The organism is Ensifer sp. LBL, assembly GCF_050435225.1.
GTDB lineage: Bacteria > Pseudomonadota > Alphaproteobacteria > Rhizobiales > Rhizobiaceae > Ensifer.
In genome coordinates this window covers 953,865-1,180,413 of the sequence record NZ_JBNDJY010000001.1, presented here as the reverse complement: position 1 = coordinate 1,180,413, position 226,549 = coordinate 953,865, and the positions used below count along the sequence as shown (strand labels likewise).

208 protein-coding genes, 3 tRNA genes, 1 pseudogene and 1 riboswitch (2 of these 213 only partly in view) are annotated in these 226,549 nt (G+C 63.6%); of the genes and pseudogenes, 119 read left to right on the top strand and 93 right to left on the bottom strand.

What is annotated here, in order from left to right:
- Together OKW20_RS05725 and OKW20_RS05720 are read left to right on the top strand one after the other, a co-directional pair.
- Positions 1-1,616, top strand: partial view of a diguanylate cyclase gene (locus OKW20_RS05725; protein WP_429112089.1) — the 3' portion only. The gene continues 196 nt to the left of window position 1, outside the view; the window shows 1,616 of its 1,812 coding nt (coding positions 197-1,812); its start codon lies off the left edge, out of view; its stop codon occupies positions 1,614-1,616.
- Positions 1,617-1,777: 161 nt separating this feature from the next.
- Complete coding sequence (locus OKW20_RS05720; protein ID WP_429170777.1) at positions 1,778-3,358, top strand: ABC-F family ATP-binding cassette domain-containing protein; 1,581 nt, start codon at positions 1,778-1,780, stop codon at positions 3,356-3,358.
- 6 nt (positions 3,359-3,364) lie between these two features.
- Here the strand turns inward: OKW20_RS05720 and OKW20_RS05715 are convergent, their stop codons facing one another.
- From OKW20_RS05715 to OKW20_RS05700, 4 genes are all read right to left on the bottom strand, one after another.
- A complete protein-coding gene (locus OKW20_RS05715; protein WP_429170775.1) occupies positions 3,365-4,267 on the bottom strand; it encodes a cation diffusion facilitator family transporter in 903 nt (300 codons plus the stop codon).
- A 226-nt stretch (positions 4,268-4,493) separates the two neighbouring features.
- Complete coding sequence (locus OKW20_RS05710; protein ID WP_429170773.1) at positions 4,494-5,762, bottom strand: MFS transporter; 1,269 nt, start codon at positions 5,760-5,762, stop codon at positions 4,494-4,496.
- Positions 5,763-5,969: 207 nt separating this feature from the next.
- Entirely contained in the window at positions 5,970-6,440 is a 471-nt protein-coding gene (locus OKW20_RS05705; RefSeq protein ID WP_043615543.1) for a nucleoside deaminase, read from the bottom strand.
- A gap of 11 nt (positions 6,441-6,451) precedes the next feature.
- Positions 6,452-7,045: an ankyrin repeat domain-containing protein gene (locus tag OKW20_RS05700; protein WP_429171153.1), complete on the bottom strand. Its 594-nt coding sequence runs from the start codon at positions 7,043-7,045 to the stop codon at positions 6,452-6,454.
- 359 nt (positions 7,046-7,404) lie between these two features.
- Between OKW20_RS05700 and OKW20_RS05695 the strand changes: the two genes are divergently transcribed.
- Entirely contained in the window at positions 7,405-8,277 is an 873-nt protein-coding gene (locus tag OKW20_RS05695) for a LysR family transcriptional regulator (protein WP_429170771.1), read from the top strand.
- A 51-nt stretch (positions 8,278-8,328) separates the two neighbouring features.
- Here the strand turns inward: OKW20_RS05695 and OKW20_RS05690 are convergent, their stop codons facing one another.
- The 5 genes from OKW20_RS05690 to ubiE all read right to left on the bottom strand — a co-directional run bounded on the left by OKW20_RS05690 (position 8,329) and on the right by ubiE (position 12,802).
- Entirely contained in the window at positions 8,329-9,108 is a 780-nt protein-coding gene (locus OKW20_RS05690; protein ID WP_429170769.1) for an SDR family oxidoreductase, read from the bottom strand.
- A gap of 158 nt (positions 9,109-9,266) precedes the next feature.
- Entirely contained in the window at positions 9,267-9,527 is a 261-nt protein-coding gene (locus OKW20_RS05685) for a hypothetical protein (protein ID WP_429170768.1), read from the bottom strand.
- 168 nt (positions 9,528-9,695) lie between these two features.
- Complete coding sequence (locus tag OKW20_RS05680; protein WP_429170767.1) at positions 9,696-10,226, bottom strand: GNAT family N-acetyltransferase; 531 nt, start codon at positions 10,224-10,226, stop codon at positions 9,696-9,698.
- A 219-nt stretch (positions 10,227-10,445) separates the two neighbouring features.
- Positions 10,446-12,020, bottom strand: a complete 1,575-nt coding sequence (gene ubiB / locus OKW20_RS05675) for a 2-polyprenylphenol 6-hydroxylase (protein WP_205237248.1) — start codon at positions 12,018-12,020, stop codon at positions 10,446-10,448.
- 5 nt (positions 12,021-12,025) lie between these two features.
- Positions 12,026-12,802 (bottom strand): bifunctional demethylmenaquinone methyltransferase/2-methoxy-6-polyprenyl-1,4-benzoquinol methylase UbiE, encoded by a 777-nt coding sequence (ubiE, locus tag OKW20_RS05670; RefSeq protein ID WP_034797505.1) that lies wholly within the window; start codon positions 12,800-12,802, stop codon positions 12,026-12,028.
- A gap of 172 nt (positions 12,803-12,974) precedes the next feature.
- Between ubiE and mutM the strand changes: the two genes are divergently transcribed.
- The 4 genes from mutM to dnaA all read left to right on the top strand — a co-directional run bounded on the left by mutM (position 12,975) and on the right by dnaA (position 17,730).
- Positions 12,975-13,865, top strand: coding sequence for a bifunctional DNA-formamidopyrimidine glycosylase/DNA-(apurinic or apyrimidinic site) lyase (gene mutM, locus OKW20_RS05665; RefSeq protein WP_043615562.1), 891 nt, complete (start codon positions 12,975-12,977; stop codon positions 13,863-13,865).
- Positions 13,866-13,911: 46 nt separating this feature from the next.
- Entirely contained in the window at positions 13,912-14,685 is a 774-nt protein-coding gene (locus OKW20_RS05660) for an enoyl-CoA hydratase (protein ID WP_429170765.1), read from the top strand.
- A gap of 190 nt (positions 14,686-14,875) precedes the next feature.
- Entirely contained in the window at positions 14,876-15,142 is a 267-nt protein-coding gene (rpsT, locus tag OKW20_RS05655; protein ID WP_043615568.1) for a 30S ribosomal protein S20, read from the top strand.
- Between the two features lie 1,142 nt (positions 15,143-16,284).
- Positions 16,285-17,730, top strand: coding sequence for a chromosomal replication initiator protein DnaA (gene dnaA / locus OKW20_RS05650; protein WP_043615700.1), 1,446 nt, complete (start codon positions 16,285-16,287; stop codon positions 17,728-17,730).
- A gap of 49 nt (positions 17,731-17,779) precedes the next feature.
- On the opposite strand, the gene gcvA is transcribed toward dnaA, so the two are convergent.
- Entirely contained in the window at positions 17,780-18,724 is a 945-nt protein-coding gene (gene gcvA / locus OKW20_RS05645; RefSeq protein WP_429170763.1) for a transcriptional regulator GcvA, read from the bottom strand.
- 134 nt (positions 18,725-18,858) lie between these two features.
- Between gcvA and OKW20_RS05640 the strand changes: the two genes are divergently transcribed.
- The 9 genes from OKW20_RS05640 to OKW20_RS05600 all read left to right on the top strand — a co-directional run bounded on the left by OKW20_RS05640 (position 18,859) and on the right by OKW20_RS05600 (position 25,707).
- Positions 18,859-19,818, top strand: a complete 960-nt coding sequence (locus OKW20_RS05640) for a DMT family transporter (RefSeq protein ID WP_429170762.1) — start codon at positions 18,859-18,861, stop codon at positions 19,816-19,818.
- A 122-nt stretch (positions 19,819-19,940) separates the two neighbouring features.
- Entirely contained in the window at positions 19,941-20,315 is a 375-nt protein-coding gene (locus tag OKW20_RS05635; RefSeq protein WP_043615571.1) for a YciI family protein, read from the top strand.
- Positions 20,312-21,583: an RNA polymerase sigma factor gene (locus OKW20_RS05630; RefSeq protein ID WP_429170759.1), complete on the top strand. Its 1,272-nt coding sequence runs from the start codon at positions 20,312-20,314 to the stop codon at positions 21,581-21,583. Before OKW20_RS05635 ends, OKW20_RS05630 begins: the two co-directional genes overlap by 4 nt.
- A 69-nt stretch (positions 21,584-21,652) precedes the next feature.
- On the top strand, positions 21,653-22,066 hold the full coding sequence (locus tag OKW20_RS05625; RefSeq protein WP_052201752.1) for a DoxX family protein: 414 nt from the start codon (positions 21,653-21,655) through the stop codon (positions 22,064-22,066).
- Positions 22,067-22,089: 23 nt separating this feature from the next.
- Positions 22,090-22,455 carry a DUF1801 domain-containing protein gene (locus tag OKW20_RS05620; RefSeq protein ID WP_429170757.1) on the top strand — a complete coding sequence of 122 codons (366 nt, stop codon included), beginning with the start codon at positions 22,090-22,092 and terminating at the stop codon, positions 22,453-22,455.
- Positions 22,456-22,852: 397 nt separating this feature from the next.
- Complete coding sequence (locus OKW20_RS05615; protein ID WP_043615577.1) at positions 22,853-23,245, top strand: MAPEG family protein; 393 nt, start codon at positions 22,853-22,855, stop codon at positions 23,243-23,245.
- Positions 23,246-23,273: 28 nt separating this feature from the next.
- The gene (locus tag OKW20_RS05610; protein WP_429170755.1) at positions 23,274-23,633 is read left to right on the top strand and encodes a YciI family protein; all 360 of its coding nucleotides are present in this window, start codon (positions 23,274-23,276) and stop codon (positions 23,631-23,633) included.
- Positions 23,634-23,680: 47 nt separating this feature from the next.
- The gene (locus tag OKW20_RS05605) at positions 23,681-24,916 is read left to right on the top strand and encodes an RNA polymerase sigma factor (RefSeq protein ID WP_429170753.1); all 1,236 of its coding nucleotides are present in this window, start codon (positions 23,681-23,683) and stop codon (positions 24,914-24,916) included.
- A gap of 176 nt (positions 24,917-25,092) precedes the next feature.
- Positions 25,093-25,707 carry a glutathione S-transferase family protein gene (locus OKW20_RS05600; protein ID WP_429170751.1) on the top strand — a complete coding sequence of 205 codons (615 nt, stop codon included), beginning with the start codon at positions 25,093-25,095 and terminating at the stop codon, positions 25,705-25,707.
- Between the two features lie 81 nt (positions 25,708-25,788).
- On the opposite strand, the gene hemW is transcribed toward OKW20_RS05600, so the two are convergent.
- From hemW to rph, 4 genes are all read right to left on the bottom strand, one after another.
- Positions 25,789-26,973 carry a radical SAM family heme chaperone HemW gene (gene hemW, locus OKW20_RS05595; RefSeq protein WP_192448035.1) on the bottom strand — a complete coding sequence of 395 codons (1,185 nt, stop codon included), beginning with the start codon at positions 26,971-26,973 and terminating at the stop codon, positions 25,789-25,791.
- 79 nt (positions 26,974-27,052) lie between these two features.
- Complete coding sequence (gene rdgB / locus OKW20_RS05590; protein WP_429170749.1) at positions 27,053-27,697, bottom strand: RdgB/HAM1 family non-canonical purine NTP pyrophosphatase; 645 nt, start codon at positions 27,695-27,697, stop codon at positions 27,053-27,055.
- 17 nt (positions 27,698-27,714) lie between these two features.
- Positions 27,715-28,134, bottom strand: a complete 420-nt coding sequence (locus OKW20_RS05585) for a VOC family protein (protein WP_043615589.1) — start codon at positions 28,132-28,134, stop codon at positions 27,715-27,717.
- 16 nt (positions 28,135-28,150) lie between these two features.
- On the bottom strand, positions 28,151-28,870 hold the full coding sequence (gene rph, locus OKW20_RS05580) for a ribonuclease PH (protein WP_113536647.1): 720 nt from the start codon (positions 28,868-28,870) through the stop codon (positions 28,151-28,153).
- Positions 28,871-29,132: 262 nt separating this feature from the next.
- On the opposite strand from rph, the gene hrcA reads away from it, so the two are divergent.
- Complete coding sequence (hrcA, locus tag OKW20_RS05575) at positions 29,133-30,212, top strand: heat-inducible transcriptional repressor HrcA (RefSeq protein ID WP_429170746.1); 1,080 nt, start codon at positions 29,133-29,135, stop codon at positions 30,210-30,212.
- 164 nt (positions 30,213-30,376) lie between these two features.
- On the top strand, positions 30,377-30,985 hold the full coding sequence (gene grpE / locus OKW20_RS05570) for a nucleotide exchange factor GrpE (RefSeq protein WP_429170745.1): 609 nt from the start codon (positions 30,377-30,379) through the stop codon (positions 30,983-30,985).
- A 95-nt stretch (positions 30,986-31,080) separates the two neighbouring features.
- Here the strand turns inward: grpE and OKW20_RS05565 are convergent, their stop codons facing one another.
- Together OKW20_RS05565 and OKW20_RS05560 are read right to left on the bottom strand one after the other, a co-directional pair.
- Positions 31,081-32,316 (bottom strand): D-arabinono-1,4-lactone oxidase, encoded by a 1,236-nt coding sequence (locus OKW20_RS05565; RefSeq protein WP_429170743.1) that lies wholly within the window; start codon positions 32,314-32,316, stop codon positions 31,081-31,083.
- Between the two features lie 11 nt (positions 32,317-32,327).
- Positions 32,328-33,095 (bottom strand): SDR family NAD(P)-dependent oxidoreductase, encoded by a 768-nt coding sequence (locus tag OKW20_RS05560; protein WP_429170741.1) that lies wholly within the window; start codon positions 33,093-33,095, stop codon positions 32,328-32,330.
- A 149-nt stretch (positions 33,096-33,244) separates the two neighbouring features.
- On the opposite strand from OKW20_RS05560, the gene OKW20_RS05555 reads away from it, so the two are divergent.
- Positions 33,245-34,060: a helix-turn-helix domain-containing protein gene (locus OKW20_RS05555; RefSeq protein WP_429170740.1), complete on the top strand. Its 816-nt coding sequence runs from the start codon at positions 33,245-33,247 to the stop codon at positions 34,058-34,060.
- A gap of 54 nt (positions 34,061-34,114) precedes the next feature.
- Here OKW20_RS05555 and ptsN read toward each other — a convergent pair whose 3' ends face one another.
- The 6 genes from ptsN to lptC all read right to left on the bottom strand — a co-directional run bounded on the left by ptsN (position 34,115) and on the right by lptC (position 39,309).
- The gene (gene ptsN, locus OKW20_RS05550; RefSeq protein ID WP_034797457.1) at positions 34,115-34,579 is read right to left on the bottom strand and encodes a PTS IIA-like nitrogen regulatory protein PtsN; all 465 of its coding nucleotides are present in this window, start codon (positions 34,577-34,579) and stop codon (positions 34,115-34,117) included.
- Positions 34,580-34,751: 172 nt separating this feature from the next.
- A complete protein-coding gene (hpf, locus tag OKW20_RS05545) occupies positions 34,752-35,324 on the bottom strand; it encodes a ribosome hibernation-promoting factor, HPF/YfiA family (protein WP_034797455.1) in 573 nt (190 codons plus the stop codon).
- Positions 35,325-35,548: 224 nt separating this feature from the next.
- Complete coding sequence (rpoN, locus tag OKW20_RS05540; protein ID WP_429170737.1) at positions 35,549-37,087, bottom strand: RNA polymerase factor sigma-54; 1,539 nt, start codon at positions 37,085-37,087, stop codon at positions 35,549-35,551.
- Positions 37,088-37,233: 146 nt separating this feature from the next.
- Positions 37,234-38,052: an LPS export ABC transporter ATP-binding protein gene (gene lptB, locus OKW20_RS05535; RefSeq protein WP_043615614.1), complete on the bottom strand. Its 819-nt coding sequence runs from the start codon at positions 38,050-38,052 to the stop codon at positions 37,234-37,236.
- Positions 38,053-38,064: 12 nt separating this feature from the next.
- Positions 38,065-38,625, bottom strand: coding sequence for an LptA/OstA family protein (locus OKW20_RS05530; protein WP_192448025.1), 561 nt, complete (start codon positions 38,623-38,625; stop codon positions 38,065-38,067).
- 15 nt (positions 38,626-38,640) lie between these two features.
- Positions 38,641-39,309 (bottom strand): LPS export ABC transporter periplasmic protein LptC, encoded by a 669-nt coding sequence (gene lptC / locus OKW20_RS05525; protein ID WP_043615620.1) that lies wholly within the window; start codon positions 39,307-39,309, stop codon positions 38,641-38,643.
- Between the two features lie 263 nt (positions 39,310-39,572).
- Between lptC and sppA the strand changes: the two genes are divergently transcribed.
- The 3 genes from sppA (at position 39,573) to OKW20_RS05510 (ending at position 41,416) form a co-directional block, all read left to right on the top strand.
- The gene (gene sppA / locus OKW20_RS05520) at positions 39,573-40,532 is read left to right on the top strand and encodes a signal peptide peptidase SppA (protein WP_429170736.1); all 960 of its coding nucleotides are present in this window, start codon (positions 39,573-39,575) and stop codon (positions 40,530-40,532) included.
- Positions 40,533-40,568: 36 nt separating this feature from the next.
- Positions 40,569-40,964, top strand: a complete 396-nt coding sequence (locus OKW20_RS05515; RefSeq protein WP_371742532.1) for an integration host factor subunit beta — start codon at positions 40,569-40,571, stop codon at positions 40,962-40,964.
- A 107-nt stretch (positions 40,965-41,071) separates the two neighbouring features.
- Positions 41,072-41,416: a lipopolysaccharide assembly protein LapA domain-containing protein gene (locus tag OKW20_RS05510; RefSeq protein WP_034797442.1), complete on the top strand. Its 345-nt coding sequence runs from the start codon at positions 41,072-41,074 to the stop codon at positions 41,414-41,416.
- A gap of 58 nt (positions 41,417-41,474) precedes the next feature.
- Here the strand turns inward: OKW20_RS05510 and OKW20_RS05505 are convergent, their stop codons facing one another.
- Positions 41,475-41,933, bottom strand: coding sequence for an SRPBCC family protein (locus OKW20_RS05505; protein ID WP_043615626.1), 459 nt, complete (start codon positions 41,931-41,933; stop codon positions 41,475-41,477).
- Between the two features lie 310 nt (positions 41,934-42,243).
- On the opposite strand from OKW20_RS05505, the gene OKW20_RS05500 reads away from it, so the two are divergent.
- The 5 genes from OKW20_RS05500 (at position 42,244) to OKW20_RS05480 (ending at position 48,087) form a co-directional block, all read left to right on the top strand.
- Positions 42,244-43,398: a class I SAM-dependent methyltransferase gene (locus tag OKW20_RS05500; RefSeq protein ID WP_429170733.1), complete on the top strand. Its 1,155-nt coding sequence runs from the start codon at positions 42,244-42,246 to the stop codon at positions 43,396-43,398.
- Positions 43,395-44,255: a TrmH family RNA methyltransferase gene (locus OKW20_RS05495; RefSeq protein ID WP_429170732.1), complete on the top strand. Its 861-nt coding sequence runs from the start codon at positions 43,395-43,397 to the stop codon at positions 44,253-44,255. The genes OKW20_RS05500 and OKW20_RS05495 overlap by 4 nt, the downstream gene beginning before the upstream one ends.
- The gene (lspA, locus tag OKW20_RS05490; protein ID WP_429170730.1) at positions 44,252-44,743 is read left to right on the top strand and encodes a signal peptidase II; all 492 of its coding nucleotides are present in this window, start codon (positions 44,252-44,254) and stop codon (positions 44,741-44,743) included. The genes OKW20_RS05495 and lspA overlap by 4 nt, the downstream gene beginning before the upstream one ends.
- Before the next feature lie 55 nt (positions 44,744-44,798).
- Entirely contained in the window at positions 44,799-47,075 is a 2,277-nt protein-coding gene (locus OKW20_RS05485; RefSeq protein ID WP_429170728.1) for an ATP-binding response regulator, read from the top strand.
- A gap of 121 nt (positions 47,076-47,196) precedes the next feature.
- Positions 47,197-48,087 (top strand): GNAT family N-acetyltransferase, encoded by an 891-nt coding sequence (locus tag OKW20_RS05480; RefSeq protein WP_043615637.1) that lies wholly within the window; start codon positions 47,197-47,199, stop codon positions 48,085-48,087.
- A gap of 349 nt (positions 48,088-48,436) precedes the next feature.
- Here the strand turns inward: OKW20_RS05480 and OKW20_RS05475 are convergent, their stop codons facing one another.
- Complete coding sequence (locus OKW20_RS05475) at positions 48,437-50,722, bottom strand: NADP-dependent malic enzyme (protein ID WP_402323487.1); 2,286 nt, start codon at positions 50,720-50,722, stop codon at positions 48,437-48,439.
- A 103-nt stretch (positions 50,723-50,825) separates the two neighbouring features.
- Between OKW20_RS05475 and mutS the strand changes: the two genes are divergently transcribed.
- The 18 genes from mutS (at position 50,826) to trmB (ending at position 72,339) form a co-directional block, all read left to right on the top strand.
- Positions 50,826-53,579 (top strand): DNA mismatch repair protein MutS, encoded by a 2,754-nt coding sequence (gene mutS / locus OKW20_RS05470; protein ID WP_429170725.1) that lies wholly within the window; start codon positions 50,826-50,828, stop codon positions 53,577-53,579.
- A gap of 233 nt (positions 53,580-53,812) precedes the next feature.
- On the top strand, positions 53,813-56,656 hold the full coding sequence (locus OKW20_RS05465; RefSeq protein WP_429170723.1) for a [protein-PII] uridylyltransferase: 2,844 nt from the start codon (positions 53,813-53,815) through the stop codon (positions 56,654-56,656).
- Complete coding sequence (murJ, locus tag OKW20_RS05460) at positions 56,653-58,248, top strand: murein biosynthesis integral membrane protein MurJ (protein ID WP_429170721.1); 1,596 nt, start codon at positions 56,653-56,655, stop codon at positions 58,246-58,248. Before OKW20_RS05465 ends, murJ begins: the two co-directional genes overlap by 4 nt.
- Positions 58,248-58,640, top strand: a complete 393-nt coding sequence (locus OKW20_RS05455) for a VOC family protein (protein WP_192448016.1) — start codon at positions 58,248-58,250, stop codon at positions 58,638-58,640. The genes murJ and OKW20_RS05455 overlap by 1 nt, the downstream gene beginning before the upstream one ends.
- 111 nt (positions 58,641-58,751) lie before the next feature.
- On the top strand, positions 58,752-59,816 hold the full coding sequence (trpS, locus tag OKW20_RS05450) for a tryptophan--tRNA ligase (RefSeq protein WP_043615653.1): 1,065 nt from the start codon (positions 58,752-58,754) through the stop codon (positions 59,814-59,816).
- 166 nt (positions 59,817-59,982) lie between these two features.
- The gene (locus tag OKW20_RS05445) at positions 59,983-60,474 is read left to right on the top strand and encodes a universal stress protein (RefSeq protein ID WP_043615656.1); all 492 of its coding nucleotides are present in this window, start codon (positions 59,983-59,985) and stop codon (positions 60,472-60,474) included.
- 106 nt (positions 60,475-60,580) lie between these two features.
- On the top strand, positions 60,581-61,147 hold the full coding sequence (locus tag OKW20_RS05440) for a NifU family protein (protein ID WP_043615659.1): 567 nt from the start codon (positions 60,581-60,583) through the stop codon (positions 61,145-61,147).
- A gap of 101 nt (positions 61,148-61,248) precedes the next feature.
- Positions 61,249-61,908, top strand: a complete 660-nt coding sequence (gene tsaB, locus OKW20_RS05435; RefSeq protein ID WP_429170719.1) for a tRNA (adenosine(37)-N6)-threonylcarbamoyltransferase complex dimerization subunit type 1 TsaB — start codon at positions 61,249-61,251, stop codon at positions 61,906-61,908.
- A 6-nt stretch (positions 61,909-61,914) separates the two neighbouring features.
- A complete protein-coding gene (locus OKW20_RS05430) occupies positions 61,915-62,412 on the top strand; it encodes a GNAT family N-acetyltransferase (protein ID WP_429170717.1) in 498 nt (165 codons plus the stop codon).
- 154 nt (positions 62,413-62,566) lie between these two features.
- Positions 62,567-63,358 carry a lysophospholipid acyltransferase family protein gene (locus OKW20_RS05425; RefSeq protein ID WP_060519777.1) on the top strand — a complete coding sequence of 264 codons (792 nt, stop codon included), beginning with the start codon at positions 62,567-62,569 and terminating at the stop codon, positions 63,356-63,358.
- Positions 63,359-63,429: 71 nt separating this feature from the next.
- Complete coding sequence (miaB, locus tag OKW20_RS05420) at positions 63,430-64,830, top strand: tRNA (N6-isopentenyl adenosine(37)-C2)-methylthiotransferase MiaB (protein WP_043615669.1); 1,401 nt, start codon at positions 63,430-63,432, stop codon at positions 64,828-64,830.
- 27 nt (positions 64,831-64,857) lie between these two features.
- Entirely contained in the window at positions 64,858-65,913 is a 1,056-nt protein-coding gene (locus OKW20_RS05415) for a PhoH family protein (RefSeq protein ID WP_043615671.1), read from the top strand.
- 18 nt (positions 65,914-65,931) lie between these two features.
- Positions 65,932-66,438, top strand: a complete 507-nt coding sequence (gene ybeY / locus OKW20_RS05410; protein ID WP_043615673.1) for an rRNA maturation RNase YbeY — start codon at positions 65,932-65,934, stop codon at positions 66,436-66,438.
- A gap of 12 nt (positions 66,439-66,450) precedes the next feature.
- The gene (locus OKW20_RS05405; RefSeq protein WP_429170715.1) at positions 66,451-67,611 is read left to right on the top strand and encodes a hemolysin family protein; all 1,161 of its coding nucleotides are present in this window, start codon (positions 66,451-66,453) and stop codon (positions 67,609-67,611) included.
- A gap of 230 nt (positions 67,612-67,841) precedes the next feature.
- Positions 67,842-69,437, top strand: coding sequence for an apolipoprotein N-acyltransferase (gene lnt / locus OKW20_RS05400; protein ID WP_429170713.1), 1,596 nt, complete (start codon positions 67,842-67,844; stop codon positions 69,435-69,437).
- A gap of 146 nt (positions 69,438-69,583) precedes the next feature.
- Positions 69,584-70,003, top strand: coding sequence for a helix-turn-helix domain-containing protein (locus OKW20_RS05395; RefSeq protein ID WP_043615681.1), 420 nt, complete (start codon positions 69,584-69,586; stop codon positions 70,001-70,003).
- Positions 70,004-70,204: 201 nt separating this feature from the next.
- On the top strand, positions 70,205-71,473 hold the full coding sequence (gene metK / locus OKW20_RS05390; RefSeq protein ID WP_043615683.1) for a methionine adenosyltransferase: 1,269 nt from the start codon (positions 70,205-70,207) through the stop codon (positions 71,471-71,473).
- 167 nt (positions 71,474-71,640) lie between these two features.
- Complete coding sequence (trmB, locus tag OKW20_RS05385) at positions 71,641-72,339, top strand: tRNA (guanine(46)-N(7))-methyltransferase TrmB (protein ID WP_429170711.1); 699 nt, start codon at positions 71,641-71,643, stop codon at positions 72,337-72,339.
- 276 nt (positions 72,340-72,615) lie between these two features.
- Here trmB and OKW20_RS05380 read toward each other — a convergent pair whose 3' ends face one another.
- Positions 72,616-72,873, bottom strand: a complete 258-nt coding sequence (locus OKW20_RS05380; RefSeq protein WP_034797387.1) for a DUF1150 family protein — start codon at positions 72,871-72,873, stop codon at positions 72,616-72,618.
- A 47-nt stretch (positions 72,874-72,920) separates the two neighbouring features.
- A complete protein-coding gene (locus tag OKW20_RS05375; protein ID WP_034797386.1) occupies positions 72,921-73,352 on the bottom strand; it encodes an Hsp20 family protein in 432 nt (143 codons plus the stop codon).
- A gap of 240 nt (positions 73,353-73,592) precedes the next feature.
- Here OKW20_RS05375 and OKW20_RS05370 point away from each other — a divergent pair, with 240 nt between their 5' ends.
- Complete coding sequence (locus OKW20_RS05370) at positions 73,593-74,537, top strand: nucleoside hydrolase (protein ID WP_429170709.1); 945 nt, start codon at positions 73,593-73,595, stop codon at positions 74,535-74,537.
- Between the two features lie 75 nt (positions 74,538-74,612).
- On the opposite strand, the gene OKW20_RS05365 is transcribed toward OKW20_RS05370, so the two are convergent.
- The 3 genes from OKW20_RS05365 to OKW20_RS05355 form a co-directional block, all read right to left on the bottom strand.
- Entirely contained in the window at positions 74,613-77,018 is a 2,406-nt protein-coding gene (locus OKW20_RS05365) for a methyl-accepting chemotaxis protein (RefSeq protein WP_429170707.1), read from the bottom strand.
- A gap of 359 nt (positions 77,019-77,377) precedes the next feature.
- Entirely contained in the window at positions 77,378-78,277 is a 900-nt protein-coding gene (locus OKW20_RS05360) for a ribokinase (protein WP_429170705.1), read from the bottom strand.
- Positions 78,278-78,329: 52 nt separating this feature from the next.
- A complete protein-coding gene (locus OKW20_RS05355; protein ID WP_429170703.1) occupies positions 78,330-79,523 on the bottom strand; it encodes a DNA recombination protein RmuC in 1,194 nt (397 codons plus the stop codon).
- Positions 79,524-79,674: 151 nt separating this feature from the next.
- Here OKW20_RS05355 and def point away from each other — a divergent pair, with 151 nt between their 5' ends.
- The 3 genes from def (at position 79,675) to truA (ending at position 82,041) form a co-directional block, all read left to right on the top strand.
- The gene (gene def / locus OKW20_RS05350; protein WP_043616874.1) at positions 79,675-80,199 is read left to right on the top strand and encodes a peptide deformylase; all 525 of its coding nucleotides are present in this window, start codon (positions 79,675-79,677) and stop codon (positions 80,197-80,199) included.
- A gap of 163 nt (positions 80,200-80,362) precedes the next feature.
- Positions 80,363-81,298 (top strand): methionyl-tRNA formyltransferase, encoded by a 936-nt coding sequence (gene fmt, locus OKW20_RS05345; RefSeq protein ID WP_429170701.1) that lies wholly within the window; start codon positions 80,363-80,365, stop codon positions 81,296-81,298.
- Positions 81,298-82,041, top strand: a complete 744-nt coding sequence (truA, locus tag OKW20_RS05340) for a tRNA pseudouridine(38-40) synthase TruA (RefSeq protein WP_429170699.1) — start codon at positions 81,298-81,300, stop codon at positions 82,039-82,041. Before fmt ends, truA begins: the two co-directional genes overlap by 1 nt.
- 10 nt (positions 82,042-82,051) lie before the next feature.
- On the opposite strand, the gene OKW20_RS05335 is transcribed toward truA, so the two are convergent.
- From OKW20_RS05335 to OKW20_RS05315, 5 genes are all read right to left on the bottom strand, one after another.
- Entirely contained in the window at positions 82,052-82,651 is a 600-nt protein-coding gene (locus OKW20_RS05335; protein ID WP_192448000.1) for a hypothetical protein, read from the bottom strand.
- A complete protein-coding gene (gene dapE / locus OKW20_RS05330; RefSeq protein WP_429170697.1) occupies positions 82,638-83,831 on the bottom strand; it encodes a succinyl-diaminopimelate desuccinylase in 1,194 nt (397 codons plus the stop codon). Before dapE ends, OKW20_RS05335 begins: the two co-directional genes overlap by 14 nt.
- Positions 83,832-84,077: 246 nt before the next feature.
- On the bottom strand, positions 84,078-87,263 hold the full coding sequence (locus OKW20_RS05325) for an efflux RND transporter permease subunit (protein ID WP_429170695.1): 3,186 nt from the start codon (positions 87,261-87,263) through the stop codon (positions 84,078-84,080).
- 128 nt (positions 87,264-87,391) lie between these two features.
- The gene (locus OKW20_RS05320) at positions 87,392-88,594 is read right to left on the bottom strand and encodes an efflux RND transporter periplasmic adaptor subunit (protein WP_192447997.1); all 1,203 of its coding nucleotides are present in this window, start codon (positions 88,592-88,594) and stop codon (positions 87,392-87,394) included.
- A 79-nt stretch (positions 88,595-88,673) separates the two neighbouring features.
- Complete coding sequence (locus tag OKW20_RS05315; protein WP_192447996.1) at positions 88,674-89,498, bottom strand: alpha/beta hydrolase fold domain-containing protein; 825 nt, start codon at positions 89,496-89,498, stop codon at positions 88,674-88,676.
- A 140-nt stretch (positions 89,499-89,638) separates the two neighbouring features.
- Here OKW20_RS05315 and OKW20_RS05310 point away from each other — a divergent pair, with 140 nt between their 5' ends.
- Positions 89,639-90,550 (top strand): LysR family transcriptional regulator, encoded by a 912-nt coding sequence (locus tag OKW20_RS05310; RefSeq protein WP_043616806.1) that lies wholly within the window; start codon positions 89,639-89,641, stop codon positions 90,548-90,550.
- A 153-nt stretch (positions 90,551-90,703) separates the two neighbouring features.
- Here the strand turns inward: OKW20_RS05310 and OKW20_RS05305 are convergent, their stop codons facing one another.
- The 3 genes from OKW20_RS05305 to dapD all read right to left on the bottom strand — a co-directional run bounded on the left by OKW20_RS05305 (position 90,704) and on the right by dapD (position 94,060).
- A complete protein-coding gene (locus OKW20_RS05305; protein ID WP_429170692.1) occupies positions 90,704-92,674 on the bottom strand; it encodes a DEAD/DEAH box helicase in 1,971 nt (656 codons plus the stop codon).
- Positions 92,675-92,813: 139 nt separating this feature from the next.
- Positions 92,814-93,197: a DUF805 domain-containing protein gene (locus OKW20_RS05300; protein ID WP_113536592.1), complete on the bottom strand. Its 384-nt coding sequence runs from the start codon at positions 93,195-93,197 to the stop codon at positions 92,814-92,816.
- A 5-nt stretch (positions 93,198-93,202) separates the two neighbouring features.
- Positions 93,203-94,060 carry a 2,3,4,5-tetrahydropyridine-2,6-dicarboxylate N-succinyltransferase gene (dapD, locus tag OKW20_RS05295; protein ID WP_043616814.1) on the bottom strand — a complete coding sequence of 286 codons (858 nt, stop codon included), beginning with the start codon at positions 94,058-94,060 and terminating at the stop codon, positions 93,203-93,205.
- A gap of 365 nt (positions 94,061-94,425) precedes the next feature.
- Between dapD and OKW20_RS05290 the strand changes: the two genes are divergently transcribed.
- Positions 94,426-95,325 carry an LOG family protein gene (locus OKW20_RS05290; RefSeq protein WP_429170690.1) on the top strand — a complete coding sequence of 300 codons (900 nt, stop codon included), beginning with the start codon at positions 94,426-94,428 and terminating at the stop codon, positions 95,323-95,325.
- Positions 95,326-95,430: 105 nt separating this feature from the next.
- Here the strand turns inward: OKW20_RS05290 and OKW20_RS05285 are convergent, their stop codons facing one another.
- Positions 95,431-95,952, bottom strand: coding sequence for an EF-hand domain-containing protein (locus OKW20_RS05285; RefSeq protein WP_429170688.1), 522 nt, complete (start codon positions 95,950-95,952; stop codon positions 95,431-95,433).
- Between the two features lie 173 nt (positions 95,953-96,125).
- Positions 96,126-96,839, bottom strand: coding sequence for a pyrimidine 5'-nucleotidase (locus OKW20_RS05280; RefSeq protein WP_429170686.1), 714 nt, complete (start codon positions 96,837-96,839; stop codon positions 96,126-96,128).
- A gap of 158 nt (positions 96,840-96,997) precedes the next feature.
- Here OKW20_RS05280 and OKW20_RS05275 point away from each other — a divergent pair, with 158 nt between their 5' ends.
- The 5 genes from OKW20_RS05275 (at position 96,998) to bchE (ending at position 102,359) form a co-directional block, all read left to right on the top strand.
- Entirely contained in the window at positions 96,998-97,789 is a 792-nt protein-coding gene (locus OKW20_RS05275) for a sterol desaturase family protein (RefSeq protein ID WP_429170684.1), read from the top strand.
- 58 nt (positions 97,790-97,847) lie between these two features.
- Positions 97,848-98,762 carry a DMT family transporter gene (locus OKW20_RS05270; protein WP_043616826.1) on the top strand — a complete coding sequence of 305 codons (915 nt, stop codon included), beginning with the start codon at positions 97,848-97,850 and terminating at the stop codon, positions 98,760-98,762.
- A 75-nt stretch (positions 98,763-98,837) separates the two neighbouring features.
- Positions 98,838-99,917, top strand: a complete 1,080-nt coding sequence (locus OKW20_RS05265; protein ID WP_429170682.1) for a bifunctional transcriptional activator/DNA repair enzyme AdaA — start codon at positions 98,838-98,840, stop codon at positions 99,915-99,917.
- On the top strand, positions 99,914-100,684 hold the full coding sequence (locus OKW20_RS05260; RefSeq protein WP_429170680.1) for an isocitrate lyase/PEP mutase family protein: 771 nt from the start codon (positions 99,914-99,916) through the stop codon (positions 100,682-100,684). Before OKW20_RS05265 ends, OKW20_RS05260 begins: the two co-directional genes overlap by 4 nt.
- 145 nt (positions 100,685-100,829) lie before the next feature.
- Positions 100,830-102,359, top strand: a complete 1,530-nt coding sequence (bchE, locus tag OKW20_RS05255) for a magnesium-protoporphyrin IX monomethyl ester anaerobic oxidative cyclase (protein WP_429170678.1) — start codon at positions 100,830-100,832, stop codon at positions 102,357-102,359.
- Between the two features lie 65 nt (positions 102,360-102,424).
- Here the strand turns inward: bchE and argB are convergent, their stop codons facing one another.
- Positions 102,425-103,312 carry an acetylglutamate kinase gene (gene argB, locus OKW20_RS05250; protein WP_043616836.1) on the bottom strand — a complete coding sequence of 296 codons (888 nt, stop codon included), beginning with the start codon at positions 103,310-103,312 and terminating at the stop codon, positions 102,425-102,427.
- A 158-nt stretch (positions 103,313-103,470) separates the two neighbouring features.
- Between argB and OKW20_RS05245 the strand changes: the two genes are divergently transcribed.
- The 4 genes from OKW20_RS05245 (at position 103,471) to msrB (ending at position 106,146) form a co-directional block, all read left to right on the top strand.
- Positions 103,471-104,010, top strand: a complete 540-nt coding sequence (locus OKW20_RS05245; RefSeq protein ID WP_429170676.1) for a sigma-70 family RNA polymerase sigma factor — start codon at positions 103,471-103,473, stop codon at positions 104,008-104,010.
- Positions 104,007-104,726: an anti-sigma factor gene (locus tag OKW20_RS05240; protein ID WP_429170674.1), complete on the top strand. Its 720-nt coding sequence runs from the start codon at positions 104,007-104,009 to the stop codon at positions 104,724-104,726. Before OKW20_RS05245 ends, OKW20_RS05240 begins: the two co-directional genes overlap by 4 nt.
- Before the next feature lie 164 nt (positions 104,727-104,890).
- On the top strand, positions 104,891-105,448 hold the full coding sequence (locus tag OKW20_RS05235; protein ID WP_429112175.1) for a fasciclin domain-containing protein: 558 nt from the start codon (positions 104,891-104,893) through the stop codon (positions 105,446-105,448).
- A gap of 206 nt (positions 105,449-105,654) precedes the next feature.
- A complete protein-coding gene (gene msrB, locus OKW20_RS05230; protein WP_429170673.1) occupies positions 105,655-106,146 on the top strand; it encodes a peptide-methionine (R)-S-oxide reductase MsrB in 492 nt (163 codons plus the stop codon).
- A gap of 14 nt (positions 106,147-106,160) precedes the next feature.
- Here the strand turns inward: msrB and OKW20_RS05225 are convergent, their stop codons facing one another.
- The 6 genes from OKW20_RS05225 to rpmH form a co-directional block, all read right to left on the bottom strand.
- Positions 106,161-106,697 (bottom strand): DUF1269 domain-containing protein, encoded by a 537-nt coding sequence (locus OKW20_RS05225; protein WP_043616846.1) that lies wholly within the window; start codon positions 106,695-106,697, stop codon positions 106,161-106,163.
- A 150-nt stretch (positions 106,698-106,847) separates the two neighbouring features.
- A complete protein-coding gene (gene yihA, locus OKW20_RS05220) occupies positions 106,848-107,501 on the bottom strand; it encodes a ribosome biogenesis GTP-binding protein YihA/YsxC (RefSeq protein ID WP_043616883.1) in 654 nt (217 codons plus the stop codon).
- Positions 107,502-107,557: 56 nt separating this feature from the next.
- Positions 107,558-108,490, bottom strand: coding sequence for a DMT family transporter (locus tag OKW20_RS05215; RefSeq protein WP_060607210.1), 933 nt, complete (start codon positions 108,488-108,490; stop codon positions 107,558-107,560).
- A gap of 158 nt (positions 108,491-108,648) precedes the next feature.
- A complete protein-coding gene (gene yidC, locus OKW20_RS05210) occupies positions 108,649-110,436 on the bottom strand; it encodes a membrane protein insertase YidC (protein ID WP_429170671.1) in 1,788 nt (595 codons plus the stop codon).
- Positions 110,436-110,834, bottom strand: a complete 399-nt coding sequence (gene rnpA, locus OKW20_RS05205; RefSeq protein WP_034797300.1) for a ribonuclease P protein component — start codon at positions 110,832-110,834, stop codon at positions 110,436-110,438. Before rnpA ends, yidC begins: the two co-directional genes overlap by 1 nt.
- Positions 110,835-110,854: 20 nt before the next feature.
- On the bottom strand, positions 110,855-110,989 hold the full coding sequence (gene rpmH / locus OKW20_RS05200) for a 50S ribosomal protein L34 (protein WP_077962533.1): 135 nt from the start codon (positions 110,987-110,989) through the stop codon (positions 110,855-110,857).
- A 397-nt stretch (positions 110,990-111,386) separates the two neighbouring features.
- On the opposite strand from rpmH, the gene OKW20_RS05195 reads away from it, so the two are divergent.
- Both OKW20_RS05195 and OKW20_RS05190 read left to right on the top strand, forming a co-directional pair.
- The gene (locus OKW20_RS05195; protein ID WP_429170669.1) at positions 111,387-113,393 is read left to right on the top strand and encodes a methyl-accepting chemotaxis protein; all 2,007 of its coding nucleotides are present in this window, start codon (positions 111,387-111,389) and stop codon (positions 113,391-113,393) included.
- 442 nt (positions 113,394-113,835) lie between these two features.
- Positions 113,836-115,317, top strand: a complete 1,482-nt coding sequence (locus OKW20_RS05190; protein ID WP_429112177.1) for an ATP-binding protein — start codon at positions 113,836-113,838, stop codon at positions 115,315-115,317.
- A 61-nt stretch (positions 115,318-115,378) separates the two neighbouring features.
- Here OKW20_RS05190 and OKW20_RS05185 read toward each other — a convergent pair whose 3' ends face one another.
- Entirely contained in the window at positions 115,379-115,624 is a 246-nt protein-coding gene (locus tag OKW20_RS05185) for a hypothetical protein (RefSeq protein WP_429170667.1), read from the bottom strand.
- Between the two features lie 24 nt (positions 115,625-115,648).
- On the opposite strand from OKW20_RS05185, the gene OKW20_RS05180 reads away from it, so the two are divergent.
- Positions 115,649-115,725: transfer RNA gene (locus OKW20_RS05180), tRNA-Arg, on the top strand.
- Between the two features lie 282 nt (positions 115,726-116,007).
- Complete coding sequence (locus tag OKW20_RS05175) at positions 116,008-116,877, top strand: DUF6625 family protein (RefSeq protein WP_429170665.1); 870 nt, start codon at positions 116,008-116,010, stop codon at positions 116,875-116,877.
- A gap of 144 nt (positions 116,878-117,021) precedes the next feature.
- Here OKW20_RS05175 and OKW20_RS05170 read toward each other — a convergent pair whose 3' ends face one another.
- From OKW20_RS05170 to spdA, 8 genes are all read right to left on the bottom strand, one after another.
- Entirely contained in the window at positions 117,022-117,705 is a 684-nt protein-coding gene (locus OKW20_RS05170; protein ID WP_429170663.1) for a hypothetical protein, read from the bottom strand.
- 204 nt (positions 117,706-117,909) lie between these two features.
- The gene (locus OKW20_RS05165) at positions 117,910-118,287 is read right to left on the bottom strand and encodes a MerR family transcriptional regulator (RefSeq protein WP_429170661.1); all 378 of its coding nucleotides are present in this window, start codon (positions 118,285-118,287) and stop codon (positions 117,910-117,912) included.
- A gap of 528 nt (positions 118,288-118,815) precedes the next feature.
- Complete coding sequence (locus OKW20_RS05160; protein ID WP_429170660.1) at positions 118,816-119,247, bottom strand: DUF1810 domain-containing protein; 432 nt, start codon at positions 119,245-119,247, stop codon at positions 118,816-118,818.
- Positions 119,248-119,287: 40 nt separating this feature from the next.
- Complete coding sequence (locus OKW20_RS05155; RefSeq protein WP_429170658.1) at positions 119,288-120,274, bottom strand: aldo/keto reductase; 987 nt, start codon at positions 120,272-120,274, stop codon at positions 119,288-119,290.
- Positions 120,275-120,438: 164 nt separating this feature from the next.
- Positions 120,439-121,023 (bottom strand): IMPACT family protein, encoded by a 585-nt coding sequence (locus OKW20_RS05150; RefSeq protein WP_429170656.1) that lies wholly within the window; start codon positions 121,021-121,023, stop codon positions 120,439-120,441.
- A gap of 341 nt (positions 121,024-121,364) precedes the next feature.
- Complete coding sequence (putA, locus tag OKW20_RS05145; RefSeq protein WP_429170655.1) at positions 121,365-125,072, bottom strand: trifunctional transcriptional regulator/proline dehydrogenase/L-glutamate gamma-semialdehyde dehydrogenase; 3,708 nt, start codon at positions 125,070-125,072, stop codon at positions 121,365-121,367.
- A gap of 186 nt (positions 125,073-125,258) precedes the next feature.
- Complete coding sequence (locus tag OKW20_RS05140) at positions 125,259-125,573, bottom strand: YkgJ family cysteine cluster protein (protein WP_429170653.1); 315 nt, start codon at positions 125,571-125,573, stop codon at positions 125,259-125,261.
- Between the two features lie 41 nt (positions 125,574-125,614).
- Positions 125,615-126,421, bottom strand: coding sequence for a 2', 3'cyclic nucleotide phosphodiesterase SpdA (gene spdA / locus OKW20_RS05135; RefSeq protein WP_429170651.1), 807 nt, complete (start codon positions 126,419-126,421; stop codon positions 125,615-125,617).
- 200 nt (positions 126,422-126,621) lie between these two features.
- Here spdA and OKW20_RS05130 point away from each other — a divergent pair, with 200 nt between their 5' ends.
- Positions 126,622-127,656: a proline racemase family protein gene (locus OKW20_RS05130; RefSeq protein ID WP_034797259.1), complete on the top strand. Its 1,035-nt coding sequence runs from the start codon at positions 126,622-126,624 to the stop codon at positions 127,654-127,656.
- Between the two features lie 87 nt (positions 127,657-127,743).
- Here the strand turns inward: OKW20_RS05130 and OKW20_RS05125 are convergent, their stop codons facing one another.
- Both OKW20_RS05125 and OKW20_RS05120 read right to left on the bottom strand, forming a co-directional pair.
- Positions 127,744-128,082 carry a tetratricopeptide repeat protein gene (locus tag OKW20_RS05125; protein ID WP_429171151.1) on the bottom strand — a complete coding sequence of 113 codons (339 nt, stop codon included), beginning with the start codon at positions 128,080-128,082 and terminating at the stop codon, positions 127,744-127,746.
- Positions 128,059-128,604, bottom strand: a pseudogene (locus tag OKW20_RS05120) (sel1 repeat family protein); the annotation flags it as partial. The pseudogene OKW20_RS05120 and the gene OKW20_RS05125, both read right to left, overlap by 24 nt.
- 215 nt (positions 128,605-128,819) lie before the next feature.
- Here OKW20_RS05120 and OKW20_RS05115 point away from each other — a divergent pair.
- Entirely contained in the window at positions 128,820-129,443 is a 624-nt protein-coding gene (locus OKW20_RS05115; protein WP_429171149.1) for a FecR family protein, read from the top strand.
- 48 nt (positions 129,444-129,491) lie between these two features.
- On the opposite strand, the gene OKW20_RS05110 is transcribed toward OKW20_RS05115, so the two are convergent.
- A complete protein-coding gene (locus OKW20_RS05110) occupies positions 129,492-131,354 on the bottom strand; it encodes a CHASE2 domain-containing protein (protein WP_429170649.1) in 1,863 nt (620 codons plus the stop codon).
- 5 nt (positions 131,355-131,359) lie between these two features.
- On the bottom strand, positions 131,360-132,064 hold the full coding sequence (locus tag OKW20_RS05105) for a Crp/Fnr family transcriptional regulator (protein WP_043618891.1): 705 nt from the start codon (positions 132,062-132,064) through the stop codon (positions 131,360-131,362).
- Positions 132,065-132,327: 263 nt separating this feature from the next.
- Here OKW20_RS05105 and OKW20_RS05100 point away from each other — a divergent pair, with 263 nt between their 5' ends.
- Positions 132,328-132,750 carry a DoxX family protein gene (locus OKW20_RS05100; protein WP_043618888.1) on the top strand — a complete coding sequence of 141 codons (423 nt, stop codon included), beginning with the start codon at positions 132,328-132,330 and terminating at the stop codon, positions 132,748-132,750.
- 188 nt (positions 132,751-132,938) lie between these two features.
- Here OKW20_RS05100 and OKW20_RS05095 read toward each other — a convergent pair whose 3' ends face one another.
- Positions 132,939-133,367: an RbsD/FucU family protein gene (locus tag OKW20_RS05095; protein WP_429170647.1), complete on the bottom strand. Its 429-nt coding sequence runs from the start codon at positions 133,365-133,367 to the stop codon at positions 132,939-132,941.
- Positions 133,367-134,599 carry an ROK family transcriptional regulator gene (locus OKW20_RS05090; protein ID WP_429112201.1) on the bottom strand — a complete coding sequence of 411 codons (1,233 nt, stop codon included), beginning with the start codon at positions 134,597-134,599 and terminating at the stop codon, positions 133,367-133,369. The genes OKW20_RS05095 and OKW20_RS05090 overlap by 1 nt, the downstream gene beginning before the upstream one ends.
- A 341-nt stretch (positions 134,600-134,940) precedes the next feature.
- On the opposite strand from OKW20_RS05090, the gene OKW20_RS05085 reads away from it, so the two are divergent.
- The 7 genes from OKW20_RS05085 (at position 134,941) to OKW20_RS05055 (ending at position 141,715) form a co-directional block, all read left to right on the top strand.
- Entirely contained in the window at positions 134,941-135,966 is a 1,026-nt protein-coding gene (locus tag OKW20_RS05085; RefSeq protein WP_429170645.1) for a sugar ABC transporter substrate-binding protein, read from the top strand.
- A gap of 201 nt (positions 135,967-136,167) precedes the next feature.
- Entirely contained in the window at positions 136,168-137,253 is a 1,086-nt protein-coding gene (locus OKW20_RS05080) for an ABC transporter permease (RefSeq protein WP_429170644.1), read from the top strand.
- Positions 137,253-138,035, top strand: coding sequence for an ATP-binding cassette domain-containing protein (locus OKW20_RS05075; protein WP_429170642.1), 783 nt, complete (start codon positions 137,253-137,255; stop codon positions 138,033-138,035). Before OKW20_RS05080 ends, OKW20_RS05075 begins: the two co-directional genes overlap by 1 nt.
- Complete coding sequence (locus tag OKW20_RS05070; RefSeq protein WP_429170641.1) at positions 138,032-138,652, top strand: nucleoside triphosphate hydrolase; 621 nt, start codon at positions 138,032-138,034, stop codon at positions 138,650-138,652. Before OKW20_RS05075 ends, OKW20_RS05070 begins: the two co-directional genes overlap by 4 nt.
- Before the next feature lie 186 nt (positions 138,653-138,838).
- Entirely contained in the window at positions 138,839-139,876 is a 1,038-nt protein-coding gene (gene pyrC / locus OKW20_RS05065) for a dihydroorotase (protein ID WP_429170639.1), read from the top strand.
- A 127-nt stretch (positions 139,877-140,003) separates the two neighbouring features.
- Positions 140,004-140,696: an orotate phosphoribosyltransferase gene (locus OKW20_RS05060; RefSeq protein WP_043618867.1), complete on the top strand. Its 693-nt coding sequence runs from the start codon at positions 140,004-140,006 to the stop codon at positions 140,694-140,696.
- Positions 140,697-140,788: 92 nt separating this feature from the next.
- On the top strand, positions 140,789-141,715 hold the full coding sequence (locus OKW20_RS05055) for a carbohydrate kinase family protein (protein ID WP_402323434.1): 927 nt from the start codon (positions 140,789-140,791) through the stop codon (positions 141,713-141,715).
- A 3-nt stretch (positions 141,716-141,718) separates the two neighbouring features.
- On the opposite strand, the gene OKW20_RS05050 is transcribed toward OKW20_RS05055, so the two are convergent.
- From OKW20_RS05050 to OKW20_RS05035, 4 genes are all read right to left on the bottom strand, one after another.
- Positions 141,719-141,931, bottom strand: a complete 213-nt coding sequence (locus OKW20_RS05050; RefSeq protein WP_429170637.1) for a helix-turn-helix domain-containing protein — start codon at positions 141,929-141,931, stop codon at positions 141,719-141,721.
- Positions 141,932-141,934: 3 nt separating this feature from the next.
- Complete coding sequence (locus tag OKW20_RS05045) at positions 141,935-142,489, bottom strand: DUF2975 domain-containing protein (protein ID WP_429170635.1); 555 nt, start codon at positions 142,487-142,489, stop codon at positions 141,935-141,937.
- 364 nt (positions 142,490-142,853) lie between these two features.
- Positions 142,854-144,479 carry a glucose-6-phosphate isomerase gene (gene pgi / locus OKW20_RS05040; protein WP_429170633.1) on the bottom strand — a complete coding sequence of 542 codons (1,626 nt, stop codon included), beginning with the start codon at positions 144,477-144,479 and terminating at the stop codon, positions 142,854-142,856.
- 139 nt (positions 144,480-144,618) lie between these two features.
- Complete coding sequence (locus OKW20_RS05035) at positions 144,619-146,319, bottom strand: long-chain fatty acid--CoA ligase (protein WP_429112219.1); 1,701 nt, start codon at positions 146,317-146,319, stop codon at positions 144,619-144,621.
- A gap of 349 nt (positions 146,320-146,668) precedes the next feature.
- Here OKW20_RS05035 and OKW20_RS05030 point away from each other — a divergent pair, with 349 nt between their 5' ends.
- From OKW20_RS05030 to OKW20_RS04995, 8 genes are all read left to right on the top strand, one after another.
- Positions 146,669-147,892: an MFS transporter gene (locus OKW20_RS05030; RefSeq protein ID WP_429170631.1), complete on the top strand. Its 1,224-nt coding sequence runs from the start codon at positions 146,669-146,671 to the stop codon at positions 147,890-147,892.
- A gap of 188 nt (positions 147,893-148,080) precedes the next feature.
- Positions 148,081-149,241 (top strand): AI-2E family transporter, encoded by a 1,161-nt coding sequence (locus OKW20_RS05025; protein ID WP_043618916.1) that lies wholly within the window; start codon positions 148,081-148,083, stop codon positions 149,239-149,241.
- Between the two features lie 326 nt (positions 149,242-149,567).
- Positions 149,568-149,654: a K(+)-transporting ATPase subunit F gene (gene kdpF / locus OKW20_RS05020; RefSeq protein WP_043618850.1), complete on the top strand. Its 87-nt coding sequence runs from the start codon at positions 149,568-149,570 to the stop codon at positions 149,652-149,654.
- A gap of 85 nt (positions 149,655-149,739) precedes the next feature.
- Positions 149,740-151,449: a potassium-transporting ATPase subunit KdpA gene (kdpA, locus tag OKW20_RS05015; protein ID WP_429170624.1), complete on the top strand. Its 1,710-nt coding sequence runs from the start codon at positions 149,740-149,742 to the stop codon at positions 151,447-151,449.
- Positions 151,450-151,462: 13 nt separating this feature from the next.
- The gene (gene kdpB / locus OKW20_RS05010) at positions 151,463-153,580 is read left to right on the top strand and encodes a potassium-transporting ATPase subunit KdpB (protein ID WP_043618844.1); all 2,118 of its coding nucleotides are present in this window, start codon (positions 151,463-151,465) and stop codon (positions 153,578-153,580) included.
- Positions 153,581-153,582: 2 nt separating this feature from the next.
- Positions 153,583-154,152 (top strand): potassium-transporting ATPase subunit KdpC, encoded by a 570-nt coding sequence (gene kdpC / locus OKW20_RS05005; protein WP_192447956.1) that lies wholly within the window; start codon positions 153,583-153,585, stop codon positions 154,150-154,152.
- Positions 154,153-154,174: 22 nt separating this feature from the next.
- On the top strand, positions 154,175-156,871 hold the full coding sequence (locus tag OKW20_RS05000) for a sensor histidine kinase (protein ID WP_043618836.1): 2,697 nt from the start codon (positions 154,175-154,177) through the stop codon (positions 156,869-156,871).
- Positions 156,868-157,560: a response regulator gene (locus tag OKW20_RS04995; protein ID WP_402323425.1), complete on the top strand. Its 693-nt coding sequence runs from the start codon at positions 156,868-156,870 to the stop codon at positions 157,558-157,560. Before OKW20_RS05000 ends, OKW20_RS04995 begins: the two co-directional genes overlap by 4 nt.
- Before the next feature lie 31 nt (positions 157,561-157,591).
- Here the strand turns inward: OKW20_RS04995 and OKW20_RS04990 are convergent, their stop codons facing one another.
- On the bottom strand, positions 157,592-158,746 hold the full coding sequence (locus OKW20_RS04990) for an alpha/beta hydrolase (RefSeq protein ID WP_429113028.1): 1,155 nt from the start codon (positions 158,744-158,746) through the stop codon (positions 157,592-157,594).
- Between the two features lie 306 nt (positions 158,747-159,052).
- The gene (gene ampC / locus OKW20_RS04985; RefSeq protein ID WP_429170619.1) at positions 159,053-160,225 is read right to left on the bottom strand and encodes a class C beta-lactamase; all 1,173 of its coding nucleotides are present in this window, start codon (positions 160,223-160,225) and stop codon (positions 159,053-159,055) included.
- Positions 160,226-160,756: 531 nt separating this feature from the next.
- Here ampC and OKW20_RS04980 point away from each other — a divergent pair.
- From OKW20_RS04980 to OKW20_RS04955, 6 genes are all read left to right on the top strand, one after another.
- Positions 160,757-161,008 (top strand): glycine zipper 2TM domain-containing protein, encoded by a 252-nt coding sequence (locus tag OKW20_RS04980; RefSeq protein ID WP_429170616.1) that lies wholly within the window; start codon positions 160,757-160,759, stop codon positions 161,006-161,008.
- Positions 161,009-161,025: 17 nt separating this feature from the next.
- Positions 161,026-161,376: an EF-hand domain-containing protein gene (locus OKW20_RS04975; protein ID WP_429170613.1), complete on the top strand. Its 351-nt coding sequence runs from the start codon at positions 161,026-161,028 to the stop codon at positions 161,374-161,376.
- 400 nt (positions 161,377-161,776) lie between these two features.
- Positions 161,777-163,138, top strand: coding sequence for a DUF3300 domain-containing protein (locus tag OKW20_RS04970; protein WP_429170611.1), 1,362 nt, complete (start codon positions 161,777-161,779; stop codon positions 163,136-163,138).
- Positions 163,139-163,159: 21 nt separating this feature from the next.
- Positions 163,160-164,116 (top strand): DUF2950 domain-containing protein, encoded by a 957-nt coding sequence (locus OKW20_RS04965; protein ID WP_429170608.1) that lies wholly within the window; start codon positions 163,160-163,162, stop codon positions 164,114-164,116.
- A 4-nt stretch (positions 164,117-164,120) separates the two neighbouring features.
- The gene (locus OKW20_RS04960) at positions 164,121-165,353 is read left to right on the top strand and encodes a hypothetical protein (protein WP_429170605.1); all 1,233 of its coding nucleotides are present in this window, start codon (positions 164,121-164,123) and stop codon (positions 165,351-165,353) included.
- A 192-nt stretch (positions 165,354-165,545) separates the two neighbouring features.
- Positions 165,546-166,217 carry a hypothetical protein gene (locus OKW20_RS04955; protein ID WP_429170602.1) on the top strand — a complete coding sequence of 224 codons (672 nt, stop codon included), beginning with the start codon at positions 165,546-165,548 and terminating at the stop codon, positions 166,215-166,217.
- 82 nt (positions 166,218-166,299) lie between these two features.
- Here the strand turns inward: OKW20_RS04955 and OKW20_RS04950 are convergent.
- Both OKW20_RS04950 and OKW20_RS04945 read right to left on the bottom strand, forming a co-directional pair.
- A tRNA-Thr gene (locus OKW20_RS04950) sits at positions 166,300-166,375 on the bottom strand.
- A 76-nt stretch (positions 166,376-166,451) separates the two neighbouring features.
- A complete protein-coding gene (locus OKW20_RS04945; RefSeq protein ID WP_429170599.1) occupies positions 166,452-167,462 on the bottom strand; it encodes an NAD(P)H-dependent flavin oxidoreductase in 1,011 nt (336 codons plus the stop codon).
- A 341-nt stretch (positions 167,463-167,803) separates the two neighbouring features.
- Here OKW20_RS04945 and OKW20_RS04940 point away from each other — a divergent pair, with 341 nt between their 5' ends.
- The gene (locus tag OKW20_RS04940; RefSeq protein WP_429170596.1) at positions 167,804-169,045 is read left to right on the top strand and encodes a biotin transporter BioY; all 1,242 of its coding nucleotides are present in this window, start codon (positions 167,804-167,806) and stop codon (positions 169,043-169,045) included.
- 84 nt (positions 169,046-169,129) lie between these two features.
- Here OKW20_RS04940 and ppk2 read toward each other — a convergent pair whose 3' ends face one another.
- On the bottom strand, positions 169,130-170,026 hold the full coding sequence (ppk2, locus tag OKW20_RS04935; protein ID WP_429171147.1) for a polyphosphate kinase 2: 897 nt from the start codon (positions 170,024-170,026) through the stop codon (positions 169,130-169,132).
- A 232-nt stretch (positions 170,027-170,258) separates the two neighbouring features.
- On the opposite strand from ppk2, the gene phoR reads away from it, so the two are divergent.
- The 7 genes from phoR to phoB all read left to right on the top strand — a co-directional run bounded on the left by phoR (position 170,259) and on the right by phoB (position 178,131).
- Positions 170,259-171,524 (top strand): phosphate regulon sensor histidine kinase PhoR, encoded by a 1,266-nt coding sequence (gene phoR / locus OKW20_RS04930; RefSeq protein WP_043622440.1) that lies wholly within the window; start codon positions 170,259-170,261, stop codon positions 171,522-171,524.
- 195 nt (positions 171,525-171,719) lie between these two features.
- The gene (locus OKW20_RS04925) at positions 171,720-172,754 is read left to right on the top strand and encodes a substrate-binding domain-containing protein (protein ID WP_043622347.1); all 1,035 of its coding nucleotides are present in this window, start codon (positions 171,720-171,722) and stop codon (positions 172,752-172,754) included.
- Between the two features lie 94 nt (positions 172,755-172,848).
- Positions 172,849-174,333 (top strand): phosphate ABC transporter permease subunit PstC, encoded by a 1,485-nt coding sequence (gene pstC / locus OKW20_RS04920; protein ID WP_043622350.1) that lies wholly within the window; start codon positions 172,849-172,851, stop codon positions 174,331-174,333.
- On the top strand, positions 174,330-175,652 hold the full coding sequence (gene pstA / locus OKW20_RS04915; RefSeq protein ID WP_429170593.1) for a phosphate ABC transporter permease PstA: 1,323 nt from the start codon (positions 174,330-174,332) through the stop codon (positions 175,650-175,652). Before pstC ends, pstA begins: the two co-directional genes overlap by 4 nt.
- Before the next feature lie 13 nt (positions 175,653-175,665).
- Positions 175,666-176,481, top strand: coding sequence for a phosphate ABC transporter ATP-binding protein PstB (gene pstB, locus OKW20_RS04910; protein WP_034797173.1), 816 nt, complete (start codon positions 175,666-175,668; stop codon positions 176,479-176,481).
- A gap of 50 nt (positions 176,482-176,531) precedes the next feature.
- Positions 176,532-177,245, top strand: coding sequence for a phosphate signaling complex protein PhoU (phoU, locus tag OKW20_RS04905; RefSeq protein ID WP_089043230.1), 714 nt, complete (start codon positions 176,532-176,534; stop codon positions 177,243-177,245).
- 202 nt (positions 177,246-177,447) lie between these two features.
- A complete protein-coding gene (phoB, locus tag OKW20_RS04900; RefSeq protein WP_034797168.1) occupies positions 177,448-178,131 on the top strand; it encodes a phosphate regulon transcriptional regulator PhoB in 684 nt (227 codons plus the stop codon).
- Positions 178,132-178,199: 68 nt separating this feature from the next.
- Here the strand turns inward: phoB and OKW20_RS04895 are convergent, their stop codons facing one another.
- Positions 178,200-178,721 (bottom strand): GcrA family cell cycle regulator, encoded by a 522-nt coding sequence (locus OKW20_RS04895; protein ID WP_429170590.1) that lies wholly within the window; start codon positions 178,719-178,721, stop codon positions 178,200-178,202.
- 421 nt (positions 178,722-179,142) lie between these two features.
- Between OKW20_RS04895 and OKW20_RS04890 the strand changes: the two genes are divergently transcribed.
- From OKW20_RS04890 to OKW20_RS04880, 3 genes are all read left to right on the top strand, one after another.
- A complete protein-coding gene (locus OKW20_RS04890; protein ID WP_043622361.1) occupies positions 179,143-180,342 on the top strand; it encodes an aspartate aminotransferase family protein in 1,200 nt (399 codons plus the stop codon).
- Positions 180,343-180,446: 104 nt separating this feature from the next.
- Positions 180,447-181,364, top strand: a complete 918-nt coding sequence (gene argF, locus OKW20_RS04885; RefSeq protein WP_043622364.1) for an ornithine carbamoyltransferase — start codon at positions 180,447-180,449, stop codon at positions 181,362-181,364.
- A gap of 233 nt (positions 181,365-181,597) precedes the next feature.
- A complete protein-coding gene (locus OKW20_RS04880) occupies positions 181,598-182,587 on the top strand; it encodes an Hsp33 family molecular chaperone (RefSeq protein ID WP_192447938.1) in 990 nt (329 codons plus the stop codon).
- 68 nt (positions 182,588-182,655) lie between these two features.
- On the opposite strand, the gene apaG is transcribed toward OKW20_RS04880, so the two are convergent.
- Together apaG and OKW20_RS04870 are read right to left on the bottom strand one after the other, a co-directional pair.
- Positions 182,656-183,048, bottom strand: coding sequence for a Co2+/Mg2+ efflux protein ApaG (gene apaG, locus OKW20_RS04875; RefSeq protein ID WP_043622371.1), 393 nt, complete (start codon positions 183,046-183,048; stop codon positions 182,656-182,658).
- A gap of 226 nt (positions 183,049-183,274) precedes the next feature.
- Positions 183,275-184,459, bottom strand: coding sequence for an O-succinylhomoserine sulfhydrylase (locus tag OKW20_RS04870; RefSeq protein ID WP_043622374.1), 1,185 nt, complete (start codon positions 184,457-184,459; stop codon positions 183,275-183,277).
- A 44-nt stretch (positions 184,460-184,503) separates the two neighbouring features.
- A riboswitch (SAM riboswitch) is annotated at positions 184,504-184,582 on the bottom strand.
- A 74-nt stretch (positions 184,583-184,656) separates the two neighbouring features.
- On the opposite strand from OKW20_RS04870, the gene OKW20_RS04865 reads away from it, so the two are divergent.
- The 3 genes from OKW20_RS04865 (at position 184,657) to OKW20_RS04855 (ending at position 186,883) form a co-directional block, all read left to right on the top strand.
- Positions 184,657-185,754 (top strand): 2'-deoxycytidine 5'-triphosphate deaminase, encoded by a 1,098-nt coding sequence (locus tag OKW20_RS04865; RefSeq protein ID WP_429170587.1) that lies wholly within the window; start codon positions 184,657-184,659, stop codon positions 185,752-185,754.
- Positions 185,755-185,835: 81 nt separating this feature from the next.
- Positions 185,836-185,910, top strand: a tRNA-Gly gene (locus tag OKW20_RS04860).
- Positions 185,911-186,049: 139 nt separating this feature from the next.
- A complete protein-coding gene (locus tag OKW20_RS04855) occupies positions 186,050-186,883 on the top strand; it encodes a transporter substrate-binding domain-containing protein (RefSeq protein ID WP_402323412.1) in 834 nt (277 codons plus the stop codon).
- A 34-nt stretch (positions 186,884-186,917) separates the two neighbouring features.
- On the opposite strand, the gene OKW20_RS04850 is transcribed toward OKW20_RS04855, so the two are convergent.
- From OKW20_RS04850 to OKW20_RS04840, 3 genes are all read right to left on the bottom strand, one after another.
- A complete protein-coding gene (locus OKW20_RS04850; protein ID WP_429170584.1) occupies positions 186,918-187,328 on the bottom strand; it encodes a tellurite resistance TerB family protein in 411 nt (136 codons plus the stop codon).
- Between the two features lie 128 nt (positions 187,329-187,456).
- Positions 187,457-188,290: a thermonuclease family protein gene (locus OKW20_RS04845; protein ID WP_429170582.1), complete on the bottom strand. Its 834-nt coding sequence runs from the start codon at positions 188,288-188,290 to the stop codon at positions 187,457-187,459.
- A gap of 13 nt (positions 188,291-188,303) precedes the next feature.
- Positions 188,304-188,957 (bottom strand): S24 family peptidase, encoded by a 654-nt coding sequence (locus tag OKW20_RS04840; RefSeq protein ID WP_429170580.1) that lies wholly within the window; start codon positions 188,955-188,957, stop codon positions 188,304-188,306.
- 186 nt (positions 188,958-189,143) lie between these two features.
- On the opposite strand from OKW20_RS04840, the gene OKW20_RS04835 reads away from it, so the two are divergent.
- The gene (locus tag OKW20_RS04835) at positions 189,144-190,226 is read left to right on the top strand and encodes a calcium:proton antiporter (protein WP_429170577.1); all 1,083 of its coding nucleotides are present in this window, start codon (positions 189,144-189,146) and stop codon (positions 190,224-190,226) included.
- 18 nt (positions 190,227-190,244) lie between these two features.
- On the opposite strand, the gene OKW20_RS04830 is transcribed toward OKW20_RS04835, so the two are convergent.
- Entirely contained in the window at positions 190,245-190,754 is a 510-nt protein-coding gene (locus OKW20_RS04830) for a winged helix-turn-helix transcriptional regulator (RefSeq protein WP_043622393.1), read from the bottom strand.
- Positions 190,755-190,887: 133 nt separating this feature from the next.
- Here OKW20_RS04830 and OKW20_RS04825 point away from each other — a divergent pair, with 133 nt between their 5' ends.
- The gene (locus OKW20_RS04825) at positions 190,888-191,352 is read left to right on the top strand and encodes an SRPBCC family protein (protein WP_429112255.1); all 465 of its coding nucleotides are present in this window, start codon (positions 190,888-190,890) and stop codon (positions 191,350-191,352) included.
- Positions 191,353-191,418: 66 nt separating this feature from the next.
- On the opposite strand, the gene OKW20_RS04820 is transcribed toward OKW20_RS04825, so the two are convergent.
- Positions 191,419-192,000, bottom strand: coding sequence for a LysE family translocator (locus OKW20_RS04820; RefSeq protein ID WP_429170574.1), 582 nt, complete (start codon positions 191,998-192,000; stop codon positions 191,419-191,421).
- Positions 192,001-192,219: 219 nt separating this feature from the next.
- On the opposite strand from OKW20_RS04820, the gene OKW20_RS04815 reads away from it, so the two are divergent.
- On the top strand, positions 192,220-193,104 hold the full coding sequence (locus tag OKW20_RS04815; RefSeq protein WP_043622443.1) for a DMT family transporter: 885 nt from the start codon (positions 192,220-192,222) through the stop codon (positions 193,102-193,104).
- Positions 193,105-193,126: 22 nt separating this feature from the next.
- Here the strand turns inward: OKW20_RS04815 and OKW20_RS04810 are convergent, their stop codons facing one another.
- Positions 193,127-193,960: a methyltransferase domain-containing protein gene (locus OKW20_RS04810; protein ID WP_429170571.1), complete on the bottom strand. Its 834-nt coding sequence runs from the start codon at positions 193,958-193,960 to the stop codon at positions 193,127-193,129.
- Positions 193,961-194,033: 73 nt separating this feature from the next.
- On the bottom strand, positions 194,034-194,462 hold the full coding sequence (locus OKW20_RS04805; protein ID WP_429170569.1) for a GNAT family N-acetyltransferase: 429 nt from the start codon (positions 194,460-194,462) through the stop codon (positions 194,034-194,036).
- Positions 194,463-194,661: 199 nt separating this feature from the next.
- On the opposite strand from OKW20_RS04805, the gene OKW20_RS04800 reads away from it, so the two are divergent.
- On the top strand, positions 194,662-195,582 hold the full coding sequence (locus OKW20_RS04800; protein WP_429170566.1) for a cobaltochelatase CobT-related protein: 921 nt from the start codon (positions 194,662-194,664) through the stop codon (positions 195,580-195,582).
- Positions 195,583-195,660: 78 nt separating this feature from the next.
- On the opposite strand, the gene OKW20_RS04795 is transcribed toward OKW20_RS04800, so the two are convergent.
- The 4 genes from OKW20_RS04795 to OKW20_RS04780 all read right to left on the bottom strand — a co-directional run bounded on the left by OKW20_RS04795 (position 195,661) and on the right by OKW20_RS04780 (position 201,381).
- Positions 195,661-197,877 carry an FAD-dependent oxidoreductase gene (locus tag OKW20_RS04795; RefSeq protein ID WP_429170563.1) on the bottom strand — a complete coding sequence of 739 codons (2,217 nt, stop codon included), beginning with the start codon at positions 197,875-197,877 and terminating at the stop codon, positions 195,661-195,663.
- A gap of 11 nt (positions 197,878-197,888) precedes the next feature.
- Positions 197,889-198,293 (bottom strand): YbaY family lipoprotein, encoded by a 405-nt coding sequence (locus OKW20_RS04790; RefSeq protein WP_192447927.1) that lies wholly within the window; start codon positions 198,291-198,293, stop codon positions 197,889-197,891.
- Positions 198,294-198,304: 11 nt separating this feature from the next.
- The gene (locus OKW20_RS04785) at positions 198,305-199,513 is read right to left on the bottom strand and encodes an acetyl-CoA C-acetyltransferase (protein WP_192447926.1); all 1,209 of its coding nucleotides are present in this window, start codon (positions 199,511-199,513) and stop codon (positions 198,305-198,307) included.
- Positions 199,514-199,584: 71 nt separating this feature from the next.
- Positions 199,585-201,381 (bottom strand): acyl-CoA dehydrogenase C-terminal domain-containing protein, encoded by a 1,797-nt coding sequence (locus tag OKW20_RS04780; RefSeq protein WP_429170559.1) that lies wholly within the window; start codon positions 201,379-201,381, stop codon positions 199,585-199,587.
- Between the two features lie 481 nt (positions 201,382-201,862).
- Between OKW20_RS04780 and OKW20_RS04775 the strand changes: the two genes are divergently transcribed.
- The 4 genes from OKW20_RS04775 to OKW20_RS04760 all read left to right on the top strand — a co-directional run bounded on the left by OKW20_RS04775 (position 201,863) and on the right by OKW20_RS04760 (position 208,125).
- Positions 201,863-205,708, top strand: a complete 3,846-nt coding sequence (locus OKW20_RS04775) for a peptidoglycan-binding protein (protein WP_429170556.1) — start codon at positions 201,863-201,865, stop codon at positions 205,706-205,708.
- Between the two features lie 340 nt (positions 205,709-206,048).
- Positions 206,049-206,975, top strand: a complete 927-nt coding sequence (locus tag OKW20_RS04770; RefSeq protein ID WP_043622412.1) for a sulfite exporter TauE/SafE family protein — start codon at positions 206,049-206,051, stop codon at positions 206,973-206,975.
- On the top strand, positions 206,975-207,775 hold the full coding sequence (locus OKW20_RS04765; RefSeq protein ID WP_205237163.1) for a TIGR02186 family protein: 801 nt from the start codon (positions 206,975-206,977) through the stop codon (positions 207,773-207,775). The genes OKW20_RS04770 and OKW20_RS04765 overlap by 1 nt, the downstream gene beginning before the upstream one ends.
- 113 nt (positions 207,776-207,888) lie before the next feature.
- Positions 207,889-208,125 carry an Lrp/AsnC ligand binding domain-containing protein gene (locus OKW20_RS04760; RefSeq protein WP_034797129.1) on the top strand — a complete coding sequence of 79 codons (237 nt, stop codon included), beginning with the start codon at positions 207,889-207,891 and terminating at the stop codon, positions 208,123-208,125.
- 51 nt (positions 208,126-208,176) lie between these two features.
- Here OKW20_RS04760 and pdeM read toward each other — a convergent pair whose 3' ends face one another.
- Both pdeM and OKW20_RS04750 read right to left on the bottom strand, forming a co-directional pair.
- Positions 208,177-208,902 carry a ligase-associated DNA damage response endonuclease PdeM gene (gene pdeM, locus OKW20_RS04755; protein WP_429170553.1) on the bottom strand — a complete coding sequence of 242 codons (726 nt, stop codon included), beginning with the start codon at positions 208,900-208,902 and terminating at the stop codon, positions 208,177-208,179.
- A gap of 81 nt (positions 208,903-208,983) precedes the next feature.
- On the bottom strand, positions 208,984-211,530 hold the full coding sequence (locus OKW20_RS04750; RefSeq protein ID WP_429170550.1) for a ligase-associated DNA damage response DEXH box helicase: 2,547 nt from the start codon (positions 211,528-211,530) through the stop codon (positions 208,984-208,986).
- Positions 211,531-211,638: 108 nt separating this feature from the next.
- Between OKW20_RS04750 and OKW20_RS04745 the strand changes: the two genes are divergently transcribed.
- Entirely contained in the window at positions 211,639-212,142 is a 504-nt protein-coding gene (locus OKW20_RS04745) for an Rrf2 family transcriptional regulator (protein WP_043622421.1), read from the top strand.
- 34 nt (positions 212,143-212,176) lie between these two features.
- Entirely contained in the window at positions 212,177-212,641 is a 465-nt protein-coding gene (locus OKW20_RS04740) for a carboxymuconolactone decarboxylase family protein (RefSeq protein WP_043622424.1), read from the top strand.
- A gap of 100 nt (positions 212,642-212,741) precedes the next feature.
- On the opposite strand, the gene OKW20_RS04735 is transcribed toward OKW20_RS04740, so the two are convergent.
- Together OKW20_RS04735 and OKW20_RS04730 are read right to left on the bottom strand one after the other, a co-directional pair.
- Positions 212,742-213,377, bottom strand: a complete 636-nt coding sequence (locus OKW20_RS04735; RefSeq protein ID WP_043622427.1) for a YitT family protein — start codon at positions 213,375-213,377, stop codon at positions 212,742-212,744.
- Between the two features lie 106 nt (positions 213,378-213,483).
- Positions 213,484-214,437: a methyltransferase gene (locus OKW20_RS04730; protein ID WP_429170545.1), complete on the bottom strand. Its 954-nt coding sequence runs from the start codon at positions 214,435-214,437 to the stop codon at positions 213,484-213,486.
- Positions 214,438-214,599: 162 nt separating this feature from the next.
- Here OKW20_RS04730 and OKW20_RS04725 point away from each other — a divergent pair, with 162 nt between their 5' ends.
- The 3 genes from OKW20_RS04725 (at position 214,600) to OKW20_RS04715 (ending at position 217,041) form a co-directional block, all read left to right on the top strand.
- Positions 214,600-214,866 carry a DUF6460 domain-containing protein gene (locus OKW20_RS04725; protein ID WP_429170542.1) on the top strand — a complete coding sequence of 89 codons (267 nt, stop codon included), beginning with the start codon at positions 214,600-214,602 and terminating at the stop codon, positions 214,864-214,866.
- Between the two features lie 2 nt (positions 214,867-214,868).
- Positions 214,869-215,372, top strand: coding sequence for a CAP domain-containing protein (locus OKW20_RS04720; protein ID WP_429170539.1), 504 nt, complete (start codon positions 214,869-214,871; stop codon positions 215,370-215,372).
- Between the two features lie 310 nt (positions 215,373-215,682).
- Positions 215,683-217,041 (top strand): MATE family efflux transporter, encoded by a 1,359-nt coding sequence (locus OKW20_RS04715; protein WP_429170536.1) that lies wholly within the window; start codon positions 215,683-215,685, stop codon positions 217,039-217,041.
- Here the strand turns inward: OKW20_RS04715 and OKW20_RS04710 are convergent.
- Together OKW20_RS04710 and OKW20_RS04705 are read right to left on the bottom strand one after the other, a co-directional pair.
- On the bottom strand, positions 217,017-218,102 hold the full coding sequence (locus tag OKW20_RS04710) for a quinone-dependent dihydroorotate dehydrogenase (protein WP_429170534.1): 1,086 nt from the start codon (positions 218,100-218,102) through the stop codon (positions 217,017-217,019). The two genes, OKW20_RS04715 and OKW20_RS04710, sit on opposite strands and share 25 nt — an antisense overlap.
- Complete coding sequence (locus OKW20_RS04705; RefSeq protein WP_192447914.1) at positions 218,099-218,446, bottom strand: DUF952 domain-containing protein; 348 nt, start codon at positions 218,444-218,446, stop codon at positions 218,099-218,101. Before OKW20_RS04705 ends, OKW20_RS04710 begins: the two co-directional genes overlap by 4 nt.
- A 169-nt stretch (positions 218,447-218,615) precedes the next feature.
- On the opposite strand from OKW20_RS04705, the gene OKW20_RS04700 reads away from it, so the two are divergent.
- Both OKW20_RS04700 and OKW20_RS04695 read left to right on the top strand, forming a co-directional pair.
- Positions 218,616-219,035 carry a hypothetical protein gene (locus tag OKW20_RS04700; RefSeq protein WP_043613169.1) on the top strand — a complete coding sequence of 140 codons (420 nt, stop codon included), beginning with the start codon at positions 218,616-218,618 and terminating at the stop codon, positions 219,033-219,035.
- 81 nt (positions 219,036-219,116) lie between these two features.
- On the top strand, positions 219,117-219,767 hold the full coding sequence (locus tag OKW20_RS04695; RefSeq protein ID WP_429170532.1) for a response regulator: 651 nt from the start codon (positions 219,117-219,119) through the stop codon (positions 219,765-219,767).
- Positions 219,768-219,830: 63 nt separating this feature from the next.
- On the opposite strand, the gene OKW20_RS04690 is transcribed toward OKW20_RS04695, so the two are convergent.
- Positions 219,831-223,334 (bottom strand): PAS domain-containing hybrid sensor histidine kinase/response regulator, encoded by a 3,504-nt coding sequence (locus OKW20_RS04690; RefSeq protein WP_429170528.1) that lies wholly within the window; start codon positions 223,332-223,334, stop codon positions 219,831-219,833.
- Positions 223,335-223,594: 260 nt separating this feature from the next.
- On the opposite strand from OKW20_RS04690, the gene mscL reads away from it, so the two are divergent.
- Together mscL and OKW20_RS04680 are read left to right on the top strand one after the other, a co-directional pair.
- Positions 223,595-224,023, top strand: coding sequence for a large conductance mechanosensitive channel protein MscL (gene mscL / locus OKW20_RS04685; RefSeq protein WP_043613162.1), 429 nt, complete (start codon positions 223,595-223,597; stop codon positions 224,021-224,023).
- A 206-nt stretch (positions 224,024-224,229) separates the two neighbouring features.
- On the top strand, positions 224,230-225,396 hold the full coding sequence (locus OKW20_RS04680) for a pyridoxal phosphate-dependent aminotransferase (RefSeq protein WP_429170525.1): 1,167 nt from the start codon (positions 224,230-224,232) through the stop codon (positions 225,394-225,396).
- A 27-nt stretch (positions 225,397-225,423) separates the two neighbouring features.
- Here OKW20_RS04680 and OKW20_RS04675 read toward each other — a convergent pair whose 3' ends face one another.
- Together OKW20_RS04675 and cydB are read right to left on the bottom strand one after the other, a co-directional pair.
- Positions 225,424-225,732, bottom strand: coding sequence for a chorismate mutase family protein (locus tag OKW20_RS04675; protein ID WP_429170523.1), 309 nt, complete (start codon positions 225,730-225,732; stop codon positions 225,424-225,426).
- A 452-nt stretch (positions 225,733-226,184) separates the two neighbouring features.
- A protein-coding gene (gene cydB / locus OKW20_RS04670; RefSeq protein ID WP_429170522.1) for a cytochrome d ubiquinol oxidase subunit II crosses the window boundary here: on the bottom strand, positions 226,185-226,549 show its final stretch. The gene runs 640 nt beyond the window's last position; 365 of the gene's 1,005 nt are visible here — the last part of the coding sequence; its start codon lies beyond the right edge, outside the window; it ends in the stop codon at positions 226,185-226,187.

The window sequence follows — 226,549 nt, the reverse complement described above, 5'->3', positions numbered from 1 at the left end:
ATGTGATGCGCGGCGACGAGCGCCATCTCGAAGCCTTCCACCGCGCCGAGGAAGAAGAACGACGGCGCGAGGAGGCGACCAAGACCGCAACCAAGCTTGGCGCGACGCCGGCGGAGATCGCCGCCTTGCAGGAAATCGTTCGCGAGGCGGAAGCGCTCGACAAGATCGAGGTTGCCGCCATCGAGGTCTATCAGAAGGGTGACCGCGCCGGCGCGCAGGAAAAGCTCTTTGGCCCCGAGCACGAGCGTCTGCAGACCGCCCTTCTTGAGACGGTGGCGCGGTTCAGGGACCTGACCAACGTTCGCACCGGCGCGGCCCTCAACGAGGCGCAGGAGCGCAGCGATTGGTATGCCGCCGCCGCCAAGACGATGCTCGGCATCACCGCCGCCCTGTTCCTGAGCGTGCTCTATTTCATTCTCAAGCGCCGCGTCGCCATGCCGCTTACCCGAATGAGCGGCATCGTCACCCGCCTTGCCGAGCAGGATTATGCGGTAGAGGTCCCGCTCGATCGGCGCCGCGACGAGATCGGTGAGATGAACCAGGCGATCCATATCTTCCGCGAGAACGGCCTGGAACGGGATCGGCTGGACGCGGAGCGGCGGCTGGACCAGCAGACCAAGGATCTCATCCTGCAGATGATGCACCGGCTGCAGGCCTGCCAGAGCCAGGACGAGCTGGCTGAGGTCGTCGCTCGTTTCGCGCCGCAGGTCTTTCCCAACCTCGCCGGCCATCTCTATGTGCTGAACGACAGCCGGACGCTCCTGTCGCGCGTCGGTACCTGGCTCGATCCGCAGCATTCGGCGCCGACGTTTCCGTCGAGCGCCTGCTGGGGGCTTCGCCGCGGCCGGCCGCATGTCAGCAACCGCGGCCACAGCGACATTGCCTGCCAGCACCTCGACGATGAGGGCGTGATCGGCCTCTGCGTGCCGCTGACGGCCCAGGGCGACACGATCGGGCTCCTCTACTTCGAGGAACGGTCTGAGGAGGAGTTCGCGGTCGAGGCGTCGCGCCTCTATCTCGAACTGATCGCCGAAAATATCGGGCTCGCCGTCGCCAATCTTCAGCTGCGCGAGAAGCTCACCAATCTCGCCGTCCGCGATGCGTTGACGGGCCTGCTCAACCGGCGCTGCCTCGACGAGGCGCTGAACCGGCAGCCGCGCGGGCAGGCCGGCAAGCTGCTTAGCTGCCTGATGATCGACATCGACCACTTCAAGCGTTTCAACGATGAGTTCGGCCACGATGCCGGTGACGTCGTCATGCAGTATGTCGCCCAGATCATCGTCGACACGGTCGGCGATGCCGGCAGCGCCTATCGCTTTGGCGGCGAGGAATTCACCGTGCTCATGCCCGACGCCGGCGAAGCCGCGGGCTTCGAGCTTGCCGAGCGGCTGAGGACGCGGATCGGCACGACGCCGCTTTCGCATCGCGGCCGCATTCTGGGCACGGTTTCGGTCTCGGTCGGCGTTGCCTCGGCGCCAGACGATGGGCCTGTAGCCACGCTTCTGACCCGGGCCGATGCCGCTCTTCTCGACGCCAAGAACCAAGGCCGAAACCGGAGTGTGCGTGCCTCCGGGCTCGCCTTCGGCGACGACGAGGCGCGACGCAGCCTCGCCTGATCCCCTGGCTCCCGCTGGTCTGTATCGAAGGCCCCGCCTTGAAACGGGCGCATTCGATGCTATCTATGACCGCGATAGAAATTTGAACAGGATACACGCATCGATGGATTTCACCCTGACCGCCAAGCCGAACCGTCTTGCCATCAGGGAAAACCGTATCCATGCCTGCTTCGATTTCACTCTCCCAAATTTCGTGGTCCACGCCTGAGGGCCGAAGCCTCCTTTCCGATCTCGACCTGACCTTTGGTCCTGTCCGCACCGGCCTTGTCGGCCGCAATGGCGTTGGCAAATCCACGCTGCTGCGACTGGTCGAGGGCACGCTGACACCGCAGGGCGGCAAGGTCAGTGTTGTCGGCAGTCTCGGTGTGCTCAGCCAGACCGTTCAGGTCGCGGCAGGCGAGACCGTCGCCGATCTCTTCGGCGTCACCGACGCGCTGGCGGTTCTGCAGAAAGCGGACGAGGGGCACGCCTCCGTGGACGAACTGGCTTCTGCCGATTGGACGCTGGAGGCCCGCATGGAGGAGGCGCTTGCGCGCGTCGGTCTGAACGCGGCAGCGCAAACGCGCCTTGCCGCCCTGTCCGGCGGGCAGATGACCCGCGTGAAGCTTGCCGCGCTCGTCTTCAAGGAGCCGGATTTCATTCTGCTCGACGAACCCACCAACAATCTCGATCGCGAAGGTCGGGCGGCCGTCGCCGCGCTGATGGCGGGCTGGCGCGGCGGCGCCATCGTCGTCAGCCATGACCGTGAACTCCTGGAGACGATGGACGCGATCGTCGAACTCACGACGCTTGGTGCGACGACCTATGGCGGCAACTGGAGCCATTATCGCGAACGCAAGGCGATCGAGCTGGCGTCCGCGCGCCACGATCTCGCCGATGCCGAGCGGCGTCTGGCCGAGGTGGAGCGCAAGACCCAGGAGACGGCCGAACGCAAGGCCCGCAAGGATGCCGCCGGCCGCCGAAAGCGGGCCAAGGGCGACGAACCGCTGCTCCTGCTCGACGCCAGGAAGGAGCGCAGCGAAAAGACCGGCGGCGACAATGCCCGCCTTGCGGAACGGCGACGGGACCAGGCGGTCGGCGATCTCGTCGAAGCGCGCGAACGCATCGAGATCCTGCAGCCGTTGACCGTGCGTCTGCCGCCGACCGGCCTGCCTTCCGGCCGCAGCGTCCTGCAGGTCGATGATGTCAGCGTTGGTTATGGACCGGGAAAACCGATCGTCGATCGGCTGTCGCTTTCGGTCGTCGGGCCGGAGCGCGTGGCACTCACCGGTCGCAACGGTTCGGGCAAGACGACGCTGTTGTCGCTGCTGACGGGTGATCTCCAGCCATGGTCCGGCACGGTGCGTGTCCAGGTCGATCACGCCATGCTCGACCAGAAGGTAAGCCTGCTCGATCCTCGTCTGTCGATCCGCGACAATTTCCGGCGCCTCAATCCCGACGCCAGCGAGAACGATTGCCGGGCGGCGCTCGCCCGCTTCATGTTCCGGGCGGATGCTGCGCTGCAGGTCGTCTCAAGTCTCAGCGGCGGCCAGATGCTGCGCGCCGGTCTCGCCTGTGTGCTCAGCGGCAGCAAGCCGCCGCAACTCCTCATCCTCGACGAGCCGACCAACCATCTGGACATCGATTCCATCGAGGCGGTCGAGGCGGGGCTCCGGGCCTATGATGGCGCGCTGCTCGTCGTCAGCCACGACCAGGCCTTCTTGGAGGCAATCGGCATCACCAGGCGGATCGAACTTTCCTGACGGGGATTACTCCGCCCAGCGCGCGTCGCCGGTAAAGGCGATCGTCAGCCAGCGGTCAGGGCCGGGATCGCCGATCTCTTCGCCGATCTCGGCTCGGATCCGGTCGAGTTCGGCGAGCGTACCGACCTTGGTTTCGGCCGTTCCGATCAGATAGACCTCGATCGTCTTGGAGCGCCCGACCTTGGCGACATAGGTGCGGTAATCGGCAAAGCCGTGGCGCGTGACGGCGTTTGCCGCCGCCTGCCGCACCCGCTCGTCGAGTTCGGCGGGTGCGACGAGGAAGATCTCCTTCAATGCCTGGAAGACCGTGCGGATCGGCAGCGGGATCAGGCATAGCGTCAGCACGATCAGGATCGCCGGGTCGACATAGGGCGTGACGTATTCGTAAGCCGTGCCCTTCAAGGCGGCCGCGATCGCGAAGGCGACGAGCAGCGCGGAGGTGATCGCACCGGACATCGCCCAGGCGCGCACGTCGAGCGCCAGGAACTCCGAGCCGATCGGCCGGTTCGCCCGGCGTACATAGAAGAACATGACGGCGCAGATCACCACGACGACGGCGGCATAGGCGATCGCCCAGTCGAAGGCGAGGTGGTTGCCACCTGACAGGAGCGAGCCGACGGCGTTCACCATCGCGTAGAAGGAAAGCAGCGTCAGCAGCCCGGCATTGAAGAGCAGCACCATCGGCTCGATGTGCCAGAAGCCCATCTGGAAGCGCTTGCTCGGCTTCGGGATCAGCTGCGTCACGCCGAGCGCGAGCAGGGTCATGGAGGCGTCGACGGCCGAGAACACACCGTCGAACACGATCGATACCGAACCCGAAAGCAGACCGAAGATAACGCCCGTCACCCCGACGACGACAGTGGCCGCGATCGATTGTTTGAGGACTGTCTGTTCGCTTGGCGCACTCATGATCTTGTTTTTACTCCGGTTTTGGCGCGGTGCTTAGGCGTTGGCAGTGTCGAAATGGTGGCAAGGAGGGTCGATGACGCTGCAAGCATAGCGTTTCGGCCCGCCGCAAGACAGTCGCGACGGGATGGCGCTCAGGCGCATGGCATTGGGTTTTGTCGATTGGCGGGTTCAAAGAATACCGCCGCGTCTTGGCCGACCGCCGGACAGGATCCCCTGTAGCGGAGGGCTAGGCGAACTGTCCCAGCCGCAAGAGATCTCCCGTCGCGGCGCCATTGTCGAGCGTCGTGGCGCGCGCGACCTCGGGCCGTGGCGGCGGCATGGAATGGCCGATCGCAAACAGAATTGCACCTGCCGCCGCAAACAACCCGAACAGCAGGAACATGCCGGCGCCGCCGACGGCGCCAAGCGCAAGGCCGCCGATGAGCGGCCCGAGGAAGTTTCCGAATGTCGAGAGCGAATGGGCGCCGAAATAGGTGCCCCGGTTGCCAGCGTTGGAAATGCCGTCGACCAGCACATATTCCGAGGGCACGACCAGCACCTCGCCGATGGTGAAGAGGATCATCGAGGCGACCAGCATTTCCATTCCGGACGAGGCGGCAAACCCGATCTCGCCGATCAGGAACAGCAGGCTGCCAAGCGACAGCGCGCGCAGGGCGCCGATCCGTTCGATGACGAAGCGGGCCGGCGTGCTGGCGACCAGCACCGTTACCGCGTTGGTCGAAACCAAAAGCGCAAAGAGCGTGATGCCATCCTCGAAGCCGCTGTTGAGATATTGCGACAGGGTCACCGACCATTGACCGTGAACGGCGAGAAGCAATGTGCCGCCGACGACGAAGAAGACCAGGCGCCGGTCGCGCAAGGCGGCGACAAGTCCGCGCCAGCCAACGGCACTCCCTGACGCTCGTTCGGTCTCGGTGGACCGCCTGCTGCTGGCCTCGGGTACCGTGAGCAAGATCACGAGACCGAAAGCTGCATGGATGACGCCGGCGATGACGAACAGCGTCACATAGGCCGCACCGACCCATACGCCGATCAACGGCCCGATCGCCCAGCCGGCATTGATGGCGAGATAGCGCCAGGAGAAAACCTTGAGCCGCAGATGTTCAGGCGCCGCATCGCTCATCAAGGCCCGCGCGACCGGCTCAAAAACGGCGGCGGCAACGGCAGAAACGATGTGGGCCAGCGCGAAGGCGGCGATCGATTGCGCCAGTCCGAGCCCGGCCAGCGCCAGTCCGGCCATGAAGAGTGCGACGGTCAGCACGGCTTTTCGGCCAATCCGATCGGAGAGCGTGCCGGCGAAAGGGCTGACGATTGCGCCGAGCAGCGGACCCACGCCGATCAACGCGCCGATGCTGGCGGGGGTGAGGCCGAAGTCACGCTGGAGGCGGATCGCAAGGAAGGTCAGGCTCATGCCCTTGGCGATCGTCACCACGCCGGAGCCCGCGATGAGAAGCAGCGCGACGAAGCGGCCCGCTTTTTCGGAATAGGCAGTCATCACGGGCACCTGCTGGCTGGAAGCCGCCCGGTCTCCTTTAAGGATGGGGCAGAGCAAAAGGAAGAAACGCCTATGCGATTACAGCCGGCACGTGTGTTCGGCAAGGGGCATCGTTTCCCTGATCCTCTGGATTGAACAGAAGGCCCGAGGCGGCCGTCGGCCGCTCCGGCTGTTCACATCCGGATGGCCGGGCGTTGACCCGGCGGCTCAGGCCTTGGCCTGTCGCTCTTGCCACGCCGCGTAAAGCGGTGCCGTCCCGGCATCGTCGACCGGCACATGGCGGAAGCGCATGGCCTGCTCGGCGAGCGGCTTTGCCAGTTCCGCATAGATCGCTGCGGTCGAGAGGCCAAAGGGCTCGGCGTCGGCATTCGAGTTCGCATAGGCGATCTCGGTGATCCCGGCCATGCGCATGGCGGCAAGGCACATCGGGCAGGGCTGGCCGCTGGCATAGACGGCGGCGCCTTCGAGCCGCGGGGAACGAAGGTTCTGGGCGGCCTCGCGCAACGCGTTCAGTTCCGCATGCGAAGTGGGATCGCCGGATGACAGCATCTCGTTGACGCCGCGACCGACGATCTCGCCATCCTTGACGACGACGGCGCCGAAGGGGCGTCCGCCTTTCTCGACGTTGCGGCGGGCAAGCGTTACCGCCTCGGCCAGATAGGTCTGTTCCTGGGTCATGGGAGTTCTTTCTAGCGGGCGCCGGCGTCGGCCAGCAGCTTCTCGATCTTGCCATAACCGCGCTGGCGGGCATGGGTCAGCGGACTGACACCCTCGCCATCGGCAAGGTTCACGTTGGCGCCGGCTTTGATCAGCAGCCGTACGATCTCGGTGTGTTTTTCGCCGCCGCTGCCGAGGATGATGGCTTCGAGCAGTGCGGTCCAGCCGAGGCGGTTGACGTGATCGACGTCGATGCCGGCTTCGATCAAGGTCTTGACGGTCTCGACATGGCCGCGCTCGGCGGCCGGGATCAACGCCGTTCCGCCATAGCGGTTGGTGCTCTTGAGGTCGGCGCCATTGGCAAGCGTCAGCTTCAGGATCTCGAGATGCCCGCGCGCGCCGGCATAGAGGTAGGGGCTGTCCTGGATCTTGTCCTTGGCGTTGACGTCGGCGCCGGCCTCGATCAGGGCACGGGCTGCATCGACGCGATTTTCATGGGTGGCGGCGAGCAGCGCCGTCGCACCGCTGGCGTCGCGCGCTTCGATGCTTGCGCCTTCCTTGAGCAGCGCCTTCACCTTGTCTGGATCGCCGGTCTCGGCGGCGGAGATCAGTTGGTTTTCAAGCATCGAAGCCCCCACGGTTTGAGGTGCAAGGCTGAAGGCGGCAATCGATGCGCCGATCAGCGAGCCGAAAAGTCTTGGTCGCATTTGGTCTTTCCGATCATGCAGGCCGGTCGAATGGATCGACCGATCGCAATGGTTCCGGTTACGAGCGAAACGAGGAAACCCGGAAGAGGCTCCGTCCATGCCGCTCTCGCTCATCGCGATCTCGTGCTTACTTGAGCCGATCCGTGACCTTTTCAAGGGCGCAAGACACGCGTCGTCGCCAAACGTCTCCCGCGCCCGGCATGGCCCTCCCGTCCGCGACCTTAGGCAGTGCCGCATTCATTTGGAAATTAAATGTATGAATGCTATCAAGTGGAAATATGTATGGTCAGCCTTTCGATCTGGATCTGCTGAGAGCTTTCGCGACGGTGGCCGATTGCGGTGGTTTCACCGCTGCGGCCGGCCGGCTCAATTCCACCCAGTCGACCGTCAGCCAGAAAGTCCTGCGGCTGGAAGAACAGGCCGGTCATCGGCTGCTCGAACGCAGCCATCGTCAAGTGCGCCTGACGGAAGCGGGCGAGCAGTTGATCGGCTATGCGCGGCGCATGCTGGCGCTCGATGCAGAGGCGCGGCAGCTTCTCTCCGGCGCGTCGGTCGCCGCGACGCTGCGACTCGGCCTGCCCGAAGACTTTGCCGCCGGTCGCACGACCCGCATGCTTTCGGCCTTTGCCCGCCGGCATGACAATGTCAGGCTCGAAGTGACGAGTGGGCTCAGCCGCGAGCTGCGGTCACTTTATGATCGCAGCGAGCTCGATATCGTCGTCGTCAAGCAGCGCCGCGGTTCAGGCGAGGCGGTGCAGCGGTGGCAGGAGACCCTGTGCTGGATCGATAGCGCCGCCCATCCTGTTCTGGCGCTCGATCCCTTACCGCTCGTCGTCTTTCCGCCGCGCGGGCTTTATCGCGACGACATGGTGGCGGCGCTGGACGCCTCAGGGCGACGCTGGCGCGTGAGCTATACCAGCTCCAGCCTCGCCAGCATTCAGTCGGCGGTCGCCGATGGGCTGGGCATCAGCCTGCTGCCGGCCCGCGTCGTCCATGACGGGCACCGGGTGGTGAAGCCGCAGGACGGGCTGCCGATGATCGAGACGATGGAGATCGGGCTCTATTACCGGCCGGAGGCCGGCGCTCTGGTCACGCGGTTGGCAGAGGATCTCTCAGCCCTCATCGGCGATGACAGCCGGGACGAGGCATGACGGCGCCTTCGCAGATCACCCCAATCCGTCGGCGGAATGTCCTGAACCGTATCAGAGCATCGAACGGCTGAGGCCGCCATCGACGGGCAACGCCACGCCGGTGATGTAGCTTGCCTGACGGCCGGCAAGGAAGGCCGCGGCCGCCCCGAATTCCGCCGGTGTGCCGTAGCGGCCGATCGGGATGTCGCGTTGGCTGCGGGCTGCGACCGTTGCGATATCGAGCCCTTCGCTTTCGGCGTCCATCCGGTCGAAGCTGAGCGTGCGGTCGGTGGCAAGCCGCCCCGGCAGAAGCAGGTTGACGGTCACGCCGTCGGCAGCAACCTCTCCCGCCAGCGTCTTCAGCCAGCCGGCGACAGCGCTTCTGAGCGCATTCGATGCGGTAAGCCCGACGATCGGCTCGCGGATGCTGGTGGAGGCGACGGCAATGACGCGCCCGAACTGGCGTTCCCGCATGCCGGGCAGCAGCCGTCCGGTGATGCGCATGCCAGCCAGTACCATGGTCTCGAATTGCGCCCGCCAGAAGTCCGGTTCGATGACCGAGGCAGGCGAGGGCGGCGGCCCGCCGCCATTCAGCACCAGAATGTCGATCGCGCCGAAATCGGCTTCGAACTGGTCCAGCAGGCCATCGAGGCTTTCGGGTTTTGAGAGGTCGAGGGCATAGCCGCGTGCCGAAGGGCTGATGTCGGCTGCCACTTTGGCGGCCGATGCCGCGTCGCGGCCGGTCAGCGCCACGATGACGCCTTCGCCGGCAAGAGCCTCGGCAATGCCGCGCCCCAGCCCCTTGCTGCCGCCGAGCACCAACGCGCGTTTTCCAGCGATGCCAAGATCCATGGCCGACCCTCCTCGATTGCGGGATTCAGAATGGCTCGGCATCCGAGCTACACCAGATTTCCGCGCAGCGGAATCGTTTTGACGCCGGTGAGGGTGGAAACGCAAAAGTCCGGCCGCATGGCGGCCGGGCTCTCGAGCGCCCTCCCTCATTCTGTCGCTTAGCGGCAGATGCGGATTTTCTTGTAGTAGCGGTTGCCGTAGCTGTCGTAGCGCTTCACCGTCTTCAGGAAGCAATAGGGTTCGTCCTCGTAGTAGTAAGGCCCGCCATAATAGCTGTCGACATAGCCGACACGGCCACTCCAGCCATGGCCGTAATAGCCGTCGCTGAAGCCGATCGAGAAACCGCCGGCCTGAGACGGTGTTGCAAAGGAGATGGCGGCGGTGGCGGCGACAGCGGCTGCGACGATGAACTTGCGCATGATGATCTCTCCTCCGGATGGGTGGGATGATCCTTCGTCATCCATGAGACGAAAGTCGCATGAAGCCGATATATTCGCAGTTCCGGATGGAACAGGATGGTGCCGGCGGTTGCGTGAAGGCGCGCTCCGCCGGCCACAGCCTACGCTGGTCGCCGAGTGTCGTGCTCTTCAGGCAGCGCGTGGCCCTGCCGGGTCGCGGATACGCGCCATCGCGAAAACGTCGGCGAGAACGCCGTGCCGCAGCGCATAGGCCCGGTGCGTGCCCTCCATCTCGAAGCCGGCCCTGCGGTAGAGCGCGATCGCCGGCTCGTTGTCGGTAAAGACCGTAAGCTCGATGCGGCTGATGCCGAGCCAGTTGTCGGCCGCATCGATCAGAGCGGTCAGCAACGACTTACCAATGCCTTCGCCGCGATGATTGTCGTCGACGCTGATCCCAAGTGCTGCCGAATGATGCCGGCGCCCCTTGCTGCGGTGCAGTCCGGCCAGGCCGAGGACCCGACCGGCGCGCTCGGCGACGATGACGATGCTGTCGTCCGAAAGGGTCTCCAGCCACTTGCGTGTCTGTTCCGGATTGGAGAACGGCTGGCGCAGCGTGCCTGCGCGGATGCCCGGCTGGCTCATCAGCGCCGAGATCGCTTCGAAATCGACGGCGCGGGCCGCGCGGATGCTGATATCTGAAGGGTCGTTCGCCTCGGTCATTGTTTCCTCTCTTGGCTCCGAGGAAACAGGGCCAACCCTGCTCGCCTCGGCAGGGTTGGTGGGGGGACATTTCGCCTTAAGTCAGCGCAACAGGTCTCCCGCACACCCCTGGGGTATGCGTGCAAAGCACCATTGCGAGCATCGAACGATTGTCCATGAGCGGACGATAGCAAGCGAGGGTAGAAAAGCAAGCCGGTTCGGCGACGGGATTGCCGACGGTCAGGTCACCTGCCAGGCGATATAGACGAGCGTAGCGGCAATCAGCCAAAGCGCGATGCGGCCGGAGCGCGTGTGTTTCGCCTCCGCCTTGCCGATCGCATGCGCGGTCTCGGCATCGAAGCGCAGGCCGTTTTCGCTCATCGCCATGATCTCGCTCGAAAACTTCTCCGTGCGAGCGGCGATCTCAGGCGCAGCTTCGGCAAGCCTGAGTGCCGCATGCAGGCCGTCGCGCAGATCCGTGACGATGCGCTTCGGTCCGAGATTGTCGCGGATCCATTTCCCGACGACCGGCTCGGACGCCTTCCACATGTTGAAGCGCGGATTGAGCGTACGGGCCACACCTTCGACGACCACCATCGTCTTCTGCAGCATGACGAGCTCGGGGCGCGTCTGCATGTCGAACAGTTCGGTGACCTCGAAAAGCAGCGTCAGAAGCTTCGCCATCGAGATGGTTTCGGCCGGCTGGCCGTGGATCGGCTCGCCGATCGCGCGGATCGCCTGGGCGAAACTCGCAGCATCGTGGTGCGAGGGCACGTAGCCCGCCTCGAAATGCACGTCGGCGACGCGCTGGTAGTCGCGGGTGATGAAGCCGAAGAGGATCTCGGCCAGGAACCGGCGTTCCTTCTTGCCAAGGCGGCCGACGATGCCCATGTCGACGGCGACGATATGGCCGGCGTCGTCGACGAAAAGATTGCCCTGGTGCATGTCGGCATGGAAGAAGCCGTCGCGCAGCGTGTGGCGCAGGAAGGACTGGATCAGGACTTCGGCCAGAAGGTTGAGATCGTGGCCGGCGGCCTTCAGCCCCTCGATATCCGACATCTTGACGCCGTCGATCCATTCCATGGTGACGACGTCACGCCCGGTCCGCTCCCAGTCGACCTTCGGCACGCGGAATCCGGAATCGTCCTTGGTGTTCTCGCCAAGTTCGGATAGCGCGGCCGCCTCCAGGCGAAGATCCATCTCGATCTTCGTTGTCTGCTCCAGCGTCTTGGTCACCTCGACAGGCTTCAGCCGGCGGGTATAGGGCAGGAACCGCTCCTGCATATGGCTGACGAGATACATCGCCTCGATGTCAGAGGCGAAACGCTGACGCACGCCGGGGCGGATGACCTTGACGGCAACCTTCTCAGGGCCGCTGTCGCGCATCACGATCGCCGGATGCACCTGCGCGATCGAGGCCGCAGCCATCGGCTCGGAAAATTCGGCGTAGAGATCGTCGACCGTCCGGCCGAGCGAGCCTTGGATCGCGGCCTTCGCCTCGTTCTGCGGAAAGGTCGCCATGCGGTCCTGCAACAGCGACAGATCGGCGGCAAACTCCGCGCCGACGACGTCGGGGCGGGTTGCAAGGAATTGGCCGATCTTCACATAGGAAGGGCCGAGACGGGCGACGGCGCGCGACAGTCGGTCGCTGCGCTCTTCTCCCGGAACCCTGCGGCGCGCCAAAAGTCCGGCCGCCTTCTGGGCAAAACGGGCAAAGGGTGGCAGGTGCTCCGTCGGGACGGCGGAGACGACGCCTTCGCGCACGAGAACCCAGCCGATCCGCGCGAGGCGGATATATGCTCCAGGCGTGCTCATCGGGATCAGATTTTCCAGCCGGAATGCAGCGCTGCGATGCCGCCGGTGTAATTGGTGAAGGAAACGCGGGAGAAGCCCGCTTCCTTGATCATCGTCGCGAAGTCCTTCTGGTTCGGGAACTTGCGGATCGATTCCACCAGATACTGGTAGGGCGCCTCGTCGCCGGTGATCAGCTTGCCGAACTTCGGGATCGCGTTGAACGACCATGCGTCATAGAAGCGGTCGAGCAGCGGCATTTCGACTTCGGAAAATTCCAGCACCAGCAGGCGGCCGCCGCGCTTCAGCACCCGGTACGCTTCTTTCAGCGCCACGTCGATGCGCGGCACATTGCGGATGCCGAACGCGATCGTATAGGCATCGAAGGTGTTGGCCTCGAAGGGTAGGTCCTCGGCATTGGCCTCGACGAAATCGAGATTGGCGGAGAGCTTCTTCTTCTCGGCCCGCTCGGCGCCGACCGCCAGCATCGAGCCGTTGATGTCGAGCACGGTCGAATGCGCCTTGCGGTCGGAGGCCTCGATAATGCGGAAGGCGATGTCGCCGGTGCCGCCGGCAACGTCGAGGGTCCTGTAACCCTCGCGGCGTGGCGGGTTGAGGGCGGCGATCATCGCGTCCTTCCAGGCGCGGTGGAGGCCGGCCGACATCACGTCGTTCATGATGTCGTAGCGCTTGGCGACCTTGTGGAACACGTCGTTGACGAGCGGCTGCTTCTCGCCCGTGCCGACGTTGCGGAAACCGAACGATGTTTCCATGCCGCCATCGGCCGATACGCGCTGATCCGTCATACGAAGAACTCCACCTGAACCAATTTTTCCGGCACCATAGCGAAAAGGCCCGCCACGCGCTATCTCGTGGGCGGGACCGCGGCTGCGGCATAGCGCACCCCTATAGGATAAGAAGGCCGCCAAGGAAATGCCAACCACCGCATCCGGTGGCTGAGATCGAAGGAGTGCATGCATGCCGGAGTTGCCCGAGGTCGAAACCGTCAAGCGCGGCCTGGCGCCGACCATGGAAGGGGCGCTGCTCGTCAATGCGGAGCTGCGCCGTCCGGATCTGCGATTTCCCTTCCCGGAGAATTTCTCCTCGACCGTCGCCGGCCAGCGCATCGTCTCGCTGTCGCGCCGCGCCAAGTATCTGATGATCGATCTGGAAGCTGGCGACGTGATCATCGCCCACCTCGGCATGTCCGGCTCCTTTCGCATCGAGGTGGGACCGGCGGCAGCAACGCCGGGCGAATTCCACCATCCGCGCGGCAAGGACGAAAAGCACGATCACGTCATCTTCCATCTCGACGGCGCGCAAGGCCCGGTGCGGGTGATCTACAACGACCCGCGCCGCTTCGGCTTCATGGACCTTGCCCGCCGCGACACGGTGGCAAACCACGCCTATTTCCGCGCGCTCGGCGAAGAGCCGACCGGAAATGTGCTTGATGCCGCCTATCTCGCCGCACGCTTCTCGGGCAAGGCGCAGCCGCTGAAGGCCGCCTTGCTCGACCAGAAGAACATCGCCGGCCTCGGCAACATCTATGTCTGCGAAGCGCTGTGGCGCTCGCATCTGTCGCCGCTGAAACCGGCCGGCGCGCTCGTCGACAAGCGCGGCAAGCCGAAGGACGGGCTGGTGCGCCTGACTGACGCAATCCGCGAGGTCATCGCCGATGCCATTGCCGCCGGTGGATCGTCGCTGAAGGACCATATCCAGGCCGACGGCTCGCTCGGCTACTTCCAGCACTCCTTCTCCGTCTATGACCGCGAAGGAGAGGCTTGCCGCACGCCCGGCTGCGACGGTACGGTCGCCCGGATCGTGCAGGCGGGCCGCTCGACCTTCTATTGCCCGCATTGCCAGAAATGAACGCCGGTCCGTGAGCGGTCTGGTGCATGAACCGGAGGAAACAGGAATGACCTACGAAACGCTGCTGGTCGAAACACGCGGCCGCGTCGGCCTGGTGACGCTCAATCGTCCGCAGGCGCTGAACGCGCTGAACTCGACCGTGATGCGCGAGCTTGCCGCAGCGCTGAAGGCCTTCGATGCCGACAAGGAAATCGGCGCCGTCGTCCTTGCCGGCTCGGAGAAGGCCTTTGCCGCCGGCGCCGACATCAAGGAGATGCAGACGCTCGACTTCGTCGACAGTTATCTCGGCGATTTCATCGGCGGCTGGGACCAGGTGGCGGCAGCCCGCAAGCCTTTGATCGCTGCCGTTTCCGGCTATGCGCTGGGCGGCGGCTGCGAGCTGGCGATGATGTGCGACTTCATCATCGCGTCCGAGACTGCGAAATTCGGCCAGCCGGAAATCACCCTCGGCGTCATTCCCGGCATGGGTGGCTCGCAGCGCCTGACGCGCGCCGTCGGCAAGGCCAAGGCGATGGATCTTGTGCTGACCGGCCGCATGATGGATGCGGCCGAGGCCGAACGCGCAGGACTCGTTTCGCGTGTGGTGGCGTCGGAGAAATTGATGGAGGAAGCGCTGGCCGCTGCCGAGAAGATCGCCTCCTTCTCGCTGCCGGCCGTCATGATGGCCAAGGAGGCGGTGAACCGCTCTCTCGAGTTGACCCTTGCCGAAGGCCTACGTTTCGAGCGGCGTCTCTTCCATTCGCTGTTTGCAACCGAAGACCAGAAAGAGGGCATGGCCGCCTTCGTCGCCAAGCGCAAGCCTGACTTCAAGCATCGCTAGCGCAAGGGGAGGCGCGCAGATTCTGGAAAATGCGCGTTGACGGGGCGGCCGTTTCCCGCTATACGCCGCCCTCAGTTTGGAACGCCATCCTGGGCTTTCCGGAAATACTCCCGAATTGCTTTGATGACAGGTCGCAGTGACCCGGCACGGCGAGGGCGGAGTTCATGTCAGTTTTCGAAGAGAGGCACCAATGGCCAATACAACTTCGGCGAAAAAGGCGACCCGCAAGATCGCACGCCGCACTGCAGTGAACAAGGCACGTCGTTCGCGCGTCCGTGGCTTCATCCGCAAGGTAGAAGAAGCGATCGCCACCGGCGACCAGGCCGTCGCAGCCGCAGCGCTCAAGGCAGCTCAGCCCGAGCTGATGCGCGCCGCCACCAAGGGCGTCCTGCACGCCAACACTGCATCGCGCAAGGTTTCGCGTCTTGCACAGCGCGTAAAGTCGCTTTCGGCCTAATCCGGCTAAGAAAAATCTGTTAATCGAGAGCCCGGCCCTTGCGCCGGGCTTTTCGGATTCATACTTCTGTCATTGCGATGGTTAATCTGGCGGCTTGGGCTTATGTCAGTGCGATGACAAAATTTATATAATTATTTCAATGACTTGTGAGAGGTCCTTATCAAAAGGATGTCTCTGGCTGGGGGTCCGTTAGGCCCATTCTGAGTCAAGCGAATTTTTATTTTTTTTCTTTTTCGCCAGCTAAGCAAAGAGCGAAAAATCAAAACCCTTGATTCAACAGGGATTCTTCTCGGACTCGGAATGCGGCAAGCAAATGGCGGCCGGAGAGTCAACGGCCGGCGCTTAAGGTTGCGTAAAAATCGCGATTGATCTTGCCCATCGATCCTGCCTAAATGCCCTCCACAGGGGACACGGACCACATCTGTAAAAGGAAGCAAAAGAGGCCATTTCGAAGAAATGGTTTCGATGTTTCTGTCCTTTGTATCAGGGCGGCTCCGCGTCGTTCAATCAGACAAGTCGAAGGTGAAAAACCGGATGGTTCATACCACTCCGGACGAGAAACTTTCGTCCTGTGATTGTGAGGCGGCCATCTGCGGCACCGTGCGTCCGGTCGGAAGCCTGAAGGTCGCTGCGGCGCTTTGACGGCTGCCTATCCTGCCCTTTGATCGGCTACGACAAAGGAAACATGCAGGCGGTCTCGATGGAGGGTGCAAGCGGCGCCCGACACGAGGCCAAGGTCCAACGCGCGGCTCATCGCTTCGTACGAGGGTGCGAGGAGCTGTTGACGAGGAGGAGGATCCGGTACGGCGCGGGAGCGCGTCGAAGGGATTGTTGACAAGAGGCGCGAGGGGACATCCTCCGGCCCGAAGGGCAGGTGGGTGCGCGTAGCGCGCAGCGAGGCGGGAGATGAGGAGCCCGGCGTCGTCTGTGACTGTGACGTTCGGCGAAAGCGGCATGGCCTTCGAAGGCGCCGCGGGCGACGGACATAAGAGATGAGGCCGGCAGCGATGACGGCATCTGAACATGAATTGGAAGGCGGCAAAATGCAGATGAATTTGGTGACGGCGGGCGCACTTCAGAAAGAAGGAGACGCATTTCAGGCCGGAAGCAATCTATCTCAGGCGGCGGGGGAAAAAATCGACATGAGGCACGACGCACTGTTCGAGCGGGTAAGTGCGCGTCTCAAAGCTCAAGTCGGTCCGGATGTCTTTGCAAGCTGGTTTGGGCGTCTGAAGCTCCATTCCGTATCCAAGAGCGTTGTGCGCCTTTCGGTGCCGACCACGTTCCTGAAGTCCTGGATCAACAACCGTTATCTCGACCTCATCACCTCGATCTTCCAGCAGGAAGACGGCGAGATCATGAAGATCGAGATCCTGGTGCGCACGGCAACCCGTGGCGCCCGTCCGACCACCCAGGAAGATGTGCTGCCGCAGGCGGCAGAAGCAGCTCCGGCCCAGCCCGCGCGCCGTCCGGCCGCAGCCCAGCCGGTGGCAAGTGTTGCCGCGGCGACCGTCGCAAGCATGCAGAAGCCGACCCAGGCGCCGCTTTTCGGCTCGCCGCTCGACCAGCGCTACAATTTCGAGAGCTTCGTCGAGGGGTCCTCGAACCGCGTGGCGCTTGCCGCCGCCCGGACGATCGCGGAAGCCGGCGCCGGTGCGGTGCGGTTCAACCCGCTCTTCATCCATTCGAGCGTCGGCCTCGGCAAGACGCACCTTCTGCAGGCGATCGCCATCCAGGCGCTGCAGAGCGCGCGTGCACCGCGCGTCGTCTACCTGACGGCCGAATATTTCATGTGGCGTTTCGCCACCGCGATCCGCGACAACGACGCGCTGTCGTTGAAGGAGTCGCTGCGCAACATCGATCTCCTGATCATCGACGACATGCAGTTCCTGCAGGGCAAGTCGATCCAGCATGAGTTCTGCCATCTCCTGAACATGCTGCTCGATTCCGCCAAGCAGGTCGTCGTCGCCGCCGACCGCGCACCGTGGGAACTGGAATCGCTCGACAGCCGCGTTCGTTCGCGTCTCCAGGGCGGCGTCGCCATCGAGATGGACGGCCCGGACTACGACATGCGCCTGGAAATGCTGAAGCGTCGCCTGGACACGGCCCGTCAGGACGACGGTTCGCTCGACATTCCCGGCGAAATCCTCAGCCATGTGGCGCGCAACGTGACGGCCAGCGGCCGCGAACTGGAAGGCGCCTTCAACCAGCTCCTGTTCCGACGCTCCTTCGAGCCGCAGCTCTCGATCGAGCGCGTCGATGAACTGCTCGGCCACCTCGTCAACGCCGGCGAACCCCGCCGCGTCCGCATCGAGGACATCCAGCGCGTCGTCGCCAAGCACTACAACGTCTCGCGCCAGGAGCTTGTCTCCAACCGCCGCACCCGTGTCATCGTCAAGCCGCGCCAGATCGCCATGTATCTGTCGAAGACGCTGACGCCGCGCTCCTTCCCGGAGATTGGCCGTCGCTTCGGCGGACGCGACCACACGACCGTGCTGCACGCCGTGCGCAAGATCGAGGAACTGATCTCGGGTGACACCAAGCTCAGCCATGAGATCGAGCTGCTGAAGCGCCTGATCAACGAATAGTCGCGGCGGATTGCCGAAAAAAGCCCGGGTTCGCCCGGGCTTTTTTGTTTTACCGGACCGTTTTCAGTGCCGGCCGCGGCGAGTGCTTGGCCGCCGGATTTCCCACACCCTGTTCGGCCCGTGCCTGCTCGATGATCCAGGCACGAAAGGCCGTGACCGGCGGACGGTCGAGAGCTGCCGGCGGATACACGAGATGATAGGCAAGCCCGGTCATGACGCCCTCGGGGAAGGGGGCTTCCAGCACGCCCTCCGCAAGCTCGCGCGTGATCAGCGACAGGCGCACCAGCGCAACGCCGTCGCCGGCCTTGGCCGCCTCGATCGCGCCGTTGCTGTTGACGAAGACTGGCCCGCGTCCGGCATCCACCCCGTCGGCGCCTGCCGCATCCAGCCACAGCCTCCAATCCTGACGGTGCACATCGTGCAGGAGCACATGCGCGGCGAGGTCACCCGGCATGTCGAGCGGGTTCCTTGCGCGTAATGCCGGGTGAAGGACCGGGACCGGGTCGTCATCGATCAGCCGTTCACTGACGAGCCCGTCATAGCGGCCAAGCCCGTGGCGGATGGCAATGTCGACCCCGTCGGCGTTGAAGTCCGTCAGCCGGTTGGTGGTGCTGATGCGCACGTCGATGCCAGGCACCTGCAGCTCGAAGGCGCCGATGCGCGGGACCAGCCATTGGGCGGCAAAAGTAGGCGTGCAGCTCACCGTCAGCACCGGCGCGCGCTTGCGTGCCGTCAGTTCCTCGGTCGCTTCGCGCATCATCCGGAACGCGCGCCTGAGTGTCGCGAAATAGGTGCTGCCGTCCTCCGTCAGCACCAACTGTCTCGGCCGGCGCTCAAACAGCGTCACGCCAAGCGTCTGCTCCAGTTCGCGCACCTGCAGGCTGACCGCGCCAGGCGTCACGTTGAGTTCCTGTGCAGCCTTCGTCACGCTCGAATGGCGCGCCGTCGCCTCGAAGGCGCGCAGCGAGGCGAGGGAGGGAAGGGATGTCGCCATGGTTTAGCCAAACTCAATCATGTGTCGAGAAATGATCGTTTGTTCGAAGCTCAATATCCTGAGAAAAATGGCACAAAGTCAAGATGGTCGATGCCATCACGGTTTAGCCTGACAAACAGACGAGGGTTAAGGCAATGACACAAGCAACGCAGGCCAAGGTCATGGGCGCCCGGGAATGGGGCATGTTGATCCTGCTCTCTATTTTGTGGGGCGGTTCGTTCTTCTTCATCGGCGTCGCCGTCAAGGCGTTGCCGCCGGTCACGATCGTGGCGCTCCGCGTCAGTCTCGCGGCGCTCGCGCTGCTCGCCTTCGTTCGCCTGATGGGGCTGTCGATGCCGCGCGACCCGCGCGTGTGGCTCGCTTTCTTCGGCATGGGTCTGCTCAACAATCTCATCCCCTTCTCGTTGATCGTCTGGGGGCAGACGCATATCGCCAGCGGCCTTGCCTCGATCCTCAATGCGACCACTCCGCTTTTCGGCGTGATCGTCGCGCATCTCCTGACCGATGACGAGAAACTGACAGCCAACCGTTTTGCCGGTGTCGTCGTCGGCTTCCTCGGGGTTGCGATGATGATCGGGCCGGCGGCGCTCGGTGGTCTCGGTTCGAACCTGCTTGCCCAGGTTGCCGTGCTCGGGGCTGCGCTCTCCTATGCGCTCGCCGGTGTCTTTGCCCGCCGCTTCAAGCGCATGGGCGTGGTGCCGATCGTGACGGCGACCGGCCAGGTCTCGGCTGCAAGCATCATGCTGGTCCCGCTGTCGCTGCTGATCGATCATCCCTGGACGCTTCCCATGCCGGGCTTCGACGTCTGGGCCGCGATCGTCAGCATCGCGTTGATTTCCACGGCGCTCGCTTACGTCCTGTTCTTCCGCATCCTGGAAACGGCCGGCGTCACCAACCTGATGCTCGTCACCTTCCTGATCCCGGTCAGCGCCATCCTGCTCGGTGCGATGTTCCTCGGCGAAACGCTGGAGCCCAAGCACTTTCTCGGCATGACCTTGATCGCAGCTGGTCTGGCTGCGATTGACGGGCGGCTTTTGCGCCTCTTTTCCCGGCCGGCCATCGACACCAAGTTAGAGTGCCGCGACAACGCTTGAGCGTTTCTGATTTACACGCATTGCGGGCCGGTGGGCGAAAGCACCACCGGCCCTGTTTTTTTCATCCCGGTTGTCGGCTATTGCTTGCCGCCACCGTCTTTGTTTCAGGAGCTGGAGTTCCGATGCTTTACGCCGTGTTTTGCTACAATCAAGAAGATGTCACGAACGCCTGGACCAAGGAGCAGGACGAAAAAGTCATGCATGATCTGTTGGCCGTACAGAGCAAATATGCGGAGGCAGGCCGGCTTGGACCAGTGGCGCGCTTGATGCCGACGACGTCGGCGACGACGCTCCGGCACAGTCACAGCGAGACGATCGTAATCGATGGCCCGTTTGCCGAGACGAAAGAGCAATTGCTTGGCTTCTACGTCATCGACTGCGCGTCTGTCGATGAAGCACTCGATTTTGCCCGCGATCTGAGCTCCGCCAACCCGGCTGCTGGCTCCTACGAAATCCGTCCTCTTGCCATCTACAAACCCAGTGAGCTTGCTTCATGACAGACACAGCCTGGATAGACCTCGCACTTGTTTCGGCCCGGCCGCAGGCCGTGGGCGCGCTGTTGCGCTATTTCCGCAACCTCGACACCGCCGAAGAAGCGTTTCAGGAGGCCTGTATCCGGGCTTTGAAGACCTGGCCGAAGAGCGGCCCGCCGCGCGACCCCGCCGCCTGGCTGATCTTCGTCGGCCGCAACAGCGGCATCGACAAGGTGCGCCGCCAGTCCCGCGAGACGGCGCTGCCGCCGGAGGAAATTCTTTCCGACCTTGAGGATCAGGAGGGCGCGCTTGCCGACCAGCTCGACGGTTCGCACTATCGCGACGACATTCTTCGCCTCCTGTTCGTCTGTAGCAATCCGGCGCTGCCGGCAACGCAGCAGATCGCGCTGGCGCTGCGCATCGTCTCGGGCCTTTCGGTCAAGCAGATCGCCCGCGCCTTCCTCGTCAGCGAGGCGGCAATGGAACAGCGCATCACCCGTGCCAAATCCCGGGTCGCCGCCGCCGGCCTTGCCTTCGAGACCCCGGATGCGGCCGATCGGTCAGACCGGCTCGCCGCCGTCGCGACGATGATCTACCTCGTCTTCAACGAGGGCTATTCGGCGATGAACGGACCGGAAAGCGTCTCGGCCGACCTGTGCCAGGAGGCGATCCGGCTCGGACGCCTGCTGCTTCAGCTTTTCCCGGCCGAGCCGGAGATCATGGGGCTGACGGCGCTCATGATGATCCAGCATTCGCGGGCACGCGCCCGGTTCGATGCCGATGGCGCCGTCATCCTGCTCGAAGACCAGGACCGGGGCCTGTGGGACCGCCCGCTGATCGACGAGGCCTTGGCGCTGATCGACAGGGCGATGCAGTACCGTCAACCGGGCGCCTACCAGATCCAGGCGGCGATCGCGGCGCTGCATGCCCGCGCCGAACGGGCGGATGAGACCGACTGGGCGCAGATCGACCTGCTCTACCAGGCGCTCGAACGACTGCAGCCATCACCGGTGATCACGCTCAACCGCGCCGTGGCGGTTTCGAAGAGGCAGGGCCCGGAAGCGGCGCTGGCGATGATCGCGCCCTTGGCGGAAAAGCTCTCCGGCTATTTCTATTTCCATGGCCTGAGCGGCCATCTCCTGAAGCAGCTTGGCAAGGTTCGCGAAGCGCGCGTCGCCTTCGACCATGCGATCGCACTCGCCACCAACGCGGCAGAATGCGCTTACATCCGCATGCAGCTCGACAAGCTCGATGAAACGCCTGGTATCGAGATCTCCGAAAGAAAAATCTGACGGTGCCTGTCGGGATCCCGCATGCGGTTTCGTCCTTGGACCGAGAACGAAATCCAAGGAGAGAAACCCATGACCACCAGCCTTGCAGTGCCAGCCCCGACGGCAAAGTCGATCATCCTCGGCCGCTTCCTCAGCGGCCTGCTTGTCGCCTTCCTGATCTTCGATGCGGCCATCAAGCTCGTGCCGCTTGCCGTCGTCACCGAAACCATGGTCGCGCTCGGCTACTCGGCCGACCAGGGCCTGGCACGTCTGCTCGGCATACTCACATTGCTATGCACGGTGCTCTATGTGATCCCGCGCACCTCGATCCTCGGCGCCATTTTGCTCACCGGCTATCTCGGTGGCGCGATGGCGACGCATCTGCGGGCCGGCAGCCCGCTCTTCACCCATCTGCTTTTCGGCTTCTATCTCGGCGTGATCGCCTGGGGCGGCCTCTGGCTTCGGGATCCGCGCCTGCGCGCGCTCATCCCGCTCAAGAACTAACGGCAAGCGATAGAAAGACGACCATGACCAAGACAGTCAACGACTACATTACCGGCCTTTCCGGCGTTCCCGCCGACGTGGCGAAACGCCTGCATGATGCTATCCTCGCGGTGGGCGGGCTGACGGACATCGTCAAATGGGGGCATCCCGTCTACGACGCCGGCGGCGCTGTCTGCCTGCTCAAGGGCACAAAGGACTCCGTCACCTTCGGCTTCTGGCGCGGAGCTGACATGCTCGATCTTGATCCTCGCATGGAGAAGGGCGGCGGCAAGGGTGACATGGCCTATATCCGCCTGCGCAGCACCGATGACGTCGACGCAGCACAGGTCGCCCGGCTCGTTGCCAGGGGCATCGAACTCAATCGCCTCAAGGGCGATCCGATGAAGTAGGTTCTGACGAACCGCTCCTGCAGCGTGGCGATGCATGAGGACGCCTGCATCGCCGCCAAAGCCCATCTCTTTGCGGGAACACGCGCGTGCCGGATCCCGCGAGGCGATCATGATCCATCGCCAGGCTCGTCGCCAGCGTGCGCGCGGCGCTCGCTTTTGCTGCCGAGCTCGGTCACGCCGGGCGTTCCTCGGATGATCCATCGTTCGGCGATGCGACAATGCTTTTGCGTGCATTGTTTCTAAAACACGACCTCTCCTTGCATGGATTCCGCAGGTCGTGCATGGTCCCGCCGGCCGATCCTCAAAAATTTCCGAAAAAAATTTAGCCCCATGTCGAAATTTGCGAAGCGCGGACGTCCATCGGGCGCTCAGACTATTCAATCCCATTGGAGAGACTATGATTTTTACTGTGACACCGCTTTATGCGCTGCCCGTGGCGGCGATCTATCTGATCCTGTGGTTCCGCGTCAGCGCGATGCGATCCGCGCAGGGCGTATCGTTTGGTGACGGCGGAAATGCCCTTTTGCTTCAGCGTATCCGCCAACATGGCAATTGCGCTGAATGGTCGGCGTTCGTCGTCATTTTGATGATCCTTGCCGAAGGTATGGGGGCTCCGGCGCTGTATCTGCATATCTCGGGCGCGCTGTTGCTGATCGGGCGGATTGCGCATCCCTTCGGCCTGAAGGCTGACAATGCAGGGCACCCCCTTCGTTACGTCGGAAACGGCACCAACATCCTTGCTGCGCTCAACGCCATGGTCTGCCTGGGCGCCAACATCGTCGGCCTTTGAAGGCTGCACCTAATCGAAAGATGAAACCATGCAATATATGCTGCTGATCTATAACGACCCTCAAAAAGAGCCGGCCTATGGCACGCCCGCTTTCCAGGAGATGATGGCGGGGTTCTTCGCCGCCAACGCGCGGATGAAGGAGGACGGCGTGCTGCGGTCGGGCGAAGGCCTGCAGGGGGTCGAAACCGCGACGTCGCTGCGCATCAAGTCCGGCAAGGTCGAAACCATGGATGGTCCGTTTGCCGAAACGCACGAGCATCTCGGCGGCTATTATGTCATCGATGTCGCGGACCTGGATGCGGCGCTCACCTATGCAGCATTGATACCCTCGGCGCATTTCGGCACGATCGAGGTGCGTCCGCTCATGGACTACAACCCGGCGAGCTGATCTCCGATGATCATGATCCATGGCACCTGATCCATGACACTCGATCCATGACACAAGCCGTCCCCAGGGCCATCGCAGTGGCGAAGTTGCTCGACAGCACGCTGCGGGCCGATCGGGGGCGGCTGCTTGCCATCCTTGTCGCCAACCTGCGTGACTTGTCGCTGGCAGAGGACGCGCTGCAGGAGGCAGCCGTTTCGGCGCTGTCGCATTGGGGCCGGACCGGCACGCCGGCATCGCCGCAGGGCTGGCTTTTGACAGTTGCCCGGCGCAAGGCGCTTGATCGCCTGCGCGCCGCTCGCCGTGATATCGGCAAGGCCGAGGCACTGGCGCAACTCATTGTTCGCGAGGAAGCGGACCCTGAAGACATTCCCGACGAACGCCTGCGGCTGATCTTCGTCTGCTGCCACCCGGCCCTTGAGCTGAAGTCACGCGTGGCACTGACCTTGCGGACAGTCTGCGGTCTCTCCACCACCGAAATCGCCCGTGCCTTCCTGGACCACGAGCCGACGATGGGCCAACGCATCAGCCGCGCCAAGGCCAAGATCGCGGGCGCCGGCATCTCGTTCTTCGTGCCGACGGCCGAGCACTGGCCGGCGCGGCTGGACGCCGTGTTGACCACGATCTACCTGATTTTCACGACCGGCTATCTCGCGGCGACGGAAGGTCCAAGGGATCTGTGTCTTGAGGCCGAGTATCTGATGCGGATGATCGACCGGCTGCGCCCAGCGGACCCGGAAATCGAGGGTGCGCTGGCGATGATCCTCTTGACCGCCGCGCGCCGCGCGGCACGGATCGGTGCTGACGGGGCAAGCCTTCCGCTGAGCGAGCAGGATCGCAATCTATGGGACCAGGCGCAGATTGCGCAGGGCCGCGCCCTTCTTGCGCGCGCTATGGGCCGACGAAGCCCCGGCCCATACCAGATCAAGGCTGCCATCGCCGATTGCCGGCTGGGTGAGGGAGGACCCGACTGGCCGCAAATCGCCGCGCTTTATGCCGCCCTCTTCCGGTTTGAGCCGACACCGGTGGTCTCGCTCAACGCCGCTGTGGCCGTGGCCGAGGCGGGCGATGCTGCCCGCGGGCTGGCGATCGTCGAGGGGCTCGCAGCAGAACTTGCGGACTACCAGCCGTGGCATGCGGCGCACGCGGCGCTTTTGGCGTCGGTGGGCAAACATGCCGAGGCCGCAGACGCCTATCGGCGCGCGATCGCCATCGCACCGGGCCGGGCCGAAGTTCTGTTCCTGGAAAAACGTTTGGCCGCACTGCCATTGACCGGGTCGGAATGACGATTTGTGCGCTGGACGGCAGCGGCACGCGTTTGTCGGCTGAAGGCCCAACCGGCGAAACGGATCTTGACGAAACAAACTTGCAGTCGTGGTTGCAAAACAGAGCGCCTTTATCACGCTGAATGCAATATCTCTGCGCAGGACCAGGAATTCACACCAGATCCAGCGAGATAGACATGATCCTCTACTACCAGACCCATTCCCCCTTCGCTCGCAAGGCGCTCGTCTTTGCCCATGAGATCGGTCTTGCCGACCGGCTCGAGGTCATTCATCACGAAACCAGCCCGACACGGCGCAACGACGAGGTCTATGCCGAAAACCCGCTCGGCAAGGTTCCGATCCTGTTGCGTGAGGGGCAGGAGCCGATCTTCGACAGCGACGTGATCTGCGACTATCTCGACACGCTCCATGAGGGCCGCAAGCTGATCCCTGAGGCGGGCGAGCCGCGCTGGCGCGCGCTCAGGCTGCAGTCGGTGGCGCAGGTGCTGGCCCAGACGGGTATCGGCCTGCGGTGGGAGTGGGAGCGCAGGCCGGAGCATCTGCGTTATCCGGCGCTTGCCGATGGCTATGCCGAGAAGATCGAGGCCACCTACGATTGGCTGGAGCGGACGCTGGATCCGGAGGCTGCCGTCGATGTCGGCCAGATTGCGCTCGCAACCACGCTCTCCTGGATGGCTTTCCGCGACTTGCCGTCGTTTCGGGATCGGCCGCGCTTGACCCGCTGGTTCGACGCTTTCGAAGAGCGGCCGTCCATGCGAGCAACGCCGCTGTCGGGCGAAACGTTCGATTGAACCGGTAGCCGGCGAAAAAAACCGGACGCCGCTGCGGACCATTGCCCGGCAATTGCCGTCCGCTGCTGCGTCACGATCGCCTTACGGGCAGGCGAGATCGGCGACCACGGCGTCGAGGATCAACATGCCCGCCGGCGTGCAGCGCAGGCGGGAATTGCCGAGCCGCTCGATGAAGCCGTGATCGATCAGGAACTGTTCGCGCTCCGGGTCCGGATCGCGGCCGGAAAGGGTCTGCCAGCGGGCGAGATCGACGCCTTCTTTCAGGCGCAGGCCCATCAGCAGCAATTCGTCGGACTGAGCTTCGAGATCGAGCGATTCCCGTTCGATCATGCCGTGGCCATGGGTCTCGACGAGACGCAGCCATTCCTCGGGCTTGCGCTCCGTGGAGGTCGCGATCTTGCCGTTGCCGATGCCGAGACGCCCATGCGCACCCGGGCCGATACCGGCATAGTCGCCGTAGCGCCAATAGGTGAGGTTGTGGCGGCTCTCGGCACCCGGGCGAGCGTGGTTGGAAACCTCATAGGCCGGCATGCCGATCGAAGCCGTGATGTCCTGCGTCGCCTCGTAGAGTACCGCCGATTGTTCGCCGTCGGGAACGATGAGCTTGCCGGCCTTGTGAAGGCCGAAAAAGGGCGTGCCTTCCTCGATCGTCAGCTGGTAGAGCGACAGGTGGTCGACCGCGTAGGAGACGGCCTCCTTCAGCTCGCGCTCCCACTCCTCGACCGTCTGGTTCGGGCGGGCATAAATCAGGTCGAAGGACATGCGCGGGAAGATCTCACGCGCCAGTCGGATCGCCTTCAGTGCATCCTCCACATTGTGCAGCCGGCCGAGGAACTTCAGGTCCCGGTCGTTCAGCGCCTGGACGCCGAGCGAGACGCGATTGACGCCGGCGGCGCGGTAGCCGTGGAAGCGCGTCGCCTCGACGCTCGACGGGTTCGCCTCCATGGTGATCTCGATGCCATCAGGGACATGCCAATGGCGGGCGATACCCTGAAGGATGGCGTCGACCGTGGCGGGTTCCATCAAGGACGGCGTGCCGCCGCCCATGAAGACGCTGGTGACGGTACGTGGGCCGGAAAGCTCGCGCACTTCTTCCATTTCTTTGAGGAAAGCGGCAACGAAACGCGGCTGGTCCACCGGCTGGTGGCGCACATGGCTGTTGAAGTCGCAATAGGGGCATTTGGCCGCGCAGAACGGCCAATGCACATAGACCCCGAAACCGGGGTCCATGCCGTCACCGATCGCCGATAGCGTGGCAGTCTGCATTATTGCGTCTCTCATGGTCACATTTCATAGGGAGCGGGGATGCGGCGGACAGATCCGCGGTTTCCTTCTCCCGCTCCGATCACGCTCCGAGGCAGGTTTCGGCAAAGATCTTGAAGGCGCGGGCGCGGTGCGACAGGGCCTCTTTGTCGCCCGGCTTCCAGCCGTGCTTCTCGTCGGCGCTCATCTCGCCGAAGGTGGTGTCGTAGCCCTTGGGCTGGAACACCGGATCATAGCCGAAGCCCTGGCTGCCGCGCGGCGGCCAGACGACGAAGCCTTCGACTTCGCCGCGGAAGAGCTCCACGTGGCCGTCCGGCCAGGCAAGGCAGAGAACCGAGACGAAACGGGCGGTGCGCTCGGACGGCGTCTTGGCGCCCTTCTCCTGCAGCGCATCTTCGACCTTCTGCATGGCCATGGCGAAGTCGCGGCTGCCATCCTCGCGCTCGGCCCAGTTGGCGGTATAGACGCCGGGTGCGCCATCGAGTGCGTCGATCGCGAGACCCGAATCGTCCGAAAGCGCTGGCAGGCCGGATGCCTTGGCCGAGGCGAGCGCCTTGATCGTCGCGTTTTCCTCGAAGGTCGTTCCGGTCTCGTCGGGCTCGACGAAGTTGAGGTCTGCGGCCGACTTCGCCTGAAAGCCGAGCGGGCCGATGAGATCGCGGATTTCGCGGATCTTGCCGGCATTGTGGCTGGCGACGATCAGCGTCTTGTTGTCCAGTTTGCGCATGGTGTCTCGTTTCGTGTTCATTCGATGGACCAGAGGCCCGGTTCCGCACATTCAAGGCTGTTGCCGGCCGGGTCGCGGAAATAGAAGGACCGCGCCCCGTTCGGCCAGCGAAGATCGCTTTCGATCTCGATACCGGCTGTTTCGAGCTTAGCTTTCCAGGTGTCGAGCGCCTCGGCTGCTACCCGAAAGCACATATGTCCCCGACCGGTCGTGCCATGCGGCGGTACTGGCAGGGCTGCGTCCGGCGCCGGCGGTTTCACTGTTTCGGCCGGATTGAAGATCAAAAGCACGCCCTGACCGCAGCGGAAGAACACGTGCCGGTTTGCGGCGCGGGTGATCTTCTGCAGCCCGAGAATACCACCGTAGAAGGCCTCGGCGGCATCGAGGTCGCCCACGTAAAGGGCGGTCTCGAGAATGCCTTCCAGCGCCGGGGCCATCCTGAAAGTCCTTTCGTCAGCCGGCGATTGCCTGCTTCTGCAGCGCGACCAGTTCGGCAATGCCGTTCTTGGCAAGGCCCATAAGGCTTGCGAATTCCTCTTCCGAGAACGGCTTGCCTTCCGCCGTGCCCTGGATCTCGACGATGCCGCCGGAGCCGGTCATGACGAAGTTGGCGTCGGTCTCGGCGGCGGAATCTTCCAGGTAGTCGAGATCGATCACCGACTGGTTGGCGAAGATGCCGCAGGAAATGGCGGCGACATGATCCTTCAGGACCTTCTCGACCTTGACCATGTTACGGGCTTCCATCCACTTCAGGCAGTCGTGGAGCGCGATCCAGGCGCCGGTGATCGAGGCCGTGCGCGTGCCGCCATCAGCCTGGATGACGTCGCAGTCGATCGAGATCTGGCGTTCGCCGAGCGCCGGCAGATCGACGACGGCGCGCAGCGACCGGCCGATCAGTCGCTGGATTTCCTGGGTACGGCCGCTCTGCTTGCCGCTTGCCGCCTCGCGCCGCATGCGCTCGCCGGTGGCACGCGGCAGCATGCCGTACTCCGCCGTCACCCAGCCCTTGCCACCATTGCGCAGCCAGGCCGGAACCTTTTCCTCAAGGCTGGCGGTGCACAGCACATGCGTGTCGCCGAACCGCACCAGACAGGAGCCTTCCGCATGCTTGGAAAAATTGCGCTCGAAAGAAACCTTGCGCATTTGATCGGTTTTTCTGCCGGATGGCCGCATCGTCAACTCCTATCGTATCTCGTGAGCCTTCTACTGCATAATTCCCTAAATCGAAATCGATTTAGGGACAAAATTGTGCAGCAGTTTAAGGTGCTGCAGCGACGTTTGGCGCGCCCGAGGACGCGCGGCGCTGCAGAACATGGCGCGGGCAAAGGGAACCGGTGGAAAGCCGGGCAATCGACCGTTTTTTCCCTTTTGCCAACGGACCGCAGGGACACTATATTCCGGCCACGGCAGGATGTGCCTGCATATGTGGAGTGACATGGTACTGCGCAATCCCGGAGCAAAGGAAATCGCCGCGGCGCTCGACGAGCGCTCGGGCGAAATTTTCCGTCGCATCGTGGAGACCTATCTGACGAGCGGCGAGCCGCTCGGCTCGCGCAATCTGTCGCGGCTCTTGCCGATGGCGCTCTCGCCCGCCTCCGTGCGCAACGTGATGAGCGACCTCGAAGATCTCGGCCTCATCTATTCGCCGCATGTGAGCGCCGGTCGCCTGCCGACCCAGACGGGCCTGCGCTTCTTCGTCGACGCCTTCATGCAGGTCGGCAATCTCTCACCTGAAGACCGCGCCTCGATCGACCGGCATGTCCGGCGCGACGACCATACCCAGCCGGTGGATGCGCTTTTGACCGAAGCGAGCCAGATGCTGTCCGGCATGTCGCGCGGCGCGGGTCTCGTCATCACCGCCAAGGCCGATCCGGTGCTGAAGCATGTCGAGTTCATCCGCCTGGCGCCGACCAAGGCGCTGGCCGTGCTCGTCGGCGAACATGACCAGGTGGAAAACCGCATCATCGAGCTGCCGGCAGGCGTCACCAGCTCGCAGCTTACGGAGGCCGCAAACTTCCTCAACGCCCATCTCGCCGGACAGACGATCGGCGAGGTGCGGGCGCAGCTCGAAAGGGTGAAGCTGACGGTGCGCGGCGAACTCGACGCGCTGTCGCAGGATCTCGTCGAGCGCGGCCTTGCCATCTGGTCGGGCAACGAGGGCGACGAGAAGCCGGCGCGCCTGATCGTGCGCGGCCGTGCCAACCTGCTCGAAGGGCTCGAAGGCGCCGAGGATATCGACCGGCTTAGAATGCTGTTCGACGATCTGGAAAAGAAGGACAGCATGATCGAGCTGCTCGATCTTGCCGAGAGCGGCCCGGGCGTGCGGATCTTCATCGGCTCGGAAAACAAGCTGTTCTCGCTGTCCGGCTCCTCGCTGATCGTCGCACCCTATCGCGATGGCGAGGACCGCATCGTTGGCGCCGTTGGCGTCATCGGTCCGACGCGGCTCAACTACTCGCGCATCGTGCCGATGGTCGATTATACCGCGCAGCTGATGTCGCGGCTTTCGCGCTAAGAGCGCGCCTTTAGCTGACGTGCGCCATTGAACCCTTGATTTTTCGGCCCCAAACCTCGATATCGGCTTCAAATCCAGTTCCTGAGCATTTTTGCTGAAACGCAGGCTCGCGCTTGCGGTGTGGAAATGCGAAGGACAATAGAGACGACACTGCGGAGAACGTCATGACCGACGATACGAACAAGCACGGACCCGAGGCCACCGACGAGGTATTCGACGCCGCACCGGACGCTGCCGAGGCAGCAGCCGTTGCCGAGCCCGATCCGTTGGAACTCGCCCGGGCCGAGAGCGCCGAACTGCGCGACAAGTACCTTCGGCTTGCCGCCGAGATGGACAACCTGCGCCGTCGCACTGAACGCGACGTCAAGGATGCCAAGTCCTATTCGGTTGCAGGCTTTGCCCGCGACATGCTGGCGGTATCCGACAACCTGCGCCGCGCGCTCGACGCCATTCCGGCCGAAGCCAAGGAAGCCGGCGAAACCGGCCTCAACACGCTGATCGAGGGCGTCGAAATGACCGAGCGCTCGATGCTTTCGGCGCTTGAGCGCCATGGCGTGAAGAAGCTCGAGCCGGAAGGCCAGAAGTTCGACCCGAACTTCCACCAGGCGATGTTCGAGATCCCGAACGCCGACGTTCCGAACAACACGGTGCTGCAGGTGGTCCAGGCCGGTTACGTCATCGGCGACCGCGTGCTGCGCCCGGCCATGGTCGGCGTCTCCAAGGGCGGCCCCAAGGTCGTGGCTGGCGAGAACGGCGACGCGCCGAGCGCCTGAGCGCAAAGAGACAGATTTAAGGGGAAACGCCGCGCGAAACGCTTCGCGCGGCGTTTTTGTTTGGTGCACCGTGCGGCGACAGCCGCGGGCAAGTCTTACCCGAACAATTGCTGCAGGTGATCGTTGAGGAAGCGTCCTTCGGGGTCGACCTTGGCCCTCAGCGCCCGGAAGTCGCCGGCGCGGGGGTAGAGTGCCGTTACATCCTCTGCGCCGAGGAAGTGCAGCTTGCCCCAATGCGGCCGCGACCCGTACTGCCTGAGGATCGTGTCCACGTCCTTCAGATATTCCCAATAGTCGGTGCCGGGCTCGCCGGAGACCGAAAGCGTGATCGAGTCTTGCTCGAAGAAGGGGCTGATCCAGCCGGTGTCGCCGGCGGTGAAACGATACTCGATCGGATAGATGCAGGTCGGGTGCTTTTCCAGCATCAGCTTGCGCACCGCCTTGACCGCTTCCTTGCCGTGGGCGACGGGCACCGCATATTCGAGTTCGTGGAAGTTCGGCACGTATTCGATCGGGTAGATCTCCGAGGAATAGGCGATCTTCTCGAAACCGCGCTCCATCGGCGCTTCCCCGGTGATGTCGATCACCTTCATCTCGCAGACGTCGGAGGTCTTGTCAGTGGTCGAAACCGAGGCCGTATCCGGCAGGCAGTAGCAGTGGCGGCTCTCGGGCACCGGGCACCAGAAGAAGCCGAAATGGCGGTGCTTGGCTGCAAGCTCGTCGTGCTGCTCGATCATTTCGTCGAAGGTGCAGCGCCACAGCTTTTCATGGAGATTGTAGCTATCCATCGCCTGCAGGGTAATCTCCGAGATCACGCCGAGCATGCCGACGGAGACGCGCGCCGCCTCGAGCAGGTCCGGCGTCGTCTCGTCGACCACGAGGATGCTGCCGTCCGGTTGCACGAGGCGCATGCCGACGATCTGCGAGGCCATGTTGCCAAGCCTGGCGCCGGTGCCATGAGTGCCGGTCGTCAGCGCGCCGGCCAGCGCCTGGCTGTCGATATCGCCCTGGTTGATCAGCGACAGGCCGTTTTCCTTCAGCACCTTGCCGAGCTGGTTGATGGTGGTGCCGGCCTTGACCGCGACGCGCTTGCGCGCGCTGTCGATGTTGACGACACCTTGCATGTTGGAAAGCGTCAGATGCAGCCCGCTCGTCAGTGCCACCGGTGTGAAGGAATGGCCGGACCCGGCGCAACGGACGTTCAGCCCCTGTGCTGTCGCATCGCGCACCATTTCGGCCAGCGCCGCCTCGCTCTCCGGCGCGCCGCGATGGCGCACGATGCATGATTGGTTTCCGACCCAGTTGCGCCAGTGGCCACCTGCCTGAAGCATTTTCCCCTCCCTCAAACCGCGGTGAAGCAATTGTCGACGAACAGATGCGTGCCGTTGACAAAGCTCGCCTCGTCACTCGCCAGAAACAAAGCCGCGTTCGCCACTTCCTTCGGATCGCACATGCGGCCCTGCTGCGCGGCGATCGCCGCCTCCGAAACGTCGACGCCGTACTTGCTGAGGCCGACAAGCTCGCGCTTGCCGTGGTCGGTGGCGATGAAGCCCGGGCAGACGGCGTTGCAGCGGATGCCGCGGTCACGGAACTCGACGGCGATGGCGCGCGCGAACATGTGGCAGGCGCCCTTGGTGGTGTCGTAGAGCACTTCCATCGGTGTGGCCGCCACGGCCGAGATCGACGAGGTGCAGACGATGCTGCCGCCGCCGGCGGCAAGCATGCCCGGCAACACTGCCTTGGTCATCAGGAACATGCTGCGCACATTGACCGCCATCAGCCGGTCCCACTCGTCCTCCTCCGTTTCGAGGAAGGGGCCGACGGCAAGGATGCCGGCGTGGTTGAAGAGCACGGTGATGGAACCGAAGGCCGCTTCGACCGCCTTGACGGCGGAGGTCACCTCGGCCGACAGCGAGACATCGGCGGGGGCGAAAATCGCCTCGCCGCCATTGGCGCGGATCGAGGCGGCCACCTCTTCGCCCTTGCTGCGCGGCAGGTCGACGATGCCGACCTTTGCGCCTTCGCGCGCGAACAGCTCGGATGCGGCAAGACCGCAGCCTCCCGCGCCACCGCTGATCAGCGCCACCTTGCCTGAAAGCCTGCCTGCCATCGTCATCCTCCCCTTGGGCGTCCTTCGCATCGGTCGCCAACGACGACCCGCGACGGATCCGGTTTCTCACTCCCCGGGAATTATTGTTGACGAGTGAGGGGCTGTCGATATCCCATGAGGGATACGTAGGGTTGGGGGATGACAAGGGAATGCTCGCAAGCGAGTCCGCCGATATCTCGGCGATGATCGGCCTGATCGGCACCGAGGATTTCGGTCGGGCGCTGGACCGGATGCTCCGGTCGGTCACCGGATTCGATCTCTCGGTCGTGTTTGCCTACCCCTACGATGCCAGGCCGATCGTCCTGCATGACGGCTATACGGCCAAGGTGTCGGCAAGTGCGCTTTCCGCCTATCTCGGCGGCGCCTACCTGCTCGATCCCTTTTACGTCGCCTGTTGTGCCGGCCAGCCGGCAGGGCTCTGGCGGATGCGCGAGCTGGCGCCGGACCAGTTCTTCCAGTCCGACTTCTCGTCGTCGGCGGAAGTGCATCCTTGCGTGTCGATGGAATCGGGCGTTCTCGTCGAGGAGGTGGGCTTCGTCATCCCGCTCGATGGCGGCCTGCAGGCGACCTATTCGCTGATGCGCGGCCGCGGCGGCGAACCTTTCAGCGAGGCGGAACTATCGCGGCTCCGCGTCTACGAGCCGATCGTGCGCGAGGCCATCCGGTCGAACTGGAGACAGCGGGGCCAGACGGTCGCGCCGCCGCCTTCCGAGGAGGGCGACGACGACGCGATGGAAGCGGCGTTCGAGAGCCTGTGTTCAGATCGGCTGACCAAGCAGCAGCGCAACATCGTGCGCCTGATCCTCAGGGGCCACAGCAACCTGTCGATCGGCAAGGTCATGAACATTGCCGAAGGGACGGTGCGCATCCACCGCAAGAACATCTATCGCCGGCTCGGCATTTCGAGCCAGGGTGCACTGTTCCGGATTTTCATTGATCATTTGAACGGGCGTCAGCTCTATTGACGCAAGGTTCGGGCGACTGTGCGCATCCTACTGGATGCGCCCCGTTGTTCAAGCTCAGGCGGCGTGCGAGGTCGCGTCGTCGTCGAGCAGCGTGTAGATCGCACTGGCGGAATCGCTCGAGCGGATCTTGGCGACCATGTCCTGGTCACGAAGCACGCGGGCGATGCGCGACAGGGCCTTGAGGTGGTCCGCGCCGGCGCCTTCCGGAGCAAGCAGCAGGAACACGAGATCGACCGGCTGGTCGTCGAGCGCCTCGAAATCGACAGGCGTGTCGAGACGCGCGAAGATGCCGATGATCGAGGGAAGGTTGTTGAGCTTGCCGTGCGGGATGGCGATGCCGTTGCCGACGCCGGTGGAACCGAGGCGCTCGCGCTGCAGGATCACGTCGAAGATTTCACGCTCCGGAACCCCGGTGATCTTAGAAGCTTTTGCCGCCAATTCCTGAAGGAGCTGTTTTTTCGAGTTGGCCCTCATGGCCGGGATGATCGCATTTTGATGCAGTAGACCTGCCAATGCCATTCTTTTGTCCTCGTTCGCCGGTTAGAGCCGGACAACATCATCATAAATGCGTCGCAATGGCTCTAACCATCTTTGTCATGGCGGGTTCCATGCACAGAAAAGTCACATTTTCCGGCCTGGCCGCTGAGTTGCGGGAGAGGGACGCCGGCATGCCGGCATCCCTCTTTTTCGCTCATGCTTTGATATTGGCAGCGTCGATCCAGCCAATATTTCCATCGTTGCGTCTGTAGACGATATTCAACTCAGCCTTGCCGGGAGTGCGGAACATCAGGACGGGTTCGTCGGTCATGTCGAGCGCCATCACGGCGCTGGCGACAGACATCGTCCTCAACTGTTTCGAGCTCTCGGCGACGATCGTCGGTGCGTAATCCTCGGGGACTTCGTCATCCTCGAAGGGCACCGAATCCATCACTGTGTAGGCCACTTCGGCAGCGTTCTGTCCGTTGCCGTTGTGATGATCCTTCAGCTTGCGCTTGTAGCGACGCAGGCGCTTTTCGATGCGGTCCGACGCCGCGTCGAAGGCTGCCTGTGGATCGTTCGCCTGGCCATTCGCCTGCATTACCACGCCCGTATCGAGATGAAGCTTGCAGTCGGCGCTAAAGCGCGGCCCGGATTTTTCCACAGTGACCTGGCTTGAATATCCTCCGTCGAAATATTTGGTAACGGCCTGCTCGATCTGCTCGCCAATGCGGGCGCGGAACGAATCGCCGATTTCCATCTGTTTACCGGATACACGCACACTCATGGAGTTTCCTCTCTCGTTCGTGATTTGCGTAGCCAGTCTATTCCAAGCGGTCCCGTCATCCAAGCCTTTCAGACTTGCGAGCGCGCCTCTGTCGCAGCCACCGGTCGCACCGGTCGCCTCCGGGGCGAGCATGTCCCCGGCAATTGCGGCGGGCTCATATCGCCTGTGTCGGAGAGAGTCAATCGAAGGTCGCAAAAAAGTTAATGCGCCTTAACGTTCGGGGCTCAGAAACCGGAGGCCTTGGCGAGCGCGCGCTTCTCCCGCCGGCGCTGCACGGAGGAGGGGATGTTCATCGCCTCCCGGTATTTGGCGACCGTGCGCCGCGCGATGTCGATGCCGGCCTTCTTGAGGATGTCGACGATGTCGTCGTCGGAAAGCACGGCCTCGGTGCTCTCCTCCTGGATCAGCGTGCGGATCTTGTGGCGCACGGATTCTGCCGAATGGCTGTCGCCGCCTTCGGCCGAGCCGATCGAGACGGTGAAGAAATATTTGAGTTCGAACAGCCCGCGCGGCGTCAGCATGTACTTGTTCGAGGTGACGCGGCTGACGGTCGATTCATGCATCTTGATGGCGTCGGCCACGGTCTTGAGGTTCAGCGGCCTGAGATGCCCGATGCCGTTGGCGAGAAAGGCGTCCTGCTGGCGCACGATCTCGGTCGCGACCTTCATGATCGTGCGGGCGCGCTGGTCGAGGCTGCGCGTCAACCAGTTGGCATTCTGCAGGCATTCGTTGAGGAAGGCCTGGTCGGCGCTGTTTTTCTGCGTGCCGCGCGAAACCGAAGCGAAATAGTCCTGGTTGACCAGAACGCGCGGCAAAGCATCCGGATTGAGCTCGACCAGCCACGACCCGTCGGGCGCTGCCCGCACGACGATATCGGGCACGATTGCCTCGCTGACGCTGGTCTCGAAGCTGGTGCCCGGCTTCGGATCCAGCTTGCGGATTTCCGCCAGCATGTCGATCAGGTCTTCCTCATCGACGCCGCAGATCTTCTTGAGCGTTGCGAAATCCCGTCGCGCCAGAAGTTCGAGATTGGCAAGCAGCGCCTCCATCGCCGGATCGAGCCGGTCGCGGGCACGCAGCTGGATGGCGAGACATTCGCCGAGCGAACGGGCAAAGACGCCCGGCGGATCGAACTGCTGCAGCGTCAGCAGTACCCTGACGACATCGGCATGCGCGGCACCCAGCCGTTCGCCGACCTCGCCGAGGTCCGCCTGCAGGTAGCCGGCGTCGTCCAGCTGGTCGATGAGGTGCTGTGCGATCAGTCGGTCTGACGGCGTCGGCAGTGCGAAGGGCAATTGCTCCAGAAGCGTTTCGCGCAGGCTCTTGCGGCCGGCGACGAAGTCGTCGAGGTCGTAGTCTTCGCCCTCGCCGCCGCCGGGCATCGATTTCCACTGGCCAAGCAATTCCGGCGCGTCGGCGCGCTGCGGCGTCGTGTCGTCCTGGAAGACATTGGCGAAATCGGCATCGAGCTGGTCGTCGAGCCGCTCGCCGCTTTGCGATGTGGCGCTGTCATAGAGATCCGCCTGGCCGCCGCCGTCGTCGTTTCCGCCACTCTCGTCGCCGCCGGCCATCTCGCCCCGCTCCGGGGTGAGCTGATCGTCATTTGCCTGAAATTCGAGCAGCGGGTTCTTTTCGACTTCCTGGGCGATGAACTGGTTGAGTTCAAGATGCGTCATCTGCAGCAGCTGGATCGACTGCATGAGTTGTGGCGTCATCACCAGGGACTGGGATTGGCGCAGATGAAGGCTGGCGGACAGGGCCATGCTGACGCGAAACTCCCGAGAAATCTCCAGGGGCCGCGGTGCTTCTCCGGTCGCCGATCGGGCCCTTTTCTTAATTGGCCCAAAAATTGCTTATCGGAAAGGTTTGGTCAAGCGCGATCGCGGGCGGAATCGCCCGCGAGGCGGTCTCAGAGGCTGAAATTGTCGCCGAGATAGAGCCGGCGCACGTCAGGATTGGTGACGATGTCGTTGGCGCGACCATGCGTCAGCACTTCGCCGGCATGAATAATGTAGGCGCGATCGATGAGGCCGAGCGTCTCGCGGACGTTGTGGTCGGTGATCAGCACGCCGATGCCGCGCGAGGTCAGATGCCGGACAAGTGCCTGGATGTCGGCGACCGAGATCGGGTCGACGCCGGCAAAGGGCTCGTCGAGCAGCATGAAGGTCGGGTCGGTCGCGAGCGCTCGGGCGATTTCGAGACGGCGGCGTTCGCCACCGGAAAGCGCGATCGCCGGCGACTTGCGCAAATGCGTGATGTTGAACTCGCCGAGCAGGTCGTTGAGCTTGCTCTCGCGTCGCTCCAGGTTCTTGTCGTGGACCTCGAGCACGGCGCGGATGTTCTCCTCGACCGTCAGTCCGCGGAAGATCGACGCTTCCTGCGGCAGGTAGCCGACGCCAAGGCGTGCGCGCCGATACATCGGCATGGTCGTCACGTCGTTGCCGTTGATCTCGATCGAGCCCTCGTCGACGGGGACGAGGCCGGTGATCATGTAGAAGCAGGTGGTCTTGCCGGCGCCGTTCGGCCCGAGCAGGCCTACGGCTTCGCCGCGCCGCACCACGAGCGACACGCCGTTGACGACCCGGCGCTCGCGATAGGCCTTGGTCAGCCCACGGGCGATCAGCGTGCCGTCATAGCGCGCCTTGTCGACCGCATGGCCGGAGGCGACCGCAGCGGTCGCCGACGGTTTGCGGACCCGTTTGCGCTTGTGGAGGAAGGGAAGTTGCACGAGCGGTCTACGTCAGTTCGTCTTGCGGGACTTCGGGTCGAGCTGGATCTGCACGCGGCCGCCGCAGGCTTCGAGCTGGGCCTCGCCGGTTTCCATCTGGACGTTGAGCTGGCAGCCGACGAAGACGTTCTTGCCTTCCGAGAGGACGACCTTGTCGCCCTTGAGAACGAAGACCTGCTTGGTCATGTCGAACGAGCCGGTGTCGGCCGTCGCCTGCTGGGTACCGGAGCTCAGGAAAACCTTGTTGCTGACCTCGATACGGTCGATGTCGGCGTCGCCGCTCGAAACCGAGCCGCCGCCGGACTTGTAGAAGACGACCATGTTGCCCGCCTGCAGCGTCGTCGTGCCCTGCACGACCTTGACGTTGCCGCTGAAGATCGCCTTGCTTTCCGGGTCCTTGATTTCGAGCTTGTCGCTCTCGATCTGGATCGGCTTGTCGTTGGACAACTCAAGGCCCTTCATCTTGCTCGATGTGGCCTGCGCAAAAGCGCCGGAGGCAATAATCAAAGCGCCGGCTCCGGCAATGGCCAGGCTGGCGGAAATCTTGAAAAATGATGCGGTTGTGACCGACATGGAGTGCACCGGGTCCTATTTCGCGTTTTTGCGGATGGCGGTGGGCTCGACGTTCACCCTCACCATGCCCTCGAAAATTACAATACGTCCCTTATCCGTCATTCGCAGCGTCTGCGCAATGATCGAACCACCCTTCATGCTGATCGCAACGGGCTGCTTCGTTTCCATCTCGCCGGCATTGATGTCCAGATAGGCCGACTGGAAGTCGGCGTTGATGCCATTATTGACGGAAATGGTGAACGGGGCGTTCATGTCGAGCGTATTGGCGCCGCGATCATAGATGCCGTTGGTGGCATCGACGGTTGCCATCATCGAATCCTTCATCGGCATTTCCGCGTGGATCGTCTGCAGCGTGATGATGTCGGGGTTGGCGATGTCCTGAAGCGCGCGCTGCGCCTTCATCGAATAGCTGATGCCCTGCTTGTTGCGGCCGGAGATCGCCGGGTTCTTCATGACGATCTTGCCGTCCTCGATCGTCGCGGTCTCGATCTGCAGGTCGACGGGCATGAAGGCGCGCACGAAGGAGACGGCGGCAAAAATGACGGCGATGACGCCGGCGATGATCGGCAGGATGATCTTCAGGCGACGCACGCGCGCGGAATGCCGCGCGGCGAGCGCGTAGGCGTCGGCGGAGCTCGCACCCGTATCGGCAAAGATGCCCGGGGCTGGCGCGTGGTTCAACATGAAAAGGCCTGTCGGTTCTACTGCTTTTGTCGCTGACCCGGCGAAGGGGTCATTTACATACATTGGTGTAAGTCGTCGCAAATATGGATATTTTTTGCTGTCGCACAATGGCGCCGCAAAAAAACTCGGGTAAGGCGCAAAAACGCCTGCCGCGGCTTTCAACCGTGACCAAGCGCGTTTATGGAATATGCCTCTTCGCGCGCAGATAGCACGTTCCCGCGGAAACTGACAGAAGCAGCGCCAACAAATCGGGAGAAACCCACATGGACGAACTCGCCATCGCCGATCGCCGCAGCCTGCGCCGGAAGTTGAGCTTCTGGCGCTTTGTGGTGGCGGGCCTGCTTCTCCTCGTCGCGCTCGCAATCTTTGCCTGGTCCGGTGCTGCCGACGACGTCGGCCACAACAGGCAGCATGTGGCGCGCGTCGCGATCACCGGCCTGATCCAGGATGACCGCGAGCTGCTCGAGCGCCTGCAGAAGATTGCCGACAACGACAGCGTCAAGGCGCTGGTCGTGACCATTTCGTCGCCGGGTGGCACCACCTATGGCGGCGAGGTCATCTATAAGGCGATCCGCAAGGTCGCCGCCAAGAAACCGGTCGTTTCCGATGTGCGCACGCTTGCCGCTTCGGCGGGCTACATGATCGCGCTCGGCGGCGATACGATCGTTGCCGGCGAAAGCTCGATCACCGGCTCCATCGGCGTCATCTTCCAGTATCCGCAGGTCAAGGAGCTGATGGACAAGCTCGGCGTCTCCCTGGAATCGATCAAGTCGCGGCCGCTGAAGGCGGAACCTTCGCCCTTCCATCCGGCCAGCGACGAGGCAAAGGCCATGATCCAGTCGATGATCGACGACAGCTACGCCTGGTTCGTCGACCTGGTTGCCGACCGCCGCAAGTTGTCGCGTCCCGATGCGTTGCTACTCGCCGACGGACGCATTTTCACCGGTCGCCAGGCGCTGAAGGCCAAGCTCGTCGACAAGCTTGGCGGCGAGGACGAAATTCGCGCCTTCCTCACCGAGAAAAAGGTGTCGAAGGACCTGCCGATCGTCGATTGGGAAGCCCCCCGCAAGACCCTGCCTTTTGGCCTTGGCGCGCTGGTCGGCAACTGGATCAAGATGTTGGGATATGACGCTTTTCCGGCAATGAGCGGGCTCGAAAAAGTTGCAGGCGACAAGTTGTTTCTTGACGGTCTTGTTTCGGTTTGGCAGGTTGATGGCCAATGAGCAAGGCGACATATACCCAGCCTGAGCCGTCGAGCGATGTCGGTGATTTTGCAAATGCCGCGCACCGCCTTGCGGAAATCACAATGCAGACCGAAAAAGCAAAACAAACAAGAATTTGAGGGGGCGACAGTGATCAAGTCAGAACTGGTGCAGATTGTTGCAGCTCGCAATCCGCATCTCTACCACCGCGACGTCGAAAATATCGTCAACGCGGTCCTCGATGAGATCACCGACGCGCTCGCCGCAGGCAACCGGGTCGAACTGCGTGGCTTCGGCGCCTTCTCGGTCAAGAACCGGCCCTCGCGGTCCGGGCGCAACCCGCGTACCGGCGATTCCGTTTTCGTCGAGGAAAAATGGGTGCCGTTCTTCAAGACCGGCAAGGAACTGCGCGAGCGGCTCAACCCGGGCATGAACGGCGACGACGAGGATTGATTATCCTTGGCGGTCTAGTGAGGCCCCCAACGACCCCCTGTAAACGAGGCCCGTTGCCGGCAAGTGTCCGGCAAAGAGTGTGGGCGTCGGCGAAATGGAGCGATTGAATGTTCAAGAAACTGATCAACATCGTTGTTCTTGTACCGGTCGCCATCATCCTGATCGTGCTCAGCGTGGCCAACCGCCAGAGCGTGACGCTGGCACTGAACCCCTTCCGGCCGGAAGACAGCGTGCTTTCGGTGAGCGCGCCGTTCTTCGTCTTCCTGTTCCTTGCGGTCATCGTCGGCGTCATTCTCGGTGCCGCCGCCACCTGGTTCAGCCAGGGCAAGTACCGGCGGCGCGCGCGCAACGAGGCCAACGAAGCAGTGAAGTGGCACCGCGAGGCGGAGAAACACCGCAGCCAGGCGGAAAAGCTCGCAACCCAGGCGACGCTGGCAGCGCCGCAGAACTGATCAGAACTTCACAAGCCTGCGAACCGAGACGGGATGCGCCCTCGGCCGCGTTGCGTTTTCAGCTCGCAGCTTCCGCCGGGCCGCCAACGGCGGCGCTAAAATCGGCGAAGAATTGCTGCGCCAGTTTCTTGGCGGTCGAGTCGATCAGACGCGAGCCGAGCTGCGCGAGCTTCCCACCGATCTCTGCCTTGACGTCGTAACGCAGCACCGTTTCTTCCCCGTCCTCGGTCAGGGCGACATCGGCGCCGCCCTTGGCAAAGCCGGCGATGCCGCCCTTGCCTTCGCCCGAGATCGTATAGCTCTCTGGCGGATTGAGGTTGGAGAGCACGACATTGCCGGTGAAGGAGGCCGAGACCGGGCCGATCTTGATCTTCACCACGGCCGCAAGCTCGGTCGGCGACGTCATTTCCAGCGACTGGCATCCGGGGATGCAACGTTTGAGGATTTCCGGGTCGTTGAGGCCGCGCCACACCGCGTCGCGCCCAGCCGCAATCCGTTCTTCGCCGGTCATGTCCATGCGTTTTCCTCCCCCGTGGCGGCGCCAGGTGCCCGATTTCGGCGCGCAAACATCGCTCCGACACATTAGACCTGCCGCGGAATTTTGTCGCGAAGCCGGTTCCGGCCCGTGGAAATTCGCAGCGGGTTCTTGCGCCTCGATCTTCGCAAAACGGAAACGGCTTTGCCAAGAGCATCAGCGATGCTATTTGCAGCTTCAAGAGATGCCGCGGCCTCAGGCTGCGGCGACAAACCTCATGGCGTCCGCCGGCCCGTCCCGGATACTGCGCAGGCAGGCGGCCCATGCACCAACAAAGCCCAGGGATTTCAGCGTGAAGGAAAAGGACCGGCGGTCGAAGAATGCCTCCGTGACGACGGCCAAGGGCCGTGGTGCCGAAGCGCGTGGCGGCGGCCGCCACGCAGAGAAGCGTTCGGCGCCGCCAAAGGACGGCGGCTTCAAGGAGCGGCCGGCGCGACCGGCGGCAGCGCAGGGCGCGGAGACGCGCGAGAAGCCCGCAAAGCATGCGCCTGCGCAGGAAGCGCCGGCGCGGGTGATCGCGCGGCGAACCGGCGACAAGCCGGCCGAGCGCGTACCGCTCATTCTTGAAACGTCCGACGCTTCCGGCTACCACCTGATCGACAGCGGCGCCGGCGAGAAGCTGGAACAGTACGGTCCCTATCGCATCGTGCGCCCCGAGGCACAGGCGCTCTGGCCGCGCAACCTGCCCGACAGCGTCTGGGAGAAGGCCGACGCGATCTTCACCGGCGACACCGACGAAGACGGCATGGGCCGCTGGCGCTTTCCCGGCGCCGTGCTCGGCGAGACGTGGCCGATGCAGCTTCTCAATACGGAGTTCCACGGCCGTTTCACCTCGTTCCGCCATGTCGGCGTCTTTCCCGAACAGCTCGCGCACTGGAGCTGGGTGAAGGAGCAGGTCGAGGCGGCCGGACGGCCGCTGAAGGTTCTGAACCTCTTCGGCTACACTGGCGTTGCCTCGCTGATCGCCGCCAGGGCCGGCGCCGAGGTCACCCATGTCGACGCTTCGAAGAAGGCGATCGGCTGGGCGCGCGAAAACCAGCAGCTGGCGCGGGCCGAAAACCTGCCGATCCGCTGGATCTGCGACGATGCGATGAAATTCATCCAGCGCGAGGAACGCCGCGGTAGCCGCTACGACATCATCCTCACCGACCCGCCGAAGTTCGGCCGCGGGCCGAACGGCGAGGTCTGGCAGCTTTTCGACCATCTCGCCGCGATGCTCGACATCTGCCGCGAAATCCTGTCGCCGGAGGCGCGCGGCCTGGTGCTGACGGCCTATTCGATCCGGGCGAGCTTCTACTCGATCCATGAACTGATGCGCGAGACGATGCGCGGCCGCGGCGGCCGGGTGGAGTCGGGCGAACTCATCATCCGCGAAGGCGGGCTTGACGGCCGCGAGCCGGGCAGGGCGCTTTCGACTTCACTCTTCAGCCGCTGGGTACCGCAATGACGAACGACAGAAGCGAGCACGGCACCGGTCGTGTCGGTCAGGTGAAGGAGGTCACGAGCCTCACCAACCCGATCATCAAGGACATCCGCGCGCTGACGCAGAAGAAGCACCGCGACGAGACGCGCTCCTTCATGGCGGAGGGCCTGAAGCTGGTGATCGACGCGCTCGACCTCGGCTGGAAGATCAAGACGCTGATCTATGCCAAGGCCGCCAAGGGCAAGCCGCATGTCGAACAGGTGGCGGCGAAGACCTTCGCCAAGGGTGGGCTGGTGCTGGAAGTCAGCGAGAAGGTGCTGTCGACGATCACCCGGCGCGACAACCCGCAGATGGTCGTCGGCATTTTCGAGCAGCGCTACCAGTCGCTGAAGGACCTGAAGCCGCAGCGCGGTGAAACCTATGTGGCGCTCGATCGCGTTCGCGACCCCGGCAACCTCGGCACCGTCATCCGCACGGCCGATGCCGCCGGTGCCTCCGGCGTCATTCTCGTCGGCGAGACCACCGATCCGTTTTCGCTCGAAACCGTGCGCGCGACGATGGGCTCGGTCTTTGCGATGCCGGTGGCGCGCGCCAGCGTCGAGGATTTCATCCGCTGGCAGAAATCCGCGGGCGTGAAGGTCGTCGCGACCCATCTCGCCGGCGCCGTCGACTATCGCACCATTGACTACAAGTCGAAGCCGGTCGTGCTTTTGATGGGCAACGAGCAGTCGGGTCTGCCGGAGGAGCTCGCCCGCGAGGCCGGTGCGCTTGCCCGCATCCCGCAGGCCGGCCGTGCCGACTCGCTCAACCTGGCGATCGCCACCGGCATAATGCTGTTCGAGGCGCGCCGCCATCTGCTGACGCTGGATGCCCGCGCATGAGCGAGAAGCCGGTGCTGTTTTCGCGGCCGCTGCCGATCGCGGTCTTCATCGTTCTCGCACTCATCGCCGATCAGGTGATCAAGTATCTGGTCGAGCTTTACCTGCCGTTCAACCAGGCGGTCCATGTGGTGCCGATGCTGGCGCTCTACCGCACCTACAACTACGGCGTCGCCTTCTCGATGCTGTCGGGCATGGAAGGCTGGTTCATCGTCGGCATGCGGCTCACCGTCTGCGCCTTCGTGCTCTGGCTGTGGAAGCGCACGCCGAAGGATCGGTTCTTCGCCCATTTCGGCTACGCGCTGATCATTGCCGGTGCGCTTGGCAACCTCGTCGACCGGGTGATCTTCGGCTACGTCATCGATTACATCCTGTTCTATACGGAGACGTGGTCCTTCGCCGTCTTCAATCTGGCCGATACCTTCATCACCATCGGCGCAGGGGCGATCATCCTTGACGAGCTGCTGCACGCGAAAAAGGCGGATCGGTAAGATTTTATCGAAGCCTTGAAGCCATTCGGAACGCCTGTCGTGTTAGCCGGAACGCATGAGCGAACCGTCACGACTGCTAGAGCGGATCGAAACCGGCTTCGGGAGAGATGCCCGGGCGGGTAGCGCTGCGTCGGTTTCGGCGCTTCCGCTCGATGGGCCGCCGTCCCGTGAGGTGTCGGCGCAGCCCGCTTCCGGTGCGCGCTCTGCGCTTAATTATGCATCCCTGGCGCTGCTCGGCCTGGTCGCTTCCGGCCTTATCCTCGTCGTCGGCATGACTGCCGGTTTCCACCTGTTTGCCGCGGCGATTGCTGCGGCCGGCGTGGTCGGTGCGCTTCTGCTCGCCGTCGAAGCCATCCGCGCGTTTGACAGCGTGCCGGTTTCCGACGAGGCGGAGCGAGACAAGGATTGGCACCGCTCCGAAACCTCGGCGCTGCTTTCGACCATACACGATGCGCTGGGCGACCTTGCGATCATGCGCGGCATGGACGGAAAGATTGTCCACGCCAATGCCGTCTTCCATCAGATCTGCGGCCGGTCGGATGTCCGGGGCATGGCCTGCGGTGCCCTTGGCCTGAGCTTCGAGCCGAAGGCCGCGCCCAATCATTACCTCGTGCGCATCGCCGCTGCCGAGGGCATCCGCCTTTTCGATTGGCATGACGTGATTGCCCGCGATCCGGCGAGCGGCAAGCTGATGCGCCACAGCATTGCACGCGACGTGACCGAGGAAGCGCGGGCTGCGCGCGAGCGCGAGGCGGCGCGCCGGCGGGCTGAAGAGGCGAGCCAGGCAAAGTCGCGACTGCTTGCCACCGTCAGCCATGAAATCCGCACGCCGCTTTCGGGCATTCTCGGCATGAGCCATCTGCTCGGCCAGACCCGCCTGTCGAGCGAGCAGAAGAACTATCTCGCCGGAATGCAGCAATCCGGCCACGCGCTGGTCCAGCTCGTCGAAGACCTTATCGACTTTTCGTCGCTTTCGGCCGGTCGCTTCCAGTTTCGCCCGAGCCGGCAGGATCCGCGCGGCGTGATCGAGAGCGTCGTGGAAATGCTCTCCAACCGCGCCCACGAGAAGGGCATCGAGATCGGCGCCACCGTTTCCGTCAACGTCCCCGCGCTGATGGCTTTCGACGCGGCGCGTCTGCGGCAGGTGCTTTTCAACGTCATCGGCAACGCGGTCAAATTTACGGAAGTCGGCGGCGTCTTCGTCAGCGCCGACACGATCGAGGACTGCGTGCGGATCCGCATCGACGATACGGGTCCAGGCATGTCGCCCGACGATCTGAAGCGCATCTTCGAGGAGTTCGAGCAGGCCGGCAATGACGAACAGCGCGCCAAGGGCACCGGTCTCGGCCTCGCCATATCCAGGCGCATCATGCAGGCCTGCGGCGGCAGCCTCACGGCCGCAAGTGCGCCCGGCCGCGGCAGCCGCTTCGAAATCCGCATGCCGCTTGCAGAGGTCGAGGCGATCGCGCCGGAGCGCCGCTCGACCCTTGCCGGATCGCATGTGCTGGTCATGGCCCCTGATGGCCCGGCCTCGGCGGCGCTGGCCGCAACCATCGCGACGCTTGGCGGGCGCTGCCACCGCGCAACGACGCTTGCCGCAGCCCAGCATGTTCTCGCCGACGTGCAGGCAGGCGGCGCGCCGCTCACCGACGTGATCGTCGATCACCGGCACGCCCAGCAGTACGAGCAGCTTCTGGCGCTGCAGCCGGCCATCGGGCGGCTGGAGGTTCGCCGCACCTATCTGATCAATCCGGAGGAGCGCAACAGCCACCCCGTCAACCAGATGGATGGCTACGAGGCCTGGCTGATCCGGCCCTTGCGCGAAAAGTCGCTGGTCGAAGTGCTGCTCGGGCGCCTGAAGGGCATCGAAAAGCGCGACGCGATCAACGACAACAGGCCGGTCCTGCGCGAAGAGCCGGTCATCGAACCCGACCGTCGGCCGGGACACGGCATCCTGCTGGCCGAGGACGACCCGATCAATGCATTGATCATCCGCACCCTGCTGCAGCGCTCGGGACATGCGGTGCAACTGGTCAGCGACTTCGCGGGGGTCGCCGAGACGCTGCGGGCGCCCGCCGGTAACGCATCGCCGGAGCTTCTCGTCACCGACCTCAACATGCCGGGTGGCGACGGGCTTTCCATGATGCGGCAGATACGCGCGGACGAGGCGTCGCGCGCGCTGGCGCGGCTGCCGGTGATCGTTCTGACGTCGGATATCCGCGAGGACATGCGCGACCGCCTGCTTGCCGCCGGTGCCGATGTCGTGCTCGCCAAGCCCGTGGAACCACAGGTGCTGACCGCCGAGATCGCGCGTCTGTTGCGCAAACGGTAACTCTTGCGGCGGTTACGGTATTGATCGGACAGCGGGGGTTGTACGCAATGTTCATGTCACTATGTTGTTGCAGAAACGTGGTCTAAGCCCCCGCAGACAGATTTGATTCGGGATTACGCGGATGGCCATCGAGCTACTGGATTCGGCGAACGTGGTTGACACTTCTCAGGCTTGCATCGGCAAGAAAGCCGCCGCTCCGGCGTCCGACGTTCTCGGCAGGATCGCCAATCTCGAGACGCGGCTCGCCCGCACGGCGTCGGAAATTGATGCCGCTCAGGCCGTGCGTTACAAGGTTTTCGTCGAGGAGATGAAGGCGCAGGTCGGCCCCGAGGCCGATCGGCGCAAGCGCGACGTCGACAGCTGGGACGCGATCTGCGACCACCTTTTGGTTCTCGATACCTCGATCGAAGGCGACGCCGAGGATCAGATCGTCGGGACATACCGGTTGCTGCGCCAGGATGTGGCTGAGCGCTCGGGCGGCTTCTACTCGTCTTCCGAATTCGCGATCGACGCGCTTCTCGCCCGTCATCCGACCAAGCGCTTCATGGAGCTCGGCCGTTCCTGCGTCCTGCCGGACTACCGGACCAAGCGCACGGTCGAACTCCTGTGGCAGGGCAACTGGGCCTATGCGCTCAAATACGGCATGGACGCGATGTTCGGCTGCGGCTCGTTCCCGGGGGTCGTTCCGGCCGAGCATGCGCTGGCGCTGTCCTTCCTGCACCACAATATCCGCGCCCGCGACGACTGGGCCGTCAGCGCACGGCCCGAGCTGCACCGGACGATGGATCTGATGCCGGCCGAGGCGATCAATGCCAAGAAGGCGCTTGCCGCTCTGCCGCCCTTGATCAAGGGCTATATGCGGCTCGGCGCCATGGTCGGCGACGGCGCGGTGGTCGATCATGCGTTCCGCACCACCGACGTTCTGATCGTTTTGCCGATCAGCAACATCTCGGGCCGCTACCTCAACTACTACGGCGCAGATGCCGGACGTTTCGGTGGCGCTGCCTCCTGACCGGGTCGCGGTGGGGTTAACCAATTATTAATGATGGGTTTGACTTTCAGGGTCGAAAGAGAGACATGTATTGTCATGTTCTTCTCTAGTTTCATGACGAACGAATAGAGAAAATAAATGGAGAAACTGCCGATCTTCCGGAGGTCGGCAGACATAGGGTTCCCAAGGCTCCGTCTTTCATTACCTTAAACATAAATGCATTACATGTTATTAAGCCCGCCTCCTTTTCGGAAAGCGGGCTTTTCTTCTTTATATTTGTTTCGAATTGCTACCAATCGGGGTCGCGCATTGACCCGAACGGAGACGGCTGCACCGAAATGGAGCAGCCGCCGGACCGGCAATACCGGTCCTACATGCCGGCGTTATAGGCCGCGATCGCCGCCATATTGACGATGTCGGAATCCTTGGCCGACATCGAGACGATCTGGATCGACTTGTCGAAGCCGACGAGCAACGGACCGATCACCGTCGAGCCGCCGAGTTCCTGCAGCATCTTGGTCGAGATCGATGCCGAGTGGAACGCCGGCATGACGAGCACGTTGGCCGTGCCCGATAGGCGGCAGAACGGGTATTGCTCCATCACCTTCGGATTGAGCGCCACGTCGGCGGCCATTTCGCCGTCATACTCGAAATCGACGCGACGCTTGTCGAGGATGTTGACCGCCTCGCGCACCCGCTCGGAACGCTCGCCCTGGGGATGACCGAAGGTGGAATAGGCAAGCATCGCCACGCGCGGCACGTAGCCGAGACGCTTGGCGAGGCCGGCTGCTTCCTCGGCGATATCGGCAAGCTCCTCCGAAGAGGGCATGTCGTGAACCGCCGTGTCGGCGACGAGCACGGTGCGGCCGCGGCAGAGCGCGATCGAGACGCCGATGACGCGGTGGCCGGGCTTCGGGTCGATGCAGCGGCGCACGTCTTCGAGTGCCGTCGAATAGTTGCGGGTGAGACCCGTCACCATGCCGTCGGCGTCACCGAGCGCCACCATGCAGGCGGCGAAGTGGTTACGGTCGTTGTTGATCAGGCGCTGGGCGTCGCGGAAGAGGAAGCCCTTCCGCTGCAGGCGTGCGTAGAGATAGTCCGTATAGGCGCCGACACGCTTGGAAAGACGCGCATTGACGATCTGGATACCGGGGCGGTCGAGGTCGATGCCTTCACGCTCCGCCGTCTCGCGCATGCGCTCCTCGCGGCCGAGCAGGATGGCGGTGCCAAGCTGCTGGTTGGCATAGGCGATGGCCGAGCGCATGACCTGCACCTCTTCGCCTTCGGCAAAGACGATGCGCTTCGGCTGGCGCCGGACGCGCTCGTAGATGCGCTGCAGCGTCGAGGCGATCGGGTCGCGGCGGGCGGAAAGCTGGCGGCCATAGGCTTCGAGATCCGTGATCGGTTTGCGGGCAACGCCACTCTCGATCGCCGCCTTGGCGACCGCCATCGGGATCGCCGAGATCAGCCGCGGGTCGAAGGGGACCGGGATGATGTATTGCGGGCCGAAGCGGGGCCGGTTGCCCTGGTAGGCGGCGGCGACATCGTCGGGAACGTCTTCCTTCGCAAGGCTGGCGAGCGCCTCGGCAGCGGCGATCTTCATCTCGTCGTTGATGGTCGTTGCGCGCACGTCCAGTGCACCGCGGAAGATGTAGGGGAAGCCGAGCACGTTGTTGACCTGGTTCGGATAGTCCGAACGGCCGGTGGCCACGATCGCGTCGTCGCGGATGCGGGCAACCTCCTCAGGTGTGATTTCCGGGTCCGGATTGGCCATGGCGAAGATGATCGGCCGCGGCGCCATCGAGCGCACCATGTCCTCCGACAGCGCGCCCTTGGCCGAAAGACCGAAGACCACGTCGGCGCCGTCCATCGCTTCGGCGAGCGTGCGGCGGTCGGTCTTGACCGCATGGGCCGACTTCCACTGGTTCATGCCCTCGGTGCGGCCTTGGAAGATCACGCCCTTGGTATCGCACAGGATCACGTTTTCCGGATTGAAGCCCATCGACTTGATGAGCTCGATGCAGGCGATGGCTGCGGCACCTGCGCCATTGCACACGAGTTTCGTCGTCTTGAAGTCGCGGCCGGTCAGCGCCAGCGCGTTGATGAGGCCGGCGGCGGCGATGATCGCGGTGCCGTGCTGGTCGTCGTGGAACACCGGGATGTCCATGACTTCGCGCAGCTTCTGCTCGATGATGAAACAGTCCGGCGCCTTGATGTCTTCAAGGTTGATGCCGCCGAAGGAGGGCCCGAGGAAACGCACGCAGTTTATGAACTCGTCGACGTTTTCGGTATCGACCTCAAGGTCGATGGAATCGACGTCGGCGAAGCGCTTGAACAGCACGGCCTTGCCTTCCATGACAGGCTTTGACGCAAGCGCCCCGAGATTGCCGAGGCCGAGAATGGCGGTGCCGTTCGAGATGACGGCGACCATGTTGCCGCGCGTCGTGTAATCATAGGCGGTGTTTGGGTCCTCGGCGATCGCCTTGACCGGCACGGCAACGCCCGGCGAATAGGCGAGCGACAGGTCGCGTTGGGTGGCCATCGCCTTGGTGGGAGAAATCTCCAGCTTTCCGGGACGACCCTGCGAGTGAAAATCGAGCGCTTCCTGCGCGGTGACGCTCGTCATGGTGCGATCGGTCTTGTCGGTGGCCGGCATGTTTCCTCAATCCTCCTGTGGGCGAGCCTTGCGGCGCGCCTCTTTATGGTTGTCGTCTATATTTCCTTGGCGATAGTGTGCCATCTCTTTTTTCGGGACAATCATGAATTTCGTGACAGACTATTCGACCCGCGCGGGGGAGGTTTTATCCGCAGCCGAATTGGCGAGCGAGGAAAGCCGTTCCACGGCGACGCCGATGATGGAACAGTTCATCGAGATCAAGGCGAACAACCCGGATTCGCTGCTGTTCTACCGCATGGGCGACTTCTACGAGCTGTTCTTCCAGGACGCGGTCGAAGCCTCGCGCGCGCTTGGCATCACGCTCACCAAGCGTGGCCAGCATATGGGGCAGGAGATCCCGATGTGCGGCGTGCCGGTGCATGCGGCCGATGATTACCTGCAGAAGCTGATCGGTCTCGGCTTCCGCGTCGCCGTCTGCGAACAGGTGGAAGACCCGGCGGAAGCCAAGAAGCGCGGAGCCAAGTCGGTGGTGCGCCGCGACGTCGTGCGCCTGGTCACGCCAGGCACGATCACCGAAGAGAAACTGCTTTCGCCGTCCGAGACCAACTATCTGATGGCGCTGGCGCGGATCAAGAGCGGGTCCGAGCCTGCCTACGCGCTTGCCTGGATCGACATCTCCACCGGCATCTTCCGCCTCGCCGAAACGGCCGAGAGCCGACTGCTTGCCGACATCCTGCGCATCGAGCCGCGCGAACTGATCCTGGCCGATACGGTCTTTCACGACCCGGAACTACGTCCCGTCTTCGACGTGCTCGGCCGCGTTGCCGTACCGCAGCCGGCAGTCTTGTTCGACAGCGCGACGGCGGAAGGGCGCATCAGCCGCTATTTCGGCGTCAAGACGCTCGACGGTTTCGGCACCTTCTCGCGCGCCGAACTCGCGGCGGCGTCTGCGGCGATCTCCTATGTCGAAAAGACCCAGCTTGCCGAGCGGCCGGCGCTCGGTACGCCCGAGCGCGAAAGTGCCGCCTCGACGCTGTTCATCGACCCGGCGACCCGCGGCAATCTGGAACTGGTAAAGACGCTGTCCGGCGCACGCGAAGGCACGCTCTTGAAGGCGCTCGACCGCACCGTGACAAGCGGCGGCGCCCGGCTTCTGGCCGAGCGGCTGATGTCGCCGCTGACCGACCCGGACCTTATCAATGAGCGTCTCGACTCCATCGAGATCCTGGCGGACCAGCCGTCCTTTGCCGGCGACCTGCGCGATGCGTTGCGTCGCGCGCCGGATATGCCGCGTGCCCTGTCGCGCCTGGCGCTGGGCCGTGGTGGCCCCCGCGATCTCGGCGCCATTCAAGCGGGCCTGCATGCGTCTGCCTCGATTTCTCGACTGATGGCTGCCGGCACGCTCTCGGACGAACTGAAGGAAGCGCGTGCCGCAATCGATGCGCTGCCCGCCGGTCTGCTCGGCCTTCTCGACGCGACGCTTGGCGAAGAGCTGCCGCTTCTAAAACGCGACGGCGGTTTCGTCTGCGAAGGCGCCAATGCCGAGCTCGACGAGGTCCGGGGCCTGCGCGACCAGTCGCGTCGGGTGATCGCCGGCCTGCAGCTGCAATATTCCGAAGAGACCGGCATCAAGTCGCTGAAGATCAAGCACAACAACGTGCTCGGCTATTTCATCGAGGTGACGGCGGGCAATGCCGGTTCGATGACCGATACGGATGCCGGCCGCGCCCGTTTCATCCATCGCCAGACGATGGCGAACGCGATGCGTTTCACCACGACGGAACTGGCCGAGCTTGAAAGCAAGATCGCCAACGCCGCCGACCGCGCGCTGTCGATCGAGCTTCAAGCCTTCGACCGGATGACGGCAGAGGTCGTCGCTGCTGCCGAGACGCTGAAGGCAGCGGCATTGGCGCTTGCGACCGTCGACGTCTCCGTCGGTCTTGCGGTTCTCGCCGAGGAGCAGGCCTATGCCCGCCCCACCGTCGACCGCTCGCGCATGTTTGCGATCGACGGCGGCCGCCATCCGGTGGTCGAGCAGGCGCTGAAGCGCCAGGCATCAAATGCCTTCGTCGCCAATGGCTGTGATCTCTCTCCGCCCGAAGGCGAGGAGGGCGGCGCGATCTGGCTGCTCACCGGTCCCAACATGGGCGGTAAGTCGACCTTCCTGCGCCAGAACGCGCTGATCGCGATCATGGCGCAGATGGGCACCTTCGTGCCTGCTGCGAGCGCCCATATCGGCATCGTCGACCGGCTCTTCTCCCGCGTCGGCGCCTCCGACGATTTGGCGCGCGGCCGCTCGACCTTCATGGTCGAGATGGTCGAGACGGCGGCGATCCTCAACCAGGCAACCGACCGCTCGCTGGTCATCCTCGACGAGATCGGCCGCGGCACCGCCACCTTCGACGGCCTGTCGATTGCCTGGGCGGCGGTCGAGCACCTGCACGAGGCGAACCGCTGCCGCGGTCTCTTTGCGACCCACTTCCATGAGTTGACCGTGCTTTCGGAAAAGCTCGGCCGTCTCTCGAATGCGACGATGCGCGTGAAGGAATGGCACGGCGACGTGATCTTCCTGCACGAGGTCGGTCCGGGTGCTGCCGACCGCTCCTACGGCATTCAGGTCGCCCGTCTCGCCGGTCTGCCGGCCTCGGTCGTGGCGCGCGCCAAGGACGTGCTCGCCAAGCTCGAGGATGCGGACCGCAAGAACCCGGCGAGCCAGCTGATCGACGATCTGCCGCTGTTCCAGGTGGCGATCCGCCGCGAAGAGGTGAAGCCCGCCGGAAACTCCAAGGTCGACGAGGCGCTGAAGGCGCTGAACCCCGACGACATGACGCCGCGCGAGGCGCTCGATGCGCTCTATGCGCTGAAGAAGGAATTGAGCGCGACCAAGGCGGGATGAGGAACGTGCGTGCGGTTTTCCGCCCGCATTCCGGCAATTCTTGGCCTGGGCGCTGCGCGCCTTTTTCCTGTGCAAGCCGTCGGTAAAAAGGCTATACAGCGCCGCGCGCCTTTGCGGGCGCGGCGCTTGATTGCTGTTTGGTCTTTATTCGGCCTCGGTCGCAAGGATCATGCAGGAGCGCTTGACAGCGAACGACCACGCAACCAGTCGGACAGGGCGCCCCTCGGCACTTCATGGGCAGACAAGACATTTCCTTTCCCGAAATTCTCGACGTCGCAGCGCTCCGGGCGAAATGCGACTTCATCGCCTCGGCCCATGCCGAACAGCGCGACCCGATGCGTCAGGCGCTGCTCGCCGCGTTCAAACAGGCAAACATCGCTGGCCGGGCAAAGGCCCGTGAACTGTTCAATGCCGACGGTGCCGGCATTCTCTGCGCCGAGCGTATTTCCTGGCTGCAGGATCAGCTGATCACGGTGCTGCATGATTTCGTGCTGAACGAGATCTTCGATGCCGCCAATGCACCGCCGGCGTCGCGGATCGCCGTGACGGCGGTCGGCGGCTATGGCCGCGGCACGCTTGCGCCGGGTTCCGACATAGATCTTCTGTTCCTGCTGCCGGTGAAAAAGGCCGTCTGGGCTGAGCCGGCGATCGAGTTCATGCTCTATATCCTCTGGGATTTGGGGTTCAAGGTCGGCCACGCCACCCGCACCATCGACGAGTGCATTCGGTTGTCACGCGCCGACATGACGATCCGTACGGCCATCCTCGAAACGCGCTACATCTGCGGCTCGCAGACGCTCTGCGCCGAACTGGAAACCCGCTTCGACCACGAGATCGTGCGCAACACCGGCCCGGACTTCATCGCCGCCAAGCTGGCCGAGCGCGACGAGCGTCACCGCAAGGCCGGCGACACGCGCTACCTCGTCGAGCCGAACGTCAAGGAAGGCAAGGGCGGGCTTCGCGACCTGCACACGCTGTTTTGGATCGCCAAGTACTTCTACCGGCTGAAGGACACTGCCGACCTCGTCAAGCTCGGCGTCTTGTCGCGGCAGGAGTACCAGCTCTTCCAGAAGGCCGAGGACTTCCTCTGGGCGGTGCGCTGCCACATGCATTTCCTCACCGGCAAATCCGAGGAACGGCTTTCCTTCGATATCCAGCGCGAGATCGCCGAGGCGCTCGGCTACCATGACCATCCTGGCCTGTCCGCCGTCGAACGCTTCATGAAGCACTTCTTCCTGGTGGCCAAGGACGTCGGCGATCTCACCCGCATCTTCTGCGCAGCGCTCGAAGATCAGCAGGCCAAGGACGCGCCCGGCATTTCCGGCATCATCGGCCGCTTCACCCATCGCAGCCGCAAGATCGCCGGTACGCTCGATTTCGTCGACGACGGCGGCCGCATTGCGCTCGCAAGCCCCGATGTCTTCAAGCGCGATCCGGTCAATCTGCTGCGCTTCTTCCACATCGCCGATATCAACGGGCTGGAATTCCATCCGGCGGCACTGCGCCAGGTGACGCGGTCGCTGAGCCTGATCAAGCCGGCGCTGCGCGAAAACGAAGAGGCGAACCGTCTCTTCCTGTCGATCCTCACGTCGCGCCGCAAGCCGGAACTGATCTTGCGCCGCATGAACGAGGCGGGCGTGCTCGGCCGCTTCATTCCGGATTTCGGCAAGATCGTCTCGATGATGCAGTTCAACATGTATCATCACTATACGGTCGACGAGCACCTGCTGCGCACCGTCGATGTGCTGTCGCGCATCGAGGGCGGCATCGAGGAGGAGGCCCATCCGCTCGTCGCCAAGCTGATGCCGGGGATCGAGGACCGCGAGGCGCTCTATGTCGCTGTGCTTTTGCACGACATCGCCAAAGGCCGGCCGGAGGATCACTCGACCGCCGGCGCCAAGGTGGCACGCAAGCTCTGCCCGCGCTTCGGGCTGTCGCCGAAGCAGACCGAACTGGTCGCATGGCTGATCGAAGAGCATCTGCTGATGTCGATGGTCGCCCAGACGCGCGACCTCAACGACCGCAAGACGATCGTCGATTTCGCCGAGCGGGTGCAGTCGCTTGACCGGCTGAAGATGCTGCTGGTGCTCACCGTCTGTGACATCCGTGCCGTCGGCCCGGGTGTCTGGAACGGTTGGAAGGGCCAGCTGCTGCGCACGCTCTATTACGAGACCGAGCTGTTGCTGTCGGGCGGCTTCTCCGAACTGTCGCGCAAGGAGCGTGCGGCCCATGCTGCGATCATGCTCGGCGAGGCCTTGACGGACTGGTCCGAAAAGGAACGCGACGACTATGTGCGCCTGCACTACCAGCCCTATCTTCTGACGGTGGCGCTGGAAGACCAGATCCGGCATGCGCGCTTCATCCGCGAGGCGGATGCCGCCGGTAAGGCTCTCGCGACCACGGTGCGCACCCACCAGTTCCACGCGATCACCGAAATCACCGTGCTTTCGCCGGACCATCCGCGGCTTCTGACGGTCATTGCCGGGGCCTGTGCGGCCGCCGGCGCCAACATCGTCGACGCGCAGATCTTCACGACCTCGGACGGACGCGCGCTCGACACCATCCTCGTCAACCGTGAGTTCGCCGTCGATGAGGACGAGATGCGCCGGGCTGCGAGCATCGGCAAGCTGATCGAGGACGTGCTTTCGGGCCGCAAGCGCCTGCCGGAGGTGATTGCCAGCCGCACCAAGGTGAAGAAGCGCACCAAGGCGTTTACCGTGACGCCGGAAGTGACGATCAGCAACACGCTGTCGAACAAGTTCACGGTGATCGAGGTCGAAGGCCTCGACCGTCCGGGCCTCCTGTCCGAGATCACCGCCGTACTGTCCGATCTTTCGCTCGACATCGCCTCGGCGCACATCACCACCTTCGGCGAGAAGGTGATCGACACCTTCTACGTCACCGACCTCGTCGGCCAGAAGGTGACGAGTGAAAACCGTCAGATGAACATTGCCGCACGCCTCAAGGCCGTCATGGCCGGGGAAGGGGACGAAGCGCGCGACCGCATGCCGTCGGGCATCATCGCGCCGCCCCCCGGCGTTTCCTCCGCTCACAGAACGACAAAAGCCGAAACATGAGTCTGGTCAAGAAATTTGCAACCGTCGGCGGCGCGACGCTCGGAAGCCGCCTGTTCGGCTTCATCCGCGAAACCTTCATGGCGGCAGCGCTTGGCACCGGCCCGGTTGCCGACGCCTTCAACACCGCCTTCCGCCTGCCCAACACCTTCCGGCGCCTCTTTGCCGAAGGCGCCTTCAATTCCGCCTTCGTGCCGCTCTTTGCCCGGGAGATCGAGGCGAACGGCATGGATGGCGCGCGGCGCTTCTCCGAGGAGGTTTTCGGCGTCCTCTTCACCGTGCTTCTGTTCCTGACGATCGCGATGGAACTGACGATGCCCGTCATCGTCAGCAACCTGATTGCGCCCGGCTTTGCCGACGACCCGGAAAAGCTCGGCAGCACCATCGTCTTTGCGGCAATCATGTTCCCCTATCTCGCCTGCATGTCGCTGGCGGCGATGATGGCGGGCATGCTGAATTCGCTGCACCGCTATTTTGCCGCGGCCATCGCGCCGGTCTTCCTCAATTTCATCCTCATCGGCGTACTCGGCTATGCCTGGTATGCGGGCCAGGATCCGATCGCGGTCGGCTATGGGCTTTCCTGGGGCGTCATGGCCGCCGGTCTCGTCCAGCTTGCGATCGTCTGGATCGCCGTGCGCGACGCCGGCATCAAGATCGGCCTTCGCCGCCCGAAGATGACCGCCAACGTCCGGCGCCTGCTGGTGCTGGCGCTTCCGGCGGCGATCACCGGCGGCATCACCCAGATCAACCTCCTGATCAACACCAACATCGCCTCGGCGCAGGAAGGTGCGGTGTCATCGCTCGTCTATGCCGACCGCATCTACCAGCTTCCGCTCGGCGTCGTCGGCATTGCGGTCGCAACCGTGCTTCTGCCCGAACTTGCCCGGGCGCTGCGTTCGGGCAACGTCAACGAGGCCTCGAACCTGCAGAACCGCTCGGTCGAGTTCACGCTGTTCCTGACGCTGCCGGCCGCTGCAGCCTTGCTCGTCATGTCCGAGCCGATCGTCCGGCTGCTGTTCGAGCGCGGCAAGTTCTCGGCCGACTCGACCGTCATCGTCGGTCATATCCTGGCGATCTACGGCCTCGGCCTGCCGGCTTTCGTGCTGATCAAGGCCTTCATTCCCGGCTTCTTCGCGCGCGAAGATACGCGCACGCCGATGATCTTTGCTGCGATTTCCGTCGTCGTGAACGTGTCCCTGGCGCTCACCCTGTTTCCGCGGCTTGGCGCGAGCGGCATTGCCACCGCCGAGATCGTTGCCGGCTGGGTCAATGCCGTGCTTCTGTTCGCAACGCTTGTCTGGCGCGGCCATTGGGGTAGGGACGTCCCGCTTCTGACCCGTATCCCGCGTCTCGTCATCGCCGCGGCGGGCATGGCGGCGGCACTGTATTTTGCTGTCGACTGGTTCGCCTTCGAGCTGTCCTCGGCAGCCTCGCTCTTCACGCGGGCAACGACGTTGACGGGTCTCGTCGCGGTCGCCATGGTGATCTACTTCGCGCTTGCCTTCGGGCTCGGTGGCGCGAGCCTCGGGATGATCCGCCGCAATATCAAGCGCGGGGCGAAAGCGCCCGCCGCAGCACCTGAGGCGAGCGAATGATGCGCCAGACCATCGCACGCATTGCCCTGGTCGTGCCGGATTACGATGCCGGCATCGCCTTCTATTGCGGCAAGCTCGGTTTCGATCTCGTCGAAGACACCGTCCTCGACGCCACCAAACGCTGGGTCGTCGTCCGTCCCAAGGGTGCGGTCGAGACGGCTTTGCTGCTCGCCAAGGCGGACGGCGAGCGCCAACAGGCGGCGATCGGCAACCAGACAGGTGGCCGGGTCGGCTTCTTCCTGTTCACCGATGATTTTTCCCGCGACCATGCGGCGATGCTGGCCGCAGGCGTCGTCTTTCTCGAAGCGCCGCGCCATGAACCCTATGGCACCGTGGCGGTCTTCAGCGACCCGTTCGGCAACCATTGGGATCTGCTGCAGCCGGCGGCGTGAAGGGGCTTCTCCGGGCCCCTTGATTGCCTTGCATCCTGCGTGCATAAGCCATGCCGTTAGCAACATGGGCCAGCCGGCCCTGGGGCCCTCCACCAGCCTATTGAGGACGACATGAACGAATTCAAGCCGCTCGTATTTTCCGGCGTTCAGCCGACGGGCAATCTCCATCTCGGCAATTATCTCGGCGCGATCCGCAAGTTCGTGGCGCTGCAGGAAAACAACGATTGCATCTACTGCGTCGTCGACCTGCACTCGATCACCGCGCAGCTCGTGCATGAGGACCTGAAGGGGCAGATCCGCTCGATCGCCGCCGCCTTCATCGCTTCGGGCATCGACCCGAAGAAGCACATCGTTTTCAACCAGTCGGCCGTACCGCAGCATGCGGAACTCGCCTGGATCTTCAACTGCGTTGCCCGTATCGGCTGGATGAACCGCATGACGCAGTTCAAGGACAAGGCCGGCAAGGACCGCGAGAACGCCTCGCTCGGTCTGCTCGCCTATCCGAGCCTGATGGCGGCTGACATCCTCGTCTATCGCGCCACCCATGTTCCTGTCGGTGACGACCAGAAGCAGCACCTGGAGCTGACGCGCGACATCGCCCAGAAGTTCAACATCGACTTCATGGAGCACATCCGCAGCGCCGGTTACGGCGTCGATATGGTCGTCGGTGAGGAGCCGATCCACGCCTACTTCCCGCCGGTGGAGCCGCTGATCGGTGGCGCAACGCCGCGCGTCATGTCGCTGCGTGACGGCACCAAGAAGATGTCGAAGTCGGACCCCTCCGATCTCTCGCGCGTCAACCTGATGGACGACGCCGAGACGATTTCGAAGAAGATCCGCAAGGCCAAGACCGATCCGGACGCGCTTCCGAGCGAAGTGGACGGCCTGAAGGGCCGTCCGGAAGCCGAAAACCTCGTCGGCATCTACGCGGCGCTGTCGGACAAGACCAAGGAGCAGGTGCTCGCCGAGTTCGGTGGACAGCAGTTCTCGGTCTTCAAGCCGGCGTTGGTCGACCTTGCGGTCGAGGTTCTCTCGCCGATCACGGCTGAGATGCGCCGGCTGATGGGCGACACCGCCCATATCGACGCGATCCTCAGGGATGGCGGCGAGCGGGCGCGGGCGCGTGCGGAAAAGACGATGCGCGAAGTGCGCGAAATCATCGGCTTCCTGCAGTAATTTGATTGGGTCCGGGGAACTCTCGGACCCAATTTCATTTTGATGGTCGGCTTTTACCAGCCGAAGGGAGCCTCGACCGGAAGGCCTCGGGCACTTTTCCGTGTCCTCGTCCGAAACGCAAAAATCAGACCTTGCGGCGGCTCGCGCGGGATGTATTGTTCACCCTATGGTCTCGACCCGACTCTCTCGACTTGAAGGACACCGCCGCAAATTCATGGCGGTGATTGACGATACCCCGGAATGCGGGCGCGCCGTGCACTATGCGGGCATGCGCGCCAAGAATTCCAATGGTGGCCTCGTCCTGCTCTATGTGATCGCCGACGGCGACTTCCAGCAATGGCTGGGGGTTGAGGAAATCATGCGTGCGGAAGCGCGCGAGGAGGCCGAGGCGACGCTCGCCAAGGTGTCCCAATCGGTGCGCGAGCGCATCGGTATCGAGCCGGAGGTCGTCATCCGCGAGGGCACGGCGACCGACCAGATCCACGCGGCGATCGAAGAGGATCGCGATATCGCCATTCTGGTTCTCGCAGCCGGTTCGGCGAAAGAAGGCCCCGGTCCGCTGGTGTCGTCCATTGCCGGCAAGGCCGCGGCCTTTCCGATCCCCGTCACGGTCATCCCCGATGCCCTGACGGATGAGGAGATCGACGCGCTTAGCTGACCTGCGTCGCTATGTGCTCTTGCGAGCCGAGAGCCATGCTCCTATATTCTTTTGAATTATTCTAAAAAGCTGGGCGGATGCCGCTCCCGGCGAAACGGAGACAGACATGTTCATTCAGACCGAAGCCACGCCGAACCCGGCGACGCTGAAGTTTTTGCCGGGCAAGGTCGTCCTGGAAAACGGCACGGCCGAATTCCGCGACGAGGAAGAAGCACGCGCCGGCTCGCCGCTCGCGGCACGGCTGTTTTCGATCCCCGGCGTCACCGGCGTCTATTTCGGCTACGATTTCATCACCGTCACCAAGGAAGGCCAGGAATGGCAGCACCTGAAGCCGGCGATCCTCGGTTCGATCATGGAGCACTTCATGTCGGGCCAGGCGATTATGGCTGGCAGCGGCCGCGCCGAGCAGTCCGACGAGGAAGACGAGTTCTTCGACGAGGGTGACGAGACGATCGTCGCCACGATCAAGGAACTCCTGGAAACCCGCGTGCGTCCGGCCGTCGCCCAGGATGGCGGCGACATCACCTTCCGCGGCTTCAAGGACGGGACTGTGTTCCTCAACATGAAGGGCGCCTGCTCCGGTTGCCCGTCGTCCACCGCGACGCTGAAGCATGGCGTGCAGAACCTGCTGCGCCACTTCGTTCCCGAGGTGGAGGCCGTCGAGGCCGTCTAATATAACGCGCGCCTGTCCGGCGCGCCGGTTTCGCGTATCGATTTTGCCGCAAAGCCCGATCGGCTTTGCGGCTTGTGGCGTCTGAAAGATCCTGCGTTGAAATGATTGTACTTGCGCTCGACACGTCCGGTTCCGGTTGCTCCGTTGCCGTCTATGACAGCGAAACGGAAGCCGTGCTCGGGCGTTCCGGGGCCGATCTCGGCAAGGGACATGCCGAGCGGCTGATGGAGTTCGTCGACGAGGCGCTGGCTGCGTCCGGCCGGTCGCTTGACGCTATCGACCGTATCGCCGTTACCGTCGGCCCGGGATCCTTCACCGGCATTCGCGTTGGCGTCGCGGCCGCTCGTGGCCTGGCGCTGGCGCTCGGCAAACCCGCCGTCGGCGTCTCGACGCTTGCCGTCGTCGCCGAGGGACTGCGCCGCACGGCTGCCGGAAAGCCCGTCCTCGTCGCCATCGACGCCAAGCGGGACGAGGTCTATCTCCAGGCTTTCGATGCGACCGGCAGTGCCACAGGCGAGCCCGAAGCCCTCTCCGTCGAAAGTGCCCGCGAACGCTTCGCCGGTTTCGACGGCGTCATTGGCGGCTCCGGTGCGCATCTCGTTGCTGCCGATCTGTCGTCCAAACCTTCAGAACTCATCGATGTTACCGCGGTTGCCGCCCTTGGCGCTGCTGCCGATCCAGCCTCGGCCAAGCCGCGTCCGCTATATCTCAGAGGCCCCGACGCCAAGCCGCAGGCGGGCTTCGCGATTGCCCGAGCATAGACCGAGATGAGCTTTACCGATTACTTCACCCGCCGTACCGAGTTCGATATCTTCCCCCTGGAGGAAGCGGACCTCATCGCCGCGGCGGCGCTGCATCGTCAGCGTTTCGCGTCCCCGTGGAGCGATGGCGAAATCCATGCGCTTCTGGTGCAGGAAACGGTGTTCGGCTTTGTCGCCCGGCAGACTAATGGCAGCTTCCGCCCGGCCTTCGGTGGGTTTGTCCTGTCGCGTGCGGTTGCCGGCGAGGCGGAAATCCTGACGATCGGCGTCGAGCCGCGTTATGCGCGCTCCGGTCTCGGCTGGCGATTGATGCAGGCGGCGATGCGCGAAGCGCTGGTCAAGGGCTCCGAGGCCCTGTTCCTCGAAGTGGACGAGACCAATCAGCCGGCAATCGGGCTTTACCGTAAGCTTGGCTTCAACAAGGTTGGCGAACGCCGCGCCTATTACCATGACAAGGCCGGCCAGCGGACCGCCGCGCTTGTCATGCGGCTCGATCTTCGCTAGTCCCGACACGGACAGGAGCAGGATGAGGAAGGCCAAGGCGGTCTTCCGCCCGCATCCCGCTTTACCCAATTGGAACAGGTCACGATGATCGCGCCGCGGTTCGGCTGAAGATCATCGCGATTCTCAAGGTCTCGCGCAGGAAAACTCTTCCCGGATGGTCAATTGGCTACGGATCGCGATCTTCGCAGCGCTTCTGGCGCTGGTTTCGCTCGTGCTGATGCCGATCCAGGTCGTCTGCCTCTGGCTTGACCTGAAACCCCGGCGCCGTCTGCCGCGATATTGGCACCGGCTCGCCTGCTACCTTCTCGGCATCAAGGTGCGCGTCCACGGAATGGCGGATCGCCGCCGGCCGCTTTTGATCTGCGCCAACCATGCCTCCTGGAAAGACATTCTGGTGCTTTCCTCGGTTGCCGACGTCGTCTTCGTCGCCAAGTCCGAGGTGAAGGGCTGGCCGGTCTTCGGCGTGCTTGCCCGGCTGCAGGCGTCGATCTTCGTCGAGCGCGAACAGAAGCGCTCGACCGGCAAGCAAGTGAGCGAAATCGGCGAGCGCATGGCTGCCGGTGAAATCGTCGTGCTCTTTCCCGAGGGAACGACCTCGGACGGCAACCGTCTGCTGGAGATCAAGACCTCGCTCTTCGGCGCAGCGGCCTCCGCCGTGCCGCATTCGCCGACCGGCCTCGTGCATGTGCAGCCGGTCGCTATCTCCTATACCGGCATCCACGGCATGCCGATGGGCCGCTTCAACCGGCCGATCGCCGCCTGGCCGGGCGATACCGAACTGGTGCCGCATCTTCTCGGCATCCTGCGCGAGGGCGCGATCGAGGTCGATGTCGATTTCGGTGAGGCGATCGACTACGACCGCCACACCAATCGCAAGGAAGTGAGCCGTACGGTCGAACAACGCATCCGCAGCATGTTGTCGGATCGTCTGCGCGGGCGGGCCTGAGACGTCCCGGGCAAGGGCGGCCGCGCCGAAAATACTTCAACTTCCGACCACTTTGCACTAAAGAACCCGGCATGACCCAGGAAACTGCCCTTCTGTCGACGACGCCCGCCACGGGCGACGAGCGCGCCCCGGCCCGCAAGGTCTTCGTCAAGACCTACGGCTGCCAAATGAACGTCTACGATTCCGACCGCATGACGGACGCCCTGTCGCGCGACGGCTATGTCTCGACCGACGTGCTGGAAGACGCAGACTTCGTGCTGCTCAACACCTGTCACATCCGCGAAAAGGCGGCGGAGAAGGTCTATTCCGAGCTCGGCCGCCTGCGCGACCTGAAGAAGGAAAGGGCCAAGGAAGGCCGCGAGATGGTGATCGGCGTTGCCGGCTGCGTCGCGCAGGCCGAAGGCAACGAGATCCTGCGGCGCGCACCCGCCGTCGACCTCGTGATCGGCCCGACCACCTATCACCGCCTGCCCGAGGCGCTGAAGCGCGCCCGCAGTGGCGAGCGCGTCGTTCAGACGGACTATGCCGTCGAAGACAAGTTCGAGCACCTGCCGGCACCCGACAAGGCAAAGACCCGCCTGCGCGGCGTCACCGCCTTCCTCACGGTTCAGGAAGGCTGCGACAAGTTCTGCACCTTCTGTGTCGTGCCCTATACGCGCGGCTCCGAGGTTTCCCGCCCCGTCGCCCAGATCGTCTCCGAGGCGGAGAAGCTGGTCGAGGGCGGCGTGCGCGAGATCACCCTGCTCGGCCAGAACGTCAACGCCTGGCATGGCGTCGGGCCCGATGGCCGCGAATGGGGCCTTGGCGACCTGCTTTTACGCCTTGGCGAGATCGAGGGCCTTGCCCGGCTGCGTTACACCACCAGCCATCCGCGCGACATGGACGACAGCCTGATCGAGGCGCATCGCTCGATGGAAAAGCTGATGCCCTACCTGCACCTGCCGGTGCAGTCGGGCTCCGACCGCATCCTGAAGGCGATGAACCGCAGGCATACGGCGGCGGAGTATCTGGCGCTGATCGCGCGCATCCGCGCCGTCCAGCCGGACCTGGCGCTCTCGGGCGATTTCATCGTCGGCTTCCCCGGCGAGACCGATGAGGACTTCGAAGACACCATGCGCCTCGTCGAGGCCGTGGGTTATGCACAGGCATTTTCGTTCAAATATTCGACCCGACCCGGCACGCCGGGCGCCGAGCTCGGCGACCAGGTTCCCGAGGACGTGAAAGCCAAGCGCTTGGAAAAATTGCAGGCTTTGCTGTTTTCCCAGCAGCGTGCCTTTGCCGAGTCCTGCGTCGGCCGCGAAATCGACCTGCTTCTGGAGAAGGAAGGGCGCATGCCCGGCCAGCTCGTCGGGCGTTCGCCGTGGCTGCAGCCGGTGAATGTTGATGCAAAAGCATCGCAAATCGGTGACATTATCAAGGTGCGAATCATCAAGGCCGGGCCGAACAGCCTGTTTGCGGAGATGATCGGGTAAGGACCGAAAACAAGGAGCCTGAACCGCTTGAACGGACACGAATTGATCTCTTCATCCACGCGCCAGTCGAAAACCACTGCGACAGACGCCAATCACTTCGTGCTGACCTTCGAGAACAATCGGTTCGCCAGCGAGCTCTTCGGCCAGTTCGATCAGAACTTGAAGCTTCTCGAAGAGCGCCTGCGCATCGACGCCCGGCCGCGCGGCAATTCCGTCGCGATCTCGGGTGACGTCGTCGCCACCAACCAGGCCCGCCGAGCTCTTGATTATCTCTACGGGCGGTTGCAGAGCGGCGCGTCGATCGATACGTCTGATGTCGAGGGCGCGATCCGTATGGCGGTTGCCGCCGACGATCAGCTACAATTGCCGACCATGGAGCGTAAAGCCAAATTGACAATGGCGCAGATTTCGACGCGCAAGAAGACGATCGCCGCGCGCACGCCGACGCAGGATGCCTATATCCGTGCGCTCGAGCGCTCGGAGCTGGTCTTCGGCGTAGGCCCCGCCGGTACCGGCAAGACCTATCTTGCCGTTGCCCATGCCGCACAGCTGCTTGAGCGCGGCGCCGTCGACCGCATCGTGCTGTCGCGTCCTGCCGTCGAGGCGGGCGAGCGCCTGGGCTTCCTGCCGGGCGACATGAAGGAGAAGGTCGATCCTTACCTTCGGCCTCTCTACGACGCGCTCTACGACATGATGCCGGGCGACAAGGTCGAACGCGCGATTACCGCCGGCGTCATCGAAATCGCGCCGCTCGCCTTCATGCGCGGTCGTACGCTTGGCAACGCCGCCGTCATTCTCGACGAGGCGCAGAATACGACATCAATGCAGATGAAGATGTTCCTGACCCGCCTGGGTGAAAACGGCCGGATGATCGTCACCGGCGATCCGAGCCAGGTGGACTTGCCGCGTGGCGTCAAGTCGGGCCTGGTCGAGGCGCTGCAGATCTTGAAGGGCGTCGAGGGCGTCTCGGTCGTCCGCTTCAAGGATGCCGATGTCGTCCGCCATCCGATGGTGGCGCGCATCGTCAGGGCCTACGAGTCCCACACGGCCGTGCACGACGAAAGCGAGCAGGGCGACCGCTGACAGGCGGTCGCTGCGATCATGACGGCATTGGATATCCAGATCAGCGTGGAAGAGGGCAACTGGCCGGACGAAGAGGCGTTGCTCGCTTTCTCGTCGCCCGTGCTCGAGGCGGCGGCAGCATTTCTCGCAAGCGAAGAAAAGCAGCCGCTGCCGAAGGTGCCGCCGGAGCTCTCGCTCGTCTTCACCGACGACGCCTCCATGCGGGCGATCAACGCCGAGTGGCGCAACCAGGACAAACCGACCAACGTTTTGTCCTTTCCCGCCTTTCCAGTGACGCCCGGAAAGATGCCCGGGCCGATGCTCGGCGACATCATCGTTGCCCGCGAGACGCTCGAGCGCGAGGCTGTGGAGCTCGACAAGTCCTTCGATCAGCACCTGACGCATCTTCTCGTGCATGGATTCCTGCATCTTTTCGGCTATGATCATATGGAAGATGACGAAGCCGAAAGAATGGAAAGCCTGGAGACTCGCATTTTGGCGCGTCTTGGCTTATCTGACCCCTACGGGGATCGTACCCCGGATTAACAGTTTGGACCGATGAGCGATTATAAAACACAGCCCGTCGCGCTGGCGACCGAGGAGGCAGATGCCTCCGGAGAGGCGGAGGCGGGCAGTAGTAGCACCGCCACTCGACACGAGGGCACGAAATCCACTTCCACCTTCTGGAGCCGGGCCGCGCGTCTTTTGCGCGGCGCAAGTCCATCGAGCCTGCGCGAGGATCTTGCTGACGCGCTGCAGACCGATGCCGACAGCAACACGGTCTTTTCGCCCGGCGAACGGGCGATGCTCAACAACATCCTGCGCTTCCGCGAGGTCCGGGTCGAGGATGTGATGGTCCCCCGCGCCGACATCGAGGCGGTCGATCAGAGCATCACCATCGGCGAGCTGATGGTGATCTTCGAGGAATCCGGCCGCTCGCGCATGCCGGTCTACAGCGAAGGGCTCGATGACCCTCGCGGCATGGTCCACATTCGCGACCTGCTGTCCTACGTCACCAAACAGGCCCGCAATCGCCGGCGCAACGGCAGGGCCCAGGCTTCGACGACAGCTGCGTCCGAAAAGACGCCGCGCTCGCCCAAGGCAAGTTTCGACCTTTCGCGTGTCGATCTCGGCAAGTCGCTGGAAGAGGCGGGCATCGTCCGCCAGCTTCTCTTCGTACCGCCCTCGATGCTGGCCTCCGACCTGATGCAGCGCATGCAGGCGGCCCGTATTCAGATGGCGCTTGTCATCGACGAATATGGCGGAACCGATGGTCTCGTCTCGCTCGAAGACATCGTCGAGATGGTCGTCGGCGACATCGAGGACGAGCACGACGACGACGAAGTCATGTTCGCGCGCACCTCGGACGATGTCTTCATCGCCGACGCCCGTGTCGAGCTGGAAGAGATCGCCGCGGCGATCGGTCCCGACTTCGACGTGCGCGAACAGCTCGAAGACGTCGACACGCTCGGCGGCCTGATCTTCGCCTCGCTTGGCCGCATTCCCGTGCGCGGCGAGGTCGTCCAGGCGATCCCGGGCTTCGAGTTCCAGATCCTCGATGCCGATCCGCGCCGCGTAAAGCGCGTCCGCATCATGCGCAAGCGCCCGCCCGCCCGCCGCCGCGTTCTGCGGCCGGAAGGCGAGACGGTTGCAGAGGCCGGAGCGATCAATCGCGCCAACGGTGCAGCCGCCCCCGAGGCCACGGCGGACGAACAGTAATCGTCTGGTTCCCGCGCGTCTTTGCGCGCGGGTAATCCCTTTTCGCCTATCTGCGATGTCTCCTGAGCCGTTGTCGTAAGCGCCGACCAAGCGCCGGAACCTTCGCCTTGCCCCCTAATCCAGCCCCGAAAGGGGACAAGCAGCCGGTTTTTTGGAAGACTGGCCCCGATTGATTCGGGTGTTGTTGCGCTCCTCCGCCGTGGCAGGCGGCGGGATCGACTGGAGGCTGCATGGTAAGACTGGCTGGCAGGGTGATGTTACTTTCCGGGTTTCCCCGGGCTTTGCTCGCTTTCTTCGCGGGGCTTATCGCGGTTCTAGCGCAGCCGCCCTTCGGCATCTTCGCCTTTGCTTTCGTCGCTTTCCCGATCCTCGTCTGGTTGCTTGATGGTGCGACCGGAAATCCGGATGGTGGCTTCATCCGGCGGCTCTGGCCCTCGGCGGTTGTCGGCTGGTGGTTCGGCTTCGGCTACTTCCTCGGGGGTCTCTGGTGGCTCGGCAACGCCTTGCTCGTCGAGGCCGATGAGTTTGCCTGGGCGCTGCCGCTCGCCGTCGTCGGTCTGCCGGCCTTTCTCGCACTCTTCTATGCGCTGGCAACGCTGATCGCCCGCCTGTTCTGGTCCGATGGCGTCGGGCGCATCGCCGCACTCGCCCTCGGCTTCGGCCTTGCCGAATGGCTGCGCAGCTTCCTTTTTACCGGCTTTCCCTGGAATGCGATCGGCTATGCGGCCATGCCGATGCCGCTGATGATGCAGTCGGCAAGCGTCGTCAATCTCGCGACCATCAACATGCTCGCCGTCTTCGTTTTTGCGGCACCCGCCCTGATCGCGACGGGTCGGGGGAGCCGGATCGGACTTTCGCTTGCCGTCGTGCTTTTTGCCGCCCATGTGGGCTTCGGCTTCTACCGCCTGGCGCAGCCGGCGCCGGCCTCGCCTGAACCGCCGCTGACCGTACGCCTCGTCCAGCCGGTGATCGATCAGGCAAAGAAGCTCGATGACGGCGAACGTGCCGCCGTGTTCGAGGAGCATCTGGCCCTGACCGCGGTCGCTCCGGAGAAAAACGGCAAGCGGCCGGATATCGTCGTCTGGCCCGAGACATCGATCCCCTTCATCCTCACCGACAATCCGGACGCACTGGCCCGCATCGCCGAGGTGCTCGACGACGACCAGATCCTGGTTGCCGGCGCGGTGCGCGTGGAGGATGCCGGCGCCGGGCTGCCGCCCCGCTACTACAACTCGATCTATATGATCGACGGTCGGGGCCAGATCATCGGCGCTGCCGACAAGGTGCATCTGGTGCCATTCGGCGAATATCTTCCCTTCGAGGACCTGTTGTCGTCATGGGGGCTGAGTTCGGTCGCCGCGTCTATGCCCGGCGGGTTCACTGCGGCAAAGAGCCGTTCGTTGCTGACGCTGCCCGGCGGCCGCACGCTCTATCCGCTCGTTTGCTACGAGGCGATCTTCCCGGATGAGATCGACGGGGCCGCGCGCCGGGCCGATGTGCTTCTCAATATCACCAACGATGCCTGGTTCGGAGATACGCCGGGCCCGCGCCAGCATTTCCATCAGGCACAATTAAGGGCCGTAGAAACTGGCACCCCCCTTGTCCGAGCGGCAAACAGCGGTATATCAGCAATTGTTGATGCACGTGGGGTTTTAATGGTAGGATTATCCTACAATTATAGGGGAGTGGTCGACACACTTCTGCCGGGAAGGATGCCTACCCCGTTGGACGACGCTATGCGAAGCCGCGTTTTCTGGCTGGGTGCGATCTTCCTCCTTCTGGTTGCAGTGTTTTCGCGTGTTAGTTTTAATATTAGGAAGAATTGACCTAAAACCCCTAAAATTGCATAGTGGTCCGCACCATCGTCCTTGTTGTGCTGGCTCTGTCCTTATCACCGTGGCGGTCGCTTCGGTGAGCGTAGGTCTCATGCCGGGCGATGGATAAACGAAACAGCGTGTTTGGGAACGCAGATATGATCGAAAACAAGAAGAAGCCGAACCCGATCGACATTCATGTCGGAAGTCGGATTCGTCTTCGCCGTACGATGCTTGGCATGAGCCAGGAGAAGCTCGGCGAAAGTCTGGGGATCACCTTCCAGCAGATCCAGAAGTACGAGAAGGGCACGAACCGCGTTGGCGCCAGCCGGCTGCAGAACATTTCAGGCATCCTGAACGTTCCGGTTTCCTTCTTCTTCGAGGATGCCCCGGGCGAAAACAATGCCGGTCAGTCGGGCATGGCAGAAGCTTCCAGCTCGAACTACGTCGTCGATTTCCTGTCGTCCTCCGAGGGGCTGCAGCTCAACCGCGCTTTCGTCAAGATCACCGACCCGAAGGTTCGCCGCCGGCTTGTCGATCTCGTCAAGGCACTCGCTGCGGAAGCAGAAAGCGAATAGTTCCAACGTTCCCCGTCGGGACTTGAAAACAAAGCGGCCTCTGTGCCGCTTTTTTCTTGCGCGCCTTTCCCTCCGGCGCACCAAAGTGATTGGCTGCGATGGCGATATAAAGATATATTTATGTCGTTGTGTGCTTGTTTTTCGGTCGCAAAACCACTAACACCGTGCCAGCGCTTTTTCTTCATTGAGGGGACTTCCCGCATGCGTGCAAACTACCTGTTCACGAGTGAATCCGTAGCCGAAGGTCATCCGGACAAGGTGTGTGACCGTATCTCCGACGAGATCGTGGATCTGGTCTACCGTGAAGCGGCCAAGACCGGTGTCGATCCCTGGGGCGTGCGTATCGCCTGCGAGACGCTGGCAACCACCAACCGCGTCGTGATCGCCGGCGAAGTGCGTCTGCCGCCGAGCCTTCTGAAGAAGGACAAGGACGGCAACGACGTCATCAACCCCTCGAAGTTCAAGTCCGCGGCCCGCAAGGCGATCCGCGAGATCGGCTATGAGCAGGACGGCTTCCACTGGAAGACGGCGAAGATCGACGTGCTCCTGCACTTCCAGTCCGCCCACATTGCGCAGGGCGTCGACAGCGCTGCCGACAAGCAGGGCGAAGAAGGTGCTGGCGACCAGGGCATCATGTTCGGCTACGCCTGCCGCGAAACCGCCGAGCTGATGCCGGCGCCGATCTACTATTCGCACCGCATCCTCAACCTGCTCGCCGCTGCCCGCAAGAAGGGCGAGGGCGAAGTCGCCAAGCTCGGCCCCGACGCCAAGAGCCAGGTCACGGTTCGTTACGTCGACGGCAAGCCGACGGAAGTCACCTCGATCGTTCTGTCGACGCAGCACCTCGATGACACCTGGGATTCGGCCAAGGTTCGCGCGGTCGTCGAGCCCTACATCCGCGAAGCCCTCGACGATCTGAAGATCGCCGACGACTGCACCTGGTACATCAACCCGACCGGCAAGTTCGTCATCGGCGGCCCGGACGGCGACGCCGGCCTCACTGGTCGCAAGATCATCGTCGACACCTACGGCGGTGCCGCACCGCACGGCGGCGGCGCATTCTCGGGCAAGGACACGACCAAGGTCGACCGTTCAGCTGCCTATGCCGCCCGTTACCTGGCAAAGAACGTCGTTGCCGCCGGTCTGTCCGACCGCTGCACGATCCAGCTGTCCTACGCCATCGGCGTTGCCCAGCCGCTGTCGATCTATGTCGACCTGCACGGCACCGGCAAGGTTTCGGAAGACCAGGTCGAGGATGCGATCCGCAAGACGATGGACCTGTCGCCGACCGGCATCCGCCGTCATCTCGACCTCAACAAGCCGATCTATGCCAAGACGTCCGCCTATGGCCACTTCGGCCGCAAGGCTGGCCGCGACGGTTCCTTCTCCTGGGAGAAGCTCGACCTCGTGAAGCCGCTGAAGGCTGCGATCGAAGAGGGCGGCGCCGTCAACGGCCGCGCTGCCGCCTAAACAGGCGATCGGCGCGGCGTCACGCCGCGCATTGAAGATAGCGCAGCGTCCTGCTATCAGGCGTTTGCGAAAATCAGGGCGGGTGCTCCGACAAGGAGCGCCCGCTTCGTTCATTTTGATTCTGGGTTGGCCTGATCCAGGATCGGTATGACCAAGGGAAAGACGACATGACCGAACCGCGCCGCGCCAGAGCAACCGAGGCCTTTTTCGGCCGCCGCAAGGGCAAGCCGTTGCGCGAGCGGCAGGCGGGGCACCTGGAAACCGTGTTGCCGACCCTGAAGCTCGACCTTTCGAACCCGGCGCCGGCGGACCTGAAGACGCTCTATCCTGAGGGCGTGGACCGCATGCGCCTCGAAATCGGTTTCGGCGGCGGCGAGCACCTGATCCACCGCGCGGCCGAAGCGCCGTCCACCGGCTTTATCGGCGTCGAACCCTTCGTCAATTCCATGGCCAAGCTCGTCGGCCATATCGAAGAGCGCGGCGTCAGCAACGTCAGGCTCTATGACGACGATGCCACCCAGGTGCTCGACTGGCTGCCGGCCGCGTCGATCGACCAGATCGACCTGCTCTATCCGGACCCGTGGCCGAAGCGCAAACACTGGAAACGCCGTTTCGTCTCCAAGGTCAATCTCGACCGCTTCGCCCGCGTGCTGAAGCCCGGCGGCGTGTTCTGCTTCGCCTCGGATATCGATACCTATGTCAACTGGACGCTGTTGCACTGCCGCGATCACGCGGCCTTCGAGTGGACGGCAGAGAAGGCTTCCGATTGGCTGACGCCCTATGAAGGATGGCCGAGCACGCGCTACGAGGCCAAGGCACGCAGGGAAGGGCGCAGCTCCGCCTATCTCACGTTTCGTCGGGTCTAAAGCAATTCCAGGAAAAGTGCGAAGCGGTTTTCCGTCCGGAATTGCGGACTAGAAGATCAATTCCAGGAAAAGTGCGAAGCGGTTTTCCGTCCGGACTTGCGGGCTTGCAGATCAATTCCAGGAAAAGTGCGAAGCGGGTTTTCCGTCCGGAATTGCGGACTAGAAGATCAATTCCAGGAAAAGTGCGAAGCGGCTTCCGCTCCGGCCTGCGTCGCTCTCGCGAGCGACGGCTTTCAATCAAACATCATGGCGCTTCCGCCATGGACGGCAGCACTGTCAGTGCAGGGTAACGGTCTTCAGATCGTCCTCGGCCGCCTTGAAGAAGGTGCTGGAACGGTTGTCTGTCAAAAGGATCGGCGTGCCATCGGCGCCGAACAGCGCCCAGAGATCAATACCCGGTCCCATCTCCGGTGCTTCCGGGAAGCAGCGCGAGACTTCTTCCGAGCGCATTTTCCGGATGTAGCCGATTTCGCCTTCGCCGAGATGCGCGAGGTCGTTCTTCGACAGCGACGAGCTGATGTCTTTCAGTCCCATGGTGACACTCCGTGGTCGCCGGTGAGGGGAGAATCCCGCCGGTTATCCTACTCTGGGACTGAAATGTTAATTTTCTTTACCATACGAACCGGTTCGGGACGAACGAGGTCGACGGAGAGCAGGCCGTTGCGCAGTTCCGCGCCCAGAACCTTCATGCCGTCGGCGAGAACGAAGGTGCGCTGGAACTGGCGTGCCGCAATGCCGCGGTGCAGGTAGTCGCGGTCGCCGTTGTCGATCTGCCGGCCGCGGATGACGAGCTGGTTCTCTTCGGTGGTGACTTCGAGATCCTCTTCGGAAAAGCCTGCCACGGCGAGCGTGATGCGCAACCGTTCCGGTTCGTCGGTCGAGGCATCGCCGCGAACGCGTTCTATGTTGTAGGGCGGGTATCCGTCGTTGCCCTTGGCGATCCGCTCAAGGGTCTTTTCCATCGTATCGAAACCCAGCAGAAGCGGGCTCGTAAAAGGGGTAATTCGGCTCATTCTTCAAGTCCTTGCGAGATCAAGCGACCGTTGTTCGGACCTGCCTTGCAGCATCCTTTCCGCAATATGGTAGCTGTGCGCAATGAGTGCAAGCCGCTTGCCTCCGGCGTGCACGCAAATCATAGTCCGCTCTCGCAGAATCCGGGAATGGGACCAAGGAACGCTTGGGCGTTCACTCCCGTCCGGCCCAATGCAACGTATCGATCGCGCCGAACACCGTGATCCAGGGAGGACGAGAAAGTGCCCGTGCCGAGAAAGATAATCATAGACACCGACCCCGGGCAGGACGATGCCGCCGCCATCATGCTCGCCTTCGGCAGCCCGGAAGAGATCGACCTGCTCGGCATCACCGCAGTTGCCGGCAACGTGCCGCTGGCGCTGACGGCCCGTAACGCGCGTATCCTGTGCGAACTCTGCGACCGGCCGAAGGTTCGCGTGTTCTCCGGCGCCGACAAGCCGATCGCCCGCCCGCTGGTGACCGCCGAGCACGTGCACGGCAAGACCGGCCTCGACGGCCCGGAGCTTGCCGAGCCGACGATGAAGCTCGAGGAGCAGCATGCGGTCGACTTCATCGTCGAGACGCTGCGAAAGCAGCCAGAGGGCACCGTGACGCTCTGCACGCTCGGTCCGCTCACCAACATCGCGCTGGCTCTGCAGAAGGCGCCTGACATCGCTCCGCGGGTCAAGGAGCTGGTGATGATGGGTGGCGGTTTCTTCGAAGGCGGCAACATCACGCCCGCCGCAGAGTTCAACATCTATGTCGATCCGGAAGCCGCCGACATCGTCTTCCGTTCGGGCATTCCGATCGTGATGATGCCGCTCGACGTCACCCACCGGGTGCTGACCCACAAGGCGCGTGTCCAGAAGATCCGCGACATCGGCAGCCGCCCGGCGATCGCCATGGCCGAGATGCTCGAATTCTTCGAGCGTTTCGATATCGAGAAATACGGCACCGATGGCGGCCCGCTGCACGACCCGACGGTCATTGCCTATCTGCTGCGGCCCGAGCTTTTCACCGGCCGCGATTGCAACGTCGCGATCGAGACCAAGTCGGAGCTGACGGCCGGCATGACCGTTGTCGACTGGTGGCAGGTCACCGGCCGACCACACAACGCCAAGGTCATGCGCTTCGTCGACGACCAGGGTTTCTTCGATCTTCTGACCGAGCGGCTGGCCCGCATCTGAACCTCGGTTCGATCATCGTACTCCAAACGAAAACGGCGCCCCGAGAGGCGCCGTTTTCTTTTCTCGTTCCGTTGATCAGAACTCTTCCCAGTTGTCCTGGGCAAGCGCGTTGGCGCCGGAGGTCTGGGTAAGCACCCGCTGCGTCGAAGCCGAGTAGTTGCTTCGCGCCGGGCTTGCTGCCGGAGCGGGCCGCGCTTCGCGGGCGGGAGCCGCGACCGGAGCCGGGCGTTCGGCCGCGCGCATGCGCTCGGCCGTGCCGCGCAGCATTGCTGCGGAGGACGGCTGGGCCGATGTTGTCGCCTGCGCGACCCGGAAGCGCGCAACGAGCGTGTTGAGCGTGCGCGCTTCCTCGTTGAGCGCCATGCCGGCCGCCGTCGTTTCCTCGACCATGGCGGCGTTCTGCTGGGTGACCTGGTCCATCTGGTTGACGGCCGAGTTGATCTCCTTCAGGCCGACGGCCTGCTCGGAAGCGGAGCTGGAGATCTGGCGGATGAGGCCGTTGATCTGCACCACCTGCTCGGCGATCTTTTCGAGGGCACCGCCGGCCTTGCCGACGAGATCGACGCCTTCGCGCACCTGGCCGGCCGAGGTGTTGATCAGGGTCTTGATCTCCTTGGCGGCGTTGGCGGAGCGCTGGGCGAGCTCGCGCACTTCCTGGGCGACGACGGCAAAACCCTTGCCGGCGTCACCGGCACGCGCCGCTTCGACACCGGCGTTCAGTGCCAGAAGGTTGGTCTGGAAGGCGATTTCGTCGATGACGCCGATGATGCGGCTGACCTCGTGCGAGGACTGCTCGATGCCCTTCATCGCGGCGATCGCCTTCTGCACCACTTCGCCCGACTGTCCGGCATCGCTGCTGGCCACGTCTACCGATTTCGCGGCAACCTTGGCGTTTTCGGCGCTGGCGTTGACCTGCGAGGTCAGCTCGTCGAGGGCGGCTGCGGTTTCTTCCAGGCTTGCAGCCTGCTGTTCGGTGCGGTGCGACAGGTCGTTGGCAGCGCTGCTGATTTCGCTGGTGCCGTTGCTGATGTTGACGACCGAATGGTTGACGGTGCGGATCGTCTCTTCGAGGCTTTCCATCGTCGCGTTGAAGTCGCGCTTGAGCTGGGCGTATTCGCCCGGGAAGTCGTCGGTGATGCGGAAGGCGAGATCGCCGGACGACAGGTGCGAGAGACCCTTGCCGAGGCGAGCGACGATGTCGCGCTGGAGCGCACTCGATTCGGCGCGTTCGGTTTCCGAGCGGCCGCGTTCACGCTCGGCCTGTTCGCGCTCATGGCGGGCTTCGCCTTCGAGACGCTTGGTGTCGGCAAGCTGATGGCGGAAGCCTTCGAGCGCCTTGGCGACTTCGCCGGTTTCGTCGGAACGATCCTGGCCGGCGATCGCCTTGGTGTAGTCGCCGTGGCTGAGGTCGTTCACGTCCTTGACGAGGCTTGCCAGCGGCTTCTGCACGAAACCACGAACAGCAAGATAGAGACCGAGCAGCACCGCGCCGAGCACGACGAGGCCGCCGACGATCATCATGTAGGTCTGGTCCTTGACCGGCGCGTTGATCGCGGTGCGCGGCACGTCGACGAGCACGATCCAGCTGGTGTTCACGCCCGAGAGCGTGAAGGGATAAACGAGACGGTCGAAGGGCTCGTTGCCGTCATAGGAGAGGTTGGAAATGATCCCCGGCTTGCCCGAGGCCAGCGCGTTCTTGACCACCTCTTTGCCTTCGCCGTCATACTCCTTGAGCAGAAGGTCCGGGATCGGCGCGACCAGCCATTTTCCGGTCTGCGACAGCAGGTAGACGCGGCCGGTGTCGAACGGCTTCAGCTTCGCGAGGCCATCGCCGAGCGAGGCAAGCGAAATGTCGACGCCGGTGACGCCGAGAAGCTTGCCGCCGGACATGACGGGATAGGCGATCGAGCTCATTGCGGTCGGAACGTCGGTGTCCTGCGCCGTATAGGGCTGCGTGATCGCGCCCTTGCCGCTTTTTGCAGCGAGTTTGTACCACTCGGCCGCGTAGTCAGCGCCGAAAGTGGAGTACTGGATTTCGTTGGTGCGGCTCTTCGACCAGTAGGGCGTGAAGATGCCCTTGTCGTTGCCGCCCAGTTCCTTGTTGTTGACGACGTCTTCCTGGCGGCCGTCGAAGGCCTTGGGCTCCTCCGCGAACCAGCTGCCGAAGGCAAACGGGTTCTGCTCGAGGTTTGCCCTGAGGATGTTGATCACCCCGGTGCGCTCCAGCGACTTTTCGGCATGTGCGCGGCCAAGGATGCCCGCCATCGAGCGGGCAGCGCTTGCAAGCTCGCCGATGTCGCCGGCAATGTCGGAGGCAATCGCGCGGGCTTCGCCGCTTGCCTGCTCGAGGACCAGCGTTTCGACGCGGTCCTGGGTCTGGGAGATGAGAACGAAATTCGAGGCAAGCAGGACAAGTGCGATCGTGCCGCCTGTCACCGCGATCAGTTTGGTCGCCAGCGATTTGGCTTGGAACTTGAACATGAAATCCTCACGTGCTGGGAGGTCCGCAGGTTTTCACCTGCGGTGGACGCATTTCGCAATGGGGGTGAACTCCATCATGGAGCGTCAGATGCCGACCGGCATGTTGGAGGCGACCAGGCGCTTCGGCCGGTTTTCTCAGGGTCCTGAATAGACTGGAGAATCTTAAGATAGGGCCAACACGGACGTTATTTTACGCGTCGCTTGCATAAAATTGCGCGCAAAGTTTTATGTCCGCGACATCGTCTGTCCGGATTGCGCAAGCGGCCGTCGGGAAGGGGAAAACAATGCGGGCAGGGCCTGCGGAAAATAAAGACGGGCGAATATCGCCCGTCTCAAGCGTGCGCTTTCAGGTGCGGAATCTAGAGGCGCGATGCCACGTCCGCGGCGAGCGGGATCGAGGGCTGGGCGCCGCTCTTCAGGCAGGCGAGAGAACCCGCGACCGCTGCACGGCGCAGGGCGTCGGGGAAGGCGATACCGGCATCGAGGCTGGCTGCGAGGTAGCCGCAGAAGGTGTCGCCGGCGCCGACGGTATCGACCGGCTCGATCTTCAGGCCCTTGGCGCGCTGGATCTCACCTGCATGAACGGCAACAACACCTTCGGCGCCGAGCGTGACGATGACCGTCTGGCCGGTCTCGGCGTGCAGCGCCTTCATCGCCTCTTCGCGCTCAGTGCTCCCGATACCGCTCTTGCCGGCGAGCAGTTCGAATTCGGTTTCGTTGGCGATGACGATATCGGCCGTGCGGCCAAGGCGGGCTGCCTCGGGCGTCAGCGGCGCAATGTTAATGACCGAGCGCACACCCTTCTGTTTGGCGGCGGTGAGCGCCTTTTCGACCGAGGCGGCCGGAATTTCGAGCTGCAGCATCAAGGTGTCGCCGGGCTTCATGCCATCGACTGCCTTTTCAGCATCGGCCTCATTGACCGTCGCATTGGCGCTGGCGACGACGACGATGACATTTTCGCCATCACCGCCGACGAGGATATGGGCGGTGCCGGTCGGTTCGCTGACCGTCTTGGTCAGCGACAGGTCGGCGCCGGCACCCTTCAGCAGTTCGAGCGCGCCGTCGGCAAAGCTGTCCTTGCCTACTGCGCCTGCCATCTGCACCGTGGCGCCGGCGCGCCGTGCGGCCAGCGCCTGGTTTGCGCCCTTGCCGCCAGCGGCGGTCGAGAAGCCGGTGCCGGCGACGGTTTCGCCGGGCTTCGGAAGGCGTGCGGTGGTGGCGATCAGATCCATGTTGATGGACCCAAAAACAGTAATCATGTGTAGGTATCCTGTCGGCTTTGCGAATTGGGCCGGAGAGTGCCCGACAGCCTCAGTCCTCGTCAACCACCCGCAGGCGCAATTGCCCGACGCGATTGTCGACCGGGGCACGTGGTTCGCCAGCGTCCCGTGTGCCGCCTTCCGCTTGCAATTCGAGGGCCTCGATCTTGGCGCCGCGGCGGGTGAGCTTGCTGGAGGAAACGAGGATGTCCTCGACATCCTTCTGGCTCATGGCGAAATGGCCCTGCAGCTTGCGCACACGCTCGTCGAGACGGCCGAGATCCTCCATCAGCCGCGCGACTTCGCCCTGGATCAGGTGCGCCTGTTCGCGCATGCGCGCATCCTTGAGGATCGCCTGGATCACCTGGATCGACAAAAGGAGCAGGGAGGGTGAGACGATGACGATCCGCTGGCGGTGCGCCTTCTGCACGATAGCTTCGAAATGCTCGTGGATCTCCGCAAAGATCGATTCCGAGGGGACGAAGAGGAAGGCGGTGTCCTGCGTTTCACCCGGGATCAGATATTTGCCGGCGATATCGCGCACATGCGTTTCCATGTCGCGGCGAAAGAGTTGGGCGATCTGCTGACGGCGTTCCGGGGTCGCCGCGTCACGCATTGCGTTCCAGGCTTCGAGCGGAAACTTGGCGTCGATGACGAGCGGCGGCTGGCCATTCGGCATGCGGATGGTGCAGTCGGGCCGCACCCCGTTCGACAGCGTCGCCTGGAATTCGAAGGCGCCCATCGGCAGCCCGTCGGCGATGATCGCTTCCATGCGCGACTGGCCGAAGGCGCCGCGCGTCTGCTTGTTCGAGAGGATCGCCTGAAGCCCGGCCATATCCTTGGCGAGCGACTGGATGTTGTTTTGGGCCGTGTCGATGACCGCGAGGCGCTCCTGCAGCCGGCGCAGGTTTTCATGCGTCGCCTTGGTCTGCTCGCTGATCGAGGTACCGATGCGGTGGGTCATGCCGTCGATGCGCTGGCTGAGCGTCTGGTTGAGTTCCGCCTGCCGGGCGCCGAACACCTCGGCCATCGCCGCGACCCGCCCCTGCATCTCCGTCTGGGCGGCCAGCAGCATTGCCATCTGCTCCTGCCGCTCGTCGTCGCGGGGATTACGTCGGCGCGACAACGCCATCAGACCGGCAACGACGACCACAAGGCCGGCGGCAATCACGAGATGGCCCAGGGTGATCGGCAGGGTGCCGATGAAAAACAGCGGCTGGGCGAAGGGAAGGGGCGCAGGTTCCATGCGCCAAACCTAACAGATTCTCTCGCGAAGTGTAGATCAAAACGAGAACAGATGCGCGTCGAGGTTAATGCCCGGCCAGGGGCGAACGGGTGCCGCAGGTGGCAAGGCAATTTCCTTGCGCGTCGATGGAAAGATCGGCTATGGGAGCATCATGACCATCAAGCCGCTCATCATCCTTCCCGATCCTGTGCTTCGCCAGGTTTCCACGCCGATCGAAACCGTCGACGCGGACGTCCGCCGTCTGGCCGACGACATGCTCGAAACCATGTATGATGCCCCCGGCATCGGCCTTGCCGCGATCCAGATCGGTGTCGCCAGGCGCATGCTGGTGCTCGACGTTTCGAAAGAAGGCGACGAGAAGACGCCACTTGTCTTCATCAACCCCGAGATCGTCGCTTCGTCCGACACCTATTCGGTCTACGAGGAAGGCTGCCTGTCGATCCCGGATTATTACGCCGAGGTCGAGCGCCCCGCTGTCATCACCGTCAAGCATCTGGACCGTGACGGCAAGGAACAGACGATCGAGGCCGATGGCCTGCTCGCCACCTGCCTGCAGCACGAGATCGACCACCTGAACGGCGTGCTGTTCATCGACCATATCTCCAAGCTCAAGCGCGACATGGTGATCCGCAAATTCACCAAGGCCGCCAAGACGCGCGGCGCCAAGGCGATCTGAGCCTTCGATCGCGGACGGCCGCGCGAAAGCTTGAAGGCGGGAACCCATTGAACATTCCAGGAAGAGCGTGAAACGGCTTTCCTGGAATTGTCCTGTTTTTAGAGAATGAGATCATTTCGCCGTTTCCCCGCATGAAGTGATCTGAAAGGACGGAGTTACCGCCTTGTCGCTTCGCATCATCTTCATGGGCACGCCGGAATTTTCTGTGCCGACACTGGCGGCACTGGCCGAGGCCGGCCATCAGATCGTCGCCACCTACACCCAGCCGCCGCGGCCGGGCGGCCGTCGCGGGCTCGACCTGCAGAAGTCGCCGGTGCACCAGGCGGCCGAGTTGCTCGGCATTCCGGTCCTGACGCCGGTCAACTTCAAGGACGAGGCGGATCGCCAGACCTTCCGCGACTTCGACGCCGACGTCGCCGTCGTCGTCGCCTATGGCCTGCTTCTGCCCGAGGCCATCCTCAGCGGCACCAAGCTCGGCTGCTACAACGGCCACGCCTCTCTGCTGCCGCGCTGGCGCGGGGCAGCGCCCATCCAGCGCGCGATCATGGCCGGCGACCACGAGACCGGCATGATGGTGATGAAGATGGAAAAGGGGCTCGATACCGGCCCGGTCGCCCTCACCAAGACGGTCCAGATCGGCGAGACGATGACCGGTGGCGAACTGCACGACCGGCTGATGCAGGTCGGCGCCAGCCTGATGCGGGAAGCGATGGCGAAGCTCGAGGCCGGCGACCTGCCGCTGACGGTCCAGGCCGAAGAGGGCGTCGTCTATGCCCAGAAGATCAGCAAGACCGAAACCCGCATCGATTTCGCCCGTCCCGCCCGCGTGGTGCACGACCATATCCGCGGCCTGTCGCCGTTCCCGGGCGCGTGGTTCGAGCTTGAGATCGCCGGCAAGCCGGAACGCATCAAGGTGTTGAACTCGCAGCCCGCTTCCGGCGCGGGCGAGGCCGGCACGGTGCTCGACGATAATCTGACGATTGCCTGCGCCGAGGGCGCCGTTCGGCTCACCCGCCTGCAGCGCGCCGGCGGCAAGGCGTTGGACGCGGCCGACTTCCTGCGCGGAACGCCGGTGGCGCCCGGCACGAGGGTCGGCTGATGCCGCGGTTCAAGCTGACCGTCGAGTATGACGGCTCGGATTATGTCGGCTGGCAGCGGCAGGACAACGGAGAGTCCGTGCAAGGGGCGATCGAAAAGGCGATCCTGTCGCTGACCGGCGAGACTGTATCGATCCGCGGCGCCGGCCGTACCGATTCCGGCGTGCATGCCAGCGGTCAGGTCATGCATGCGGACCTCACGCGTCCGTGGAAGCCCTACACGCTGCGCAACGCGCTGAATGCCCATCTGGGGCTTGCGGGCGAGCGGGTGGCGATCCTTGAGGCCGAGGAAGTGTCCGAGGAATTCGACGCGCGCTTCTCGGCGCTGCGCCGGCATTATCTCTACCGGATCATCTCACGGCCCGCGCCGCTGGCGCTGGAAGCCCGGCGCGCCTGGTGGGTGCCGAAGCCGCTCGACCATGACGCCATGCACGCGGGCGCCCAGCGCCTCGTCGGCCATCACAACTTCACCACCTTCCGCTCCGCTCATTGCCAGGCGGCGAGCCCGGTGCGCACGCTCGATCGGCTGGACGTCGCGCTTGTCGCCGGCGTCATCGAGATCCGCGCGACGGCGCAGAGCTTTCTGCACAACCAGATCCGCTCCTTCGCCGGCTCGCTGAAGCTGGTGGGCGAGGGCAAGTGGACGCCTGACGATCTGCAGTCAGCGCTTGAAGCCCGCAACCGCAAGGCCTGCGGCCCCGTCGCCCCGCCCGATGGGCTTTATTTCCTTCAGGTGGACTACTGATCCCGAAGTCCTAGCTTGTCGGGATCAGGCCGAAGAAGCGCTGCAGGAGATCGCCGATCATCATCGACGGCAGCAGGAAGAGCGCGGTCAGCGCCGAGGCAAGCAGCGTCTGGTTGCCGGTCACCATCCGCAAGAGCCGGAAGAGCACCGCAACGCTGATGACGAGCAGCGTCAGCCAGATGAAGCTCGTCAGCCCCTGGCTCCCGGGAATGACGACGCGGATCGCCGCCGGCAACGCCATGGCGTAGGAGAGCGGTACCGAGAGCCAGTTGGTGGTGACGACGATCGGTACCACCGCTCCGGCAAAGCCGAGCGGTCGCGAGAGAATGGCGATCAGCACCAGCGGCAGGAGCCAGCTGACGAGATCGACGACGAGCAGCTTGAAGATGAAGCCGATGCCGATCGTGGTGCCGTCAGGCATGACCGAGAGGTAGTAGAGCCGCCAGGACGCCCAGGTGACGGCGATCGCCGGCAGGCACCAGAGCATGGACGTGAACGAGCGCCAGAGGCCGCTCTCGCTGAAATCGAGCCAGCGGAAGCCTTCTTCGTTACCCTGCGCCAGGAGCCAGAGCCCCCGGATATAGGCAAGCACCTCATCAAGCAGCGGCATGGCCGAACCAGCGGAAGATGAAGGTTTCATAGATATTGGTCAGCGTCTCGAGGTCGGCGACGGCGACCCGTTCGTCGACCATGTGCATGGTCTGGCCGACGAGACCGAATTCGACCACCGGGCAGTAGTCCTTGATGAAGCGCGCATCCGAGGTGCCGCCGGTCGTCGACAGCTTCGGCTGACGCCCGGTGACGGCCTCGACCGCGCCGGAGAGCGAGTCGATCAGCGCATTGTTGCGCGTGAGGAACACGTGGCTCGGGCGCTCGGCCCAGACGATTTCGTAGCGAACGGGCGCACGGTCTGGGCGCAGGCTGCCGCTTGCCGCGGCACGGTCGAGCCGGGCGATGATCTCCGCCATCAGGCTTTCCGCCGTCCAGGTGTCGTTGAAGCGGATGTTGAAGGCAGCTGTCGCCTTGGCCGGGATGACGTTGACGGCGCCGTTGCCGACATCGATCGTCGTCACTTCCAGATTGGAGGGCTGGAAGCTCTCGGTGCCGTTGTCGAAGGGCGGGTCCATCAGCGCCTGCGTCAGCTGCAGTATGCCGCGCACGGGGCTGTCGGCAAGGTGCGGATAGGCCGCGTGGCCCTGCACGCCGTGAACGGTGATGCGGCCTGATAGCGAGCCGCGCCGGCCGATCTTGATCATGTCGCCAAGCTGATCCGGGTTGGTCGGCTCGCCGACCAGGCACGCATCCCAGCGCTCGCCCTTGTCGGCCGCCCATTGCAGGAGCTTGGTGGTGCCGTTGATCGCCGGACCCTCTTCGTCGCCGGTGATGAGGAAGGAGACCGAGCCTTTCGGGGTGCCATGCTTTTCGACATGGCGAGCGATTGCCGCGATGAAGCAGGCGATGCCGCCTTTCATGTCGACCGCGCCGCGGCCATACATCTCGCCGCCGGCAATGTCGGCAGAAAACGGTCCGTGGCTCCAGGCCGCCTCGTCGCCGACGGGAACGACATCCGTGTGCCCGGCAAACATCAGATGCGGGCCTTCGGTTCCGAGCCGCGCGTAGAGGTTTTCGATATCGGGTGTGCCGGCCTCCTTGGCCATTACGCGGTCGAGCGCGAAACCGAGCGGCTTCAGCATGGCTTCGAGTGCGGAAAGCGCGCCGCCTTCGGCCGGGGTAACCGAGGGGCAACGGATGAGGGTGGCGAGATTGGCGATCGGATCGGTGGAGGTCATTTAGCGTTATGCCGTCTGCATGGCCATGAGAGGCCTTGGGAATGGAGGTGCTGGTTTATCCGATCGCCAGCAAACTGTCACGCAAGATGGCGACCTGTTGCGCGAGATGGGAGACTGTGGCGCGGGACGGGGAGCCGTGACTTCGGACGCAAAACGGCGCTGCGCCTGGGCGGAGGCGCAGCGCCGCAGCTTCGACGGGCCGGAGTGATCCGGCCCGCCTGAAGATCGCGAAGGGAAGGAGAAGCCTTATTCTCCGGGCGCCAGGTGCGGCGCTTCGATTTGGGCTCCCGTGTGCTTCAGCGGTCGCTCGCCGGCGAGCTTGCGGATCAGCACGTAGAAGACCGGCGTCATGAATATGCCGAAGGCGGTGACGCCGATCATGCCGGCAAAGACCGCGACACCCATGGCGGAGCGCATTTCCGCGCCGGCGCCGGTGGATATCACCAGGGGAACAACGCCCATGATGAAGGCCATCGAGGTCATCAGGATCGGCCGCAGGCGCAGCCGGCTTGCCTCGATCGCCGCCTTGACCGGCGTGCTGCCCGACAGTTCCAGTTCGCGGGCGAACTCGACGATCAGGATGGCGTTCTTGGCTGACAATCCCACGAGCACGATCAGGCCGATCTGGGTGAAGACGTTGTTGTCGCCTCCGGTCAGCCAGACGCCCACCAGCGCCGCCATGATGCCCATCGGCACGATCAGGATGATCGCGATCGGCAGCGTCAGGCTTTCATACTGGGCAGCCAGCACGAGGTAGACGAGCAGCAGCGCCAGCGGGAAGACCAGGATGCCGGAGTTGCCCGCAAGGATCTGCTGGTAGGTCAGGTCCGTCCACTCGTAGCCGATGCCCGGCGGCAGGGTTTCGGCGGCGATGCGCTCGATGGCAGCCTGCGCCTGGCCGGACGAAAAGCCCGGCGCCGGGCCGCCGTTGATGTCGGCCGACAGGAAGCCGTTGTAGCGGATCGCCCGTTCGGCACCCACCGTCTGCTCGACCTTCAGAAGCGCCGACAGCGGGATCATCTCGCCGGACTGCGAACGCACCTTCAGCTTGCCGATGTCGTCGGCATGGCTGCGGTAGTTGGCATCCGCCTGGATGCGCACGCTGTAGGTGCGGCCGAAGGCGTTGAAGTCGTTGACGTAGAGCGAGCCGAGGTAGATCTGCAGCGTCTCGAAGACGTCGGTGACGGCCACGCCGAGCTGGCGCGCCTTCACGCGGTCAAGGTCGGCATAGAGCTGCGGCACGTTGATCTGGTAGCTCGAATAGAGCCCGGCCAGCTCAGGTGCCTGGTAGGCCTTGGCGAGGAAAGCCTTGGCCGCCTCGTCGAGCGCCTGGTAGCCGAGGCCGTTCTTGTCCTCGAGCTGCAGCTTGAAGCCGCCTGTCGTGCCGAGACCCTGGACGGGCGGCGGCGGGAACATGGCGATGAAGGCATCCTGGATGACGCCGAATTCCTGGTTGAGCTGCATGGCGATCGCGCCGCCCGACAGCTCGGGCGTCTTGCGTTCCTCAAACGGCTTGAGGGCGACGAAGACGATGCCGGAGTTCGACGAATTGGTGAAGCCGTTGATCGACAGGCCCGGGAAGGCGATGGCGTTTTCGACGCCCGGATGCTTGAGCGCAATTTCGCTCATGCGCTTGATCACGTCTTCCGAGCGGTCGAGTGTGGCTGCGTCCGGAAGCTGGGCGAAGCCGATCAGGTACTGCTTGTCCTGCGCCGGCACGAAGCCGCCGGGGACCGCGCGAAACAGCGTGAAGGTCACGCCGAGCAGGACGACATAGACAACCATGATCAGCGACTTGCGGGTCAGGATCCGCCCGACGCCGCGGCCATAGGCTTCCGAGCTTGCACCGAAGAAGCGGTTGAAGCCACGGAAGAACCAGCCGAACAGCCTGTCCATCACCCGCGTCAGCCAGTCCTTCGGCGCGTGGTGGTCCTTCAAGAGAAGGGCGGCCAGTGCCGGGGAAAGCGTCAGCGAGTTGAGCGCCGAAATGACGGTCGAGATGGCGATCGTCAGCGCGAACTGGCGGTAGAACTGGCCGGTGAGGCCCGTGATGAAGGCAAGCGGCACGAACACGGCGACGAGCACCAGTGCGATCGCGATGATCGGGCCCGAGACTTCCTGCATGGCGCGATAGGTCGCCTGGACCGGCGACAGGCCCTGCTCGATGTTGCGTTCGACGTTCTCCACCACGACGATCGCGTCGTCGACGACGATGCCGATCGCGAGCACCAGGCCGAAGAGGCTGAGGGCGTTGATCGAGAAGCCGAAGACGTACATGACGGCGAAGGTGCCGACGATCGAGACCGGCACGGCGACGAGCGGGATGATCGAGGCCCGCCAGGTCTGCAGGAAGATGATGACGACGAGCACGACGAGCGCGATCGCTTCGAGCAGCGTGTCGACGACCGATTCGATCGAGGCGCGCACGAACTGCGTGGTGTCGTAGACGATGCCGTAGTCGACACCTGCAGGCATGGTGAGCTTCATCTCGGCCATCGCCTCGCGGACGTCGTCGGAAATCTGGATCGCGTTCGATCCAGGCGCCTGGAAGACCGCCATGCCGACAGCCGGCTTGTTGTCGAGCAACGAGCGCAGCGAATAGTCGGAGGCGCCCATTTCGACGCGGGCGACGTCACCGAGGCGGGTCACTTCGCCCTGGGCGCCGGACTTGACGACGATGTTCTCGAAATCCTCAGGCGTCTGCAGGCGCCCTTGCGCGTTGACGGAAAGCTGCAGGTCGAGACCGGGGACGGACGGCGAGGCGCCGATGACGCCGGCTGCCGCCTGGACGTTCTGGCCGCGCACCGCATTGGCGATATCGCCGGCGGCCAGGCCGCGCTCGGCTGCCTTCTGCGGGTCGATCCAGATGCGCATCGAATAGTCGCCGCCGCCGAAGATCTGCACCTGGCCGACACCTTCGATACGTGCCAGCCGATCCTTGACGTTGAGCACACCGTAGTTGCGCAGGTAGTTGATGTCGTACTGGCCGTTGGGCGAAAGCAGGTGCACGACCATGGTCAGGTCGGGCGAGCTCTTGACCGTGGTGACGCCGAGGCGGCGCACTTCCTCCGGCAGCCGCGGCTCGGCCTGCGAGACGCGGTTCTGAACGAGCTGTTGCGCCTGGTCCGGGTCGGTGCCGAGCGCGAAGGTGACGGTCAGCGTCATCAGGCCGTCGGCGGTCGCCTGGCTCTGCATGTAGAGCATGTCTTCGACGCCGTTGATCTGCTCTTCAAGCGGTGTCGCGACCGTCTCGGCGATGACCGCGGGGTTTGCACCCGGATATTGCGCGCGCACGACGATCTGCGGCGGGACGACTTCGGGATATTCGGAGATCGGCAGACCGGTCATGCCGATCAGGCCGCCCACGAAGATCAGGACCGACAAGACGCCCGCGAAGACCGGGCGGTCGACGAAGAAGCGTGAGAAGTTCATGGTATCCCCCTTGGGATGCGTTCGGGCAGACCTCCGGCGGGCGCGGCGAAAAAGCTCGCCGCGCAGCCATGTCTGCAGAGTGATGCTTAGGCAGGCCCCTCTTCACACCGGGCGAAGAGGCGCCGGGATTACTTGGCGATCGAAGCGGTCGTTTCCTCAACCTGCTGCGGTGCCACCACGACGCCGGGGCGAACCCGCTGCAGGCCGTTGACGACGATGTTCTCGCCGGACTTCAGGCCGCTTTCGACGATGCGCAGGCCGTCGGAATTCGGCCCTAGCTTCACCTGGCGATACTCGACCTTGTTGTCGGTGCCGACGACGAAGACGAACTTCTTGTCCTGGTCGGAGCCGATGGCGCGGTCGCTGATCACAAGCTTTTCCTCAGGGTCCGGCTCGCCGATGCGGATGCGGACGAACTGTCCGGGGATCAGCCGGCCGTCGGCGTTTTCAAGCGCCGCGCGCACCCGGATCGTGCCGGTTGCCGCATCCACCTCGTTGTTGATGAGCTGGATATGGCCCAAGATCGGCGTGCCGTCGTCGGCGGCGGTGCCGACCTGGACCGGCAGGCGCTCGATCGCGTTGCCGCCGGCCGATGCCGCGAGCCGGGCGAGAGCGGTGGTGACCACCTCTTCGCTGGCGTTGAAGCTCGCATAGATCGGATCGACGGAGACGAGCGTCGTCAGCACCGGTGAAGCCGAGCCGGCAGCAACGAGGTTGCCGGCGGTGACGTCGAGCCGGCCGACGCGGCCGGAGATCGGCGCACGGACCTCGGTATATTGCAGGTCGAGTTCGGCCGTGCGCAGCGCCGCCTTGGCCGAGCGCACCTCGGCCTGGGCTTCGTCGTAGGCGCTGGCGCGCTGATCGACGCTGCTCTGCGGCACGGCGCTGGTGGTCACCAGCTTGCGGCCGCGCTCAAGCTCGATCTTGGCGAGGGAAACGCGTGCTTCGGCGGCTTCGACCTGGGCCTTCGCCCGCTCGACAGCGGCGGCATAGGGCTCGGGATCGATCGTCACCAGCAGGTCACCCTGCTTGACCAGCGCGCCTTCGCGGAAGTGCGCCTTGAGGATGGCGCCGCCGACGCGCGGGCGAACCTCGACGCGCTCGATCGCTTCGAGACGCCCGGAGAATTCCTCCCAGGTGGTGATGCGCTTGGACTGCGCCCGCGCCACCGAGACCGGCACGGCCGGGGGTGCAGCGGCCGACGCATCGGTCGCGGCGTCGGCCTCGAAATGCTGCGGCAGGCCGAACATGACGGCGGCGCCGCCGCCGACAGACAAAAGGATACTCAGGCCGGCGCCCCAGAGGGCCCGGCGGGTCACTGTCGATGTCATCTTTTCTCTCCTTGCCGGTTGGGAGCCGGCGCTTTGCGTTCGATGCCAGATCGGGGAATGAGCCTCGGAGCGGCCCCGCCTAACGCACCGTCATTTCCGCCGGCTTTGCCCCCGCCTTCTGGAAGAAGCGGGCGAAGATGCCGGTAATTTCTTTCTGCTGTGCCGACCAGCTTTCGCCGGTATCCGCGTTCTGTGGCAACCATCCGGCGCGTCCCGGCAGCACGTGGGACTCCACCGCCACGCCCGCCTTGCGCAGGCGCTCGGCGTAGGCTTCAGCCTCGTCTCGCATCGGACACTGCTCGCTGGTCACGATCAGCGAAGGCACGAGGCCGGCGAGCCGCGTACAGTGAGCCGGCGCGGCGTAAGGGTGGGTGAAGCCACCGTTCTGGCCGAGATACCGCTGCCAGCCGTCGGCGATCGATTGCGCCGAGGACTGGGGACAGTATTGCCGGAACGATGCCGTTGCCAGGCATGGATCCAGCATCGGCGACAGCAGGATCTGGCCCTTGAGATCGGTCAGATACTGGTCTCGCGCCATCAACGCGGCCCCGGCGGCGACATTGCCGCCAGCCTCTTCGCCGGCCACAAACAGCGACGACTTCTTGTGTGCGAACTGCGGACAGCGCGCGCGCATCGACGACAGCATGGCATAGGCGACATCGAGGGCCGCGGGAAAGGGATTGAGGCAGGCCGCGGAATATTCCGGAGAGATCACCACTGCTCCGGCTGCCGCGAGCGCCTCGGCGACGCGCTCGCCGGCAGCGATCGTTCCGCCGACGAAGGAGCCGCCATGCAGGTGCAACACGATCGGCGGCGGATTGAGCAGGGTCTCGCCGCGGTAGACGCGTGCCGTGCACGAGCCTTGGCCCGTCTGCATCGTCTCCACTTTGAACTGTTCGCCCATCTCTCTTGCCTTCGGCCCGAGCCAAACCCACATGTGGCGACATCACGCCACGATGGGAGAATAGCATTGTCTTCTGTCTGGAATAGTCTTTTCAATCTGATTACACTATTCGTATTCTCGAACAATCACGGCTCTTGAAAATGGACCAGCTCACGGCCATGCGCGCGTTTCTCCGGGTCGTCGAAACCGGAAATTTCACCCGCGCTTCCGCTTCGCTGAATATGCCCAAGGCAACGCTCACCAATCTCATCCAGGGCCTGGAGGCGCACCTGCGCACCAAACTCCTGAACCGCACCACCCGCCGGGTGCTGGTGACGCCCGATGGCGCGCTCTATTACGAACGCGCTGCCCGCCTTTTGACCGACCTCGACGAACTCGACGGCAGCCTTTCGAGCGCCCAGACCCTGCCGAAGGGACGGCTCAGGGTGGAGATGGCCAGCGCGATCGCCAACCTGATCGTCATTCCGGCGCTGCCGGAATTCCACAAGCGCTACCCCGACATCCAGATCGATCTCGGAGTTTCGGACCGGACGGTCGACTATGTGGCGGAGAATGTCGACTGCGCCATTCGCGTCGGCGCGCTCACCGACCAGTCCTTGATCGCGCGCCGCATCACCGAGATGAGCTTCGTCGCCTGCGCAGCACCCGACTACCTCTCGCGCCACGCGGTCCCGCAGCACCCCTCAGATCTCTCGAAGAACTGCTACGTCGTCGGCTATTTCCGGCCGCAGACCGGGCAGCAGTTGCCGTTCTACTTCAAGCGCGGCAACGAGGAGATCGAGGTGAACGGTCGCTACGCCGTGGCGGCGAACGAGGCCACTACCTATCTTGCGGCGGCGCGCGCCGGCCTCGGCGTCATCCAGGCGCCGCGTTTCATGGTGCGGGACGACCTCGAGACCGGCGCCATGCGGCCGGTGCTGGAGGATTGGGAGGTCGAGCCCATGCCGATCTATCTCGTTTATCCGCCGAACCGGCACCTCAGCAGTCGCCTGCGCGTCTTCGCCGATTGGGTGGTCAAGATCGTCGCCCAGTCGCAGCTCGACGCCGCCTGACCATTGCGCGCAATCGCTGCCATGATCCTTGGTGCGCTGAGTGCCGAGCGCTGGTGCCGAGACGGTTCTTCCCGGTCTTCGGCGCAATAAAAAAGGCGCCGCGATCCGATCGCAGCGCCTTCTTGATTGGCTTTGGAGTTGCCGTCGCCGGGCTCAGCCCTGGCGGTTCTTGGCATTGCCCTTGGGCTTGGTCTTGGGTTTGAAGCCACCGTCCTTGCCCGCGTCCGGCTTGCCCTTCTTCTTGTTGGTCCAGGGCTTGTCTGCAGCCTTTGCCGGCGGCCGGTCCTCGGTGTAGGCCGGCCCTTCGGAATAGCCGGGCTTCTTGTCGAACTTGCGCTTCGGCTTGAAGTCGCCGCGGTCGTCGCCACGGGCCGTGTCGTCAGAATAGGGGCGCTTCTTGCCGAAGCCTGCCTTGTCCTTGGAAAAGTTCGGCTTGTCCCTGGAGAAGCTCGGCTTTTCCTGGCGCTGCTGCGAGAGATCCGGCGCGCCGGCGAGCGGCTTCACGCGAATGCCCTTCTCCAGCATCTTGTCCTTGCCGATCGCCGACAGGAACCGTTCGGCACCATCGGCGGTCATCTCGACGAAGGTTTCTTCCTGCTGCATGCGGATTGCGCCAATGTCGCGCTTGGTCAGCTTGCCGTGGCGGCAGAGCATCGGGATCAGCCAGCGCGGCTCGGCACTCTGCTTGCGGCCGACGGACAGCGAGAACCAGCTGCCGTCGCTGAAATCCGCGCGCTCGGCGCCAAAATCCTCGCGCGGTCCACGATCTTCGCGCGGCGCGCGTTCGTCGCGTCGCGGCTTGGCGCCAACGGCGACCTCGATCAGGTCTTCCGGAGCCGACCGTCCCGAACGGAACTGGCGCACGAAGGCGGCGGCCATCTGCTCGGCGCCGTGGCGCTCGAGCAGCGCTGCGACGATCGCCTGCTCGTCCTCGCGGATCGGCTCGGCAAAGCTCGTATCGGCAAGCAGCCGCTCGTCGTCACGCTGGCTGACCTCGTCGGCCGACGGCGGGCGCGCCCAGGTCGCGGTGATCCGGCCGCCGTCGAGCAGGCGCTCGGCCTTGCGGCGCTGGTTGACCGGAACGATCAACGCGCTGACGCCCTTCTGGCCGGCACGACCGGTGCGGCCGCTGCGGTGAAGCAGCGTCTCGGAATTGGTCGGCAGGTCGGCGTGAATGACCAGTTCCAGGCCCGGCAGGTCGATGCCGCGGGCAGCGACGTCGGTCGCAATGCAGACGCGGGCGCGGCCGTCGCGCATGGCCTGCAGCGCGTGGGTGCGTTCGTTCTGGCTGAGCTCGCCCGAAAGCGCCACCACCGAGAAGCCGCGATTGTTGAAGCGGGCGGTCAGATGGTTGACGGCGGCACGCGTCGAACAGAAGACGATAGCGTTGCGGGCTTCGTAGTAGCGCAGCACGTTGATGATCGCGTTTTCGCGATCGTTCGGCGCAACCGTTAGCGCACGGTATTCGATGTCGACATGCTGCTTCTGTTCGGAAGCGGTGCTGATGCGCACGGCGTCGCGCTGGTAGTTCTTCGCAAGCGTCGCGATCGACTTCGGCACGGTGGCCGAGAACATCAGCGTGCGACGGTCGTCCGGGGACTCTTCGAGAATGAATTCGAGGTCTTCGCGGAAGCCGAGGTCGAGCATCTCGTCGGCTTCGTCGAGCACGATGGCGCGCAGCGCGGAGATGTCGAGCGAGTTGCGGCGGATGTGGTCGCAAAGGCGACCCGGCGTGCCGACGACGATGTGGGCGCCGCGCTCCAGGGTGCGCTTCTCGGTACGCATGTCCATGCCGCCGACGCACGAAGCGATCGTCGCGCCGGTCTCGCCGTAGAGCCATTCAAGCTCGCGCTTGACCTGCAGCGCCAGTTCGCGCGTCGGTGCAATTGCGAGCGCCAGGGGAGCACTCGCAGGCCCGAAGCGGCGTTCGTCGCCAAGCAGCGTCGGCGCCAGCGCCAGGCCGAAGGCGACGGTCTTGCCGGAGCCGGTCTGCGCCGAAACCAGGGCGTCGCGCCCGGCGAGTTCCGGATCGCGCATCGCCTGTTGAACCGGCGTCAATTCGTTGTAACCGCGTTTTGCCAACGCCTCGGCGATCGCAGGCGCGATCCCTTCGAATTCAGTCATATCTTGTCTTTCGGATATCGGTCGTAGAGCCCAGGACGAACGGATCGTCTCGGCGCCAATTGCCGCGGCCAACACGTCGCGGGCCTGTCATGGCGCGCTACATACGCGCTCGCGCGGTTCTTGTACAGGGGCGAAGGCTTCAGGGGCCGGGTTCGTCGCTGCGCGCGCCGAATTCGTTGGGCCCCTGATCGCCCGGCCAGAGGCAAAGGGCGATGAAGACGACCGGGCTCAAGACCGGGATAAACAGAGTGAGGGAAAGTGGGCCGGGATAGCCGATGTCGTGCAGGCGCTTGATCGCCAGCAGCGCGATCGAGGGCAGCGAGACGAGGCTCGAGACGACGAATGCCAGCGTCCAGAGCGCCAGCACCGTCTCGTTGCCCTCGTTGGCGACCATCCGGGCGACCATGAAGCCGCCGATCAGGAACCAGAACAGCCAGGAGAGAAAGAAGGGCAGGCGGCCGATGCGACCGGAGGGGCTGAAGAACAGCCAGGTCATGCTCGGCTGCGGCCCCTCCGGTGTCATCGCAATCAGTCCCGAAGCAGTTCGTTGATGCCGGTCTTCGAGCGGGTCTTTTCATCGACGCGCTTGACGATGACGGCGCAATAGAGGTTCGGCGCCGGCTGGCCGTTGCCCATGGTCGAGCCCGAGGGCATCGAACCCGCGACGACGACCGAGTAGGGCGGCACTTCGCCATAGGTCACTTCGCCGGTGGCGCGGTCGACGATCTTGGTCGACTTGCCGATGAAGACGCCCATGCCAAGGACGGAGCCTTCACGCACGATGCAGCCTTCGACCACTTCCGAGCGGGCGCCGATGAAGCAATTGTCCTCGATGATCGTCGGGCCGGCCTGCATCGGCTCCAGCACGCCGCCGATGCCGACGCCGCCCGAAAGATGCACGTGCTTGCCGATCTGGGCGCAGGAGCCGACGGTCGCCCAGGTATCGACCATCGTGCCTTCGCCGACATAGGCGCCGAGGTTGACGAAGGAGGGCATCAGGATGGCGTTGGGGGCGATATAGGCCGAACGGCGCACGACGCAGTTCGGAACGGCGCGGAAGCCGGCCTTCTCGAACTCGTTGACGCTCCAGCCGTCGAACTTCGAGGGCACCTTGTCCCACCAGACCGACTGGCCCGGGCCGCCCTTGACGATTTCCATCGGGTTGAGGCGGAAGGAGAGCAGCACGGCCTTCTTCAGCCACTGATTGACCGTCCAGTTACCGTCTTCGCCGCGCTGGGCGACGCGGACCTTGCCGCTGTCGAGCAGGTTCAGCGCCGTCTCGACGGCATCGCGCACCGCGCCGCGGGTTCCGGTGTTGACGGAATCGCGGTCTTCAAAGGCGGCTTCGATCGTCTGCGACAGGGAGGCGAGGTCGTGGTTCGTCATCGGAATTCCTTAAAGTTCGGCGGTTATCCTGCGAAAGCTCTACTGCATAAATCCGAAAATCGGAATCGATTTAAGGACAAAATTATGCAGCAGATCTAGCTGCTGCAGCGACCTTGACATGTCCTGCGCGGCAGTTGCTGCACGACATGATCCTGAAAAGTTGAAGGGCTTTTCAGGCTGCCGGAGTGGCCGGGGCTTGGCAAATTGAGGCGAACACGGCACTACAGCGCCGCGTACCCGTTCGGGATACGCAAAGGCCGCCGCAGCGCGCTGATGCGCTTGCGACCTTCATGACCGAGGATTGAGGATAGGACGCGTCTGGACGAGATGCCGATTGTCCGGAACGCGACGGGAAAGACGAGAATATGGCACGCATGAAGAAGCGCGCTCTGCGCCGCAAAGATGGGGTCTGGGATCCGCTGGCCGACAGCTCGCAGAGCCGGCAACGCGCACAGACGGTACCGCTCACGCCGCAATCGGCTTCGCCTTCCTATCGCCTCGCCTATATCGACGACGATTTTCTCTGCCGCGAGGAACTGCGCCCGATCCGGCTGCAGCTCGAACTCTTAAAGACCGAAATGATGCTGGAGGAGCGCGGCATCAATTCCACCGTCGTCATGTTCGGCGGCGCCCGCATTCCCGAGCCCGGCGGCGACGCCTGGGCGGCGAAGAACGAGACGCAGCGCCAGAACCTGGAGGCCGCCTCGGTCTATTACGAGGAAGCGCGCAAGTTCGCGCGGCTTTGCTCTGAGCATTCGGCCAAGCTGAATTACAAGGAATATGTCGTCGTCACCGGCGGCGGCCCTGGCGTGATGGAAGCCGGCAATCGCGGCGCCGATGATGTCGGCGCGCCGTCGATCGGCCTTAACATCGTGCTGCCGCACGAGCAGGCGCCCAATCGCTACGTGACGCCGGAACTGTCGTTCAACTTCCACTACTTCGCCATCCGCAAGATGCATTTCCTGCTGCGAGCGAAGGCCGTCACCGTTTTCCCCGGTGGCTTCGGCACGCTGGACGAACTGTTCGAGACGATGACGCTGATGCAGACCGGGCGCCTGGCGCTGGTTCCGCTTATTCTCTTCGGGGAAAAGTTCTGGCGCTCGATCGTCAATTTCGAGGCGCTCGCCGAATTCGGCACGATCGCGCCCAACGATGTCGATCTGGTCCAGTTCGTCGAAACGGCCGATGAAGCCTGGGATATCATTTCCCGCTTCTACGAAACGGTCGACCCGAAGTCCGTTCCGATGGCAAACGGCCGCCGCTGATCGCAGCGGTTCGAAAAAGCGCATAGCCCCTCGCGCGGGTTGCAAGGGGCTATGGGCTAGGCAGGAGCCTCTCCACCGGGCGGTGGGGAGAGAGAAGAGCTCCCGTCAGATCTTTTTGGTGAAGTCGGCCGCGTCGATGACGCCGTCGCTATTCTTGTCGCGCCGCTTGAACATCGTCTCGGCGGCGCTTGAAACTTCGCTGGCGCTCAAGGAGCCGTTGCCGTCGGTATCGACGCGCTTGAAGGCCTTCGGGCGCAGCCCAGGCAACATCGCCGGGCGGGCTTCCTTCAACTTGGCAAGGGCGGTCTCGCGCTCCGTGCCGGTCTTGCCCTTGGCATCTTTCCAGGCCTGGCGTGCCTCGCGGAAGGCTTCACGCTTGACCTTCATTTCCTCGGCGCTGATCTGCCCGTCGCCATTGGTGTCGAAGGTTTTGAAGTTGTCGGAGATCCGCGCCTGGAACTCGGTGAGCGAAACCTTCTGGTCCTTGTTGGTGTCGAGCCGCTCAATCATGCGCTGGCCGCGCTGCTCGGGCGTCATCTTATCGCGGGCGGCAAAGGAGGGGGAGGCCATGCCGGTGACGGCGACGGAGAGTGCAGCCACGCCGAGGATCAGGGTCTTGTTCGGCATCATGCGTCCTTTCGATCGGTTGTTTCTGATCGCAAGGATAGACGCAGGTGCAGCCGGCGCCAGTTAAACTTTGGTAATTTAAGTCATTGGCCGAAAAGGGGTTTTTCGGCGGCGAAATTGTGTCGGGGCGGGCGGGGCACCGTCTCTGCGGTGTCCCGCCCGTATCCGTTTTTCTAGAGATCCGTGAGGAGACGGCGCAGGAAGCCGGTGAGGTCTTCCGTCACGTAGTCGATCTGCTCGTCGGTGTCGTTCGACTTTTCCCAGGATTCCGCAAAGGTGTATTCGAGGTTCTGCGGCACCAGCAGCACAGTCTTCATGCCCAGCGCCTTCGGCACCAGGAGATTGCGTGGCAGGTCTTCGAACATGACCGCATTGCGGGTATCGACCCGGTGCAGGCTCATGAATTTGTCATAGGTCTCGCCGGCGGGCTTCGGTACGAAATCGGCGGCGACGATGTCGAAGATGTCGTCGAAATGGTCGAGGATGCCGAGTGCCCGGGCCGTCATCTGCGCATGGGCAACACTGCCATTGGTGAAGATGAACTTGCGGCCAGGAAGCGACTTGATGGCCTCGCCGAGCGCCGGGTCGGCGGGAACGATCGAATAGTCGATGGCGTGCGCCTGCTCGAGGAACTCGTTCGGATCGATGCCGTGATGGACCATCAGGCCTTTGAGCGTCGTGCCGTGGTCGCGGTAGTAATCCTTCTGCAGCTTCTTGGCGTCGGCCGGCTCCAGCGACAAAAGCTTCGCCACATAGGCCGTCATGTTGCGGTCGATCTGCGCAAACAGGTTGACGTGATGCGGATAGAGCGTGTTGTCGAGGTCGAAGACCCAGTCGGTGACATGGGCAAATTCGGAGGGGGTCGGCAGGCGGTCGAGCTTTTTCATGACCGCCTTATGACACGGCCAACCGTGGCGGCAAACGGGAAAATAGCGATGCGGGGCTCTCGGGCGTAATGCTGGCGCATAGATTAGCGCTTTGAATTGGCAGTTGTGCGTGGCATCTTCCGGCTCGCGCGGTTTTTGGCTCGGGGACGCGAATGCCAATGTCTGACGAAGTGTTCTATCTGCTCTTTCTGTTCGGATTTTACACGTTCACCGTCGTTACCTATTTCGCGCTCGGCTATGGCATCACATGGCTCAACGAGCGCAACCCGGAGCGAAAGATCCAGAAGGGACGCGGCTCCGACAGGCGCCGCAGCGCCGAGATCCGCCAGAGCCTCAAATCGATGTTCAGCGCCTGCCTGCCGCTGACGATCGGTCTTTACGCCCAGCAGAAGGGCTGGGCGCCGGCGCCCTGGACGCTCACCTGGTGGAACGCCCTGCCGCTCTTCGTGCTCAGCATGATCCTCTACGATGCCTGGTTCTATTTCATGCACCGGCTGCTGCACACCAAGTGGCTCTATCCGCTGCATGCCCTGCATCATAAAAGCGTCGCACCAACAATCTGGAGCACCTATTCGGAAGACGTCGTCGACAACTTCCTGCTTCAGAGCTTTTCGGCCGTCGTCGTTTTCGTCGTGCCGTTTCCGCCGCTGGTGCTCGTCGCCCATCGGCTGTTCGAACATTTCAACGGCATGATCGGACATTGCGGCTTCGAATATTTTGCCGCCTCCACCGCGCGCTACCCGTCCCCGCTGCTGTGCACGACGTTCCATGATCAGCACCATTCGGGCTTCCGGTACAATTACGCCAACTACTTCTCCTTCTGGGACCGGGTGCTCGGGACGCTCGCGCCCAACTATGATCAGCGTGTGAAGACCTTCGAGGACGAAGCGCCGCGGATCACGATCAGCGAGGGCGCGGACCTCGCACAGGCGCCGGAACGGGCAGAGTAGCAGCCGGTCCGTTAGGTGGTCCTTGGCAACGAGCCGGCCTGCATGCTAGCTCGAAACGATGGAAACCTGGGTCCTCATCACCATCGCCGCGGCCTTCCTTCAGAACGTCCGCTCCGCAATGCAGAAACACTTGAAAGGCGTCATGGGCACGACAGGCGCGACCTTCGTGCGCTTCGGCTTCGGCCTGCCGTTCGCCTTCCTCTATCTCATTGTGCTCTGGCAGGTGGTGGGCCGTCCGCTGCCGGTGCCGAACGGCACATTCTTCCTCTGGGCGGTGATCGGGGGGCTTGCGCAGATTGCCGCGACCTTCCTGCTCGTCCATCTCTTTTCCTTCCGCAACTTCGCCGTCGGCACCGCCTATTCGCGCACCGAGCCGGCGCAGGCGGCCCTTTTCGGCCTGATCTTCCTCGGCGAAAAGGCGAGCCAGGGCACGCTTGTGGCGATCGCCATCTCGGTCGTCGGCGTGATGCTGATTTCGGTGGCGCGCACGACCCTGAGCGCGCGCACGCTGGTGACCTCCGTATTCTCGCGCACGGCCGGCATCGGCTTGCTATCCGGCACCTTCTTCGGTCTTTCGGCCGTCGCCTACCGTTCGGCGTCGCTGGCACTGGCGCCGAGCCTGCCGGCACCCGACTACATGATGCAGGCAAGCTTCACGCTCGGCTTCGTCATCCTCCTGCAGACCGTCGTCATGTTGATCTGGATCGTGCTGCGCGAACGCGACGAGCTGCCGCGCATCGCGGCTGCCTGGAAACCGGCCTTTGTCGTCGGTTTCGTCGGCGCGTCTGCGTCCTTTGGCTGGTTCATGGCGATGACCCTGCAGCAGGCGGCCGTCGTCAAGGTCGTGGCCCAGGTGGAAATGCTCTTCACCTTCGCCTCGTCCTTCTTCATTTTCCGGGAATGGATCAACCGGCTGGAGCTTTTGGGTTGCCTCCTGATCGTGCTTGGCGTCGTGATGCTCGTGCTCATCTGAAGACGGGCGCCGGTCTGAAAAATAGACGCCCGAAAACCGGCGTCGCCCACCCCCGGGGCGTGCTAGAACGGCAGCATGTTGTTCGATCTCCCCTCCGATGACACGCTCTACGATGCACTGATTGCGCGCAGCAGCGACTACGAAGGTTCCGCCTTCGTCTGCGTCAAGACAACAGGCGTCTTCTGCCGCCTGTCCTGCCCCGCCCGCAAGCCGAAGCGGGAGAACACGATCTTCGTCGGCTCGATCGGAACCTGCCTGGAGACGGGCTTCCGCCCCTGCCAGCGGTGCCGGCCGCTTGCCACCTTCGGCGCCAAGGACCCGCTCGTCCAGGAGCTTCTGCAGGCGCTGGAGGCGGCGCCCGAACGGCGCTGGAGCGAGGACGATCTCGTTCGCCGCGGGCTCGATCCGTCGACCGTCCGGCGCGCCTTCAAGCGCGCACTCGGCATCACCTTCCTCGATCTCGCGCGGCATCGCCGCCTGGGGCTTGCCGCCCGCCAACTCGTCGACGGCGGGCGGGTGATCGACGCCCAGCTCGAGGCCGGCTATCAGTCGCCGAGCGGTTTTCGCGCAGCCTTCCAGCGCCTGCTCGGAGATGCGCCGGCGGCAGCCCAGGGGAGGGCGCTGCTCACGTCCGACTGGATCGAAACGCCGATCGGGCCGATGGTCGCGGTTGCCGATGCGACGCATCTCTATTTGCTGGAGTTCCATGAGCGCAAGGCGCTGCCGACGGAACTGGAGGCGCTGAAGCGTGCGACGCGCTCGGCCATCGTTCCCGGCCGGACGACGCCGATCGACCAGATCGAAGGCGAGTTGAAGAGCTACTTCGCCGGCGAGGCTGGTGGATTTCAAACCCCGCTTGCGCCCGGGGGAACGCCCTTCGAGCGCAACGTCTGGGCGAAGCTCGTGAAGATTCCCGCCGGCGGAACGCGTTCCTATGGTGACATTGCCCGCGAGGTCGCTACCATCCAGTCCGCTCGTGCAGTCGCCAAGGCCAACGGTTCCAACCGGATCGCCATCGTCATTCCGTGCCACCGTTGCATCGGCGCGGATGGTTCGCTGACCGGCTACGGTGGCGGGCTCTGGCGCAAGCAATGGCTGCTTCGGCACGAGGCGAAGATGAAACCAGTCAGCCTGTTGGTGGAGGAAACGCAATGAACCAGAAGGAAAAGGCGCTCGCCTTTGCCGCCCTGCATAAAAAGGGCAAGCCGGTGGTGCTCTACAATATCTGGGACGCCGGTAGTGCCAAAGCGGTGGCCGAAGCCGGCGCCAAGGCGCTTGCGACCGGAAGTTGGTCTGTGGCCGCCGCCCACGGCTTTGGCGACGGCGAGAAGGTGCCGCTGGCATGGCTTGCCGATATCGCGCGCCTGATCGTGGCTTCGACCGACCTGCCCGTCAGCATCGATTTCGAGGGCGCCTATTCCGACGACCCGGCGACCGGTGCCGCCAATGTCTCGCGCATTCTCGACGTCGGCGCCATCGGCATCAATTTCGAGGACCAGATCGTCGGCAAGGGCGGCGTGCACCCGGTCGAAAAGCAGGCGACGCGCATCCGCGCCATCCGCGAGATGGCCGACCGTCGCGGCATCCCCCTGTTCATCAACGCCCGCACCGATCTCTTCCTGCAGGAGGGTGACGAGAGCCGGCATGCCGGCCTCGTCGACGAGGCGATTGCCCGCGGCAAGGCCTATGCCGAAGCCGGCGCCAGCGGCTTCTTCGTGCCGTGGCTGGTGGACGAGACGCTGATCGCCAAGGTCTGCGCCGCCTCTAGCCTACCCGTCAACATCATGATGCGACCGGCCGCACCCGAACTGAAGGCGCTCGCCCGCGCCGGCGTCTCACGTGTCAGCTATGGCCCGGGGCCCTATCGCGTAATGATGGAGAAGCTGAAGGCGGCTGCGTCGGAAATCTACGCTCCGCGCTGACGTGAGGGCCGGCTGGTCGCGCGGCGCAAGCTGCGCGATTTCACCCTGAAAACGTACGTTTTTGGCCGCAGCCTGGAGCTGTTATTTCCGCAATCTTCAGCTTTATGGTGTCTCTGGCAATTCTTTGCGACCCGAGAGGCACCGTATGAAGATTGTTCTGCTCAATCCGCCGCATACGGCCATCGGCAGCCGTATTCCCGATGACCATCTTCCGCCGCTCGGCCTGCTCGCCGTAGGCGGGCCGCTCCTTGATGATGGCCATGCCGTGCGGCTCATCGATTGCGAATTCGGCCCTTTGGGCTTAGAGGAGATTGTCGCACGCGTGCTCGACGACTGCCCGGATCTTCTGCTGATCGGACATTCGGGGTCGACGTCGGCCCACCCGACGGCCAGGCGTATTGCCAGCGATGTCAGAATGGCCGCACCGTCCGTGCGGGTGATCTATGGCGGTGTGTTCCCGACCTATCATTGGCGCGAGGTTCTAAGCGAGAGCGGCGCCTTCGATTTCATCGTCAGGGGAGAAGGCGAGGAGACAGTCCGACGGCTCGTGGGCGCCTTGTCATCCTTAGAACCCTTGAGCGAGGTTCCGGGCATCGCCTATCGCGATGATGGCGGCAGGGCTCTCGCCACCCGTCCGGCTGAGGCGATCGCCGATCTCGATGCCTACCGCATCGGCTGGGAGCTGATCGAGCATAGGCATTACAGCTATTGGGGCGGAAAGCGCGCTGTCGTGCTGCAGTTTTCGAGAGGGTGCCCGCATTTGTGCAACTATTGCGGCCAGCGCGGTTTCTGGACGCGATGGCGGCACCGGGATCCGGCCGCGTTCGCGAAGGAGATCGCCCGACTCCACCGCGAAGAGGGCGTGGAACTGATCAATCTCGCCGACGAAAACCCGACCTCGTCGCGCAAAGCCTGGCTCGCCTTCCTGAACGCCATGATCGCCGAGAACGTACCGGTGCAGATCGTCGGTTCGACGCGGGCGGACGATATTGTGCGCGATGCCGACATATTGCCCCTCTATCGCAAGGCCGGTGTCGTGCGTTGGCTGCTCGGAATGGAAAACACGGACGACGCCACGTTGAAGCTCATCAAAAAGGGCGGGACGACCACGAGCGACCGACAGGCAATCGCGCTCCTGCGCCAGCACGATATTCTCTCGATGGCCACCTGGGTGGTCGGCTTCGAGGAGGAGCGCCTGGGCGACCTTTGGCGCGGCTTCAGGCAGCTCCTGTCCTATGATCCGGACCAGATCCAGGCGCTCTACGTCACGCCCCACCGGTGGACCCCCTTCTTTGGTCTTGCCAGAGATCGCATCGTCATCGAGCCGGACGTCCGCAAATGGGACTATAAGCATCAGGTACTGAAGATGAAGCACCTTCATCCAGCCGTGCTCTTCCTGAGCGTCAAGTTGATCGAGGTTGCGATCCAGGCGCGGCCGAAGGCCCTCGCACGCGTTCTCCTGCATCGCGATCCGCAGCAGCGCCATTCGATGCGGTGGTACACTCGCATGGGACGCAGGGTCTGGTTTCACGAGCTCTACGAATTCGTCTTCCGCCGCCGCCATTTCGACTCCGGGCCGACGCTTGAGGTGTTCTGGGGCGCGCCGCAGGAGACCGAGGAAGAATCGATGCTGCCGCCGCGCCGGCGCCGCCCGGCAGACAGCGCGGCCGCATAAAAAATCCGGAAACCGTACGGGACGACTTCCGGATCCTCGTCATGCCATTTTTCCGATCGGTTTGATCAGGGCACGATCAGCGTGCCGGCGCCGCGTTCGGTGAAGATTTCGAGCAACACCGAATGTGCGGTCTTGCCGTTGAGGATGACGACGCCCTGGACGCCCGCCTTGATCGCGTCGATGCAGGTCTCGACCTTCGGGATCATGCCGCCGGAGATCGTGCCGTCGGCGATCAGTGCGTGCGCCTGGGAAACCGAGAGTTCCTTGATCAGGTTGCCCTGCTTGTCGAGAACGCCTGGAACGTCCGTCAGGAACAGCAGACGCGTGGCGTTGAGCGCGCCGGCAATCGCACCGGCAAAGGTATCGGCGTTGATGTTGTAGGTGTGGCCGTCACGGCCCGGCGCCACCGGCGCGATCACCGGGATCATTTCCGAGCGGGCAAGCAGGTCGATCAGCGTGCGGTCGACTTCGACCACTTCGCCGACGAAGCCGAGATCGAGCACGCGCTCGATGTTGCTGTCCGGATCCTTGATGGTCTTGCGCGCCTTTTCGGCGAAGACCATGTTGCCGTCCTTGCCACAAAGGCCGATCGCCCATTCGCCCGTCTGGTTGATGAGGGCGACGATCTCCTTGTTGATCGAGCCGGCCAGCACCATCTCGACGATCTCGACGGTCTTTTCGTCGGTGACGCGCAGGCCGCCTTCGAACTTCGATTCGATGCCCATCTTCGTCAGCATCGCGCCGATCTGCGGGCCGCCGCCATGTACGACGATCGGGTTGACGCCGGACTGTTTCAGAAGCGCGATGTCGCTGGCAAAAGCGCGGCCGAGCTCGCTGTTGCCCATGGCGTGGCCGCCATATTTGACGACGATCGTCTTGTTTTCGTAGCGCTGCATGTAGGGCAGGGCCTGGGTGAGCAGGCGTGCCTGGATTTCACTTTCATTGGCGGACATGGCGGACCCTCGAAAAATACCGGCTGCTGTTTAGCGCAAGTTCCGGACCGAGGGAATGATCGGCGAACAAGATAAAGCCGGAATGACGGAACGGCTGGCACATTGTGATCGGCGCCCTATCTCAAGTTTCGTGAACGAGGCTTTGGGGCGCGCACTGGATGATGGACGAGGACATAGCCGGGCTGCTCGGCCGCATTTCGCTCGGCGACCGCGATGCCTTTTCCGAACTCTATCGCCAGACCAGCCCGAAACTCTTCGGCATCTGCTTGCGTATCCTTGCAAACAGGAGCGAAGCGGAAGAAGCCCTGCAGGAAATCTACGTCAAGATCTGGCAGCGCGCCGGGCGTTTCGCGCAAGGACAGGCGTCGGCGGCGTCCTGGCTGGCGGCGATCGCGCGCAATCAGGCGATCGATCTCATCCGGGCGCGCAAACCAGCCGCCAACGTGATTGACGAAGCCTACGATTTGGCTGATCCTGCTGCCGATCCGGAAAAATCGGCAGTGGTGAAAGCGGAGGGCAGGCGGATCGACGCCTGCATGGAGGAGCTTGAAGAAGACCGCGCGGAAGCGGTGCGGCGCGCCTATGTCGAGGGCCTGAGCTACCAGGAACTGGCTGACGTCTTCGCGGTGCCGCTGAACACGATGCGGACTTGGTTGAGGCGCAGTCTCCTGAAGTTGCGAGAGTGTATGGAGCGATGACGACACCAACCCCAGAGGGCCGGGACTTTCGCCGCGACGAGGTGATTGCGGGCGAGTATGTGCTCGGCGTGTTGTCTGCCGACGATCGCCGCAAGGTCGAAGCCCGGCTTGCCTCCGATCGCAACTTCGCCGCCATGGTCGACCGCTGGCAGAGCAACCTATCCTCCTTCGATGAAGCCTACGATCCGGTGGTGCCTCCACCCAGGACTTTCGCCGCGATCGAGCGGCAGCTGTTCGATACGTTGCGGCCGGAACCTGTGCGGTCTCGCGGGCTGTGGCATTCGCTGGCGCTCTGGCGTGGGCTGGCGCTTGCCTCGCTCGCCGCGCTGATGGTGATGGGCGCCTCCATGGCCGGCCTGTTCGAGACGCCGTCGACCGGTGCTTCGCTCGTTGCAGAGCTTACGGGCAAAGGGGCCGCCATCGATCTCGTTGCCCGTTTCGACCGGGCGTCGGGCCGCCTGCAGGTAACGCCGGTGGCCGCCAGCCAGGCGGAACAGAAATCCCTCGAACTCTGGCTGATCAACGGCAACAATCCGGCGATTTCGCTCGGTGTTTTGCCGCAGACCGGGGAAGGCGAAATCGCCGTGCCGTCGACGTTCCGCTCGAGGATCTCCGCCGGTTCGGTTCTTGCCGTCAGCGTCGAGCCGCTCGGCGGTTCGCCAACCGGCGCGGCCACCGGACCGATCATCGCGCTCGGCAAGGCGCGAAACCTCTGATCGCATCAGCCTGACAAATACCCTTATTTATCAGTCGACTAACTTTCCCGCGAATTCCTGAAACTCTTTCTGTCGTCCTTCCGTTGCTTGTCCTGTTCCCCGCAGGGAACGGCAGCTTCGGCGGGCGGCGCTATGCCGCCTCCCTCAACAGGAAGGAAGAGAAGATGTTCACGTCTGCCATCCGCTTGGTCGCAACAGCGTCCGTCCTCGCAGCAAGTGCATTCGTCGCCCACGCCGAAAATCCGATGGTCGGCGGTGCGCCGATGTATGCGGAGAAAAACATTGTCGAAAACGCGGTCAATTCCAAGGATCACACGACGCTGGTCGCCGCCGTCAAGGCCGCCGGCCTGGTGAAGACGCTGGAGGGCAAGGGGCCATTCACGGTCTTTGCGCCGACGAATGCCGCCTTTGACGCACTGCCGGCCGGTACCGTCGATACGCTGCTGAAGCCGGAAAACAAGGACAAGCTCGCCAAGGTCCTGACCTGCCATGTGGTTGCCGCCGAGGCGATGTCGGCGACGATTGCCGAGATGATCAAGAAGGACGGCGGCGAGCATGACGTCAAGACGGTTGGGGGCTGTGTGCTGAAAGCCAGGGAAGATGGCGGCAAGCTGATGCTGACCGACGAAACCGGCGGTACCGCGACGGTAACGATCGCCGACGTCAAGCAGTCGAACGGCGTCATCCACGTGATCGACAAGGTTCTCCTGCCGAAAAGCTGACCCTCTGTTGCGCCGGGCCGCTGCCGGCGGCCTGGCGCATCTGTCGTACGGGATGGCTTTTCGCCGCGTCACGACGCTTTGAACGGCATTGTTTTGCAGTGGCTCCGTCCGGGCGGTATCGTCGATCTCGACATCCGACAAATCGACAACTTACAGCGCACCGCACGAATGATCGTGACGCGCTTTAGGTCAGGTAGGAGGTTATCATGATCAGTCGGCGCGTCTTCCTGATGGCAGGCACGGCATTGGCCGCAGCATTCGCGTTTCGCGGCCTCACGCCGCTGGCATGGGCTGCGGGAACGGAGACCTTCGAAGTCGTCAAATCCGATGCCGAATGGCGGGCGACCCTCAGCGACGACCAGTACCGGATCCTGCGGCACGAGGATACGGAGCGCCCCTTTACCAGCGCGCTCAACCACGAAAAGCGCAAGGGCACCTTCCAATGCGCCGGCTGCGCGCTGCCGCTCTATTCGTCCGAGGCGAAATATGACAGCGGCACGGGCTGGCCAAGCTTCTGGCAATCGCTCCCCAATGCCGTGGCGACACGGGAAGACAATTCGCTGCTCATGACCCGGACGGAATGCCATTGCAGCCGTTGCGGCGGCCACCTCGGTCACGTCTTCGACGACGGCCCGCCACCGACCGGCAAGCGCCATTGCATCAATGGCCTGGCGCTTGCCTTCGCGCTGTCTCGATAAGCCAGTCCGGACGACTAGGCTCCGGCAGGCGGCGTAGCCGGTGCTGCGCCGGAGAGGGCTGCCTGCAGCTTCTGCTCCTGTTCGGGCGAAAGCGACGTCTTCAGCACGCGGCCGCGCAAGTCGGGGAATTCGGCGAGAACCTTTTCCGGCTGGACCTTGCGCACCAGGATGAACAGAGCGGAGGAATTGTTCGGGATGGTGTTGCCGAGCGACTTGATGAATTCGTCGTCGATGCCGTAGTCGCTGAGCGATCCCGAGAGAGCGCCGGCACCCGCGCCGAGCGCGCCGCCGATTGCAAAGCCAGCCAGCGGATTGAGGAACAGAAGGCCGACCAGGCCGCCCCAGAGCGAGCCGGAGAGCAGGCCCGAGGTGGCGCCGACGGCCGTCAGGTTGAGGCTCTGCTTGAGGTGGACCTTGCCTTCGGTGTCGCGCACGACGACCACCGCATCCTCGAGGTCGATCAGATATTCCTTCTTCAGCCCGGCGAGCCGGACCAGAACCCTGTCAGCCTCCTCGGGGGAATCGAACCCGACAACGATCAAATCGGACATGTCTCACTCCTATCTCTGGCCGCGCCACCGTTCTGGGCGCAACGCAGAGATAGAGCGGATTGCATGTCGGGGTAGTGACAGAGATCAAAGACAGAGAATTGGCAGAGGTTGTCGAGGCCGCGCCGCCCCGGGTTTGTCCCGCGGGTTCCGCTAGTGGGCAATCGCCGTGGCGATCGCGGCCCGCAGTTCCTCGAGACCTTCCCCCTTTTCCGAAGAGGTCGAAAGGACCTCGGGATAGGCCGCCGGATGCTTCTTGATCTTTTCGAGCGTCTCGGCGACCAGCCGTGGCACGCCGGCGGCCTTGATCTTGTCGGTCTTGGTCAACACGAGCTGATAGGAGACCGCTGCCTTGTCGAGCAGGTCGAGCACCTCGTCGTCGTTCTTCTTGATGCCGTGACGGCTGTCGATCAGCACATAGACGCGCTTCAGCGTCGAGCGGCCGCGCAGATAGTCGAAGACGAGCTTCGTCCAGGCATCGACCTGGTCCTTGGGCGCCTGGGCATAGCCATAGCCGGGCATGTCGACCAGCGCCATCGGCGGCAGGTCGTCGGCCTCGCCGGAAAAACCATCCGGCACGAAGTAGTTGAGTTCCTGCGTGCGTCCCGGCGTATTGGAGGTTCTCGCCAGGCCCTTGTGGCCGACCAGCGCGTTGATCAACGACGATTTGCCGACGTTCGAGCGACCGGCAAAGGCAATCTCGGCCGGTCCTTCCGGTGGCAGGAATTTCATGGCGGGGACGCCGCGAATGAAAATCCACGGCCGGCCGAACAACGGCTTGTCGTCTTTGGGTCTGGTATCGGCCATCGGCGGTCGGTCCTTCATCGAGAAAGTCCTTGGCTTCAAGGTTTTGGCCGTGGATGTCAAGGCGTCGGCGTGCGGACCGGCCGTGTGGGGATGGTTTGCGTCCGCCGGAATTCGTTGAGCAGGTAGGCCAGCAACGCCAGAAGAATGAAGGTGCCGCCGACGATCGTCCGGCTGCTCGGCACCTCGCCATGGATGATCGCGACCCAGAGCGGCCCCAGCACGGTTTCCGCCGTCCCCAGCAGCGCGGCCAGCGCCGAGGGCACCAGCCGGGCACCGGTGACGAAGAGCGCCATGCCAAGCCCGAGGTTGAAGGCGCCGAAAACGAAGAGCAGCGCGAGCTCGCCTCCGGTCACCGCCAGACCCGACGACTGACTGGCGGCAATGCCGCTTGCGGCAAAGCAGCCGAAGCAGGTGGCGGGGGTCATGCGAACATGCGGGTAGCGGCGGGTAATGACGGTCGCCAGTGCGAAGACGACGGGGATCAAGAGCGCCAGCGCGTCGCCGACCGGTGACATTGTTCCTGTCAGGCTTTCCGACACCATGATCCCGACGCCGAAGATGACGGCGGTGATCGCGCCCCAGGTGAAGCGCGAGACCCGTTCGCGAAACAACACCCAGCTCATCAGCGCTGCAAACAGCGGCACACCGGCGCCGAGCAGAACGACATTGGCGATCGTCGTGTAGGAGATCGCAATGATGAAGGACGTCGAGGCGATGGTGAAACAGAGCCCGACGGCGATGCCCGGCCAGCCCATGCCCTTGAACAGCGCCACCGTGCCGCGCGGTCCGTCGCGCACCAGCATGAAGGCGAGCAGGAACAGGCCGGCGAACAGGCAGCGCCAGAAGACGATTGTCCAGCTGTCGGAAATGTGCAGGAAGCGCGCAATGGCGCCGCCGAAGCTCCAGAAAAAGGCCGAGCCGAAGACGAGCAGGGCGCCAAGCTTCTCGTTGGCGGCAAACGGGGCGGAAGTGGCCGACGGGTCGGTCATAGCAAGTTGTCCTGGAGCAGGGGCGCGCTGATTTCAATAACGCCAGATGCCCGGACCGCACGCCCGCGTCAACGCCATCCGCGTGTCGCGCCGCGGCGTGGAAACAAAAAAGCCCCGGACCGAAGTCCGGGGCTCTGCGATTGTGGTGTCGGCCGGCGTCATTCCGCCGGTTTGGGTTTCTTCGAGAACAGGCCCTTCAGATTGTCGAAGAGCTCGATCTTCACGCCCTGGCGCTTCATGATGATCGACTGCTGCAGCACCGAAAGCGTGTTGTTCCAGGCCCAGTAGATCACCAGACCGGCCGGGAAGGAGGCCAGCATGAAGGTGAAGACCACGGGCATCCAGGTGAACAGCATCGCCTGGGTCGGATCCGGCGGCGTCGGGTTCATGCGCATCTGCACGAACATGGTGACGCCCATGATGATCGGCCAGACACCGAGGTGCAGGAAGGCCGGACCGTCGAACGGCAGGAGGCCGAAGAGGTTGACGATCGTCGTCGGATCCGGCGCCGACAGGTCGTGGATCCAGCCGAAGAACGGCGCGTGGCGCATCTCGATGGTGATGTAGATCACCTTGTAGAGCGCGAAGAACACCGGGATCTGGATGAGGATCGGCCAGCAGCCTGCCAGCGGGTTGATCTTCTCTTCCTTGTAGAGCTGCATCATCGCCTGCTGCAGGCCCATGCGGTCGTCGCCGAACTTCTTCTTCAGTTCCTCCATCTTCGGCTGAACCTTCTTCATGTTCGCCATCGAAGCGTACTGCTTGTTGGCGAGCGGGAAGAAGATGGCCTTGACCACGATGGTGGTGATCAGGATGGCGATGCCGAAGTTGCCGAACAGACGGAAGAAGAAATCCATCATTTTGAACATCGGCTTGGTGATGAAGTAGAACCAGCCCCAGTCGATCAGCTTGTCGAAGTTGGGGATCGAGTAGGCCACTTCATAGTTGTCGACGACAGGAACTTCCTTGGCGCCGGCAAAGACGAGGTTCTTGATTTCCGAGGACTGGCCAGGCGCGACCGTGATCGCGTCGCTCTTGTAGTCGCTCTGGTAGCGGGCGCGACCGTCGGTGAAGTGCGTGAAGCGCGTGTCGTAGGGGGTTGCCTGCGGCGGAACGATGGCCGCTGCCCAGTACTTGTCAGTAATGCCGAGCCAGCCGCCGGTCGCCTTGCCCGGCTCGACCGACTTTTCGTCCTCGATCTTGCCGTACTTCAGTTCCTGCAGGCCATGCTCGCCGAGCACGCCGATGAAGCCTTCATGAAGCACGTAGACGCTTGGCGTCGTCGGCTTGTTGAAGCGGGTCACGCGGCCGTAGGAGGAAAGGCTGAGGGGCTCGGCTGCACCGTTCTTGATGCTGTCGACCACCTGGAACATGTAATGTTCGTCAACCGAGATGGTGCGGTTGAACGTGACGCCCTTTTCGTTGGTGAAGGTCAGCGTCACCGGGGTTGCCGAGGTCAGCTTGTCGCCGCCCGAAAGCGTCCAGACGGTCTGCGGGCCGGGCACGGTGCCGGTCGCGTCGCTGCCGACATAGCCGATTTCGGCGAAGTAGCCGTCAGCGGTTTCAGCCGGGCTGAAAAGGGTGATGACGGGGCTCTTCGGATCGACCGTCTCGCGGTACTCCTTGAGCTTCAGGTCGTCGAAGCGGGCGCCGGTCAGGTTGATGGAGCCGGAAAGCGCCGGCGTGTCGATCGCAACGCGGGCCGACTTGGCAATGGCCTGGTCGCGGTTTTCACCGGCGCCCGGGATTGCGCCGCCACCCGGCAGGGCCTGGCCTGGCGTCTGCTGTGCCGGCGTTGCCGACTGCGACTGTGCCTGCTGGGCCTGCAGCGCTTCCGCAGCGATGCGTTCCTTTTCAATCTTCGGATTGACGTAAAGGAACTGCCAGGCAATGAGGATCAGCACGGACAGGCCAATCGCCACGAAATAGTTGCGGTTTTTTTCCATCATAGTTTCCTGGAACCGGCCGGCGGCCGCTTCTGTTTCGGCTTGTTTTCGATGCGCTCGTGAAGGCCCCGGGTCAAGGCGTCGAAGGGAGCATTCAGGAGTTCGCGTCGGGCGACAATCACATAGTCGTGTCCGGGTTTCATTGCAAACCCGGCGGAAAGCCGCACCGCCTCTTTCAGGCGTCGGCGCATCCGGTTTCGCTCGACGGCATTGCCGTGTTTCTTGGTCACGGTGAAGCCGACGCGGGCTTCGCCTTCCGGATCGTTGCGGTCGAGCACTTCGAGGAGAAACAGGGGGCCTCTGCGGCCTTCTCCAGCCCGAACGGCCAAAAACTGCGGACGGCTTTTCAGCCGCCCGACAGTCGTTTTGTCTTTATCTGACGTCATGTGCCCGGACACTGGTTTCGGGCAGTTTCGGCTTAAGCCGAAAGACGCTTGCGGCCACGGGCGCGGCGGGCTGCGAGGACCTTCTGGCCACCCTTGGTAGCCATACGCGAACGGAAGCCGTGGCGACGCTTGCGGACAAGCTTGGACGGTTGGTAAGTACGCTTCATTTATTTAATACCGCGGTGTGCGGCCCTTCTTGGGTTTGCGTGTAGCAAGGAGCGTTTACGTTATCGGACATGGCTCCGCCATTTCGGGCAGGAGGGCTTGACCGGACGTGGGCGGCTTATAAGGGGAATTTTCGCGGAAAGTCAATTGCGGGCGGCGATTCAGTGTCGACAGCGCCGCAAAAAGCGCCGGTGCACCCGCCAATGGCGATCCGTCGGACCGCGAAAAGGAAGGTCAACTAGCCGAGATTGGTAAAGGGAGCCCTAACTGGAACTCCCCAGAATGCCGGTCGAGGCCGACGAGCTTTATTAACCACGCCTATTTTAGGGTCTTCCCGGTGCATATGGGGCGGCGGCATGTCCGATAATCGGACGCTCTCGTCACTCCGTGGAGGTCGGGATGAAAATACGCGGAAAGATCAATCTAATCGTCGGCATCATGAGCATGCTGGCGGTCGCTGTGACCGGCATGTCGCTGGTGGCGGTCAACAAATACAACGAAAAATTCCATCAGTACGAGAACGTTGCGGAGCGCGCCTTCAATGCCGAGCGCCTCAACCGCCTGGTGACCGCGGTGGTGATGGAATCGCGTGGCATTTATGCCGCCCCGACCCTTGAGAAGGCAAAGCCCTTCGCCGAAGGCATTCGCAAGAATCTCGACAAGATCGATACGCTGCTCGCCGAGTGGCGCCTGCTGATCCCGGCTGAAACCATGGCCTCCTTCGACACGCTGGTCGCGCGCGCCGCGGAGTTCAAGGCTTTCCGCGTCGAGACCGCCCGTCTTGGCGAGGAAGTTTCGCCGCAGGCTGCCAACGAACAGGGCAATACTGACGCCAATCGGGCCAACCGCAAGGCGTTCCAGGAGCAGATCGACGGCGTCGTCGACATCAATCTGAAGACGCTTGAAGTCGTGACGGCTGACGTTGCTGTCTTCGAGCGCGGCGTGATCATCACGATTCTTGCTATCGCTGGCCTTGGCCTCATCGCCGGCATAGGCGCGGCATTCTATATCGCTACCAACCATCTGAGCCGTCCGATCCTCGAGTTGACCGGCAAGATGAAGCAACTGGCTGGCGGCGATCTCGCCGCAGACGTGCCCTTCGTGGGCCGCACGGACGAGATCGGCGAAATGGCCGAAGCCGTGCAGGTCTTCAAGCAGAACGGCCTGGCCGTGCGCGACCTCAATGCGCAGGAAGCGGTGTTGCGTGAAAAGAGCGCCGACCTGCAGTCGAGCATCGGTGTCGTCGTTGCGGCCGCCGCCGCCGGCGATTTCACCAAGCGCATCGGCAAGGACTACGAGAACGACGATCTCAACCGCTTTGCTGGCAGCGTCAACGAGCTGGTCGGCAGCGTCGATGCCGGTATCGCCGAAACCCGCCGGGTCATTGCGAGCCTTGCGGCCGGCGACCTGACCCAGAGCATGAACGGCCACTACCAAGGCGCCTTCGCCGAGCTGCAGAAGAACGTCAACGAGACCCTCTCCACGCTGCAAAAGACGCTGCGCGAGGTCCGTGTGACCACCGACTCGATCAACGGCAATTCGTCCGAGCTGCGTTCGGCCGCCGACGATCTGTCGAAGCGGACGGAACAGCAGGCCGCCGCCCTTGAGGAAACGTCTGCGGCGCTCGACCAGATCACGGTCGCCGTCAAGAGTTCCACCGAGCGGGCGCAGGAAGCGACCGTCATGGTCAACGAGGCCAAGCACAGCGCCGCGCAGTCGGCAGCCGTCGTGCGCAACGCCGTCGACGCCATGGGCCGGATCGAGCAGGCCTCGAGCGAAATCGGCCAGATCACCAACGTGATCGACGAAATCGCTTTCCAGACCAACCTCCTGGCGCTGAACGCCGGCGTCGAGGCAGCCCGTGCCGGTGATGCCGGCAAGGGCTTCGCAGTCGTCGCGCAGGAAGTGCGCGAGCTCGCCCAGCGCGCCGCAAGTGCCGCCAAGGATATCAAATCGCTGATCTCCAAGTCCGGCAGCGAAGTGGCAACCGGCGTCCGCCTGGTACAGGAGACCGGTTCGGCGCTCGGCGAGATCGAGGAACGGGTCCTGAAAATCAACGACCACATCCACTCGATCGCGACCGCCGCGCGCGAACAATCGACGGGCCTCAGCGAAGTCAGCACGGCTGTCAACCAGATGGACCAGGTGACCCAGCAGAACGCTGCCATGGTGGAAGAGGCGAATGCCGCAACCCACAAGCTCTCCGGCGAAGCCAACAATCTCGCCAGCCTGATCGCCTACTTCAAGGTCGACAATGTTGCCGCGCGGCCGATCGCCGTGGCCCGCGAGACGGCCCAGCCGGTCGCATCGCCGGCGCGGCGCATGATGGGCAACGTCGCCCGCGCCTTTGGCGGCGGCGGCGGCGCCGCTGCGGCGGCCGCCAAGGACGATTGGGAAGAGTTCTGATCGGCAGCTTGCCTCGCCAGGTGATTGGAGCCCGCGGTGCCACAAGGTGCCGCGGGCTTTCTGTCTTTGGAGCCATCAAGACTTGCTCCTGATCACGGGCAGGGCTGCCGTCGTCGCCCGCAAGGGCGCCACGTGAACTGTTCCCTGGGTGACTTACATCGATGCCAATTCTGTGCAGGTAGGTCGAGCCGAGGCGGCGGTGTGCCGAAATTTGCTTCGGCGATGCAAGGGGAGAAAGATGAGCGGGATGCGATCCTTGGTCATGATCGACGGCACGAGACGGAGAGATGGCCGCGCCTATGCCGCACCCTCTGAAGTCCGTCGGCGATTGGAAAAACGGCCGCCATCTCCTATTATGCGCCCTAGGCGCGATGCCCCATGGCCCGGATGTTCATACGGGGTCCCAGGCGTTTTGGTTGACGGGCAGGAAAGTTTTTAAGGCATGGCGGAAGAAACACGTCCGGCGAAGGCAGGCGAGGCATTGAAAACCAGTGCCGGGTTCTTCCGCGGTCTATCCGGCAAGCTGCTGCTGTTGACCATCGTTTTCGTCATGTTGGCCGAAGTGCTGATTTTCGCTCCGTCCGTTGCCACCATGCGCATCCGCTGGCTCGAGGATCGGCTGAATACGGCCGCGGCCGCAGCCGTCGTCGTTGACGGCCTGCAGAATGTCGAGCTGCCGCGCAGCGTCCAGAAGGACACGCTGATGGCGACCGGCACCAAGGCGATCGTCATTCGGCGCAAGGACGCCTCGCGCATGATCGCGCTCACCGACATGCCGCTCGAGATCCAGGGCGAGTACGACGTCGCCAATTCCACCGCCGTCGCGGCCATCCGCGATGCCTTCGACACGCTGCTTTTCGGCGGCGATCGCGTGATCCGCGTCTATGGTCCGCTTGGCGAAAGCGATGCGACGATCGAACTCCTGATGAAGGATGCGAGCCTGCGCAAGGCGATGCTCGTCTACTCGCGCAATGTCTTTGTGCTCTCCCTGATCATTTCGCTGATCACCGCAGCGCTGATCTTCCTCGCCATCAACCGCATGCTGATCGCGCCGATCCGGCGGATGACGGCGAACATGCAGGACTTTTCCAACGACCCGGCCGATCCCGCCCGCGTGCTCGTGCCGCCGCAGGGTCACGACGAACTCGCCGTCGCCGGCCAGCATCTCGCCAGCATGCAGCGCGAACTGCAAAAGACGCTGAAGCAGCAGAAGAGCCTGGCCGAACTCGGGCTCGCGGTGTCGAAGATCAACCACGACATGCGCAACATCCTGTCCTCGGCGCAGCTGATTTCCGACCGGCTGGCCGACGTCGACGATCCGGTGGTCAAGCGCTTCGCGCCGACCCTGTTGCGCACCATCGACCGCGCCGTCGGCTACACCCGCGAAGTCCTGTCCTACGGTCGCACCACCGAGGCCGAGCCGCATCGGCGCTTCGTCGCGCTGAAGCCGCTGGTCTCCGATGTCGCCGAACTGCTGGCGATCGATCCGCAAGCCGGCATCGATTTCCAAATCCAGATGCAGGACGACCTCGAAGTCGACGCCGACAGCGAGCAGCTCTTCCGGGTGGTGCACAATATCTGCCGCAACGCTGTGCAGGCGCTGACCAATCACGAGCCCGAGGACGGGCGCCCACGCGCCGTTGCCGTCTCCGCCATGCGCATCGGCAGTGTCGTCACCATTTCCGTGGACGACACCGGCCCCGGCATGCCGCCCAAGGCCCGGGAGAACCTGTTTGCCGCTTTCCGCGGCTCGGCGCGCTCAGGCGGCACCGGACTTGGGCTGGCGATCGCTCGGGAACTCGTGCTTGCCCACGGCGGCACCATCGCCCTCGTCGAAAAGCCGACGCCCGGCACGCTGTTTCGCATCGAACTGCCCGACCGCCCGGTGCCGCTCGACGCCTTCCGTTCGAAGTTCCGCCATTAGTTCGGCGTCGTTGGGCGACGAAAGGTGGGGCCCGAGGTCGCGTCGTTTTCAATGATTCCATTCACAAATGGGCTGCGCGCGTTCCGCGATACGGCTGACTGTGCGAAGCGAAAGCGGCAAATGCGGGTCCCTCGAAAAAATTCGCGGCCAGGCTCGTAGGCCACGATGCCTTGCTTTCCAGCGGGTTCAGCACCGGCACGGTTTCGTCCTTCCACAGCAAAGCGGAATTGCCGTCGTAAAAATGAATTTTTTTGCGGAACGGCGCTTGCAATCCCCGAAAGGACCCTTTAGAGAACCGCTCACGCAAGCGGTTTGACCGCGGCAGACAAACGCACCCGTAGCTCAGCTGGATAGAGCACCAGACTACGAATCTGGGGGTCAGGAGTTCGAATCTCTTCGGGTGCGCCATTCTTTTCAATAACTTACTAGAATTTGCGCGCGGTAGTCTGACGACGCCTTTTCGATCGTTTTTTGCCCTGTTCCGCAGTGGTACGATGAGCGGTGCGCAATTTTGCAGCTTGACGGTTTTTCTCCAGGCTTTGCTGCCGTCCGCGCGCTGACGTCGGAAGATCTTGATGTGCTGTGGATGAAACAGGCGCGGCAATATTCAATAATATTTCGATGCTTTAACGTGGACTTTATCCAAGAATACAATAAGCCGTCGCTTATTAAGATCGAGTGCGCATTTGCATGAAACGATTGCTGCTTATTTCGCCATGGTTCGGGGCGTGGCCTGAATGGATAAATTTCTTTATCGAGTCCTGTAAGCACAATCGTGAAATTGACTGGTTGATACCAACTGATCAAGCTGAGCCTGAAAACAAAGCGCCAAATGTAAAGTTTGTTCACTATTCGTTTGATGATTATAGAGAGAAGATCTCCAGCGAAGTTGGCGTCGATCTTCACAATCTAACGCCATATAAGTTGTGTGATTTAAAGCCATTTTTGGGGTTGATATTCTCAAGGCAGTTGGAAGGCTACAAGTCTTTTGGGTATTGCGACAATGATATTGTTTTTGGAGATTTGCGGGCGATATACACTGACGATATTCTTGACAGGTATGAAGCGATTTCATCGCATTCAGACAGAATGGCCGGTCATCTGTCGGTTTTTCGAAATACGCCCAAAATGCAGACAATCGCCAAACGCATTCCAAATTGGCGTGAGCGAATAGCGGCCGTCGAACACTTCGGTTTGGACGAAGGTGCTTTGACAACGATGATGGTGCCGCGCCGCAAGCATGTCATCAAAAGGCTGTTGGCGCCGAAGTCGCTCCTGGTTGAGCGTTATACGACACCTGGCGGTGGCGAGCGTCTTTGGCCGGATGGTTTGCAGAGCCCTGACGCATGGACCTGGAAGAACGGACAGCTCTCGAATGAGCGGTTCTCGTCCGGCATATTGTATCTTCACTTCATGTTTTGGCATTCAAGCCGCTGGCGGCGTCCGCACACGGGGGCGGCTCCGTGGTTGAGTTTGGATAAGGTTGTCCAGTGCGATTGGCGGGAAGCTGCGCAGAAGGGTTTCTCTATTTCGCCTCATGGAATTCGCTTGTTAGCTTAGGCGTAGTGAGGGCGATACGTTTGGCCGCCATTTCTGGCGCGGCCGACATATCTGTGGCACCCAAATATCTCGGCCGGTACGTGCGTCGCGGCCTTACGTTTCGCGACGCACGTCTCCTATCCCGCAAGCGCCTTCCTTGTAGCGCTAGGATTGGCCTACGCTGTAGCCCTTCTCGACGAGCCAGGCATCGTGAAGCCACTTTTCCGTTCCGCGGTGGCCGGGAAAACTGATCCAGTGAATGTCGCGCTCGAAGACCATGACCTTTCGGTCCGCGCCGACGATGACCCACATCCAGAGGCCGTCGGCCTGGTTGCGCATCTTGACCTTCATGCCCGTGAGGGTCAGGTTTTCGCTGCGGCCGTTGCGGGCAACCCGCAGGGGTTCGTCATGCGGGTCGATCCAGCTGATCCTCATTCCCGGTAGAAGGTCTGGCGCTGCCTCGCGCAGGAAGTCCATGGCGATTGCCTGCGCTTCCTCGCGGGTCGGCAATGGGCGGCCGACCAGATCCAGGTCGATCCGGGCAAAGCCCTTGAGGCGGCCATCGTCGGCGATGACGGTGCTGAAATGCTCGCCGCCGAGGGCGGCATTGCGTCCGTCGGCGCGCGCGTAGCGGACGAGTTCGGCGGCTTCACCATCGACGACGGCGGCGCGGCGGCCCGCCTCGCGGTAGCCGGCGGGCATGAAGGCGCCGATGGTGGCGGCTGCGGGCCGAGCGCTGTCGCTTGCAGCGGGCCTCAATCCCGTCTCCGCGAAGGCCATGTTTGCGGTTGCCGTGCCGGCGGCAAGGCCGAGGGCGGCGAGGACCGCGAGAGGGCGTCTATGCGGCATGTCCAGAGCTCCTTTTGTCTGGTTGGGGGGGCGGAAGGTGGTCATGAAACCGATCGCGGATCGCCAAGGGGGCACTTGAGAAGCGGATGCTGCCGACAACGGAACCGGAGTGCCGGCAGGGGGCGGGTGGGGCACGTGAATCTATCAATGAAACTTGACGTCAAGTGTAGATTGAACATATGCCGCGTCCCGTTCGTGCCGCGTTCACTTTTGTCTCGCCTCGGCGATCAGCCCGTGCATGCGGGTGATGTTGTTTTCGAGGTCCCGTTTGAATGTCGAGAGTTCGTCGAGTTGGGCATTCGTCTTGTCGAGCTGTGCCTGCAGGATTTCCAGCACGCGCTCCTTGCCCCGGATGCCGCTGGCATCCTCGAAATAGAGGTCGATGACCGCGGCGATCTCGTCGAGGCTGAGGCCGAGACGCTTCAGCGCGGCGATCTTCTCCAGCCGTTTCGCGGCGGTTTCGTCATAGTAGCGGTAACCGGCCCCTTCGCGCTCGGCCGGCTTCACCAGGCCCAGCCGCTCGTAATAATGGATCGTGCGGTGGCTGACGCCGGCCCGTTCCGACAATTCCCCGATCTGCATGAGCGACGACAATCCGACACCTATCTAAACCTGACGTTGGGTGTAGATTTAGGAAGCGATCTGCCGTTCGTCAATGGTGGTAGTGCCGCTTGTTTCGAAGGAGCGGGCAGTGCGCCGCATCCGGTGGGGCTTCGGGCGCCGGGTCAGTTCCGGCAACGCCGCCCTTCGAAAGGATTAGGAGACAATAATATATGTTAGTATATAATGATTTACGCTTCTCGTGAGCGGTGTTGTGGCGGCGAACAGGCCGGGTTGCTACGATTGAGACCCCGATCACGAAAGCGCGGGTGGGTTCACGATCTTTTGACGCCGAAGTGTGAAAATCGGTCCCGCGGCTTCCTATATGAAGGAGGAAGGGGCCGCTCGAAGAAAGGAGGTGCCGATGTATCGCTATATGATGAAAGAACTGCTGGTGATTGTTGCTGGCCTTTCGGTTTGTGCCTTCATGATCCTGTTCTTCCTGATCAATTCGACGCCCAACCTCTGAGGGTCGCCGAAACGCGCTTCCTGAGCGCTTGAACGCCGGCATCAACGCCGCTGCGCCAGGATTTCCATAGTGCGCCGATCCTTCTCTCCCGCGAAATAGCGCTCAAGCGCCACTCCGAACGGCCCCCCGTCTTTTTCGACCTCGGCAAACAGGGTCATCGATGACCGGAACTTCATGTCATCGGGGCTTGAGAAAATGTCGTGGGCCGAGCTGCCCGCAACCGCATTGGCGCGCTCGGTGCATTCTCGCAGCCTCGGGCCGAGCACCGGGTGGGCGAGATAGGCCGACGCTTCGTCGAGGCCGGAGATCGCATAGCGCTGTGCCATCGGCGAATGGCCAAGGCCGGCAAGCTGCGGGAAGACAAACCACATCCAGTGGGTTCGCTTTTGGCCATGCCCGAGTTCATCGAGGACCGCGGCATAGACGCGGTCCTGAGCGTCGACAAACCGTTGCAGGTCGAAGGGGTCGGTCATCGCTGCACCTCCCTTGGCCGCCCCGTCGGCGAGGCGTCAGTTACCAGCGGTGATGAACATGAACCTTCACCAGCCGCTCGTAAACCGCTGCAATCGCCGCCTTCGTGTCGTCGTCGATGGCGGCAAGCGCGCTGGCGGCCGCGTTGGATTGTGCCTGCGCCTCGTTGCGGGCGCCCGGGATCACCACGGAGACCGCCTGCTGCTCGAGGATCCAGCGCAGCGCAAACTGAGCCATCGGCACGCCCTCGGGCACGAGTGGGCGAAGCTGCTCGACGGCTTCCAGCGCCGCCTCGAACGGCACACCGGCAAAAGTCTCGCCGACATCGAAGGCTTCGCCGTGGCGGTTGAAGTTGCGATGGTCGTCGGCGGCAAATGCGGTTTCGCGGTTGATCTTGCCCGAAAGCAGACCGGAGGCGAGCGGCACGCGCACGATGACGCCGACATTCTTCTTCTGTGCTTCCGCGAAGAACAGCTCGTGCGGGCGCTGGCGGAAGATGTTGTAGATGATCTGCACGGTCGCAACGCCGGGATACTCGATCGCCTTCAGCGCTTCCTCGACCTTTTCGACCGAGACGCCATAGTGGCGGATCTTGCCCTTGGCGACGAGCCGGTCGAGCGCGCCGAACAGCTCCGGCCGATAATAGACCTCGGTCGGCGGGCAATGGAGTTGTATCAGGTCGAGTGTCTCGACGTCGAGATTGGTAAGGCTGCGGTCGATGAAGGCCTCGATGTTTTCACCCGTATAGCCTTCGGTGACATGCGGGCTCAGCCGGCGGCCAGCCTTGGTCGCGACGAAGGGCTTGTCGCCACCGCGTTCCTTCAGCACCGCCGCGATGATCTTTTCGGAGCGGCCGTCGCCATAAACGTCGGCGGTGTCGACGAAGGTGACGCCGGCATCGAGCGCAGCATTGAGCGCCCGCTTGCCGTCCGCCTCGCTGACATCGCCCCAGGAGCCGCCAATTTGCCAGGCGCCGAAGCCGATCTCGGATATGGTTGCGCCGGTCTTGCCAAGAACTCTCGTCTTCATCGTGCTGTCTCCTGTTGTGCGTCGCGGATCATACGCTGGCTGGGGCGCTTCTAGTATGACTGTTCGGATCGAGTAAATTAGCGCGGATGTGACGCAGAGATCCGCGCACATCTTTTGGTCGTTCCGATCGGTGCGGCGTCGTGAGGCTTCTCGGACCTAAGAGGCTAGTCGTCCAGCGAAACCAGGGCCTTCCCGCGGCTGAGGTCGACGACCATGGCGAGGATCGCTTCTGCCTCGTCCTTGCGCAGCTCGACGGTCAGTACGGGCCCCTTGTCCGTGAAGCTTTCGTTATTGATCGCCACGTCGCGCGCGAGAAGCCGCGCCTTGATCAGTGCCATATCGGAAAAGTCGAGGGCGACGGTGGCGCGCACGATCTCGATCATCTCGACCTTTTCCGCCGCCCTGAGGCACAGCGCCGCCGTGCCGCCATAGGCGCGCACCAGGCCGCCGCTGCCAAGCAGGATGCCGCCGAACCAACGGGTGACCACGACAGCGACGCGGTCGAGCTCCTGGCCGTCTATGGCCGCGAGAATGGGCTTGCCGGCCGTACCGCTCGGCTCGCCATCGTCACTGAAACGATAGGCCTGGCCGATGCGCCATGCCCAGCAATTGTGGTTCGCGTTGGGATCGGAATGGGAGGCGAGGAAGTCTTTCGCAGCCTGTTCGTCGGCAATGGGCGCGGCAAAGGCCAGAAAGCGGCTTTTCTTGACGTCCTGGTTTGCCGTTTCGATGCGCTTGAGGGTGAACATGGCTGCTTCCGTTTCTCAGACGCTGATAACGGATTGCGGGGAAGGGCGCCACCACGGTTTGGATCGGTGCAGGCCCGGTTCGCTGCTAAGCGCCCGAGCGAAATGGGTCCGCATTCCTCTCCCCTCATTCCTGTGCCTGTCACAGGAATCCAGTCACGGCGCGTCTGCGCCGTGAGAAGACTCTGGATCTCGTGAAGCAAGTTTTCCGCGCCGCCGACGCGGCTCGGCTGGATCCCTGTGACGGGGCACAGGGATGAGGTGGAGAGAGGAAGGCGATCGTCCCTTCATCGCCTCTCCCGCGGGCGGGAGAGGCATTCTTGTCAGCGAAACGCCACTTCGATTTAGCCGATTGCCATCAGGCTGGCGTTGCCGCCGGCAGCGGCCGTGTTGATCGAGGTCGAGACCTCCTCGAGCAGCCAGTTCAGGCAATAGGCATCGGGGTTCTTGCCGATCTCTTCACTCGAGGCTGCCTGGACGAGAACGAGCGGGCCGGGCAGGCCGGCGATCGTCTTGCTGACCTCGCGCACCCGGGCACCGTCACCTTCGACAAGCGCGCCTGCAAACGGACCGTCGGCTGCCCAGTCCTTTGACCAGGAGAGGCGTGCGGAGACACTCGCCGGCAAGTCCTTCAGCGACGCCTGCAGGCCGGAAGCCGCGTCGACGACGACGGTGTTCCCGGTGGCAAGGGCGGCACCCAGCTGATGGTAGAGACCGGTTTCCGTCGCCGGAACGAGCAGCACGCGGCCACGCGGATGCAGCGCATAGAGGTTGCGCTCGCCGACCGGGCCCGGAAGCTCGGAGGCAAGGCCGAGGGCCGAGTTGCTGCCGGCGGTGCGGGCGGCTTCGGCTTCCGTCTTGGCACCCTTGCCGTCGAGCCACTTGGCGAAGTCGAGCAGAACGGGATCGGTATGAACCGAGCTGTGCTGCGGCGGCACCGGGGCGGTGGCGACGAGGCGGCCGAGATAGAGCGGGCCGCCCGCCTTCGGGCCGGTGCCCGAGAGTCCGCGCCCGCCGAACGGCTGAACGCCGACGACGGCGCCGATGACATTGCGGTTGACGTAGAGGTTGCCCGCCTTCACCCGCGAGGTGACATGGGCAATCGTCTCGTCGAGGCGCGTGTGCAGGCCGAAGGTGAGGCCGTAGCCGGTGGCGTTGATGTCGTCGATCAACCGGTCGAGATCGTCGCGGCGGTAGCGGATGACATGCAGCACCGGACCGAAGACTTCGCGCTTGAGATCCGAGAGCTTGTCGAGCTCGATGATCGTCGGCGGCACGAAGGTGCCCTGTTCGGTCCCGGAGGCCGGGCCGATCTGCTCGACCTTGCGGCCGAGGCCGCGCATGGCGTCGATGTGCTTTTCGATGATGCCCTTGGCTTCCGCGGTGATAACCGGGCCGACGTCGACCGAGAGCCGGTCCGTGCGGCCGATCTTCAGCTCGTGCAGCGCCCCCTTCAGCATCGAAAGCGTGCGGTCGGCCACGTCTTCCTGCAGGCACAGAACGCGCAGTGCCGAGCAGCGCTGGCCGGCGCTGTCGAAGGCCGAGGCGATAACGTCGCCGACGACCTGTTCGGCAAGCGCCGAGCTGTCGACGATCATGGCGTTCTGGCCGCCGGTTTCGGCGATCAGCGGGATCGGCCGGCCGGCGGGCGACAGCCGGTCGGCAAGCTGTGCCTGGATCAGGCGGGCGACTTCGGTCGAGCCGGTGAACATTACGCCGGCGATCTCAGGCGCTGCCACCAGGGCCGCGCCGATGCGGCCGTCGCCGGGCAAGAGCTGCAGTGCTGCGGCCGGGATGCCGGCTTCGTGCAGGATGCGCACGCCTTCGGCGGCGATCAGCGGCGTTTCCTCGGCCGGCTTTGCCAGCACCGGATTGCCGGCAACGAGTGCGGCGGCAATCTGGCCGGCGAAGATCGCCAGCGGGAAGTTCCACGGGCTGATGCAGACGATGGGTCCGAGCGCCTTGTGGGCCGGGCCGAGCGTGCGGCGGGTCTGTTCGGCGTAGTAGCGCAGGAAGTCGATCGCCTCGCGCACTTCGGCAATGGCGTTCGGCAGCGACTTGCCGGCTTCGCGCGAGATCAGGCCAAGCAGGGTCGGCATGCGCGCCTGCATCAGGTCGGCAGCGCGCATGAGGCAGGCGGCGCGTTCGGCCGGCGGGACGGCAGCCCAGCTTGCGGCGGCGTTCGCGGCAAGGGTCGCGGCCTGGCGGGCGTCAGCCTCGGATGCCTCGGTGACGGATCCGACGACATCGCGGTGGTCGCCGGGGTTGACGACGGCACGCGTTTCGCCGGAGGCGGGGCCGGTTGCCAGCTGCGGCACGGCCTTCCAGTCGACGGTGGCGCTCGCCTGCAGCGCTGCGGTCAGCGAGGTGAGGCCGGCTTCGTTGGAAAGGTCCAGGCCGGCGGAGTTACGGCGCGTTTCGCCGAAGAGGTTGTCGGGAAGCGCGATCTGGTCGTGCGGCGCGCCGACGACCGGCATGGCGCGGACGATCTCGACCGGATCGGCGATCAGCTCGTCGACGGACACCTTCGGATCGGCGATGCGGTTGACGAAGGAGGAGTTCGCGCCGTTTTCGAGCAGGCGGCGAACGAGATAGGCGAGCAGCGTCTCATGGGTGCCGACGGGGGCGTAGATGCGGCAGGGACGGTCGAGATTGCCCTTGCCGACGACTTCGTCATAGAGCGGCTCGCCCATGCCGTGCAGGCACTGGAACTCGTACTTGCCGACCTTGAAGTCCTTGCCGGCCATTTCGTAGATGGTCGCGAGCGACTGGGCGTTGTGGGTGGCAAACTGCGGGAAGATCACGTCGGTCGCAGCCAAGAGCTTCTTGGCGCAGGCGATGTAGGAAACGTCGGTGTAGATCTTGCGCGTGTAGACCGGGAAATCTTCGAGGCCGTCGAGCTGGGCGCGCTTGATCTCGGCATCCCAATAGGCGCCCTTGACGAGGCGGACCATGACGCGGCGTTCGGCGCGGCGGGCAAGGTCGATGATGAAGTCGAGCACGTAGGGGCAGCGCTTGCCGTAGGCCTGGACGACGAAGCCCATGCCGGCCCAGCCGGCGAGGTCCTTGTCGAGGCACAGCTCTTCGAGCAGGTCGAGCGAAAGTTCGAGACGGTCGGCTTCTTCCGCGTCGATGTTGAGGCCGATGTCATACTTCTTGGCGATGATGGCGAGCGCCTTCACCTTCGGCAGCAGCTCTTCCATGACGCGTGAGGCCTGCGAACGGGCATAGCGCGGGTGAAGGGCCGAAAGCTTGATCGAGATGCCGGGGCCTTCATAGATGCCGCGGCCGGCCGATGCCTTGCCGATGGCGTGGATCGCCTGCTCGTAGTCGCGATAGTAGCGCTCTGCATCGGCAGCCGTGGTCGCCGCTTCGCCGAGCATGTCGTAGGAGTAGCGGAAGCCCTTCTGTTCGAGCGCGCGCGAGCGGCGCAGCGCCTCGTCGATGGTCTCGCCGGTGACGAACTGTTCGCCCATCATGCGCATCGCCATGTCGACGCCGCGGCGGATGACCGGCTCGCCGCAACGGGCGATCAGGCGGGTGAGGGCGGCGGAAAGGCTGCGGTCGTTGACGGTCGAGGTCAGCTTGCCGGTAACGACGAGACCCCAGGTGGCGGCGTTGACGAACAGCGAGCGGCCGCCGCCGATATGCGACTTCCAGTCGCCGTCGGCGATCTTGTCGCGGATCAGCGCGTCACGGGTTGCCGTGTCCGGGATGCGCAGCAGCGCTTCGGCCAGGCACATCAGCGCCACGCCTTCCTGGCTCGACAGCGAATATTCCTGCACCAGTCCTTCGACGCCCGAGCCCTTGTGCTTGGCGCGCAGCGCCTCGATCAGCTTGCGGGCGGTCTTGGCGGCGGCGGCACGGGTGGCCGCGTCGAGCGTTGCAGCTTCGACCAGTGCCGGCAGTGCTTCCGTTTCCGGCCGGCGGTAGGCGGCGGTGATCGCCTGGCGCAGTGTGCTCTGCGGTCGAACCGGCGGGGCGAATTCGGCAAAGGGAGCCTGAGACGCGCCGGTCTCTGCAGTGGTCTTGTGAAGCGGTGTCTGGCTCATCGAGCGCTATCCTCCGGGAAGCGGTTTGAAGGGCGCAGCGCGCGCCCGATCGTGGCCGGAAAATACGCTTCCTTTCGCCGTACATCCATCCGGCAAATTTGATCTTTCGCGGAATGTTTCACCGTCCGGTGCGTGCGGAGCCGCAGAGGATGCGGAATGTTCGCAAAATTACCGGATGATCCCGTGTTATGCGGCCTTGCCGAAGTGCTTCTCGCGGGCCATCAGGCACTCGTCGTCGCCGGGCATGCAGGTGCGACAGACGATCGGCCGGATCGCGTAGATCTTGCAGCCGACATGGTCGCCGAGCTTGCCGCTGAGCGCCAAGCAGCGATCGTCCTCGCAGCGCATGCCGCCGAGGTCGGCGGACACATACTCTGCCGGGATCAGGTCGAGTTCCTCGTCCGTCTCCAGCGAGAAACGCGGCCAGTCGGCCGAATAGGCGCAGCAGGCGCCGCAGCTCTGGCAATCGAAGCTTTCGTCGAGGGATACGGGGTCGGTCATAGCCTCAAACTAGCATGAAGGTCCGCGGTCTGAAATGGCCCTTACGCGATGGCGGCGTCCCGGCGGGCGATCTCGTAGTCCTCCGTATGCACCAGCACGCCATCGTCGGTCACGACGGCGATGCCATAGGCGGCCGGCTCGTCGACCGACAGCGAGGCGTCGGGTGCATCGAAGGGCATCGGCTGCTGGTGTACAGGGCTCTTGAAGACCGAAAACGGGATGCCCCGGCTGGAACCACTGATCGTCCGGTGCACATGGCCGGCGAAGATGTGCCGCACATTGCCGTGCCGTTGGACGAGGTCGTAAAACTCCGTCTCGTTGGCGAGCCGGATCATGTCCATGCCGCTAAAGCCCGTCCTGTGCGGCGGATGGTGCATGAAGATGAGCACCGGCCGGTCGCCGGCATCGGCCAGTTGCCTGTCGAGCCAGGCGAGCCGATTGGCGCACAGCACACCCGCATGGCTGGTCGGATAATCATAGGGCGGGGCAAACAGCGTATCGAGCAGGAGGATACGGCAGTCGGCAAAATCGATTGCCTGCTGCACGAAACCGTTCGCGTCGGTCGCCGCGTCGGCAAAGACCTCGCGGAACACCTCGCGCCGGTCATGATTGCCGATAGTGATGGCGACCGGCGGCGTCAGCTGATCGATCAGCCGTTTCAGGCGCTGGTAGGACGCAGGGTCTGCATGGTGGGTGAGATCGCCCATGAAGACCACCCGGTCCGCATCCGCATGGTAGCGGTTGACATGGGCAATGCCGTTGGCCAGCCGCTGATACGGATCGAGGCCAATAATCGTCGTGCCCTCGGGCACCATGTGCAGGTCGGTAAAGATGATCAGCTTTGTCATGGAGTTCCAGAGGGTTGCGTCCGATTGGCCCAAGCTGTCGTGCGGGCGGACTTGCGTCAAGCCGCATCTTTGGGCTCGACAGACGAACAGCCGCTCGCGGTTTTTCTTGCGGGCGCCCGCGGAAAGCGGTAATGCAGGCGCATCTGATATATCAGCCATGATCGCCGGTGAGGCGATGGCAAACGCGTTGGAGAAACGGCATGCGGTGGAAGCGCACGATCCAGTTGCTGGACGTTCATTGCGAGGGCGAAATCGGCAAGGTCGCGATCGGCGGCGTGCCGAAGATCCCGGGCAACTCGATCGCCGAGCAGCTCAACCACATCAATACGGTCGACGACAGCCTGCGCCGGTTCCTGTGCCTGGAGCCGCGCTCCGGCTCGATCGGCTCGGTCAACCTGCTGGTGCCGCCGAAGCGTCCGGAAGCCGACGCCGGCTTCATCATCCTGCAGGCCGACCAGGCGCACGCCATGTCGGGCTCGAACTCGATCTGCGTCACGACCGCGCTCTTGGAATCCGGCATCATCGAGATGAAGGAACCCGAGACCGTCGTCATGCTCGACACCGCCTCCGGCCTCGTCAAGGCAACCGCTACCTGCCGCGACGGCCGCTGCGAGAAGGTGAAGCTGACCATGGTGCCGTCCTTCGTGCATGAGCTCGACGTCGAGGTCGACACGCCGAAGTGGGGCAAGATCAAGCTCGACCTCTGCTATGGCGGCATCTTCTACGCCCTCGTCGATGTCGGCCAGATCGGCACCACGATCGACAAGGCAAACGCCCGCGAGATCGTCGAGGCCGGCATGATCCTCAAGGACATCGTCAACCGCACCATCCCCGTCGTTCACCCGGAAATCCCCGAGATCAAGGGCGTCGCCTATGTGATGTTCCGCGATGTCGAGGCCGATGGCACGATCCGCACATGCACCACCATGTGGCCGGGTCGCGTCGACCGCTCGCCCTGCGGTACGGGCAGTTCGGCCAATCTCGCGACGCTGCATGCGCGCGGCAAGGTCAAGGTCGGCGACGTGCTGAAGTCCCGATCGATCATCGGTTCGGAGTTCGAAGTCGGCCTCGAAGGCGTGACGACCGTTGCCGGCCGCGAGGCGATCATCCCGACGATCGCCGGCCGAGGCTGGACCTTCGGCCTGCACCAGGTGGCGCTCGATCCGTTCGATCCGCTGGCCGACGGCTTTGCGCTCACCGATACCTGGGGACCTCAGGCAGGCGAAATCCGCTAGTCGGCTCTTAGGGGCTGTTCCAAACGAAAACGCGGGCCGAAGATCATGGGATCTCCGACCCGCGTGGCCCTTGGGAGGCGTGTTCGATTACTTGACGCGGCTGGCCTTGGGCAGCATGGCTGTCTCAAATCCGTCGCTGACGCTGAGTTCGGCGAGCTTCTGGCCGGCAAACGCATCGCCTTCATTGGCCGCCTTGCGGAAGATTTCCCGTGCCGCGGGGATATCCTTGTTGATGCCTTCGCCGTTCTCGAGCATCAGGCCGAGATTGACCATGGCATCGACGTTGCCGCGGTCTGCGGCCAGCCGGTAGAACTTCGCGGCCTTGGCGTTGTCCTCGGTGACCAGCTTTCCTTCATCCAGGATGACCGCGAGATTGAAGGCGGCGACGTCGTCGCCGGCGAGCGATGCCCGTTCGAACCATGCGATCGCCAGTTCGCCGTTGACCGAGGTTCCCATGCCGTCGCGATAGGAGACGCCGAGATTGTAGGCGGCAAGAATGTTGCCGGCGGCGGCCGCCTTCTGGTTCAACGCGAATTCGGTTGCGATATCGCCACCTTCGCCGACCAGGACGGCATAGTTGGTCATGGCGAGCGCATGGCCATGCTCGGCGGCTTCGCCGAGAATGCGCTGTGACTGGATCTTCTGGCCGGCCTTGTCGAGAACGCGGGCCAGCTGAAACTCGGTGCGGGCGCCACTCTTCTGGTTATAGGCCTCGCGGCAGGCCGACAGCGCCACGCCGATCTTGATGTCCTCGGTGGCAACGGCCGGGAAGGCCATGTTGCGCTGCAGGTCGAAAATGCTGCCTGCCTCGCGGTCGCAGACATCGGCTGCAGAAAGCTCGGCGGCGCGGGCTGAAGGAAGTGCGATCGCAGCAACCGCCAGCAGGCTGACGACGGCCAGGATTACGGCGTTGATGATGCGGGTGCCGGATGCGCTGCGATTTTCCATGAAGCTCTCCCTTCTCTTGTCGGTGAACTTATCGCTGTCCGTTGGAGACGGCTGTTCCGGCGGGAACAGCCCGGCAACGAAAGCTCTGGCGAAGTGGCGAGCGGCTGCCGCGGGCCTAGCCTCGCGCCGCTTGCATCCGGGAGCGCCGGGACTATCCTCGGATGGCGGCAGCGCGCGAAACGGGAGAGATGCAAATGGAAGACCTGGCAGCGTCGATGCGCAAGTTGCTGGTGAGCCGGCGCGTCGTCGTCGGCGGCCTGTTGCTGACAGCCGTTAGCGGTGGTGCTGCGCCCGCCTGGGCAGGCTCAGCCCTTGGCGAGGCAACGGAGATCCGCGGCGATGTTCGGCTGAGGCAGGCGAAAAAGGACAAGCCGCTCGCCGTCGGCGGCCAGCTTTTCGAGAACGATCGCGTCCACACGAACGCCGAAAGTTTTGCAACTCTGAATCTCGGCACGGATACGCGCGTGCTTCTGGGCGCCGAAACCGAACTGCTCGTCGACAGTTTCATTGCCGGTCAGGGCGGTACGCTCGAGCTTGGAACGGGTCGCATGGTCTTCGACCGGCCCGAGGGGCTGCCGAAGGTCGATGTCGCCGTGCGCACCGCCTTCGGCATGATCGGCGTGCGCGGCACCAAGTTCTTCTGTGGTCCGAGCCGGGCCGCCTTTGCGGTCTTCGTCGAACATGGAAGCGTTTCGGTCGCGCGCGGCGGCGTCACCAAGATTGTCGCTGCAGGGCAGGGGGTGGAGTTTCATCATCGCGGGGACGCCCCGAGCGAGCCCGCCAACTGGGGCGAGGCGCGCATCAAGGAGGCCTATGCCAGTGTCGGCCTGACGCGCTGAGCTGGCGCCGACTTTATCCGCAGCGGCGGGTGCAGACGGCGCGCCGCCTCAATCGGCGACCGTGAACAGTTCCATCGTCGAGAACCCGCGGATCTCGTGGCTGCCAAGCGGGCGAAGCGGCCGTTTGCTTTCCCGAGCGGCAGCGGGCCCGACACAGATCGCCGTGCCGAGAAACTTGTTTGCCTCCTGCAGGCGCGCCGCCAGATTGATCGCGTCGCCGTGGGCGGTGTAGTCGAGCTTGCCGCCGGCGCCGACCTCGCCGACGACGGCCGGTCCCGTCTCGATGCCGATCCGCGTCCGGCCGAAACCGTTGGCGGCGAACTGCGGACGCTTGCGCATCTCTTCCGTCAGCGCGTGGATAGCCTTGGCGCAATCGATCGCCCTGTCGACATGATCGGCCAGGTCCTCCGGGGCGTTGAAGAACGCGTGCACCGCATCGCCCACCACCTTGTCCACCATGCCGCCATGGTCGGCCACCAGCGCGTTGACTTCGGCGAAGTAGATGTCGAGCAGGGCGATGAGCTCGCGCGGCTTCAGCCTCTGCGACAGGGTGGAAAAGCTCTCGATGTCGGTAAAGAGCGCCGTCACCTGACGCTCCTCGCCAGCCATGCGGGCAAGTCCGGGATTGTCGATATAGCGGGCGACCACCGACTGCGGCAGATATTGCGAAAACTTCTGCCTGGCCGTCGCTTCCGCGCGCCGAACCTCGGCAAATTGCAGCACGCTGGTCACCGCAAGGACGGCAATAAGCGCGATCGAAATGCTGACGGCGTCGATGAGCCAGCCGCTGCCATCGTAGATGACGGCGGCGGCCGTGACGGCGGTGGCGACAGCGCCAAGGCCGAGCACCGCCGATGTCAGCGGGCGCAGGCGGGTGGCGGCGAAGGCGACGCCGAGGCCGGCGACAAGTGCAGCCACGGCTTCGGCCAGCGGCAATCGGCCGTCGCGCTGGGGCAGGAAGCCGGTCAGGATCGCGTTGGCGATGTCGGCGTGGATCTGCACCGAGGGTTCGAGCGGCATCGAAGCGCTCGGCCTCAGGCCTCCGAGGCTTGGCAGGCTGCTGCCGATCAGCACGAGCTTGCCGGCGAAGCGTTCCGCCGAAGCCTTGCCGGATAGGACGTCGGCCGCCGAAACCGTGCGTTCGCTCAGCCGCTCCTGCGGGCTTGCCACGAAACGCAGGCTTCCTGTGTCGTCGAGCAAGATCGTTTGCCCGTCGATGCGAACCCAAGCCGGCTGGCCGCCGAGGATGGGCGTGCCACCGCCCCGCATCTGCCGGGTCGCTTCGATCGCCAGCGTCGGATAGGCCTCGTTGCCGAGGATGGCATAGGCCTGAACCCGGCGTATGCGCGCATCCTCGTCGCCGACGAGAAACGAGGAGGCCGCCGCACTCGCTTGGTCCATGAAGGCCGGGCACGAGGTTTCGGCGCCGTCGAGAAACCAAAGTTCGGGTGCGGTGAAGGGACGGCTGAGCGCCAGCGGCGGCACGGGACGCGGTCGCTCCTGGACCGTATCGGCAACGAGGAAGCCAAGCACGACGGCGGTCTTCGAAAGGGCTGCAGCAAGCGCCGGGTTGCCGTCGGAGGTGGGGTTACAATCGGCGCTGAAGACGAAGTCGACCGCAATCACCTTGGCGCCTGCGGTCGCGAGCTGCGACAGAAGCTCGGCGGTCGCTGCACGGTCCCACTCGCCCGAGGGGCGCGACTGGTGGGCCTGCCGGTCGATGTCGACGACGACGATATCCGGCGACTGGGGTGCCGGAACCCATTGCGTCAGACTGTCGAAGAACAGCTCGCGCTGGGTTTCGAACAGCGGTCCGGCGTAGAGATAGAGTGCTATGGCCGCAAGCAGGCTCGTGAGGCAACCGCCGGCAAGCGGCGTGAAACGCAAACGCCGGCGCTGCTCAGCGACCATACGGTCTAGTCCTCCTCGGGGTCAGCGATGCTCTGCAGGCGGCCGACCTTGCAGGCGATGATGCCTTCGTTGCGCTTGATCGCGCCGCTCTCCTCCAGCCATTGGATGGCGCGGTTCACCTTTGGCCGGCTGGCGCCGAGCACGCCGGCGATATCCGTCTGGCTCATGGTCAGCCTTAGATTGGCGCTTTCGGGCAATTCGTTGCCGTGGATCTGCCGGAGCGTCGCGAGGAAGAAGCGCGCCACCCGGGCGTTGAGGTCGTAAAGCGCGATTGTTTCCAGCCGCTCGGTCGTATCGCGAAGCTGGGCGCAGAGAAAGCGGATGACCGCTTCGGCCGCTTCCGGGCGATTGGTGACGATATCGAGAAAGGCCTTCTTGCCGATCACATAGCCTTCGGACGCGGTCATGGTCGTCGCATCGGCCGAACGGGTCTGGCCGTCGAGCACGGCCATCTCGCCGAAGATCGCGCCGGCTTCGTGCTGGCGCAGCATGAGCTCGCGTCCCTGCGGCGTGATCAGCGACAGCTTGATGCGCCCGGAGATGACGACAATCATGTAATTGCCTTCATCGCCGCGCTGGAAGATCACGGTGCCGGCCGGCCACTTCCGGTAGGTTGCGATATCCGCAAGCTCGGCAATCGTGCTCTTGTCGAATTCTTCAAAAATCGGAAACGAGCGCCAGAATGTCGGGCTCCGGTTGATTTCGTTCATGTCATGCCCCCGCGCGGCGTTCCCCAGCCGCGCCGAAATTCTTTGCCCAGCCGCTGCGTCCTTGCAACAGAAAAGAACGGCGCGCCGTCGTTGTGGTTCCGCATTGCCTTGCAGTTCTGCGTCGAGAACCGGTCGGCAGAAGGTTGACGATGGGTCGTAGGCGTTTCATTTTTGTGAACGATCTGTCGCTTGCGCAGCGGCTAGATGATTTTGAGAATGCTGATACTTCTGTTGTCAACAACCGTTTCTCACAGGAGCCTTCCATGCCTCAGAATGTTGCCGTCCTCGTCGGACGCATCCTGCTTTCTATCATGTTCATCATGTCTGGTTTCAGCAAGCTGATGGATCCCTCGGGCACTGCCCAGATGATCACCGGTGCCGGCTGGCCGGCTCCGACCGTGCTTGCCTACCTCGCAGGTCTCTTCGAGCTTGTTGCCGGTCTCGCCGTCCTCGTCGGCTTCCAGACGAAGATTGCTGCCTATCTGCTCGCCGCCTTCAGCCTGGTCACCGCCTTTGCCTTCCACAGCGGCGCGATCAATGTTCCGAACTTCCCGCCGGAAGCCAATGGCCTGCTCACCGTCTTCAACGGCCTGATGATGATGAAGAACGTTGCGATCGCCGGCGGCTTCCTGGTGCTCGGCGCTTTCGGCCCCGGCGCGCTGTCGGTCGACAAGCGCGGCGCCTGAGGCTTGGTCTCACCGTGATAACAAAAGCCCGCCGTCCATCGGCGGGCTTTTTGCGTTTGAACAGGGTCGGAGTGGGATGCGTGTGGAAAACCGCGCACACTTTTCCTCATAGCGTTCTCGGCGCGTTCGGTCTTTGATTTTCGCATGTCGTCATCTCAAAGCCGCTGCGCACTATTGCGCGACATGCTCTAGGGATAGATCACGCCCTTGCGCAGGATGACGTTGCCGTAAAGTCGAGGCTCGCTGGTCTGCACGACCGTATGGGCGGCTCGAACGCGCGGATAGAAATCGGCGCCGAGCAGGGGAACGACGTGGCGGTTCGGCTCGTGCCTGCCGCAGCACGCGATGATCTCCTGATGGACGGGGTCGAGCGCGTCCTTGTCCTGTTTGACCGTTGCCCGGAAGATCGCGTCGGGCACGAAATCGTCGATCGGCAAGACGCTCAAGATGGCGTCGAGCACCGGGATCAGCCCATGCCCGTCGAGCCGCACGAGCCGGCGCGCATGTTCCTGGCCGGGATAGTTGCCATCCACCAGCGCGATCTCGTCGCCATGGCCCATCGCCCGCAGCGTTGCGAGCAGTTCGGGACTGAGGATCGGGTTCAGGCCTTTCAGCATCAGCCGAGCTCCTTGAAGAGGACATTGGTGTCGAGCAGGTAGCGGGAAAAGAGCGGCAGGCTCGCGCCGCCGATGGCGCGCGCGTGGCTGCCAACCATGCCTTCCACCAGTTCGGGAATGGTCACGCCCTGAAGGTCGAGGTCGTAGAGCGCCTTGCGCGTGGCGGAAAGCAGCCGCGCCCGCACCCAGGGCGGGAAACCGCCGTCGATGACGACGGCGGAGAAGTCGACAATCGAGACGGCGGAGACGACGGCCTGGGCAAGAGCTGCGCCGCAGTCGTCGATCCAGATGTCGAGCGGCTCGCCGAAATCGATCCAGTCGTCGGCCGAATACCAGAGTGGCCGCGGGTCGATGCCGCGTTCGCGCAACAGGTTCTCGAGCACGAAGACCGAGGCGATCTTGAGGAGCTGGATGGTCTTGCCATCCTTGCCCGAGACCGGCAGCGGTCCGACGGCACCGGCCGTGCCGGTGCGTCCGGAAAAGAGCGCGGAGTTCAGCACGACGCCGCCGCCGATGAACGAGCCGATGTAGAAATAGACGAAATCCGGATAGCTGGCGCCGACGCCGAAGGCGAGTTCTGCGCCGCAGGCGCTGGTGCCGTCGTTCTGCAGGAAAACCGGATAGGTGGTGCGGGCCGCGACCGCCGCCTGCAGGTCGACGTCGCGCCACTTGTTCATCTCTTCCCGTGGCGCGCCCACTTCTTCCGCCCAGTTCCACAGCTCGAAGGGCGTGGCGATGCCGATGCCGGCAATGCGCTTGCGCTGGTCGGGGTTCAGCTGCTGTTCGAGCTTTGCCATGCCCGAAATGATGAAGTCGACGAGATCGCCGGGCAGCGGATAAGGGTGCACATGGTGCAGATGCAGACGGATGGTGCCGACGAAATCCATCAGCACCAGATCGGCGCTGCGCCGGCCGATCTTGACGCCGAAGGAATAGACCGCGTCCGGATTGAGCCGCATCGGCGTCGAGGGCTGCCCGACCTTGCCTCTGACGGGATCGCCCTTGACCAGAAGGCCGTCGCTTTCGAGCGCCCGCATGATCACCGAAACGGTCTGCGCCGAAAGCCCGGAGCGCCGGGCAATGTCGGCCTTGGAGAGGCCGCCGTGGCGCCGGACAAGCGACATGACCAGCCGCTCGTTATAGGCGCGCACACGCGTCTGGTTGGCGCCGCCACTCGGGTCGATGACTTCAGGTTGCGTCGGTCCCCTGTCGGGGCCGTCTGTCAGTGACATGCCACCGTCTCCTCCCGTTGGCATTGGATCATGTGCGCAGGATGCACGCGGAAACCGCATGGGGCATTCCCATCCCGTTCTGCTGCCCGCTTGGCGCAGGTCTCTTGTTTCCACTTGTCGCGGCTGTGTCAATTTGATCGGCGCGCCAATCCTCCGGTGGTGCGCCTTGATCCCAAGAATGCCACATCGAAATAATAATTCAATTTGATTTATTTATTGACACCCCGGAATTTTAGTGTTTGTTTTTATCTCGGAAGCGCCAATTGCAGCGGAGGAGAATGCTGCGCTGGCGTGGCCTGGGCCGGTCCGCCGGCACGATTTTCAATCCTTGGGAGGATTTCATGAAGAAGACTGTTCTTTCCGCCGCCTTTGGCGCGCTGTCGCTTGGCGTCGTCTTCGCCGCACCGGCACACGCTGCCGATGTCAGCGCCTGCCTGATTACCAAGACCGACACCAACCCCTTCTTCGTCAAGATGAAGGAAGGCGCCACCGCCAAGGCCAAGGAACTCGGCGTGGAGCTGAAGGCCTATGCCGGCAAGATCGACGGCGACCATGACAGCCAGGTGGCCGCCATCGAATCCTGCATCGCCGATGGCGCAAAGGGCATCCTGATTGCCGCCTCCGATACCAAGGCGATCGTCGATCAGGTCAAGAAGGCGCAGGAAGCCGGCCTGCTCGTGATCGCGCTCGACACCCCGCTCGATCCGGCGACCGCAGCCGATGCGACCTTTGCCACCGACAACCTGCTCGCCGGCAAGTTGATCGGCCAATGGGCCGCCGCCACCATGGGTGAGGGCGCCAAGACCGCCAAGGTCGGCTTCCTCGACCTGACGCCGTCGCAGCCGACCGTCGACGTTCTGCGCGACCAGGGCTTCATGATGGGCTTCGGCATCGACCCGAAGGACCCGAACAAGATCGGCGACGAGGATGATCCGCGCATCGTCGGCCACGACGTCACCAACGGCAACGAGGAAGGCGGCCGCAAGGCGATGGAGAACCTTCTGCAGAAGGATCCCGATATCAACGTCATCCACACGATCAACGAACCGGCCGCCGTCGGCGCCTACCAGGCGCTGAAGGCCGTGGGCAAGGAAAAGGACGTGCTGATCGTGTCGGTCGACGGTGGTTGCCCGGGCGTCAAGTCGGTCGCCGAAGGCGTCATCGGCGCGACCTCGCAGCAGTACCCGCTGATGATGGCGGCGCTCGGCATCGAGGCGATCAAGAAGTTCGCCGACACTGGCGAGAAGCCGAAGCCGACCGAAGGCAAGGACTTCTTCGACACCGGCGTTTCGCTGGTCACCGACAAGCCGGCAGCCGGCGTCGAATCGATCGACACCAAGGTCGGCACGGAGAAGTGCTGGGGCTGATCGCCACCTCGCTTCGAACGTATGAGCCAGTCACCGAAGGGCGGCCCCGGCCGCCCTTCGCGTAAGCGCCGATGTCTTTGACAAGGCGATAAAAACCGCGCAGCCTCTTGTAGGAGTGCTGATGCCCGCCCGAAGGCGGGCGGGCTGTGCACCAAGCAGCATCGCAACCCCTTGGGAGCGGGGTTCACGGGAGGAAGGTCCATGGGCGAGCCCAACACAGCCGCGCAGCCATCCCAGGAATTCGAAAAAGTCCTGGTCAACAGTTCGACGCAGGTCGCGTCGTTCGACACGCATGACAAGACAGCGGTCCAGAAGATCCAGCATTTCCTGCATTCGACGCCGGCCGCCGTGCCGTTCATCGTGCTGGTCGCGGCGATCCTGATTTTCGGCATCGCCATCGGGGGCAAGTTCTTCTCGTCCTACACCCTGACGCTCATCCTCCAGCAGATCGCCATCGTCGGTATCCTCGGCGCGGCGCAGACGCTGGTGATCCTGACCGCCGGCATCGACCTTTCGATCGGCGTGATCATGGTGCTTTCAGCCGTCATCATGGGCAATTGCGCCGTGACTTACGGGCTTCCCGCACCGATCGCCATCGCCATCGGATTTCTTGTCGGCGGCGCCTGCGGCTTCCTCAACGGTTTCCTCGTTTCCAGGGTAAAGCTGCCGCCGTTCATCGTGACGCTCGGCACCTGGTACGTGATCATGTCGACGAACTTCATCTATTCGGCGAACGAAACGATCCGCGAGGCTGATGTCACTGCTGTCACCCAGATGCTGCATGTCTTCGGCGTCAGCTTCAAGCTCGGTTCGGCAGTGCTGACGCTCGGCGTCATCACCATGGTCGCCCTGGTCTTCGGCCTCTGGTACGCGCTGAACCACACCGCCTGGGGCCGGCATCTCTATGCGGTCGGCGACGATCCGGAAGCGGCGAAGCTCTCGGGTATCCGCACCAGCCGCGTGCTTTTGAGCGCCTATACGCTGGCCGGCCTGATCGCGGCGCTTGCCGCCTGGGTTTCGATCGGCCGCAACGGCTCGATCTCGCCGTCGGCCGCCGTCACCGACTATAACCTCCAGGCCATTACCGCAGCCGTGATTGGCGGCATCTCGCTCTTCGGCGGACGTGGGTCGATCCTCGGGACGCTCATCGGCGCGATGATCGTCGGTGTCGTCTCCATGGGCCTCAACATGCTGGGCGCCGATCCGCAATGGAAGGTCTTCCTCACCGGCGTGCTGATCATCTCCGCCGTCGCAATCGACCAATGGATCAGAAAGGTAGCAGGCTGATGGCCCAGGAACCCATTCTCACCGCGCGCGGTCTGGTCAAGCGTTACGGCCGTGTCACCGCTCTCGACCAAGCCGATTTCGATCTCTATCCCGGCGAAATTCTCGCCGTGATCGGTGACAACGGCGCCGGAAAATCCTCGATGATCAAGGCGATTTCGGGTGCGATCCATCCTGACGAAGGGGAGATCAAGCTCGAGGGGCAGACGGTCAACTTCCGGTCGCCGATGGATGCGCGCGCCGCCGGCATCGAGACGGTCTACCAGAACCTGGCGCTGTCGCCGGCGCTGTCGATCGCCGACAACATGTTCCTCGGTCGCGAGATCCGTAAACGCGGCATCATGGGCAAGCTCTTCCGCACCCTCGATCGCTCGGCGATGGAACAGAAAGCACGGGCAAAGCTCTCCGAACTTGGACTGATGACCATCCAGAACATCAACCAGGCGGTGGAAACGCTCTCGGGCGGCCAGCGTCAGGGTGTGGCCGTGGCCCGGGCCGCGGCCTTCGGCTCCAAGGTGGTGATCATGGACGAACCGACCGCGGCACTCGGCGTCAAGGAGAGCCGGCGCGTGCTGGAGCTGATCCTTGACGTGCGCGCCCGCGGCCTGCCGATCGTCTTGATCTCGCACAACATGCCGCATGTGTTCGAGGTGGCCGACCGCATCCACGTTCACCGTCTCGGCAAGCGCCTCTGCGTCATCAATCCGAAGGAGCATACGATGTCGGATGCGGTTGCCTTCATGACCGGGGCGAAGGAGCCGCCGCGCGAGGCGCTTGCGGCATGAACGTCGAGCCGATCGCCAACGAAATCCTGAAACGGGCGGCCGGTGCCGCCCGCTTCGTCGTCGCCATCGCCGGGCCGCCCGGTGCCGGCAAGTCGACGCTGGCCGAGGCCGTGGCCGAAACCCTGGTTGCCTGCGGCGAAAAGGCGGCGGTGCTGCCGATGGACGGTTTCCACATGGACAATGCCGTTCTCGAGGAAAAAGGTCTGCTCCCTCGCAAGGGGTCGCCGGAGACCTTCGACGTCAGGGCTTTTCTTTCGACGGTCGCAGCCGTCCGCGCCAATGACGGCGAGGTGTTGGTTCCGGTCTTCGACCGCTCGCGCGAGATCGCGATCGCCTCGGCCCGGATCGTTGCGCCCGAAACCCGCATCATCCTGGTGGAGGGCAATTACCTGTTGCTCGACGAGGCGCCTTGGACGGGGCTCGAAGGCGCCTTCGATTTCTCGATCTTCATCAACCCCGGCGTCGAGGAACTGGAGCGGCGGCTTCTAAAACGCTGGTACGATCACGGCTATGACGAGGAGGCGGCAAAGCGCAAAGCCCTTGGCAACGATATCCCGAACGCGCATCGGGTGGTGGAGCGTCAGCGGGCTGCCGATCTGGTGCTTGCGGATTTCTGAGCGATGGCCGGATTGCGGATTGTGTTTGCGGGCGCATTGGTGATATCGAGACGCGGTTCCACCACATGAGAAACCGCCCGTCACCCGCGCACCCGCCGGCTCGCAAAGCCGCGCGCGCGGATCGGGCGCGAGCCTGGGGCTGCGGTTTTCCGTCTGCGCCTGCTCTGACCTAGGAGAACGCTGACCATGCAAGACCTCGTTATCCGCCGCCCGGATGATTGGCACCTTCACCTGCGCGACGGCGACATGCTGAAGGGCGTTATCGCCGATACCAGCCGCCATTTCGCCCGCGCGATCATCATGCCCAACCTGGTGCCGCCGGTCGTCACCACCGCAGACGCCTCCGCCTATCGCGAACGCATCGTCTCGGCGATCCCGGCCGGGGACCGGTTCGAGCCGCTGATGACGCTCTACCTGACCGCAGGCACCAATCCCGACGACGTCGAGGCCGGCCACAACAGCGGCCTCGTCAAGGCGGTCAAGCTATACCCGGCAGGTGCGACGACCAACTCGCACAGCGGCGTGCGCAACATCGACGAGGCGATGCCGGTCTTGGAGCGCATGGCAAAGATCGGCCTGCCGCTCTGCGTGCATGGCGAAGTCACGAGCGCGGATGTCGATATCTTCGACCGCGAAGCCGTATTCATCGAGACCGTTCTCGAACCCTTGCGCCAGCGCCTGCCGGAACTGAAGGTGACGATGGAGCATGTCACCACCAAGGACGGCATCGACTACATCAAGGCGTCGAAAGCGAACCTTGCAGGTTCGATCACCACCCATCACCTGATCATCAACCGCAACGCCATTCTCGTTGGCGGGATCAAGCCGCATTACTACTGCCTGCCGGTCGCCAAGCGCGAGAACCACCGTCTCGCACTGCGCGCGGCTGCGGTCTCCGGCGACAAGCGTTTCTTCCTCGGCACGGACTCCGCACCGCACGTCGATCCCTTGAAGGAATGCGCCTGCGGCTGCGCCGGCATCTACACCTCGATCAACACCATGAGCTGCCTGGCGCATGTGTTCGAGGAGGAAAGCGCGCTCGACAAGCTCGAAGCCTTTGCCTCGCTGAACGGCCCCGCCTGGTACGGCCTGCCGGTGAACGAGGAAACGATCACGCTGCGCAAGCAGGCCGAGGCCGTGACCTATCCGAAGAAGATCGAGACCGGCGCCGGTACGGTCACCGTTTTCGATCCGATGTTCCCGCTGCACTGGGCCGTCGTTTGATCGCAACTGCATAATTCCTTGGGTCGGATGGATCCAAAGGCAAAATTATGCAGCAGTTGAAGATGTTACAGCGACCTTTGCGCGTCTTAACAGACGCGCGGCGCTGCAGAGATTGAAGGAGAGTTTGATGTTTTCCAACGCGTTCACCGACAAGGCCGTGATGGCCGAGCTGGTCGCCAAGATGCTCTGGGAGATCAAGGCGGTGCATTTCAGCGCCGACAAGCCCTACAAGCTGTCGTCCGGCATGGCGAGCCCTGTCTATATCGACTGCCGCAAGCTGATTTCCTATCCGCGCATCCGCTCGGCCGTGATGGATTTTGCCGCCGCATCGATCCTGCGCGAAGCCGGTTTTGAGAAGTTCGACGTGGTGGCCGGCGGCGAAACCGCCGGCATTCCCTTCGCCGCGATGCTTGCCGAACGTCTTGGCCTGCCGATGATCTATGTGCGCAAGGCGCCCAAGGGCCACGGCCGCAACGCCCAGATCGAGGGCCATATGCCGGAAGGCGCCCGTGTCCTCGTCATCGAGGACCTGACGACGGCCGGCGGCTCGATGTTCAAGTTCATCGACGCCATCCGTGCGGCCGGCGGCATCGTCGACCATGGCATCGCACTCTTCTACTACGACATCTTCCCGGAAGCGGTCGGCGAGATGAAGGGCAAGGGCGTTGACCTGCACTGGATCGCCACCTGGCGCAACGTGCTTGCGGTCGCCCGCGAGCAGAAGCTGTTCGACGAAAAGACGCTCGGTGAGGTCGAGGCCTTCCTCAACGCGCCGCTCGCCTGGTCGGGCCGCAACGGCGGCGTCAGCGCCCTGGCGTAATCTTTGGCGCGGCCCCGGTTCTGCCGGGGCCGCGCAGCGTCTTGAGCTACACTTTTTTAATCGATTGAAAATCTGTCGAGGAGGATAAGCCGATGATCGTATGCTGCGGAGAAGCGCTGATCGACATGCTGCCGCGGGACACGACCGCGGGCGAGAGCGCCTTTGCGCCCTATGCCGGCGGCGCGATCTTCAACACGGCGATCGCCCTTGGTCGCCTCGGCATCCAGACCGGCTTCTTCACCGGCCTCTCCGACGACATGTTCGGCGATATCCTGCGCGAAACGCTGAAGGCAGCCAATGTCGATTTCGGCCCCTGCGCGACGCTGTCGCTGCACACGACGCTCGCCTTCGTCAAGCTCGTCAACGGCCACGCCAGCTACGCCTTCTTCGACGAAAACACTGCCGGCCGCATGATCACGTCAGAGCACCTGCCGGCGCTTGGCGACTTCTGCGAGGCGCTGCATTTCGGCGCGATCAGCCTGATCCCCGAGCCCTGCGGTTCGACCTATGAGGCGCTGATGACGCGTGAGCATGAAAAGCGGGTGATTTCCTTCGATCCGAACATCCGGCCGGGCTTCATCAAGGACAGAGAAGCGCACCTCGCGCGCATGAACCGCATGGCGGCGATGTCCGATATCATCAAGTTCTCCGACGAGGACCTCGCCTGGTTCGGCATGGAGGGAAGCCACGACGATCTCGCCGCCGAATGGCTGAGGCGCGGCCCGAAGCTGGTGCTGATCACCAAGGGCGCCGATGGCGCCGTCGGCTACACCGCCCGCCACAAGGTCGAGGTTGCCGGTGAGCGCGTGACCGTGGTCGATACCGTTGGCGCCGGCGACACGTTCGATGCCGGCGTGCTGGCATCGCTGAAACTTGCCGGCCTCCTGAGCAAGGCAGATGTTGCAGATCTCACTGAGACCGCCGTCCGCAATGCGCTGGCGCTCGGCGCCAAGGCGGCAGCCGTCACCGTCTCGCGCGCCGGCGCCAACCCGCCGTGGAAGCACGAGATCGGCCTTTGATCGTCAGTCCGGGGCCGGGCGGTACTCCAGGATATCGCCCGGCTGGCAGTCGAGGGCTGCGCAGATCTTTTCCAGCGTGTCGAAGCGCACGCCCTTCACTTTTCCGGATTTCAGCAGCGAGATGTTCTGCTCGGTGATCCCCACCTGTTCGGCGAGATCGCGTGAACGAACCTTGCGTTTCGCCAGCATCACATCGAGATTGACGACAATCGGCATGCGCTAGACGAAGCTCCTGTTCTCCGCTTCAACCCCTGACGCGATGACCATGACATGGCCGAGGCTGACGACCAGGCCCGCCATCAGAAGCACGATCATCGTGCCGCCATTGATGTCGAACACCACCGCATGTCCCGTGGTGCCGGGGTTGTCGTACGTGACGGCCAGTATGCCGATGCCGTTGCTGACGGTCATGCACAGCGAACCGAAGAGAGCCGTGAAGCCGACCCGCCGCAACAGCACGCCATTGCGGCCGGACAGGATTTCGCCGCGCTGGAAACTGTCGAAAAGCTGCCAGGCGAATGCGAGGCCGGCAATGACCAGCGCGCTGTTGATCGCTGCCAGAAGGGCGACGGTCCCGATGGCGCGATAGGACAGGGTGATGTTCTCCACACGCGGGAAGACGATGTCGCGAACGCCCTGTTCGAAGCCTTGCCGGTCGAAGAAAATCTGCCAATGCGTGTAGACGACCGCCGAACAGAAGAGCGCCCCGCACAAGAGGATCATGAGCTTCATGAAGCGGCTGAGCTTGCGCAGCCTCTCGGCGGAGTTCGTCATAACAATCCCTTTATCGTTTGACTTGTGTTTTTATCGTAAAACAATAAGCAATTGCCGTCAATCATGATCTGGATTTGCTAAAGGGAGCAGACCAGTCGCGGAAATCTCTCGGTCAAGGTCTCGGGCTGCTGCTGGCGCGGCGCGTTCTCCGCAAGCCTACAGGTCACGGTCAATGCCTTGATGCAGATGGCGCCAGGCACGGACTATTTCCATTGTTGCCGAACCTCGACCTGATGCAGATACTGAACCGGCGAGCCTCAAGGAACTGCCTGCCTGCACCAAATGACAAAGCCCGAGGGTGCGATCTGCGCCCCCGGGCTTAATGGTCGTTGCGTCGCGGCTCCTGTGGGGCCAATGCTTTGATTTAACGAGCGGCCTTCAGCAGCGCCGCCACCAGGCCCGCCGTCGAGGAATCGTGGCCGCTCGCGCTCTCCTTGCCCTCGACGACCGGTAGCAGCCCGGTTGCGAGCTCCTTGCCGAGCTCGACGCCCCACTGGTCGAAGGAGTTGATGTTGAAGAGCGCGCCTTCGACAAAGACGCGGTGCTCGTAAAGCGCGATCAGGCGACCGAGCGCGAAGGGGTCGAGCTGGTCGTAAACGATCGTCAGCGACGGACGGTTGCCGGTGAAGACGCGGTGCGGGGCAATCTTGTCGGCCTTGGCGTCTGCCATGCCCTTGGCGGTCAGCTGCGCCTTGGCTTCCGCGAGCGTGCGGCCCTTCATCAGCGCTTCCGACTGGGCCAGGCAATTGGCGATCAAAAGCTCGTGTTGGTGGCGCAGGCTCTTCTCGTGGCCGTTGGCGGCGATCATGAACTCGGCCGGAATGACGTCCGTGCCCTGGTGGATCAGCTGGTAGAAGGCGTGCTGTCCATTGGTGCCGGGCTCGCCCCAAACGACCGGGCCTGTCGAATACTCGACCGGTGTGCTGTCGAGCGTCACGGCCTTGCCGTTCGATTCCATGTCGAGCTGCTGCAGGTAGGCGGGGAAGCGCGACAGGCGCTGGTCATAGGGCAGGATCGCGCGCGAGGGATAGCCGAGCACATTGCGGTGGTAGAAGCCGAGGAGGCCGAGCAGGACCGGAATGTTCTCACGGATCGGGGCGGTGCGGAAATGTTCGTCGATGGCATGGCCGCCATCGAGGAAGCGGCCGAAATTCTCCTTGCCGACCGCGATCATCAGCGGCAGGCCGATCGCCGACCAGATCGAGTAGCGCCCACCGACCCAATCCCAGAAGCCGAAGACGCGGGCCTGGTCGATGCCGAAGGCGGCGACCTTGTCGAGCGCGGTCGAAACGGCAGCGAAGTGATGGCCGACCGCAGCCTCGCCGAGCTTGCCAGCGATGAAGGCGCGGGCGGTCGCCGCATTGGTCATCGTCTCGATGGTGGTGAAGGTCTTCGAGGCGATGATGAAGAGCGAGGTTTCCGGATCGACCAGCTTCAGCGTATCGGCGATATGGGCGCCATCGATGTTGGAAACGAAATGCAGGCGCGGGCCGTCGTGGAACGGGGCGAGCGCCAGCGTCGCCATGACCGGGCCGAGATCGGAGCCGCCGATGCCGATGTTGACGACGTCGGTGATCTTCTTGCCGGTCGCACCTTTCAGCGCGCCCGAGCGGATGCCGTCGGCAAAGGCGCCCATGGCGGCAAGCACGCCGTTGACATCGGGCATCACGTCCTTGCCGTCGACGAGGATCGGGCGGTTGCCGCGGTTGCGTAGCGCCGTGTGCAGGACGGCGCGCTCCTCGGTGATGTTGATGATATCGCCGCGGAACATGGCGTCCCGCTTCTCCTCGACCTTGGCGGCCTTGGCGAGCGCCTCGAGGCCATCCAGCACCTTGTCGTTGACGGCGCATTTCGAATAGTCGAGCAGCAGGTCGCCGAGCGTGGTGCTGAAGCGCGCAAAACGTTCTGCGTCGGCGGCAAACGCCGCGCGGATATCGGTTGCTTTGGTTTCAGCGGCGGTTGCTTTGAGTTGGTCGACAAGCGCTTTCATCGCGGGGCTCCTTGGTCGGACAGGGGTGTCGGACAATCGCCTGCGTAGCTATTCGCTTTAAGTGGACCAAATCAAGACTGGAAAACCGCCGAAGTGGCGGTTTTCAGGATTTTTTAAATCGTTTGAATTTGGGAGTAGTTTACCCGCGCAAATCCTTGCGCAGGATCTTGCCGACATTGGTCTTCGGCAGTTCGGTGCGGAATTCGACGAAACGTGGGCGCTTGTAGTTGGTGAGGTTGGCGGCGCAGTGGCGCTTGACCTCTTCTTCCGTCAGTGCCGCGTCCCTCTTGACCACGAAGAGCTTCACCGCTTCGCCGGAATGCTCGTCCGGAATGCCGATCGCCGCGCATTCGAGGATGCCCGGGTGGGTCATCGCCACTTCCTCGATCTCGTTCGGGAAGACGTTGAAGCCGGAGACCAGGATCATGTCCTTCTTGCGGTCGACGATCTTGACGAGCCCGTCGGCGTTCATGAAGCCGATGTCGCCCGAGCGGAAGAAGCCATCCGGCGAGATCGCCTTGGCGGTCTCGTCCGGCCGCTGCCAGTAGCCGGCCATCACCTGCGGTCCGCGGATGCAGATTTCGCCGACTTCGCCGATCGCCAGCGTATTGCCTTGGTCGTCGCGGATCTCGACGTCGGTGGACGGGATCGGCATGCCGATCGTGCCGGTGAACTCGGTCGCGTCGAGGATGTTGGCCGTTGCCACCGGCGAGGTTTCCGAAAGCCCGTAGCCTTCGGCGATCGAGCAGCCGGTCATCTGCTTCCAACGTTCGGCGACCGGGCGCTGGATCGCCATGCCGCCGCCGAAGGTCAGCATCAGCGACGAGAAGTCGAGCTTCTGGAACTCCGCATTGTTCATCAGCGCGTTGAACAGCGTATTGAGGCCCGGGAAGATGTTTGTCCTGTGCTTGCCGAGTTCCTTGACGAAGCCCGGAATGTCACGCGGATTGGGGATCAGGATGTTGTTGCCACCGGTGGCAAGGCCCATCAGCGAATTCACCGTCAGCGCGAAGATATGGTAAAGCGGCAGCGCGCACATGAAGACGAGATTGTCCGGCCGGGCCCTCGAGCGGAACGCCGTCTGGAACCAGATTTCCATCTGCGCCATGTTCGACAAAAGGTTCGAATGGGTGAGCGTCGCGCCCTTCGAAACGCCGGTCGTGCCGCCCGTATATTGCAGGAAGGCGACGTCGCTGGCGGCGACATTGGGCTTGGTCAGCTTGGCTCGGCCACCCTTGGCAAGCACGTCCTTGAATGAAAGGTGTCCAGGGATCGACCAGGCCGGAACGAGCTTCTTGACGCGGCGGACGACCAGGTTGACGATCGCGCCCTTGAGGCCGAGCATGTCGCCCATGGTCGCGACGACGACGTGCTTGACCGAGGTCTTGTCGACCACCTGCTGCACTGTATGGGCGAAATTCTCCAGAACGAAGATCGCTTTGGCGCCCGAGTCGACCAACTGGTGCTGCAGCTCGCGCGGCGTATAGAGCGGGTTGACGTTGACGACGGTGAAGCCGGCTCTGAGGATGCCGTAGACGATCACCGGGTTCTGCAGAATGTTCGGCATCATCACCGCGACGCGGTCGCCCTTGGCAAGGCCAAGTGATTGCAGCCAGGCGCCGATCCGCGCGGACTGGGCGTTGAGATCGGCAAAGGTGAGCGTCTTGCCCATGCAGGTGAAGGCCGGGCGGCTCGAATAGCGGGCCACGGCATGGTCGAAGAATTCGCCGATCGACTTGTAGGGCAGGGGGCCAATTTCGCCGGCTATTCCGGCTGGGTAGGATTTCAGCCAGATCTTGCCTGGGCTGATACCCGTCTGTTGTGCGCTGACTTCCGCCATGACCTCTCTCCCTCTGGTCGCCACAGGCTGGCCTGATCGCGGCCTGAGAAAATCCCTCCCGATCCTCTCATGCCGATGAAGATGATGCTTTTGCGACACCTCTTCAAGCTGAGATTCGGGATTATATAACTTTGACGTAAACGTCAACTGAGCTTACGGTTAACAGGCCTCTGCGAGCCTCGCGAAAAAGTATGACGATAACCGCAAAAGCTTTGCCTGCCGCGGGAAAAACCTGTATTGCATTGCAGCATATCCCTGTTGGTCCAATCCAACATCCGTCGACATATCCCCCAGATTTTTCTCCGGCCGCAAGGCACGGCGACACTGGCCATTGCCTATGAGTGATCCCATGTGTGACGAAGCCTTCACCTCTGCCGTCGATCCGCGCCGGGCCCGCGTCTCCGCCGCCGAAGTGGCGCTCGCCGTTGGCGGCTTCGGCATCGGTACCGGCGAATTCGCCATCATGGGTCTGCTGCCGCAGGTCGCCGAAGACGTATCGGTCTCCGTACCCCAGGCTGGCGCTGTCATCAGCGCCTATGCACTCGGCGTCGTCGTCGGTGCGCCGCTGATCGCGGTGCTTGCCGCTCGCTTCTCGCGCTTCCGGGTGCTTCTGGTCCTGATGCTGGTTTTTGCCGTCGGCAACTTCGCGAGCGCCATCGCTCCGGATTTCTACACGCTGATTGCCGCGCGCTTCTTCGCCGGCCTGCCGCACGGCGCCTATTTCGGCGTCGCTGCCCTGGTGGCGGCGGGCCTTGCCGCGCCGAACCAGCGGGCCCGCGCCGTGGGCCGGGTGATGATGGGGCTGACCATCGCCACGCTCTTCGGCACGCCGCTCGTCGCCTGGTTCGGGCAGGCGCTCGGCTGGCGCTCCGCCTTTGCCATCGTCGGCGCCATCAGTCTCCTGACCATGGCGCTCACCTTCGCCCACGTGCCGCGGGACCAGGGCAACCCGAAGGCGACGCCGCTTCGCGAACTGGGAGCGCTCGGCAAGCTCCAGGTCTGGCTGATGCTCGGCATCTGCGCCATCGGCTGCGGCGGCATGTTCGCCGTCTTCAGCTACATCACGCCGGCGCTGACCGAAGTCGCGGGTGTTTCGCTTGGTAATGTGCCGATCATGCTTTCTGTCTTCGGTGCCGGCATGATCCTCGGCAACATCGTCGGGGCGAGGCTTGCCGACTGGGCGCTGATGCCGGCGATCGGTATCGCTATCGTCTTCAACATCTTCGCCTATGTGCTTTTCTACTTCACCATGGGAAATCCGTGGATCGCCATCGTCAACGTGCTCTTCATCGGCGGCGGCTTTGCCGTTGTTCCGGGCGTACAGACGCGGCTGATGGATGTCGCCGGCGAGGCCCAGACGCTGGCCGCCGCCCTTAGCCACTCCGCCTTCAATCTCGCCAATGCGCTTGGCGCCTGGCTCGGCGGTGTTTCGATTGCCGCCGGTTACGGCTGGACCTCCACCGGTCTCGTCGGCGCCGTTCTCGGCGTCGCCGGCTTCGGCATCTTTCTCGCTTCAGTCTTCGTCGATCGCGCACAGCCTGCGCGTATGGCTGCAAAACCTGCGGCGGAATGACCGGCTTTATCGAAAGAAAGCCAGGGGCTCTTGAACCCTCCTAAATTTTTCTGTCATGTCCCGCCGCTAGCGTCGACCACGGCCCTGAAACTACCGTAAAGCAGGGGCAAAGGGGCGGCGCGCGGCGCTAGACAGGCTGGCAAGGCCTCGGGTTTGTTGTAAAGTCGTCGAAAGACGGAGGATCATTGGTGCAATTGGGCAATCGTGAACGAGAGAATTTTGCCGTGGAGCCGCGGCTCCTTGGGCAAACCGCTATTTCACGCCATGCCCTTGTCGGCCCCATGACCGCTGCCCGCTGGATGCTGGTCTTCGTTCTGCTTGCCGGCGTCTACTTCTTCCATGGTTTCGTCGTTCCGGTTCTGGCCGCCGTCGTCATCGGTTTTGCCAGCTGGCCGATCTATCGTCGGCTGCTCGCCGGTGTGAACGGCAACCGGACGCTGGCCGCCACCATCGCGATCGTCTGCGTCATTTCCTTCATCGTCGTGCCGATCTCGATCGCTGCCGTCTATGCAGTCGACGAGGTGCGCGACTGGGTCGTCTGGGCGGTCGAGACCAATGCCAATGGTGCCGTGGTGCCCGCCTGGCTGTCCGGTATCCCGGTTGCCGGCGCCTGGCTCGGCGAACAATGGGTCAAGCATATCGGCCATCCGGGTGCGCTCGGCGAACTCGTCCAGCTCGTCAGCGGCTCCAACATCGGCAATATCTACCGCGGCGTCCTGGTCGTGGGCGCGTCGACTTTCCATGCCTTCCTGACGCTGCTGTTCATGATGATCACGCTGTTCTTCGTCTATCGCGACGGCCAGTCCTTCTCCGGCCAGCTCGACAAGCTCGGCGAGCGCATCTTCCCGATGCGCTGGGAGCGGCTGTCGCGGGTCGTGCCGCTGACGATCAGCTCGACGGTGACCGGCATGGGCATCATCGCCATCGGCGAGGGCATCGTGCTCGGCGTCGCCTACTGGCTTGCCGGCGTGCCGTCGCCGGTCACCCTCGGCATCATCACCGGCCTGATGGCGCTGATCCCGGGCGGCGCGCCGCTCTGCTTCACGCTGGTCTCGGTCTATCTCGTCGCCAGCGGCTCGCCCGTTCACGGCCTGGCGCTGTTCACCTGGGGCACGACCGAACTCTTCATCGTCGACAAGACGCTGCGCCCGCGCCTCGTCGGCGGCCCGATCAAGCTTCCCTTCCTGCCGACCTTCTTCGGCCTCGTCGGCGGCGTGAAGACCATGGGCTTCCTCGGCCTCTTCGTCGGCCCGGTGCTGATGGCGCTGCTCGTTGCCATCTGGCGCGAGTGGATGCGCGAAGTCACCGCGCCCACCGAAACGAGCGTGAACCACATCATCAAGGGCTAGGCGTCACGCCAAGCCGGCGGTCGCGGACGTGCGGTCGCCCTTAATCTGTTCGGCATCTCGCTGATAGGCCGATACCGACCGGATCCCGCGCTTATCGAGATCGTATTCCGCCTTCGGTAGCGGACCCTGGCGGGCGTCTTTATCTTTTCCTTATGCCGCCTTCCGACCATCGCAATCGATAATTGACCCGTTGCGGATGCACACTTCGGACCTCAACAGTCCGGAGAATTTGCATGTCCGATGTTCTTTTTCTTGCCGCCGGCATCGGCGGCTTTGTCGTGTTCGCGCTTTATGCGCGCGCGCTGAGCCGGCTTTAGGAGGGCGTCATGTTTGAAGCCCTGCTCGGTCTTGCCGTCGCTGTCGCGCTTGCGGCCTACCTCGTCGTCACCCTCGTTCGCCCGGAACGGTTCTGACCCGGTCGACGGGATCGGACCCGTTGGCCGTTCGCATCAGCCGGGCGCCGTCGCGCCGTCCGGCCGCCCTTAGCGGAGTAATCTCATGTCTATCATCGGGTGGCTGCAGATCAGCCTCCTCTTCATCGCCGTCCTGATCGTCATCAAGCCGCTGGGGCTTTACATGGCGCGGGTCTTCTCCGGTGAACGCAACGTCTTTTCGCCCGTCCTCGGCCCCGTCGAGCGCGGCCTTTATCTTGCCGCCGGCGTCGATCCGAAGAAGGAGCAGGGCTGGCTCGCCTATACGATGTCGATGCTTGCCTTCAGCCTCGCGGGCTTCGTCTCGCTCTACGCGATCCTCCGGCTGCAGGCCTATCTGCCGATGAACCCGCAAGGTTTCTCGGGCATGCCGTCCGGCCTCGCCTTCAACACGGCGGTCAGCTTCGTCACCAACACCAACTGGCAGAACTACGGCGGCGAAACCACGCTCAGCCATTTCAGCCAGATGGCCGGGCTCACGGTGCACAACTTCGTCTCGGCTGCGACCGGCATCGCCATGGCGCTTGCCGTCACCCGCGCCTTCGCCCGCTCGAACGCCTCGACCGTCGGTAATTTCTGGGTCGATCTCACCCGCTCGACGCTCTACGTGCTCCTGCCGATCGCCGTCGTCATGGCGCTTGCCATGGTTTGGAGCGGCCTGCCGCAGACCTTCCACGCCGATCTCATCGCAACCACGCTCGAAGGCGCCAAGCAGACGATCTCAGTCGGCCCGGTCGCAAGCCAGGAAGCGATCAAGCAGCTCGGCACCAATGGCGGCGGCTTCTTCAACGTCAACGCCGCCCATCCGTTCGAAAACCCGACGGCCTTCTCCAACTATCTCAACATCTTCTCGATGCTGTCGATCTCGGCGGCGCTCGTCTGCACCTTCGGCCAGATGGTCGGCAACCGCCGCCAGGGCTGGGCCTTCATCGCCGTCACCGGCATCCTGCTGATCTCCGGTGTCGCGGTTGTCTACTGGGCTGAAGCCCAGGGCAACCCGATCCTGACCGCCCTTGGCCTCGATGCTGCCCAGGGCAACATGGAGGGCAAGGAAGTTCGCTTCGGCCAGGCGATGACGGCGCTCTATGCGGCTGTCACGACGGGCCTGTCGGATGGCGGCGTCAACGGCATGCACGGCTCGCTGACGGGCCTCGGCGGTCTCGTGCCGATGTTCCTGATGCAGCTTGGCGAAGTCCTGCCGGGCGGTGTCGGTTCTGGTCTCTACGGCATGGTGGTCTTTGCGATCCTCGCCGTTTTCGTTGCCGGCCTGATGGTCGGCCGTACGCCGGAACTGCTCGGCAAGAAGATCGAAAGCCGCGAGATGAAATACGCGATGTTCGCCGTCCTCATCCTGCCGGCAACGATCCTCGGCTTTGCCGCCGTCTCCGCGATGCTGCCCTTTGCCGTCGCCAGCATCGGCACGGCGGGTCCGCATGGCCTGTCGGAAATCCTCTATGCCTTCACGTCGGCGGCCGGCAACAACGGCTCGGCTTTCGGCGGCCTCACCGGCAACACGCCCTGGTACAACACGACGCTTGGGTTCGCGATGCTGCTCGGCCGCTTCGCCTATGCCGTTCCGGTGATGGCGATCGCCGGCTCGATCGCGGTCAAGACCCGCGTACCGGCCTCCAAGGGTACCTTCCCGACCGACACGCCGCTCTTCGTCGGCCTGCTCGTCGGCATCATCCTCATTCTCGGCGGGCTGCAGTTCTTCCCGGCGCTCGCGCTCGGTCCCATCGTCGAGCATCTCTCGATGCTTGCCGGTCAGACCTTCTAAAGGAATTCGACACATGTCTTCCAAACCCATCGCTCCCAGTCTTCTGGACCCGGCGATCCTGCTGCCGGCGATCAAGGCGGCGTTCGTCAAGCTCGACCCGCGCCAGCTTGTGCGCAATCCGGTGATCTTCGTCACCGAAGTGGTCGCCGCCGTCGTCACCGGCCTCTTCGTCCGTGATCTCGTAACCGGCGGCGGAAGCGCGCTCTTCTCCGGCCAGATCGCTGCCTGGCTCTGGTTCACCGTGCTCTTCGCCACCTTTGCCGAAGCCGTCGCCGAAGGCCGCGGCAAGGCCCAGGCCGACAGCCTGCGCCGCACCAAGTCCGAGCTGACGGCGCGCAAGCTCGTCGCTGACGAAGGCCGTGAGACCCAGACGATCCCGGCGACATCGCTCAAGGTCGGCGACCTCGTGCTTGTCGAGGCCGGCGAACTGATCCCCGGCGACGGCGAAGTCGTCGAAGGCGTCGCTTCCGTCAACGAGAGCGCCATCACCGGTGAATCGGCGCCCGTCATCCGCGAATCCGGTGGCGACCGCTCGGCCGTCACCGGCGGCACGCAGGTGCTGTCCGACTGGATCAAGGTCCGCATCGGCGTCGCACCGGGCGACACCTTCGTAGACCGCATGATCGCTCTGATCGAGGGCGCCCAGCGCCAGAAGACCCCGAACGAGATCGCCCTTTCGATCCTGCTTTCGGGCCTGACGCTGATCTTCCTCGTCGCCGTCGTCACGCTCTGGGGCCTTGCCGGTTATTCCGGTACCGTTCTCTCGGTCACCGTGCTGGCCGCCCTGCTCGTAACGCTGATCCCGACCACCATCGGTGGTCTGCTCTCGGCGATCGGCATCGCCGGCATGGACCGTCTGGTCCGTTTCAACGTCATCGCCACCTCCGGCCGCGCTGTCGAGGCCGCCGGCGACGTCGATACGCTGCTGCTCGACAAGACCGGCACCATCACCTTCGGCAACCGCATGGCCGCCGACTTCATGCCGGTGCCGGGCGTTACCGAGGCCGAGCTTGCCGATGCCGCATTGCTTGCGAGCCTTGCCGACGAAACGCCGGAGGGGCGCTCGATCGCAGCGCTCGCCACTGGTGAATTTGGCCGCCAGACGCCAGATGTGTCGCTGCCCGCGTCCGACAAGGGTGAGGTCGTGGCGCTTGCCGTCGGGGGCGGCGCAAGCCGGGCCGGTGCTACCCGGATCGACGCGGTCATTCCCTTCGCTGCGGAAACGAGGCTTTCGGGCATCGACTTCGGCGGTCGCCGGCTGCGCAAGGGTGCCGTCGACTCGATCCTGAAGTTCACCGGCATCCGCGACGAGAACGTGCCGAACGAGTTTCGCCGCGCCGTCGACCAGGTGGCCCGCACCGGCGGCACCCCGCTTGCCGTCGCCGACGGTCCGCGCCTGCTTGGCGTCATCCACCTGAAGGATGTGGTCAAGCCCGGCATCAAGGAGCGTTTCGCCGCCCTGCGCGCGATGGGCATCCGCACGGTAATGGTCACTGGCGACAACCCGGTGACCGCGGCCGCCATCGCGTCCGAAGCCGGCGTCGACGACTTCCTCGCCGAAGCCACCCCCGAGGACAAGCTTGGCTACATCCGCAAGGAACAGCAGGGCGGTCGTCTCATCGCCATGTGCGGCGACGGTACCAACGACGCGCCGGCGCTCGCCCAGGCCGATGTCGGCGTCGCCATGCAGACCGGGACGCAGGCCGCCCGCGAGGCCGCCAACATGGTGGACCTCGATTCCAGCCCGACGAAACTCATCGAGATCGTCGAGATCGGCAAGCAGCTGCTGATGACCCGCGGGTCGTTGACGACCTTTTCGATCGCCAACGACGTGGCGAAGTACTTCGCCATCATCCCGGCGCTGTTCATCACCACCTATCCTGCCCTGGCCGCGCTCAACGTCATGGGCCTCGCCTCGCCGCAATCGGCGATCCTGTCGGCGGTGATCTTCAACGCGCTCATCATCGTCGCGCTGATCCCGCTGGCGCTGAAGGGCGTCAAGTACCGGCCGGTCGGGGCGGCAGCCCTTCTGCGCCGCAACCTGCTCGTCTACGGCCTCGGCGGCATCGTCCTGCCCTTCGCCGGCATCAAGCTCGTCGACCTTGCCGTCAACGCACTCAATCTGGTGTAACCATGCTGAACCAACTTCGCCCCGCCATCGTGATGATCGTGCTTTTGACCGCGATCACCGGCCTTGCCTATCCCTTCGCCATCACCGGCGCCTCCCAGGTGCTGATGCCCGCCCAGGCAAATGGCAGCCTCATCGAAAAGGACGGCGCCCTCATCGGCTCCGCCCTCATCGGCCAGAATTTCACCTCCGACAAGTATTTCTGGCCGCGGCCCTCCGCGACCGGTCCGGAAGCCTACAACGCCGGCGCTTCGAGCGGCTCCAACCTCGGCACCACCTCGGTCAAGCTGAAGGATCGCGTTGCAGCCGATGTCGAGCGGCTGAAGGCGGCCGGCGTCAACGGTGAAATTCCGGCGGATGCGGCGACCACGTCAGGCTCCGGTCTCGACCCGCACATCACGCCGGCCTTTGCCGAAGCCCAGGTTGCCCGCGTCGCCAAGGCGCGGGGTCTGAGCGAAGCGGACGTTGCCGGCCTGGTTTCCAGGGCGACGGAGGAACGGCTGTTCGGGGTCGTAGGCGAGCCGCGCGTCAATGTGCTAGAACTGAACCTCGCCCTTGATGCGCCCCGAACCTGATTCCTCACGCCTGAGATCATGAATGCCCGACAGTGAACGCGACGCCAAAAGTCGCCCGGATCCAGACGCATTGCTGGCGCTTGCCGCGCAGGACCGCCGGGGAAAGCTGACCGTATTCCTCGGTGCCGCTCCCGGCGTCGGCAAGACCTATGCGATGTTGTCGCGGGCCCGCCGACTGAAGGACGACGGCATCGATATCGTCGTCGGGCTGGTGGAGACGCATGGGCGCAGCGAGACCGCAGCGCTCATCGATGGATTGGAAATACTGCCGCGCCGCGATGTGAACCATCGCGGCCGCGTGCTGTCGGAGTTCGACCTGGACGCCGCCCTTGCGCGGCGTCCGAGGATCATCGTCGTCGACGAACTGGCCCATAGCAACCCGGCCGAAAGCCGGCACCCCAAGCGCTACCAGGACATCGAGGAACTGATCGCCGCCGGCATCGATGTCTGGACCGCGCTCAACATCCAGCATCTCGAAAGCCTCTCGGACATCGTCGCTCAGATTACGGGTGTCCCCGTGCGCGAGCGGGTGCCGGATACCGTGCTGAAGCGGGCCGACGAGGTGCTGCTTGTCGATCTGCCGCCGGCCGAGCTGATCGAGCGCCTGAAGGACGGCAAGGTCTATCTGCCCGATAGCGCCAAGCGCGCCGTCGATCGCTTCTTCCGCCTCGGCAACCTGACGGCGCTGCGCGAACTCGCGCTCCGGCGCACGGCCGACCGGGTCGACGACCAGATGGTCGACTACCTCAAGCAGAACGCGATCGAAGGCATCTGGGCGAGCGGAGAGCGCCTGCTCGTCTGCATCGGCCCCGATCCGCTGTCGGAGAAGGTCGTGCGTACCGCAAGCCGGCTTGCCGAGGGCTTGAACGCACCCTGGATCGTCGTCTTCATCGAGCGCGCCGACCGCGAGAGCGGCGACGGCGAGGACGTGCGCCGGCTCGACGAAACCTTCCGTCTTGCCGAACAGCTCGGCGCCGAAACCCGCCGCATCGTCGGCAATGATTTCGTCGAGGAAATCCTGAAGCTCGCGCGCCGCGAACACGCGACGCAGATCGTCATCGGCGCGCGCCGCCAATCCTTCCCGATGCGGTTCTTCCGGCAATCGCTTCCCGATGCCCTGGCCGAGCGCGTTTCCGGCATCGGCATCTACCTCGTTACCGACCGCGAGACGACGCCCGTCAAGCGGCGATCAAAGAGGAAGAGGACGCTGCCGCCGGGAACCGGCCGGGCGATCGGCATCGCCGCCGGATCGGTCGCCATCTCGACCGGTGTCGGCCTGCTGCTCGGCCGTTTCGTCGTCCTGCCCAACATCTCGCTGCTTTATCTGCTCGCGGTGCTGGCATCCGCGACCTATGCCGGCCATATCGCGGCGATCGCCGCAGCGCTGTTTTCGGTGCTCGCCTACAATTTCTTTTTCATCAAGCCGACCGGCACCTTCACCATCGCCGAGCCGCACGAGGTTTTCGCGCTCGTTGTCTTCCTGGTCGCCGCGGCACTCGCGGGCAGCCTCGCCTCCCGCGTGCGCGAACAGGCCAAGGCAGCGCGGCAGCGTGCCGCCGCGACCCAGGCGCTTTATGATTTTTCCCGCAAGCTTTCCGGCACGGCCAAGCCGGACGACGTGCTTTGGGCCGCGGTCACGCAGATGCAGTCGACGCTGAAACGCAGCGCCGCCCTTTTGTTGCCCGAGGAAGGCGACCTGCAGCTGAAGGCAGCCTGGCCTCCGGACACCGAACTCGACGTCACGGACATCATGGCGGCGCGTTGGGCGATGGACAAACGCGAGCCGGCCGGCAATGGCACCGGCACGTTGCCGAACAGCCCTTTCCACTTCCGTCCGCTGACAAGCCCGCATGGCGTTGTCGGCGTCTGTGGCTTCGTCCAGGCGGACAAGCCACTGGAGATCAACGAAGAGCGGGCACTGGCGGCGATCCTGGACCAGACGGCGATCGCGGTCGACCGGGCGCGCCTGTCGCGCGAAAGCCTCGACCAAGCCGCCAAGCTCGAAGGCGAACGGTTCCGCGCTGCTCTTCTCTCATCCATCTCGCATGACCTGAGGACCCCGCTTGCAACCATCACCGGTGCCGTCACCAGCCTGCGCCAGCTCGGCGACCGTATGCCGCCGGAAAGCCGCGACGACCTGTTGCAGTCGATCGAGGAGGAGGGCGGCCGGCTGACGCGCTTCGTCGCCAACCTGCTCGACATGACCCGCATCGAGGCCGGCACCGTCAACGCCAAGCGCGATTGGGTCGATGTCGCCGACGTCGTGCGGGCCGCCGTCGATCGCGCCCGAAAGTATTTCCCGGACCGCGAGATCGAGACCAGCATTGCAGCCGACCTGCCCTTGATGCGGGGCGACAGCGTGCTGCTCGGCCAGGTGCTGTTCAACCTGCTCGACAATGCCAACAAGTATGGCGGCGACGAGCCGATCAGCATCTATGCCCGTACCGAAGGCAGCGAGATCGTGCTGTCGGTAACCGATCTCGGCAAAGGTATCCCGCCGCGGGATCTCGAGCAGGTCTTCGAGAAATTCTTCCGCCGCGGCAAGGCCGACGGCCGCACGCCGGGAACGGGGCTGGGGCTGTCGATCGCCAGGGGCTTCGTCGAGGCGATGGGCGGACAGATCAAGGCGGAAAGCCCGGCGCTTCGCCGCCGCGGCACGCGCATTTCCATGCGCTTTCCCGCCGCCAAGGCTGAAATTTCCGAAAAGGACCGTGCATGAGCGTGGAGCGTATCCTCGTCGTCGACGACGAACCCCAGATCCAGCGTTTCCTGAAACCCGCGCTGAGTGCCGCAGGCTATGACGTTCGCGAGGCGATGACCGGTGCCGAGGCGCTGAAGGCGGCCGCGACGATGGCGCCGGATGTCGTCATCCTCGATCTCGGCCTACCGGACATGGACGGCAAGGAGGTCATCGCCAACTTGCGCGGCTGGTCGCAGGTGCCGATCATCATCCTGTCGGCGCGCGACCGGGAAAGTGAAAAGATCGCAGCTCTCGATCTCGGCGCCGACGATTACATCGAAAAGCCTTTCGGCATCGGCGAACTGACCGCCCGCATCCGCGCGGCCCTTCGCCATCGGGTGCAGATGGAAGGCGGCCAGACCCAGCTGTCCGCCGATGGCGTTTCGATCGACACGATCAAGCGGGTGGTGACGAAGGACGGCGAGCCGGTGCGGCTGACGCCGAAGGAATACGATCTCCTGGTGATGCTGGCGCATCACGCCGGCCGGGTCGTCACCCACAAGACGCTGCTGACCTCGGTCTGGGGCGTGGCCCACGGCGAAGACCTGCATTATCTGCGCGTCTTCATCGGGCAATTGCGCGGCAAGATCGAGCGCGACCCGGCCGATCCGAAGATCATCCGCACGGAGCCGGGCGTCGGCTATCGCTTCGTCGGCGACGACGGTTGACGGCGGTTGCCGCCAACGGTCACTGAGACCCTTACTTGATCTTCACCGGCGTCGGCATGTCGGTCGCGAGCGTGTCTCCGACGACCACCTTCTTCTTCTTTGCCGGCTGCGGGTTTTCGAGGATCGACACAGGCGCCGAGACCGTCACGGCCGCGACGTTGCCGACGTTTCTCGCCGTGCCGGCGACGACTGCGGCAATGCCGGTTCCGACCGAGATGTCGGAGTCGGTCAGCGTCTGGCCGGTGGCAAGCCGCGTGCCGATGAGCTGGACGATCTCGGGGCTTTCCGCAAACTTTCCGTGGTGCAGGCCGTCCTCGGACTTAACCTTCGTCAGGTCGATGGCGGTGATGCCGGCCTTTTCCAGCTGGCTGCGGTAGGGCTCTGCCGACGGGTCGATGGCGCCGAGGCGAGAGACGTCGCCCGAGATGAAGCTCGAAAGCGCCAGCGCACGGTCGTCCTGCGAAACGAAGATCGTGAACTTCGGCCGTTTCTTGCCCATCTCGACAAACTGCTTGGCAAAGACGTCGAGGTCGATGTCGGGTGAGGCGAGGATGACGTTTTCGATCTTCGACGGCACGTTGCCGTCGCGAATGCCCATTTGCCTGAGCGACTCCATCGTCAGCCAGGTGCCCATGGAGTGGGCGAGGATGGTTATGCTCTTGACCTTCGGCGCATCGGAGAGCTTTTTCAGAATGTCTTCAAGCGCCGTGCGCGAATAATTCGTGCTTTCCTTGTCGTAGTTGTAGTCGAACACATTGGCGCGCGAAGGCCAGGTGAAGAGGACCGGCGTTGCCTGGACGTCCGAGTCATGGACGATCTGCGCAAGCCTGTAGACTGAGTCCTCATAGCGGTTGTTGAAGCCATGCACGAAGACGAAGGCATTGCCGCCGACATCGTGCTGCACGAACCAGGATTTGGCCTCGTCGAGCGACCTGAGTTCATTGACCCGCGTGACGGCGAATTCCTTGGCCGGATCCGGTGGCAGCTTCTTCGGCCATTGTACCGTGCCCGACTTGCGTGCCGTTTCCGGCGGGATCGAAACCGCGACATCGGTAAGGAAGGTGTTGGCGTCGCGCTCGCCGGAAAAGAGTGTCGCCGGATCGCCCGAGGGTTCGCGCGTGGTCGCCACAAGCATGTCGACGGTGGAGGCGCCTGGAACCGGCGCGGTCAGCGCGACAGGCGCCATCACACCCTTGGCATGGCCGCCGCAGCCGGCAAGCAGCGACAAGGCTGCAAGCACGAAGATCGTCCGCCCCCTGCCTGCACGTTGCCGATGTAACGAACTCTGAACTCCCAACCACTCGAACATCGGCATCCCCACATACGCCTGAACTCGACTGCATCTGATCGCGCTTTCGCGAAACGCAGATGACAATACTCGGCGTTAATATGCAAGCAGGCCCTGATTGAAGATTCGCTACAGAGTTGTTGATGGATGTCGTTTCCCGTGCCGCGGGCTCGCCGCGGCACGGGAACATTCCGCGGAATGGCGTTACTTCGCTCTCGCTTCGAGCGCCGTCAGGATCGCGTGGGCCGCCTTGATCCTCTCGGGGATCGGAACGTTGCGGTTGGCAAGCAGCACGATGCCGATCTTCTTTTCTGGCACGAAGGCGACATATCCACCAAAGCCGTTGGTGGAGCCGGTCTTGTTGTAGAGCGTCGAACCGTCGGGTTGCTTCGGCGGGCTCAATGCCTTGACCGGGTTGCTCTTCAGGGCCATGTCGCGCGAATTGCCGTCGAGCAGCCGCTCCAGCGAGACCGGGTAGGGGTACTGCTCCCAGCCGAGCCCCTGCACCATCTTGCCGCTGTCGAAATACCCCACATGGGTGGCTTCGATCGCCTTGCGGATAGGCCCGTCCAACTGTTCAGGCCGGATGTTGGCCTCGACGAAGCGGATCATGTCTGCCGCCGACGACTTCACCCCATAGGCCTCCGCGTCGAACGTGCCGGCGGTGACGCGGATGGGCTTGTCGGCCTTGCCGTAGCCCCAGGCGTAGCTGCCCATCTGGCTGTCGGGAACGCGGACATAGCTGTGCTTCAGCCCGAGCTTGGGAAAGATCTCGCTTTCGAGAACCGCGCTGAAGTCGCCGCCCATCGCCAGTGCCGCGGTGTGGCCGAAGAGGCCGATGCTTGGGTTGGAATAGCGACGCTTCTTGCCGGGCTTGGCTTCCGGCTTCCACGTGCTGAAATAGCCGACCATGTCGGCGTCGCTCTTGACCGCGTCGGGGAACTGCAGCGGCAGCCCGCCGGCGGTATAGGTGCCGAGATGGAGGAGGGTCGCCTTGTCAATCGCCGTGCCCGCAAGGGCCGGCATGAATTTGCCGGGATGGTCGTCGAACGAGAGCTTGCCGGTTACCTGCGCATAGGACGCCAGTGTCGAGGCGAAGGTCTTGCTGATCGAGCCGAGTTCGAACAACGTATCTTCGGTGACGGGAGCCTTCGTTTCCTTGGAAGCGACGCCGTAATTCATAAAGTAGCGCTGGCCGTCAACGGTCACCGCGACGGCGATGCCCGGCACCTTGTGTTCGTGCATGACAGGGCGGATTGCCTTGTCCACGGCAGCGGCAATCTGGGCCCGATCGCCGCCTTCGGCGAGCGCGTTCGACGCCAGGGCTGCAAGAGTTGCAGTAGCAAGACCTAATTTAATTGTCGCCAATCTGTCCATTCGATGTGTTCTCTCTCGATAGGTGTTTTGTCGGTGGCGCGGGCATTGGGGGGCGTGCGGCCACGGTCGGAGATGGGTGTCGGATCGAGCCGGCGATTTACCAACCTCTTTTCCCGTCAGGCCATGGAGACCTGAAAGGGGAGCCCAACGGGACGGCAAAGAGCTAGACCGCCCGGCCCGACCGCACAAATGACGATATTTCGAGGGAGACCCTAGAAAATCTAAGGCGAGATGTCGCGCCGGGGGAGCCGATTTTCAGGGGGCGAAGGCGGCGGCGAGGGGCGTTGGCGCCGTGCATTCCATAAAATTGCGTGGTCCGTTGTCATTGCGGGCGCTCGGGCGTAGTATTCGCCGGCAGTTTAAGGCCCCGTTGTTGCCAGGCTGCATGTTTAATCCACGAGCTGCTTCTGATCGAACAGAAGAGTCTCCCCGATTCCGGGAGCATATTCGGAAGCTTATTTACATCCGACGCCAATCAATGGCGCCTCCGCCGATCTCTATTGCAATCAGACGGCCATATTGGAGGATAAGATGAGCAAGCATACCATAACTATCATTCTTGCCGGCGCCCTAGCCTTATCAGGGTGCCAATCGGCCTATATGTCCAAGAGCGGTTCGACCGGCAACGAATTCGGCTGCATTGCCGGAACCGTTGGTGGGGCCATCGTCGGCGGCCTGATCGGCTCGACCATTGGTTCAGGCACCGGTCAGCTATGGGCCGTTGGTGGTGGAGCGACACTCGGCGCTGCTGCCGGCAACGCGCTGACATGCCGCTATTATTGATCGAGGAACAGAGCAGAATGAAGAAAATCGTTCTTATGAGCGTGCTTGCGTTTGGCCAGATCACACCGGCGATCGCGCAGCACGCTGCGACGATGAACCAGGGACAGATGAGCGCGCTCGACAGCAACAAGGATGGCGCGATCGAGCGGTCCGAGTATGAGGCCTTCATGTCGAACGCCTTCGCCAGTCTCGACAAGAACAAGGACGGAAGCCTGACCTCCGAGGAGACGAAGCAGGCGCTGAACGCTCAGCAGTTTGCCGCCACCGATACCAACGGTGACGGCAAGATCAGCCGGAACGAGTTTCTGGATCGGGTCATGGCGGATTTCAAAACCGCGGATCGAAGCGGCGACGGCAGCCTGAAATGACGCACGGTGCCGGAGCCGGCCGCCATGAAGTTCGGCCGTCCCGGCTGCCGGCACAGGCTCCGGCCGACGGCCATCGCCCAAGAAAGGAGGCGTGCACGCTAATGTGGCCTCATTTTCCGGTTGCATTTGCCGGGCGTTCTGTTTCTCTTAGCTAAAATTCACCGGCAGCTGGCCACCTGGCTGCCGGTGCTCATGCCGCTCTTCCTGATTGTCCCATTCGGCTTTCTGACAAGCGACTTGGTTCCCAACGCAAGCATCCGTCTTGCGCAAGGGGGCGTCGACGACAGTGAATGGGAATTCTCGCGATTGCTCCACCGGCCGCATGGCCGGCGCCTTGACGTCCAAGCCGGGGGATCTCCCGGGCTCGTTTGTTGATCGTTGTGCCTGGATAGGAGAGACCATGTTCGACCGACCTCGTTCTTTGCGTGCGCCGACGGTGGCATTGCTTGCCATGCTGACGGGTTCGTTTGCGGTGGGCACTGCCCTGGCGCAGGAGCAGGCCGCCACCCAGGCGGCGAGCGAAGAGGCGCCGCAGCCACTCAGCGAAGACGAACTCGAGGTTCTCGTCGCGCGTATCGCGCTCTATCCCGACGAACTCGTCGCGCTCGTGACTTCCGCCTCGCTCTATCCGCTGCAGATCGTCGAGGCGGAGCGCTTCCTGGAGGTTTCCAAGACCAAGAAGGACATGAAGCCCAAGGACAGCTGGGACGGCAGCATCGTCTCGCTGCTGAACTATCCTCAGATCGTCAAGATGATGAGCGACGACCTCGACTGGACCCAGTCGCTCAGCGACGCGCTCGCCTATCAGCAGCAGGATGTGCTCGTCGCCATCCAGCAATTGCGCGACAAGGCGGTCGCCGACGGCGTCATCAAGTCGGACGACAAGGTGGTGGTGAAGCAGGAAAACAACAACGTTGTGATCCAGGCCGCCGATCCGGAGAAAATCTACGTCCCGCAATACGAGCCGCAGATGCTCTATGATCCGGGCTATCAGCCGGCCCCGATCGCCTATTATCCCGAGCCCTATCCGAACTACTACTATCCGACGGCGACCTTTTTTGCCGGCGTGGTCACGGGCGCTGCCTTTGCCGCTGTCGTCGACTGGGACGACTGGGGTGTCTGGGGCGGGCGCTGGAACGGCGGCGATGTCGATATCGACTGCAACAACTGCTTCAACAACGTCAACGGCAAGGTGAAGTTCAACGACGTCGACTGGAAGAATGTCGATCGCAGCAAGATCACGTTCGACAAGAACCAGTTCGCCAAGATCGATCGCACCTCGATGGAGCGGGACTTCAAGTCGGCGAAAGGCAACAACATCGCCAACCGGGCGAAGGTGGCCCGCACCGACCAGGTCGGCGCGGCGGCAAACCGGGCCGGTAGCCGGGTCTCGGTCGACGATGTCCGCAAGAGCAAGGTCGAGGCGCGCCAGCGCGAAAATGTCGGGCGAGCCAACGCAACTCCTGGCGACCGCAAGCCGGGCAACCAGGTCAAGGCAAGGCCTGACGGTGCCGGCAAGATCGGCAATGCCAAGCCCGCGGCCCGGGCCGACCGGCAGGTCGCCAAGCCGAAACCGGGTGGCAAGATCGATCGTGGCGGCGGTGGCAAGCCATCGGCGCTCGGCCAGGTCCAGAGTGGACGGGTCACCAAGGTCCAGTCGGATCGCGGTCGACAGGCGCTCGGCGGCGGCCAGCGCGGTGGTGGCCAGCCGCATCGCGAAATCAAGCGCGGTGGCGGTGGTGGCGGCGGACGGCACCGGTAACTGAAGGAGAGGAGAACGAAAATGACCAAGCGCGTACATCATCTGCTCCTGTCCTCCATAGCTGCCGCCGTGCTCGTCAGCGGTTCCGCGACGTTCGCGGCGGCGCAGGATGCCGCGGCGCACACACCGCTCTCCGACTATGCGGCAGCAAGTGACCCTCCCGTGTTCGACACGCCGGAACAGGCCGTCGACGCCTTCAAGTCGGCCGTCGCTTCCGGCGATTTCGACAAGCTCGCAAACCTCGTCGGCCTTGATGCCGCCAAGGCCAAGACGAGTGACGGCGTCATGGATGCCTATGCCGATATCCAGGCAGGGGTGAAGAAGAAGGTGGCGGTGCAGGATGTCGAGAACCGCAAGGTTCTGGAGATCGGCGAGGTGCTCTGGCCCTTCCCGTTCCCGATCGCCAAGGGCAAGGATGGTAAGTGGGCCTTCGACACCTATACCGGCCTCGAGGAGATCGCCAACCGGCTGGTCGGGCGCAACGAGCTCGACACCATCGCCACCGTGCGTTCCTATGTCGAGGCGCAGGAAGAGTATGCGCTTGAGGATCACGACGGCGACGGCGTTCTCGAATACGCGCAAAAGCTGATCAGCAGCGAAGGCAAAAGGGACGGGCTCTACTGGCCCGCCGGCGAAGGCGAGCCGCAAAGCCCGGGCGGCGAAGCGCTCGCCGATGGCGCCGTGCTTGCCAAGGCGCAGGCCGGCAAGGGCTATTTCGGCTATCGCTACCGGGTGCTGACGAGCCAGGGCGACAACATCGCCGGCGGCAAGTTCGACTACATCATCAACGGCAACATGATCGCCGGCTTCGCGCTGGTCGCCTGGCCTGTGCGCTATGGGGCGACGGGTGTGCACACCTTCGTCGTCAATCGCAATGGGACGGTCTACCAGGCCGATCTCGGCGACAAGACCGAGAGCGTTGCGCAAGGGATCCGGCAATTCAACCCGAACGACAATTGGCAGGTCGTGGAGGATTGACGCCATGAGCGCAGCGGTCCCCGGAGACAATCTGCCCGGCAGCCAGCCTGCCGGGGACCCCGCGGCGACGCGGCAAGGCAAGATCGCCGAGTATCTCGCTTCGCACGGGGGACCGTTCTTCGAGCTCCAGGCGCGGCTGAAGCTGCTGCGGGCGAATGCCCTGCAGTCAGGCAGGCGGGCGCTGCTCTTCGTTGCGCTTGCCTGGGGCGTTCCCTTTCTGCTCGGCCTGCCCGACAGCCTGTCGCTCGATCACGCTCAAGGTTCCTTCCTCACCGACCCGGGCGTGTGGGCGAAGTTCTTCATCGCGATCGCCGCCTTTGTGCTGGCCGAGCAACAGGTCGAACGGGGCCTGCGCATCAAGCTCGGGCAGTTTGCCCGCGCGCCGCTGATCGCGCCGAGCTCGATGCCGGCGGCCGCCCAGGCGATATCCACGGCGCTGAAACGGCGCGACTCCCGGCTCGCCGAATTGATCTGCCTCGGCCTTGCGGCGCTGGCCGCGCTGCTGTCGTTCCTCAATTTCCACACGTCGGACATTTCCTTCTGGGCTGTGCAGCATACGGCCGAGAGCAACCGGATTACGGCGGCCGGATGGTGGTCGATCTGCGTCAGTCTGCCGTTCTTCGTCTTCCTGTTCCTGCGCGGCGTCTGGCGGCACCTTGTCTGGGCGCAGCTATTGCGAAAGATCGCCGATCTGGAACTGCGCCTCGTCGCCGCCCATCCCGATGGCAAGGGCGGGCTCGGTTTCCTGTCGCAGTACCCGAACGCCTACATGTTCTTCGTCTTCGGCATGAGTGCCGCGATCGCCGCCGCCGTCATGAAGCACCTCCTGCAGGAGACGCTGTCGATGACGACCTTCAGCATGATCATGAGTGGGTGGCTGGCGATCGTCATCGCCTTCTTCGCCTATCCGCTGTCGGCCTTCTCCAAGCCGCTGGCAAAGTTGAAGGAAAGCGGTCTCTTGATGCTCGGGGTGCAGGCGACCCGCTTCCAACGCGCCGCCGAACGCAAGGTGCTCGGCCGCAATGTGGCGGCCGATCCCGGCCCTGAAGCGGATGAGGAGATCGCCGACCCGGGCAAGCTGTTCGACGCGACCAAGAAACTCTCGACCATGCTCATCAGCCGCGACGCCGTCGTGCCGGTCGCTGCCGCCGCTCTCATTCCCTTCGCCGTCGCAGGCGCGACCAGGCTGCCGTACAAGGAAGTCTTTTCGGTCCTGAAGAAACTGTTGCTGCTGTGACGCGCGTCGCTTCGTCGGGAGGCCGTGCCCTGATCAGGCCCGGCCTGTCCGATTGGCATGTCGCGGTGACGTTCGAAACGGAAAATCCGGCGGTCCGTGGGCCAGGATCGGGAAGCGTCTTGACCTCAACTTAAGTTGAGGTCGTATCACCTTGTCCGATAGAGCCAATTGCCATGTGACGGATCGGACCTCATGCACATCTCCAGACTGATTCTACCGGCATCGGATGTCGCCAAAAGTGCAGCCTTCTTTCGCGACGTTCTCGAACTGCCGACGGCCGGGAACGCCATCCAGGTGGGCCGGAGCGAAATTCAGCTGATCCCGGCGGCTGAGGGAGCGCCACACGGTGTGCACCTGGCCTTCAACGTACCCTTCGAGCGCTTCGATATGGCTACCTCTTGGTTGAAGGGGCGAACCCCTCTCCAAAGGGAGCCGGGTGGAGACGAGTGCTTTGCCCTTGAGGGTGATTGGCAATCAAGGTCGATCTACTTCGACGGCCCCGACAATGCCGTGCTCGAACTTATCGGCCGACGCAGGCTGATCCATCCCTCGGACAAGCGACCGTTCAGCGGCGCTGACCTGTCCTGCCTCAGCGAGGTCGGCGTTCCATCCGAAGATGTCGAGGGTATGGTGGCCGAGGCGGCCTGGACGTTCGGTGTCGGAACGGTCGGGCCAGCCTCGTCCAGCTTTGCCGCGATCGGCAATGATGAGGGCATGCTGATCGCCGTCGACGCGAACCGGCCGTGGTTTCCGCAAAGACGTCAACGCCCCGGCGCCAATGGACTGGAGATTTGGGTGAACGACGTGAAGTCGCCTGGAACCGTGTCTGATGCCAGGCACGGCTGGAAAGTCCGAGCGAGATAGGGCAGGTCTCGGCAACCGTTTGTCCGACGAGGCAGTGGAACTTTCGCCGTTGGCGATCGTGATTTTCATTGCGAGGGAGAAATGGTGCCGCTTACGTGACTCGAACACGTGACCCCATCATTACGAATGATGTGCTCTACCGACTGAGCTAAAGCGGCCCGGAGGCAGTTCCGCGGACGTCCGCGGAACGAATGTGAGGCGCTGATAAACGCAAAGCGCCGAGATTTCAAGCCATCAGTTGCGAGAACTTGAAAATTCCTTGTTGGCTGTCGCTGCGGGTGCGGAATGCAGGCCGAGGCGGGTGCGGGCCGCGTCGTATTCGCGCTCCAGCCGGTCGACCATGCGGGCGACGGATGTCACTTCCTTGACTGCGCCGATGCCCTGGCCGCAGCCCCAGATGTCCTTCCAGGCCTTGGCGCCATCAGTCGCTGCGCCGAAATCCATCTTCGACGGGTCGGCCTCGGGCAAGTTTTCCGGATCCATGCCGGCGGCCGAGATCGAGGGCTTCAGGTAGTTGCCGTGGATGCCGGTGAAGTAATTGGAGTAGACGATGTCGGCGGCGTTGCTGTCGACGATCATCTGCTTGTAGGCGTCGCTGGCGCGTGCTTCCTCCGTCGCGATGAAGGGCGAGCCGATATAGGCCATGTCGGCACCCATCGCCTGGGCCGCGAGAATGGCGCTGCCGGTCGCGATCGCACCGGACAGAAGCAGCGGTCCGTCGAACCAGGAGCGGATTTCCTGGACCAATGCGAAGGGGGACAGCGTGCCCGCATGGCCACCGGCGCCGGCAGCAACCGCGATCAGGCCGTCGGCGCCCTTGCGGATCGCCGAATTGGCATGGCGATTGTTGATGACGTCATGAAGCACGATGCCGCCATAGGAATGGATGGCGGCATTGACCTCCGGCACGGCGCCGAGCGAGGAGATGACGACCGGCACCTTGTACTTGACGCAGAGCATCAGGTCCTGCTCGAGCCGTGCATTGGACTTGTGCACGATCTGGTTGACGGCAAAGGGGGCGGCGCGCCGGCCCGGATTCTTGGCATCGTGATCGGCGAGCGTCTCGGTGATCTCCGCCAGCCATTCGTCGAGTTGCGATTGCGGGCGGGCGTTCAGCGCCGGGAAGGCGCCGATCACGCCGGCCTTGCATTGCGCGATCGTCAGCTGCGGGTTGGAAATGATGAATAGGGGGGCGCCGACAACCGGCAGTCTCGTCGTTCCGGAAAGAATTGGCGGAAGCGGCATCGGTTTCTCCATCCCTCGGTAAGGCGCGCCAAATTTTTGACGTTTGCGTAAACGTCAAAATAGATAGCAGCAAGTTCGCCGCTTGCAAAGGGCGGCTTGACCGCGATGTCGCCGCCTCTTTTTCGCGCAGGCGCGGCCAAGCAATGCGTTTTCCCCCGCCTTGGCCGGCAGCGCCCGTCGCCGGACTTGCGGATTTTGGCAGCAGCGGTTACGCAATTGTTAACAAAACCAACGGCGTGCCTCCAGATTTAACCCTTATGCCCTTGCGGTTGGATCGAGAGCGGTGGTCAACCGCGGCGCGCCGGCAGGTCCAAAGCCCTGCCTACACAGAAGGACTTGATGTGAGCGGACTTGAGACTGCAATCAGAAATGCCCTTGAGCGCTCCGATCGCACCAATGCGGAAACGCGGGCGCGCATCTATCAATCTGCCCGCCAGGCGCTGGAAACCGGACTGCAGAAGCAGGGTATCGAGGACGGCAACGTCGTCGCCCAGCAGCGCCATCGGCTCGAGGCCGTCATCCATGCGATCGAAACGGAGGAGAGGGCGGCGCTGAGGACGCGACAGCCGGCGCCGCCGGTGGTCAGCCTCGACGATGCCGCGCGGGCGCGCGGGGCCGCACAGCCGCGGGTCGAGCCGCAAGTCCGGTCGCAGCCCCCGGCGCAGGCCCAACCTCAACCCCAGACCCAGACACCGCCGCAGAACCAGCCACAGGCCCCGGCAACGGGTCGTCGGGAGCCCGGCTTTGCCGCTGACGCGCCGCGTCAGGCGGCGAGCGACGGCGGTCTCGGTGGTCTCGGCGGTCTGCGCGCCGATCGTGACGGTCCGGTGGTGTCGACGCGCGCAGCGGCCGAGAGCACGGCGGATGCTGGCGAAGCGGCGGGCCTTGCGCCGACGGTCCGCGGAGATACGCGTAAGCGCCGGCGCAAGCGCAGCCGCTTTTTGTCCTTCACCATGGTGGTTCTCACGCTTGCAGCCGCAGTCGGGGCCGCCGCCTGGTGGGTGCAGACAAACGATCTCCTGAAGTCCGCCGCCGAGCGCGACACCAATGTCGCCAACCCTCCGGCATCGGTTGCCTCCGAAAACTTCGATGGCGCCGCCGGATTGCAGACGCTGGGTGCCCAGCAGGGATTCACCGGTGACTGGGTGGAGGTCTTCAAGCCGACGGAAACCGGTGCGATCGCGCCCGGTGCGCAGGCCAAGATCGAGCCTGTGGACGACGAAGGCGGGCGGCGTGTCTTGTTGACCTCGCAAGTCGCCGACGCGGCTGGGGACATCACCATCGAGATCCCGGCCGCCGTTCTGGCCGAACTCTCCGGCAAGACGTCGACCTTGGCGCTGACCGTGCAGGCCGAGCCCGGCAAGACCACGGAGTTTGCCGTCGAGTGCAATTTCTCCTCGCTCGGCGAATGCGGCCGCTACCGCTTCACCGTGCATGACGAGCGGATCGACATGCTGTTCAAGGTCACCTTCGACCGCAGTCTGGCGCCGAGTTCGCCCGGCCAGATCGTGATCAACAGCGATATCACCGGCGAGGGCAACAGCCTCAACCTCTACGCCATCCGCGTCCTGCCGGGGCAATAAGACCGGTCGCCAAGGCTTTTCGAGACAGGGCGGCAGGAAAACCTGCCGGCCGCTCAGCTTTGCCGGCTCTGAGGGGGCCAGCGTCTATTTCAGGAAGCCGTGGCCGGATCCCACGATCTTGTCGTCGATCTCGCCGATCGCACCCTTGTCCTTGCCGTCGTAATCGAGCGAATGCAGGATGTGGCGGATCAGGTTGAGCCGGGCCCGCCGCTTGTCGTTACCGCGCACCACCGTCCAGGGCGCATGATCCGTGTGGGTCGCCTTCAGCATCTCGTCGCGCTTGGCGGTGTAATCGTCCCATTTGTTGAGCGCCGCGATGTCCATCGGCGACAGCTTCCAGATCTTCAACGGGTCGTGGCGGCGATCGTGGAAGCGCTTGAGCTGCATCTCGCGGCCGATATTGATCCAGAATTTGAAGAGCTGGATGCCTTCATGCACGATCATCTTCTCGAAGCGGGGAACCTGCTTCAGGAACTGTTTGTGCTCTTCGGGCGTGCAGAAGCCCATGACCGGTTCGACGCCGGCGCGGTTGTACCAGGAGCGGTCGAACAGCACGAATTCGCCAGCCGTCGGCATCGTCGCGACATAACGCTGGAAATACCATTGGCCGTGCTCGGTTTCGGTCGGCTTGGTCAGCGCGACGACGCGCGCCCAGCGGGGGTTGAGGTTGTCCATGGTCGCATGGATCGCACCGCCCTTGCCGGCAGCGTCCCGGCCCTCGAACAGCGCCATCATGCGCTTGCCGGTCTTCTGCTGCCAGAGCTGGACCTTGACCAGCTCGACCTGAAGCGCTTCCAGCGTCTCGGTGTACTCGTCCTCGTCGAGCTTCTTCTTGTAGGGATAGTCGTCGGAGGAAAAGGACGCGTCGTCGATCCACTTCGGCAACTCGGGATTGTCGATATCGAAAACGCGGCTCTTGCCGTCGATTTCGAGTTCCACTGCGCGGTTCTCGGCCTTGTCCGTTGTTTCCGTCGACGCCATCGGTTCGCCCTTTCGGCTTGGCGCACGGGCCCGAAAACCGGCCTCGATCATCGGAAGGATCATGCGCGTTTTCAAACTCTCGGGCCCGCGCCTGCCGTCTGATGAAGAAGGCGCTCGCGACCCGATTTCGTTGGAGGAGGCCATAATTGCGTTGCGGATTCAAGCCGGTCGTGAAAATCATGTCATGAAGGATCGCTATTCCTCGACCATTTTGGTCCGGGAGGAAAAGAAAGTGATTCACGAGGATGTCGAGGTGGACGGTTCGAAAGCGTTCTGGCGGAACCTGGTTCCGCGATTGAAAGCAGAGCGCTGGCTGCTGGGACTGACCGTGCTACTGGCGATCCTTGCGACCGTCGCGGGCATTCATTTCCTCATTGTCCTGCCCTTCTGGATCGTTCTCGTCGCCGCATTGCTCAACCGTAGCGCGCCGGCCTCGGTGATCCTGAGCCCGGCCAAGGCAGTGGTTGCTGCCGGCCCGGCGAGCGATCCGCTCGTGCCGGCATTGAACGCACTCGACATGCCGGTTCTGGTGATTGCCGCCGACGAGACGGTGGTCTTCCAGAACATCGCCGCCGAGAAGGCCTTCGGGACCATCCCGCCAAACACCTATCTCGCCGCTCGGGTGCGCTCGCCCGGCATCCTCGACATGGTCCGCGAGACGATGGCGACCGGCAAGGCGAACCAGATCGAGCATAACGAGCAGTTGCCGTCCGACGCCGTCTATGTGGTGCGCGTCGCGCCGGCTGAAATTCCGGGTGACGGGCCGGTCAAGCGGATCTTCCTGCTGACCTATCGCGACATCTCCCAGGCGCGCCGCATCGACCGCATGCGCTCTGACTTCGTCGCCAATGCCAGCCATGAGCTGCGCACGCCGCTGGCATCCTTGCGCGGCTTCATCGAAACGCTCCAGGGCCCGGCGCGCAACGATCTGAAGGCGCAGGAAAAGTTCTTCGGCATCATGCATGAGCAGGCGACCCGCATGAGCCGGCTCGTCGACGATCTGCTGTCGCTGTCGCGGCTGGAGCTGCGCTCGCACATCGCGCCCGATGATCCGGTCGACCTGGCGCCGCTGCTCGGGCATGTCCGCGACAGTCTGCTGCCGCTGGCGAAGGATCTGGATGTCACTGTCTCGCTCGTCGTGCCGGACAAGCCCGTGGTCGTCCGCGGCGAACGGGACGAGCTCATCGAGGTCTTCGAGAACCTGATCGAGAATGCTTGCAAGTACGGCCAGGAAGGCAAGAAGGTGGACGTAACGCTACGCGGCGGCGAGGGCGGCGAGGCCGAAGTCGTCGTCAAGGACTATGGCCCGGGCATTCCGGCCGAACATGTGCCGCGCATCACCGAGCGATTTTACCGGGTTAATGTCGAAGCCAGCCGCTCGAAGAAGGGCACCGGCCTTGGCCTTGCCATCGCCAAGCACATTCTTACGCGCCACCGCGCCCGCCTCCTCATCCATTCCGAGGTCGGTAAAGGTACGACTTTTACGGTCCGCTTCTGACATATTGGCGCGGGAAAACTCGGGACCGTTTATTTTTCATTAGCATTTTCAATGACATGAGCTGTCATAAATGTTTCGTCAAACTGACATAAAAGGTGTGGCCATCGGCAGCTAGTTAGGGGCAGCCGATAAGACGGCGAAGAGCGCTGCAACGCTTGGCGCACACCAACACAAGCCCATTCCGGGAGAACTTTTATGAAAGCTCTTAAACTCACTGTCGCGGCGCTGGTAGCTTCGGCCGCATTTGCCGGCGCAGCCGCCGCTCGCGATCAGGTTCAGGTCGCTGGCTCCTCGACCGTTCTTCCCTACGCCAAGATCGTCGCCGAGACGTTCGGCGAGACCTTCCCCGACTTCAAGACCCCTGTCGTCGAATCCGGCGGCTCTTCCGCTGGCCTGAAGGAATTCTGCAAGGGCGTCGGCCCGGACACCATCGACATCGCCAACTCCTCGCGCAAGATCAAGGACAGCGAAGTCGAGGCCTGCAAGGCCGCTGGCGTCACCGAAATCCAGGAAGTGAAGATCGGTTATGACGGCATCGTCTTTGCGACCGACGCCGGCAATGCCGACCTCGCCCTGAAGCCGGAAGACCTCTACAAGGCGCTTGCTGCTGAAGTCGTCGTCGACGGCAAGGTCGTCGCCAACCCCTACAAGAAGTGGTCCGAAGTCAACGCCGCCCTGCCGGCCGTCGAAATCGCCGCTTACATCCCGGGCGAAAAGCACGGCACGCGCGAAGTCTTCGAAGAGAAGATCCTCGCTGCAGGCTGCAAGGACGCTGGCGCCGTTGACGTGATCAAGGCTGCCGTTGCCGATGAAAAGCAGCAGCACAGCAAGTGCGTCGCAGTCCGCAAGGACGGCCTGGCTGTCGACATCGACGGCGACTACACCGAAACGCTCGCTCGCATCGCTGCCAACAAGAACGGCATCGGCGTGTTCGGCCTGTCCTTCTACGAAAACAACGCCGACAAGCTGAAGGTCGCGACCGTCAACGGCATCGTACCGTCGACCGAAACGATCGCTTCCGGCGAGTACCCGGTTTCCCGCCCGCTGTACTTCTACGTCAAGAAGGCACATCTCGGCGTTATCCCGGGCCTCAAGGAATATGTTGAGTTCTTCCTCGACGATCAGATGATCGGCCCGGAAAGCCCGCTCGCCGAATACGGCCTGGTTGCCGCTCCGGACGCTGAGCGCGAAGAAATCCGCAAGGCTTTCTCTGCCGGCAACATGCTCTGATAACGACAAGCCCCGGCGCGATGTCTTCGCGCCGGGGCATGCCTTCATTCGATTTGCCGGCACCCATGACGGGCGATGCCGGGGAGACGTGCGGATGAGTACTTCGCTCCTTCTTTTGCTCATTATTGTTATTGGTTTCATTGCTTATTTTGCAGGCCGCGCCCGTTCGCTGGCGCAGTCCGGCGGCAAGCTCTCCAACCTTCATTCTCTGCCGGGCTACCACGGTAGCTACGTCGCCATCTGGGCGATGCTTCCGGCCGCACTCGTTCTCGGCACCTGGCTGTTCGCCGCTCCCGTTTATATCGACGGAAGCACGCGCGCGGCCCTGCCGGATACCGTCCAGAGCCAGGGCCCTGCCGCCGTGCAGCTCGCGCTCGGTCAGGTCAAGTCCGTTGCCGGTGGTCTTCTGCGTCTGAGCGGCGAAGAACTCGCAGCGCTCGAGAGTGGCTCTGCCAATCTGCGCGCGACGCTCGCCTCCAAGGGCGTTGCCCTTGCCGGTGAAGGCGACCCCTACATGGTCACCGTCGCCAAGCACTTCAATGCGATGACCGCGACCAACCGCTGGCTGATGACAGCCGCCGTTCTGCTGATCGCGATCGCCGGCGGCGTCTACGCCATCCGCAATGTCGCGACCCGCTTCCGCGCCCGCAACCAGGTCGAGCGCGTCATTCTCGGTTCGCTGATCGTCGCGTCCTCTATCGCCATCCTGACGACGGTCGGCATCGTCGCATCGATGCTGTCGGAAGCCGGCCGCTTCTTCACCATGGTCTCGCCGTTCGAGTTCTTCTTCGGCACGGTCTGGGATCCGCGCTTTGCGGCTGCCGGCAGCGGCGGCGCTTCGGGTCAGTTCGGCCTCATCCCGCTCCTCGCCGGTACGCTCTATATCGCCTTCGTCGCCATGCTCTTCGCCGTGCCGATCGGCCTCTTTGCGGCGATCTACATGGCGGAATATGCAAGCCCGCGCCTGCGCTCCACTGCAAAACCGCTGCTCGAAGTGCTCGCCGGCATTCCGACCATCGTCTACGGTTTCTTTGCACTGGTGACGGTTGGTCCGTTCCTGCGCGATATCTCGGCGCAGATGAACGGTCTCATGACCGGCAACTACCAGAACTTCATCCAGGCGCAGAGCGTGCTGACGGCCGGCATCGTCATGGGCATCATGCTGATCCCGTTCGTGTCGTCGCTGTCGGACGACATCATCACCCAGGTGCCGCGGGCCCTGCGTGACGGCTCGCTCGGCCTTGGCGCCACCCGCTCGGAAACGGTCAAGAAGGTCATCCTTCCCGCCGCTCTTCCCGGTATCGTCGGCGCGCTGCTGCTGACCGCCTCGCGCGCCGTCGGCGAGACCATGATCGTGGTGCTGGCAGCCGGTGTCGCGGCCCGCATGCAGATCAATCCTTTCGAGCCGATGACGACGGTGACGGTGAAGATCGTCAACCAGCTGACGGGTGACCTTGAGTTCACCTCGCCGCAGACGCTGGTGGCCTTCGCGCTGGGCATCACGCTCTTCGTTATCACGCTCGGCCTCAACATTTACGCGCTCTACATCGTGCGCAAATACCGGGAACAGTACGAATGACCGACATCGCTTCCCCGACCGTCCGGATCTCCGCCCGTCCCGCATCCGCCAAGCGCGATATCGGCATCAAGCGTCGCTATGCTGCCGAACGCCGTTTCCGCTTCTACGGCATGGCCGCGATCAGCACCGGTCTCTTCTTCCTGGCTTTGCTGCTGTGGACCGTCTTTTCCAACGGCTACACCGCATTCCAGCAGACGACGATCACGCTGCCGATCGAGTTCACCGAAAAGGTCATCGACCCCAAAGGCGAACGCGCGACCGACGGCAAGGTGCTGATGACCGCCAACTACCCGCTGCTGGTGCGCGATGCGCTCATCAAGCAGCTCGGCATCGACGCCACCAAGCGGCCGCAGGTCAAGCAGGCGACCGACATGGTTTCCGCCAGCTCCCGCACGCTGCTGCGCGACATGGTCGTCGCCGACCCGTCGATCATCGGCAAGACGGTTCCCGTCACGCTGCTGGCCGAAGCCAACATCGACTCCGCCTTCAAGGGCCAGATCGACCTCTCGGTCGATGAGGGCAAGCGCAAGGTCAAGGACCAGCAGGTCACCTGGATGAACGAGCTGGCCAGCGCCGGCATCCTGAAGAAGAGCTTCAACACCGGCATCTTCACCTTCGGCGCCTCCAGCCGTCCTGAAGCGGCAGGTGTCGGCGTCGCTGCCCTCGGCTCGCTCTACATGATGCTGATCGTGCTGGTGCTGTCGCTTCCGATCGGCGTCGCCGCCTCGATCTACCTCGAGGAGTTCGCGCCGAAGAACCGGCTGACCGACCTGATCGAGGTCAACATCAACAACCTCGCGGCCGTTCCGTCGATCGTCTACGGTCTCCTGGGCCTTGCCGTCTTCATCAACTTCGCCGGCATGCCGCGTTCGGCAGCCGTCGTCGGCGGCTTCGTGCTGACGCTGATGACGCTTCCGACGATCATCATCGCCACCCGTGCAGCATTGAAGGCGGTCCCGCCGTCGATCCGCTCGGCGGCCCTCGGGCTCGGTGCGTCGAAGATGCAGACCATCTTCCACCACGTGCTGCCGCTCGCCATGCCTGGCATCCTGACCGGCACCATCATCGGTCTTGCCCATGCGCTTGGCGAAACCGCGCCGCTGCTCCTGATCGGCATGGTTGCCTTCGTCGTCGATTTTCCCGGTTCGCCGATGGAACCGTCGACGGCGCTGCCGGTGCAGATCTACATGTGGGCCAACGAGGCGGAACGCGCCTTCGTCGAGCGCACCTCTGGCGCAATCATCATTCTTCTCATCTTCCTGGTCGTCATGAACCTTGGAGCCATTCTGTTGCGACGTCGCTTTGAGCGCCGCTGGTAGTGAGGTAATTACTATGAACATCATGTCAGAAGCAGCAGTCGAGAAGGCCCTGGATCAGAAAATGAACACCGTGCCCTACAAGATGATCGGCAAGGATGTGTCGGTCTATTACGGCGAGAAGCGCGCGCTTTTCGACGTCAACCTCAACATCCGCGAGAACACCGTCACGGCACTGATCGGTCCTTCGGGTTGCGGCAAGTCGACCTTCCTGCGCACGCTGAACCGCATGAACGACACGATCGAGAACTGCCGCGTCACCGGCAAGATCACGCTCGACGAAGACGACATCTACGACCCGACGATCGACGTCGTCGAACTGCGCGCCCGCGTCGGCATGGTCTTCCAGAAGCCAAACCCGTTCCCGAAGTCGATCTACGACAACGTCGCCTACGGTCCGCGCATCCACGGACTTGCCCGCACCAAGGCCGACTTTGACGAAGTGGTCGAGACCAGCCTGCAGAAGGCCGGTCTGTGGAACGAGGTAAAGGATCGTCTGCAGGAGCCGGGCACTGGCCTTTCCGGTGGTCAGCAGCAGCGCCTCTGCATCGCCCGTGCTGTCGCCGTCAGCCCGGAAGTCATCCTGATGGACGAGCCCTGCTCTGCGCTCGACCCGATCGCGACGGCCAAGGTCGAGGAACTCATCCACGAACTGCGCACGAACTTCACGATTGTCATCGTGACCCATTCGATGCAGCAGGCCGCCCGCGTTTCGCAGCGCACCGCCATGTTCCACCTCGGCAATCTCGTCGAGGAGAACGACACCGACAAGATGTTCACCAATCCGGATGACCAGCGCACCCAGGATTACATCATGGGCCGCTTCGGCTGAGGCCGCATAAGGCTGCAACAGTAACTGCAAAGCGCCCGTAAGGATCGACGATCATGTCCATGCATATCATGTCCGCCTATGACGAAGAACTGAAGTACCTGACGCGCCGCATCTCGGAGATGGGCGGTCTCGCCGAGCAGATGGTCGCCGAATCCGTTCGCGCGCTGGTCAATTCCGACCTCGCTCTCGCGCAGAAGGTGATCTCGGACGACACCGTTCTCGACGACGCCGAGCGCCAGATCGGCGAGAAGGCGATCGTCACCATCGCCAAGCGCCAGCCGGTCGCCGCCGACCTGCGCGAGATCATGGGTTCGATCCGCATCGCCTCCGATCTGGAACGCGTCGGCGACCTTGGCAAGAACACCGCCAAGCGCGTGATCGCGGTTGCCGGATCCGGCATTCCGCGCAAGCTCGCCCGCGGCCTGGAGCACCTGGCAGAGCTGGCTCTGGTCCAGCTCAAGGAAGTGCTCGACGTCTACGCTTCGCGCTCGCCGGAGAAGGCCAACAGCATCCGCGAGCGCGACGAGGAGATCGATGCGATCTACACCTCGCTGTTCCGCGAGCTTCTGACCTACATGATGGAAGATCCGCGCAACATCACGCCCTGCACGCATCTTCTGTTCTGCGCCAAGAACATCGAGCGCATCGGCGACCACGCGACCAATATCGCTGAGACGATCTATTACATGGCGACGGGTGCTCAGCCGGAAGGCGAGCGTCCGAAGGATGACACCACTTCGACACTGGGCTCGGTCAACGACTGAGCGCCGAGCGCGCCGTAAGCATGCATGCCCTTTGAAATCTGATCCGGTCGCGGCTTCGGTCGCGGCCCCGAATTCCTGTATCTGAAGCACGCGGTTTTCGCCCCGCCTTTGAAATCGGCGGACGTGCTCCAGATTTAGAGTGTCTGAGCGCCGGCCGGGCCGATGAGCCCAAGGGTCGCCCGCGGTAAGGAGACGTTACCTGATGTTGCCAAAAATCGCCGTAGTCGAAGACGAAGAGGCGCTGAGCGTTCTGCTGCGTTACAATCTGGAAGCCGAGGGCTTCGACGTCGACACGATCCTGAGGGGCGACGAGGCGGAGATCCGGCTTCAGGAGCGGCTGCCCGACCTGCTCATCCTCGACTGGATGCTGCCCGGTGTTTCCGGCATCGAGCTTTGCCGCCGGCTGCGCCAGCGCCCCGAGACGGAGCGCCTGCCGATCATCATGCTGACGGCGCGCGGCGAGGAAAGCGAGCGCGTCCGGGGTTTGGCGACCGGCGCCGACGACTATGTGGTCAAGCCATTCTCCACGCCGGAGCTGATGGCGCGCGTCAAGGCGATGCTGCGCCGGGCAAAGCCCGAGGTCCTGTCGACGCTGCTTCGCTGCGGCGACATCGAACTCGACCGCGAGACCCATCGCGTTCACCGCCGCAGCCGCGAAGTGCGCCTCGGCCCGACCGAGTTTCGTCTTCTGGAGTTCTTGATGTCCTCGCCGGGCCGCGTCTTCTCGCGCTCGCAGCTTCTGGATGGCGTCTGGGGCCATGACATCTATGTCGACGAACGCACCGTCGACGTGCATGTCGGTCGCCTGCGCAAGGCTCTGAATTTCTCGAACATGCCGGACGTTATCCGCACCGTTCGCGGCGCCGGCTATTCGCTCGAAAGCTGACAGATCCGGGAGTCGCCAACAAAAAAAGGGGCCGATCGGCCCCTTTTTTATTGATGCTGTCCGGCTTCTTAGCGGGCCCTGCGGCGCTCACCCGACGGCTGGTAGGCCAACCGCGCATGGAAGGTGCAGTAAGGCGAGGATTCCGGGGAATCGTTGCCGCAGAAGTGAAACTCTTCCTTCAGCGGGTCGCCGATCGGCCACTTGCAGGTGCGCTCGGTGAGCTGGGTCAGCTCGAGGCGGCGCGACATCGGCACGACAACGTCGGTCCGGGTGCTGAAATCCTGCTCGGCAACGAGATCGACTTCGATTTCTTCCTTGAGAACGACAGCGCCGGCCGCGCGTGCAACCGGGCGGGCCGAAACGCGCGAAGCGTAGTTCGGCGCACGCGGTGCCGAAGTCGGGCGCTTCGGACGGGCCGCCGTCGTGGTGCTACCGCCGGCCTTGGCGCGACCTGGCAGGCTCAGGCGGTGAACCTTGCCGATGACAGCGTTACGGCTGACGCCGCCGAGCTGTGCCGCGATCTGGCTCGCGCTCAGGCCCTCGGACCAAAGCTTCTTCAGTTTCTCCACCCGCTCGTCAGTCCAGTTCATTTCTGCACTCTCCGTTCTCAGCGTTGGGGATGGCAGAATCCCTCACCGCACCCCGGCTGAACCCCGGGGTTGCAAACGCGATAACTCTTTTGGTGACTAGGTCCGCCGCATGCGTCTAGTAATTGAATGTTAACGTACTGACCGCTGGACTCTGTGGCAAGAGTCCCGGGAATCAGGCCGAATCGATTTCGTAGTTTTCCCCAACTTGCTCGGCCGGCGTTGCATTTTTGCAAGCCCTCCCGGACGATTTTTCTGCTGCCAGGAATCGACCCTTCATGTTGCGCTGCAAGGCTTGGTTTTGTTGACATTGCAGCGCGAAATGGGAATAGTGCCTGCGCCGCCGAAAGGCGGCATTTTTGATTTTTATCGGCCCGCGTGAGGCGCGGGATCGATGTCGATCTGGAGTGAAGGAGAGCCTCGCATGACTGCAACAACGCCGCTTTACGATACCTACATGCGCGCGCCGTTGCGTTTCGAGCGAGGAGAGGGCGCCTGGCTGATCGCTGAAGACGGTACGCGTTATCTCGATTTCGGCGCTGGTGTTGCCGTGAATTCGCTCGGCCACGCGCATCCCCACCTCGTCGAAGCGCTGAAGGCGCAGGCCGACAAGGTTTGGCACCTGTCCAACCTCTATGAGATTGCGGGCCAGGAAAGCCTCGGTCGCCGGCTGACCGCAGTCACCTTTGCCGACAAGGTGTTCTTCACCAATTCCGGCGCAGAGGCGCTGGAATGCGCCATCAAGACGGCACGGCGTTACCACTTCTCCAAGGGTCACCCGGAGAAGTTCCACGTCATCACCTTCGAAGGCGCTTTCCACGGCCGCACGATCGCGACGATCGCCGCCGGCGGTCAGCAGAAATACATCGAAGGTTTCGGTCCGAAGGCGCCAGGCTTCTACCAGGTCCCGTTCGGCGACATCGCTGCCGTCAAGAATGCGATCACCGAGGAAACCGCAGCGATCCTGATCGAGCCGATCCAGGGCGAGGGCGGTATCCGCCCGGCGACCAAGGAGTTCATGCAGGAACTGCGCGCGCTTTGCGACGAGTTCGGCCTGCTCCTGATCCTCGACGAGGTTCAGACCGGCGTCGGCCGCACCGGCAAGCTGTTTGCCTATGAATGGGCCGACATCCGCCCGGATATCATGGCGGTCGCCAAGGGCATCGGCGGGGGCTTCCCGTTCGGCGCGTGCCTGGCGACCGAGGAAGCCGCATCTGGCATGGTGGCGGGCACGCACGGCTCCACCTATGGCGGCAATCCGCTGGCCATGGCTGTCGGCAATGCCGTGCTCGACGTCGTTCTGGCCGACGGGTTCCTCACGCATGTGCGCGATGTCGCGCTGGTCTTCCGCCAGGGTCTCGCATCGCTCAAAGATCGCTTTCCCGATGTCATCGAGGAGATCCGCGGCGACGGTCTGATGCTGGGCATCAAGGTGAAGGGCCCTTCGGCCGATCTGCTGAAGGAAATTCGCGCGGAGAAGCTTCTGGCCGTGCCGGCCGGCGAAAACGTACTGCGCTTGCTGCCGCCGCTGACGATCACGGCCGAGGAGGCCCGCGAGGGCCTGGCACGTATCGAACGCGCCGCCGAGGCGGTTCGCAAGGCAAGCGGCAACGCCGCAGCCTGAAGATAGCGACCCAGGGCCGAGCAAGGCGCTAGAATGACCTTCGTGTGGGCACGTATATAGCGTGCCGCACCAGGGACCGATTTTTCAGACAGGAACCGAGTACGATGGCAGGCACCAGACATTTTCTCGATCTTTCGGCCATGACGGCCGCCGACCTCCGGACGATCATCGACGATGCGCGCGTCCGAAAGGCAGCGACCAAGGCCGGGACCGCCGAGAAGCCGCTCGCCGGCAAGATGCTGGCGATGATCTTCGAAAAGCCCTCCACCCGCACCCGCGTTTCCTTCGATGTCGGCATGCGCCAGCTCGGCGGCGAGACCCTGTTTCTGTCGGGCACCGAAATGCAGCTCGGCCGCGCCGAGACGATCGGCGACACGGCCAAGGTCCTGTCGCGTTACGTCGATGCCATCATGATCCGCACCACGGATCACCGCCGTCTTCTGGAGCTGGCCGAACATGCGACGGTCCCCGTCATCAACGGCCTGACCGACGATACCCACCCGTGCCAGATCATGGCCGATATTCTCACCTTCGAGGAGCATCGCGGCCCGGTGAAGGGCAAGACGATTGCCTGGACCGGCGACGGCAACAACGTCCTGCATTCGCTGATCGAAGGTTCCGCCCGTTTCGGCTACCGCATGAACATGGCCGTGCCGCTCGGCTCCGAGCCGCAGGACAAGTTCCTGAATTGGGCGCGCAACAATGGCGGCGAGGTCCTCTTGTGTCATGACGCCGAGCAGGCGGTCGCCGACGCCAATTGCGTGGTGACCGACACCTGGATTTCGATGAACCAGGAACACCGCGCCCGCGGCCACAACGTCTTCCAGCCCTACCAGGTCAACGAGGCGCTGATGAAGCGTGCGGCCTCCGATGCGCTGTTCATGCACTGCCTGCCGGCGCACCGCGGCGAAGAGGTGACCGACGACGTGATCGACGGTCCGCAGTCGGTGGTCTTCGACGAGGCGGAAAACCGCCTGCACGCACAGAAGTCGGTCATTGCCTGGTGCATGGGGCTCGTCTGAGCCGCCGCAGGGCAAGATCTTGACATTGCCGATGCGCGACACGATCTAGGCGGCATACGGGCGCTCCTGAACGAGCGAGCGCGCAGCCGGCTGGGTGGTGCGTCGCAACGCGGCGGCACAAACCTGGTGGACAATCCGTTCATCGCGGGATCAAGTGATTACAGCGGGCATGTTGCGCCGGGGGACAGGAATGTCCCTGGCGCAATTTGGTTGGCTGAGGCAAGGAGCAAGACATGACCGACATGACGCCAGGGCTGGGTGAGTTCGACTTCGCCGGTGACGATCACGTTGTGCCTTTCCAGGTGGAAGGCCTCGACGTGCGTGGCCGCGCCGTGCAGCTCGGCCCGATGCTGGACGCAATTCTCGAGCGCCACAACTATCCGCTTCCGGTCGCACGTCTGGTTGCCGAAACCGTCGTGCTCACCGTTCTGCTCGGGACCTCGCTGAAGTTCGAAGGCAAGCTGATCGTCCAGACGCAAGGCGATGGCCCGGTCGATCTGGTCGTCGCCGATTTCTCGACGCCGGATCGCGTGCGCGCCTATGCCCGCTACGATCAGGAAGCGCTCGCGGCTGCCGAAAAGGACGGCCGCACCCTTTCGCACGAGCTGCTCGGAAAGGGCGTGCTCGCCTTCACCATCGACCAGGGCGCCCATACCCAGCGTTACCAGGGTATCGTTGCGCTTGACGGTGCGACGCTCGAGGAAATCGCCGGCGTCTATTTCCGTCAGTCGGAGCAGATCCCGACCAAGGTGCGCCTTGGCGTGGCCGAGCTTCTCGATCGCGACGAAAACGGCAAGCCGCGCCACCGCTGGCGCGCCGGCGGCATGGTTGCCCAGTTCCTGCCGGAAGCACCGGAGCGCATGCGCCAGCCCGATCTCTCGGGCGGTGATGGCGATGACGGCGAAAGCACGTTCGAGGACGACGATCTCTGGGCCGAAGCCAAGGTGATGGTCGAAACGATCGACATGGACGAGTTGACCGATCCGATGGTGGGAACCGAGCGGCTGCTCTATCGCCTGTTCCACGAGCGCGGCGTTCGCGTCTATGAACCGCAAGCGGTCTATGACCGTTGCAGCTGCTCGCGCGAAAAGCTTCAGTCGGTGTTGTCGAACCTGAGCACGGACGACCTCGAAAGCACCATCGACGATGGCGAAGTCAAGGTTACCTGCGAGTTCTGCTCGACGACCTATCGCTTCGAAGCTAGCGAGGTGCGCCCGCAGTAGCGGGCGCCTCCGGCCGACTGGCCGCGAGTTAGAGCGACGTCAGTGAAGGACGGGCTGTTCCGGATGTGTCAGTTCAGGGTGCGCACGAGCCCGGGTGAATCGAGCGAGAAGGCAGGGATGGCCACGTTGAAGGTCTCTCCGCCTTCCGATTCCATGCTGTAGTGACCGAACATCACGCCCGAGGGCGTATCCAGCGGGCATCCGGACGAATACTCATAGGTATCGCCGGGATTGAGCAGCGGCTGCTCGCCGATGACGCCCGGACCGCTGACCTCGTCGACTTGTCCATTCTCATCGGTAATGTGCCAGTAGCGCGTCATCAACCGCACGGTCGCGTCCGAGTGGTTTGAGATGACGATGCGATAGCCCCAAACATAGCGGCCGTCATCGGGATCCGACTGTTCTTCGAGATAGTACGGCTCCACCGTAACTTCTATGTCGCGGGTCAAAGCGCGATACATGGGCATCACCTTGCTTCAGGTCTTTCAGGGTATTCTACAGCAAGATGGTTTCGTCAAGAATAACGGCAAGATTGTGCGATCCCACGATGGGACGGATGGTCGTGCTGACGGGATCGGGCGGGTGAAACCGGCTTGGCGCCTTGGCGCTGGGCCGCCGGAAACCATCTTGTGACGGCCGGCAAGGGGCGTCGGCCGCCGTTGGTCACGGCGGCCGCGTCTTCGTAAATCAGGCCTTCACGGCCTTCAGCGCGCGGGCGAAATCTTCCACCACGTCGTCGCTGTCCTCGATACCGGCCGAGAAGCGCACGGTGCCGGCTGACATGCCGAGTTCCGTACGGGCCTCGTCGGTCAGGTTCTTGTGCGTGGTCGTGGCCGGATGGGTGATCAGGCTCTTGCTGTCGCCGAGGTTGTTGGAGATGCGCACGATCTCCAGCGCATTCTGCAGCGCGAAGGCAGCGTCCTTGCCGCCCTTCAGTTCGAAGGCGACGAGCGTCGAGCCGCCGGTCATCTGCTTGGCGATGATGTCGGCCTGCGGGTGGTCCTTGCGGCCGGGATAGATGACCTTGGCGACCTGCGGCTGTTCCGCCAGGAAGTCGGCGACGCGGCGGGCCGTTTCCGTCTGCTGACGCACGCGCAGCGGCAGCGTCTCGATGCCCTTCAGCAGCGTCCAGGCGTTGAACGGCGACATCGCCGGGCCGGTGTGGCGGAAGTAGTCGTGCAGGTGCTCGTTGATCCATTCCTTGTCGGAAAGCACCACGCCGCCGAGGCAACGGCCCTGGCCGTCGATATGCTTGGTGGCGGAATAGACGACGATATGGGCGCCCAGTTCCAGCGGCTTCTGGAAGAGCGGTGTTGCAAAGACGTTGTCGACGACGACCTTGGCGCCGATCTGGTTGGCGAGCTTGGCGACGCCGGCAATGTCGATGACTTCAAGCGTCGGGTTGGTCGGGCTTTCGAGGAAGAAGACCTTGGTGTTCTTCTGGATCGCCTTTTCCCAGTTGGCGAGATCGCGCCCGTCAACCAGCGTGCACTCGATGCCGTATTTCGGCGCCAGCGTCTCAACCACCCAACGGCAGGAGCCGAAGAGCGCGCGGGCGGCGACGATATGATCGCCGGCCTTCAGCTGGCAGAGGATGGCGGCGGTGACCGCGGCCATGCCCGATGCGGTGGCGCGCGCGTCTTCAGCGCCTTCCAGCATGCACATGCGCTTTTCGAACATGTCGTTGGTCGGGCTGCCGTAGCGGGCGTAGATGAAACCTTCGGTCTCGCCCTTGAAGCGCGCCTCGGCGGCTTCCGAAGTCTCGTAGACGAAACCCTGGGTGAGGAAGATCGCTTCGGAGGTCTCGCCGTGCTGGGAGCGGGTCGTGCCGCCATGGACCAGTTGCGTTGCGGGGCGCCAGTTTTTGCTCATGTGACGATCACTTTCAAAAACAAAAAAACCGGCCGCGTGAAGGGCCGGTTTGACACCCGGCCTTTTTAGCTACTTGTTTAACGTGGCTGCAAGCCGACCGGCCAAATCACCACGGGATAAAGCTTCAATACTGCCAGGGTACGCTTGCGTCAATTCCCGGAGTTTGGTTTTGTCTCGCAACTGAAAAGAGGACTGCAATGGGCCGCGACACTGGGATTTTGGCCGATCGCGCGATCGCCGCGCTGTTCGAATCGGGACGCCTGAAGAGCGAGAAGCCGCTGGATGACGATCAGATCCAGCCGGCAAGCCTCGACCTGCGCCTCGGCGCCAAGGCTTTTCGCGTCCGCGCGAGCTTCATGCCGGGTCCGTCTCATCTCGTTGCCGACAAGCTCGACCGGCTGAAGCTGCACGTGGTCGACCTGACCGAGGGTGCGGTGCTGGAGACCGGCTGCGTCTACATCGTGCCGCTGATGGAAAGCCTGGCGCTGCCCAAGGGCATGTCGGCCTCGGCCAACCCGAAGAGCTCGACCGGCCGCCTCGACATCTTCACCCGCGTCATCACCGACCGCGCCCAGGAATTCGACAAGATCCCGGCCGGCTACAGCGGTCCGCTCTATCTCGAAATCAGCCCGCGCACCTTCCCGATCGTCGTGCGCCGCGGCTCGCGCCTGTCGCAGATCCGCTTCCGCATGGGCCAATCGATCCTGTCGGAACAGGAATTGCAGGCGTTGCATGATAGCGACGTGCTGGTGGCGAGCGACAGGCCGAACGTCAGCGGCGGCGGTATCGCGCTGTCGATCGATCTGAAGGGTACCAGGCCCGAAGGGCTGATCGGCTATCGCGGCAAGCACCACACGGCGGTTATCGACGTCGACAAGAAGGCGCAGCACGCGATCTTCGATTTCTGGGAGCCGCTTTATAGCCGCGGCCGCGACGAGCTGATCCTCGATCCGGATGAGTTCTACATTCTCGTCTCGCGCGAGGCCGTGCATGTGCCACCGCTTTATGCGGCCGAGATGACGCCGTTCGATCCGTTGGTTGGCGAATTCCGCGTACATTACGCCGGTTTCTTCGATCCGGGGTTCGGCCATGCCTCTGCTGGCGGCACGGGCAGCCGTGCGGTGCTGGAAGTGCGCAGCCACGAGGTGCCGTTCATCCTCGAACACGGCCAGATCGTCGGCCGCCTGATTTACGAACACATGCTGGAACGCCCGGATGGTCTCTACGGCCTCGGTGTCGGATCCAACTACCAGGCGCAGGGCCTGAAACTCTCGAAGCATTTCCGCGCCGAGTAGGGGATTTCGAAGCGACCCTGGCGCGATCCGGCGCAAGGGTGCTTGACAGATCGCCCCGGTTCGGGAAATTTCGCAGGCGCCGCGGGTGTAGTTCAGCGGTAGAACGCCAGCTTCCCAAGCTGGATGTCGTCGGTTCGATCCCGATCACCCGCTCCATTCCTTCCTGACCGATCATTGCCTCGATGGCGTAAGGCCTATGGCCAGTTGCGCCGTGGACGGCTAACCTAGGACGGGATGAATCATCCGCGGTTCTAAGGGCCGCATCTGACACACGAGACGTGCCGGCCCGCTGCCCATGAAGCTTTTCTCCCTGTTCGCCCTCTGCGCGTCCTTGATCGCAACGCCGCTTGCGGCCCAGCCCAAGGACCTGCCGCTCCTTTTCGATGCGCGCGAACGCATCGCCAAGCCGGACCTCACGGGCCTCGCGCGCCTGCGTTTCCTGACGACGGTGGACTTTCCGCCGTTCAACTTCATCGACCAGTCGGGTAAGCTTTCGGGATTCCATGTGGATCTCGTGCGCGAGATCTGCCGCGAGCTCGACATCGAAGCCAAATGCCAGATCCAGGCGGTGACCTATGCGGAGCTGCTGCCAGCGCTGGAACAGGGGCAGGGCGAGGCGGTGGCCGCCGGCGTCGCCGTCGGTCCGGAACTGCGCCAGCGCTTCGGCTTTTCGCGCGCCTTCATGCGGCTCCCGGCGCGGTTCGCGGTCAACACCAAGGCGGCGGGCGCAGTGGCCGCGCCGAAGGATCTTAAGGGCAAGCCGGTCGGTGTCGTCGCCGGAACCACGCATGAGGCGATGTTCAAGGCGTTCTTCCCGAAGATCGAGGCCAAGGTCTTTCCCGACCGCGAGGCCATGCTGACGGCGCTGCAGAAGGGCGATGTGCCGGCGGTGTTTTCCGACGGCATGCAGCTTTCCTTCTGGATCTCTGGCAGCGCTGCCGGCGGTTGCTGCGCGCTCGTCGATGGCGCCTACTTCTCGCAGCGTTTCCTCGGCGAAGGCCTGACGATCATGAACCGCAAGTCGGAGCCGGCGCTGACCCAGGCGATCGATCACGCGCTGCTGGCGTTGTCGCGCAGCGGGCGGTTGGAGGAAATCTACCTGCGCTATTTCCCCAACGGCATCTACTGAGCTTCAGGGCTTCCCGGCGCGATCGTCGGCCGGCCTATCGGCGGAAGCGGGCAAGCGCGCCGCGCTCGATGGCGGCGCAGGTCAGTTTGTCGAGGCCAAGCCGGTCGCGCAGCAGCTGCAGCAGGCGGATTTCTTCGTTGCGGATGCGCTGGTCGGCGGCCGCGATCTCGACGGCGAGCGCGTAGGCCGTCTCGAGGAACTTCTCCGGCAACGCTTCGCGCACGATCTCGAGCATGATGTCGAGCCCCTCGGGCGCCGCCAGCTGTGCCGAACATTCATGGCCGATATGGACGAGGCTATCCTCGTCGAAGCCTTCGAACACGGGCAGGAACTGGACCAGCCTGCCGATGCGGGCAAACTCGTCGTCGCTCATCTCGCGGTCGACCGCCGACATCATCACCATGACGTAGACGAGAGCTTCGTGGTGGCTGAGGCTTGGCAGCATGGGGCTTTCCGGTGGTAGGGCAATTCCAGGGAGAGGGTGGTTCCTGATCCGGAGTTGCGTCGTTTCAAAGAGTCGGGCCGTCTGTTGCTTTCGGCAGACGGTCGAGAGCTGGGAATTGTCGCGGCTGTTTACAAGTCCGGTTGCGAGGCGTCCACTCCGAGGCCGAGGGTCGGATCGTCGAAGGTCATCGGCGTGTGGCTGAGGTCGCGCGGATCGTCACCGTAAAAGCCGAGCTTTGCCTGGCGTGCCGCGTCGGCGCGTTTTTCGAGGGAGGAGCCCGCGACCGGTGTCGCCCAGCCATTGTCGACGAGCCAGGTGGCGAGATCCTGACCGCCAAGCGTGCAGGAGGCGGTGGCCGAAGGGCCGGGACCTGCTTCGGGCAGATCGCAGCTGACCGCACGTGCACGCAGGAAGTTTCGGAAGGCGGTTCGTGCGACGATGCCGCAGGGCCAGCTCTTGCCGCCGCTTTCGCAGGTCCGCTCCGCCTGCTCCGGCTCGATGCCGTCGATCTGCAGGGTCAGCTTGTCGAACTGGATCACGCCGGCGGCGACCGCGACCGGACGATAGAGCACGGTCGGCCCGGCGGCCTTCGCTTCCTTCTTCGGTTCCGACAGCGGCGCGCGCGGTTCCACCCGCTCGAGCGGCGCGCTTGTGACGGTGTCGGGCAGGCCGAACTGCTGGGGCTCGATGGCGCGCGCGGCCTTTTCCGTCGTGGTGGTGCCCTGCGGTTGTTCGCCCGTCGTCGCTGCGCCGCCGGAGGGCGCGCCGGGGCCGAGCGGGACCTCGTCGTCGGCCTGATCCGGCGTCGCCTCGAAATCGGTCATGTCGGGCGTTTCGAGAACGAGTTCCGGCGTGGCGGCGGTCTCGCGGTCGCGGATGGCGACGGCGCCCGCATAGAGGATGCCGGTGAAAAGGGCGATTGCGGCGATGCCGCCGGCAAGGGTGTACAAATGCTGCCGCATCAGGAAGGACGTCCTATTGGCTGGCCCAGATGATCCGGGCGATCCATTCGATCTGGCTGGTCTCGAAGCTGCGGTTCGGATGCTCGGGATTGAGCGACAGGAGTTCGATCACCCGCGGCGTCTGGCGCGTGAGCACCTTTGCCATGACCTCTCCCTCCTGTGTCTTCACTACGACGCGATCGCCCCGCCGGATCGGCGCGCCGGGGTCGACGATCAGAATGTCGCCGTCGCGGTAGAGCGGTAGCATGCTGTCTCCCTGTACCCCGAGTGCATAGGTGCCGCTGCGCTTTTCCGCATCCGTGGGAAAATCGATGACGTCCCAGCCCTGACCGGCGGGAAAGCCGCCGTCGTCGAAGTAGCCGCCGGCACCCGCCTGGGCAAAGCCGATGAGCGGGATCGTGGCAGCGGCCACAGGTTCTGAAGGCGCTGTGGCCCCGTTCGGCTGCAGCAGGCTTGTGAACTGGTCCATGGTGGCGCCAGTCGCCTCCAGCACCTTGGCGATCGATTCCGTCGAGGGCCAACGCTCCCGCCCGTCGGCGGAGCGACGCTTGGACTTGTTGAAGGAGGTCGGGTCGAGGCCGGCACGGCGCGCGAGACCGGAAGGCGAGAGCTGGTGGCGCTCGGCCAGGGTGTCGATAGCGTGCCAGATCGTGCCGTGAGACAACATGACGAGAGATCCAGGCCGGGCAGGCGGCCACTTGCTGCTTTGGTTCCCGGCCACACTACCGAAACGCTGCAGGGCGGTAAAGAATCGGGAGGAAAATAGTCCTCGTCCCGTCATTTGCTTTGCGGGGCGTCGCCCCTATAGTTCCGGTGATGGGCTGGCAGGCTTTCGGTGGAGGGCGTTTTGTTGATGCGCATGAAAGCGGAACGCCTGCTGATCGTCGCCATGCTTGCCGCAGTCGCCGGACTTGCGCTCGAAGATCACCTGCTTGAAATGGGGCGCCTCGCAACGCTTCTCGGTGCCGGCGGCCTGGTGGTCGCGATCGTGTTTGCGTCGCTGCGGGTGTCGCATCACGCCGAGGTGCTGGCGTCCAAGGTCGGCGATCCCTACGGCACGATGATCCTGACGCTCTCGGCGGTGCTCGTCGAAGTCGTCGTGCTGGCGATCATGATGACGAGCGAGACGTCTCCGACGCTGGTGCGCGACACGATCTACGCGGCCGTCATGCTCGACATCAACGGCATCCTGGGGCTCGCGGCCCTGCTCGGCGGCCTGAAGCACGGCGAGCAACCCTATAACGACGATTCCGCCCGCACCTACAGCGTGATGATCCTGACGGCGATGGGGATTTCGATGATCGTGCCGGAATTCGTGCCGGCGGCCAAATGGCATCTCTATTCGGCCTTCACCATCGGCGCGATGATCACGCTCTACGCCCTGTTCCTGCGCATGCAGGTGGGCGTGCACAGCTACTTCTTCAGCTACAGCTATCCGAAGGCGAAGGGCGAGGGGAGCGCGAGACAAGGCGATCCGGACCAACCGGTGCTGCCGTCGATCGTGATCCTCATCCTCGGCATCGTGCTGATCGGCTTTCTGGCGGAAGTAATGTCGTCGCTGCTGACCTCAGGCTTGAAAGGGAGCGGTGCACCGCTCGCCGTCACGGCCATCGTCGTCGCGGCGATTTCCGCCTCGCCGGAGATCATGACCGCCATGCGCGCCGCTCTCGCCAACCGCATGCAGGCGGTCGTCAATATCGCGCTCGGTGCCTCGCTTTCGACCGTCATCCTGACGGTGCCGGTGATGGAGGCGATCGCGCTCTATACTGGCCAGCCCTTCCTGATGGCGATGTCGCCGGTTCAGACGGTGATGGTGACGATCACGCTGATCGTTGCGGCGATCAACCTCAATGACGGCCAGACCAACGCGATTGAGGGCATGACGCATTTCGTGCTGTTTGCCACCTTCGTCATGCTCTCGGCGATCGGCCTTTGAGCCGATGATGGGCGAGCGTCAGGCCGTCGCCTCTTCGCGCGCTTTCCTGGCCACCACTTCTTCATAGGCGGCCTGCAGCGTCGCGCGCACCCTGGGAGGACCGTCGAGCGGCGTCCCCAGATGGTCGTGCCGCAACTCGTCCATGAAGCGGTCCCAGAGCGCCGGGCCGCCGTTCTCCATGAGTTCGGCACGAATGCTGAGCTCTTCGCTGACCGGCAGGTAGCGTCGCCCCCAGGCGCCAAGCTGGGCCATGATCGGCACCAGTGCAATCGTCATTTCCGTCAGGCTGTAGATCGCCTTCTGCTTGTGCGTGGGGTCGTCACGCTTCGTCAGCATGCCCTGTTCGACCAGCATCTTCAGCCGGTCCGCCAGGATGTTCGAGGAGATGCCCTCCTGCGATCGCAGCAGCTCCCGGAAGTGCCGTTTGCCGCCGAAGATCATGTCGCGAATGATCAGCAGGCTCCATTTGTCGCCGAACACTTCGAGCGAAAGATTGATCGGGCAACCCGAGCGCATGTCGTCCTTCATTGGCACCTCTTTAAAACCGCTTGCATTATCGCATCACTGACGCTAACGTTCAACTGATTTCAAAATAATAGCAGTTCATATTCGAAACCAGTTAATCATAAGCCATCAGTTTCCGACCCAGAGGAGGCAAGACATGACTGACAGATCCGTGGAACATTCGAGCTTCACCATTGAGCGCAACTTCAAGGCAACACCGGTCGAGGTGTTCAGGGCGTTCTCGGAACCGGCCGCAAAGGAGCGCTGGTTCGTCAACGTCGAAGCCGGGGCGCAGATCACCCACGACTTCCGCGTCGGCGGCCGCGAAAGCGGTCGCTTCAGCGTGGACGACGGGACGACCTATTACGACGACACCATCTATCTGGATATCGTCGAGAACCGCCGGATCATCTTTGCCTATACGATGACGCAGAACGACAGGCGGATTTCCGCCTCCGTCGCCACGGTCGATATCCAGCCCGCGGGCACCGGCACGCGCCTCGTCTTTACCGAACAGGTCGCCTTCCTCGACGGTCTCGACAAGCTCGAGTACCGGCGCGGAGGCTGGGAAGAATTGATGGGCGCCTTGGCGAAGGAACTCGGCGAGGCCGTTGCCGCCTGAGACAAAACGACTGGCCGCTTCTCGCGATCGATCCCGGAGGACACGTGCTGGTCCTCCGGGATTTTTCTAGTGCATGGCGGCAATCGCGCTACCGGCGATGCCGACAGAGAACAGCGTGAGGCAGACGGCAGCGATCCGGCGCGGCAGGTGCGAGGCCGACAGACCCTTGGACATCTGCACCAGCAGGGCGCCGGCCCCGATCCAGGCCGACCCGGCAGCGACGACCAGCAGCGAAAAGCCGGCGATCCAGGGCCAGACGGCTGCCAACCCCGTCTGCGGCAACAACACCAGGGCGACGATCAGGGCTTTCGGATTGAGCAGCGTCGTGACGAAGACTTGTCGGATGGAGATGACCACGCCTTCGCTGCGTTCGTCATCGGTCGTCCAGAGCGCATAGGCGAGATAGAGCACCCAGCATGCTGCAATGAGCCTTAGCGCCAGGCCGAGGTTTGGATGGGCGGCGAGGAACGGGGCGAGCAGCGCGACGGCGGGAATGATTACCGCAAGATAGCCGCCGAGCTCGCCGGTCAAAAGCGGCAGCGACCGGCGGAAGCCGGCCGATGCGCCGGAAAGCCAGAGCAGCGTGTTCGTCGGACCGGGCGTCGCGAGCAGGACGAGGGCGGCAAGGGCGAAGGCGAGCGGCTGCATGTCGTTGAGACCTAGGTTTCATGGTCGTTATCGCTGCCTTCTAGCAGCGGTGCAAGCGCCGGTTCTTGATCTCCGTCAAGGTTGGTGCCGGATCGTGGCGCAGGCCACCCCAAAAAATCGCCACAGCGCCGCCCCGGCATGCCCCTTCCGCGCCCGACGCCGCCGCGCTATCAGACGGGCTCAGCCGCTTCTCTTCCCGCCGGCGTGATCGAGGCTCCCATGAACAAGACCGTCCTGTCAGGCATCGTCATGACGACGTTTTCCTATTTCCTGTTTTCGCTGCAGGATGCGTCGGTCAAATGGCTGGTCGTCGGCTACTCGGTCTGGCAGATCCTGTTTACCCGCAGCATCACCATCCTGGTGCTTTGCCTCGTCATCGGCCGCGGCCAGCTGGTGCGCAATGCCATCGTGTCGCCGGTGCTCAAGCCGCTCTTCGTGCGCAATCTTTTGCTGCTCGCCGCCTGGCTTTGCTACTTCAATGCGGCGCGTGATCTCAGCCTCGCCGAAATGACGACGCTCTATTATGCCGCGCCGATCGTCGTGACGCTGTTGGCGGTGCCGATCCTGAAGGAGGACGTGCCGCCGATCCGCTGGTTCGCCGTCTTCATCGGCTTCGTCGGCGTGCTCGTCGCCTGCGATGTGCTTGGCACCGGCATGAAGCTGTCGCTGCCTGTTTTCCTGGCTCTGCTTGCCGCCGTCTTCTGGGCGATCGGCACGGTGATGCTGCGCAAGACCGCACTCCACGAAACGACCTTGGTGCAGATGACGATCTCCAACGTCTTCTTCATCGGCATGACCGGGGTCGCGGTCGGTTTCTTCTGGACGCCGCCGGCGCTCTTCGACGTCGCGCTGATGGCCGGTACCGGCGTCATCGCCGGCATTGCGCAGTACGCCTTTTTCGAGGGCATGCGTCGCGCACCGATCTCGGTGATCGCACCGTTCGAATATACCTCGCTCGTCTGGGCCTTCGGCCTCGGCTTCCTGATCTGGGGCGACGTGCCGGCCACCAATGTTTTCGCCGGCGCCGGACTGATCTTTGCGGCCGGCCTGCTGATCATCGTCGGCGAACGCCTGGCGCACCGGCGCCAGGGCGCAACCGCCTGAGGCCGAATGGAAGCGGAACGCTTCACGCCTTGATGACGAGGGCTTCCGGTATACGACCGGTCAGCCGGAAGAACAGGTGGGACGTCACGAGCACGTTGGGGTCGGCAAGATGCTGGTCGAGGGCGGCGAGATCGTCATCCAGCTGGACTTGGCTGATGAAGCCTTCGGCAACGAGCCTGTCACGGACATTGTTGATGAAATCCCGAAGGATCGATCGGCGGTCGTGGCCGGGCGGGTAGACGTGCTCGACCGCATCGACGGAAATCGCCTCGACGCCGGCACTCCGGAACAGCCGATGCAGCCGACGGCCGATGTTGAGGTCGATGCCTCTGGCCGTGGAATAGGCGGTGTAGGCGGCCAGCAGCCGGTCCCAGGCGGCAAGCGGCGGATCGCAGATATGCGCCAGGAAATCGGCCTCGAAACTCGCGATCCAGCCGCCGGGCCTCACCAGCGACACCATTTCGAGCACGATGAGTTCCGGCCGTGGCACGTTGACCAGTACCAGCCGCATATGGGCGCCGTCGAAGGAGCGGCGCGGCAGGCCGGTGGCATAGGCGTCGCCCTCACGCACCTCGACCTGCGGCAGTGCGTGACCGCCAACGAAACGGCGGGCAAGTTCGACGAAATGCGGGTCGCGCTCGATGCCGAGCACCGAGCCGGTCGGCCCGACACGCTTGCCGATGAGATGCAGCACGCCGCCGGGACCGCAACCGAGATCGACGACGCGCTCGCCCGGCTTGATGCCGACCCTTTCGAGTTGCTGGTCGGAATCGGGTGCGAGATTGGCGATTTGTCGTTTCAGGCGTGCTTCTTCGGGCCCGGCGCGCCCAAGCAGATAGAGATCAGGCTCGCTCATGGCGTGTCCCCCTCTGAAGTCGCGGAGGATGCGCCCCCGCACGGAGGGCGTCAATCAGAAGATGCTGATAAGCTTAACGCGCCCGCGATGTCATGAAGCGCCGTTCCGCGGTTTCCTCATAGATCACAAGGCCTTCGCGGCGATAGAAGGCCACCGCCGGATTGGTCGTCAGCACGCTGAGCCGCACGGGCAGGCCGATCGCTCCCGCCTCGCCAAGCACCTGCCTCAGGGCGAAAGCCCCGTAGCCACGCTTCTGATATGCGGGCGCGACATAGAGCTTGTTCACCCAGAGATGGTCCGCGCGCGGCGTCACCGAAACACAGCCGGCATCTTCGCCGTCTGCAACGATGAGGCGATGTTCATCGACGATCAGCGCATCCGCCGGACGCGGACGCCAACTGCCCCAGAGTGCGACGGCATAGTCGCGCATGCAGGCTTCTTCGAGCCAGTGCAGATAAGGTTCGTCGCCGGAAATGGCAGGGCGGAGCGTGGCTTTGGTCATGTTTGTCGTGGGGCGCGGTTTCATCCGCTGAGGCCTAGCACCCCAACTGTAACAGGGTGATGGCTTCCGGCTCCGGCTCCGGCTCCGGCTCCGGCAGCGTCGGCGATTGTGTGTGCGGTTGTTTCCCTTTATGCCATTCCGTCATTGGGGTTGCATCTGCGTGCCGGGGCGAGCGTCACCTATGGGAATCTGGAAGCATGTGACCGCGCTTGTCGCCAGGTCGAAGAGGCGCGCGGTGTCGGACGATTATCGCGTCTTCACCCGAAAGTTCGATCGGGTGGTCCACGCGGAGCAGTTGTCCGATGTGCTTGGATGCCTGCCGCCGGAAGCGGCTCGATCGCACGAAGCGGCGTGGTCGATCTTCCAGACCGGCCTCGAAGAATGGCGAATGCGGTGGCATCTCGGGGCGCTTTCATCCGCCGAAGCCGTCAAAAGCGCGATCCCGAAACAGATACGAGACGACACGACGGTCACGATCCTGATGGATCAATCGGGCTCCATGAAAGGGCAAACGATGTTGCTCGCAGCCGCGGCCATCGAGGTCACCGAGCAATATCTTCGCAGCCTCGGATGCAGTGTCGAAATACTCGGGTTCACGACGTCGACCTGGCAGGGTGGCGAAGCGCGCAAATATTGGCGAGCGCTTATGAAGCCCGAGCGTCCGGGGCGCCTCTGCGATTTGCTGCATGTCATCTATCACGATGGGATACAGGAAAACTCCGGCGCGCTTGGGCACAGGGTTTTCAAGCCCATGCTTCGGCCAGACTTGCCAAAGGAGAATGTCGATGGCGAGGCCCTGCAATGGGCGGCACAGCGCTTGCGGAGCAGAAAGCGCCGCAGCAAGCTGTTGCTGATCATTTCCGATGGCGTCCCGGTCGACGACGCGACGCTGTTGGCCAACGATCCCGGTATCCTTGATCGTCACCTTCAAGCGGTCGTCGCCACACTCGAGGCGGACCCCGATATTTCCCTGGCGGCTCTCGGGATCGGCCACGACGTGAGCAAGCGCTACGCGCGATCGCGCTGTCTTTCCGGGCCGGGCGACCTCGGTGCGGGGCTTGTCGATCTCCTCAGCGAAATGCTCTTGGCGGCTGCTCAGCCACTCAAGGAAAAGTCGTAGCACGCTGGCGACCGCGCGGCGGGCAGGGAAAAAAGAAGGGCCCACGCGGGGCCCTTCCAACAGATTGGTGACGTGCTTTTACGCCGCCTGCTTCTTCTCGCCGTAGGGATCGAAGCGGCCGTAGAAGGTCTCGCCGCGCTCGGCCATTTCCTTCAAGAGCGCCGTCGGCTTGAAGTGGTCGCCATAGTCCTTGGCGAGCTTTTCGCACATCTTGACGAAGGCCTTTACGCCCATGCCGTCGATGTAGGAGAGCGTGCCGCCGGTGTAGGGCGCAAAGCCGAAGCCGAGGATCGAGCCGACGTCGGCTTCGCGCGGATCGGTGACGATGCCTTCTTCCATGGTGCGCGCCGCTTCGAGCGCGATCGTCGCGAGAAGCCGCTGCTTCAGCACCTCGACATCGATCTTGTCGGCGTTCTTCTGCGGATAGAGCGTCTTCAGCTCCGGCCACAGATATTTCTTGGCGGGCTTTGCCGGGTACTCGTAGAAGCCCTTGCCGTTCTTGCGACCGCGGCGGTCGAGATCGTCGACCAGCTTGTTGATCAGCGCCAGGTGCTTGGGATCGACGGCCTTTTCGCCGAGGTCGGCGACGGTGGCCTTGAGGATCTTCTGGCTGAGGTCGATCGCCACTTCGTCGTTGAGCGACAGCGGGCCGACCGGCATGCCGGCCATCTTGGCGGCATTCTCGATCATTGCCGGCGGCACGCCTTCGATCAGCATGTCATAGGCTTCGTGGATGTAGCGGAAGACGCAGCGGTTGACGTAGAAGCCGCGGGTGTCGTTGACGACGATCGGCGTCTTCTTGATCGCGGCCACATAGTCGAGTGCCACGGCGAGTGCCCTGTCGCCGCTTTCCTTGCCGAGGATCACTTCCGTCAGCATCATCTTCTCGACCGGTGAGAAGAAATGGACGCCGATGAACTGGCTCGGGCGCTTGGAGTTCTTGGCAAGGCCGGTGATCGGCAGCGTCGAGGTGTTGGACGCAAAGATCGCGTCCTCGGCAATCACCGCTTCCACCTTCTCGATCACGTCCTTCTTGACCTGGCGATCCTCGAACACTGCTTCGACGACGAGACCGGCGGTCTTGAGATCGTTGTAGTCGGCCGACGGCGTGATGCGGGCAAGCAGCGCTTCGCCTTCTTCCTTGGTCAGGCGGCCCTTGCCGACCGAATCCTTCACCAAGCCCTCGGAATGAGCCTTGCCCTTTTCGGCCGCTTCCATGTCGCGGTCGATCAGCGTCACGGCAATGCCGGCAGCAGCCGTCACATAGGCGATCGAGGCGCCCATGAAGCCGGCGCCGACGACGCCCACATGCTTGAACTCCGACTTCGGCACGCCGGCCGGGCGGCGGGCACCCTTGCCGAGCTCCTGCATCGAGACGAACAGCGAGCGGATCATCGAGAAGGCTTCGGTCGTCTGAAGGATCTCGGTGAAGTAACGCTGCTCGATCTTGAGCGCCGTGTCGAACGGTACCTGCAGGCCTTCATAGACGCATTTCAGGATCGCGACGGCGCCCGGATAGTTGCCGTAGGTCTCGCGGCGCAGGATGCCGGAAGCGGCCGGCCAGAGCTGGGCCGAGGCCGGCGTCCAGATGCCGCCGCCCGGTACCTTGTAGCCCTTTTCGTCCCAGGGCTGGACCGGCTTCAGGCCGTTCTTGATCATCGCCTTGGCAGCATCGACCAGCTTGTCGGCGTCGACGACTTCGTGCACGAGGCCCATCGCCTTGGCGCGGGCTGCCGTCAGCGACGAGCCGGTCGTCATCATCTGCAGCGCGTCCTGCGCGTTGGTGAGGCGCGGCACGCGCTGGGTGCCGCCGGCGCCCGGGAAAATGCCGACCTTGACTTCCGGCAGAGCGATCTTCACCGACTTGGAGTTCGAAGCGACGCGGCCGTGGCAGGCGAGGGAAAGCTCGAAGGCGCCGCCCATGCAGGTGCCGTTGATCGCCGAGACCCACGGCTTGCCGGAGGTTTCGAGCTTGCGGAAGAGACCGGTCATGCGGCCGACCAGATCGAAGAGCTTCTGGGCGGCGTTATCCGGATCCTTCTTCTTTTCTTCCTGCTGGAAGGTGAACATCGACTTGATCATCGAGAGATCGGCGCCGCCGGAGAAGCTCGACTTGCCCGACGTGAAGACGACGCCCTTGACCGCCGCATCGGCGGTGGTCTGGTCGACGATGGCGTTCAGCTCTTCCATCACCTCCTGGGTGAAGACGTTCATCGACTTCTCGGGCATGTCCCAGGTGATGAGCGCAATGCCGTCGGCGTCGGTCTCGATCTTGAAATTGGTGTAATTCGTCATGGTTCTCCCCCTCAGTAGAGAATGGGTTCGATCTGCAGCGAGACGTTCGATCCGCCGCTGTAACGTTGCTTGCTGGTGTTGGTGGCGATCAGCCGCCCGTCGCGCTCGACACGGATGCTGAAGCCGGCGTCGACAGCCTTGTCGAGTTCGGGCTTCGGCACCTGCAGCACGAAGGGCACGCGGGTGGCCTTGCCGTCGCTGACGACAGACGTCTCGGCGATCAGCTTGGCGGCGACGTCCATCACGCCCTGCTCTTCGAGCCGGATCGTGACGGTGCCGACTGGAACCGGGCCGCTGGCGACATTGGTGATCGCACCGGTGAGCGTGAAGCTGTCGCCGCCTTCCTCCTCGTCGGAGACGCAGCCCGCGGCTGCAAGCAGCCCCAGGCCCATCAGTCCAAGAAGGGTGCGGCGCATCACGTCCATCGTCAGACCCTTTCGATGATCGTGGCCGTGCCCATGCCGGCGCCGATGCAAAGGGTGACGAGCGCGGTGTTGAGATCGCGGCGCTCCAGTTCGTCGAGCACGGTGCCGAGGATCATCGCGCCGGTCGCGCCGAGCGGATGGCCCATGGCGATCGCGCCGCCGTTGACGTTGATCTTGTCGTGCGGGATGTCGAAGGCCTGCATGTAGCGCAGGACGACCGCCGCAAACGCTTCGTTGAGCTCGAAGAGATCGATGTCCGACAGCTTCATGTCGGCGCGCTTCAGCAGCTTCTCGGTGACGTCGACCGGGCCGGTCAGCATCAGTGCCGGGTCGGAGCCGATATTGGCAAAGGCGCGAATGCGGGCACGCGGCTTCAGGCCCATGCTTTCGCCGCCGGCCTTGGAGCCGAGCAGCACGGCTGCGGCGCCGTCGACGATCCCGGACGAATTGCCGGCATGGTGCACGTAGTTGATCTTCTCGATTTCGGGATGTGCCTGGATGCCGACCGCTTCGAAGCCGCCCATTTCACCCGGCATCTGGAAGGACGGGTTGAGCGAGGCGAGTGCCTGCATGTCGGTGCCCGGACGCATGTGCTCGTCGCGGTCGAGGATGGTCAGACCGTTCTGGTCCTTGAAGGGGACGACGGACTTCTTGAAGTAGCCCTTTTCCCAGGCATGCGCTGCGCGCTTCTGGCTTTCGACGGCATAGGCGTCGACGTCGTCGCGGCTGAAGCCGTACTTGGTGGCGATCAGGTCGGCCGAAACGCCCTGCGGCATGAAGAAGGCCGGCAGGTTGACCGAGGGGTCCATGAACCAGGCGCCGCCGGACATGCCGAGGCCGACGCGCGACATCGATTCAACGCCGCCGGCAATGACGATGTCGTCGGCGCCTTGGGCGATCTTCGCTGCGCCGAAGTTGACGGCGTCGAGGCCGGAAGCGCAGAAGCGCGAGATCTGCATGCCCGGTGCACGGGTCGAATAGCCGGCTTCGAAGGCGGCAGCCTTCGGGATCACCGCGCCTGCGTCCATCACCGGATCGACGCAACCCATGATGATGTCGTCGACGGTCGACGTGTCGAGGTCGTTGCGGTCACGCACCGCTTCCAGCATCTTGGCGGCGAGCCGAACGGACGGCACTTCGTGCAGCGATCCGTCCTTCTTGCCACGGCCGCGCGGCGTGCGCACGTGGTCGTAAACGAAGACTTTCGTCATGTCTCATCTCCCTTTCGGCAGCACCGTCAGGTGCTGCCCGTCAAACATGTTAGATCGCTTCCGCGACGAGATTAGAAAGCGGCTGCGTCGAGTGCCATCAGCGTGTCGGCGCCGGTTTCGATGCGGGCCTTGCGCAGAGCCGTTTCCGGCAGGATCCTTTCCATGAAGAAGGTCGCGGTGATCAGCTTGTTCTTCAGATAGTCTGCACGCGCCGTTTCGCCAGAGGCAAGCTTTTCCTCGGCCGTCTTGGCGATCTTCGCCCACATGTAGCCAAGGACTACGAGACCGAAGAGATGCATGTAGTCGGTCGAGCCGGCGCCGGCATTGTCGGGCTTGGCCATCGCGTTCTGCATGAACCACATGGTGGCGGCCTGCAGGTCGTTGAGGCCCTTCTTCAGCGCCTTGGTATAGGCCGACAGCTTCTCGTTGCCGCGGTTTTCCTCGCAGAAATCGCCGATCTCCTTGAACAGGGCCATGACGGCGCGGCCGCCGTTGAGGCCGAGCTTACGGCCTACGAGGTCGAGCGCCTGGATGCCGTTGGCGCCTTCGTAGATCATCGCGATGCGGGCATCGCGGACATACTGGCTCATGCCGTGTTCTTCGATATAGCCGTGGCCGCCGAACATCTGCTGCGCCATGACGGCGTGGTCGAAGCCCTTGTCGGTCATGACGCCCTTGAGGATCGGGGTCATCAGGCCGAGAATGTCGTCCGCCGCCTGGCGGTCGGCTTCATTGTCGGAGCGGTGCGCGATGTCGGATTTCAGCGCCGTCCAGAGCGTGAAGGCGCGGCCGGCTTCGTTGAAGGCCTTGATCGTCATCAGCGTGCGGCGGACGTCCGGATGCACGATGATCGGGTCGGCCTTCTTGTCCGGCGCCTTCGGGCCGGAAAGTGAGCGGCCCTGGATGCGGTCGCGGGCATAGTTGGCGGCGTTCTGGTAGGCGATTTCGGCAATCGACAGGCCCTGCAGGCCGACGCCGAGGCGGGCCTCGTTCATCATCACGAACATGGCGTTGAGGCCCTTGTTCTCCGTGCCGATGAGATAGCCTTCGGCCTCGTCATAGTTCATGACGCAGGTCGAGTTGCCATGGATGCCCATCTTGTGTTCGATCGCGCCGCAGGAAACGCCGTTGCGTTCGCCCGGTTCGCCGTCGGCGTCGAGCTTGAACTTCGGCACGATGAACAGCGAGATGCCCTTCACGCCCTCAGGCGCGCCCTCGATGCGGGCAAGCACCAGATGGATGATGTTGTCGGACATGTCGTGCTCGCCGGCCGAGATGAAGATCTTCTGGCCGGAGATCTTGTAGGCGCCGTTGCCGGTGGGCACCGCTTTGGTGCGCAACAGGCCGAGGTCGGTGCCGCAATGCGGCTCGGTGAGATTCATCGTGCCGGTCCAGGTACCGGCGACCATCTTCGGCAGGTAGGCCTGCTTCTGCTCGCCGGTACCGTGAACCAGGATTGCGGCGATCGCGCCCTGGGTGAGGCCCGGATACATGGTCAGTGCCATGTTGGCCGACGACATGTACTCGCCGACGGCGGTGTGCAGCGTATAGGGCAGGCCCTGGCCGCCGAATTCTTCCGGCACGGCAAGGCCGAGCCAGCCGCCTTCGCGGTAGAGGTCGAAGGCTTCCTTGAAGCCCTTCGGCACGCTGACCGAACCGTCGTCGCGACGCTTGCAGCCTTCCTGGTCGCCGGACAGGTTGACCGGGAACAGCGCCTCTTCGGCAAGCTTTGCCGCCTCGCCGACGATCGCCTCGATCATGTCGGGCGTCGCATCGGCAAATCCGGGCAGGTTGTTGTAGCGCTCGATGCCGAGCACGTCGTTCAGGATGAAGAGGGTATCGTCGACCGGAGCCTTGTAGATGGGCATTCTTTCCTCGCCTTTGGTGCTTCGGGCCGCCGTCTGTCGTCGTCGACGCCCGGTTGCAGGATGCCGGATGCGCCGCCATCCTCATTGTTTCCAGAGCATCCTCTCCTCCCGTTTTTCCACGGGAAAGCGGATGCCGCCGGGGCGGTCTCGCATCGTTGGCCGGATGCTACAAAATTTTGACGTTTGCGTAAACGTCAAAAATTACGTGTCGCGCAGTTTGGTGGCGTGTGGGGGGAGGTCGGCGGCACCGCAGCGCCTCAACTTCGTACGATCCTGCCAAATCGTTAAAAAATCATCCGCAGGTTAACCGCTTGTTTACCACGTTTCGTGAAAGGTGCGTGTTGAGATGGTCAAAGCTGCAACCTGTCCTGGCGTCGCATCGTTGTAGTTTTGCCCGCGTCGGAAGCGCCACAGGGGTGAAGAAAGCAGTTTTCTTCCGTGACGACTTTCGAGATGGCCGACGACAGGGGCGAAGAACAACATGAGTGGATTGCGATCAAATCCTCAGCGCGCAGGCAGCCAGTCCTATAGCGAGCGGCCGTCGCTCGACGCCTTGAACCGCACCATCGAAGGATTGGAGGCGCGGATCGAAGGCCTGATGAGCGGTACGGCCCGCGACCCGGCGCCAAGGCCGCCCGAGCGCCAGCCCGCCCGCGAACCTGTCCGGGAAACGGCATCGCCCCGCGATGCCGTCGCCGAAATCATGCAACGCCAGCGCAGCCTCAGCGCCTCGCGCGAGCGCCCAGCGCTTAGCGACCGGCTGCCGCAGCGCGGGTCGGAACGGTATGCCGCCGAGCGCCCCACTTCCGAACGCCCCATTTCCGAACGCCCGGTCCAGGACCGCTACGTCGAAGAGCCGCGCCCCCAGCTTCGCAGCCAGCCGCAGCGCGCCTCCGCGGCCGTCAACGATATCGCCGAAGCCCTCGTCGGTTTGCGCCAGGACCTGAAGCGCGACATCACCGACGGCCTGACGCGCGAGATGAATTCGCTGCGCTCCGAAATTCGCGGCATCAAGGCCCAGGCGCAGGATCACAGCTTCGCCGAAGACGTGCGTGGCGACATGCAGCGCCTTGCCGACAGCATCCAGCATCTCGGCCGTCAGGCCTCGCCCGCCCAGGCCGACGCCTTGCGCGGCGATTTCGACGACCTGCGCGCGATGATCGACGGACTTGCGCGCGAAGACAGCATGCGCCGCATGGAAAACCGCTGGAATGGTGTTGAGGATCGGCTGATCGCGTTCGACCAGAGCCGCGACGACGAACTGGTCGCGCTCGCCTATCGGTTGGACGAAATCAAGTCGCAGATCGGCTCGCTGAAGAGCAGCTCCGCCGTCGATGTGCTCGAAGACAAGCTTATCGCCGTTGCCCAGGCGATCGAAATGCTCGGCCGGCAGATCCAGCCCGACGATCGCCGCCTCGTCTCGCAGTTTGCCGATCTCGACAGCCGGCTCGACGAAATCAGCCGCGCCATTGCCGCCAACAGCCGCACGACCCAGGGGCTTGATACCGGCTTCGTCAATCGCCTCGAAAGCCGGCTCGGCGATCTCTCCCACCAGATCGACAGCCTGTCGCGCCCGAACGATTCGGGCCTCAGCGCCCGTCTGGAAGCCCTGACCGTCCGTGTCGAGGATCTCGCCAGCGAAAAGGCCGCCGCCCGCCTGGAAGAGCGGCTGGACCAGCTGTCGCTGATGATGGAGCGCAGCAACAGGACGGCGCAGTCGGACCTCAACGATTACCTGTCGGATATCTCCCGCAAGATCGAGGCCCTCGACCAGGGCAGCGTCAACGACGCTCTGGCCGAGCGGCTGGACTATCTCGCCCGCCGGATCGACGAGCTCGACGCCCATGGGGCCCAGCCTGTATCCGATCCGCGTTTCGACCGGCTGGAAGATCGCCTCGCCGGTATCGCCCAGCGGCTGGAGGAAACACAGGCAGCGCCGTTTGACGACCGCGCGGCGCTTCAGAACCTTGAAGCCCAGATTGCCAACCTGTCGACGCTGGTCAGCCAGCCGCGGGCGGACGTCGCCCAGAGCGTGATGCCCGTCGATTTCGAAAACCGTATGACCGCGCTCGAGGACTATTTCTCGACCAGCGACGAATACATCGTCGAAGCCGCCCGCCAGGCGGCCGAAGCGGTGATGGAAGCCTATTCCAAGAACGGCCCAACGCAGGCCTCCTCCGGTAGCGACCTGGCCGCGATCTCGGCGCTTGCCGAAGATCTGCGGACACTTGAGGACTTGAGCCGCTCCAGCGAAGAGCGGACTGCGCGCACGTTCGAGGCGCTGCACGAAACCCTCGTCCACATCGCCGACAAGCTGGAACGCATCGAAAACCGCGAGCCGGCACTGGCGGCCCAGCCTGCCATGGCGGTGGTGCGCGAAGCCGCCCCGATGCCGCGCGCCGCGCAGCCGGAGTTCAACGACCCCTTCGGTGGCGGCGACCTCGATGATCGCTACGACGACCTGCAGCGCAATGTCCGCGCCCTCCAGGCGGAGGACCAGGCCGTCGCAGCCGAGGCCGCCGAACCGGTAACGGCCCTTGCCGACGATGCGCAGATCTCGACCGTCGAGCTCGAAGAAGAGCGCGAGCCGGTAGCCGCTGGCCGCACCGGCCTGCTCGCCGGCCTCACCCGTCGCTTTTCCGGCAAACGCTCGGAACAGGCACCGGAGCAGGCGCGCAAGCTCGTCGAGCCGACGCCGTCGATCGATCCCTCCGAAATGCTGGCGCCGGAAGAAGCCAACCAGCTGCTCGAGCCGGGCTCCGGCGTTCCGGACGTGAAGAAGATCCTGGAGCGCGTGCGCGCCGGGCAGATGAACAAGGCAGGCATTCAGCCGGCCGATGGCGACAAGTCGGACTTCATTGCCGCCGCTCGCCGCGCCGCCCAGCTCGCCGTCGAGGAAGCCGACACCCTCAACAAGACCGGCGACAAGGCCGCGACGTCCGGCATCGGCGGCGCTTTTGCCCGTCATCGCCGGCCGATCCTCATGGCCGTCGGCGCCGTGCTTTTGGCGATCATGTCCTACCCGATGGTCAGCTCGATGCTGAACAAGGACGAGATGCCGGTCGAACCGGTGGCGGTCATCGAGCAGACGGTCAACCCACAGGCATCCGAATTCAAGGTCGCCGACGACCAACTGGTGCAGGGCACGACCGTTGCGGCACAGGCAGCACCGGTTGCTGCGTCCGAAACGGCTGTTGCGCCACCGCTCGATTCCGTTGAAGCGCCGGCAAAGACCCCCGAGACCTCGATCGCGGTGACGGCAACGACCGTGCCGACGACCAGCTTTGCAACGCCGGCGGAAGGCAAGGCGCCGATGCTTGCGCCTGTCGCCGAGACGAAGACGCCGGTCACCGAGTTCCAGCCGGCAGCGGCTGCAGCGACGCCGGTGGCGAGCGCTTCGGTCGCAAGCGCGCCGGCCGATGGTGCCGCGATGACCCCGTCGACCACTGCCGCTGCAGCCGTGGCGACCGACGTGGTATTGCCGGAAGGTTTCGGCCCGGTCGCCCTGGTGACGGCCGCCAAGGGAGGCGACCCGCTCGCCTTCTACGAAATCGCCGTACGCTTCACCGAGGGCCGGGGCGTTCAGGAAAACATGGCGGAAGCCGCGAAATGGTATCAGCGCGCCGCCGATGCCGGCGTCGTTCCGGCTCAGTACCGTCTTGCGACCCTCTACGAGAAGGGCACCGGCGTCACGCGCGACACGGCCAAGGCGAAGGCGCTCTATATCGCTTCCGCCGGCCAGGGCAACGCCAGCGCCATGCACAATCTCGCGGTCATGCTGGCAAGCGGCCGCGATGGCGCGCCTGACTTTAACGAGGCAACGAAGTGGTTTGCGAAGGCTGCCGAACTCGGCATCCGCGACAGCCAGTTCAACCTTGCGGTTCTCTATGCCCGCGGCAACGGCGTGCCGCAGGATCTGACGGAATCCTACAAGTGGTTCTCGGCGGCTGCCCGCGAAGGCGATCTCGATGCCGGCGCCAAGCGCGACGAGGTTGCCAAAGCGATGAAGCCGGAGCAGCTCGAAAGCGCCAAGGCCAAGGCCGAAGCCTGGAAGGCTGAGCCGGTCGACGCCAAGGCAAACAGCGTCGACGTTCCGGATGCATGGGTCGGCCCGGCCAACAAGACGGCCAGCGTCGACATGAGCAAGGCGGTCCGCAACATCCAGGCCATCCTCAACAACAACGGCTTCGACGCCGGCAAGCCGGATGGCCAGATGGGCAAGAAGACCGTCGCTGCGATCAAGGCTTTCCAGAAGTCGGTCGGCCAGGAGCCGACGGGCGAAATCACCGAGCAGCTGGTCAAGGAATTGCTGAAGCGCAATTCCTGACCCTCAGGCCCAGCGCCGTAATAAAGCCGCAGAGCCGGGCGACACGGGTTGCGGGTGGCGAAGCCATCCGCCATGTGGCTGAAAAGGTTGAAATCTCGGGCTGCTGCATAATTCCTTAATCGGAATCGGGCTAAGGAAGAACCGATGCAGCAATCAAGGTCCGATTCGTGGCCTTGGCACGTCCTGGCGGAAGCGCAACGCTGCAGGAGTGCATGACGGAGGCCGCCTCGCCCTCGGGGGAGGTGCCGGCCCTTCGAATAATCCCTCAATCGTGGTGATTTGCTTGCCACACTAACTGGTTTGCCCGCATCGCGGGCCGTTGGCATATCGAGGATCCGGCGTGACGATCTATCTGCCCATCGCAGAGTTGTCGGTGAACATACTCATCATTCTCGGTATGGGCGCTGCCGTCGGCTTTCTGTCCGGCATGTTCGGCGTCGGTGGCGGGTTCCTGATCACGCCGCTCCTGATCTTTTACAATATTCCTCCCGTCGTCGCGGTGGCGACCGGTGCCAACCAGGTGGTGGCCTCGTCGATTTCGGGCGCGATCACGCATTTCCGAAGAGGCACCATCGACATCAAGCTCGGCACGGTGCTTCTGTGCGGCGGTCTTGCCGGCGCGACCGTCGGCGTCTGGCTGTTCTCGCTGCTGCGCCGCCTCGGCCAGCTCGACCTGGTGATCTCGCTGCTTTACGTCGTGCTGCTCGGCACCGTCGGCGGGCTGATGCTCTGGGAGAGCGTCGTCGCCATGCGCAAGGCGGCCAAGAACCAGCAGACGACCTTGCGCCGCCCCGGCCAGCACAACTGGGTGCATGGCCTGCCCCTGAAGATGCGCTTCAAGAAGTCGAAGATCTATCTGAGCGTCATTCCGGTAATCGCCCTCGGTTTCTGCATCGGCATCCTGACCTCGGTCATGGGTGTCGGCGGCGGCTTCATCATGGTGCCGGCGATGATCTATCTGCTGCGCATTCCGACCAATGTCGTCGTCGGCACGTCGCTGTTCCAGATCATCTTCGTTTCTGCCTACACGGTCATCGTCCAGGCTTCGACCAACTACACCGTCGACATCGTGCTCGCTTTCGTGCTGATGATCGCCGGCGTCATCGGCGCCCAATACGGCGTGCGCGTCGGCCAGAAGCTGCGCGGCGAACAGCTGCGCGCATTGCTGGCCCTGCTTGTTCTTGCTGTCGGCATCCGTCTGGCGATCGAACTCATCATCCCGCCGAAAGACGTCTATTCGGTCGTATCCGCGGGGTTCGGTTTCTGATGCACCGTTTCGCCCGCATAGCTCTGACGCTCCTGGCTTTCGCCTTCTCCGCTCCGGCCCTGGCTGCGCTGCAGGACGAGAATGCCGATTTCACCGAGAAGCTGGAGATCGGCATCTCCACCGACGAGATCGCGATCACCTCCGATTTCCGCGGTGCCGACCTGACGATCTTCGGCGCGGTCGACGGCTTCGACCAGGGCCTGCTTGCCCAGGGCCGCTACAACATCGTCGTCAGCCTCGAGGGGCCCAAGGACAATGCGACGGTGCGCAAAAAGGAGCGTGTCTTCGGGATCTGGGTCAACACCAGCTCCATGACCTTCGAGTTGGTGCCGGAATCCTATTCGCTGTCGTCGACGCGCGATATCGAGACGATCGCGCCGCCCGGCGAGATGGGCAATATGGGCATCGGCGTCGACCACATGCGGCTGGTGCCGCTCGGCTTCGTCGGTGACGGCAGCAATCTCGGCGAGTTCCGCAACGCCTTCCGCCGTATCCGCGAGACCAGCGGCGTCTACGAGCGCGATCCCGGCGGCGTGCAGTTCATCAGTTCCAGCCTCTTCAAGGCGTCTGTACGCCTGCCGGCCAACGTGCCGAACGGCGTGCATGTGGTGCGCGCCTATCTCTTCCGCGACGGCGTGTTCGTCGCCGCCAAGGCGCTGCCGCTGCGTGTCGTCAAGACCGGCCTCGAACAGTTCATCACCCAGGCGGCACACCAGCAGCCGCTGCTTTACGGTCTGATGGCCGTGCTGCTCGCCGTCATCACCGGCTGGGGCGCCAGCCTGATCTTCCGCAAGGAATAGTGACGGGTGATCTTCGCCGACGTTTCCTTTTGCGCGCCGGAGCGCTATGGAAAGGCATGCCGCGTGCGTTTCATCAGCGCATGCCGTGGCAAATAAAAAACAGAGGAAGCTCGATGAAACCGATTTTTGTCCAGTTGCAGTGCGCTCCCGGCAAGACCTACGAGGTCGCCGACGAGATCTACCGCAAGGAGATCGTTTCGGAGATGTATTCGACGAGCGGCGATTACGACCTGATCATCAAGGTCTATATCGAAGAAGGCCAGGACATCGGCAAGTTCATCAACGACAACATTGCCACAGTGCCGGGCATCTCGCGCTCGCTGACGACGCTGACCTTCAACGCGTTTTAATCGCAGGCGGCGCCTCGGCGCGGGAGAGCCGCGCCGTTTTCGCCGCTCTCGTCAAGCGATGAGATTGGCAAAGCGAACCGAGTAGATCCGGTCGCGCCCGAGCATATGGGCGACAAGCTTGCTGCGGTCGAAGAGGCCGGTCATCGCCCGGTGCCTGAGATCGAGCCCGCCGGTGGTGACACCGAAAGCCGGCATCAGCAGGCGCGTGCCATCGGTCGCAAAGCAGGCGCGGCGCACCGCTCTTTCCCGTCTTACCACTGTTGCTGCCGGATGCAGGTGCCCGGCGATCTCGCCGACGGCATCGCTGCGCTTCGGCTCGTGCCGGAAGGTCAGTCCCGCATGGCTAAGCTCGTCCATCGAGGCGCCCGGCAGGCCGAAGGCGCCGTCGGGGTCGTGGTTGCCGTTGATCCAGACCCATTCGCGTCCATAGGCCATGGCGGCAATCATATGGCGGAAATGATCGGGCATTGCCGCCGAGCCGACGCGGTCGTGGAAGTTGTCGCCGAGGCTGATGACGAGCTTCGGGTCGTGCCGCGCGATCGCCGCCTCGAGCACGCGCAGCGTCGCAAGCGTATCGTAGGGCGGCAAAAGCATGCCGCGCCGGGCAAAGGCGGAGCCCTTTTCCAGGTGCAGGTCCGAGACGACGAGCGTGCCCGTCTCCGGCAGGTAGAGGCTACCGAGCGGATCGCACATCGCGACGACGCCGTTGACGATTGTCTGGGCGTGGAGGAGGGGAGTGGTCGTCTGAGTCGAGTGGGCGTGGGCAAGGCGATGCATGGTCACGGTCTCGCGCGTTGTGTGCGGAGGGGGTAATCCGCCGACATCGACTGACTGCTCATTCTCAAAGCCATTTTCCTATCAATCCACATCCAGACCGCCCATCGCCTCGTGGATCAGGTCGTCGGCGGCTTCCGAAAGCAGGAAGTCCTGTGCCTCGCCCTGGACCATTTCCTTGCCGATCTCCAGCATGACGGGCACCGCCAGCGGCGAGATCCGGTCGAGCCGTCGGTGGGTGATGTGGCCCTTGATTCGCTTCAGCATATCCCCGAGGCGGGCGATGTCCAAAAGCCCCGTTGCCGCGTCGTTGCGGGTCGCTTCGAGCAGCAGGTGATCCGGCTCGTGCGCGTGCAATACGTCGTAAATGAGGTCGGCCGAGACCGTCACCTGCCGGCCGGTCTTTTCCTTGCCGGGATGCCGCTGGTCGATCAGCCCGGCGATGACGGCGCAGTTGCGAAAGGTGCGTTTCAAGAGGAAGGATTCGTTGAGCCAGGCTTCGAGGTCGTCGCCGAGCATGTCCTCGTCGAAGAGATCGGCAAGCGCGCCGCGCCTGAGTTCGAAGGTCGCGCCGAGGTCGTCGAGCGCCCAGACCGCCAGCGAATAGTCGGTGGCGACGAAGCCGAGCGGCTTCAGCCCGGCGCGATCGAGCCTGCGGGTCAGCAGCATGCCGAGAGTCTGGTGCGCCAACCGCCCTTCGAAGGCATAGATGACCATGTAGTGGCGGCTGCCGCGCGGAAAAGTCTCGATCAGCAGCTCGTCCTCGCGCGGCAGCATCGAGACGTCCTTCTGCAAGGACAGCCAGTCGCGCACCTGTTCCGGCAGCGCCGCACGCCGTGCCGGATCGGCAAGCATCCTTCGGACCTGTTCGGCGAGATAGGTCGAGAGCGGGAACTTGCCGCCGGCATAGCTCGGCACCTTGGGATCGAAAGTAAAAGCCTGGCTGACAAGGCACTCGTTTTCGCGGATGCCCTCGAAGCGTAGCACCTTGCCGGAGAACATGAAGGTGTCGCCCTGGGAGAGCATTTCGAGGAAATACTCCTCGACCTTGCCGAGCGGCATGCCGCCGCGGCCGAGCGAGCCGCGGGCGTTGCGCTTGACCATGCGCACGTTCAGCATCGGCGATTCCACGATGGTGCCGACGTTCAGTCGGTACTGCTGCGCCACAAGCGGATTGGAAACGCGGTAGAGCCCGTCCTTGGTCTTTCGGATGCGGGCGTAGCGCTCGTAGGTCTTCAGCGCATAGCCCCCGGTCGCAACGAAATCGATCACCCGCTCAAAGGTCTCCCAGGCAAGCGTCGCGTAGGGAGAGGCACTGGTGATCTCGTCGTAAAGCGACAGTGGGTCGAAAGGGGCGGCGCAGGCCATGCCGAGCACATGCTGGGCGAGCACGTCGAGCGCGCCCTTGCCGACGGGCGGCGTGTCCTGCGCGCCGATATAATTGGCGTCGAGTGCTGCCTGGCATTCCATCACCTCGAAGCGGTTGGCCGGCACCAGGATTGCCTTCGACGGTTCGTCCATGCGGTGGTTGGCGCGGCCGATGCGCTGGGCAAGGCGGCTCGCCCCCTTCGGTGCGCCCACATGCACGACGAGATCGACATCGCCCCAGTCGATGCCGAGGTCGAGCGTCGAGGTCGCGACGACGGCCCGCAGGCGGTTCTCCGCCATCGCCGCCTCGACCTTGCGGCGCTGGGCGACGTCGAGCGAGCCGTGATGCAGCGCGATCGGCAGATTGTCGTCGTTGTTCGTCCAGAGTTCCTGGAACAGAAGCTCCGCCTGACTGCGGGTGTTGACGAAGAGCAGGGTCGTACCGTGCTCCTTGATCGCCTCGTAGACGTCGGGGATCGCGTAGCGCGCCGAGTGACCGGCCCAGGGCACGTGTTCCTCGGTCTTCAAAATGGTGATCTGCGGCTTGGCCCCGCCCTTTACCTGGACGAGGCCAGCGTGATTGTTCGCGTTCGGCTCTTGCGGAGCCAGCCAGCGCTGCAGATCCATCGGATCGGCGACCGTCGCTGAAAGGCCGATCGTCTGCAGACCGGGCGCCAGCCGGCGCAGCCGCGCGAGGCCAAGGGAAAGCAGATGGCCGCGCTTGGAGGTGACGAGCGAGTGAAGCTCGTCGAACACGACATAGCGCAGATCCTTGAAGAAGCGCTGCGCCTCGCCGTTGGCAAGCAGCAGCGCCAGCTGTTCCGGCGTCGTCAGCAGAATGTCGGGCGGATCGAGCTTCTGCCGCTGGCGCTTGGCGGTAGGCGTATCGCCCGTGCGGTTCTCGACGCGCACAGGCAGGCCCATCTCGCCGACCGGCTTCATCAGGTTGCGTTCGATGTCGACGGCGAGCGCCTTCAGCGGCGAGATGTAGAGCGTGTGGATGCCGACGAAGGCTGAGCCCGGCGGAATTTTGCCACGGCGGGTGAGATCGACCAGCGACGGCAGGAAGCCGGCGAGCGTCTTGCCGGCGCCGGTCGGCGCGATCAGCAGCGTGCTGTCCCCGGCCTCGGCGCGGGCGAGCAGCTCCAGCTGGTGCGCACGCGGCCGCCAGCCCTTCTCGCCGAACCAGCGCAGAAAGGGAGCGGGCAGGCTCAGGGCATCTCCCTGCGGCTCTCTGGAATCGATCCTGTTCACGGAGAACAAAGGTAGATCAAATCCGCCAAAAGAGAAGCCTGTCCGATGGGTGCAATCACGAGGATTGACTCTCGGCCTGATCGTAGATAAAAATTATCCACGATTACGGAGGCGCCCATGAAACTTGGTGACGGGGTCGAGCAGGCCATTCACAGCGTGACGATGCTGAGCTGTCTTCAGCTCGGCAGCACCCTGTCGGCGGCAGCGCTTGCCGAGTTCCATGGTGTTTCCACCAGCTATCTCTTGAAGCATCTGCAGGCGATGTCCGGTGCCGGACTGCTGGAAGCGGTGCCGGGCCCCAAGGGGGGCTACCGTCTCGCCAAGACGCCGGAGAGGATCACTTTGCTCGATATCGTGCTTGCGGTCGAAGGCCCGGAGCCGGCGTTCCGCTGCAATGAGATCCGCCTGCGCGGTCCCAATCCCTACGCCTGCAAGCCGACGGCACCCTGCACCATCAATGTCGCGATGCTGAAGGCCGAGCAGGCCTACCGCGCCGAGCTGCGCCGCGTGACCATCGCCAGCATCCTGGATGACCTCAACGCCAAGGATGACGGCAGCGTATCGGCGCGAACCGAAGCCTTTCTGGCGATCAACGAGCGCAAATCGTCCGCCAGCGCCTGACCAATCATCCCCCATTCAACTCAAGGAGAAGTCCATGCAGCCGCGTTTCAACTTCGTCAAAGCCGCTCCCGACGCCTACAAGGCCGCGGCCGCCTTCGACAGCTACATCATCAAGGAATCAGGCCTGGAGCCGCGCCTGATCCATCTGATCAAGCTGCGCGCCTCGCAGATCAACGGCTGCGCCTATTGCATCGACATGCATGTGAAGGAAGCGCGGCACACCGGTATGAGCGAGCAATGGATCCACCTGATCTGTGCCTGGAGGGAGTCGCCGATCTATGATGCGCGTGAGCGCGCTGTGCTCGCCTGGACGGAATCGCTGACCAATCTTGCCCAGACCGGCGCGCCCGACGCGGATTTCGAGCCGCTGCGCGCGCACTTCAGCGAAGCCGAGATCACTAAGATCACCATGGCGATCGGCGTCATCAATGTCTGGAACCGTGTCGCCGTCGGACTGCGCTCGCAGCATCCGGTCGATCAGCCGGTTATGGCCGCCTGATATCCAGTGAGGAAGCTCCAGCTAGCCCCGAGGTCCGCTTCGGGGCTAGCTGCTCTGCATCCTAGAGCGTCCTTGCGCGTTCCGGTGAACGCACGGCGCTCTAGAGTGCGATGTAACGATCAGCGCGGTGGTTGATGGCCACGAAAAGGTTCAAGACAACTGCGCCGAGCACCGACCAGGCGACGACCGTGGGCGATGTCACGCCGAAGGCGAAGACGAGCACGACCATGTCGATCGCAAGCTGCACGAGGCCGGCGCGAATGCCGAAACGCTCCTGCAGGTAGATGCCGAGAATGCCGACGCCGCCGAGGCTGGCGCGGTGGCGATAGAGCGCCAAGAGGCCGTAGCCAAGCAGCAGGCCGCCGAGTAGCGCCGCCCAGGCCGGCTGGATCGTGCCGATCTGGAAGAGGCGCGACTGGATGTCGGTTAGGAACGAGGTCACGCCGATGGCGATGAAGGTCTTGACCGTGAAGGCCGGGCCGAGCCGTTTCAGCGAAAGATAGAAGAACGGCAGGTTCAGCAGGAAGAAGGCGAGGCCGAAATTGACGCCGAAGGCGTAGTGCAAAAGGAAGGCGACGCCCGCCGTGCTGCCGGTCAATAGGCCGGCGCTTGCGAGGAAATAGAGACCGAGGGCTGCGATCAGGCTGCCGGTAAAGATGCCCTGCAGATCCTCGACGGCCGAATGCCGGGTCGGGCTGGTGTTCCAGAGACCGAAAACGCTGCTGATCTGGGCCATGGCAAATCCTCGATTGCGATGGCTTGAGCAATGCTGCAATGCACAACAACAATCAAGAAAAATATGTCAGTTATGCTGACCTATTTTTGCGACTCTGCCTTGCGTTTTATGCAGGCTTGCGCGCCAGGAACAGGATGCCGAACACCGGCGCGCCGGCGTCCATGCGGATGGCGGTGCGCTCGACCGCCAGCAGAGTGAGGCCATGTGCCGTGCAGAGGCCGCGGACATAGGCTTCGCCATGGGCGTAGCGCAGCGACGGCCGCAGCAGGAACTCCTCGGCATCGCCGGCATCTTCCACCGAGAAGGCGAAGTAGCCCTCTGGTGCGAGCAGCCGAGTGGTGATGTCGAAGACACTGTCGAGATTGCCGAGATACATCAGCACATCGGCGGCGCTGACGAGGTCGGCCCGGGCGGGCGCGAAGTTGCCGAAGATGCCGGAGGCATCAGGAGAAAGAGAGAGGTCGGCGCGGGCCAGCCGATCGTAGGTGGATTTCGCCTCGGCCTTGGCGAGCATGTTGATGGAGATGTCGAAACCTTCAAGGAACTGTGCCTGATCCCGGATGCGCTCGCCAAAAAGGCCGGTGCCGCAGCCGAGATCCGTCACATGCTCGAAGATGAGGCCTCCCGTGTGGCTTTGCCCGACATGGCTTTGAATGAGCGCCGCGAGCTTCTGCGGTACGGTATAGCCGAGCTTCTCCACCAGCGCCTTGTCGAAGCGGTCGGCATAGTCGTCGAAGAGCCGCTCGACATAGAGGCTCGGCGGCTGTTCGGGCATGGCGGCAGCGCCGAGCAGGGCCAGTTTCAGGCCGGCGCCGAAGATATCCTGGGGGCTGAGCGCCAGCGTTTTTCTCAGCGCTTCGATCGCCGCCTCTTTCCGGCCAGATTTTTCCTCATAGTCCGCGAGCCGAAACCAGCCGGCTGCCCAGTTGGGCGCCTGTTCCAGCGCTTGCGCCATGAGTTCGGCCGCACTTGCGGGCTCGCCGCCCTCGGCAAGCATTTTTGCGTAGTCGGCGCGGCGGTCGGCGATCAGGTCGCCGGAGGAGAGCTGGTTGAGCGTCATCAATGTGAGATGTTGGTTGCGATCAGCGCTTCTGACGCCGGATGCCGCAAAATACAAGCGGAATCTGGCGCGATCGGTAGCCCGAGCCGTGCCCGCCGGGGCCAGCGACTTGCGACGCTGCCGATCGCGGCTTATGTGAAGACAAACAGGAGAAGTTCGCTGATGTCGGACCGAATGAACAGATTCTTGGGTGACTCGCCGCTGCGCGTGCTGGTCAAGCTCATCGTGGTGTCGATCCTCGTCGGCTTCGTGATGAGAATGTTCGGCTGGTATCCGACCGATATCTACTTCGCCGTCCGCAACTTCCTGCTCGACCTCTGGTACACCGGCTTTGCAGCACTTGGCCGGGTGGGCGACTATCTGTTGCTCGGCGCCGTAATCGTCGTGCCGGCCTTCGTCATCCTGCGCGTCCTGAACTTTCGGCGCTGACGATGCAGGACCGTTTTCTTCTGATCGAACGCCGCGGCCTCCTGCGCGCGACCGCCATCCTGTCGCTCGGCGCGCTCGCCGGCTGCACCACGTCCAAAGTGCTGATGCCCGAAAGCGGCACCGGCAGCGACGAGACCGCAGCGAGCCTCGGCTATGTCAACAAGCTGCGCAAGGGCAAGGGCCTGACCGAACTCGTCGCCGACCATGCGGCGTCCGCCGCGGCGATGCACCAGGCGGCGCGCATGGCCAAGGCCGGCAAGATGCAGCACCTGATTGGCTGGAACGACAGTTTCTACGACCGAATGAAGGGTCAGGGCGTGACGCTTCCGGCCGCTGAAAACATCGCCGTGGGTCAGGACGACGCCGAGCGCGCCTATGATGCCTGGTACAGGTCGCCCAAGCATCTCGAAAACATGCTCGGCAAATACCGCGGCCTCGGCGTCGCCGTCGCCCAGAACGACGCCTCCGGAAACCGTCCCTTCTGGGCGATGGTGCTTTCGGGCTGAATCAGCTGCATTCGTATAGAACTCCGCCCCTCATCCCCCTGCCGGGACCTTCTCCCCGCAGGCGGGGAGAAGGCGGATAGCTGCGCCCTTTCGATCCATCATGACCGCTGACGGGACTGGCCTCCGACGGGTATCAAGGGGTGTGACGTCGCGTTTGCCACGTCCCCTCTCCTCGCGTGCGGGGAGAGGGCTAGGGTGAGGGGCTCTTGCCGCGTTGGGACGTTTTCGCCGAACTGCACGACGCGCTTGCATCCGCCCATGCTCATTCCCTAAAACGGTCATCTCTCATCCAACACGCCCGGACCGCCCGATGACCGCTGCCTCTTCCGTCTCGCCGGGCGATCCCGCCGGCCCGTTCCATGTCACCCATCGGCTGATCCTAGCGATCGCGTTGCCGATGACGCTCGGCTTCCTGACCACGCCCTTGCTAGGCCTCGTCGATACCGCCGTTGTCGGCCGCATGGGGCAGGCGACCTTGCTGGCGGGTCTTGCGGTCGGGGCCATCCTGTTCGACCTGATCTTCACCACCTTCAACTTCCTGCGGGCAGCGACCACGGGCTTGGTTGCCCAGGCCTATGGTCGCGGCGATCGGCGCGAGCAGCAGGCGGTGTTTTGGCGATCGCTGATCATCGCGCTCGTTTGCGGCACGGTCAGCCTTTTCTTTTCGCCGTTGCTTCTGTCGGGCGGCCTCTGGCTGATGGGGCCGGAGCCCGAGGTAGCCGGCGTCACCAGCACCTATTTTCTCTGTCGCATCCTTTCTGCACCGGCGGCGCTTGCCAACTACGCCATCCTCGGCTTCGTGCTCGGCCGCGGCGAGGGTACCATCGGCCTGATGCTGCAGACGCTGATCAACGGCATCAACATCATACTCTCGATCCTGCTCGGCCTGGTGTTCGGCTGGGGCGTGATGGGGGTGGCGTTGGCGACCGTGACTGGCGAAGTGATCGGCGCGCTCGTTGGCTTCGCCATCGTCTATGGCCGTTTCGACAGCAGGGATGCGCCAAGCTGGGCCGAGATCTTCGACCGCGAACGGCTGAAGCCGCTCTTCGGCCTCAACCGCGACATCATGATCCGCTCGTTCCTGCTTCTGGCAGCCTTCACGCTGATGACCCGCATCGGCACTGCCTTCGGGCCGGTGACGCTTGCGGCCAATGCGGTGCTGATGACGATTTTCCTCGTTGCCGGTTACTATCTCGACGGCCTCGCCAATGCGGCGGAACAGCTCATCGGACGCTCGATCGGTGCCGGTTACCGCCCGGCCTTCGATCGCGCACTCCGGATGACGGCCGCCTGGTCGCTGGGGCTCGCGCTGGTGACGACCGTCGCCTTCCTGCTGTTCGGTGACAGGCTCATCGATCTCCTGACCACGGCGCCGGATGTGCGCGCGGCGGCTTACGAATACCTGCCCTGGGCGGCCGTGACGGCGATGACCGGTGCGCTTGCCTTCCTGATGGATGGCGTCTTTATCGGCGCCACCTGGTCGCGCGAGATGCGCAACATGATGCTGGCGGCCTTTGTCGGCTATGCCGCAGCACTCGCCGTGCTGGTCCCCGCCTTCGGCAATCATGGCCTGTGGGCGGGGCTCAACCTGTTCCTGCTGATGCGGGGGCTGTTCCTGTTGTCGCGGATCCCGATGAAGGCGCGTCAGACGTTCTTGCCGGCCCAGTAGTCGAGACGGCTGTCGCGGATATCGCGGATCGAGGTGAGCCGCTCGCGATCGCAGAGATCCGAGAGGCCACGTACGATGCGGCCGGGCAGGGCCGGGCCTTCATAGACCATGCAGGAATAGAGCTGCACGAGGTCGGCGCCGGCGCGGATCTTCTCTGCCGCGGTTTCGGCCGAGCTGACGCCGCCGACGCCGATGATCGGCAGCTTCGGGCCGACGCGCTTGCGCATGCGGGCAAGCACGGCCGTCGACTTATCAAAGAGTGGCTTGCCCGAGAGGCCGCCGGACTCCTTCGCCTGGGCCTGATCCTTCAGGCCCTCGCGCGAAAGCGTCGTGTTGGAGACGATCAGGCCGTCGAGATCGTGCGCCAGCACTTCGGCGGCGATGTCGTCCATGCCTTCTTCGGTGAGATCGGGCGCGATCTTCAGGAAGACCGGCACGCGGCGATTGCTCCTCAGTGCCTCTTCGTCCCGCGCCGAGAGCACGGCCGACAGCAGGGCGGCGAGGCTTTCGCGCGCCTGCAGGTCGCGCAGGCCCGGCGTATTCGGCGAGGAGATGTTGGCAGTGAAATAGCGGGCGACCGAGTAGAAGGTATGGATGCCGCCGACATAGTCGGCGATACGGTCGGCGCTGTCCTTGTTGGCGCCGATGTTGACGCCGATCAGCGCATCGCGCGAACAGGCCTTCAGTCGCGCCAGCGCTGCGCCATGGCCTTCATTGTTGAAGCCGAGGCGGTTGATAACGGCCTCATCCTCGACCAGCCGGAAGATCCGCGGCTTGTCGTTGCCGGCCTGCGGCTTCGGCGTGACGGTGCCGATCTCGGTGAAGCCGAAGCCGATCTTCAGAAGCGCTTCCGGTACCTCGGCATTCTTGTCGTAGCCGGCCGCCATGCCGATCGGGTTCGGAAAAACGATGCCCGCGACCGTCTGCGAGAGCCGCTTGTCGGCCTTGGCAGGACAGTTCGGTACGAGCCCGGTCTTCAATGCCTTGATCGAAAGGCCGTGCGCAGCTTCCGGATCGAAGAGGAAAAGGCCGCGGCGGGCAAGGCTGGTCAGCGGGTTCATGCATCAAGTTCCGGGAAGATATGCGCGCCATCGGCGCCGAGCGGCAGTGGTTTTTCCCAGACGACGGCCGACAGGAAGAGGGGGGCATAGAGATGCGGGAAGAGGGCGCCGCCGCGTGAGGGCTCATAGACCAGTTCTTCGCCGAGCGCGTCGCCATCGACGGCGACCAGCAGCAGGTCTACCTGTCCCTCGAAATAGCGCGCCGCCGTCTCGACCACCTGTTCGCCGGTCGAAAAATGGACGTAACCGTCGGCGAGATCGACGGGCGCGCCGTCGAAGCGTCCGCTGCGCTTGGCTTCCTGCCACAACGATGCCGGAACGATTTTGTAGATGATGGAACCCATGGTGCCCGTCTGTCCCCGTAATTTTCTGTCGTGGCCTTGCCGTAAATATCGGCGATTGTCCATCGCAGAAGGACGACGATTCGCGCATAATCCGCGGTGAAGACCGATTTCGCTCTTCTCGTTCGCGCACAGATCACGTCCCGGCAAGGATCGTAACGGAGAAGATGTCATGAAAAACGCTGCTGCCATACTTCTGTTCGGTACCGGATTGGCTCTGGCCGGCGGCGCCAGCGCACAGGATCCGGCCCCCGGGCGCTACAGCATGCAGAAGTCCGAGACCGGCATCGCCCGGCTCGATACCCAGACCGGCGAGGTGTCGCTCTGCCAGGAGAAGGACGGGCAGCTCGTCTGCCGCATGGCCGCCGACGAACGCGCCGCCTTCGAACAGGAATTGGACCTCCTGACGAAGCGGGTCGAGGCCTTGGAAAAGACCGCCAAGGCCGGTGAAAGTGTCGCAAAACAGGACCTTCCGGCTGAGGAAGAGATTGACCGCGCAATGGGCATCATGGAAAGAATGATGCGTAGGTTCATGGATATCGTGAAGGATCTCGAAGGCAGCGACTCCACTCAGGAGCCGCAGAAGACCTGAGTTGCCGGATCGGCCATGCGGGATGCGGATCGGCGCGTGGGGGCGCGCAGATTTCAGCCCGGGCTCTTGGGAGGGAGCAGCATGACACCGGACATGACCATCATCATCGCGGACGACCATCCGCTGTTTCGCGGCGCGATGCGCCAGGCACTGAGCGGCGTGGACGGCGCGCCTGCCATCGTCGAGGCTGGCGATTTCGCAGCCGCGCGCAAGGCGGCGGCGGACAATGCTGACGCCGACCTCATGCTGCTCGACCTCACCATGCCCGGCGTCAGCGGGCTCTCTGGTCTGATCGCTCTTCGCGCCGAATTTCCGAGCCTGCCGGTCATGGTGGTGTCGGCCCATGACGACCCGGCGACGATCCATCGCGCGCTCGATCTCGGCGCGTCCGGCTTTCTTTCGAAATCGGCCGGCATCGAGGAAATCCGCGAGGGGATCGAGAGGGTGATGGCCGGCGAGGTCTTCGTGCCAGCGGGTTACGACCAGGCGCAGGAATACGAGCCTGAGGTCGCCGATCTGCTCCAGCGCCTGCAGACCTTGACGCCGCAGCAATCCCGCGTCCTCAGCATGCTCGGCGAGGGCCTGCTCAACAAGCAGATAGCTTACGAACTCGGTGTCTCCGAGGCGACGATCAAGGCGCATGTCTCGGCGATCCTCTTAAAGCTCAATGTCGACAGCCGCACCCAGGCGGTCATCCAGCTTTCGAAGATCGGCACCGTTGCCGCCGCCTGATGCGGCTCGCTTTGACTTTGTGATACCCCCTTGTTTCAGGCGGCCCCGAAATGCGGGAGCCGTTCATTCCGCGGCCGTTCGCGCCGCCGTCGAAAGCTGCGTCAGCCAGGCGCGCATCGCCGCCGGGCGCACCGGCTTGTTCTGGATCGCGATGCCGTCGCGTTCGGCCGCGGCGCGCACCTCCGGCGAACGGTCGGCCGTCACCAGCAGCGCCGGCGTCGCTTCGCCGGTCGATGCCCGGATGCGCGCGACCGCCTCGATGCCGGTGCCGTCGTCGAGATGGTAGTCGGCGATGACGGCATGCGGCTTCTCGCCGGGCTGGGCATTGAATTCGGAACAGGCAGCCAGCGATTCCGCCGTGCTGACGATGCAGCCCCAGCCGGAAAGCAGCACCCGCATGCCCTCGAGGATCCGCGGCTCGTTGTCGATGCACAGCACCCGCAGGCCGTTCAGCGCCTCGCTTGCCTTGCTCTGCGGCACCGGCCGGACAGCGACGCGCTCGCCGGCGCTGGCATCGAGCGGTAGGGTCACCTTGAAGCCCGTGCCCTTGCCGGGCGTCGATTGCAGGCTGACGGGATGGTTGAGCACGCGCGAGATGCGGTCGACGATCGAAAGACCGAGCCCAAGACCGGAGGCCGTGCGTGCGCCTTCGTCCAGTCGGGCGAATTCCTTGAAGACGGTGCGGAACTTCGACTGGGGAATGCCGATGCCGGAATCGAGCACCTCGATCGTCGCCATGGCGCCATGCCTGCGCACCCCGACGAGCACCTTGCCGCTGAGCGTGTACTTGATCGCGTTGGAGACGAGGTTCTGGACGACGCGACGCAGCAGGTTCGGATCGCTGCGCACCACAAGCGATGTCGGCATGATGATCAGTTCGAGATCCTTGGCTCGCGCCATCGGGGCAAAATCGGTCTCGATCCTTCTAAGCAATTCGTTGAGCGGAACGGATTGTATCCGCGCCTTCATGGCACCGGTGTCGAGGCGCGAGATGTCGAGCACGGCGCCAAGGATGGCCTCGACCGATTCCAGCGAGGAATCGATGTTTTCGACCAGCGTGCTGTTGTCGGATTCGCCGAGCCGCTCGACGAGCGACGAGGAATAGAGGCGAGCGGCGTTGAGCGGTTGCAGGATATCGTGGCCGGCGGCGGCAAAGAACCGCGTCTTGCCGATATTGGCCTCTTCCGCGGCGGCCCGCGCCTCGGCGAGTTCCCGGTTCACCCGGGTCAGTTCGCCGGTGCGCTCGGCCACGCGCAGTTCCAGCGTCTCGTTCGCCTGCTTCAGCGCCATGTCGGCGGCGACGCGCTGGGTGATGTCGGTATAGGTGGTGACGATGCCCTTGTCGGGCATGGCGTTGGTGCGCACTTCGATGATGCGCTCGCCGTTGCCAAGTTCGAGCAGGAAGGGTTTGTCGAGCGTCAGGAAGTTGGCGATCAGCCCCTTTTCCTGATCCTTGCGAATATCGCCGCGCTTGGTGAGGATCGAGACGATATCGGCAAGCGGGAAGCCGACCTGGCCGGCTGCTTCGGGGAGATCGAGAAGCTGGCGGAAGCGCCGGTTCCAGATGATCAGGTTGTTGGCATTGTCGAAGACGGCGATGCCCTGATCCATCTGCGAGAGCGCGGTCTGCAGCATATCCTGATTGTATTGCAGTGCCTCGCTCGCCTGGTCGAGCAGCCAGGCCGTCTCGGACGAGGTGTCGTCGCCGCGCTGCAGCGCGAGCGACAGCACCAGCCGCGCCGAGGATGAGCCGATGGCGCTGCCGAGCAACTGCTCGGAGAAATGCACGACCGCCATGTCGGCGGGCGCGTTGTCGTCCAGCCAACGGCCGGTCTGGCGCTCATAGGTATGGAAGGAGCGCTGCATGCGCTCGGCGCCCATGTAGCGTGCGATCGTCGCCTTGAGGTCGCGCACGGTGACCTTGGTCTTGCGGCCGCGAAAGGCGCCTTCGGTGCGCGACCGCCGGGTGATGAACACGCCGGCCTGGAAGCGTTCGATCGGCTTCGGCGTGCGGGTCAGCGATCCGAGAATATAGGTGGCACAGTTGACGAGCAGGCTGAGCGTCGTGGCGTTCACCAGCGGGTCCGCATCGGGGCCGGAGAACAGGTCGGTGAACGGCAGCAGGAAGCTCAGCACCGTCGTTGCCACATGGGAATTATCGGGTCCGCCGAGGCTCGGCAGGAAGAGCAGGTAGGCCCAGACGAGAAAGCCCGAGACCATGCCGGTGATCGCGCCGCGGGCATTGGCCTGGCGCCAGACAAGGCCGCCGAGCAGCGCCGGCGCCATCTGCGAGATGGCGACGAAGGAGAGCAGCCCGAGCGAGGCGAGGCCGGCGCTGATGTCGGCGGAGCGATAGTAGGCGTAGCCGAGCAGAAGCACGGCGAAGATCGCGGAGCGTCGGATGTTGAGCAGCGTGCCGGCCAGGTTTTCCTGCAAGCCGCCGCGTTGGCTGAGGTTGCGGCGCAGGAACACCGGCATGACGATGTCGTTGGAGATCATGATCGACAGCGCCACGGACGCGACGATCACCATCGCGGTCGCCGCTGAAAAGCCGCCGATGAAGGTAATCAGCGTCAGCACCGGCAGACCGTTGGCGAGCGGCAGCGTCAGGAGGTAGAGATCGGCGTCGCCGGAGCCGGAGAAGGTGAGGATGCCGGCGATGGCGATCGGCAGCACGAAGAGATTGATGCCGATCAGGTACAGCGGAAAGAGGATGCCGGCGGTGCGAAGCTCGCCTTCGGTGCGGTTTTCGACGACCGTCACATGGAACTGCCTGGGCAGCATGATGATCGCAAAAGCGGACGTGACGATCAACAGCACCCAGCGCGCTATCGGGGTCTCGTAGGAAAGCGCCGACTGCACGGCAGGGCTTTGCGCGGCCAGAGACCACAGGTGAGCCGGGCCGTTGAAAATGACGAAGACGATGTAGAAGCCGGCCGTGATGAGCGCCACCAGCTTGACCAGCGATTCCATCGCGATCGCGAGGATCAGCCCGTCCTGGTGCTCGGTCGCATCCGTATGGCGCGTGCCGAAGACGATGGCGAAGCAGGCGAGGAAGAGCGTGACCAGCAGCGGCAGGTCGATGAAGCTTTGCCCGGCGCCGATGCCGTAGTCGCTGGTGTTGATCATGGCGGCGACCGAACTCGAGATCGCCTTCAGTTGCAGCGCAATATAGGGAATGGCGCCGACCAGCGAAATCAGCGCTACGATCGCGGCCACAGCCGGGTTCTTGCCGTAACGCGCGGCGATGAAGTCGGCGACCGATGTCAGCTTCTCGGTCTTGGCGAGCCGTATGATCTTGCGGATCAGCGGCATGCCCAGCGTGAACATCAGGATCGGGCCGATATAGATGCCGGTGAATTCGAGCCCGCGTTCGGCCGCAAGCCCGATGCCGCCGAAATAGGTCCAGGAGGTGCAGTAGATGGCAAGGCTCAGCGCATAGACGAGCGGCCTGCCTTTCAGCGCAGCGCTGTTCCTCCTGGCCCGCCGGTCGCCATAGCTCGCCACTGCAAACAGCAGCAGCAGATAGGCGAAGGCCGAGGCAAAGATGACCGAACCCGAAAGCATGCCTCACTCCTCCAGGGCGGAGCATAGGACAAGTCCGCCGGGTTTAGAATTGCCCTCGCATGAGTCTTAAGTTCAAGGCTCGACACGAGAAATCGGTGTGCAGCGCCAGCTGCTTTCCCGTTCCTGCTCTATCCGGTGCTAATTGATCAAAGGCAAAGAAAGGTTTTCTCGCTGCCCGCTTTGGTTTAGTTTCCGTAAACGCTTGCAGCGCGGGACAGCGCCGCCGGCCGTTTTCAAACGGGGATAATACGGAGAGATTTATGCTGAATGAGTTCAAGGAGTTTATTGCCCGCGGGAACGTGATGGATCTCGCGGTCGGTGTCATCATCGGCGCAGCCTTCAACAAGATCGTGACGTCGGTCGTCGAAGACCTGGTCATGCCGATCGTCGGTGCGCTCACCGGCGGCGGTTTCGATTTCTCCAATTACTTCCTGCCGCTTTCGGCCAACGTGACGGCCACGTCTCTCGCCGCCGCCCGCCAGCAGGGCGCCGTCTTTGCCTACGGCAACTTCATCACCGTGCTGATCAACTTCTTGATCCTTGCCTGGATCATCTTCCTGATGATCAAGGCGGTGAACCGCATGCGCGCTTCGATGGAAAAGAAGAAGGACGAAGCGCCGGCCGCACCGCCGCCGGAAGACATTCTGCTGCTCTCGGAAATCCGCGACCTGCTGAAGCAGCGCGCCTGATTTTTTCCTCGCGGCCCTGGCTTTGCCGGGGCCGCGAAACATCACAAAAATCGATAAATCGGTCAGATAAAGTCGCGTGATCGCCTCGGCGAAAGCGGCTAGAAGCAACGGGCAAACCGGAGCGGTCCATTTCGCTCTAGTCCATTGGAATCTTTCATGATGATTTCAGGCGGCAGCCTGCACCATCGTGCATCCGGAGCCCGCCGATGACCACGCTTGCCACCATCAGCCCCCGCGCGCTTTCCGCGCCCGAAAGCGGTATCGTCGAGGTGGTGAACTATGCCCGCGGGCGCGAAGGCCTGATCCCGCTCTGGGTGGGCGAAGGCGACCTGCCGACCCCTGCCTTCATCAGCGATGTCGCACGCGATGCGCTTGCCGCCGGCGAGACCTTCTATACCTGGCAGCGCGGCATCCCGCCGCTGCGCGAGGCGCTGTCGCGCTACTATCAGCGCCGCTTCCAGAAGACGCTTTCGCCCGAGCATTTCTACGTCGTCGGCTCCGGCATGCAGGCGATCAAGCTGTCGATCGAGGCGATCGCCTCGCCCGGCGACGAGATGGTGCTGTTGACGCCGGCCTGGCCGAACTTTGCCGCCGCCGCCGATCTCTCCGGCGTCCGGCCGGTTTCGGTCGAGTTGCGCTTCGAACACGGCAAGTGGCAGCTCGATCTCGATCGGCTGCAGGCGGCGATCAGTCCCAAGACCAAGGCGTTGTTCATCAACACCCCCTCGAACCCGACCGGCTGGACCGCGACCCGCGAGGAACTGGCCGCGATCCTGGCGCTGGCGCGCAGGCACGGGCTCTGGATCATCGCCGACGAGATCTACGCGCTCTATTATTATGGCGGCGCCCGCGCGCCGTCCTTCCTCGACGTGATGGAGGAAGGCGACCGCATCCTCTTCGTCAATTCCTTCTCGAAGAACTGGTCGATGACCGGCTGGCGTGTCGGCTGGATCGTCGCGCCGCCGGAAATCGGCCAGGTTCTCGAAAACCTGGTGCAGTATTCGACCTCGGGTGTCGCCCAGTTCCTGCAGCGGGGTGCTGTCGTAGCGCTCGACGAGGGCGACGCCTTTGTCGATGCCAATGTCGCCAAGGCGGCAAAGAACCGTGATGTCTTGTGCGACGCGCTGATCGCCACCAACCGGGTGGAAACGCTGAAGCCCGACGGTGCGCTCTACGCGTTCCTGAAAATCGATGGCGTCACGGATTCGCGCGCGGCCGCAATCGACATCGTCGACAAGACCGGTGTCGGCCTGGCGCCGGGAACCGCGTTCGGCGACGGTGGCTCGCTGTTCATGCGCGCCTGCTTCCTGCGCGATCCGGGCCACGTGAAGGAAGCGGCGGACCGCCTGCAGGGTTACATTCTCGGGCGCTGACGGCCGTAGGCCGAAAGATCGGCGACGTTACTCGTTGCCGGTTTCGCCGAGCAGCTTCTGCTCGTGGGCGATCGCGTGGCCGATCAGCCGTGCCCAGATGTCTTCGTAAAAATCAGGGTCGAGGTTGACGCGCGCGGCGTTCTTGCGGGCGTTCTCGCGTACTTCCATCACCCGCGCCGGAATGTCGGCCTTCAGCTTCAGCGGTGCCTTGATCTCGGCCGCCCGGTCGATATAGCCCCAGCGCTCGGCAAACAGCGCCATCAGCGCCTGGTCGAGCCGGTCGATCTCCGCTCGCACGTCGGCCATGGTTTCGCATTGCGCGGGGGTCTTCAGCATCTGTCTCGTCCAATTGCCTGGGGCGCAGCCAGCGCGGGCCAGGATGTTCGAGCGTCCCTCGGCTCTCAGCAAGCGGGGCGCTTCTGCGGCGCACTGCTAACAAACGGCGAGCTGTCTTGGAAGGGGCAACAGGGTCGCAGCCGGCGACCCTTCGAGATGGTCACCTCAGCAGGCGATCGCTTTGCAGGGGAGGAGGGTGCGGTCCTGTCTCCGTCTGCGGCGATCGCCTGCTGACGTGTTAAAGGGAAGTTAGCCGGCCAAGCTTGAGCGAGGCTTTTTAGAGCGGGATGAGGAAAAGTGTATGCGGTTTTCCGCCCGCATCTCGCTCCAATGGAGCGACTACGTTCCGATCATCAGCTTGATCGCAAGGCCGACGATGGTGACGGCCGCCACTCCCGCGCACCAGAGGCCGACGAACCAGAGAAGCTTGCGGCCTGTACCCGTCTCGCTGGTCAATGGTAGCCCTCCTCCGGGTCGACCTTGCCGCGGAAAACCCAATAGGCATAGGCGGTGTAGGCGAGAATGATCGGCACCAGCACCAGAGCGCCGGCAAGCAGGAAGGAGAGGCTTTCCTCAGGGGCCGCCGCATCCCAGATCGTCAGCGATGGCGGCACCATATAGGGGTAGAAACTGATGCCGATACCGGCATAGCCGAGCACGAAGAGGCCCAGTGCGGCGATGAACGGCCGGCTGTCGTGGCGGTTGCGGATACCCGTGATCAGCGCATAAAGGCAGCCGAGAACGAGCGCCGGCACGATGACGCTGAAGATCGCCGTCGGATAGCCGAACCAGCGGTCCAGATATTGCGGCTCCAGGA

Bases quoted from the DNA above. Each gene is read 5' to 3' on its own strand.
- OKW20_RS05165 (WP_429170661.1), bottom strand. From the start codon at position 118,287: ATGCAGATCGGGGAATTGTCGGAACGGGCCGGCGTCAGCCACCGCACG.
- OKW20_RS05625 (WP_052201752.1), top strand. From the start codon at position 21,653: ATGACCACCAGCCTTGCAGTGCCAGCCCCGACGGCAAAGTCGATCATC.
- OKW20_RS05090 (WP_429112201.1), bottom strand. From the start codon at position 134,599: ATGTCACTGACAGACGGCCCCGACAGGGGACCGACGCAACCTGAAGTC.
- OKW20_RS05505 (WP_043615626.1), bottom strand. From the start codon at position 41,933: ATGGACATGACCGGCGAAGAACGGATTGCGGCTGGGCGCGACGCGGTG.
- OKW20_RS05160 (WP_429170660.1), bottom strand. From the start codon at position 119,247: ATGACCGACCCCTTCGACCTGCAACGGTTTGTCGACGCTCAGGACCGC.
- OKW20_RS05315 (WP_192447996.1), bottom strand. From the start codon at position 89,498: ATGGGCGAACAGTTCAAAGTGGAGACGATGCAGACGGGCCAAGGCTCG.
- grpE (WP_429170745.1), top strand. From the start codon at position 30,377: ATGACCGACGATACGAACAAGCACGGACCCGAGGCCACCGACGAGGTA.
- OKW20_RS05640 (WP_429170762.1), top strand. From the start codon at position 18,859: ATGACACAAGCAACGCAGGCCAAGGTCATGGGCGCCCGGGAATGGGGC.
- OKW20_RS04955 (WP_429170602.1), top strand. From the start codon at position 165,546: ATGCACATCTCCAGACTGATTCTACCGGCATCGGATGTCGCCAAAAGT.
- OKW20_RS05600 (WP_429170751.1), top strand. From the start codon at position 25,093: ATGATCCTCTACTACCAGACCCATTCCCCCTTCGCTCGCAAGGCGCTC.
- OKW20_RS05050 (WP_429170637.1), bottom strand. From the start codon at position 141,931: ATGCCGATTGTCGTCAATCTCGATGTGATGCTGGCGAAACGCAAGGTT.
- rdgB (WP_429170749.1), bottom strand. From the start codon at position 27,697: ATGCGCAAACTGGACAACAAGACGCTGATCGTCGCCAGCCACAATGCC.
- spdA (WP_429170651.1), bottom strand. From the start codon at position 126,421: ATGACAAAGCTGATCATCTTTACCGACCTGCACATGGTGCCCGAGGGC.
- OKW20_RS05455 (WP_192448016.1), top strand. From the start codon at position 58,248: ATGCGCCAGACCATCGCACGCATTGCCCTGGTCGTGCCGGATTACGAT.
- apaG (WP_043622371.1), bottom strand. From the start codon at position 183,048: ATGTATCGCGCTTTGACCCGCGACATAGAAGTTACGGTGGAGCCGTAC.
- OKW20_RS04775 (WP_429170556.1), top strand. From the start codon at position 201,863: ATGAGTGGATTGCGATCAAATCCTCAGCGCGCAGGCAGCCAGTCCTAT.
- OKW20_RS05035 (WP_429112219.1), bottom strand. From the start codon at position 146,319: ATGGCGGAAGTCAGCGCACAACAGACGGGTATCAGCCCAGGCAAGATC.
- OKW20_RS05475 (WP_402323487.1), bottom strand. From the start codon at position 50,722: ATGCCGGCCACCGACAAGACCGATCGCACCATGACGAGCGTCACCGCG.
- OKW20_RS05245 (WP_429170676.1), top strand. From the start codon at position 103,471: ATGATGGACGAGGACATAGCCGGGCTGCTCGGCCGCATTTCGCTCGGC.
- ptsN (WP_034797457.1), bottom strand. From the start codon at position 34,579: ATGGCATTGGCAGGTCTACTGCATCAAAATGCGATCATCCCGGCCATG.
- OKW20_RS05305 (WP_429170692.1), bottom strand. From the start codon at position 92,674: ATGACTGAATTCGAAGGGATCGCGCCTGCGATCGCCGAGGCGTTGGCA.
- OKW20_RS05660 (WP_429170765.1), top strand. From the start codon at position 13,912: ATGACCTACGAAACGCTGCTGGTCGAAACACGCGGCCGCGTCGGCCTG.
- OKW20_RS05440 (WP_043615659.1), top strand. From the start codon at position 60,581: ATGTTCATTCAGACCGAAGCCACGCCGAACCCGGCGACGCTGAAGTTT.
- dnaA (WP_043615700.1), top strand. From the start codon at position 16,285: ATGAGGCACGACGCACTGTTCGAGCGGGTAAGTGCGCGTCTCAAAGCT.
- OKW20_RS05030 (WP_429170631.1), top strand. From the start codon at position 146,669: ATGTGTGACGAAGCCTTCACCTCTGCCGTCGATCCGCGCCGGGCCCGC.
- OKW20_RS05270 (WP_043616826.1), top strand. From the start codon at position 97,848: ATGGAAACCTGGGTCCTCATCACCATCGCCGCGGCCTTCCTTCAGAAC.
- OKW20_RS05510 (WP_034797442.1), top strand. From the start codon at position 41,072: ATGTTCAAGAAACTGATCAACATCGTTGTTCTTGTACCGGTCGCCATC.
- rph (WP_113536647.1), bottom strand. From the start codon at position 28,870: ATGCGGCCATCCGGCAGAAAAACCGATCAAATGCGCAAGGTTTCTTTC.
- ybeY (WP_043615673.1), top strand. From the start codon at position 65,932: ATGACGGCATTGGATATCCAGATCAGCGTGGAAGAGGGCAACTGGCCG.
- OKW20_RS05360 (WP_429170705.1), bottom strand. From the start codon at position 78,277: ATGATTACTGTTTTTGGGTCCATCAACATGGATCTGATCGCCACCACC.
- lptC (WP_043615620.1), bottom strand. From the start codon at position 39,309: ATGTTGAACCACGCGCCAGCCCCGGGCATCTTTGCCGATACGGGTGCG.
- OKW20_RS04855 (WP_402323412.1), top strand. From the start codon at position 186,050: ATGAAGCTTTTCTCCCTGTTCGCCCTCTGCGCGTCCTTGATCGCAACG.
- metK (WP_043615683.1), top strand. From the start codon at position 70,205: ATGCGTGCAAACTACCTGTTCACGAGTGAATCCGTAGCCGAAGGTCAT.
- OKW20_RS05155 (WP_429170658.1), bottom strand. From the start codon at position 120,274: ATGAAGACGAGAGTTCTTGGCAAGACCGGCGCAACCATATCCGAGATC.
- kdpC (WP_192447956.1), top strand. From the start codon at position 153,583: ATGCTGAACCAACTTCGCCCCGCCATCGTGATGATCGTGCTTTTGACC.
- OKW20_RS05115 (WP_429171149.1), top strand. From the start codon at position 128,820: ATGCGCAAGTTGCTGGTGAGCCGGCGCGTCGTCGTCGGCGGCCTGTTG.
- dapD (WP_043616814.1), bottom strand. From the start codon at position 94,060: ATGACGAACCACGACCTCGCCTCCCTGTCGCAGACGATCGAAGCCGCC.
- OKW20_RS05365 (WP_429170707.1), bottom strand. From the start codon at position 77,018: ATGTTCAAGTTCCAAGCCAAATCGCTGGCGACCAAACTGATCGCGGTG.
- OKW20_RS05260 (WP_429170680.1), top strand. From the start codon at position 99,914: ATGAACCAGAAGGAAAAGGCGCTCGCCTTTGCCGCCCTGCATAAAAAG.
- OKW20_RS04890 (WP_043622361.1), top strand. From the start codon at position 179,143: ATGACTGCAACAACGCCGCTTTACGATACCTACATGCGCGCGCCGTTG.
- OKW20_RS05635 (WP_043615571.1), top strand. From the start codon at position 19,941: ATGCTTTACGCCGTGTTTTGCTACAATCAAGAAGATGTCACGAACGCC.
- bchE (WP_429170678.1), top strand. From the start codon at position 100,830: ATGAAGATTGTTCTGCTCAATCCGCCGCATACGGCCATCGGCAGCCGT.
- kdpB (WP_043618844.1), top strand. From the start codon at position 151,463: ATGTCTTCCAAACCCATCGCTCCCAGTCTTCTGGACCCGGCGATCCTG.
- OKW20_RS05080 (WP_429170644.1), top strand. From the start codon at position 136,168: ATGGGCGAGCCCAACACAGCCGCGCAGCCATCCCAGGAATTCGAAAAA.
- OKW20_RS05045 (WP_429170635.1), bottom strand. From the start codon at position 142,489: ATGACGAACTCCGCCGAGAGGCTGCGCAAGCTCAGCCGCTTCATGAAG.
- OKW20_RS05605 (WP_429170753.1), top strand. From the start codon at position 23,681: ATGACACAAGCCGTCCCCAGGGCCATCGCAGTGGCGAAGTTGCTCGAC.
- OKW20_RS05235 (WP_429112175.1), top strand. From the start codon at position 104,891: ATGTTCACGTCTGCCATCCGCTTGGTCGCAACAGCGTCCGTCCTCGCA.
- OKW20_RS04730 (WP_429170545.1), bottom strand. From the start codon at position 214,437: ATGACGCTCAACCAGCTCTCCTCCGGCGACCTGATCGCCGACCGCCGC.
- OKW20_RS04710 (WP_429170534.1), bottom strand. From the start codon at position 218,102: ATGAACCCGCTGACCAGCCTTGCCCGCCGCGGCCTTTTCCTCTTCGAT.
- OKW20_RS05105 (WP_043618891.1), bottom strand. From the start codon at position 132,064: ATGAACGAAATCAACCGGAGCCCGACATTCTGGCGCTCGTTTCCGATT.
- OKW20_RS05150 (WP_429170656.1), bottom strand. From the start codon at position 121,023: ATGTTCACCCTCAAGCGCATCGAAACGGCAAACCAGGACGTCAAGAAA.
- OKW20_RS05375 (WP_034797386.1), bottom strand. From the start codon at position 73,352: ATGAGCCGAATTACCCCTTTTACGAGCCCGCTTCTGCTGGGTTTCGAT.
- miaB (WP_043615669.1), top strand. From the start codon at position 63,430: ATGACCCAGGAAACTGCCCTTCTGTCGACGACGCCCGCCACGGGCGAC.
- OKW20_RS04830 (WP_043622393.1), bottom strand. From the start codon at position 190,754: ATGAAGGACGACATGCGCTCGGGTTGCCCGATCAATCTTTCGCTCGAA.
- OKW20_RS05140 (WP_429170653.1), bottom strand. From the start codon at position 125,573: ATGACCGACCCCGTATCCCTCGACGAAAGCTTCGATTGCCAGAGCTGC.
- pstC (WP_043622350.1), top strand. From the start codon at position 172,849: ATGAGTACTTCGCTCCTTCTTTTGCTCATTATTGTTATTGGTTTCATT.
- OKW20_RS05485 (WP_429170728.1), top strand. From the start codon at position 44,799: ATGAGCGAACCGTCACGACTGCTAGAGCGGATCGAAACCGGCTTCGGG.
- OKW20_RS04700 (WP_043613169.1), top strand. From the start codon at position 218,616: ATGAAAAACGCTGCTGCCATACTTCTGTTCGGTACCGGATTGGCTCTG.
- def (WP_043616874.1), top strand. From the start codon at position 79,675: ATGACCATCAAGCCGCTCATCATCCTTCCCGATCCTGTGCTTCGCCAG.
- OKW20_RS05700 (WP_429171153.1), bottom strand. From the start codon at position 7,045: ATGCTTGAAAACCAACTGATCTCCGCCGCCGAGACCGGCGATCCAGAC.
- hpf (WP_034797455.1), bottom strand. From the start codon at position 35,324: ATGAGTGTGCGTGTATCCGGTAAACAGATGGAAATCGGCGATTCGTTC.
- OKW20_RS05000 (WP_043618836.1), top strand. From the start codon at position 154,175: ATGCCCGACAGTGAACGCGACGCCAAAAGTCGCCCGGATCCAGACGCA.
- rpoN (WP_429170737.1), bottom strand. From the start codon at position 37,087: ATGGCCCTGTCCGCCAGCCTTCATCTGCGCCAATCCCAGTCCCTGGTG.
- mutM (WP_043615562.1), top strand. From the start codon at position 12,975: ATGCCGGAGTTGCCCGAGGTCGAAACCGTCAAGCGCGGCCTGGCGCCG.
- OKW20_RS05070 (WP_429170641.1), top strand. From the start codon at position 138,032: ATGAACGTCGAGCCGATCGCCAACGAAATCCTGAAACGGGCGGCCGGT.
- OKW20_RS05265 (WP_429170682.1), top strand. From the start codon at position 98,838: ATGTTGTTCGATCTCCCCTCCGATGACACGCTCTACGATGCACTGATT.
- ampC (WP_429170619.1), bottom strand. From the start codon at position 160,225: ATGGACAGATTGGCGACAATTAAATTAGGTCTTGCTACTGCAACTCTT.
- OKW20_RS05280 (WP_429170686.1), bottom strand. From the start codon at position 96,839: ATGAAAAAGCTCGACCGCCTGCCGACCCCCTCCGAATTTGCCCATGTC.
- OKW20_RS04705 (WP_192447914.1), bottom strand. From the start codon at position 218,446: ATGGGTTCCATCATCTACAAAATCGTTCCGGCATCGTTGTGGCAGGAA.
- ubiB (WP_205237248.1), bottom strand. From the start codon at position 12,020: ATGAGCACGCCTGGAGCATATATCCGCCTCGCGCGGATCGGCTGGGTT.
- OKW20_RS05630 (WP_429170759.1), top strand. From the start codon at position 20,312: ATGACAGACACAGCCTGGATAGACCTCGCACTTGTTTCGGCCCGGCCG.
- OKW20_RS04720 (WP_429170539.1), top strand. From the start codon at position 214,869: ATGCAGGACCGTTTTCTTCTGATCGAACGCCGCGGCCTCCTGCGCGCG.
- OKW20_RS05290 (WP_429170690.1), top strand. From the start codon at position 94,426: ATGGCACGCATGAAGAAGCGCGCTCTGCGCCGCAAAGATGGGGTCTGG.
- OKW20_RS04805 (WP_429170569.1), bottom strand. From the start codon at position 194,462: ATGACCAAAGCCACGCTCCGCCCTGCCATTTCCGGCGACGAACCTTAT.
- OKW20_RS04790 (WP_192447927.1), bottom strand. From the start codon at position 198,293: ATGCGCCGCACCCTTCTTGGACTGATGGGCCTGGGGCTGCTTGCAGCC.
- OKW20_RS05530 (WP_192448025.1), bottom strand. From the start codon at position 38,625: ATGTCGGTCACAACCGCATCATTTTTCAAGATTTCCGCCAGCCTGGCC.
- sppA (WP_429170736.1), top strand. From the start codon at position 39,573: ATGGACGAACTCGCCATCGCCGATCGCCGCAGCCTGCGCCGGAAGTTG.
- OKW20_RS05445 (WP_043615656.1), top strand. From the start codon at position 59,983: ATGGTCTCGACCCGACTCTCTCGACTTGAAGGACACCGCCGCAAATTC.
- OKW20_RS04845 (WP_429170582.1), bottom strand. From the start codon at position 188,290: ATGCGGCAGCATTTGTACACCCTTGCCGGCGGCATCGCCGCAATCGCC.
- OKW20_RS04895 (WP_429170590.1), bottom strand. From the start codon at position 178,721: ATGAACTGGACTGACGAGCGGGTGGAGAAACTGAAGAAGCTTTGGTCC.
- pstB (WP_034797173.1), top strand. From the start codon at position 175,666: ATGAACATCATGTCAGAAGCAGCAGTCGAGAAGGCCCTGGATCAGAAA.
- OKW20_RS05190 (WP_429112177.1), top strand. From the start codon at position 113,836: ATGGCGGAAGAAACACGTCCGGCGAAGGCAGGCGAGGCATTGAAAACC.
- OKW20_RS05055 (WP_402323434.1), top strand. From the start codon at position 140,789: ATGATCGTATGCTGCGGAGAAGCGCTGATCGACATGCTGCCGCGGGAC.
- OKW20_RS05195 (WP_429170669.1), top strand. From the start codon at position 111,387: ATGAAAATACGCGGAAAGATCAATCTAATCGTCGGCATCATGAGCATG.
- OKW20_RS05405 (WP_429170715.1), top strand. From the start codon at position 66,451: ATGAGCGATTATAAAACACAGCCCGTCGCGCTGGCGACCGAGGAGGCA.
- ppk2 (WP_429171147.1), bottom strand. From the start codon at position 170,026: ATGGCGTCGACGGAAACAACGGACAAGGCCGAGAACCGCGCAGTGGAA.
- pgi (WP_429170633.1), bottom strand. From the start codon at position 144,479: ATGAAAGCGCTTGTCGACCAACTCAAAGCAACCGCCGCTGAAACCAAA.
- dapE (WP_429170697.1), bottom strand. From the start codon at position 83,831: ATGACCTCCACCGATCCGATCGCCAATCTCGCCACCCTCATCCGTTGC.
- OKW20_RS05175 (WP_429170665.1), top strand. From the start codon at position 116,008: ATGAAACGATTGCTGCTTATTTCGCCATGGTTCGGGGCGTGGCCTGAA.
- OKW20_RS05585 (WP_043615589.1), bottom strand. From the start codon at position 28,134: ATGGCCCCGGCGCTGGAAGGCATTCTCGAGACCGCCCTTTACGTGGGC.
- OKW20_RS04690 (WP_429170528.1), bottom strand. From the start codon at position 223,334: ATGCTTTCGGGTTCGGTCATCTTTGCCTCGGCCTTCGCCTATCTGCTG.
- OKW20_RS05275 (WP_429170684.1), top strand. From the start codon at position 96,998: ATGTCTGACGAAGTGTTCTATCTGCTCTTTCTGTTCGGATTTTACACG.
- OKW20_RS04820 (WP_429170574.1), bottom strand. From the start codon at position 192,000: ATGCAGCCGCTCGCCTTCGCCCTTGCCGCCCTCGTCCTGCTCGCGACG.
- rpsT (WP_043615568.1), top strand. From the start codon at position 14,876: ATGGCCAATACAACTTCGGCGAAAAAGGCGACCCGCAAGATCGCACGC.
- rpmH (WP_077962533.1), bottom strand. From the start codon at position 110,989: ATGAAGCGTACTTACCAACCGTCCAAGCTTGTCCGCAAGCGTCGCCAC.
- pdeM (WP_429170553.1), bottom strand. From the start codon at position 208,902: ATGCATCGCCTTGCCCACGCCCACTCGACTCAGACGACCACTCCCCTC.
- OKW20_RS04745 (WP_043622421.1), top strand. From the start codon at position 211,639: ATGAAACTTGGTGACGGGGTCGAGCAGGCCATTCACAGCGTGACGATG.
- OKW20_RS04785 (WP_192447926.1), bottom strand. From the start codon at position 199,513: ATGACGAAAGTCTTCGTTTACGACCACGTGCGCACGCCGCGCGGCCGT.
- OKW20_RS04760 (WP_034797129.1), top strand. From the start codon at position 207,889: ATGAAACCGATTTTTGTCCAGTTGCAGTGCGCTCCCGGCAAGACCTAC.
- trpS (WP_043615653.1), top strand. From the start codon at position 58,752: ATGAACGAATTCAAGCCGCTCGTATTTTCCGGCGTTCAGCCGACGGGC.
- kdpF (WP_043618850.1), top strand. From the start codon at position 149,568: ATGTTTGAAGCCCTGCTCGGTCTTGCCGTCGCTGTCGCGCTTGCGGCC.
- OKW20_RS05560 (WP_429170741.1), bottom strand. From the start codon at position 33,095: ATGGCAGGCAGGCTTTCAGGCAAGGTGGCGCTGATCAGCGGTGGCGCG.
- OKW20_RS05720 (WP_429170777.1), top strand. From the start codon at position 1,778: ATGCCTGCTTCGATTTCACTCTCCCAAATTTCGTGGTCCACGCCTGAG.
- OKW20_RS04835 (WP_429170577.1), top strand. From the start codon at position 189,144: ATGCGCATGAAAGCGGAACGCCTGCTGATCGTCGCCATGCTTGCCGCA.
- mutS (WP_429170725.1), top strand. From the start codon at position 50,826: ATGAATTTCGTGACAGACTATTCGACCCGCGCGGGGGAGGTTTTATCC.
- OKW20_RS05690 (WP_429170769.1), bottom strand. From the start codon at position 9,108: ATGGATCTTGGCATCGCTGGAAAACGCGCGTTGGTGCTCGGCGGCAGC.
- OKW20_RS05555 (WP_429170740.1), top strand. From the start codon at position 33,245: ATGCTCGCAAGCGAGTCCGCCGATATCTCGGCGATGATCGGCCTGATC.
- OKW20_RS05685 (WP_429170768.1), bottom strand. From the start codon at position 9,527: ATGCGCAAGTTCATCGTCGCAGCCGCTGTCGCCGCCACCGCCGCCATC.
- yidC (WP_429170671.1), bottom strand. From the start codon at position 110,436: ATGGAAAAAAACCGCAACTATTTCGTGGCGATTGGCCTGTCCGTGCTG.
- OKW20_RS04680 (WP_429170525.1), top strand. From the start codon at position 224,230: ATGACCACGCTTGCCACCATCAGCCCCCGCGCGCTTTCCGCGCCCGAA.
- OKW20_RS05565 (WP_429170743.1), bottom strand. From the start codon at position 32,316: ATGCTTCAGGCAGGTGGCCACTGGCGCAACTGGGTCGGAAACCAATCA.
- OKW20_RS05285 (WP_429170688.1), bottom strand. From the start codon at position 95,952: ATGCCGAACAAGACCCTGATCCTCGGCGTGGCTGCACTCTCCGTCGCC.
- OKW20_RS04795 (WP_429170563.1), bottom strand. From the start codon at position 197,877: ATGACGAATTACACCAATTTCAAGATCGAGACCGACGCCGACGGCATT.
- OKW20_RS05710 (WP_429170773.1), bottom strand. From the start codon at position 5,762: ATGACTGCCTATTCCGAAAAAGCGGGCCGCTTCGTCGCGCTGCTTCTC.
- OKW20_RS05300 (WP_113536592.1), bottom strand. From the start codon at position 93,197: ATGACACCGGAGGGGCCGCAGCCGAGCATGACCTGGCTGTTCTTCAGC.
- OKW20_RS05060 (WP_043618867.1), top strand. From the start codon at position 140,004: ATGTTTTCCAACGCGTTCACCGACAAGGCCGTGATGGCCGAGCTGGTC.
- OKW20_RS05215 (WP_060607210.1), bottom strand. From the start codon at position 108,490: ATGACCGACCCGTCGGCCACTTCCGCCCCGTTTGCCGCCAACGAGAAG.
- OKW20_RS04880 (WP_192447938.1), top strand. From the start codon at position 181,598: ATGACCGACATGACGCCAGGGCTGGGTGAGTTCGACTTCGCCGGTGAC.
- tsaB (WP_429170719.1), top strand. From the start codon at position 61,249: ATGATTGTACTTGCGCTCGACACGTCCGGTTCCGGTTGCTCCGTTGCC.
- OKW20_RS05085 (WP_429170645.1), top strand. From the start codon at position 134,941: ATGAAGAAGACTGTTCTTTCCGCCGCCTTTGGCGCGCTGTCGCTTGGC.
- OKW20_RS05480 (WP_043615637.1), top strand. From the start codon at position 47,197: ATGGCCATCGAGCTACTGGATTCGGCGAACGTGGTTGACACTTCTCAG.
- hrcA (WP_429170746.1), top strand. From the start codon at position 29,133: ATGGTACTGCGCAATCCCGGAGCAAAGGAAATCGCCGCGGCGCTCGAC.
- lspA (WP_429170730.1), top strand. From the start codon at position 44,252: ATGAGCGAGAAGCCGGTGCTGTTTTCGCGGCCGCTGCCGATCGCGGTC.
- gcvA (WP_429170763.1), bottom strand. From the start codon at position 18,724: ATGGCGACATCCCTTCCCTCCCTCGCCTCGCTGCGCGCCTTCGAGGCG.
- OKW20_RS04995 (WP_402323425.1), top strand. From the start codon at position 156,868: ATGAGCGTGGAGCGTATCCTCGTCGTCGACGACGAACCCCAGATCCAG.
- OKW20_RS04960 (WP_429170605.1), top strand. From the start codon at position 164,121: ATGAGCGCAGCGGTCCCCGGAGACAATCTGCCCGGCAGCCAGCCTGCC.
- yihA (WP_043616883.1), bottom strand. From the start codon at position 107,501: ATGGCCGATACCAGACCCAAAGACGACAAGCCGTTGTTCGGCCGGCCG.
- OKW20_RS04975 (WP_429170613.1), top strand. From the start codon at position 161,026: ATGAAGAAAATCGTTCTTATGAGCGTGCTTGCGTTTGGCCAGATCACA.
- OKW20_RS04990 (WP_429113028.1), bottom strand. From the start codon at position 158,746: ATGGCGCCTGTCGCGCTGACCGCGCCGGTTCCAGGCGCCTCCACCGTC.
- OKW20_RS05095 (WP_429170647.1), bottom strand. From the start codon at position 133,367: ATGCTGAAAGGCCTGAACCCGATCCTCAGTCCCGAACTGCTCGCAACG.
- msrB (WP_429170673.1), top strand. From the start codon at position 105,655: ATGATCAGTCGGCGCGTCTTCCTGATGGCAGGCACGGCATTGGCCGCA.
- OKW20_RS05240 (WP_429170674.1), top strand. From the start codon at position 104,007: ATGACGACACCAACCCCAGAGGGCCGGGACTTTCGCCGCGACGAGGTG.
- OKW20_RS05705 (WP_043615543.1), bottom strand. From the start codon at position 6,440: ATGACCCAGGAACAGACCTATCTGGCCGAGGCGGTAACGCTTGCCCGC.
- OKW20_RS05425 (WP_060519777.1), top strand. From the start codon at position 62,567: ATGGTCAATTGGCTACGGATCGCGATCTTCGCAGCGCTTCTGGCGCTG.
- OKW20_RS05110 (WP_429170649.1), bottom strand. From the start codon at position 131,354: ATGGTCGCTGAGCAGCGCCGGCGTTTGCGTTTCACGCCGCTTGCCGGC.
- OKW20_RS05355 (WP_429170703.1), bottom strand. From the start codon at position 79,523: ATGGAACCTGCGCCCCTTCCCTTCGCCCAGCCGCTGTTTTTCATCGGC.
- putA (WP_429170655.1), bottom strand. From the start codon at position 125,072: ATGAGCCAGACACCGCTTCACAAGACCACTGCAGAGACCGGCGCGTCT.
- OKW20_RS05325 (WP_429170695.1), bottom strand. From the start codon at position 87,263: ATGAACTTCTCACGCTTCTTCGTCGACCGCCCGGTCTTCGCGGGCGTC.
- OKW20_RS05495 (WP_429170732.1), top strand. From the start codon at position 43,395: ATGACGAACGACAGAAGCGAGCACGGCACCGGTCGTGTCGGTCAGGTG.
- OKW20_RS04725 (WP_429170542.1), top strand. From the start codon at position 214,600: ATGTCGGACCGAATGAACAGATTCTTGGGTGACTCGCCGCTGCGCGTG.
- lnt (WP_429170713.1), top strand. From the start codon at position 67,842: ATGGTAAGACTGGCTGGCAGGGTGATGTTACTTTCCGGGTTTCCCCGG.
- OKW20_RS04825 (WP_429112255.1), top strand. From the start codon at position 190,888: ATGACTGACAGATCCGTGGAACATTCGAGCTTCACCATTGAGCGCAAC.
- OKW20_RS04810 (WP_429170571.1), bottom strand. From the start codon at position 193,960: ATGAGCGAGCCTGATCTCTATCTGCTTGGGCGCGCCGGGCCCGAAGAA.
- mscL (WP_043613162.1), top strand. From the start codon at position 223,595: ATGCTGAATGAGTTCAAGGAGTTTATTGCCCGCGGGAACGTGATGGAT.
- OKW20_RS05100 (WP_043618888.1), top strand. From the start codon at position 132,328: ATGCCTCAGAATGTTGCCGTCCTCGTCGGACGCATCCTGCTTTCTATC.
- OKW20_RS04965 (WP_429170608.1), top strand. From the start codon at position 163,160: ATGACCAAGCGCGTACATCATCTGCTCCTGTCCTCCATAGCTGCCGCC.
- OKW20_RS05170 (WP_429170663.1), bottom strand. From the start codon at position 117,705: ATGCCGCATAGACGCCCTCTCGCGGTCCTCGCCGCCCTCGGCCTTGCC.
- argF (WP_043622364.1), top strand. From the start codon at position 180,447: ATGGCAGGCACCAGACATTTTCTCGATCTTTCGGCCATGACGGCCGCC.
- OKW20_RS04840 (WP_429170580.1), bottom strand. From the start codon at position 188,957: ATGTTGTCTCACGGCACGATCTGGCACGCTATCGACACCCTGGCCGAG.
- argB (WP_043616836.1), bottom strand. From the start codon at position 103,312: ATGTCCGCCAATGAAAGTGAAATCCAGGCACGCCTGCTCACCCAGGCC.
- OKW20_RS04780 (WP_429170559.1), bottom strand. From the start codon at position 201,381: ATGCCCATCTACAAGGCTCCGGTCGACGATACCCTCTTCATCCTGAAC.
- OKW20_RS05395 (WP_043615681.1), top strand. From the start codon at position 69,584: ATGATCGAAAACAAGAAGAAGCCGAACCCGATCGACATTCATGTCGGA.
- OKW20_RS05465 (WP_429170723.1), top strand. From the start codon at position 53,813: ATGGGCAGACAAGACATTTCCTTTCCCGAAATTCTCGACGTCGCAGCG.
- pstA (WP_429170593.1), top strand. From the start codon at position 174,330: ATGACCGACATCGCTTCCCCGACCGTCCGGATCTCCGCCCGTCCCGCA.
- OKW20_RS04970 (WP_429170611.1), top strand. From the start codon at position 161,777: ATGTTCGACCGACCTCGTTCTTTGCGTGCGCCGACGGTGGCATTGCTT.
- OKW20_RS05615 (WP_043615577.1), top strand. From the start codon at position 22,853: ATGATTTTTACTGTGACACCGCTTTATGCGCTGCCCGTGGCGGCGATC.
- OKW20_RS04945 (WP_429170599.1), bottom strand. From the start codon at position 167,462: ATGCCGCTTCCGCCAATTCTTTCCGGAACGACGAGACTGCCGGTTGTC.
- OKW20_RS04715 (WP_429170536.1), top strand. From the start codon at position 215,683: ATGACCGCTGCCTCTTCCGTCTCGCCGGGCGATCCCGCCGGCCCGTTC.
- OKW20_RS04870 (WP_043622374.1), bottom strand. From the start codon at position 184,459: ATGAGCAAAAACTGGCGCCCCGCAACGCAACTGGTCCATGGCGGCACG.
- OKW20_RS05695 (WP_429170771.1), top strand. From the start codon at position 7,405: ATGTATGGTCAGCCTTTCGATCTGGATCTGCTGAGAGCTTTCGCGACG.
- OKW20_RS05610 (WP_429170755.1), top strand. From the start codon at position 23,274: ATGCAATATATGCTGCTGATCTATAACGACCCTCAAAAAGAGCCGGCC.
- OKW20_RS04675 (WP_429170523.1), bottom strand. From the start codon at position 225,732: ATGCTGAAGACCCCCGCGCAATGCGAAACCATGGCCGACGTGCGAGCG.
- phoB (WP_034797168.1), top strand. From the start codon at position 177,448: ATGTTGCCAAAAATCGCCGTAGTCGAAGACGAAGAGGCGCTGAGCGTT.
- OKW20_RS04865 (WP_429170587.1), top strand. From the start codon at position 184,657: ATGGGCCGCGACACTGGGATTTTGGCCGATCGCGCGATCGCCGCGCTG.
- OKW20_RS04850 (WP_429170584.1), bottom strand. From the start codon at position 187,328: ATGCTGCCAAGCCTCAGCCACCACGAAGCTCTCGTCTACGTCATGGTG.
- OKW20_RS05620 (WP_429170757.1), top strand. From the start codon at position 22,090: ATGACCAAGACAGTCAACGACTACATTACCGGCCTTTCCGGCGTTCCC.
- OKW20_RS04765 (WP_205237163.1), top strand. From the start codon at position 206,975: ATGCACCGTTTCGCCCGCATAGCTCTGACGCTCCTGGCTTTCGCCTTC.
- pyrC (WP_429170639.1), top strand. From the start codon at position 138,839: ATGCAAGACCTCGTTATCCGCCGCCCGGATGATTGGCACCTTCACCTG.
- OKW20_RS05320 (WP_192447997.1), bottom strand. From the start codon at position 88,594: ATGACATCGACAGTGACCCGCCGGGCCCTCTGGGGCGCCGGCCTGAGT.
- ubiE (WP_034797505.1), bottom strand. From the start codon at position 12,802: ATGACGGATCAGCGCGTATCGGCCGATGGCGGCATGGAAACATCGTTC.
- OKW20_RS04735 (WP_043622427.1), bottom strand. From the start codon at position 213,377: ATGGCCCAGATCAGCAGCGTTTTCGGTCTCTGGAACACCAGCCCGACC.
- OKW20_RS04740 (WP_043622424.1), top strand. From the start codon at position 212,177: ATGCAGCCGCGTTTCAACTTCGTCAAAGCCGCTCCCGACGCCTACAAG.
- OKW20_RS05130 (WP_034797259.1), top strand. From the start codon at position 126,622: ATGCGGTGGAAGCGCACGATCCAGTTGCTGGACGTTCATTGCGAGGGC.
- OKW20_RS05310 (WP_043616806.1), top strand. From the start codon at position 89,639: ATGGACCAGCTCACGGCCATGCGCGCGTTTCTCCGGGTCGTCGAAACC.
- OKW20_RS04695 (WP_429170532.1), top strand. From the start codon at position 219,117: ATGACACCGGACATGACCATCATCATCGCGGACGACCATCCGCTGTTT.
- murJ (WP_429170721.1), top strand. From the start codon at position 56,653: ATGAGTCTGGTCAAGAAATTTGCAACCGTCGGCGGCGCGACGCTCGGA.
- OKW20_RS04980 (WP_429170616.1), top strand. From the start codon at position 160,757: ATGAGCAAGCATACCATAACTATCATTCTTGCCGGCGCCCTAGCCTTA.
- OKW20_RS05225 (WP_043616846.1), bottom strand. From the start codon at position 106,697: ATGTCCGATTTGATCGTTGTCGGGTTCGATTCCCCCGAGGAGGCTGAC.
- OKW20_RS05075 (WP_429170642.1), top strand. From the start codon at position 137,253: ATGGCCCAGGAACCCATTCTCACCGCGCGCGGTCTGGTCAAGCGTTAC.
- OKW20_RS04815 (WP_043622443.1), top strand. From the start codon at position 192,220: ATGAACAAGACCGTCCTGTCAGGCATCGTCATGACGACGTTTTCCTAT.
- truA (WP_429170699.1), top strand. From the start codon at position 81,298: ATGCCGCGGTTCAAGCTGACCGTCGAGTATGACGGCTCGGATTATGTC.
- OKW20_RS04925 (WP_043622347.1), top strand. From the start codon at position 171,720: ATGAAAGCTCTTAAACTCACTGTCGCGGCGCTGGTAGCTTCGGCCGCA.
- kdpA (WP_429170624.1), top strand. From the start codon at position 149,740: ATGTCTATCATCGGGTGGCTGCAGATCAGCCTCCTCTTCATCGCCGTC.
- trmB (WP_429170711.1), top strand. From the start codon at position 71,641: ATGACCGAACCGCGCCGCGCCAGAGCAACCGAGGCCTTTTTCGGCCGC.
- OKW20_RS05430 (WP_429170717.1), top strand. From the start codon at position 61,915: ATGAGCTTTACCGATTACTTCACCCGCCGTACCGAGTTCGATATCTTC.
- hemW (WP_192448035.1), bottom strand. From the start codon at position 26,973: ATGCAGACTGCCACGCTATCGGCGATCGGTGACGGCATGGACCCCGGT.
- OKW20_RS05715 (WP_429170775.1), bottom strand. From the start codon at position 4,267: ATGAGTGCGCCAAGCGAACAGACAGTCCTCAAACAATCGATCGCGGCC.
- OKW20_RS05680 (WP_429170767.1), bottom strand. From the start codon at position 10,226: ATGACCGAGGCGAACGACCCTTCAGATATCAGCATCCGCGCGGCCCGC.
- OKW20_RS05380 (WP_034797387.1), bottom strand. From the start codon at position 72,873: ATGGGACTGAAAGACATCAGCTCGTCGCTGTCGAAGAACGACCTCGCG.
- OKW20_RS05335 (WP_192448000.1), bottom strand. From the start codon at position 82,651: ATGCCGCTGCTTGATGAGGTGCTTGCCTATATCCGGGGGCTCTGGCTC.
- OKW20_RS05515 (WP_371742532.1), top strand. From the start codon at position 40,569: ATGTCGGTGATTTTGCAAATGCCGCGCACCGCCTTGCGGAAATCACAA.